We start from the raw sequence: 230686 nt of genomic DNA, 5'->3' as shown, positions 1-230686 counted from the left end.
GTGAAGCAATCACTGGGATTACTTGAAGTTAGTGGTCTGGCATTAGCCATCAGTTGCGCGGATGTCATGGCGAAAGCCGCTTCCATCACGCTGGTGGGACTTGAGAGAACCAACGGTTCTGGCTGGACGGTGATCAAAATCACCGGTGATGTGGCCTCCGTGCAGTCCGCCATCATCACCGGTGCCAGTTTTGCCGATCAACAACAGGGGCTGATCGCCCATAAAGTTATCGCCAGGCCTGGGGAGGGGATTCTTTCCCGCGCGACGGTTATTCCGCCCGCGCCCATGCCAGCCCCGGAACCTGAAACAGAACCTGAATCTGAACCTGACGTCATGGTTGTAGAAGAGTCAGTACCGGAAGCAGAACCCGAAGCCGGAATGGTCAGTTGCAATCTCTGTCTTGACCCTGCCTGTAAACGGCAAAAAGGCGAGCCCCGGTCACTCTGCCTGCATTCAGGTAAGTGAGGTAAAGCGTAATGGATAAACAGCTTCTGGAAACAACCGTCAGCAAAGTGCTGGATGAAATGCGTGAGCGCCCTATTCCTCTGGGTGTTTCCAACCGTCATATCCATCTTAGCGCTGAAGACTATGCCCGGCTTTTCCCTGGTCAGCCAATCAGCGAGAAAAAAGCGCTGCTCCAGCCTGGGCAATATGCGGCCGACCAGACCGTCACGCTTATTGGCCCTAAAGGTCAGTTAAAGAATGTGCGCCTGCTCGGCCCCCTTCGCCGTACCAGCCAGGTTGAGATTTCCCGCACCGATGCCAGAACATTGGGCATCGCTGCGCCGCTGCGCATGTCGGGAGACCTTAAAGGAACGCCAGGCATTCGTCTTGTTAGCCCCTTCGCCGAGCTGGATCTCGCATCCGGCGTGATTGTCGCCCAACGCCACATTCATATGTCACCGCTTGATGCGTTGATATTTCACGTTGCGCATGGCGACAAAGTCTCTGTCGCTATTGAAGGCAATGCGCGCAGGCTAATTTTCGACAACGTCGCGATTCGCGTCTCTGCGGATATGCGTCTTGAAATGCACATCGACACAGATGAAGCCAATGCCGCAGGCGCCGACAGCCCGGACGCGTTTGCCACTCTGGTTACACCGCGATGAACGGCGAGATGTTGCAGCGCATTATTGAGGAGGTCATCTCCCGCTTGCAGCGTCGGGCGGAAAGCACGGCCACGCTCAGTATTTCGCAACTGCGGGAGGCCGATTCCCGCGCGCTGTTTTGTCAGTATGCGGCGCTGCATATTGTGCAGGCAGATCTGCCTTCGCTGACGTATATCGCAGAGCAGGATGTCGACGACCCTGTAGCGAAGAAAATCCATGACGCACTGGCATCAGGTATTCGTCTACAGATATCCCTGCACCATCGCCTGTTGCCGTCGCTGCCGGTGAAAAAGCTGGCGCGTCTGCCTATCAGGCTGGTCGATGAACGAGGGCAAACAATCTGCCTGCATCCGACCACTCTTTTGAGTTACGCCGACATCGCCCTACTCGCGGGGCAATTACTGGTGCTGCGTCGTCGCTGTGTCGTCACCGCTCTGGCCCGTGAAGCCGCCAGCGCGCGGAATATTCAACTAATTAAGCAGGAGTGAACCATGCATCTGGCACGAGTCACAGGCGCGGTGGTATCCACGCAAAAATCGCCCTCTCTGGTTGGGAAAAAACTTTTGCTGGTACGTCGGGTAAGTGCCGATGGAGAGCTTCCCGACCCGCCCATTACCGGAGATGAGGTTGCCGTCGATTCCGTCGGCGCTGGCGTGGGTGAACTGGTTTTACTCAGCAGCGGCTCCAGCGCCAGACATGTTTTTTCCAGCCCGAACGAGGCCATCGATCTGGCCATTGTCGGCATCGTAGACACGCTTTCTCATTAAGGAGCGGATGATGGCGATTTATACCCGAACAGGAGATACCGGCACTACGGCCTTATTTACCGGACAACGGGTCAGTAAAACGCATCCACGCGTCGAAACCTACGGCACGCTGGATGAACTCAATGCAGCGCTAAGTTTATGCGTTTGCGCCACAACCTGCGCGCAACACCGCACGTTGCTCGAATCTATTCAGATGCAGATATTCTGGTTTAGCGCCGAACTCGCCAGCGAAAGCGAGCAGCCGTCGCCGGAGCAGCGCTATATCAGCGCGGAAGATATTGCCGCGCTTGAAGCGGCTATTGATACCGCGATGGGACGCGTTACGCCTTTACACAGTTTTATTTTACCTGGCCGTTGCGAAGCCGCGAGTCGCCTGCACTTTGCCCGCACGCTTGCCCGCCGGGCTGAAAGACGTCTGGTCGAGCTGTCGGCAACCGCCAGCGTCAGGCACGTCCTGATGCGCTACATCAACCGCTTATCTGATTGCCTGTATGCGCTGGCGCGCGCCGAAGATCATGACGCTCATCAGAACAACATCATTCGGGAGGTCACTGAGCGCTACCTGGCCTCAAACCCGGCCTCTGTCGTCAAGGAGTCCTCTATGGCCCTCTCTTTTCATGAGCTTCATCAGTTAACTCGCTCAGCGGTGGCGCGGGCGGAGGCGCTTCAGGTTCCTGTGGTCGTCAGCATTGTGGATGCCAACGGCACCGAAACCGTGACCTGGCGTATGCCGGACGCTCTGCTGGTGAGCAGTGAACTGGCGCCGAAAAAAGCCTGGACCGCCGTCGCCATGAAAACAGCCACCCACGAACTGGCTTGCGCCGTTCAGCCGGGCGCTTCGCTCTACGGTCTGGAAAGCCATATGCAGGGGAAAGTCGTCACTTTTGGCGGCGGATTCGCGTTATGGCGTGATGGTCTGCTCATTGGGGGTCTTGGCATCAGCGGCGGGAGCGTTGAACAGGACATGGATATTGCACAAGCCGCCATTGCGGCAATTAACGTGAGAACACATCAATGAATACTTCTGAACTGGAAACCCTCATCCGTAATATTTTAAGCGAACAGTTGGCGCCTGCGCAGGCCGAAACGCAAGGACACGGTATTTTTCAGTCCGTCGGTGAAGCGATAGACGCGGCGCATCAGGCTTTCTTACGTTATCAGCAGTGTCCGCTCAAAACGCGCAGCGCCATTATCAGCGCCCTGCGCCAGGAGCTTACGCCGCATCTTGCCACGCTGGCGGCGGAGAGCGCAGCGGAAACGGGGATGGGAAACAAAGAAGATAAATTCCTTAAAAACAAAGCCGCGCTGGATAACACGCCAGGCATTGAGGATTTGACAACCACGGCCCTCACCGGCGATGGCGGCATGGTGCTGTTTGAATATTCACCGTTCGGCGTCATTGGTTCCGTCGCGCCCAGCACCAACCCTACCGAAACCATTATTAACAACAGCATCAGTATGCTGGCTGCGGGCAACAGCGTTTATTTCAGCCCGCATCCTGGCGCGAAAAACGTCTCACTCAAATTGATCGGCATGATCGAAGATATCGCTTTCCGCTGCTGCGGCATCCGCAATCTGGTCGTCACTGTCGCAGAACCGACTTTTGAGGCAACCCAGCAAATGATGGCGCATCCCAATATTGCGGTGCTGGCTATTACTGGCGGCCCCGGCATTGTTGCGATGGGAATGAAAAGCGGTAAAAAGGTCATTGGCGCCGGGGCGGGCAATCCGCCCTGCATCGTTGATGAGACCGCCGATATCGTCAAAGCGGCCGAAGATATCATCAACGGCGCAGCGTTCGATTACAACCTGCCCTGTATCGCAGAAAAAAGTCTGATTGTCGTAGAGAGCGTCGCTGAGCTCCTGGTTCAGCAAATGCAGGCTTTCGGCGCATTGCTGTTAAACGCTGCGGATATCGATAAATTACGCGCCGTCTGCCTCCCGGAAGGTCACGCGAATAAAAAACTGGTCGGGAAAAGCCCGACCGCCATGCTGGAAGCCGCCGGTATTGCCGTTCCCGCAAAACCGCCGCGTTTGCTTATCGGTATCGTCAGTGCCGACGATCCGTGGGTAACCAGCGAACAGTTGATGCCAATGCTACCCGTCGTGAAGGTCGATAATTTCGACAGCGCGCTGGCACTGGCGCTAAACGTTGAAGAAGGTCTGCACCATACCGCCATTATGCACTCGCAGAATGTCTCTCGCCTGAATCTGGCGGCGCGCACCTTACAGACCTCTATTTTTGTGAAAAACGGCCCTTCCTATGCCGGTATCGGCGTTGGCGGCGAAGGGTTTACCACCTTTACCATCGCCACCCCGACCGGCGAAGGGACAACCTCAGCACGCACATTTGCCCGTTCCCGTCGCTGCGTACTGACCAACGGCTTTTCAATTCGCTAATGAGGTCGTTATGAATACGTTTTCACTACCAACCCGATTGTACAGTGGCAGAGGAAGTCTGGATGTGCTGACGCGTTTTACAAACCGTCATATCTGGATTATCTGTGATGGATTTCTGGCGCAATCACCGCTGATCAATACGCTGCGCGACGCCCTTCCAACGGATAATCGCATCAGCATATTCAGCGACATCACCCCGGACCCTACCATCGGTACGGTAGTGCAAGGTATTGCGCAGATGCATGCCCTGCGACCGGATGTAGTCATCGGCTTTGGCGGGGGATCGGCGCTCGACGCGGCAAAAGCCATCGTCTGGTTCAGCCGTCAGTTCGGCATCGAAATTGAAACCTGTGTTGCAATTCCCACCACCAGTGGCACCGGTTCCGAAGTCACCAGCGCATGCGTCATTAGCGATCCAGAAAAGGGCATTAAATATCCGTTATTTAATAAAGCGTTGTATCCAGATATGGCTATTCTCGACCCGACGCTGGTTGTCACCGTTCCGGCAAATATTACCGCCAACACGGGGATGGACGTCCTGACGCATGCGCTTGAAGCGTATGTGTCTCCGCATGCCAGCGACTTCACTGACGCGCTGGCGGAAAAAGCCGCGCAAATCGTCTTTCAGTATCTGCCCGTTGCGGTCAGGAAAGGGGATTGTCTGGCTACCCGTGGGAAGATGCACAACGCCTCAACGCTGGCGGGAATGGCGTTTAGCCAAGCTGGACTGGGGCTGAACCATGCTATTGCCCATCAGTTAGGCGGCCAGTTTCATCTGCCGCACGGGCTTGCCAATGCGCTGCTGCTGACATCGGTCATCCGCTTTAACGCCCACGATCCCCGGGCGGCAAAACGATACGCAAGACTCGCTAAAGCCTGTCAACTCTGCCCCGCCAGCGCAAACGAGACGTCATGCCTCAATGCGCTGATTCATCAGATTGAGCAGCTCAAAACGCAGTGTGCAATTCCTTCATTCGCCCAGGCGCTTAAAGAGGGACGACAGGCGTATTCACAACGAATCCCGGTCATGGTTCAGGCGGCGCTGGCTGATGTGACGTTAAGAACCAACCCGCGTACCGCCGATGCCAGCGCGATCCGGGAACTTCTTGAGGCGTTGTCATGAATACCGTCAGCGCCATTGAACAGGATAGCTATGATGCGCAAACCATACGCGATCGAGTACGTGCTGCGGGCGTGGTTGGCGCCGGGGGGGCGGGTTTTCCCGCCCACGTCAAACTACAGGCGCAGGTTGAGATCTTTTTGGTTAATGCTGCTGAATGTGAACCGATGCTCAAGGTTGATCAGCAATTAATGGCGCAGCAGCCCGCGCGCCTGATTCGCGGCGTGCAGTACGCCATGAAGGCAACCGGCGCACGCGAGGGGATTATTGCGTTAAAAGAAAAATACCACGATGCGATTGAGGCATTAACCCCCCTGCTACCTTCCAGTATCAGGCTGCATATTTTACCGGATGTCTACCCGGCCGGGGACGAAGTGCTGACCATCTGGATGGCGACAGGCCGACGCGTTCCGCCTGCGGCGTTACCGGTGAGCGTCGGCGTGGTGGTCAATAATGTTCAGACCGTACTGAATATCGCCCGTGCGGTAGAACAACAGTATCCCGTAACGCGCCGCACTCTTACCGTTAACGGCGCGGTTGCGAGGCCGCTGACCGTCACCGTCCCTGTCGGTATGTCTTTACGCGACGTCTTAGCGCTTGCAGGCGGCGCCACCGTTGATGACCCTGGATTGGTTAACGGCGGCCCCATGATGGGAAGCCTGGTGTCATCGCTGGATTCACCGGTGACAAAGACCACCGGCGGCCTGTTGGTGTTACCGAAAACCCATCCCTTGATTCAGCGGCGAATGCAGGATGAACGCACCGTTTTGTCTGTTGCAAAAACCGTTTGCGAGCAATGCCGGTTATGTACTGATTTATGCCCCAGGCATTTGATCGGCCATGAGTTATCTCCCCATTTACTGGTACGCGCGGTGAACTATCAACAGGCCGCGACACCGCAACTCCTGCTTAGCGCGCTGACGTGTTCAGAATGCAACGTTTGCGAAAGCGTGGCATGCCCGGTGGGGATCTCCCCCATGCGCATTAACCGCATGCTGAAACGTGAGCTACGGGCGCAAAACCTCCGTTACGAAGGCCCGCTGAATCCCGCCGATGAAATGGCGAAATATCGGCTGGTGCCGGTTAAGCGATTGATTACCAAACTAGGGCTCAGCGACTGGTATCACGACGCGCCGTTAACGGACGTCGCCCCTTCAACAGACAAAACGACGCTGCTCTTGCGTCAGCATATTGGCGCCAGCGCCGTTCCCTGCGTGCAAAAAGGTGAACGCGTTGTCCGTGGACAGTGTGTCGCCGATATGCCATCTGACGCGTTAGGCGCTGCCGTTCACGCCAGTATTGACGGCATTGTCAGCGACATTACTGAACACGCCATCACGGTTGTAAGAGGTTAACCATGTCTCAGGCTATAGGTATTTTAGAACTCACCAGCATCGCTAAAGGAATGGAAGCAGGCGATGCCATGCTGAAAAGCGCCAGCGTCAATTTACTGGTCAGTAAAACAATCTGTCCGGGTAAATTTTTACTGATGCTGGGCGGCGATGTCGGTGCGGTACAGCAGGCCATCGAAACGGGCACATCGCTGGCCGCAGACATGCTCGTGGATAGTCTGGTGCTGCCGAATATTCATGCCAGCGTACTGCCTGCGGTCAGCGGATTGAACAGCGTTGATCAACGTCAGGCCGTAGGGATCGTGGAAACCTGGAGCGTAGCAGCCTGTATCAGTGCCGCCGATCGCGCCGTTAAAGCCTCCAACGTGACGCTGGTGCGTGTCCATATGGCGTTCGGTATTGGCGGAAAATGTTACATGGTGGTGGCAGGCGATGTCTCCGATGTCAACAACGCCGTTACGGTAGCCAGTGAAAGCGCAGGCGAAAAAGGACTGCTGGTTTACCGCGCCGTGATCCCCCGTCCGCATGAAGCCATGTGGCGACAGATCGTGGAGGGATGATGGAAAAGCAACCGACAACGGAACGCATGATTCAGGAGTATGTTCCCGGGAAACAGGTGACGCTGGCGCATCTGATTGCTAACCCAGGCAAAGATCTCTTTAAAAAACTGGGTCTGCCGGATGCGGTGTCCGCTATTGGGATCCTGACCATTACGCCCAGCGAAGCCTCGATTATTGCCTGCGATATCGCCACCAAATCCGGCGCGGTCGAGATTGGTTTTCTTGACCGTTTCACCGGGGCCGTCGTGCTGACCGGCGATGTCTCAGCCGTCGAGTATGCGTTAAATCAGGTGACCAGAACATTGGGAGAAATGATGCGTTTTACCGCCTGCCCAATTACCCGGACATAACGCCATGAAACGCATTATGTTAATCGGCCCCAGCCAGTGCGGGAAAACCTCTCTTACACAGAGTCTGAACGGCGAAGCGCTTCATTACCAGAAAACACAGGCTATTGTCTGGTCGCCCGGCACGATCGATACGCCGGGCGAATATCTGGAGAACCGCTGTCTGTATAGCGCGCTGCTGGCAAGCGCCTGTGAAGCCGACATTATCGCGCTGGTTCTTAATGCCGATGCGCCGTGGTCGCCCTTCTCCCCCGGTTTTACCGGCCCAATGAACAGACCCGTTATCGGGATCGTCACCAAATCTGATTTGGCGGATTCGTCACGTATCTCATGCGTGGAGAACTGGCTGATTCAAGCCGGTGCGCAGAAAATTTTTGTCACCAGCGCGCTGATGGAATCCGGGATTGATGAAATGTTTGTTTTTCTGAGTGCTAAGGAACCCTTATGTCTCACAAAATAATGGCGATTAACGCCGGTAGCTCGTCGCTAAAATTCCAGTTGCTGGCAATGCCGCAGGGCGAAATGATCTGCCAGGGATTAATCGAACGTATCGGAATGGCGAACGCCAGAGTCACAATGAAAACATCCGCGCAAAAATGGCAGGAAACGGCCCCCATCGCCGATCACCGCGAAGCCGTTACCCTGCTGCTGGATAAGCTCCTCAGTCATCACATCATTAATACCTTACAGGATATTGACGGCGTGGGTCACCGCGTGGCGCACGGCGGAGAGTTCTTTAAGGATTCGGCGCGCGTGACCGATGAAACGCTCGCTCAAATTGAGCGCCTTGCCGAACTAGCCCCGTTGCATAACCCGGTTAACGCGCTCGGTATTCATATTTTTCGCCAGTTGTTACCCTCAACGCCTTCTGTGGCCGTATTCGATACCGCCTTTCATCAGACGCTGGACGAGTCGGCCTATATTTACCCTCTGCCCTGGCGTTATTACGCCGAGCTGGGTATTCGCCGCTATGGTTTTCACGGTACCAGCCATAAATATGTCAGCACGGCATTAGCTGAAAGACTGGGCATCCCGCTCAGCGCCTTACGCGTTATTTGCTGCCATCTGGGTAATGGCAGCAGCATTTGCGCTATCAAAGGGGGGCAATCCATCAATACATCAATGGGATTTACGCCGCAATCAGGCGTGATGATGGGAACCCGTAGCGGAGACATCGATCCCTCCATTCTGCCCTGGATTGCAGAACGTGAAGGGAAGACGCCCCAGCAGCTTAATTATTTATTAAACAATGAGTCGGGGCTGCTGGGCATTTCCGGCGTTTCGCATGATTACCGCGACGTTGAGCAGGCCGCCGATGGCGGAAATCGCCGGGCGGCGCTTGCGCTTACGCTATTCGCTGAGCGCATTCGCGCGACAATCGGCAGTTATATCATGCAAATGGGCGGTCTGGATGCGCTCATTTTTACCGGTGGAATCGGCGAAAACTCCGCCCGTGCCAGAGCGGCAGTCTGTCATAATCTGCATTTCCTGGGGCTGAGTATTGATGAGGAAAAAAACCTGCGCAACGCTACGTTTATTCAGGCAGAAAACGCAGTGGTGAAAGTGGCGGTCATTAATACCAATGAAGAGCTTATGATCGCGCAAGATGTGATGCGGATTGCGTTAAGTGACAAGGTCACATTTGACGTTTCCGCCTGATTTTGCCCGACTGCAACTTGCGGAAAATCATGGTAATAGCGCAATCGCCGTGACACTATGCGCCGAGGATTGCTGACCAGAAAGGTGAAAACGTGGCTGTTGCGCAATGCCCCGCGTCATGCGGAGAACTTATCCAGGGCTGGATTCTGGGCAGTGAGAAACTGGTCTCCTGCCCTGTCGAATGGTACAGCACAGTGGAAGTAAGCTCGGGCGCTCCCCTTGCGGATGAGCGCCCCCTTTCACGCGCAATGGTCAATCGGCTACTGGAATACTGGCGCTACCCTGCGCAGTGGAGCCAGGAGATTCGGATCACAGTGCATTCCACCATTCCCGTCGCCAAAGGAATGGCCAGCAGTACCGCAGATATCGCGGCAACGGCGGTCGCAACCGCACACCATCTGGGGCATACGCTGGATGAACCCACGCTTGCACATCTGTGTGTTTCGCTTGAACCCACCGACAGCACCATTTTCCGTCAACTGACGCTTTTCGATCACAATGACGCCTCTACGCAAATGGCTTGTGAAACGCAGCCACAGCTTGATCTTTTAGTCCTCGAAAGCCCAATAACGTTGCGCACGGCGGATTATCACCGCATCCCCCGACTGGAACGTCTGCATGCGGGGGCGGCGATGTTGCAGCAGGCATGGGAGAGAGTGCAGGAAGCCTGCATAACGCAAAACCCTCGTCGGATGGGGGAAGCCGCCACGCTCAGCGCTATCGCCAGCCAACAACTGTTACCAAAGCCAGGCTTTGATGCCCTGTTGGCGCTGGTGGAAGCCTGTGATTTATACGGTCTGAATGTGGCGCACAGCGGAAGCGTTGTCGGGCTGATGCTGGACAGGCAGCGCCATGACGTTGACCATATTAAGTGGGAACTCGCACAACGAAAACTGACGGAACACTGGCCCGATCAGCATTTGCTGAAGATGGTCACTGGCGGGGTTGAATTGCAGTGAGGAACTCGCGGTGTTCCCCACTGCCACAGGCTGTTACTCTGCTTTTGCGTCGCCGTTTTTCATTTCGCCCATCGCTTTCAGCTTTTTAGAAATGTCGCGGCGTTCTTTAGAAATTTCTGCGTTTTTGATGATGTAATCATCAACGCGGTCCTCATAGTCGCTCTTCATGCTGGCGATGATGCCCTGGATCGCTTCAACGCTCATACCTGGCTTGATGTAATCGCTCAGGTTGTCCAGCAGCAGAACACGCTTCTGGTTGTCACGGATCTTTTTCTCAACGTCCTGGATTTCACGTTGCAGTTTGTTCTTACGGCGGAACAGACGAACAAATTCCAGTACGTCCTGGAAAGAAGGCTTGTTGGTTTCCATTTTTACACCCCTGATAATGTGAGATTCGGATTCGTTTAAGCAACCGCTATACGTTAGGGTAAACATTACTTTTAGCCGTTGCAGATGACAATGGTTTTATCCTTTTTCAGTATCATACCCTTAATCGGTGCTGAATCGAAGCAGCAGCCGAATCACGAGCGTCATCTGCTTTTTATTTGCGCAATGCCCGGCAGATCAAATGGGAGAGCAGCTCCAGTTGCCGCGCCGTCTCCATACTTAGCCAAACATAGCCATGAATAGGCGTTTCAGCCACGGTATTGCCATGATGCTCGTTTATCAACTGGCGCAGCTCCGCGACAATCTCATTGAGTTTTTCCGTGTTTGCCAGTACCGGTTGTGGGTTGCCTTCGAACAGCGCATGGGCGATGGTGAGCAACGTTTGCTGCGTCATTTGCTGCGTTTCGCGCAGCGTATGCGCATTCAGCATCACAAAATGGCTGGCACGAGATGCCCAGTGCGCATTAATTTGCAGCTCAAGCATACAGACCAGATTGCGGTTCACGGTTTGAATCGCTTCGAATATCGACTTTTGAATGCGGGTTTCTTTGCTGGCTGGCGTAATCAGCCCACGCATTTTGACGACGTCGCTCAGCAGTTTCTGTAAATGCTTCTCCAGCCGGGGACGCTCTAACAAATTTGGCGACAACGCGGCCTGATAGACCCGATTGTACGCCGTCACACAATGCGCCATCTGAATACGCCAGTGTAAAAACGCGCGTTGTGGCCAGATGCCGGTAAACAGCATCGCCAGCAGCGAACCTAAAATAACATCCCCGCCGCGCCACAATGCCGTGTTCATGTCGCCTGCCGGCGCGCCTACCACCACGGCGAGCGTGATGCCGATCAACAGAGCCTGATACGGCTTTTTCCCTAACGCCAGCCAACCGCACAAGAACATTGCCGCAGCGCACCAGATCAACATCAGCGGGAGGGAAAAAAGCTCCAGACGTAACGCTACAAGACCTAATACCGATCCCAGAATCGTGCCGCCGATGCGCTCAAACGCACGGGGAACCACGTTCCCCCAAAAGGAGATCGGCCCCATAATGACGACCAGTGTGATCAGCGGCCAGGTGCCTTCCGGGATGTTGAACAGTCGAACTAGCAGGAAAGTGAGAATAAACGCCAGCGCAATGCGAATGCCGTGTACAACACGATAATGGCGATATAAACGAATTTCAAAGGGACTCAGCGATTTATCAGCCCGCACTCACGCACTCCGTCTGGAAATGACCAAAAAACGAATTGTACCCGCTTTTGCAGCGAAAATATCACTATAGCGGACAGGACTCGCACGTAAACTGCCCCGTCACGACGCCTATCCGCCGGGTACTGCGTACAATTTACACAGGGCTATTTCGACTGTACGGGTACATACATTTCAATGTCCCAGTACCCGTCTTCCGTTCCATTGTTAAGATAGACCTCAAAACACGGTTTAGCCGCTATCTGGTAGTGATTGTCCTGTAACAGGCTATTGAAAAACTGATACCAGGGCGTCGCGAAATCATGATTCTCAACGCGCGCCACCGCTGTCGCATACTGCCCGCCGGCGATCTCCGTCAGGATGACGCCTTCGCTATTTTTCGGAATGGTGAAATTATCCGGGACAGACACCACCGTATCGCAGCGGAGTTTTTCCGCCGGAACCTCATCTGGATTATCGTAGTAAACCGCGATCCATTCGAGCGGAACAACCTGATTCCCGTCAACCCACATCATAAGTTGTTCAAAACCTTGCTTCACCGTTTTTTCCCACGGGCCGACCATGTGAAAACCGGCGATATTACGCTTCTCTGCCTGCCTGATTTCGTAGTCCATACTGCCTCCGATAGTTTCACTGAGACTGATAGCACACCGTCGACCCGATGGCGCTGCGCGTATCAGGTCGACGGTGTTCCATAATGCATTGAAGTCAGCGCCGGATAAGGAAGCGATGTCCCCTCCGGCAAATCTTATACTGTATATAAACACAGCATAAGATTTTGCATATAAAGGTCACAAGGAAATCATGATGAGTATGTGAGCAGACTCGCACTCTTACCAGTCTGCCGTGTCAGAAAAGGGGGTTACGCCTTATGGTGGAAGTAATCGCTCAGTCGGGAAAAAACGCCGCCTTTGCCAACAGACTCCAGCGTCACCAGAGGCCAGTGCGCCACCAGTTTATCCCGATCGTATAGCTCAATTTCACCAACCCGCTGATGTGCGGCAATAGGGGCTTCAAGTTCTTTTTTATCAAGGGCATACCGGGCCTTAATATGCGGAATTTCGGTTTTCGGCAGCGCCATCCAGAAATCCTGCTCGGTGCCCAGAGCAATATTTTCTTTATCGCCGTACCAGATACGTTCCGTGCCAACCTGTTTGCCACTGCGTAAAATTTGTACCGTATCGAAATTTTGCTGTCCCCATTGCAACAACTTACGTGCCTGATCTTCGCGCCCTTTCGCGCTTTCCGCGCCCATCACAACGGCGATAAGACGACGCTGCCCGTCCACGGCGGAGGCAATCAGGTTAAAACCCGCGCCGGAGGTATGGCCGGTTTTCAACCCGTCGATATTCATGGTTTTATCCCACAGCAGTCCGTTACGGTTCTGCTGGGTAATACCGTTCCATGTCAGGCTCTTTTCACTGTACATATGATAAAACTCAGGCTCACCGTGAATAATGGCGCGGGACAATACCGCCAGATCATAGGCTGAGCTGTGCTGGCCTGGCGCATCCAGTCCGTGTACCGTTTCAAAATGGGTATCCTGCAACTTCAGGGTTTCAACGTAGTGATTCATCATGGCGACGAACTGCGGTTGCCCTCCGGCGATGTAATCCGCCAGCGCAACGCAGGCATCGTTTCCAGAGTCAACAATCAGCCCCCGGCTGAGATCCCGAACCGAAACGCGCTCCCCTTGTTTCAGAAACATTAATGAAGATCCCACAAACACCGGGTTGTCTTTGGCCCAGGCATCACGTCCAACGGTTACGATATCGTCCGGGCTAATACGATGGCTGTCGATAGCGCGATCGACAACATAGCCGGTCATCAGCTTGGTCAGGCTGGCCGGGTTACGCCGCTGATGTTCATTACCTGCGGTCAGAATTTGACCCGTGGTGTAATCCATAAGTACCCATGACCCTGCCTGAATGGCCGGAGGCTGGGGAGAAAAATCTGGCACATTGGCAGCCAGAGCGGAAGAAAGATTCATCGCGAGAAGTGAAGCGGCAATAAACAAACGGCGTTTCAACACTATTTCCTCAGGAAAGTCATAATTTGCCGTTCTTTTTACGGAAGTTCTGATAAACAAACAGGGATAAATTGCAAGAAAATGTGACATAACGCACGTTTTTCTATGCAGTGCCGGACAGTGTAACCTTAACGCTCCCAATAACGACTCAGAAGCTGATAACACCGCCAGGATTTGATACCCTGCTGCGCAGAACCGCGCAAACACACAGTAACGGATAGAACTGAACAATGAATGACGGCAAGCAGCACCCTACCTTCCTGTTCCATGACTACGAAACCTTCGGGACTCACCCGGCGCTGGACAGACCCGCACAGTTTGCCGCCATCCGCACGGATAGCGACTTTAATATTATTGGCGAACCTGAAGTCTTTTACTGCAAGCCCGCCGATGATTACCTGCCTCAGCCAGGCGCTGTGCTCATCACCGGGATTACGCCGCAGGAAGCGCGCGACAAAGGAGAGAACGAAGCCGCCTTTGCCAGACGTATTCATTCGCTGTTCACCGTGCCAAAGACCTGTGTCGTCGGCTACAACAATGTCCGTTTTGATGATGAAGTCACGCGTAACATTTTGTATCGCAACTTCTACGATCCCTATGCCTGGAGCTGGCAGCACGACAACTCGCGCTGGGATTTGCTGGATGTGATGCGCGCCTGCTATGCCCTGCGCCCGGAAGGCATAAACTGGCCGGAAAATGACGACGGATTGCCCAGCTTCCGCCTTGAGCACTTGACCAAAACCAACGGGATCGAACATGCCAACGCGCACGATGCAATGGCAGACGTGTACGCCACCATCGCTATGGCGCAACTGGTGAAGTCGCGCCAGCCGCGTCTGTTTGACTACCTTTACACGCATCGCAACAAACATAAACTGGCGGCGTTGATCGATGTGCCGCAAATGAAACCGCTAGTACATATCTCCGGTATGTTTGGCGCCTGGCGCGGCAACACCAGTTGGGTTGCGCCGCTGGCCTGGCATCCAGAAAACCGCAACGCGGTCATTATGGTGGATCTGGCGGGCGATATGTCGCCATTACTGGAGCTGGACAGCGATACCCTGCGCGAGCGGTTATATACCGCTAAAGCCGATCTCGGCGATAATGCCGCGGTTCCGGTAAAACTGGTACACATCAATAAATGCCCGGTACTGGCTCAGGCTAATACGCTCCGCCCGGAGGATGCCGATCGCCTGGGGATTAACCGTCAGCACTGTCTCGATAACCTGAAAGTGCTGCGCGATAATCCGCAGGTACGCGATAAGGTTGTGGCAATCTTCGCTGAGGCCGAGCCGTTTACGCCGTCTGAAAACGTCGATGCGCAGCTATACAATGGCTTTTTCAGCGACGCCGATCGTGCCGCCATGAAAATCGTGCTGGAAACCGAACCGCGCAATTTGCCCGCGCTGGATATTACGTTTGTCGATAAGCGGATTGAAAAACTGCTGTTCAACTATCGCGCCCGTAACTTCCCGGGGACGCTGGATGAAACCGAACAGCAACGCTGGCTGGAGCATCGTCGTCAGGTGTTTACGCCAGAGTTTTTGCAACGGTATGCGGAAGAGTTACAGATGCTGTATCAGCAATATGCTGACGACAAAGAGAAACTGGCATTGCTGAAATCACTCTGGCAGTACGCAGAAGAGATTGTCTGAGGAGCCACGCGTCGCTTTTGCCGGATGGCGGCGTAAGCGCCTTATCCGGCCTACAAACAGTGAGGAGTGTAGGCCTGATAAGCGAAGCGCCATCAGGCGTTGGCGTTGTGCCGGAGGGCGACCGATGACCTTATCCGGCCTACAGATTTTTGCATAAAAAAACCGGAGAACATGTCTCCGGTTTTTTACCTGTGAAAGGTCATTTCATTACTGTGCGATATCTTCGTACTGCGGTACCGGATTGCGGAAGCTTTTGGTCACGCAAGCCAGATACACCAGGCCAATACCCGCCCAGATCAAACCCAGAGTCATTGAGCTTTCTTCCAGGTTGATCCACAGTGCGCCAACAGTCAGCGCGCCGCACACCGGCAGAACCAGATAGTTGAAGTGGTCTTTCAGCGTTTTGTTGCGCTTCTCACGAATCCAGAACTGGGAAATCACGGAGAGGTTCACGAAGGTAAACGCCACCAGCGCACCGAAGTTGATCAGCGCCGTCGCCGTGACCAGATCAAAGTTAATCGCCAGCAGTGCGATCGCGCCAACCAGCAGCACGTTCCACGCCGGAGTACGCCATTTCGGATGAACGTAGCCGAAGAAACGCGTCGGGAATACGCCGTCACGACCCATGACGTACATCAGACGGGAAACGCCCGCGTGTGCCGCCATACCGGATGCCAGTACGGTCACGCTGGAGAAAATCAGCACGCCCCACTGGAAGGTTTTACCCGCAACGTACAGCATGATTTCAGGCTGTGATGCATCCGGGTCCTTAAAGCGCGAAATATCCGGGAAGTACAGTTGCAGGAAATAAGACGCCGCGATAAAGATCAGGCCGCCAATCAGCGCCGTCAGGAAAATCGCGCGCGGAATAACGCGCTCCGCGTCTTTAGTCTCTTCAGACAGAGAAGAGATACCGTCAAAGCCGAGGAACGAGAAGCACAGGATTGTCGCACCGGTAATCATCGGCACAACGTGCGCGCCTTCAGACCAGAATGGACGGGAGCTTACCAGCGTACCCGCACCTTCGCCGTGAGACACGCCGTAGATAATCAGGCCGACGATCACCGCTACAATCCCCATTTGCAGAATAACAATCAGGGTATTGAAGTTAGCGACGGTCTTGATGCTGCGCAGGTTAGAGATGGTCATAAAGGCCACCAGCGCCACCACAAAGATCCACGACGGCACTGTCGGCACCAGCGCTTCAAAATAAATTTTCGCCAGCAGAATGTTGATCATCGGCATGAACAGGTAGTCCAGCAGCGATGACCAGCCCACCATAAAGCCTACGGTCGGGCTGATGGATTTCTGGGCGTAAGTGTACGCGGAGCCAGCGGACGGAAAACGACGCACCAGTTTACCGTAGCTCAACGCAGTAAAAAGAATCGCGATCAGCGCAAAGGCATATGCCGTCGCAACGTGACCGTCAGTGAGGCCTGAGACGATACCAAATGTATCGAACAGCGTCATCGGCTGCATATAGGCAAGACCCATCATTACAACCGGAATCAACGTAAGCGTCTTACGCAATTCCACGCGAGAGGTGTTTGGAGTAACGTTATGCGACATGGTCATTCCCCTTTACGGCGAATGCCGTCGCGTAAGCAAAAAATTGCCCCATTTTCTGGATTCCTCAGCGACAACAACTGTCGGTTTTTAGTAAGTATCTATCCGGTACGAAGCCCGGCCTCTTTTATTGAATGATTGGTTTGATGCAAAAAAATAACCGACGCGTATTAAAACGTCGGTTAATGTCATTTTTTGCAAGCGGCGCATTGTGCACTAAATTAAGGCGAAATGACAAGAGAATGAGAGCCCCGTCAAAAAATATTTTTTATTAACTGTTTGATTTCCCAGCATCCCCCATTGTATAGACGCCAGCAATAGCACTATTTGCTAAAATTTTATCTCGCCACCACGCGCTGGCCAGTCCGGCCGTCTGTTCGTTCCAGCCCATCCACACCGGCTCCGACACGATCTGCGCTGCCACGTTCTTCTCAATAAGCGCACCGCTGTCCAGAAAGCGTTGCGCCAGATAGCGCGGTAAATACCCACATCCCAGGCCGCTGATTTGCAGTTCCAGTTTGGTTTTAAAATCAAAAACCGTTATGGCTTCCTGATCATCAAGCAATTGCGCGCTTGCCGAACATGCCGGATGCGTCTCATCGCCGACCACAATCGCGCGGAACCGTTTTATTGCGCGCCGACTCAACGGCTCTTCTTCCTGCACCAGTGGATGATGCGGGGCAATCGCAAAAACCTGCTCAAGCTCTCCCAGACGCGCAAAACCGAAACCACTGGCGTAGGGCGGATCGTGCATCGCGCCAACGATGATATCCGCCCGCCCCTGCGTCAGCGCCTCCCAGGAACCGCCCAGTACGCCGTTTATGAATTTCAGGCGCGTTACGCTGTGATGTTGGTAGAAGGATTCAATGAGGGGAGTAAGGAGAGAAAAAGGAAACGTATCGTCCACGCCGATGACCAGTTCGTTCTCCCAGCCTTCGTGAAGTTTGATGGCCTGTTTTTCCAGTTCGCGCACGGTATGCAGAACTTCCCGGCCTTTTTCCAGCAGCATCTGACCGGTGCGGGTAAACTTAGCCCGATGCCCGCTGCGATCCAACAGTTGGATATTCAGATCGCTTTCCAGTTTATGAACGGTATAGCTGAGCGCTGACGGCGTCTTAAACAATTTTGCCGACGCCGCCGCAAAGCTCCCCTCTTTCTCTAACGCATCGAGAATCATCAGAACGTCCAGCAGTGGTTTCATACTCGCCCCCTTGCGGTGTCTGGCGGTAGTCTGCTGGCGCGTCACTCCATCGGCATCACCAGCGGGTCGGGATACTGGTATTCAAACCCGAGTTCATTACAAATCCGGCTGCCATCAATAATCTTGCCTTTATCGTTACTCTGGCTTTCCAGAAAATGCGGCGGTTCCATACCCAGCAAACGCGCCATCTGCGGATAAAACACATTACGCGCCGGATGCGAAGGCGCACATATATTATAGATGTGTCCCCCTTTAGGTGCCTGTAACAGCAGAGTAATAGCGGCAATCACATCTTCCAGGTGGACCAGATTCACACCTTGCTGACCGTCAGGCGCGGTTTTACCGGCAAAGAAACGCCCCGGATGCCGTCCTGGCCCTACCAGCCCGGACAGACGCAGAATATCGACGGAGGTGCCGGGCAGATTGTGCAGCCAGTCTTCGAGTTCCTTCAGGATGCGCCCACTCGCCGTGACGGGATTACGCGGCGTAGTCTCTTTCACAATGCCGTGCACATCGCCGTATACTGACGTGGAACTGGTAAAAATGATACGCGGAACGTGATACGCCAGCGCGCTGTCGACCACCTCCTGTATTGCCTGGCGGTAAAAATCTTCCCCCGGCCCGCTACGGCGAGCGGGCAGCGTAATGACCAGAGCATCCACATCCATCAGCGCATCAAGATCGTCCGTTTCGCAAACCAGCTCAGGTTCCAGGCGTAGCGGATAGCTCTCAATGCCGCTCATGCGGGCCGCTTCCACGCCATCCTGCGTGGTTTTCGTGCCAGTAACCTGCCAGCCTCTTGCCGTCAGCGACATCGCCAGCGGCATTCCTAACCATCCTAAACCGACAATTGCGACCTTTTTCATGCGTTCTCTCCTGACTTTAACGCCATCTTATCTAAGGCTACGCCAGCCCGCCGGGACTGACAATTCATACCTTCAATATGAAATGAATTAATGATGAAAAAAAGCCCTTGCTTTCCGGCGCTAAAGTGGTTTAGGTTAAAAGGCATCAAATGAATAAGCATTCATCGAGAATTTTATGACACGCGTTCAATTTAAACACCACCATCATCACCATCATCCTGACTAGTCTTTCAGGCGATGTGTGCTGGAAGACGTTCAGATCTTCCAGTGGTGCATGAACGCATGAGAAAGCCCCCGGAAGATCATTCTTCCGGGGGCTTTTTTTTGTGCGCGATTCAGACCGGTTCAGACAGGATAAAGAGGAAAAAAGAATGTTAGATAACACCCGTTTACGCATAGCTATTCAGAAATCAGGCCGTTTAAGCGATGATTCACGCGAATTACTGGCCCGCTGCGGTATTAAAATCAACCTGCACACCCAGCGTCTGATTGCGATGGCGGAGAATATGCCAATTGATATTCTGCGCGTGCGTGATGACGATATTCCCGGCCTGGTCATGGATGGCGTGGTCGATCTGGGGATCATCGGGGAAAACGTTCTGGAAGAAGAGCTGTTGAGCCGCCGCGCGCAGGGCGAAGACCCGCGCTACTACACCCTGCGCCGTCTCGACTTCGGCGGCTGCCGTCTCTCGCTGGCCACCGCCGTCGATGAAGCCTGGGACGGCCCGGCTTCTCTTGACGGTAAGCGCATCGCTACCTCTTACCCGCACCTGCTTAAGCGTTATCTGGATCAGAAAGGCGTGTCGTTTAAATCCTGTCTGTTAAACGGTTCTGTTGAAGTCGCTCCGCGTGCGGGTCTGGCCGATGCCATCTGCGATCTGGTGTCGACCGGGGCGACGCTGGAAGCCAACGGTCTGCGTGAAGTCGAGGTGATTTACCGCTCTAAAGCCTGCCTGATCCAGCGTGATGGCGAAATGGCCGAAGCCAAACAACAGCTTATCGACAAACTGCTGACCCGTATTCAGGGCGTTATTCAGGCGCGTGAATCCAAATACATCATGATGCATGCGCCAAGCGAGCGTCTGGATGAAGTCATCGCCCTGCTGCCGGGCGCAGAGCGTCCGACCATTCTGCCGCTGGCGGGCGATCAGCAGCGCGTCGCCATGCACATGGTCAGCAGCGAAACCCTGTTCTGGGAAACGATGGAAAAACTGAAAGCGCTCGGTGCCAGCTCTATTCTGGTGCTGCCAATTGAAAAGATGATGGAGTGACGGCCATGAGCTTTAATACAATCATCGACTGGAATAGCTGCAATACTGAACAGCAGCGTGCATTGCTGATGCGTCCGGCTATTTCCGCCTCCGACAGCATTACCCGTACCGTCGCAGAGATCCTGGATAATGTGAAATCACGCGGTGATGACGCCCTGCGCGAATACAGCGCGAAGTTTGATAAAACGAACGTCGCAGCGCTGAAAGTGTCCGCCGAAAAGATTGCCGCGGCCAGCGCGCGTCTGAGCGACGATCTTAAACAGGCGATGGCGGTAGCGGTAAAAAACATCGAAACCTTCCACAATGCGCAAAAACTACCGGCAGTAGATGTTGAAACCCAGCCCGGCGTTCGCTGTCAGCAGGTGACGCGCCCTGTCGCATCTGTCGGCCTGTATATCCCGGGCGGCTCTGCCCCGCTCTTCTCCACCGTATTAATGCTCGCCACGCCCGCGCGTATTGCCGGATGCAAAAAAGTGGTGCTGTGCTCGCCACCGCCTATCGCGGATGAAATCCTTTACGCTGCGCAGTTGTGCGGCGTGCAGGAAATCTTCAACGTCGGCGGTGCCCAGGCCATTGCCGCTCTGGCGTTCGGCAGCGAATCCGTGCCAAAAGTGGACAAAATTTTTGGCCCCGGCAACGCGTTTGTCACCGAGGCGAAACGCCAGGTCAGCCAGCGTCTCGACGGCGCGGCAATTGATATGCCTGCCGGCCCTTCTGAAGTACTGGTGATCGCCGACAGCGGCGCCACGCCGGATTTCGTGGCGTCTGACCTGCTCTCTCAGGCGGAACACGGCCCGGATTCTCAGGTCATCCTGCTGACCCCGGATGCCGGTATTGCACAGAACGTCGCGGAGGCCGTCGAACGCCAGTTAGCGGAGTTACCGCGTGCGGAAACGGCGCGTCAGGCATTAAGCGCCAGCCGTCTGATCGTGACGAAAGATTTAGCCCAGTGCGTCGCCATCTCGAACCAGTATGGGCCGGAACACCTGATCATTCAGACCCGTAAGGCACGCGATCTGGTGGAGGATATTACCAGCGCGGGTTCCGTTTTTCTCGGTGACTGGTCACCGGAATCCGCAGGCGACTACGCTTCCGGCACTAATCATGTGCTGCCGACCTATGGTTATACCGCCACCTGCTCCAGCCTCGGTCTGGCGGATTTCCAGAAACGCATGACCGTTCAGGAATTGTCGCAGGCGGGTTTCTCCGCACTGGCATCCACCATTGAAACGCTGGCTGCGGCAGAACGGCTGACCGCCCACAAAAATGCTGTCACCCTGCGCGTTAACGCCCTTAAGGAGCAAGCATGAGCACTGAAAATACCCGCAGCGTCACCGACTTAGCCCGGGAAAACGTTCGCAACCTGACGCCGTACCAGTCCGCTCGCCGTCTGGGCGGTAATGGCGATGTCTGGCTGAATGCCAATGAGTTCCCGACGGCAGTGGAGTTTCAGCTGACTCAGCAAACGCTCAACCGCTACCCGGAATGCCAGCCAAAAGCGGTTATTGAAAATTATGCGCAGTACGCCGGAGTGAACCCCGGGCAAGTGCTGGTCAGCCGTGGCGCAGACGAAGGTATTGAACTGCTGATTCGCGCATTCTGCGAACCGGGGAAAGATGCGATTCTCTATTGTCCGCCAACGTACGGCATGTACAGCGTCAGCGCGGAAACCATTGGCGTTGAATGCCGGACGGTTCCGACGCTGGAAAACTGGCAGTTGGATCTGCGGGGCATCGCCGATAAACTCGACGGCGTTAAAGTGGTGTTTGTATGCAGCCCCAACAACCCGACCGGGCAGCTTATCAATCCACAGGATTTACGTACTCTGCTGGAAATGACGCGCGGCAACGCCATTGTGGTGGCGGATGAAGCCTATATTGAATTCTGCCCACAGGCGACGCTGGCTGGCTGGCTCTCTGAATACCCGCATCTGGTGGTGTTACGCACGCTCTCCAAAGCCTTTGCGCTCGCCGGTCTGCGCTGCGGATTTACGCTGGCGAATGAAGAGGTCATCAACCTGCTGCTGAAAGTCATCGCCCCCTACCCGCTCTCTACACCGGTCGCCGATATTGCCGCTCAGGCGTTGACGCCGCAAGGCGTCAACGCGATGCGCGAACGGGTGGCGCAGATTCTGCTGGAACGTCAGTATCTGGTTAATGCGCTGAAAGAGATTACCTGCGTAGAACAGGTGTTCGATTCAGAAACCAATTACATTCTGGCACGTTTTACCGCGTCAAGTAGCGTGTTTAAATCTCTGTGGGATCAGGGCATTATCTTACGTGATCAGAATAAACAACCTTCTTTAAGCGGCTGTCTGCGTATCACTGTTGGAACCCGCGAAGAAAGCCAGCGCGTCATTGACGCCTTACGTGCGGAGCAAGTATGAGCCAGAAGTATCTTTTTATTGACCGTGATGGAACCCTGATTGCCGAACCGCCGAGTGATTTTCAGGTGGATCGTTTTGACAAACTCGCCTTTGAACCGGACGTGGTGCCGGTTCTGCTGAAGCTGCAAAAAGCCGGCTTTAAGCTGGTGATGATAACCAACCAGGACGGGCTGGGAACGCAGAGCTTCCCGCAGGCAGACTTCGACGGCCCGCACGACCTGATGATGCAGGTTTTCACCTCCCAGGGCGTACTGTTTGATGAAGTGCTGATCTGCCCGCACCTGCCAGTGGATGAGTGCGACTGCCGTAAGCCGAAGGTAAAGCTGGTTGAACGTTATCTGGCTGAACAGGCGATGGATAGCGCCAACAGCTACGTGATTGGCGATCGCGCTACCGACATCCAGTTGGCCGAAAACATGGGCATTAACGGGTTACGTTATAACCGTGAAACCCTGAACTGGACGATGATTGGCGAACAGCTGACAAAACGCGACCGCTATGCCCACGTTGAGCGCGATACCAAAGAAACGCAGATTGACGTCAAGGTGTGGCTGGATCGCGAAGGCGGCAGCAAGATCAATACCGGCGTGGGCTTCTTTGACCATATGCTCGATCAGATCGCCACGCATGGCGGTTTCCGTATGGAGATCGCGGTCAAGGGCGACCTCTATATTGACGATCACCACACGGTAGAAGATACCGGTCTGGCGCTGGGTGAGGCGCTAAAACTGGCGTTGGGCGATAAGCGCGGCATCAACCGCTTCGGTTTTGTACTGCCGATGGACGAATGCCTGGCGCGTTGTGCACTGGATATCTCCGGGCGCCCGCACCTGGAATATAAAGCCGAGTTTACCTATCAGCGCGTGGGCGATCTGAGCACCGAGATGGTTGAACACTTCTTCCGCTCGCTCTCCTACACCATGGGCGTGACGCTGCACCTGAAGACCAAAGGTAAAAACGATCACCACCGTGTAGAAAGCCTGTTTAAAGCGTTTGGCCGCACGTTGCGCCAGGCCATTCGGGTAGAAGGCGACACGCTGCCTTCTTCTAAAGGAGTGCTGTGATGAACGTCGTCATCCTTGATACCGGCTGCGCCAACCTGAACTCGGTGAAATCCGCCGTGGCGCGCCACGGTTATGATCCGCAGGTCAGCCGCGACCCGGAGGTCGTCTTAAAAGCTGACAAACTCTTCCTGCCCGGCGTGGGAACCGCCCAGGCGGCGATGGATCAGTTGCGCGAGCGTGAGCTTGTCGAATTGATTAAGGCTTGTACCCAGCCCGTTCTGGGAATTTGTTTAGGCATGCAGATCCTCGGGCGCCACAGTGAAGAGACAAACGGCGTCGACCTTCTGGGCATTATTGACCAGGACGTCCCGAAGATGACCGATTTTGGCCTGCCGCTCCCGCATATGGGCTGGAACCGCGTTTACCCGCAGGCGGGTAATCGTCTTTTCCAGGGCATTGAAGATGGCGCCTGGTTCTACTTTGTTCACAGCTACGCTATGCCCGTCAATCCGTGGACCATTGCTCAATGCAACTACGGCGAACCCTTCACTGCGGCAGTGCAAAAAGACAATTTCTTCGGCGTGCAGTTCCACCCGGAACGCTCCGGCACCGCTGGCGCGCAGTTGCTGAAAAACTTCCTGGAGATGTGATGATTATTCCGGCATTAGATTTGATCGATGGCACCGTAGTGCGTCTCCATCAGGGCGACTACGCCCGGCAGCGTGATTACGGTAACGATCCCCTTCCCCGTCTGCGGGATTATGCCGCCCAGGGCGCCGAAGTGCTGCATCTGGTCGATTTGACCGGGGCGAAAGATCCGGCCAGACGGCAGATCCCGCTGATTAAAACGCTGGTCGCGGGTGTGAACGTGCCCGTGCAGGTTGGCGGCGGCGTGCGTACTGAAGACGATGTTGCGGCGCTGTTGGACGCAGGCGTTGCCCGCGTGGTGGTCGGCTCCACGGCGGTCAAATCTCCCGAGGTGGTCAAAGGCTGGTTTGAGCGCTTTGGCGCTGACGCGCTGGTGCTGGCGCTGGATGTGCGTATTGATGATCGGGGCAACAAACAGGTTGCCGTCAGCGGCTGGCAGGAGAACTCCGGCGTTTCGCTGGAAGAGCTGGTCGAGACTTATCTGTCAGTTGGCCTGAAGCATGTACTGTGCACCGATATCTCCCGTGACGGCACGCTGGCGGGTTCCAACGTCTCACTGTATGACGAAGTGTGCGCGAAATATCCACAGGTCGCCTTTCAGTCTTCCGGCGGAATTGGCGGGATTGAAGACGTGGCCGCTCTGCGCGGCACGGGCGTTCGCGGCGTGATTGTCGGCCGCGCCCTACTGGAAGGTAAATTTACCGTTAAGGAGGCCATCCAATGCTGGCAAAACGTATAATCCCTTGCCTGGACGTACGCGATGGTCAGGTGGTAAAAGGCGTACAGTTCCGCAATCATGAAATCATCGGCGATATCGTCCCGCTGGCAAAACGCTATGCCGATGAAGGTGCAGACGAGCTGGTGTTCTATGATATTACCGCCTCCAGTGACGGGCGCGTGGTTGATAAGAGTTGGGTGTCGCGCGTCGCGGAAGTGATCGACATTCCATTCTGTGTCGCGGGTGGCATCAGGTCTATTGATGACGCCGCTAAAATCCTCTCTTTCGGCGCCGATAAAATTTCCATCAACTCCCCTGCGCTGGCCGATCCAACGCTGATCACCCGTCTTGCTGACCGCTTTGGCGTACAGTGCATTGTCGTGGGCATTGATACCTGGTTTGATGCCGAAACCGGCAAGTATCACGTCAACCAGTATACCGGCGATGAAAGCCGTACCCGCGTGACGCAGTGGGAAACTCTCGACTGGGTGCAGGAAGTGCAAAAACGCGGGGCCGGTGAAATCGTGCTTAACATGATGAATCAGGACGGCGTGCGTAACGGTTACGATCTGGAGCAACTGAAAAAAGTCCGTGACATCTGTCATGTACCGCTGATTGCCTCCGGCGGCGCGGGCACGATGGAGCACTTCCTTGAAGCCTTCCGCGATACCGATGTCGACGGGGCGCTTGCTGCCTCCGTCTTCCACAAACAGATTATTAATATTGGTGAATTAAAAGCGTACCTGGAAGCACAGGGCGTGGAGATCAGGATATGTTAACAGAGCAACAGCGCCGCGAACTCGACTGGGAAAAAACCGACGGATTGATGCCGGTTGTCGTGCAACATGCGGTATCCGGTGAAGTGTTGATGCTGGGTTACATGACCCCTGAAGCGCTGGATAAAACAATCGAAAGCGGCAACGTCACTTTCTTCTCACGAACCAAACAGCGTTTGTGGACCAAAGGCGAAACATCCGGCCACTTCCTGAAGGTAGTCCGCATTGCGCCGGATTGTGATAACGACACACTGCTGGTGCTGGCCAATCCAATTGGACCAACCTGCCACAAAGGCACCAGCAGCTGCTTTGGGGATGCCAGCCATCAGTGGTTATTCCTGTATCAGCTTGAGCAACTGTTAGCCGAGCGTAAAACTGCCGACCCGGCAAGCTCTTACACGGCAAAGCTTTACGCCAGCGGCACCAAGCGTATCGCGCAGAAAGTGGGTGAAGAAGGTGTTGAGACCGCGCTGGCCGCAACGGTACATGACCGTTTTGAGCTGACCAATGAAGCCTCCGACCTGATGTACCACCTGCTGGTGCTGCTACAGGACCAGGACCTCGATTTAACGACCGTCATTGAGAATTTACGTAAGCGTCATCAATAGCTTCAGATACGAAAAAACCGGGCAATGCCCGGTTTTTTGTAGGTCGGATAAGCGTAGCGCCATCCAGGATAACAATAAATTACTGCGCTTTCGGCTTATAGTTACGTAACGCATTACGTCCCAGCACCACACCCGCACCAATCATCCCGCCCAGCAATACCGCCAGAACCAGCGTAATTGCCTTTTTCGGACTGTCACGACGAATCGGTAGCGTCGGCTTCATGACGTAACGGTAGGCGTGAATGGATGCGGTTTCGATTTTCAGATTTCCGATATCCAGCAGATTTTGCTTGGTCTGATAGTAGGCCCCAGAGAAAACCAGCGGACGCGTGGCCTCGTGTTCGATCATTGATTTCAGCGCATCACTACCAAGAAGGAACATACTGTCCTGGGTGACATCCTGAGTTTGCTGAATTTGTGGCTTTATAACATTCGCCTGTTCCGCATAACGCAATGCTTCCTGAATTTGCTTGATACGCAAATCTTTTTGCTCCTGCGCGACCACTTCCTGCGTTTTTAACGAGTCCTCAAGCGTAGTTGTCTGCAACTTGATGTTATCTTTCAGATCCGCTTCCAGTTCTTTCGCAACGCTCTCATCTACCTGCTGGATATACTCTGCTAACTGGCGTTGCGCTCCTTCCGCAGACTCTCCGACGTAAGAGACGGCCAGTGGTAACTGCTGCCCTTTTACTGACTGCTCTATTGTCAGTTTTTCCGGTTTTTCCTGATTATCCAGCGTTTCTGCTAATGCCGAAAAGGACGTGCTAAATCGGCCAATAAAATTCGTCTGAACATCAGTTACCTTGGGCGCATTATCACCGTACAGCACATTCAGCGCGTTGTTGTAGGCAGCAATTTGCCCTACATCAGGCTGGGTGATGATGGCGGTAGAGGTCCATTTCTCTTTCGCTACCAGGATGTAACCAACAGCCAATAGAATTGCGACAATGACACACACAAAGATTGTCATTTTTCCGCGCCACAATTGCATCACTAAATCAATCAAATCAATCTGTTCCGGGTCATTACTGCGCCCGGTAGCATTGTTATTGTTCACTGTCATCAGTACCCTAACTAAGAAAATGCTTAAGCTGGAGACAGTGTAGTCATAAACATCGTTAATGCTATAGGATTATTGATAAAATTTACGGATTATTTCAAACACTTTGATAGCCAATCAGGGGCTATTGTAGCCCCAATAACAGAAGGTTAATCACTGCCAAAGAGATCGCGTGTATAAACTTTGTCCTGAACATCCAGCAGTTCAGACGCCATGCGGTTGGAGATAATCACGTCGGACTGCTGTTTAAACGTATTCAAATCACGTTCAAGGCGGGAATTAAAGAACGACGCTTCCTTCATAACCGGTTCGTAAATAATAACTTCCACACCTTTAGCTTTGATTCGCTTCATAATCCCCTGAATTGAAGACGCACGGAAATTATCAGAACCGCTCTTCATAATCAGACGATAGATGCCCACCACTTTGGGTTTTCTGGACAGGATGGCATCTGCAATAAAATCTTTACGCGTCCGGTTCGCATCCACGATCGCGGAGATAATATTGTTTGGCACTGACTGATAATTCGCCAGAAGTTGCTTCGTATCTTTCGGCAGACAATAACCGCCGTAACCGAATGAAGGATTGTTGTAATGATTGCCAATACGAGGATCCAGACACACACCTTCAATAATTTGTCGGGTATTCAGTCCTAAACTTTCCGCATAGCTATCAAGTTCATTAAAGTAAGCAACGCGCATCGCAAGATAAGTATTAGCAAAAAGCTTAATCGCCTCTGCTTCCGTCGAATCAGTAAACAGGGTTGGAATATCCTGTTTTATGGCGCCTTCCTGTAGCAAAGCAGCGAATCGCTCCGCACGCTCAGAGCGTTCACCAATCACAATCCGCGAAGGATGCAAATTATCATAAAGTGCTTTACCTTCGCGCAGGAACTCGGGGGAAAAAATAACGTTATCCACTCCCAGACTCTCTTTAATAGACTGGGTAAAACCTACCGGAATAGTAGATTTGATAATCATCACTGCCTGAGGATTGATTTCAGTCACATCACGGATAACGGCTTCAACACTGGAGGTATTAAAGTAGTTAGTTTTAGGATCATAATCAGTTGGTGTTGCAATGATAACGTAATCGGCATTCTTGTACGCATCATGCTTATCTGTCGTTGCACGAAAGTTGAGATCTTTTGTTTCCAGATACTCTTCAATTTCTTTATCGACAATCGGCGATTGCTTCTTGTTAAGCATATCCACTTTAGCCTGCACAATGTCCAGCGCAACCACTTCATGGTTCTGTGCAATCAGGATACCGTTCGAAAGACCTACATAACCTGTTCCTGAGATAGTTATTTTCATTAGCTCTGACTTCTTCTGGTTAAACGTTTGAGGGGTTACAGCTACCCCCTACAACCTAAACAACTGTTGGGCTTTTTACCCCTGATGTTGATAAGCTGTCAAGGAGTCCCATCGGACAGAAAACCCATATTATATCTTCATTCTCTGAGCGCCTTGTGCTTTATTCCCTGCCACATACCGTTTCACGCAATAAAAAAGCCCGGAGGAACACTCCGGGCCTTATTTTTATCGACTGCTAAATCAGATTAATCCAGCCACTCTGTGTGGAACACGCCTTCTTTATCAGTACGCTTATACGTATGCGCCCCAAAGTAGTCACGCTGCGCCTGGATCAGGTTCGCAGGAAGAACGGCTGCGCGATAGCTGTCGTAGTAGGCAACAGCGGCAGAGAACGTCGGAACCGGGATACCATTCTGCACGGCATACGCAACCACATCACGCAGCGCTTGCTGATAATCGTCCGCGATTTTCTTGAAGTACGGTGCCAGCAGCAGGTTAGCGATACCCGCATTTTCTGCATATGCGTCGGTGATTTTCTGCAAGAACTGTGCACGAATAATGCAGCCGGCACGGAAGATCTTCGCAATTTCGCCGTAGTTCAGATCCCAGTTGTATTCGTCAGAAGCGGCACGCAGCTGGGAGAACCCTTGTGCGTAAGAGACGATCTTGCCGAGGTAGAGCGCGCGACGAACTTTCTCGATAAATTCCGCTTTGTCACCCGCAAGCTGCGCTTTAGGTCCCGACAACACTTTAGACGCTGCGACACGCTGCTCTTTCAGAGAAGAGATATAACGTGCAAAAACGGATTCCGTGATCAGCGACAGCGGCTCGCCCAGATCCAGAGAACTCTGGCTGGTCCATTTACCGGTGCCTTTGTTTGCCGCTTCATCCAGAATCACATCAACCAGATATTTACCCTCTTCATCCTTTTTGGTGAAGATGTCTTTGGTGATGTCGATCAGGTAGCTGTTCAGCTCGCCTTTGTTCCACTCAGTGAAAGTCTCTGCCAGCTCTTCGTTAGACAGATTCAGGCCACCTTTCAGCAAAGAATAGGCTTCTGCGATTAGCTGCATGTCACCGTATTCGATACCGTTGTGAACCATTTTCACATAGTGACCAGCACCATCGGCACCAATATAGGTCACGCAAGGTTCGCCATCTTCTGCAACTGCGGCAATTTTAGTCAAAATCGGCGCAACCAGTTCGTAGGCTTCTTTCTGACCGCCAGGCATGATAGATGGGCCTTTCAGCGCCCCTTCTTCACCACCGGAAACACCGGTACCAATGAAGTTAAAGCCTTCAGCAGAAAGTTCGCGATTACGACGGATAGTGTCCTGGAAGAACGTGTTACCACCATCAATGATGATGTCGCCTTTATCCAGATACGGCTTCAGGGAATCGATAGCAGCATCAGTGCCCGCCCCTGCTTTCACCATTAACAGGATACGACGAGGCGTTTCAAGGGATTCAACAAACTCTTTTACCGTGTAGTAAGGCACCAGTTTTTTGCCTGGGTTCTCGGCAATCACTTCTTCGGTCTTTTCACGGGAGCGGTTGAAAACGGAGACGGTATAACCACGGCTCTCGATGTTGAGCGCCAGGTTGCGCCCCATCACTGCCATACCGACGACGCCGATCTGTTGCTTGGACATTACATACTCCTGTCAGGTGTGGTCACCGCGCGACTTGTGTGCGGTGTGAATGTGACTTAGATGTTAACTCAGGAACGGTAACGGTCAATAGTATTTATTGCGGTATAGCGCTATTCTAGAAGAATATGTTTGACAACTGATTTTTTATAAAACTGCAAGCATACAAGACCGCAAATATTATTTTTTATCAAAATTTTTCACGGTAGCCGTGAAGCGTAAAACCATATCTTCCACATTGAATGTTTTTCGCACCGTTTCGAAAGCATTATCTCTGAGAATCACCTTCTGCTCTACCGGAAGCCCGGCATAGTTATTGATCGCGTGGCAAAAAGATTCAATGTCATTTTCAGCATACCCGAAACCATTGAACCCGTTTCTGAAAGCAGCATACTCAGGCATATGCATCTCTCGTGAATTATGCACAACCGTTGGCAATCCATAATTAAACGCATGGATTAAACTCAAACCTACAGAGCCGGGGTAAACAAAAACATCAGCTTGAAGCATAACGCGTGCGATATCATCCTCACTAAACATTGCGCCATACCATATGATTCTTTGAGCAACACCTTTCGATTGCGCTAAGTGCATCAGCTCTTTTTTAAGCGTGCCATCACCTATGACTGAGAGCGTAACTTTGGGCGCTAAATGCTGCATTGCCTCAATAACGAAAGCAAGATTGGCCTTTTGGGTTATCCGGCCGACAAAAAGCAAGCGAGTATGATCGCTGAAGTGATGAACCATATTGCTGCCTGCGATCGCCTGGCGTATGACGTCTGAATCAAGACCGTTATTCAAAGCATAACAGTTTTCTCTACCCAACTGTTCTCTTTCATATTCGGTATAGACTAAAACAACATTAGCTATACGCATCATCTTAATACGTAATGAGGCGAAAAATCCATACGAGCCAGCAGACCATCCGTGTCCCCACCAGATCGTTTTGATGCCACGAATTTTACACAGCAGCAGCAGAAGCATGTAGTTCAAAATTCGAGGGTTGCCGTTGACAACAACGATATCACCCTTGTTTATCCCTCTAATCAAGGGCAACCTGCGATGCCAGAACAGTTTATTGAAAATTACCGAAAATCCTCTTCCCCATTTGACATTTGCAAAATCATCAACCGATTTCACGCCCAGAAAGTCGACTTTGTTAGAAAAAATTTCAACATCATAAATTTTTTCTAAACGGTGAAAAAACGGAATGCGATATTTAGGAATAGCCGGCTGAACGAAGATAACTTTTTTCATGCTGCGTCCCACTTATTTCTGATATATGCCAGTGGGAATAAAACCTGCAAATCTCTTAGATTTTTTAATTTGTGCGAACTCATATTGAGTTTTTTCATGATGCGATTAACACCACGAGTGGAGTTAAGATACATATTAGCTTCTTGCCAAAAAGAAAGTTCACCAACATCATCAAATAAGTGATTATAACTTACCGAATCTTTAAACAAACAACTCAGATCGGTGGAACGCATGATGACTTTAATATTAGTAAAATCACTTCTTTTATAAGCCAGTAGATCGAGGTTATTTACATAATTACTTTTTAATGGGTTCCACGTCTCTTTAATCTCCAGACCTAAATCTCTAAGTATCTCCTTTTGCCATTTACGATTACGTCTTTCGTCTTCTGGCAAAGAAAGCATTTTGACGGCTATTTCCTTATTCAGGAACGGCGTTACGGTGTTTAATCCAAAAAAACGTGGTAAGGTCATTAAATAACTTATCAAAATTATTTTCATCTGAATACGATTTAAGGCATCAAATGTTAATAACCCTTCGTTTCTGAGCTCAGTAAGATATTGGTTTTCCAGAACAGCGTCATCATCAAACTCTTTCAGTTTCCCGAAAATATCCTGAGACAGATTCAAACCATGTGAATAACCCAATTGCTGAATATCAGCTACTGATTTTATTTCTACCGGGTTATTACCAGCCCAGATGTCCGCAAATATACCGCTTAGCAACATATCATAGGCACTATCACTACATATTTTTCTATAGAAATCAATATGATACATACCATGAGCATGTTCACTTGCGCCATAGAGATCTACCCATTGCCCCATTAATCCATAGAAATTTGTTAAGGGAATCCGCTGCCAAGGCATTGAAAGTCTTTCAGCGACAATGGATGCATTCACTGACTCATAATTTTTACTGTTGCCGCTGTAGGTAAAAGCATACACGTTTTCTTTACTGACAACACCTGCCAGTAATCGTGAGTCCAGACCACCGGAAAGGGGAAGAACAATTTTCTCTCGTTTATCAATTTTGCTATCTAGATAATCTTTTATCTCAGAAATTATTTCATTAGCCGTAGACTTATTTTTGGTAAGACGGGTTATATCATCAGAAAAACGAGGGTTTTTGATTATTTCGAACCGTTCAACCCCAAGCCTGATAGTACTATTGGGTGTCAAAAATTTGATGTTTTCAAATGGCGTGCTGCCTTGAAAGCTGTAGCCGTAGCGGAAATAGGCGTTACACCCCGTTTTATCAAACGAGATTGAATCAATAACCGCATTGTAAAAAGTGGAAACTACTTTTGTTTCTTCATTATAGAACAACGGCAACGATGCCAGCCAGTCATTTTTTACTGTTATCTGATCGGCCTCAAGAGCAATACCAAGCCCGTGATCGTCTACAGAGAAGATATGTGACTCATTTACTTTACCGATAAAAATCTCTTCAGCTTTGGTATCACACTGATATTTATCGTTAACGCAAAGTTGGATAATAAAATTATTATGGCTAAATTCAATGAATTCTACAGGAAAAGCTGATTTTATATTCTCCTTAATTGTCTTTTCCCATAAAGATGATAATTTACTACTGACAGGATATATTGTTATACCTACAACTCCAATCATTTTAATTTATCCTCCAGATACTCCAGTTGCACAAATCGGTGGGTTTCAAATCTCAGGTTATGCAGATGAAAATCAAATTGCCTTTTTGAACGATTCTTAAAAAATGGCAGTCGCACCAACGGCGTTTTATATACCATCGCGCTTATAAATCTTTTATAGTCAATCTTGCAATACTTATTATATTCTTCCTCAGTAACCTTATGATATTTTGCAACTTTGTGGTTCAGTAAATCATCAAGCTCATCAGCCCTATCATAGATATCTAATGTGCTATTATCATATCGCGTATAATACACACTAGCTTCGAACCCTGCCGAGTCAAACTTAAAGGAAACGCACTGGCCTACATTACTATACTCATGACTTCCGCCGCCCTGAAAAACAAAATTCCCAAGACTATAATAGATCACGCCATCCTTATAATATTCGTATCGCTGAGGAACATGGGGATGATGGGCGACAACTGCACAAACACCAAAATCAATGAATTTTCGGTAGATTTCTGACCACGAAAGCAAAGGAGAAAGTTCATTTTCAAGGCCGGCATGCACGATCAGAATGACTTTAAAGCCATTATTTAACGCTTTCGCCAATTGATTGTAGAGCGAAGTATCTAAAACTGAAGTAAACCCGGGTTTATCATTAACGCTCACGCCATATTCTGATTCTGCAACGTTGAATATGGCTACTTTGATAGTTCCATCATCAGAAATGATTTTCTGATAGTCTTTGCCATACTCACCATGGATCACAAAACCATGGTCTTTAAGAATCTCACTGCTATTTTCAGCTGCCCGAATGCCATAATCGTAATAATGGTTGTTAGCGATACAAACATCTGTAATCGACATTCTTTTTAATTTTTCGACAACCGCGAGATCGTGTTTTAAAACTGCCCCAACTTTTTCTCTGGGCTGCTCATTATTATCAACAACAGGAGCCTCGAAGTTAACGATATTTCTGTCAGCGGCTTTTAATAATTTTTCCACTGAGTCAGTTAAAACAATGTCTTGTGATTTAAAATACACATCACCAAAAATATTAACTATCATTATTCTTACACCTTTGATAAACCGAATGCAGTAGAGAAAAACCACAGGTAATAATACTTTTAAGCATTAACAGGGAAATATCCCGCACGCGAGGTATAAATAACGGAATAAGTAAAGTAGTCGAGAATTGACTTATCACAGTCGCAATTGCCGCACCTTTAGTACCCATAAGAGGTATGAGCGCTAGATTCAATAAAGCATTTAGCGCAACCCCAGAAAAGACGAAGAAGGGAATATATCTCTGCAGATTCTCCAAAACCAGTACCTTGGCCCGGCCAATCCCGATAAAGACGGGAATAACCTGGAGCATCAAAATGATAAATAGAGGAATTGATTGTTGATATTCGGCACCAAAGAAATATTTTATAACCAGCGTACCTCCAATGCTTGCTGGTATCAGGACAACCATAGATGCCAAAAATAGGCCATCGAAAAATTTTCGGTAGTTTATTTTATTTTGATTTCTGACCAGCCATGGATACACCGAGTTAGCAATGACGATAGGCAAAAAGTTTGCTGCTTCAGCAAATCTTACAGCCAAGCTATACTGCCCCACAGCACCCTTACCGAGGAAATAGTCGATAAAATAAACATCCATCCTCATATAGATTATTATTGCAAAGGAAGAAAGCATGAATGGGAAGCTAGTGGTGAATAACTCGCGTATTTTCTTAACATCAAAAATAGCTCTTGCTAATGAATATGCCTGTCGTCTGCCGCGATGCATATTTAGATAGCACCACGAGCCATATATAATCGGCTCTAACACGAACACAAAATACACCCAACGGCTATGATCGGAGAAGTAAACAAAAAACAGGAAAATTATCGTTATTGCGTAAGAACAGATCCTTCCCCAGAATATCACTTCACCACGCATATGGGATATTAGGTAATATTCATAGGTATTCAACACATTTAAAATACAAACGATACAAAAAATTATGTAGAATGTTTTATTATTTATTACAAAGTGACCACAAATTAGCAAAAAAATAGCTACTGCCAAGCGTACCGATATACCAGCAAACAACCATTCATACTGTTGCTCGCTTTCAACATTTTCTGTTATTTTCTTAACCAGAGTATGTTCGAAACCGAAAGTACCGACCCCTAAAGCTATCGTAATGGTAGTAGCTAATAACGAAAACTCACCAAAGCCTATGTTTCCTAAAACTTTAGCAGCAATATATGTCATTAAGAAAATATACACAATCCTGAATATTTTATCAGAGAACTGATAAATAAAATTCTTAATTGCCAAAGTTAATCCGCCTAATCAGAGTCGAAACGAAAGAAAGAATAAGAAGCATCATTAAAAAATATACAGCAAGGGGGACGACAGAAAATAATCCGGATCGATACAGGAAACCTAACGGTAAGATAATCGTCGTAGCCAATCCATACTTGATACTGTTACTTGAAGAGAAGCCATCCAAGTTACGCAGCACAATACCAAATATTATTGCAAAGAGAGCGAGCAGAATAATACTCCCCTGCGCATATATGGAAAAGTCCAGTACGACAGTCCACCCCAGACCAACCCCTTTCCAGTACAATTCTGGATTCAGATAAAAACCAAGGTAATTTGCGAGGTTAGCATCATAGGGATTGAAGTCGATGAAGAATGAAGCTAACCGTGATGCCATGGGAATGAAATTTTGAACTAACGCTACACCAGGCCAGTCTGAAATATACGAACCAAACGGCAGAACAATAAATGTTGTCCCCATATCATAGAGAATTTTCGCCAGCATATTATATTGCGAACTTGTCGTTCTCATCATTGCGCTCATATACTGCACGCTCGCCAGTATAATTAAAGCAGCAATCCCCAGCTTAACAATATTGATATTTTTCTTGTACAGCCAGAGCCATAATATTATGTATGTCATCATTGGGCCACGCGCCCCCATGAACAAAAGCGCAAAGCTATAGCAAAATAAGACAATCATCAGGATATTTAAAGGCCTCCGGCAATTCTCTTTAGCAACCAAACCAATCGTAACCAGTAGCAGCGTAATGAAAATGCTGGAAGAATCATTGGCATTTTCTTTCTTTACAATATATAACGCTGCGTATCCGTACTGGCTAACGGTGGCATAAAGGTCTTTCAGAACAAGAAAAATGCCAATAACAGTTATTACGATAATCAAATATGAGAAATAGCTGATAATATCTTTGTTAATTTCAAGTTTGAACAGTGCATTTCCCACTCTAAATGGCGGTATCAAATAGCCTAAAAATACCATATCGAAAAACAGCATATAGACTGAAAGGTACTTAATTACTTCTTCACTACTCAGATTTATGTTATAGAAAAAATCTATTGACTCAATTTTAAGTCCGGGATCGAGATAATGGCCAATAAATCGGCCAAGAATAAATAAACCAAACGGTGCCTGAAAAACCAGTAGTGTAGTGATTTCTTTTTTGTCATAAGAGCTTAGAAAAACAAGAATAATATATGATATCAGGCAGAAAATATAATAACCATCATCCAGCACGACAAAGGACTGAGGAAATAAATAAGCTAATAAATTAACAGAAATCGTGAATAATAAAAAAATAAAATAGAATTTTTTCATAGAACCCATGCTATTTTGATTAGCTTATCATATTTCAATAAAAAGAGAAGGCAGTCATGGCCATCTAATATCGCAAATCACGTCTATCAACAGCGACTACTTAGACGTCTCAATATTACTTATTGTAATATTTACGTACTGCTTCGCCTTCATTTCGCTAGTAGACTCAGCATAACAGCGGAGTTCAGGGGCATTTCCTGATGCTCTTAGATGTAAGATATCATCATTGTTTAATGTCAAGCGTATGCCATCCAACAGATTGATATCCTTAACTGATAAAGAAGCGAAACCACTATCTGATATAAACCCATCGGGATCAGTCTTAATTTTATCAAAAAGCGCCACGTTTTTTTCTGCAGGAAAGTTCTGTATTCTGTCGGACCATGTAAAGCGTGCGGGCAAACTTTTGACAATGTCAGATATTTTTTCTTTTTTAGCTCTAACCAGCAACATCAAAGCAGGTAAAACTGCGTCTCTGGTAGGCAAAGCTCTTAAAACTGAGCTGTTCACATTGATATCAGAAGCCAAAAGGAAACCGCCATTGGCCTCAAAACCGGCAACAGACTGATAATCCTTTAAGTCAGCAAAAGCTGAAATAACATACGGAGATCCAATCCGTGTACGTTCTACTTTCCTGAACTGAGAAGTTAATTCAATAGCCGTATTGCAACTAAGCGGAACAGCTAAAGCCTGAATATTCAGTTGAAGTGAAGCCAAAAGGCCAAGGATATCACCTCTTAGCCATTCACCATTTTCATCGGAGATAAGGGGACGATCACCATCTCCATCAGTAGAAAAAATAGCATCAAGCTGATACTCGTGCACCCATTTTTGCGCCAGCGCCCGATCTTTATCACTGACGGCCTCGGTATCAATAGGCACAAACTCATCGCTACGCCCTAATGAGATAATTTCTGCACCTAATTGCTTGAAAATAAGTGGATAAATATCTCTGCCCGCGCTCGAATGCTCGTAGATACCAATCATCTTGCCCGCCAAAAGACTGCTGTCAAACAGTGAAGTATATCGTTTCACATATAAATCGGCAGCATCTTTCTGCTCAATCAGATTTGGCAACCACTGCGATTCAGGAAAATGGTATACTTCGGATAAAATTGCGGATTCATCGCTTTTGGAAATTTCGCCATCCGGTCTGTAAAACTTGAGACCGTTCCTGTCAAAAGGAATATGACTGCCTGTAACCATTATGCCAGGAATAGCGTTTATTGCAGTATAATAGGCAAGCGCAGGTGTCGGTATTGTTCCCTGGAATTCCACTTCATGTCCCTGTCCGATAATAGCCGCAGCACAAGCTTGGGCAATCAGGTAGCTACTTGGACGATTATCAATGGCTAACGCTACTTTTTTAACATCATATCGCTTAGTTAATATTTGCAAAAAAGCGTGAACAAATGCGGCACACAGATCAGGCGTAAAATCAACTACCAGGCCTCTGGCACCACTTGTACCAAAGGTAACCCCACTGTTTTTGATAACTTCTTGTGTATTGAGCATAAGATTTACTTCTTGATAAACTGCGGAAGTTTCGAAAGATTTTTAAATGCGAGCGCAAGCGGCCATACAATACCGTTACTCTTCATAATCTTTATATCTTCCTTTGATTTACAAAACATAGTACTTAACGAACGGTTGCTTATTCCACCTACGCGCATTTTGACCAGTATTTTTGGCAGATATGAAACAGTAACACGCTTGGTATAGATATAACGTAATAAAGAATCGTAATCAGCAGATATGCGATAACTTAACGAAAAACCTCCATGCTCTTGATAACATGAACGTTTCATATAAAAAGACGGATGTGGCAGCATCCAACCCAGCTTCATTTTGTTACGGCTGAATATTCCACTTTTCCACAGGCGAATTCGCTTGCCGGTGTCTTCCTGACCGACGTATTCAAGATCACCATATACTGCATCACTACCACTCGACTTAAAGGCATTTACGATATTTTCGATTACATTATCATAGGCGAGCATATCATCGGAGTGTAAAAAACCAATAATATCACCCGCTGCGGCATTGATACCCTTATTTAGAGCATCATAGATACCTTTGTCCGACTCGCTGATAATTTTACTTACCCTACTACATTTCTCACGGACAAGATCTAAAGTGTTATCTTTTGAAGCACCATCAACAATAATGTACTCAATATTTTGATATGTCTGATTTTCTAATGAAAATAATGTATCAGCGAGAGTTTTCTCACTATTATAAGTGGCTGTGATAATTGATACTCGCATTAATAACCAACTCCTGAGGAAGATACTCGCACGACATCATCCTCTTCAAGATAAACTCCGGAACGTACTTCAATTATTTCCAATGGAATCTTGCCAGGATTTTCGATTGCATGTGGGGTGCCAACGGGAATGTAAGTGGATTCGTTTTCTGAAACCAAGTATGTTTTTTCTTCGAGATGAACTTTAGCTGTTCCAGATACGACTACCCAATGCTCTGTTCTGTGATAATGAATCTGTTTAGCTGTAATCTGTCCAGGCAATACGATGACATGTTTAACCTGATAACGCTGACCTTCGGCTATAGTATCATGGCTGCCCCAGGGGCGGAAAATTTCCCGATGCTGTAAATATTCTGACCGGTTAGTTTCTTTGAGCCGGGAAACAATTTTTTTGACCTGCTGCACTTTATCTTTATGAGCAACCAGAATCGCATCTTTTGTTTCAACAACAACCATATCCTCAACACCCACCACGCCGATCAGGCGATGTTGAGAATAGAGATAGCTATTAGATGAGTCTTCGACAATGATGTCACCGCGGATTGTGTTTCCGTACTCGTCTTTCTGGCTGATATCCCACAGGGCAGACCAGGAGCCGACGTCGCTCCATTTAGCATCCAGCGGAACAACGATCGCTTCTGACGTTTTTTCCATCACCGCATAGTCTATCGATTCTTCAGGACAGCTTTTAAATGAAGCGTTATCAAGCCGAATAAAATCAAGATCCTGTGTCGCCGAAGCTAAAGACTGTTTACAAGAAGCCAGAATATCCGGGCGAAACTTTTGCAGCTCATTTATAAAGACTGAAGCTTTAAACATGAACATTCCACTATTCCAGAGATATCCTCCGTCAGTGAAGTAGCGGTTAGCCACTTCCGCATTGGGTTTTTCAACAAAGGCAGCAACCTGATACCCTTCGCCTTTTAGTTTATCGCCCGTTTTAATATAGCCATATCCCGTTTCGGCAGAGGTGGGCACAACACCAAATGTCACAAGCTTGCCTTCACTGGCAAATTGCTGTGCGGCCTCAAGACTTCGAATAAAGCTCTCTTCATCACGAATTTCATGATCCGCTGCAAGCACCAGGAGGGTTGGATCTTCATCTTTTGAAAGCGCTTGTAAAGCGGCCAGCGCAACTGCTGGGGCAGTGTTACGACCATCTGGTTCCAGCATGATCCCGCTGTGTGACAACCCCTCTTTGCGTAATTGCTCCGCTACGATGAACCGATGAGATTCATTACAAATGATCAACGCAGGTGTATGTTCAACATTATCAAGACGACGCAACGTCTCTTGTAACATTGTCAGGCAGCCATTTAGTGAGAGGAATTGTTTTGGATAAAGCGTACGTGACAGCGGCCATAGCCGAGTCCCGGAGCCACCGGCCATGATGACTGGAAGTAACATATCTTTTACCTTGGCAGGAAATAATTCTTAGTATACTGATGGACATCGTTACTGGCGAAGAGCTCTTCAGGCTCGAACCATTTAAAAACTCTGTGTTGTGAATCAGGGAATTGATGCTGTTCGTCAACTTCGATATTTAGCTGGTAACCATGAACCACGTAGTGGGTCGAAAAATCAGTTCCCGTGATATTATCATTATAAAAATGCTCAAATACCCCAAGAAATAAACCCTGTTCTAATGAAACATCAAGATTAAGCTCCTCCGCGGTTAACCTAGAAAAAGCGTTCCTGAAAGTCTCATCTTTATATATACGCCCACCGGGAACAAACCAAAAGTCTTTAGCAGGTCGATTCTGGCGCTGGCCCAAAAGCACCTGTCCCTGCTTATTGATAATTACGAGATCGACAGAGATCAGGGGGGTGTTTTCAATAATGGTTTTAAATAACGCCAACTCCAGTTTCATCTTAAACTCACCCCCTAGTCGTATTCAGATTAGACAAATACCAGTTATAAGTAAGCTGCAGACCATCCTGCAGATTATACCGATACTGCCAGCCTAAGTTCCTGAGGCGGTTAACGTCCATTAATTTTCTGGGTGTTCCATCCGGCTTTGATGCGTCAAAAACGATTTTTCCCGTATATCCGACTACGGTCGCCATCGTTTCAGCCATTTCACGGATAGTACAGTCTTCACCAGTGCCGACGTTAATATGCGAAACCATGGATTGAGTATTTTCCTGATAGATTTTCTCATCCAGTTCCATTACGTGAACAGAAGCTTCAGCCATATCATCTACATATAAAAACTCGCGCTTCGGCGTTCCCGTGCCCCAGACAACCACCTCAGACTGATTTTCAACCCTAGCTTCATGGAAGCGCCTCATCAGCGCTGGGATAACATGTGAATTCTCAGGATGAAAATTATCATTAATACCATACAGATTCGTCGGCATCACGCTGCGATAGTCACGTCCATACTGGCGATTATAGGATTCGCATAGCTTGATACCGGCGATTTTGGCGATGGCATACGGCTCATTGGTAGGCTCCAGCGTGCCGGTAAGCAGCGCTGTTTCCTTCATCGGTTGTTCCGCCAGCTTCGGATAGATGCAACTGGATCCGAGGAAAAGAAGCTTTTGGATCCCAGACTCATGAGCAGAATGGATAATATTGCATTCGATCATAAGATTCTGGTAGATAAATTCAGCGGGATAGGTGTTATTGGCATGTATGCCTCCCACCTTAGCAGCCGCCAGATAAACCTGATCGATTTGTTCTGCAGCAAAAAATTTCTTAACCTCTTCCTGAGAGGTTAAATCAAGTTCAGCATGAGCTCTGACGACCAGTTCAACGTCATCTCGCCCTTCCAGAACGCGGCAAATTGCCGATCCCACCATACCGCGATGTCCGGCAACATAAACTCTTTTTTTAGACATTAGGTTAACGCTCCATTGAGACAGAAACATCGTACCCATGCGTTTTGAGCAATGCATGCTGCTTCGCTTTTGATAAATCATTCGCAATCATTTCAGCGCACATCTCTTCGACGGTAATTTCAGGAACCCAACCTAATACTCGTTTCGCCTTCTCCGGTTCTCCGAGCAGCGTTTCAACTTCTGCCGGACGGAAATAGCGCGGATCGACCCGAACGATCACATCGCCGACATTAACTCCGGTCGCACAATCGTTAAGCTTCTTCACGACAGTGCCAATTTCATCCACGCCAGTGCCTGTAAACTCGATTTCGAGCCCGACCTCTTTTGCAGACATCCTCACAAAGTCACGTACTGATATTTGTTTGCCTGTGGCAATGACAAAATCTTCCGGCTTTTCCTGCTGCAGCATCATCCACTGCATGCGGACATAATCTTTAGCGTGTCCCCAATCGCGCAGTGAATCCATATTTCCTAAATATAGACAGTTTTCAATTCCCTGAGAGATGTTTGCAATTGCGCGTGTGATTTTACGCGTGACAAACGTTTCTCCGCGACGGGGAGACTCATGGTTAAACAGGATACCATTACAGGCATACATGCCATAGGATTCACGATAATTTACCGTAATCCAGTACGCATAAAGCTTAGCGACCGCATAAGGAGAACGCGGATAGAAAGGCGTAGACTCGCGCTGAGGAATTTCCTGCACTAAGCCATACAATTCCGAGGTGGAAGCTTGGTAAAATCTGGTTTTTTTATCCAGCCCTGAGATACGAATAGCTTCCAGCAGGCGTAACGTGCCGAGCGCATCAACATCCGCTGTATACTCCGGCGATTCAAATGACACAGCAACGTGAGACTGCGCACCTAAATTATAGACCTCATCAGGTTTGATTTTCTGAATTAAGCGAACCAAGTTTGAGGTATCAGTTAAATCCCCATAATGTAAAATAAATTTAGGGTTTTCTGCGTGCTGATCTTGGTATAGGTGGTCAACTCGCTCAGTGTTGAATGAGGAAGAACGACGTTTAATCCCATGAACTTCGTAACCTTTTTCCAACAAGAACTCAGCCAGATATGAACCATCCTGTCCGGTCACGCCTGTAATCAATGCTGTTTTCATTTATTCCTCGGTAATAATATCTGTTATTCTTTGAATGTAGTTCTCAGGAGAATAAAATGTTCTAGCTAACTTCATGTTGCTTTCAGAAACATCAATGAAGCGCGTTTTATTTTCATGAATAAGGTTAATAGCATCAGACAGAGCTTGTTGGCTCTCTTTTTCCACAATTATTCCATGCTCATTATTTACAAAGTCTTTCAGGTAATTATGGTTGGTAGTGATAATTGCGCAGCCATAATACATCGCTTCGATGATAGAAATGGGCTGAGCTTCAGAGCGGTAAAAAGTGGGTAATACAAAAATATCAGTATTCAAAAGAAGATCGTTTTTTTGCTTCCCTTTTACAACGCCCACATACTTAATGTAATTAACCGTTGAGATCTCTGCATCAATCAGACTGCTTAATTCATTCTCGGAATAATATTCATCAGAACATATCGCTCCGGCAAGAATGAGCTTCACGGGGACACCGGCCTCGTGCGCCTGCTTTACAGCTCTGATCAGATGCAATACACCTTTCGAGTACATTAAGTTTGACAGATAAACGAATTGAATCTCATTTTTCTGAAGAATGTTTTTATTACCGAATTCAGTCAGACCAGAGTAACAATTCGAGACAACCAGCAAGCGCATTTTTTCATATGCTTTATATTGCTCTTTCATTGCCTCTGTCAGCACGATTGAAATATCGATTTTATTATATACAAAGTCAATAATTGACTGAATAAATCGAGGCTGTTTATTTCTGAAATAGAGAAAATCAGAACCATGTAAATGGTTAACTATTTTTGCTCTAAATAACCAACCAACCAAAATAAAAAATGAATCGCGAAAAAATCCTAAATAAGTTCGACTTGTTGTGATATACACAACTTTAACGCTTAGCAGATACATTAAATTCAATGCGACAAACATAAACATAGACAGAAAGTAATGTAAAAAAACCTTGCATTTACTTCCGGAGAAATCAAGATAATCAACGAGGGATTTCTTACCCTTATAATTTTTATAGATGAGATTAAAAGCTACGGATTGACCTGTTATTTTACCTGAAGAAGGCCCAACAAAAAACACAAACATATTTATCTCATAGCATATAAATTGACCAGAATTATTGTAGTGGTGGGCCAAGCTATCGCCCCTTGAAGCGCTTTTACCTCTTAATGAACAGAGATGCCCATATTTTTCAGGCACGCTACCGCCCCTGGCTTTACAGCTACCAGTCCACTACGCGTTTAGCAAAGATATTACGAGCCCATTCTGCTTAAGCAGAATGCTCCCAAATTCAAACGCTAATTGTCTTACCAAACGCAGTGAGAAACAAGGGAAAATGCATCAAAATCATAACTTAAATTTGGTAGTTAACTCATTATTATTTAATAACTTACATAAACAAAAACGACAGCAACATTCTGATTTTCCCTCAGGTTTTCAGAACGTTTACTGCCGTTATGATTAGTCCTCTCACCACCGCAGGCGATGAATTAGTACTGCTCGTTAAGCAACGCCTCAATTCCCTTCCGAAACTTCGCCCCTTCCTTCAGGTTGCGCAGCCCGTACTTAACGAACGCTTGCATATAGCCCATTTTCTTACCGCAGTCGTAGCTGTCGCCTGTCATCAGCATGGCGTCAACAGACTGTTTTTTCGCCAGTTCTGCAATTGCATCCGTCAACTGGATGCGGCCCCAAGCGCCGGGTTCTGTTCTTTCCAGTTCTGCCCAGATATCTGCCGACAACACATAGCGACCTACCGCCATCAGATCTGAGTCCAGTGTCTGCGGTTGATCCGGCTTTTCAATAAACTCAACAATACGGCTGACTTTTCCCTCATTATCCAGAGGTTCTTTGGTCTGGATAACGGAATACTCTGAAAGGTCGCCTTTCATGCGTTTTGCCAGCACCTGGCTGCGTCCCGTTTCGTTGAAACGCGCTACCATTGCCGCAAGATTATAGCGAAGCGGATCGGCCGTCGCGTCATCAATGATGATATCAGGCAGCACCACCACAAACGGGTTGTCGCCAATCACAGGACGTGCGCATAAAATGGAATGCCCCAGACCCAGCGGTTGAGCCTGGCGAACGTTCATAATCGTCACGCCTGGTGGGCAAATGGACTGCACTTCCGCCAGCAACTGACGTTTCACGCGTTGCTCCAGAAGTGACTCTAATTCGTAGGAGGTGTCGAAGTGGTTCTCTACCGCATTTTTGGAAGCGTGAGTAACCAGAACGATTTCTTTGATCCCAGCAGCAACAATTTCGTCAACAATGTACTGTACCATCGGTTTGTCAACAATCGGCAGCATCTCTTTGGGGATTGCCTTGGTGGCAGGCAACATGTGCATACCCAGACCAGCTACCGGAATAACTGCTTTCAAATTAATCATTATTTCATCCACCTATAAAATGGTTGCTGAATTATAGCTCTTTAGCATGTTTTAGCCAGCATGAATTACATTATGGCGTTGGATGTGATGGTACGCCGCTTATCCGCAGATTGCAGTAGCCATAATCTTAAGTATGAGTAACTTTCGCCAGGAATGGTCGCAAAACTACCTCCCCCGCTCCGGCAACCTGAAATTGACCGCTTCCACATTCACCACCTTGTGGTTAATCCTGTCGATATCGACCGAGCTCTGCCCCTTCTCATTGACTGCATGAACGTTCGCCAGCGACAGCAAAGTGTCCTGTTTCGCCATAAACTTGCCGCGTATATCTTTACGCAGATCAAAGTGCATCTTCAGCGCGGGCCCTGTCGCAGACTCCTGCATTACCTTGATATTACGCAGGAAAAGATGCTGCGGCTGGTTGTGTAGTTCAAGCGTAGCGCGCTTCATATCCAGATTGGTGATCGCCACAAAGGAGGTCGCATTCCCTGAAGAGATCTGAATGCCGCGCAGTTTATAGGCCAGGCGAGTGTTATCAAGATGAATATCATTTAATTTGAAGTTTTGCGGAATGGATAAATATTTGCCTTTGACGACGCCATAGCCAATAAGCATCCCCGCACAATTCACCATATCGATATTATCAATCACGAAATTATCACACCCATAAATTGCTACCGTCGCATTATCAATGCCCGCTTTCTTACTGAAATCAGGCGTGATATTCCGCGCTTTTACATTACGAATGATAAAGTGTTTTCCGTTCTCCACATGAACCAGTTGTCGGCAATCCGATCCGGTAATATTGGCCACGACAAAGTTCTTTACGGTTTGTTCTTCCGGGTAGGCATTATCGTAGGTGCTGCCCGCCAGTCCGATGCCAATCCCCCAATTGATTTTCCCGTTGGTGCAATCGATGCGTTCTATAACATGGTCAGAGATCAGAATGTTACGATCGTTAATCGCCACGTTCCATTCGATAGCATCCCCTTGCAGATCGCTGAATCGACTGTTGGTGATGCGCGCACCGTCCACCTGATTGTGGAATCCCTGGCGCAGAATGGCGTAATTTGCATGGCTGACCGTAATATCATCAATGGTGAGATTACGCATCACTCGCGGCTTTTTGCCGCCAATGTAGATCTGGGTAACGGGGCCGAACCCGCTCATGGCAATCCCCCTGATGGTGCAATCTGAACCGCGCACATCCAGGGTGATGTTGTGCAGGCTGCCGCCCTGCTCTCCTGTTACCTGGCAGCCATCCTGCAACACGAACCGACCGCGACCATTGCCGCTTAAGCGCCCGCGCACATGCAGCATTTTTCCTGCCGGAATAAAGATGCCGGTATTGACGTTCTCGCAGACCAGCCCCGCAGGAACAACAACCGTCTGCGCTTCGCTAAACGCCTGTTTAAACGAGGCTATCCAGTCTCGGGGGTTATAATCCTGAATATTGACGGTTTGCCGGGGTTCAAGCGCGCGGGCAAAGGGGGAATGGAGGACAGGAAGCGCGGCAAGCACAGAGCCTGCCGTCAGGAAGGTGCGACGGGAGAGTTTATTCTCTGGCATACAACCTCGGTTTACATCGTTTGCAGCAGGCTGGCTAACTGTTGATTAATCACCTGCTGATTAAAATCAGCCTCAACTTTTTCACGGGCGCGTTGTACCACAGGCCGCAACGACTCGGTGTCGATGCGACTGAATGCCGCCAGTTGCTCCGCCAACGCCTCAGCATCATTTTCAGGCACCAGCCAGCCCGACTTACCGGCATCCACCAGTTCAGGGATTCCGCGGTGAACGGTTGAAACCACCGGCAGCCCGACTGCCATCGCTTCCATCAGCGCCACCGGAATACCTTCCATATCGCCATCCGTACCGGTGATGGAGGGCAGCAGAAACACATCCGCGTCATCCAGCATTTTTTTCACTTCATGGCTGGGCTTAAAGCCGGGCATTTCAATCACATCATCAAGCTGGTACTGCTCAATCAATGTGCGCAGGCGTCTCTCCCACGGCCCCATGCCCAGGATGCGATAACGGAACGCTACCCCCTGCGCTTTGAGCTGTCGGCAGGCCTCAATCGCTACGTGCAGTCCTTTCTTCTCGGTTAATCGCGCCACGGAAATAATCTCCAGCGGCGTACCCGGCGCTTTTACCGGACGGTGAGTAAAGCGCGTCATATCGACGCCCATCCGCGAGACCGCAATTTTCTCGGGCGGGCACCCCATCGTTTTAAGGCGTCCCGCCCATAATTCACTGATAGGCAGCATGAGATCGCCACGCTGGAACAGGCGTTGATATTCAGGCGTGTAGTGATTGAGCACATCGCGGTGCGATACATCAATACCGTGAAAAACGGTGGAGATTTTGCCTTTGATCACGCCAAGTTCCCGCAACTTCGCCGCCGTTACGCCCGCCGGGCCAAAATGGGCGATAAAAACATCCGCCTGGAACATTTTTGGCGTCAGCCCGCAGATTGCGGACAGAATCAGGTTGCGCGCTTCATCACCGTAACGTGAAACATTCAGCGCCTTCCAGGTCGATGCGCGCGTACCGCCACGCAAAGACGCAATGGCGCGATAGCGCAGCTTCGCCAGCTTGCCTTCCGGTTCATCCAGCAGCCAGTGCGTTTTTTCACCCAGGCGGTAGGTGTCATACGCCGCATGCGTGTTCTCAAGGTCGCCTTTATGCAACGCGACAATTTCCACCTAAAACCCCATATCGATAAACGCGGTGATCTGGTTCAGCACGAAGGTCTCTGACGACAGTGGGAACTTCAGTAAAAAGAAGCTGACCTTCATTTCCCCTCCCCGATACGGGTTAACACTGACTGCACCATGCGAAAGCCCTGTTCACGCTCGCGGTTTACGGCGTCCGCCAGTCGCGCGTTGAGCGCGGGCAACTGCCCCAGCGTATCGGCCACCATCGCTTCCAGGCTGCCGTCAAGCAAATGACGAATGTCGATCGCCATTTCAGGCAATCCCAGCTGTTGCATAATTCCGGCAGATTTGTGCTCATAATTAATGGCAATCGCAGGGGGCGCGAAATTCATGGAAATAATGGCGGAATGCAGGCGCGTGCCCACGGTCAGCTCACAGGCGCCGAGGATTTTACCCATTTCAAGATCGTTGAGTTCGTCCATTACCACATGGTAACGATCTGGATCGCTGACGTGCTGGCGCAGGTTTAACGCCACCATGCGATCGTCTTTGTTATAGCTGTCGATACCGGTACAGGTTGACAGCGCAATCACCTGATAGCCTTCCTCAAGGATACGGTTCACCACGCCAGCAAACGCCTTCTCGTAAGCCTGTTGGGTGGTTCCCAGACGCTTATCGAATGGCGCCAGTTCACGCAGCGTAATCGCAACCGTCTTTTGCTTTCCGGCAAGGGCTAACCAGTGCTGAACGGCATAGCCCGGTTCAAAATCGTCATTGTGATGATCAACCAGCCAGGCGGTATCGACCCCCGCTTCAACTTTCGTCGTGGTGATATCGCTACGCTTCATCAGCTCCAGACTGACTGATTCACGCAGAATCAACGCATCACAGTGCCCAAAGACGTAATTCGCCAGCGTGTTGAACTGCTCGTCCTGGAAGGGGCCGACGCTGTGACCAATCATATACAGCGGCTTCTTCGCCATAAAAGTACACAACGCATGTTCAAACTGTGGCACACCGTACAGATCAACGAAAAACGAGCCCCCTACCTGGATAATGGCGTCATAACCGGATAACAGACGAACGAAGTCGGTAAACCCTTGCGCAATGGCAATATTGCGCAGCTTGCCGGTATCGGTGACGCGGGAGAGCAGTACCTGATGCTGATAGCGGCGACGCAGCACTTTTTTCACGCGCCCCATCACGCCCGCCGCGTTATTGTGCTGCTTCATCTGCGAATAGAGCGGATCGCCCATCACCGGGCGATTCAATAACCAGGATGAGCTCACCGGATAGCGACTCATCACATCCACTTCTGCGTCAGGCTCAAGACGGTTAATGGCATCCAGCAGGCCGCGCAAAATTGCGCTGTCGCCACGGTTGCCGCAGGTGTGGTTGCCCAGGATCAGTAATTTCATATTTGCCCCTTAAAATCGTTGCCGGATGGCGGCTGTCGCCTTATCCGGCCTACAGCAAAATCAATTCATAGGCCGGATACGACGCGTAAACGTCGCCATCCGGCAAAAGTTATCCTGCGCGAAGCAGTGTTTTCATTTTTTCGCTACGGCAAAACTGGCGCTTCATCTCCACCACCAGCGGATGGCGCGAAAGCACAATCATCACGGCGAAGGCCAGCGCGCCCGCCACGATTTGCGTTGCCAGCAGTACGCTCAGCGGCAGATGTCCATTCAGCGCAATACCCAACCCATAGCTCACCGCCAGGGTAGGTAAAGAAAGATAAAACGGTAGCCACAGGCTAAGGATGTACTGGCGGTAACTCGACCCCAGCACCGGTTTAATCATGACGAAATAGCTCAGAACGGTATTGATGATCTGCACCAGCAGGAAGCCCAGCGTCACGCCTGTCGCCCCCGCCAGATGGCCGCCAACGATAATTGCCGGAATGAACAGAAAGGTTTTGAACACATTGAATTTGAAGCTGATATCGACGCGCGCTTTCGCCATCAGCAACGAACCAATCGGGTTGCCGACAGAGCGCAACAGCCCCACCACGCACAGCAGTTGCAGCACCGGAATGATGCTGTTCCACTTCTCGCCAAAAACCAGCGGCACAAAATTATTCGATACCACCATCAGACCGAGCAACGCGGGAAAATTAATAATCCCCACGACCGACAGCAGCTTGTAGAAGTTGACGCGCAGCTTCTCCGTATCATCCTGAATTTTGGCGAACGCCGGGAACAATACGCGGGTAATGATCGGGTTAAGCTTCATTGGCGGAACCGCCGCCACGTTATAAGCAAGGTTGTATCCCCCGGCGACACTCGCGCCGATAATACGCGCCAGCACCAGCGTCGACAGGTTAGTATTGACGTAATTGATGATGCTGTCCGCCGTCAGCCATGCGCCAAAGCGCAGGTTCGACGAAACAGACGCCAGCGAAAAATGCAGGCCGGGGCGGTAGATCTTCCGACCCAAATAGCCGAACAGCAGCGTACGGACGGCGCTGTTGACCAGATAGCCGAGGATCGCCGTCATTGCCAGCGGCCAGAAATGGGCGCTGACCACGGTAAAGGTGAACCCCGCCAGCACCGAGCTGGTCTCGATCATGCCTATTTTGTTAAATTCCAGCTCCTTTTGCATCAACGCGCGAAACTGCTGCCCGTGAGGGATCACCACAAACGCCAGCGACAGAGTTTTAATCAGCGGCGCCAGATCGGGGTTATGCAGCACGTTGCCGATCACGTCGCTAAGCAAAAACACCACAACGCACACCGCCAGCCCTAAGCCAACGTTCAGCCAGTACAGGGTGGTGAGTTCGAGGTGGCTTATCGTTTTACGCTGGATAATGGAGTTGGCAATACCGAAGTCCGACAGCGTATCGGCGAGGGCGATAATCACCAGCGACACGGTCAGCAGACCAAACTGGTGATTATCAATAATCCGCGCCAGCACGGTCATCTGAATCAGTCCCAGCCCGATGATGATAACCGTAGCGATCGCCGACCACTTCGCCCCACTGATGGTTTTTTCTCGTAAGCTCATGATCGTTCCTCAGTACGCCGCTTTATTCACAAAGCCTTTGAACACCGTCAGAAAAACAATCTTGATGTCAAACCACACGCTCCACTCACGGATGTACTCCAGATCAAACTCCACGCGCTTTTCCATTTTCTCCAGCGTGTCGGTCTCGCCGCGCCAGCCGTTGATCTGCGCCCATCCCGTAATGCCGGGTTTGACTTTATGGCGCAGCATGTAGCCTTCGATAAGCTGGCGATACTGCTCGTTATGCGCCACCGCGTGCGGGCGCGGCCCGACGATAGACATGCCGCCGGTCAGAACGTTGATAAACTGCGGCAGTTCATCAAGCGAGGTACGGCGCAGAAAATTCCCCACGCGGGTTACACGCGGGTCGTTTTGCGTCGCCTGCGTCACCACTTTGTCGTTTTCCATCACCTTCATGGAGCGGAATTTCCACACTTTGATCGGCTTACCGTCCATGCCATAACGGGTCTGGCGGAAAATGATCGGCCCTGGCGAACTGAATTTGACCGCCAGCGCAATGCAGCACAGCACCGGAGAGATCAGCAGCAGAATCAGCGACGCCAGCACGATATCTTCCGCGCGTTTCAGCAGACGATTGATCCCTGACAGCGGCGTGTCATACAGCGGCACGACCGGCACGCCGCTTACCTCTTCAATGCGCGAGTGCAGAATATTGAAGGTAAAAACATCCGGGATGAGGATGACCGAGCAGGTGGTGTCAGCCAGAGCGCGCACCAGTTTTTTTACCTGCGCCCCGTCACTCATCGACATGGCGATATAGACGTTATGAATGCGTGAGGCTTTGGCATCCTCGACCAGTTGTTGCAGATTTCCGGCCCAGTCAGAAGAGACGCCGCCCGGTTTCGGATCGTAGTAAACGCCGACCACTTCAAAACCCAACCACGGCTCCTTGCGGAAGCTGTCCAGCAGCGACTGACCGGCAGGAAGATCCCCCGCCACCGCCACCCGGCGCGTGTTGTACCCACGGTTACGCAGCCATCCGGCTCCGTAGCGAATGAACGAGCGGCAGACCACCAGACCCACGCTGGAGAGCGCATACCACGCCAGCCAGACGGTAAGACGGTTATCGAAGTCGTTATTGAAGGCAATCAGGCCCGCGCTGAAGACCAGACTCAGCGTCCAGTTTTGCAGCAGCAGCGCCAGTTCCGTCGAAATCTTCACGCCGCGCCAGGAACGGTAAAAATCAGTTATGCCGCCCAGCATCTGAAAAACCACCAGCGTGATCAGCGCCACCAACAGATGCATATACAGGAAAGGCAATCCGCTCAGCTTGCAGACAACCCATAACCCGCCAAACATGATGGTGATATCCGAAAAGCGTTGCACCATAGAGATTAACGATGCATTGGTTTTGGCTCGCTCGCGCTTTTTTAGATTTGTCATCGTTGTTCCTGTTATTAGCCCCTTACCCGTCGCCGGGTAAGGGAAGAACCGACATTACTGATTCAGCAACGTCAGCAGGGTTCGCGTTCGCGCTTCCATCAGCGGAATGTCGCCGCGTGATTCCACGTTCAACCGCACCACCGGTTCGGTATTGGAAGAACGCAGGTTGAAGCGCCAGTCGGCAAACGACATGCTGATGCCGTCAGTTCTGTCCACCGTCAGCGCTTCACGCGCAAAGTGTGCTTCCACCCGGCTGATGGCGGCCGCAGGCTCTGCCAGTTTGCTGTTGATTTCACCGCTGGCCGGGAACGCCGCCATCCGGTCACGCACCAGTTCCCCCAGCGACTGCCCTTTCAGACATACCAGCTCCGCCACCAGCAGCCACGGGATCATCCCGCTGTCGCAGTACGCAAAATCACGGAAGTAGTGATGGGCGCTCATTTCGCCGCCGTAGATAGCATCTTCATGGCGCATACGTTCTTTAATAAAGGCATGGCCGGTTTTCGACATCACCGGCGTGCCGCCCGCCGCCGTCACCACATCAACGGTGTTCCAGGACAGACGCGGGTCGTGGATGATCTTCGCTCCCGGGTGTTTCTCCAGAAATGCCTCCGCCAGCAGGCCGACAATGTAGTAGCCCTCAATGAACTGCCCTTTCTCATCGAACAGGAAGCAGCGGTCGAAATCCCCGTCGAAGGCAATGCCCATATCTGCGCCGTGTTCAATAACGGCGTTGCGGGTGTCATCGCGACACTCCGGCAGCAGCGGATTAGGGATGCCGTTCGGGAAGTTGCCGTCCGGCGTGTTGTGGATTTTGATGAAGTCAACCGGCACGCCCTGCGCCTTAAAGCGGGCTTCAATGGCATCCACCACCGGGCCTGCCGCGCCGTTGCCGGAGTTGATGACCAGTTTCAATGGCGTGAGATTGTTGACGTTGATGTAGCCGAACAGGTGGTCGATGTAGGCGTCACGCAGATTGATCTGCTTATAGCTGCCGCGTCTGGCTTCGTTGACCGGTGGAAAATCATTGGCTTCCGCCAGACGCTGCACGTCGCGCAGACCGGTGTCGCCGCTGATGGGGCGCGCGCCCTCGCGCACCAGTTTCATACCGTTGTAGTCCATCGGGTTATGGCTGGCGGTCACTTCAATACCGCCATCGACGCCCAGATGGAAGGTCGCAAAATAGATCTCTTCCGTGCCGGAAAGGCCGATATCCAGTACGTCAACGCCCGCATCCTGCAACCCTTTCGCCAGCGCCAGTTTCAGCGACTCGCTTGTCAGGCGCACATCGCCGCCCAGCACAATGGTTTTCGGTTGCAGGAACTCGCCGTAAGCGCGGCCAATACGCCACGCGATATCCTCATTCAACTCTTCGCCCAGCCTGCCGCGAATATCGTAGGCTTTAAAACAGGTTAATTTCGTCATGTTTTTACCCTTCTTCAGGCAACAGTTGGCCCTGACTCTCGTAAGAGCCTTTTTCAATTTTTGTTTTATTGCCCGGTGGCGCTGCGCTTACCGGGACTACGGACCTGTAGGCCGGATAAGCAACGCGCCATCCGGCAACTTACCGGGCTTACACCCGCCCGTAGCGATCGGCGAAGCGCACCACGTCGTCCTCTTCAAGGTACGAACCGGAGCGGACTTCAATCAGGTCGAGCGGAATTTTTCCCGGATTCTCCAGGCAGTGGGTCGCCCCCAGAGGTATGTAGACAGACTCGTTTTCACCGAGCAGTTTGATTTCGCCGTTGATGGTGACTTTTGCCGTCCCTGCAACCACCACCCAGTGCTCCGCCCGATGGTGATGCATCTGCACGGAGAGCCCCTCGCCGGGTTTAACGGTAATACGTTTCACCTGATAACGGTCGCCAGCGTCGATGGAGTCGTATTTGCCCCACGGTCGGTAGACTTCACGGTGGATATGGTGCTCATGGCGACCATCAGCTTTAATCTGCTCCACCACTTTTTTCACATCCTGCACCGCATTGCGATCGGCAATCAGCACCGCATCTTTGGTCTGTACAACCACCAGGTCTTTCACCCCGACGGTCGTCACCAGGCCCGACTCCGCATAAACATAGCTGTTTTCCGTTTTATGGCTAATGACGTCGCCGTGATGCACGTTTCCCTCGGCGGTGTGCGCGCTGATTTCCCACAGTGAAGACCAGGAACCCACGTCGCTCCAGCCGGCATCCATCGGCATAACCACTGCATCTGCCGTGCGCTCCATCACCGCGTAGTCCACCGACTCTTCCGGGCAGGCGAGGAACGCCTCTTCATCCACGCGGATAAAGTCGAGGTCGGGGTCAACGATACTCATCGCGTTTTCGCAGGCGTCCAGAATATCGGGACGGTATTTTTTCAGTTCTTCCAGATAACGCCCGGCGCGGAACAGGAACATCCCGCTGTTCCAGTAGTAGTCGCCGCTCGCCACGTAGGCCTGCGCGGTTTCAAGATTGGGTTTTTCGACAAACTGCGCGACGTCAAAAGCAACCGCGTCTTGCTCGCCGGGAGAGACATCGCCGCGACGAATATAGCCGTAGCCGGTTTCCGGCAGATCCGGCACGATACCGAACGTGACCAGCTTGCCCGCTTCGGCATACGGAATGGCGTTACGCACCGCATCGCGAAACGCTCCTTCATCAGCGATGACGTGATCGGCCGCCAGTACCAGCATCAGCGGATCGCCTTCCGGGCTGTGGCGTTTCGCCGCCAGCGCCGCCAGCGCAATCGCTGGCGCGGTATTGCGCCCGGCAGGTTCGAGAATAATGTTCTCCGTCAGTTTGTTTAGCTGGCGCAACTGTTCGGCGACAATAAAGCGGTGCTGCTCATTGCAGATCACCACCGGGCTTTCGCACTCCACGCCGTTCAGACGACAAATGGTCGTTTGCAGCATGGTGAGATCGCCCTTCAGGCAGAGAAACTGTTTTGGATAAAGTACACGAGAAAGCGGCCATAAACGGCTACCCGAGCCACCCGCCATCACGACCGGATAAAGTTTACGTTGACCCATGATTTATCCCCGAATATCTGTAATAAATTGACGTAACACGTTCTCTTTATCGAGCGTGCGTTCGGCATATTCGCATGCCACCGTGTTGTTCTCAGGCATGGCAAGTGCCTGGGTAATCCCCGTCACCAGCGCGTCGACCGACTCCGGTTCCACGCAAACGGCAATGCCGGGATAGTCGCGACAAAGCTGGCCGAGTTCGGTTTCCGGTTCAGCAGTAATCACCGCGTTGCCGCCCACCGCCAGAATATTGGTCAGTTTCGACGGCAAAACAGCATCCGCCGCGCCGCGCTTTTGCACCACCAGATGGCAATCGCCCATCTTCAGCAGCGCAGGTAAGGCTTCATAAGGCTGAAGCGGATAAAATTTGACGTTATCCAGGCCGCGCTCATGGGCCATTTTTTCCAGCCGCGCTTTACCGCCGCCCTGCCCGACAATGACAAACAACCAGGGGCGATCGGTAAGACGCTCAGCGGCGTCGATCACGTTCTCAAGCCCTTGTTTTTCACCAATATTGCCGGAGTACAGAATGATTTTTTTATCATCCGGCAACCCCAACGTCTGGCGTAAGCGGGCCGCATCGCTAGCGGTCACGTCACGAAAACGCGCCACTTCCGACCAGTTAGGGAAGAAAATCACCTTGTCTGCCGCGACCCCTTTCTCCTGCGCTTTATTCATCATTGAACGGGAGATGGTGGAGACGTTATCGACGTTGTGCAGACCGCTGCGCTCGAACGCGGCGGCCAGTCGGGCAACCTTACCGCTCTTGCCTTGCCCGGCCAGCCCCAGACCGAGCATCGCATCCACCTCGTAGTCCTGAATATGCAGCAACGTGCGCGCGCCGGAGAGTTTCGCCAGCAAACGCATACCCGGCGTGCAAAACAGCGTCGGCACCACGCCGATAATCCGATCCGGCTTCCAGCGTCGCTGCGCCATCAGCGGGAAGAAACTGCTCAGGGCGAAACTGCCCAGGTGCAGCAAGCGTTTCAGCGTCGATGGCTGCGTCGGAACATATAACGGGCAGCGCCAGACGGTGGCCGCCCCCTCTTCCCGGCGATAACGCCAGGAGGAATACTGCTCGCCCACTTTCCACTGCGGGTAATAAGGCGGCGCGGTGATCACCCGAACTTCATGCCCTTCACGCGCCATCCACTCCACCATCTCGCCGGTGTATTTACCGATGCCGGTTAGCTCCGGCGAGTAGTTGATGCCGTACACAAGGATTCTCATACGCTTCATCCTTCAACCTGGCTCTGCGTTGGCTGCATCTGCTCACCCCTGCCGCCTTGATTCAGGCTGAATGATTTCGTGTAACATCCAGGCACCCCGGACTGACGATCCGCGAGGAAGTACGCCCGACTGTTGTCGTGAACGCTGGCGCTTGCCAGAAGCCGCTCAGGCGCCTGCCAGCGATAATCTTCATGTTGTTCATCAGGCAGATGCAGATCTGCCTGATTCACCTTCAGGCGAAAACCAAGCACAACGTAATGAGTGGTAAAGTCTTCGCCGGAGAAGTTATCGTCATAGAAGTGCTGCCAGACGCCATAAAACGCGCCTGCGGACAGCGGTAAACGCAGCCCCAGTTCCGCCTGAGTGAGACGCTCAAACGCTTTTTCCAGCGTCTCATCCTTCTGCACGCGCCCGCCCGGTACGAACCAGTAACCCTGCGCAGGGCGATTGGTGCGCTTGCCCAGCAGGAACTCGCCGCGCTCATTCTCCACGATCAAATCAATGGAGATCAGCGGCGTAGAGCGCACGACGGTAGCGAAATCTTCCTGACGTAAAAACATGTTTACCCCCGGAACCGGTGCTGGTTCTCAAGGAACCACTGGTAAGTGCTGGCAAGCCCGGCCTCCAGCGACACCTCGTGATACCAGCCAAGCTGATGCAGGCGCGTTACGTCGAGCAGTTTGCGCGGCGCGCCGTCCGGTTTCGTGGCGTCAAACACCACCCGCCCTTTGTAGCCCACGACCTGAGCGATCGTTTGCGCCAGCTCCCGAATGGTGCAATCCACACCAGTACCGACGTTGATGTGCGAGAGCATCGGCTGCGTGTTCTCCTGCCACACTTCGCGATCCAGCTCCATCACATGGATGCTGGCAGCGGCCATATCATCCACATGCAGGAACTCGCGCATCGGTGTCCCGCTGCCCCATACCACTACATCCGGCGCGTTCTGTTCGGTCGCTTCATGGAAGCGACGCAGCAGCGCGGGAATGACGTGCGAATTACTCGGGTGGAAGTTGTCATGCGGCCCGTACAGGTTGGTCGGCATAACCGAGCGGTAATCGCGGTCAAACTGGCGATTCCAGGACTCGCACAGTTTGATCCCGGCAATTTTTGCGATGGCATACGGCTCGTTGGTTGGTTCAAGCGACCCTTGCAGCAGTTCGCTTTCCGCCATCGGCTGTTTTGCCAGTTTGGGGTAGATACAGGAGGAACCGAGGAACAACAGCTTGTTCACGTTGTGCAGATGCGCGGCGTGAATGATGTTGCTCTCAATCATCATGTTCTCGTAGATGAAATCGGCCGGGTACGTATTGTTGGCGACAATACCGCCCACCTTCGCCGCCGCCAGATAAACCTGGTCAATGCGTTCTTCAGCGAAGAATGCCTGTACCGCCCGGCTGTCCAGCAAATTCAGCTCGTCGCGGGTGCGGAGCACCAGCTCCACATCCTCGCGCTGCGCCAGCTGTCTTACGATGGCGGAACCCACCATCCCGCGATGGCCCGCCACAAAAATACGTTGTTTCATCATCCTCAGGACTCCAGCGCGATGGCAACCTCGTAGCCATGAGATTTCAGCAAGGAATGTTTCTTCGCCGCTTCCAGGTCTTTCGCGACCATTTCAGACACCATCTCCTGGAGTGTGATCTCCGGTTTCCAGCCCAGCTTCTCGTGCGCTTTTGACGGGTCGCCCAGCAGGGTTTCCACTTCCGCAGGACGGAAGTAGCGCGGGTCAACGGCGATAATCACATCACCCGGCTTCACGCCCGGCGCATCATGACCGGTGACAGAAACGACAATCCCTTTCTCTTCCACGCCTTCCCCTTCAAAGCGCAGTTTGATTCCCAGCTGTGCCGCCGCCATTTCGACGAACTGACGCACGGAGTACTGCACGCCGGTCGCGATCACGAAATCTTCCGGCGTCTCTTGTTGCAGCATCATCCACTGCATCTTGACGTAGTCTTTGGCATGGCCCCAGTCACGCAGGGAATCCATGTTGCCGAGGAACAGGCAGGACTCCAGCCCCTGAGCGATATTGGCAATCGCGCGGGTGATTTTGCGGGTCACGAAGGTTTCGCCGCGACGCGGAGATTCATGGTTGAACAGAATGCCGTTACAAGCGTAGATGCCGTAGGATTCGCGGTAGTTAACGGTGATCCAGTAGGCGTACAGTTTGGCGACGGCATACGGAGAGCGCGGATAGAACGGCGTGGTCTCTTTTTGCGGAATTTCCTGCACCAGACCGTACAGCTCAGAGGTGGAGGCCTGATAGAAACGGGTTTTCTTTTCCAGGCCCAGGAAGCGAATCGCCTCCAGCAGACGCAGCGTTCCCAGCGCATCTACGTCGGCGGTGTATTCCGGGGACTCAAACGAAACCGCAACGTGGCTCATTGCCCCCAGGTTGTAGACTTCATCCGGCTGCACTTCCTGCAAAATGCGGGTCAGGTTGGATGAATCGGTCAGATCACCGTAGTGCAGGTGGAATTTCGGGTTGCTGGCATGCGGGTCCTGATAGATATGATCCACGCGTTCGGTATTGAACGAAGACGCGCGACGCTTGATACCATGAACCTCGTAACCTTTCTCCAGCAGAAGTTCCGCCAGGTAAGAACCATCCTGCCCGGTTACGCCAGTAATGAGAGCGACTTTTGACATTTTATTTTCCTCAAATAGTCCCGTTAGGGAGTAACTTTCTCAACGCGCTCGCGCGTTACCACTGCGGGATTGCCACGGCAGATTGTGTTTGCCGGTAGCGATTTAAAAACACTGCTTCGCGCACCAACGACGGTGCCGTCGCCTATCGTTACGCCGGGAGCGACAAAGACATCCGTCGCCAGCCAGCATTTCTCGCCAATCACAATTGGCGTGGCGTTAATATCAAAATTGGCGCTGGCATAATCATGACTGCCGGTACATAAATAGCTTTTCTGCGAAATAACAGAATGTGCGCCAATCGTAATGTTACCCAGCGTATATAAAACGGCGTCATCGCCGACCCAGGCGTAATCACCTAACGTCAATTTCCACGGATACGTAATTTTTACAGAAGGTCGGATGACTGCGTTTTTTCCTATTTTTGCGCCAAACATCCGTAATAAAAATGCGCGCCAGCGATACATCACCTGCGGCGACCAGCTAAATAACGTCGCCTGCACCGCCCACCATAATTGCACTTTTATTGCATTGCCGCCCCGGAACCCTTTCGGCACCGAGAAGCCGCTTAAATCCTGCATCATTTTTCCTTATATTCAGGTTTTGTTATATAAGGCTTTTGCTTTGCCTGTCGTTTTCAGACGTAATAAATAAGATAATTCCGCCCAGAACCCGGGGACACGTAATATTTTACGCTGCACGTTTTTTGCATCCCGGCATAATTCCAGATTGTTTGAGGTTGACACGCCGCCCATAGAAAATTCAGACACCAACCCTTTGATTCGACGGAAAGGATAGCCTGATTTATAAAGACTGGCCGCCAGCGCGTAATCAGATGACACCTTATATTGCAGATCGTATGGATGTTTTTTCAGCCCTGCGGTCGGGAAGAAAATAGCCTGATGGCTGGCGGGTAAGCTGTGGTAGATATACCAGCCATGTTTGGCGCTTCGTCGGGTTTTATTTCCTTCACCAAAATCCAGCAACGCGTCGCCAATGTACATCGCGTCATCATTTTTTCGCCCCAGTTGACGGACAAAATCGGTGACATCTTCATGAAACACATCGCCGGAATTGAGGAAAAGAGTATAGCGCCCTTGCGCCATCGCAATGCCTTTGTTCATCGCGTCGTAAATGCCGCGATCCTTTTCACTTACGAAGCGTAAGTTAAACTCACCGTTGAGTTTTTCCAGAAACTGGGCGGTGCCGTCATCCGAACCGCCGTCCACAACAATCCATTCAAAGGTCAGGCTGGGATCGCGCGCCAGGTTGCGCAGCGAGCGCCAGGTGTTTACCACGCCGTCGTAATTACGAAAGGCGACAGTAACGACGCTAAGTAACATAAAACCACCTCGTCATGAATTCGTAATATTTAGCGCTTTGCGCAAAATAAAAGGACAAACGATTAAAAATGCATATTCCGGGCTAAATATCGAACCGGTAAAAAACAACGATACCGGCGTAAAGAGATAAAGCTGCACCCGAAAATTCTGATTATCGCCAAACGCATTCAGCGTCATTTTTAAGATTTTCCACATGTACCATGCGGTCAATAACACCGCGAACCATGAGAAATAAATAATCAGCAGATACAGGCCATTGTCTATTGTTTTCCCGACATCCGCACCGTTAAAAATTCCGAATGATGCGACATATTCATAAAGTGAGCCAAATCTGACTACGCCATCAATATGGGTTAACGAATAACCGACCATCACTAATGGCCCAACGATACGATAATACGATGATGAGCCTTCCGTTCCTAAATCTCCAAGACGTTCAGCGATATAAGGAAATGCAAAAACCACACCGACTAAAAATACGCCCAACGAAATAATCGCCAGTGGCAATTTTTTCCTTATCGCATCCTTATTCAGATACTGAAATGCCCACTCCAGTAAGTAAAACAGGATAAAGGTCATTACCCCTGAAAATGATCCTGATAATATTATCCCTGCCAGAATCATAGCATCGGTCTTAGGGGTTTTGATACCAAACTGTTTGATGCTGAGCCAAATTGAGATTAACGCCAGAGCAAAAAACGCCGGTTCAAAATAGAGCGCAGTGGTTCGCTTACCGCCAAATTTAATAAAATTCAGCACATAGCTATTACTGTAAATAAGATATTTCGAAATTCCTTCCATTAAGCTGCTGCCGCCGGTGAGAATGATCTGCGCCATCTCAACTGCCGCCAGCGCCACCACAAACGCCACCACCATATAGAAAAAACGTAATATCTTGCGGTAGTTATGCGGGGAAACGGTTTTAAAGCGAATACTCCACACCATGCCGATAATGATGACGATGTAAACAAACAGCATCGTCGAGGTGACATATTTGCTGGCATCCAGCGACTGACCGAACAGGTAGTTAAACGCCGTCAGCCCTGCCCCCACGCCCAGCGCAATCATCAATTTTTTAATGCTGATGCGCTCAATGAACAACAACAGCAAAACGGGTAAAAAGGTGACGATGGTGATGGGGAAGCTTTCGCCCAGTTGGGCAATTTTGACGTTGACCAGCAGGTAGATCAGCGGCAGCAGCAGGTAACTACAGATTCTGATAGAACGAGACATACTCCTCCAGCATCTGTTGTCCGCTGTATGCGGTGCGGCTACGCTTGCAAAAGACCTCCAGCGAGGCGCCAAATACGGCCTGAGCAATGTCGGATTTGCTCATCTGCACCAGGTTAAGCACCTCATCTTCACTGAACGTTCGCCCGCCCGATTTTGCCAGTACCTCCTGCGCCGCGTCGCTGTGCGTGGCGATCACCGGCACGCCGATAGATAACGCTTCACACAATATCAGCGGGTAATTATCGACCCGGGAGCTGAACACCAGCGCATCCATCTGGTTAAGGGCGCTCATCAGCTTGCGTTTATCGGTTTCAAAGCCGTGATTCACCACGTTCTCACCGTCGAAGGGGGAAAACTTACCGAAGGTGTGCAGCTCAATGTTGTTGCCTGCCGCCATCATGTCGCGCACCAGTTGCTGGTTTGTTTTGCCGTCATAGCGCAGATCGTGCGCCACCACGGCAATTTTCGGTTTGCCCTGGCGCTCGCTCACCGGCGACAGTTCGGACAGAATCGCTTCGGTCGCCACATCAATGCCATTATTGATAATGCGACAACGCCCTGCCCCGTACAGGCTGTTAAACGCCTCCGCCACATGCTGGCTGGGCGAGATAAACTGACAGCCCAGCGAGAGCATCTGCTGAAACAGCTGCCGCTTGCCCACCACCAGCTGGTGCGCTCTGTCCACTTTTACCGGCGGATAATTGGTCAGCGTCGGGCATTTCTGACAGCCGCTTTTCCAGCCTTCACAACCGTCGGTAAAGGCACAGCGTCCGGTCACGCTCCAGTGATCGTGCAGCGTCCAGACCAGCCTCACGTCCGGCTTATGGTTTTTCACCTTCTCGCAGAAAGCGACAACCTCCGCCAGATTCAGCCAGTAGCTATGCAGCACATGAAAATGCAGCACCAGCGGGCCGGGTGTCCGGGTCACTTTGCGGTACAGGTTATCGAGATTGCCAAAGAGGTCGCGGTTAAACAGACGAAACAGCGCGATATTGGCGACCGATGTCAGACGCGGCGTCTGTTTAATCACATGCGGATAGTTGCTGTGGCTGACGCTTTTCTTCCCGCCTTTGCCATAGCCATAGACAAAGTGCGAGGTCAGGCCTTTTTGTAGCGCGCGCAGGTGCAGGTCTAATGCCACGCCCGCCGCGCCGCCTTCCGCCAGTCGAACATTAAATTGCAGAATATTCATTTAATTACCTTCACTCGCGCCTTCTCTCCCACTACCAGCGCGTTATCGGGAACCGTGTCGAGCACCACGCTGCCCGCCCCGATAGTCACGTTATTGCCGATGGTGATATCCCCCAGCAAAATGACGTTAGCGCCCAGCTCAACGCCGTTACCAATGACCGGGCACGCCAGGCTGTCGCCGCCCCGGTTGCCGATGGTGACGCCATGACGCACGGTGAAGTCGTCGCCCGCGACGACATGCTTATTGATCACGACAGCATAACCGTGATGGATGGTGAAACGTCGGCCGATGGTTGCGGCGGCCTGAATTTCGTAACCAAACAGGCATTCGGTCATCAGACGGTACAGCACCAGCACCGGCGCGGCCCACAGGTTATTCAGCACATTTTTTTTGCGCCAGACGGAACAAAAATGGGCGACGCGGTAGTCCAGCACCATGCAGCACGGGCGCAGACTCCAGCTGTTTGCGCGTAGATCCTCCAGCATCCTTAACGCCCCCGCAGTCCGTCAGCCAGGCGTTTGCCGTTACGCACAGAAAACAGCGTCAGCAACGTGCGCCAGGTCATTCGCTTATTGCGGATCTGGTACAGCGTAAACAGCTGATACTTTTTGCTGGCGCGGTCGAATTTGTCTTTATGCTTGCGGTAGAAATGAAAGTAGCCGGAGAATTTTTTCGGCGAGGAGGTGATCTGCATTTCACCGTGATTGATGTGCAGAATCTGCGTCGCCTCTTCCACTTTCCACGGTTCGCCGTACTCAACCACCATACGCAGGAAAATATCGTAGTCCTGCGCGGCTTTCAGTTCGGTATCAAACAGGCACTCTTTAAAACGCCAGGCCCAGGTAAAGACCTGATTGCCAATGATATTGCGTTTATAAAAAAGACGGCGTGAGTACGGCGACTTCGGGTACAGCGGCAGACTGGCCGGCTGCGAGTAAACCTCGCCTTCACAGACATAGTCATTGGCATATAAAAACGCGTGCGTTACCAGCTGATGCTTATGTTCAAGGAACACGCTCAGACGGTTCGGCGTCCATTCATCATCATCATCGATCCCGGTGATGTACTGCCCTTTCGCCTGCATAATGGCCTGATTACGCACCGCGCAGGCGCCGGAATTGATCGCATTGTGGGTGTAGCGCACGCGCGGGTCGTTTAACCCTTCAACAAACTGCTGCAACTGCTCATACGATGAGGAGCAGTCATCCACAATGATCATTTCCCAGTGGGTATAGTCCTGGCGCAGCACCGATTTAATCGCGCGAATCGCCAGTTGCTGCCGATTCCAGGTTGGCATGTAGATCGAAATCAGTGGGTTGTCTATTGTCATTCTCATTCCCCGGATAGTGTCGGATGGCGGCGTAAACACCTTATCCGGCCTACAGTTACCAGCAATTTTGTCGGCCCTGTAGGCCTGATAAGCGCAGCGTCATCAGGCGACTTATTATTTTGAATCCGACTTGTATTCGTACTCGTAGTAACCGTAATCCTGATAACCGGTCGCCCGTCGGAAGATGGAGTTGAGGATTACGCCTTTTACCGGAATGCCGTTCTGCTCAAAGCGGCTCAGGCTGGTTTCCACCTCTTTTAATGTGTTAACGGCGTAACGCGCCACCATCAGCGTAGTGCCGACATGCCGTCCAACGATCGCCGCATCGGTCACCGCCAGAATCGGCGGCGTATCGATTAAGACCAGGTCATAGTGCGCGCTGGCCCAGGCAATCAGTTCGCCAAAGCGCTCGCTCATCAGCAGTTCCGACGGGTTAGGCGGCACCTGTCCGCGCGGCACCAGATCGAAATGCGGGATGGAGGTGGGTTTGGCGCAGGAGGCGATATCCCCTTTGCCCACCAGAATGTCGGACAAACCATTCACGTTGTTGGTGCCCAGCAGCTCGTGGGTATAGCCTTTACGCATATCGCAGTCGATCAGCAGCACGCGTTTGTTGGTCTGGCTGATGACCGCCGCCAGGTTGGCGCAGACAAAGGTTTTGCCGATAGACGGGCTGACCCCGGTCAACATCAGCACATTGTTTTGCGCCTGCATCATGGCGAAATGCAGGCTGGTACGCAGGCTACGCACCGCCTCAATCGCCAGATCGGTTGGATTCCCCACCGCCAGCAACTGGCTCTGTTTGTAGCGTTTAACGCCCTTAATCGTTTTGACGTTATCGCGCGCTTTCTGCCACTCCGACAGCGGAATGCTGGCATAGACGCTGATGCCGTGTTCTTCGAGCACCTGCGGACTTTCAATCCCACGGTTAAACAGCGAACGCAGCAACACGCCGACGATAGAGAGCATCAGGCCAAGAATAATGCTGCCAAGAATAATCAGCGCTTTTTTCGGCTTCAGCACGCCCGGCTGGGCAATCGCCGGGTCAACAATACGCACATCCCCGACGGTGCTGGCCTCGGTGATCTTCAGCTCCTGCTGCTTGTTCAGCAGTTGCATATAAACCTGCTGACCGGATTCGACGTCGCGCGTCAGACGCACAATTTCCTGCTGCGTTTTCGGCATTGCCGTCACCCGCCCGTTCAGTTTGGCTTTTTCGTCTTCCAGCGCTTTACGTTTTTCCAGCAGCGTGCGGTAAGCCGGATGCGCTTTAGTAAACAGCTTGGAGATTTCCGCCTCTTTGAAGGTCAGTTCGTTAAGCTGGGCGTCGATATTCACCATCGAGTCCAGCACCGCCTTGGCCTCCAGCGGTAAGTCCACGGAGTCTTTATCCTGACGGAAGGCGTTGAGTTTGTTTTCCGCGACGTCCAGGCGACTGCGCACTTCCGGCAACTGTTTCGCCAGGAACGCCAGGCTTTTCGCCGCTTCCGCAGATTTCCGCTCAACGTTCTGTTCGAGATAGTTGCGGGTGATGCTGTTGAGAATATCGCGGATCTGATCCTTGTCTTCACCGGTGAAGGCCAGGCTCAATACGCCGGTATCTTTGCCGTTTTCCGTCACGGTCAGGTTGTTTTGCAGATTGTTGATCATCCCAAGCGTGGAGAATTTAGTGACGGTAAATTCACTGTCCGGGCGGGCATGGATAGCGCTCACCATCATCGTCACGCCGTCTTTACTCAGCAGTTGCCCGGCCTGACCGCGCGCGCTAAAGCCGCCGTCGCTGGTCAGTTCGTAGGTTTTGTCACTCAGCACGTTAAGCGTGAAAACCTGCTCGCCCATCTCTTTTGGGCGGGTGAACGTTGTCACTTTCACCGTCTCATTCTGCCGCCCCATCAGGCGCTCCCAGCCTGCGCCAAACAGCGGGAAGGTGTTTTTGGTGACGGAGATATCCAGGTCGAGATCGTCAACGGTTTTCCCCAGAACCAGGCGCGACTGAATCAGCTGAATTTCCGCTTCTGATGCCGGCGGTTTATTGGGCAGCGCAGAGCCAATATCCTGCACCAGCGAGTTACCGGTATTTTGCTCGATTTGCACCAGCGCGTCGGCGCTGTAAATCGGCGTGGCGAATAGCGTGTAAATCACCGCGCACAGCGCAAATACCGCCGTAATGCCAAGCACCCACCAGCGCGCTTCAATGACGGTTCCCACCAGGCGACCGATATCGATTTCATCACTGCCCGTTACCGGAGCGGCAAGCTGTTTTACTTTTTCTGTCATTGTTATACCTGCTCTGCGTTCAATGCCTGCGCCCATTGGCGAGCAGACCTTTCAAGTAATGTGTACACCGCTTCAAACGCCTCGCGACTTTTGCGATACGGGTCGGGTATTTCACGCTCGCTGTCCCAGTGGCCGAACAACATCACTTTCCCGCGCATCTCTGGCGCCATCTCGCACAGTCTGGCGATATGGCGTTTTTCCATCGCCAGAATCAGGTCATAATCCCGGCACATACGCCCGGAGATCTGGCGGGCGCAATGACCTTCAAGAGAGAGGTTATGCGCCGCCGCCACGCTGACCGCCGACCGGTCGGCGCCCCTTCCCACCAGCGCGCCCAGCCCGGCGGACTCCACCGTTAACGACGGGTGATAACTTTTCAGCAAGCGCTCTGCCGTCGGGGAACGGCAAATGTTCCCCACGCAAACAACTAAGATTTTGTTAAACATGACGTTTACCAGTTATGAATGTCGCTGGCCGTATCCGTCATATAACGGACACCGCTGATGGTCGGCAGCAACTGATTGATCAGACGGTTCCAGCGCGCAACCGGTGCGGTCGTGACGTACACCACATCGTAAGGTTGCAGTCGGAACTCCGTCGCCATCACCAGAGAGGTGGCATCAGACATATCAAGCTGATAAATATTGGCGATCTTGCCATTGCGTCCGCCCTCGCCTTTCAGCGGTCGAATCACGAAGATGCCGCTGGCATTGGAGGTGGTCAGGTCGATACCTTCCGCTGTACCCAATGCTTCGGTGAGCGTCATACCGCTGAAGTCCATTTTGAGGGTGCTCTGTTTCTTCACTTCACCCATCACGAAGACTTTCAGATCGTCATTACGCGGTACAAACAGGATGTCGCCGGGGTAGAGCAACCGGTTCTGGCTGAGATCGCCGTTTTGCATCAGCGCCTGCAAAGAAATTCGCTGCTCCTGGCCATTGTGCGTCAGCACGACGTTGCGCCAGTCGGCGTTTTCGGTCAGACCACCTGCGGCGTTGATGGCATCAAGAACGGTGAGCGGCACGTTGGTGATCGCCTGCTGGCCGGATTTATTCACCTGCCCGGAGACATACGCCTTCTGCGAGCGGAAAGCGGCGATATTAACGTCCACCTGCGGGTCAGCAATGTACTTCGCTAAGCGCCCGGTAATATCACTGCGAATTTCACCCAGCGTTTTGCCCACCACAGTCACTTTGCCGATGTAGGGATAAAACATGGTGCCATCAGGTTGAACCCAGTTGCCGGTATCACTGGAGCTACGGTACTGCCCGGCGGGCGTGGTCAGTTCCGGGTGATCCCAGACCGTCACATTCAAAACATCGCCTGGGCCGACGCGGTACTGGTAGCTTGAGATCTCCTGGTCCAGTGACATATTGGGCTGCGCCACATTTGGACGTGGTCGTAATTGCTCCACCAGGCGCGGCGTCAACGGATAGACATTCACCATACGGTCGAGATCAAAATCAGCGTCTTGCTGTTTGATCACGTCTTTACCCATCGTAGACATATTGCTGCCCGGAAGTACTGTGCAACCACTTATCAAGGTTACCGACACCAATAATGGCATCAATTTCATTTTGGATTTCATCATTGATTATTTATCACTTTGGCAGAGTAATTATCCCGTGCAATTTAAATAGCGACTTCGCCTGTACACATTTACATTGCAGTTAATTGAAAAGAAATTTAACTGGCATCAGTCCTAAAAAATTTGGATTCATCCGTAGGCTATTGACAGAATAATTCAGACTTGTCACCAGGTTATCAGACACGCTACCGCCCTTGGCTTTTTAGCTACCAATACACTGATTAATTTAGGTTTTTATAATCCTCTTTATTTCCTCTTCTTCGCGACAGAGAAACATCACAGGAAATAAGAAAGTTACTCAGTAATGGCCTGCTTGACGGCGACAGGATATTTTTGTTGCCCACCATTAATGCTGCAAGAATTGTTGCAGTTAACGTAATAGCAGGCAAGGTAACAAGCCTGTACTTCACCCTTTTTAAGATTAATATTAAGCGTGGCGAAATTATAATTTTAGGATTTTATTGATGTTGACAAATTCTATATTTAACGCCCAACCTGCGATATTTCCGAAATATATCCACATTCAAAAAATCGTACCATATGGAAACTTTATGGTTATTTTTCCGCCACGTTTTCAGCATAAAAGCCTGATATAAAAGAAAGAGAAATGACGTTATGTCATTGCATTTTGCGCCAGCTTTATCCATGATCGAATTGTGACAACTGTCATATAACGAAAGGTATTATTCTCACTATGGAATGGATTGCCGATCCATCAATCTGGGCCGGACTCGTCACGCTTATCGTCATCGAGTTAGTCCTCGGCATTGATAACCTGGTCTTTATTGCCATCCTCGCTGAAAAACTGCCGCCTGCGCAGCGCGATCGTGCGCGCATTACCGGGCTGCTGTTAGCGATGATCATGCGCCTGCTGTTGCTGGCGTCTATCTCGTGGCTGGTCACGCTGACGAAGCCTCTCTTCAGCATACGCGACCTGAGCTTCAGCGCCCGGGATCTGATTATGCTGTTTGGCGGTTTCTTCCTGCTCTTTAAAGCCACAATGGAGCTCAACGAGCGGCTGGAGGGGAAAGACAGCGATAACCCCACTCAACGCAAAGGGGCGAAATTCTGGGGCGTGGTGGCGCAAATTGTGGTGCTGGACGCCATCTTCTCCCTCGACTCGGTCATTACCGCCGTGGGGATGGTCGAACACCTTGCGGTGATGATGGCGGCGGTGATTATCGCCATCAGCCTGATGCTGCTGGCCAGTAAATCCCTGACCCGGTTTGTGAACAGCCACCCAACCATCGTGATCCTCTGCCTCAGCTTCCTGCTGATGATCGGCTTCAGCCTGGTGGCGGAAGGGTTTGGCTTCCATATTCCAAAAGGCTATCTGTACGCCGCGATCGGCTTCTCGGTGATGATTGAAGCGCTGAACCAACTGGCGATCTTCAACCGTCGTCGCTTCTTATCCGCCAACCATACGTTGCGCCAGCGCACCACCGAAGCGGTGATGCGTTTGCTTAGCGGGAAAAAGGAGGATGCCGAGCTGGATGCTGACACCTCCGCTATGCTGGCGGATCATGACGACAGCCAGATTTTCAACCCGCAAGAGCGGCAGATGATTGAGCGAGTGCTGAACCTCAACCAGCGCACCGTCAGCAGTATCATGACCTCGCGCCATGATATTGAGCACATCGATCTCGACGCGCCTGAAGAGGAAATTCGCGCCCTGCTGGAAAAAAACCAGCATACGCGTCTGGTAGTGACCGGAGAGGACGAACAGGAAGAGTTGCTTGGCGTGGTGCATGTCATCGACCTGCTACAGCAATCGCTGCGCGGCGATCCGCTCGATCTGCGGGCGTTGATCCGTCAACCGCTGGTGTTTCCTGAAACGCTGCCGCTGCTTCCGGCGCTGGAGCAGTTCCGTAACGCCCGCACGCATTTTGCTTTTGTCGTGGATGAGTTTGGTTCCGTTGAAGGGATCGTAACCCTGAGCGACGTCATGGAAACCATCGCCGGTAATCTGCCGAACGAAGTGGAAGAGATCGACGCCCGTCACGATATTCAGAAAAACCCGGACGGCTCCTGGACCGCCAACGGCCATATGCCGCTGGAAGATCTGGTGCAGTACGTTCCGCTGCCGCTGGATGAGAAACGCGAGTACCACACCATCGCGGGGTTGTTGATGGAATACCTGCAACGCGTGCCGAAAACCGGAGAAGAGGTTCAGGTGGGAGATTACCTGTTGAAAACCTTGCAGGTTGAGAGTCACCGCGTACAGAAAGTGCAGATTATTCCGTTACGTAGCGATGACGAGTTAGATTACGAGGTGTAAGGCAGAACGGCATGCCGGGTGGCGGCTGACGCCTTACCCGGCCTACACATGCTGTCTGTTTTCACAGCCGGCATTCAGATTCGCTTACAGCTTATCCAGCAGCTTCTTCACGTCTTTACCGTTGCGGGTCTCTTTATTACGATCCGCCCAGTCGCTCAGACGACGTTTTGCTTCATCCTGCAAATGCTTACGCAGAATCTGGTCAACCTGGAGATTGTAATTCAGCGCCTGCCACTTACCGTATACGCGCAGCGGAACCGGCGTCTCTTTCAGGAAATCAATCAGCTTGCTTTCACCTGTCCAGCCGCCCAGCACGCGCACGTTAAACTGCGTGTCGCAGGTCTGCTCAACAAGATTCAACGCGCCATTACCGGAAACCGCCAGTATTGCAGACTGCCCTTCCATGCTGCCCAGCGTGAGCTTACCGTTATCCAGCGCCAGGTCGGTGACAAAGCGATCCAGACGGGTCGCGTTATCAAAATTCTGCTGCGATTGCTGCACATCGCCACCGCTACGCGTTACCGCCTGTTGCACCAGTTGCTGGAAGTTCATCCCTTCCATACGCGTGTCGCGCATTTCAACATGCGCCTGCCCTTGCCAGCTGTGACGAAACGCCTGGGCGTCAATATCTGCGCCGGAAAAATCGCCCGCCAGCGACATTTTGCCGGTCAGCGCGATGGGATAGTCAAACGCGTTCAGAATCGTGCCAATTTCCACATCCTCAAGGCGCGGCTGGAACACGGCGCGCGGATTTGCCGCTCTCGCGTCCAGCGTACCGGGCAGAGAAATCTCACCTCCGTCGAGTTTCCCCTGCAACTCGACGATATTCAGCAAACCGGCCTGATTCGTCATTTTCGCCGACACGTCGGTAAACGCCATGCCACGCCACTGCGCGTTATCCGCCCGCAGAGAGAGGGCCGCAGAAAACCCTTTTAGCCCCTGATAAGCGGGTTCATCAACGCGGGACGCGATAACCGGCCGCGGCCGCGTCGACTGCTGCCCCGTTTGCGCCACGTTTTTGGATGTGCTTGCCACGTCATTTCGCGGAAGAAGGTTATCCAGATTCAGCTTGCCAAATTGCAGATCGATCGCCCATTCCGGCTCATCGCTCAGCGTCACCTGAGCCTGTCCGGTCAGGGTGCTGTCGTTGGCGGTTAAACTGAGCTGACTGAAAGAGAGCCTTTTTTGCCCTTCCTGCCACTGCGCCTGTAATTGCCCCTGGCCCTGAATACCCTGTTTCGGTAAATCGGCTCCCTGCAACTGCCAGTTGAGCTGCTCGATACCGGCCGTTAAGTTGTGCGGATAGTCAGACGCATCGACCGTTCCGTTGAAGGAGAGCGAGAGATCGCGCTGATCGCGGTTCACCCGCCCGGAAAAATCAAACGTCCCGCGATGCTGTTCATCCTGCTCCATTTGCAGGCGAATATCGCGAACCGTAATTTGCTCGTCGTCTTCATGCTGGAACACCAGCACACTGTCAGCAACGCGTAAGCTGCTGATATCAAAAGACCAACCACGGTCTTCCGGGACATCCGGCAGCGTATTGTCTTTTGGCGCAACAGGCGCGTCTTCCCGGCGCGCCGCTTCCGTCTGCGGCGTCAACTGGATGACCGCGCCTTTGAGCATCACCTGTTCAACCTTCAACTGATGACTAAGAAGCGGCCACAGCGCAACGTCCAGACGCATATTGTCGGCCCGAACCAGGGGTTCGCTGGCGCCTTCCGCTGTCAACGCCATCCGTCCAGAAAGGATGCTGAGTTGAGGCCATACGTGCCAGCGCAGAGGGCCATCCAGTTGCAGTTGATATCCGCTACGCGCAGCGACCTGCTGCACCATATACGCGCGGAAATCATTCGGATTCACCAACATCACCAACGCCGAGAAGCCGGCCACTAGCACGACCAGGAGAATCATCAGCGTCGTCAGAAATCGTCTCATGCTATCCTCAGTGGAGCAGACTCAGTCTTTGTCAATCCGGCTGGCAACAGCGCCTTGCTGATCGCGGTATTTCGCATCCTGGCGACGGTTATAAGGGCGTGCGGCAGGGCCGGAGAGCGGCTCAAAGCTCAGGGCGCCAATCAGCATTCCCGGGCGCAGGGCCAGCGGTAATTTCCCGGAGTTGTAGAACTCCAGAACGATGCAACCGGACCAGCCGGGATCGATACGGTGCGCGGTAACGTGCACCATCAGCCCAAGACGCGCCAGCGAGGAACGGCCATCCAGCCACCCCACGAGATCCGGCGGCAGCGTGACGGACTCAAAGGTCACGGCCAGCGCCAGCTCGCCCGGATGAAGATAAAACGCGTCGCCTTCATCCAGCACGATTTCATCGCTCATCACGCGATCCAGCGCGGCGCTGACCTCATCCTTCGGGCCGCTTAAATCAATAAACGCAGCCGTGTGGCCACGAAATGTACGAAATTTATTGCCAAGGCGCACATCCACCGTCGCGCCATTAATACGCTCAACAGGAGGACGCGGGTTGATCGACAAGCGGCCTTCATCCAGCCAGGCTTCAATATCTCGGTCACACAAACGCATGGCACTTTCTCCTTTCGTGCATCAGGCCCTTAACGTTCAACGCGTCAAGGGCGAACCAGGTTATCACTGAACGGTACACAATTCGCTGGGCTTATTCAAAGAACTGACTGATTTTCGCTTTCAGAATATCAATCGCGATGCGGTTCTTACCGCCGCGCGGTACGATAATATCGGCGTATTGCTTGGAAGGTTCAATAAATTGCAGGAACATCGGGCGTACGGTTTTCTGGTACTGCGCCATCACCGAATCCATTGAACGCCCACGCTCGTTGACGTCGCGCTTAATACGGCGCATCAGGCAGATGTCCAGCGGGGTATCGACAAAAATGGAGAAGTTCATCTCTTCACGCAAACGCGCGTCCGTCAGCAGCAAAATCCCTTCGAGAATAATGACTTTTTTGGGCTCGACGCGAACGGTTTCCTGCATGCGGGTATGTTCAACATAGCTGTATACGGGCAATTCAATCGCCGAACCGCGCTTGAGCGCTTGCAGATGCTGGAACAGCAAACTGTGATCCATCGCATTAGGATGGTCGTAGTTGGTTTTTACACGCTCTTCCATCGACAGATGGCTTTGATCTTTGTAATAGCTGTCTTCGGGAATAACACCGATATGTTCATCACCCACTTGTTCACGCAATTCGCGATAAAGGGTACTGGCAATAAGACTCTTGCCGGAAGCCGATGCGCCAGCAATACCGATAATGACGCACTGATGAGACTGAACAGTCATAAATTTAGCGACCTGATTAACCTGGATGTTAGGGAGGGCGACGCCGAAGCGTCAAACGCGGCAATTATAGGGATTTCAGCGGCACGATACCAGTCGAGATAACAGAACGCTAAATTGCCGTCCATCTCTCCTTGTCGCAAATTAAAATGCTTATTTTTAAAGCAGCTGCCGGATTTATTCGTTTATGCCGGAATTAATCCCCCGGAGATGTCAAATTATGAGCCGCTGACGTATAAATCGTAAATTGTTTGTACTAGCATGATCCTGAATGAAAACTGACGCGTCCGGGCCCTCCGCGACGGCAAGGGCTATTCGGATAACGTGGTAATGAGTAAACAAACCCAACATGTTTTAGTTACCTTGCCTCACCCTCTACTGCGTCTCGTCAGTTTAGGTCTGCTCACCTTTATCTTTACACTCTTCTCGCTGGAACTGTCGCGTTTCGATACGCCGCTGGCGCCGCTGTGGTTCCCGACGTCAATCATGATGGTCGGTTTTTATCGCCACGCAGGACGGATGTGGCCGGGGATCGCACTGGTCTGTTCCCTCGGCAGCATAAGCGCGTCACTCGTTTTTTCTCCTGCCGGTTCGCTGAATTTTGGCTGGACGGCGATCAATATTATTGAAGCGGTGGTCGGCGCAATCCTGTTACGTAAGCTACTGCCCTGGTATAACCCCTTACAAAATCTGAATGACTGGCTCCGTCTGGCGACGGGCAGCGCGGTGATTCCACCGTTACTGGGAGGCGCGCTGCTCTGGCTGCTGATGCCCGAAGGGACGCCAGTAAAAACATTTTTGATTTGGATTCTGTCCGAGTCTATCGGCGCGCTGGCGCTGGTGCCATTAGGCTTGCTGTTTAAACCGCGCTACCTGCTTCGCCATCGCGATCCCCGCTTACTGCTTGAAACGCTGCTTACGCTGACGATAACGCTGGGGCTAAGCTGGCTCTCTATGCTGTACGTTCCGTGGCCTTTTACCTGCATTATCGTTCTGCTGATGTGGAGCGCGATACGTCTGCCGCGTATGGAAGCGTTTCTGATCTTCCTCGCCACCGTCATGATGACGTCGCTGATGCTGGCATCCGACCCGGCGCTGCTGTCAACGCCCAAAACATACGCCATGATGAACGTTCCCTGGCTGCCGCTTTTAATGATCCTGCTGCCCGTCAACATCATGACAATGGTGATGTACGCGTTTCGGGCGGAACAAAAAAATATCACGGAAAGCGAATTACGCTTTCGTAACGCGATGGAATATTCCGCGATCGGCATGGCGTTAGTGGGCACCGAAGGCCAATGGCTACAGGCCAACAAGGCTTTGTGTCAGTTTCTGGGCTACAGCCAGGATGAACTGCGCGCCCTCACCTTTCAACAGCTTACCTGGCCTGAGGATCTGCATAACGACCTTGAACAGCTGAATATGCTGGTGCGCGGCGATATCAACAGCTATTCCATGGAGAAACGCTATTACACCCGCGACGGCGATGTGGTCTGGGCATTACTGGCCGTTTCACTGGTTCGCCATAGCGACAACACCCCGCTCTATTTCATTGCGCAAATTGAAGATATCAACGACCTGAAACATACCGAACGGGTAAACAAGCGCTTGATGGAGCGGATTACGCTGGCGAACGAAGCGGGCGGTATCGGCATCTGGGAATGGGAACTGCGGCCTGACGTGATCAGTTGGGATAAGCGCATGTTTGAGCTGTATGAGGTTCCGCCGCATATCAAACCCACCTGGCAACTCTGGCACGACTGCCTGTTGCCGGAAGACCGCGCGCCGACGGAAAAGATCATCCGCGAGTCTCTGGCGGCACGTCTCCCCTTTAAGCTCGAATTCAGGATTGGCGTAAAAGATGGCATCCGGCATATCCGCGCCCTGGCGAACCGGGTGCTGGATAAAGACGGCGACGTGGAACGCCTGCTTGGCATCAACATGGACATGACCGAAGTCAAGCAGCTTAACGAGGCGCTGTATCAGGAAAAAGAGCGCCTGCACATTACGCTGGACTCCATCGGGGAAGCGGTTGTCTGTATTGACGTCGACATGAACGTAACCTTTATGAACCCTGTCGCCGAAAAGATGAGCGGCTGGCAGCAGGAGCATGCGATCGGCGTCCCGCTGCTGACGGTATTACGCATCACTTTTGGCGATAACGGCCCGCTGATGGAAAATATCTATAGCGCGGATATGTCGCGTTCCGCCATTGAGCAGGATGTGGTGCTTCACTGTCGCAACGGCGGTCGCTACGACATTCATTACAGCATTACGCCGCTCAGTACACTGGATGGCGGGAATATCGGCTCCGTACTGGTCATTCAGGACGTCACGGAATCGCGGAAAATGCTGCGCCAGCTCAGCTACAGCGCCTCTCATGACGCCCTCACCCACCTGGCTAACCGGGTCAGTTTTGAAGGCCATCTGAAAGAAATCCTGCTTACGGTACGCGATACGCGCCAGCATCATGCGCTGGTCTTTATTGATTTAGACCGCTTTAAAGCCGTTAACGACAGCGCCGGGCATGCCGCAGGCGATGCGCTGCTTCGCGAACTGGCCGCCTTAATGCTCAGTATGCTGCGTTCCAGCGATATGCTGGCCCGCCTGGGCGGGGACGAATTTGGCCTCCTGCTGCCGGATTGCAATATCGACAGCGCGCGCTTTATTTCTACGCGGATCGTCAACGCGATTAATGAATACCGCTTTATGTGGGAAGACCGTGAACACCCCATTGGCGCCAGCGCCGGAATCACGCTAATCAATAACGCCAATCGTCTGGCGGCAGACGTGATGTCCCAGGCGGATATCGCCTGCTATGCCTCTAAAAACAACGGTCGGGGACGTGTCACCGTGTACGAAGCGCAGCAGGAACAGGCGCACAGCGAGCGGGAAGTCACGCCTCAGGATGAACAATGGCGCATAATCAAAGATAACCCTCTATTGATGATCGCCCGCGGGGTTGCGTCGCCGCGCATCCCTGAAACGTGCGGTTTTTGGCTGATCTCGCTGCGGCTGTGGGCCAGCGACGGCGAAATCATGGAGGAGCAGGCATTCCGCGCAGGGCTAACCGATCCCGAACTCAGCCACGCTCTCGATCGTCGCGTGTTTCAGACATTTTTCCAGCACGCGGCATCCACCGTCGCCAGTAAGGGGGTGAGCATCGCCCTGCCGCTTTCCGCCGCCGGACTCAGCCGCGCAACATTCATTGATGAACTGCTCGAACAACTGGAGCGCAGCCCACTTCCGCCGCGCTTATTGCATCTGGTTATCCCGGCACATGTCCTGATGCAAGAGTCCGATAAGGCCATACCCGCGATACAGATACTGCGTCAGGCGGGCTGTCGCATTGTTCTCAGCCAGGTCAACCGTGACCTGGCGCTTTTCGATTGCTTAAGCGCCCACATGGCTGACTACCTGTTGCTTGATAGCGAACTCTGCGCCAGCCTTCACGGCAATTTAATGGATGAAATGCTGGTATCGATTATTCAGAGCCATGCGCAGCGGCTGGGCGTCAGAACCATTGCCGGCCCGGTACAAATGCCGCTGATCATGGATGCGCTTTCCGGTATTGGCATCGATCTGATTTACGGCGACGTCATTGCCGATGCCCAGCCGCTGGATCTGTTACTGAACACCAGTTATTTCGCCATCAACTGACGGCTGCCAGCCATCCGTATACCAGATATGCAGCAACGCGTAGGAGCGCCAGGGTTTCCAGCGCTCCGCATAACGGCGGATTTGCGCGGGCGTCATTCCCGAAAACCGCTGTTTAATCAGATAATCATCCGGCAAAAAGATATCTTTCGCCTGCCAGCCGCGCAGCGCGAAGTAGTTGGCCGTCCAGCGCCCAATCCCAGGAAAGGTTTGCAGGTTTTTCACCCCCAGCGCAATATCCGGCGGTGCGGACGTCTCTAACGTTCCATCCAGCGTCGCACGCGCCAGATGGATCAGCGCTTCCGCGCGTTTCAGCGGCATCCCCAGTGCTTTAAGCGCGAATGGGTCCGCCGCCGCCAGCGTTTGCGGCGTGGGGAAACAGACATACTCCGGCGCGTCGGCAAGCACATCGCCATAACGACGGGCGACTTTCGCCGTCAGCTTTGCCGCCATCGCCACGCTGACCAGTTGCCCGAGTATCGCCCTTACGCCCTGTTCGAAGGCATCCACCGAGCCGGGCAGGCGCAATCCCGGTCGCGCAGCCCCCAGACTGCCGAGCGCGTCGGCAATCTGATCGGGGTTACAGCGCAGATCGAACAGGCGTTCAATTTTTGCCAGACATTCTTCGGCGACGGGCAACAAGCCCGCGCTCAGGGTTACGCGCAGCGTATGCGTCTGGTGCTCCGGTACAACGGCGATCAGTCCCCGATGTTCTCCCGTCGCCAGACTGCGAACGTAACGCGCGGGCTCAACCGTTTCGACGCCGCTCACCGCACGCGCGGCGAGAAAACCCAACATCCAGGACCAGTCATAAGGCGGCTGCCAGCTTAGGATATACATTGCGACTCCTGTTTTTATTCTCCTTCAGCATAAACGCTATTCAAACGCCGCGCCTTGCTTTCATATTCCAGTTGTCGGGATTACAACATTTCGTTAAAGTCACGCCCCTTCTTCACTGGCATGGGGATTATTAAGGTGTTTATTGGTTTTGACTACGGCACGGCAAACTGTTCCGTTGCCGTCATGCGCGACGGGCAACCGCAGCTGCTAAAAATGGAAAATAACAGCACGCTGTTGCCCTCAATGCTTTGCGCCCCGACGCGTGAAGCCGTCAGCGAGTGGCTGTACCGCCATCACGCGGTTCCGGCGACGGATGACGAAACGCAGGCGCTGTTGCGGCGCGCAATGCGCTACAACCGTGAAGAAGATATTGAGGTCGGCGCAGGCAGCGTGCTGTTCGGGCTGGCTTCGCTGAGCCACTACATTGACGACCCGGAAGAGGTTTACTTCGTTAAATCGCCAAAATCCTTCCTCGGCGCCAACGGCCTAAAACCGCAGCAGGTTGCGCTGTTTGAGGATCTGGTCTGCGCGATGATGTTGCACATCCGTCATATGGCGCAAACGCAGTTGCCGGAAAGCATCACGCAGGCGGTGATCGGTCGACCGATTAACTTTCAGGGGCTGGGTGGCGACGAGGCTAACCGCCAGGCGCAAGGCATTCTGGAACGCGCGGCAAAACGCGCCGGTTTTCAGGATGTCGTCTTCCAGTTTGAACCGGTTGCGGCGGGTCTGGATTATGAAGCCACGTTGCAGGAAGAGAAGCGCGTACTGGTGGTGGATATTGGCGGCGGGACGACCGACTGTTCATTGCTGCTGATGGGGCCGCAGTGGCATCAGCGCGCTGACCGCGCCTCCAGCCTGCTTGGGCACAGCGGCTGTCGCGTGGGCGGTAACGACCTGGACATCGCGCTGGCGTTTAAACACCTGATGCCGTTGCTGGGCATGGGCGGCGAAACCGAAAAAGGCATCGCTTTGCCGGTTCTGCCGTGGTGGAACGCTGTCGCGATCAATGATGTTCCCGCACAAAGTGATTTCTACAGCAGCGCCAACGGTCGCCTGCTCAACGAGCTGGTTCGGGACGCCCGCGATGCGGATAAAGTCGCGCTGCTGCTTAAAGTCTGGCGTCAGCGCCTCAGTTATCGTCTGGTACGCAGCGCGGAAGAGAGCAAAATTGCCCTGTCCGGGCAGCCCAATATCCTCACCACGCTGCCGTTTATCAGCGATGAGCTGGCGACGTCTGTCAGTCAGCAGGGGCTGGAAGCAGCGCTGAGCCAGCCGCTGGCGCGTATTCTGGAGCAGGTACAGCTGGCGCTGGACAATGCGCAGGAAAAACCGGATGTCATCTATCTGACCGGCGGCAGCGCGCGCTCACCGCTGATCAAAAACGCGCTGGCGGAGCAGTTGCCGGGCATTCCGATTGCTGGCGGCGATGACTTCGGTTCCGTCACCGCCGGTCTTGCGCGCTGGGCGGACGTCGTATTTCGTTAACCGCCTCGCAAAGGCCGACGTCATTCAGACGAATCCAGACAGTGTTTCATAATTCCTCCATTTTTCTCCCGTTATGGATGACTAAACTAGTATCATTCCGCGAAACGTTTCAGGATGAGAAACTTATAACGATGAAAGGCAGTAAAAAATCCCGCTGGGTGATAGCAATCGTGGTCGTTGTGGCGGCCATTGCCGTGTACGGGTTCTGGCATAGTCGCAGCGAAACCCAGGGGAATGCGCCGGGCGCTAACGAACATGCGCAACGTCAGGCTGGCGCAGGACGTCGCGGCATGCGTTCCGGCCCGCTGGCGCCGGTTCAGGCGGCCACCGCAACGGAACAAGCCGTACCACGCTATCTGACCGGGTTGGGCACGATCGCTGCCGCCAATACCGTCACGGTACGCAGCCGCGTGGATGGTCAACTGATGGCGCTGCACTTCCAGGAAGGACAACAGGTCAAAGCGGGCGATCTGCTGGCGGAAATCGATCCCAGCCAGTTTAAAGTCGCCTTAGCGCAAGCGCAGGGGCAGCTCGCGAAAGACAAAGCCACACTGGCGAATGCCCGTCGCGATTTAGCGCGCTATCAACAGCTGGTGAAAACCAATCTTGTCTCCCGCCAGGAGCTGGACGCGCAACAGGCGCTGGTCAGCGAAACAGAAGGCACCATTAAGGCCGATGAAGCCAGCGTCGCCAGCGCGCAGTTGCAGCTTGACTGGAGCCGCATCACCGCACCGGTAGAGGGTCGCGTGGGGTTAAAACAGGTGGATGTCGGTAATCAAATCTCCAGCGGCGATACCACAGGCATTGTCGTTATCACCCAGACGCACCCAATCGATCTGATTTTTACCTTGCCGGAAAGCGATATCGCCACCGTCGTACAGGCGCAAAAAACGGGCAAAACATTGACCGTTGAAGCCTGGGATCGCACTAACTCACAGAAATTAAGCGACGGCGTACTGCTCAGCCTGGACAACCAAATCGACGCCACGACCGGCACCATCAAAATCAAAGCCCGTTTTAACAACCAGGATGACGCGCTGTTCCCTAACCAGTTTGTTAACGCCCGCATGCTGGTCGATACGCAGCAAAACGCGGTGGTGATACCGACAGCGGCCGTACAAATGGGTAACGAAGGCCACTTTGTCTGGGTGCTAAATGATGAGAACAAAGTCAGCAAGCATCTGGTTAAACCGGGTATTCAGGACAGTCAGAACGTGGTAATCAGCGCCGGGCTGTCGGCAGGCGATCGCGTCGTGACGGACGGGATCGATCGTCTGACGGACGGGGCGAAAGTCGAAGTGGTGGAAGCGCAAGCGCCTGCGGCGAAAGAAGATAAAGCCACGAATCGGGAATACGGTAAGAAAGGAGTACGCTCCTGATGCAGGTGTTACCTCCGAGCAGCACAGGCGGCCCGTCGCGCCTGTTTATTATGCGCCCTGTCGCGACCACGCTGCTGATGGTGGCGATTTTACTCGCCGGGATTATCGGTTACCGCTTCCTGCCCGTCGCCGCATTGCCGGAGGTGGACTACCCCACCATTCAGGTGGTAACGCTCTACCCCGGCGCCAGCCCGGATGTGATGACCTCCGCTGTCACCGCGCCGCTTGAACGCCAGTTCGGGCAAATGTCCGGCCTGAAACAGATGTCGTCGCAAAGTTCCGGCGGCGCATCGGTTGTAACGTTGCAGTTCCAGCTGACTCTGCCGCTGGATGTCGCCGAGCAGGAAGTACAGGCCGCCATTAACGCGGCCACAAACCTGCTGCCTAGCGATCTGCCTAACCCGCCGGTATACAGCAAAGTTAACCCGGCAGATCCACCGATCATGACGCTGGCCGTCACCTCAACCGCCATGCCCATGACGCAGGTGGAAGATATGGTGGAAACCCGGGTGGCGCAGAAAATTTCCCAGGTTTCCGGCGTAGGGCTGGTCACGCTGTCCGGCGGCCAACGCCCGGCCGTGCGTGTGAAGCTGAATGCGCAGGCGATAGCCGCGCTGGGGCTTACCAGCGAAACGGTTCGCGCCGCCATCACCAGCGCCAATGTCAACTCGGCGAAAGGGAGCCTTGATGGCCCAACTCGCGCGGTCACGCTCTCTGCTAACGATCAGATGCAGTCTGTCGATGAGTATCGCCAGTTAATCATCGCCTGGCAGAACGGCGCGCCGGTACGTCTGGGCGATGTGGCAACGGTCGAACAAGGCGCGGAAAACAGCTGGCTCGGCGCGTGGGCCAATAAAGAACAGGCCATTGTGATGAATGTGCAGCGCCAGCCCGGCGCCAACATTATCTCCACGGCGGACAGCATTCGTCAGATGCTGCCGCAGCTTACGGAAAGCCTGCCAAAATCGGTCAATGTCACCGTGCTGTCGGATCGCACCACCAACATTCGCGCTTCCGTTACCGACACCCAGTTCGAACTGATGCTGGCGATTGCGCTGGTGGTGATGATCATCTACCTGTTCCTGCGTAATGTCCCCGCCACAATCATTCCGGGCGTCGCCGTGCCGTTATCGCTGATCGGCACTTTTGCGGTAATGGTCTTTCTCGATTTTTCGATCAATAACCTGACGCTAATGGCGCTGACCATCGCCACCGGCTTCGTCGTGGACGACGCGATTGTGGTGATTGAGAACATTTCGCGTTACATCGAGAAAGGGGAAAAACCGCTGGCGGCGGCGCTCAAAGGCGCTGGCGAAATCGGCTTTACCATTATTTCATTAACCTTCTCGCTGATTGCGGTACTGATCCCGCTGTTATTCATGGGCGATATCGTCGGGCGTTTGTTCCGCGAATTTGCGGTCACGCTGGCGGTAGCGATCCTGATCTCCGCCGTCGTGTCGCTGACCCTGACGCCCATGATGTGCGCCCGGATGCTCAGCCAGGCGTCGCTGCGCAAGCAAAACCGCTTCTCCCGCGCGGCGGAAAAAATGTTTGATCGCGTCATTGAGAAATACGGTCAGTGGCTGGCAAAAGTGCTCAACCATCCGTGGCTGACGCTGAGCGTGGCGCTCGGCACCCTGCTTCTCAGCATCATGCTGTGGGTCTTTATCCCGAAAGGGTTCTTCCCGGTGCAGGATAACGGCATTATTCAGGGCACATTGCAGGCTCCACAATCCAGCTCGTTCGCCAGTATGGCCCAGCGCCAGCGCCAGGTGTCTGATGTGATTTTAAAAGACCCGGCGGTAGAAAGCCTGACCGCCTTTGTCGGCGTTGATGGTACCAACCCGGCGCTGAACAGCGCGCGTCTGCAAATTAACCTTAAGCCGCTGAATGAACGTGACGATCGGGTACAGAAAGTCATCGCCCGCCTGCAACACGCCGTGGCGAAAGTGCCCGGCGTCGATCTCTACCTCCAGCCAACGCAGGATCTCACCATTGATACTCAGGTGAGCCGCACGCAGTACCAGTTTACGCTACAGGCCACCTCACTGGATGCGCTCAGCACCTGGGTGCCGCAGCTGATGGAAAAACTCCAGCAGCTTCCGCAGCTTTCTGACGTCAGCAGCGACTGGCAGGACAAAGGTCTGGTGGCGTATGTGAACGTTGACCGCGACAGCGCCAGCCGTCTTGGCATCAGCATGGCGGATGTCGATAACGCCCTGTATAACGCCTTTGGCCAGCGCCTGATTTCGACCATCTACACCCAGGCGAATCAATATCGCGTCGTGCTGGAACATAACACCGACACCACGCCGGGGCTGGCGGCAATGGACACCATCCGTCTGACCAGCAGCGACGGCGGGATTGTGCCGCTTAGCGCCATCGCCAAAATCGAGCAGCGTTTCGCGCCGCTTTCCATTAATCACCTGGATCAGTTCCCGGTAACGACCTTCTCGTTTAACGTGCCGGATAATTATTCGCTCGGCGATGCGGTACAGGCCATTCTGGACACGGAGAAAACGGTCAACCTGCCAGTCGATATCACCACCCAGTTCCAGGGCAGCACGCTGGCCTTCCAGGCCGCGCTCGGCAGCACCGTCTGGCTGATCGTGGCGGCAGTGGTGGCGATGTATATCGTGCTTGGCGTGCTGTACGAAAGCTTTATCCACCCAATCACGATCCTCTCCACCCTGCCAACGGCGGGCGTCGGGGCGCTGCTGGCGCTCATGATTGCCGGTAGTGAACTGGACGTGATTGCCATCATCGGGATCATTTTGTTGATCGGTATTGTGAAGAAGAACGCCATCATGATGATCGACTTCGCCCTGGCCGCCGAGCGCGAGCAGGGAATGGCGCCGCGTGATGCGATTTTCCAGGCCTGTCTGCTGCGTTTTCGCCCGATTCTGATGACCACGCTGGCGGCACTGTTAGGCGCGCTGCCATTGATGTTAAGTACCGGCACAGGCGCGGAATTACGCCGCCCGTTAGGGATTGGCATGGTAGGCGGCCTGCTGGTCAGCCAGGTCTTAACCCTGTTCACCACGCCCGTCATCTATCTGCTGTTTGACCGCCTGTCGCTGTATGTGAAAAGCCGCTTCCCCCGCCAGGAAGAGGAGGCGTAAATGAAATTTTTCGCTCTTTTCATTTACCGCCCGGTGGCGACCATTTTAATCTCCATCGCCATTACGCTCTGCGGCGTGCTGGGTTTCCGGTTATTGCCGGTCGCCCCGCTGCCGCAGGTGGATTTTCCGGTCATTATGGTGAGCGCATCGCTTCCGGGCGCTTCGCCGGAAACCATGGCGTCGTCGGTCGCCACGCCGCTGGAGCGTTCGCTCGGACGCATCGCGGGGGTCAGTGAGATGACCTCCAGCAGCTCGCTGGGCAGCACACGAATTATCCTTCAGTTTAACTTTGACCGTGATATCAACGGCGCGGCGCGTGACGTGCAGGCAGCAATTAATGCCGCACAGAGTCTGCTGCCCAGCGGGATGCCCAGCCGCCCGACCTACCGTAAAGCCAACCCGTCCGACGCGCCGATTATGATTCTGACGCTCACATCGGACACCTGGTCGCAGGGAGAGCTGTATGACTTCGCCTCAACGCAGCTGGCGCAGACAATCGCGCAAATTGACGGCGTCGGCGATGTGGATGTCGGCGGCAGTTCGCTGCCCGCCGTGCGCGTGGGGCTTAACCCGCAGGCGTTGTTTAATCAGGGCGTATCGCTGGATGACGTGCGCAGCGCCATCAGCAATGCCAACGTGCGTAAGCCGCAGGGCGCGATCGACGACAAGACTCATCGCTGGCAGGTTCAGACAAATGATGAACTGAAAACGGCGACGGAATACCAGCCGTTGATTATCCACTACAACAACGGCGCCGCCGTGCGTCTGGGCGATGTCGCCACGGTAACTGACTCGGTACAGGATGTGCGTAACGCCGGGATGACCAACGCCAAACCGGCGATTTTGCTGATGATTCGCAAGCTGCCGGAAGCCAATATCATCCAGACGGTAGACAGCATTCGCGAGAAGCTCCCGGAATTACAAACGCTGATTCCCGCCTCAATTGACCTGCAAATCGCTCAGGATCGTTCCCCAACGATTCGCGCCTCGCTGGAGGAAGTGGAGCAAACGCTGGTTATTTCCGTCGCGCTGGTCATTCTGGTGGTCTTTTTATTCCTGCGCTCCGGGCGCGCAACGTTGATTCCTGCCGTTGCGGTTCCCGTGTCGCTGATTGGCACCTTCGCCGCAATGTACCTGTGCGGTTTTAGCCTGAACAACCTGTCGCTGATGGCGCTGACTATCGCCACCGGTTTTGTCGTCGATGACGCCATTGTGGTGCTGGAAAATATCTCCCGCCATCTTGAAGCCGGCATGAAGCCCTTGCAGGCGGCGCTTCAGGGAACGCGTGAAGTTGGCTTTACGGTGCTCTCCATGAGCCTCTCCCTGGTGGCGGTATTCCTGCCGCTCTTGCTGATGGGGGGATTGCCCGGAAGATTATTACGCGAGTTTGCCGTCACCCTTTCGGTGGCGATCGGCATCTCGCTGCTCGTCTCGCTCACGCTAACCCCCATGATGTGCGGCTGGATGCTGAAGTCCAGCAAGCCTCGCGAGCAGACGCGAAGCCGCGGCTTTGGCCGTCTGCTGACCGGCCTGCAACAAGGGTACGGCACATCGCTGAAATGGGTGCTAAACCATACGCGGCTGGTGGGCGTCGTCTTGTTGGGCACCATTGCGCTGAATATCTGGCTCTATATTTCCATCCCCAAAACCTTCTTCCCCGAACAGGATACGGGCGTACTGATGGGCGGCATTCAGGCTGACCAGAGTATTTCGTTTCAGGCGATGCGCGGCAAACTTCAGGACTTTATGAAGATCATTCGCGACGATCCGGCGGTCGACAACGTGACCGGATTCACCGGCGGTTCGCGGGTCAACAGCGGGATGATGTTTATTACGCTGAAATCACGCGGCGAGCGCCATGAAACGGCGCAGCAGGTTATCGACCGGCTGCGGGTCGCGCTGGCAAAAGAGCCGGGCGCAAACCTGTTTCTGATGGCGGTGCAGGATATCCGCGTCGGCGGGCGGCAGGCTAACGCCAGCTACCAGTACGCTCTGCTGTCTGATGATTTAAGCGCGCTGCGGGAATGGGAGCCGAAAATCCGTAAAGCGCTGGCGGCGCTCCCCCAACTGGCGGACGTTAACTCCGATCAGCAAGATAACGGCGCGGAGATGAACCTGATTTACGACCGCGAAACCATGTCCCGGCTGGGGATCGACGTGCAGGCCGCCAACAGTCTGCTGAATAATGCCTTCGGTCAACGGCAAATTTCCACCATCTATCAGCCGATGAACCAGTATAAGGTTGTGATGGAGGTTGACTCACGCTATACCCAGGACATCAGCGCGCTGGAGAAGATGTTCGTCATTAACAGCGACGGGAAGGCGATTCCGCTCTCTTATTTTGCAAAATGGCAGCCCGCCAATGCACCGCTGTCAGTGAATCACCAGGGGTTGTCCGCCGCCTCGACTATCGCGTTTAACCTGCCTACGGGCACGTCGCTGTCCGAAGCGACGGAAGCCATCAACCGGGCGATGACACAGCTTGGCGTACCGTCAACGGTGCGCGGCAGTTTCGCCGGAACGGCACAGGTTTTCCAGGAGACGATGAATTCGCAGGTAATTCTGATCCTGGCGGCGATCGCGACGGTCTATATTGTGTTGGGGATATTGTATGAAAGTTATGTTCATCCGCTGACCATCCTCTCTACCCTCCCCTCCGCAGGCGTGGGGGCGCTACTGGCGCTGGAGCTATTCAATGCCCCGTTCAGCCTAATCGCGCTCATCGGGATCATGCTATTAATTGGCATTGTGAAGAAAAACGCCATCATGATGGTCGATTTTGCGCTTGAGGCGCAGAGAAACGGCAACCTGACGCCGGAACAGGCGATTTTCCAGGCCTGCCTGCTGCGTTTTCGCCCAATAATGATGACCACGCTGGCGGCGCTGTTTGGCGCGCTGCCGCTGGTTATCTCCGGGGGCGATGGTTCAGAGTTACGTCAACCATTAGGGATTACGATCGTGGGCGGACTGGTGATGAGCCAGCTGCTGACGCTCTATACCACCCCGGTGGTCTATCTCTTTTTCGACCGTCTGCGGCTGCGTTTTTCACGTAATAATAGCCAACCGGAATCCATAACAGAGCCATGACAGAACTTCCTGACAGCACACGCTGGCAACTCTGGATTGTGGCATTCGGCTTTTTTATGCAATCGCTGGATACCACAATCGTCAACACCGCGCTTCCCTCTATGGCGCTCAGTCTGGGGGAAAGCCCGCTGCATATGCACATGGTCGTGGTTTCCTATGTACTGACCGTGGCGGTAATGCTGCCTGCCAGCGGCTGGCTGGCGGATAAAGTCGGCGTGCGTAATATCTTCTTTACCGCCATTGTGCTGTTTACGTTGGGATCGCTATTTTGCGCCTGGTCCAGCACGCTGAATGAACTGGTGCTGGCGCGCGTTTTACAGGGCGTGGGCGGCGCCATGATGGTGCCGGTCGGCAGACTGACGGTCATGAAGATCGTTCCGCGCGAACAATATATGGCGGCAATGACCTTCGTCACGCTGCCCGGTCAGGTCGGGCCGCTGCTCGGCCCGGCGCTGGGCGGCATTCTGGTCGAGTACGCCTCCTGGCACTGGATTTTCCTGATTAACATTCCGGTCGGCATTGTCGGGGCGATTGCGACGCTCATGCTGATGCCGAACTACACCATGCAAACCCGGCGCTTCGATCTTTCAGGGTTCCTCCTGCTGGCCGTCGGCATGGCGGTACTGACGCTGGCGCTGGACGGCAGCAAAGGCACGGGGCTCTCGCCTCTCTCACTGGGCGCACTGGTGTTGTGCGGCATCCTGGCGATTGTGCTCTACCTGAAACACGCCAAAAACAATCCGCGCGCGCTATTTAGTCTGGCGCTGTTTCGCACCCACACCTTCTCGCTGGGCCTGTCTGGTAGCTTCGCCGGGCGCGTCGGGAGCGGCATGCTGCCCTTCATGACGCCGGTCTTTTTGCAGATTGGTCTGGGGTTTTCGCCGTTTCATGCCGGGTTGATGATGATCCCGATGGTACTCGGCAGCATGGGAATGAAGCGTATCGTCGTACAGGTGGTAAACCGCTTTGGCTATCGTCGCGTACTGGTCGCCACCACCCTCGGTCTGTCGCTGGTCAGCCTGCTGTTTATGAGCGTCGCGATGCTTGGCTGGTATTACGCCCTGCCCTTTGTGCTGTTCCTGCAAGGCATGGTCAACTCCACCCGTTTTTCATCCATGAACACCTTAACGCTCAAAGATCTGCCCGATGAACTCGCCAGCAGCGGCAACAGCTTGCTGTCCATGATCATGCAGTTGTCGATGAGTATTGGCGTGACCATCGCCGGGCTGCTGCTGGGCATGTTTGGTCAACAACATATCGCGGCCGACAGCGGCGCGAGCCACACGGTGTTTATGTATACCTGGCTGTGCATGGCCCTGATTATCGCGCTGCCCGTACTCATCTTCGCCCGGGTGCCGAACGACACGCATAAAAACGCCGTCATTTCACGACGCAAAAGGAGCACGCAATGAAGTTCTGGCGGCCCGGTATTACCGGCAAATTGTTTCTGGCGATTTTCGCCACCTGCATTGTCTTGCTGATCAGCATGCACTGGGCCGTACGCATCAGCTTTGAGCGTGGGTTTATCGACTACATCAAACATGGCAACGAACAGCGGTTGCAGATGCTCGGCGACGCGCTGGGCGAGCAGTACTCGCTGCACGGCAACTGGCGTTTTTTACGCAATAACGATCGCTTCGTTTTCCAGATCCTGCGCTCTTTTGAGCATGACAACGACGATAACAAACCCGGCCCCGGGATGCCGCCGCATGGCTGGCGAACCCAATTTTGGGTCGTCGATCAACACGCCAATGTGCTGGTCGGCCCGCGAGCGCCAGTCCCGCGAGACGGCACCCGCCGGGCTATTCACGTAAACGGTGTGGAGGTTGGCGCGGTGATTGCCTCTCCCGTTGAGCGACTGACGCGCAATACCGATATTAATTTTGATAAGCAACAGCGCCGTACCAGTTGGCTGATCGTGGCGTTGTCGACTCTGCTGGCGGCGCTGGCGACGTTTCCGCTGGCGCGCGGGTTGCTGGCGCCCGTTAAGCGGCTGGTGGAAGGCACGCACAAACTGGCCGCAGGCGACTTCACGACGCGCGTAACGCCGACCAGCGCGGATGAACTGGGTAAACTGGCGCAGGATTTTAACCAGCTCGCCAGCACGCTGGAAAAAAATCAGCAAATGCGCCGCGATTTTATGGCGGATATCTCCCACGAACTGCGCACGCCGCTGGCGGTATTGCGCGGTGAGCTGGAGGCTATCCAGGACGGAGTCCGCCAGTTTACGCCCGAATCGGTGGCCTCGCTCCAGGCTGAAGTCGGCACGCTCACCAAGCTGGTTGACGATCTGCATCAGCTTTCTATGTCCGATGAAGGCGCGCTGGCGTACCAGAAAACATCGGTGGACCTGATTCCCCTGCTGGAGGTGGCGGGCGGCGCGTTTCGCGAGCGCTTCGCCAGCCGTGGGCTGACGTTACACTTTTCCCTTCCTGACAGCGTGATGGTATTCGGCGATCCGGATCGTCTGATGCAGTTATTCAATAATCTGCTGGAAAATAGTCTGCGCTACACCGACAGCGGCGGCAGCCTGCACATTTCCGCCGAGCAGCGCGACAACATGCTGCTGTTAACGTTCGCCGATTCCGCGCCCGGCGTTCGCGATGAGCAGTTACAAAAACTGTTTGAACGTTTCTACCGCACAGAAGGCTCCCGCAACCGCGCCAGCGGCGGGTCCGGTCTGGGACTGGCGATTTGCGACAATATCGTACAAGCGCATAATGGTCGTATCCGGGCGTCCCATTCGCCTTTTGGCGGGCTTAGCATTACAGTAGAGTTACCGCTGGAACGCGATTTACAGAGAGATGTATGACTGAGTTACCCATTGATGAAAACACGCCGCGTATTTTAATCGTGGAAGATGAACCCAAGCTGGGACAACTGCTGATCGACTATCTGCGCGCCGCAAGCTATGCCCCCACGCTAATCAGTCATGGCGATCAGGTATTGCAGTATGTGCATCAAACGCCGCCAGACCTGATCCTGCTGGACTTAATGCTGCCAGGTACGGACGGCCTGACGCTGTGCCGGGAAATTCGCCGTTTTTCTGACGTGCCCATCGTGATGGTCACGGCAAAGATTGAAGAGATCGACCGCCTGCTTGGGCTGGAGATTGGCGCCGATGATTACATCTGCAAACCTTACAGCCCCCGTGAGGTGGTCGCCCGCGTGAAAACGATTTTGCGCCGCTGCAAGCCGCAGCGTGAGCTGCAACAGCTGGACGCGCAAAGCCCGCTGATTGTTGATGAAGGCCGTTTTCAGGCATCCTGGCGCGGCAAGATGCTCGACCTGACCCCCGCAGAGTTTCGCCTGTTGAAAACGCTGTCTCACGAGCCGGGGAAAGTCTTCTCCCGCGAGCAGCTGCTTAATCATCTCTACGATGATTATCGCGTGGTGACGGACCGTACCATTGACAGCCACATCAAAAACCTGCGCCGCAAGCTGGAATCGCTGGACGCCGAACAGTCGTTCATCCGTGCGGTATACGGCGTCGGGTATCGCTGGGAAGCGGATACCTGCCGGATTGCATAAGTCACGCCTGCAATAGCCGGATGACGCTCCGCTGATCCGGCCGACAAATAAGAGCGTTGTCGGCCAGAGAAGGTGCTACGCCGCCATCCGGCGTTTTTCTTTACCTGCCTCCCCCACAGCGCTACAATGCCCGCCCTTAACGTAGGGGCACTCCCCTAACCGCCTCATTCAGTGAAGCGGATCTGACCTGTCATCAGAACGAGAAAATTATGTTTAAACCGGAACTCCTTTCCCCGGCGGGAACGCTGAAAAATATGCGTTACGCTTTCGCTTATGGCGCAGATGCCGTGTATGCGGGCCAGCCGCGTTACTCCCTGCGCGTGCGCAACAACGAATTTAACCACGAGAATTTGCAGCTCGGCATTAACGAAGCCCACGCGCTTGGCAAAAAATTCTATGTGGTCGTGAACATTGCGCCGCATAACGCGAAATTGAAAACCTTTATTCGCGATCTTAAACCGGTTGTGGAAATGGGGCCGGATGCGCTGATCATGTCCGATCCCGGGCTTATCATGCTGGTACGTGAAAACTTCCCGGAGATGCCGATTCACCTTTCGGTGCAGGCCAACGCCGTAAACTGGGCAACGGTGAAGTTCTGGAACCAGATGGGGCTGACCCGCGTTATTCTTTCCCGCGAACTGTCGCTGGAAGAGATTGAAGAGATTCGTCAACAGGTGCCGGAAATGGAGATCGAAATCTTCGTACACGGCGCGCTGTGCATGGCCTACTCCGGTCGTTGCCTGCTCTCTGGCTACATCAACAAACGCGATCCGAACCAGGGAACCTGCACCAACGCCTGCCGTTGGGAATATAACGTGCAGGAAGGGAAAGAAGACGTCGTGGGCAACATCGTCCATAAATACGAACCGATTCCGGTACAGAACGTCGAACCGACGCTGGGTATCGGCGCACCGACCGACAAAGTGTTTATGATCGAGGAAGCTCAGCGTCCGGGCGAATACATGACCGCGTTCGAAGATGAACACGGCACCTACATCATGAACTCGAAAGATCTGCGCGCCATTGCTCACGTTGAACGCCTGACCAAAATGGGCGTGCACTCACTGAAAATCGAAGGCCGTACCAAATCCTTCTACTACTGTGCGCGTACCGCTCAGGTTTATCGCAAAGCGATCGACGATGCCGCTGCGGGCAAGCCGTTTGATCCGCAACTGCTGGAAACGCTGGAAGGCCTGGCGCATCGCGGTTACACCGAAGGCTTTCTGCGTCGCCACACGCATGATGACTACCAGAATTACGAGTACGGTTACTCTGTTTCTGAACGTCAGCAGTTCGTGGGTGAGTTCACCGGCGAGCGTAAAGGCACCCTTGCCGCCGTTGCCGTGAAGAACAAATTCTCCATCGGCGACAGCCTGGAGCTGATGACGCCGCAGGGGAACGTCAACTTCACTCTGGAGCATATGGAAAACGCCAAAGGTGAAACAATGCCGGTGGCGCCTGGCGATGGCTACACCGTCTGGATGCCGGTGCCGCAGGATATGGATCTGAATTATGCGTTGTTAATGCGTAATTTTTCCGGCGAATCCACGCGGAACCCACACGCTAAGTAGTTAATCCACGTTATTTTTTCATTATGGGAAGATTCTTAGAAATCGATCACATACCGCCTCGTTCATTACGGGTATTATCCGAGGCGCTGAAAAACATAACCCATAAATGCTAGCTGTACCAGGAACCACCTCCTTAGCCTGCGTAATCTCCCTTACGCAGGCTTATTTTTTTGTGCTGCACAAACCTTCCATTTTCAGCCTGTTCTGACCTTTCCGCGCCTTTTCTGCTATACACTTTCAACAGGTTAACGACAGAGGCAAATAAAGGATGGCTACGTTTCCCGCCAGCTTACTGATTTTAAATGGCAAAGGCGCTGATAATCAGCCCCTGCGCGACGCGATAGGGCTACTTCGCGATGAGGGCGTGGAGATTCACGTCCGGGTCACCTGGGAAAAAGGCGATGCCCAGCGTTATGTTGATGAAGCCAGACAGCTTGGCGTTGAGACAGTTATTGCGGGCGGCGGCGACGGCACCATCAATGAGGTTTCCGCCGCGCTGATTCAGTGTCAGGGCGGCAACGTTCCCGCGCTTGGCATTTTGCCTCTGGGCACGGCCAATGACTTCGCCACCAGCGCTGGCATCCCGGAAGCGCTGGATAAAGCCTTAAAACTGGCGATTGCCGGTAACGCGGTTGCGATCGATATCGCTCAGGTCAACGATAAAACCTGCTTTATTAATATGGCGACAGGGGGTTTCGGGACGCGCATCACCACCGAAACACCGGAAAAACTCAAGGCCGCGCTGGGCGGCGTCTCTTACTTTATTCATGGGCTGATGCGCATGGACACCCTCAAGCCCGATCGCTGTGAGATTCGCGGCGAGAATTTTCACTGGCAGGGCGATGCGCTGGTGATTGGCATTGGTAATGGTCGTCAGGCCGGTGGCGGACAACAGCTCTGCCCTGGTGCACTCATTAATGACGGGCTGCTGCAACTGCGGATCTTCACCGGGGAGGAGCTGCTTCCGGCGCTGTTTTCCACATTGACGCAGCCGGAAGAGAACCCCAACATTGTCGATGGCGCATCTGCCTGGTTTGATATTCAGGCTCCGCATGAGATCACTTTTAACCTTGATGGCGAGCCGCTCAGTGGTCAGGAATTTCATATTGAAATACTTCCCAACGCGCTGCGTTGCCGTTTGCCGCCAGACTGCCCGTTACTGCGCTAACGAAAAAAGAAAGTAAGCGCAGAGAGGGATAATCAGACCGGCGACATCCCGGAACCTCTGCGCTCACAAACGGGTCATTTACCCTGCGGCCCGAACCAGCGGGGCCAGCGTCTCCAGGAGTTGCGGCATTGACGTGTAGCGCCCGATGGCCTCGCTAAAGCAGGGTTGCTGGCAGCCGTCAGACACCACAATGGTATCAATTCCGGCGGCCTGCGCGGCGCGAAAACCACTCAGGCTGTCTTCAATCACCAGACACTCTGCGGCGGGCAGGTCCAGCTTTTTCAGCGCGGAGAGATACACCGCCGGGTGCGGTTTGCCGTAGCGTTCATCGTCGGCGCTGCAAATGACGTCAAAATGCCCCCGGAGATTAAGTTTAGAGAGAACAGCCTCAATAACCTGATGGGATGATGACGTAGCCAGCGCAATCCGATACCCCCTGTGGCGAAAATGATGCAATACCGCGTAGACGCCGTCCATCGCTTCGCCTTCCGTTGCAATAAGTCCGGTAATGCGTTTGCGAATGGCCGACTCCAGCACCCCAGGGTCTGTCTGCAACGGACAGTATTCGCACCAGACGCGGGCAATCTCATCCAGTCGCTTCCCTTTGGTTAACGTTTCACACTCCTCGTCATTAACCGTCACTCCCCAGCCTGCCAGCGCGTCTTTTTGCGCCTGACGCCACAGCCCTTCGGAGTCAATGATGACGCCATCCATGTCGAAAATTACCGCTTTACTCTTCATCATTTGCCGCCTTAAAAAGGCCCGGCAGCGCAGCCGGGCCCGACATCATTAAGAAATACCGACCGTTTCGCCTTCACATGCCTCCTGACGCGTGAATCCGGGTTGTTCAACACGAATGAACGGACACAGAATAAACGCCACAATATAGAGCAACGTATACGCAATCACGACGCCAATGGTGCTGAAGTGCGGTAACAACACCACGGCGATCGCCGGGGCGAGGAAGTTGGAAAGCCCAGCCGACAGGTTGTAGACCGAAATCGCGGCTCCTTTGTGTTTTGGCTCAAGCGCAGGAAAGACAGCGGCCATCGGCACAAACGCGGCAACGAAGATCCCCAGCGCGATTGCCGGAACCAGCGCCATCACGAAGTTATGGCCAAAGTGCTGCGGAATGTAATAAAACGCGAGGCTGGAGAGCGCCATCCCGATGCAGCCAAACCAACGTACAACCTTCATCCAGCCCATTTTCTCTGCCAGTACGCCCCAAAAGACGTTGGAGAAGATGGTTGTGAAGAAGAACGCCGCCCATACCTGTAGCCATTCAGAGGTGGTGAAGCCCAGTTCATCCACAAACATCATCGGCATGACCACCGCAAAACCGAACAGCGATAACGTATTGATAATACGCACGATGCTGGACAACATAATGCTACGGTTGGTGTAAAGCAGCGTGACCGCACGCCCCAGTTCGCTGAACTTTTCACGGGTGGTGAGGTTTTGCATATGGCGCGGCGTTTCAATTTTACGCAGCGAAACCAGCGCGATAACACCGCCGGTCAGGCAGAACGCCAGCGCCAGCCACAGGGTGCCCATTTCGCCAATATGCGGAATGGTAAAACTCGGGATATAACTGCCGAAAACGCCGATCCCAATAGAGTAGACCGCCCAGAACCAGCCCAGCGCGGCGCTGGTGCTGTCGCTGCGGACGTTATGCACAATGGCGACGATAAACGCATAAAGGAACAGCGGATACGCCAGACCGCGAATACCGTAAAACAGCAGAATTAAGGCGTAGTTGGACTGACCCAGCCCAAAAACGAGGAACAATACGTGGAATACGCACCACAGCACAAAGCCGATCATCATGGTTTTTTGCGGCGTGATGATCTCTGCCACTACACCGGATACCCAGGCCGACAGCGCCGCCGCCAGGCCATATAGCGTAAAGGCGAAGGAGGCTTCCGCCGGGGTAAAGCCCAGCGCTTTGATGTAGTGCGACAAAAATGCCAGCTCGAAACCATCACCAGTCATGAATACGGCGATGGCGATATACCCCCAGACCAGACTTAAGGGTAATCCCAGCCATTGTTTGTTAGTTAACGACATATTGACCTCGTTTTAGGGTGCAGGGAGCCACTCCGGTACATTCACCGGAGGGCTTTTGTTATAGAAATTATTGATTTCGATAGTTCAGGTCGTTTCGGTACAGTGCGTTAAACTGCTGATAACGCTGCATCAGCGCCGTGTGGCGAACCGGATCGCCATACCAGGTTTTGTAGACTTCCGGTTTTTCGCAAACGGACGCCAACGGTTTACCTGCCGCAAGGCACGCCAGTCGCGCCGCGCCCAGCGCGCCGCCGGTTTCTCCGCCTTTGTGCGTCACCACGGGCATATCCAGAATATCTGCCAGCAGTTGCGCCCAGAACGGACTTCGGGCGCCGCCGCCCACCAGCGAACATTGTTCGATATTTGTACCGCTCTCCTGCAAAACACGGAGCCCGTCAGCGATGCCGAAACTGACGCCTTCCAGCACCGCATACCCCATCAGCGCGCGCTGGCTGGAGTGCGTCAGCCCCCAGAACATGCCCCGGGCGTCAGGATCGTTATGCGGCGTACGTTCGCCGGAAAGGTACGGCAGGAACATCGGCGCGCTGGCTTTTTCCGCATCGCTTAACTGCGCGATTTCTTCCAGCAGTTCCGTTTCCGTTGTCCCTACCAGGCGGCAGAACCATTGCAGACAGCTGGCGGCGCTGAGCATTACGCTCATCTGGTGCCACAAATTCGGCAGGACGTGGCAAAAAGCATGTACTGCGGATTGCGGCGCGGGACGGTACGCGTCCGTCACCACAAACAGCACGCCGGACGTCCCCAGTGAAATAAACGCATCGCCGGGCGATACCGCGCCAACGCCAATAGCGCTGACCGCGTTGTCTCCGCCGCCCCCGGCGACCACTACCGAAGGATTTAACCCCCAGCGTTGCGCGACGACGGGATCGAGCGTGGCAGAAATATCACAGCCTTCCACCAGCTCCGGCATATTGGCCCGCGTCAGCCCGCATTTCTCCAGCAGCGCATCCGACCAGTCGCGCTTCTCGACGTCAAGCCACAGCGTCCCTGCCGAATCGGACATGTCGGAGACTTTTTTACCCGTCATTTTGAAACGCAGATAATCCTTCGGCAGCAGCACCGTTTCGATGCGGGCAAAATTCTGCGGTTCATGGCGACGCACCCACAGCAATTTCGGCGCGGTAAACCCCGGCATCGCCAGGTTACCGGCAACCTGATGCAGCTCTGGGGCGATTTCTTCCAGCTCTGCACACTCCTGGGCGCTACGGGTGTCATTCCACAGAATCGCCGGGCGGATCGTATTCCCGGCGGCATCAAGCAGTACCGCGCCATGCATCTGACCGGAAAGACCGATCGCCTTAATCGCCTGCCAGTGATGACCACATTTCTCCCGCAGGGTGGACATCAGATACTCCGTCGCGTCCCACCAGGCTTCCGGTGATTGCTCTGACCAGTGTTGATGGGGCCGCTGAATCGTCAGCGGCGCGCTATGGGTGGCGACAATGTCATTATTTTCATCAATGACCAGCGCCTTCACTTCAGATGTGCCGAGATCGATACCCAGATACATAGCCACCTCTCAGTTAATCAGCGTGTGAACAGCGGCGATTTTCTCGCGCAGCAGCGCGGCGAAATCATCACGTTCCGTCAGGTCGCCAAACAGCGCTTTATCACTGGCATACGCCGCGATCGGATCGGCGGATTCAAACATGGCATGTACCGCTGGCGCATCCAGAATGCCGTCCTGGTACTCATAAGGCAGCGTGCCCTTGTGCCACTGCTCCATGAAGACGTAAAACAGTGCGGGCAGCATAGCGGTAGCGTTCGGCCGTGCACCGCGCTGATAGCACTCGCGCAGCGTCGGCGCAATCATCGCCGGGATTTTCGAGAATCCGTCGGCGGCAACGCGCTGGTTGGTATCCTGAATATGCGGGTTGGTAAAACGCTTAAGCACCACATCACGATAGGTCGGGAGATCGATGCCGTTATCTCCCAGGCAAGGGATCACGTCTTCCGTCACGTAGCGGTCGGCAATCTGGTAGATAAAGTCCGTCAGGGTACTTTCATGAATATACTGCTGGCCGATTAACGTACCCGCCCACGCAATGCAGCTATGTGATGAGTTGAGGATACGGATTTTCGCCTCTTCATACGGGATAACAGACGTCACCAGCTCCACACCGACATTTTCCAGCGCAGGACGCACATCGCGGAAACGATCTTCAACCACCCACTGGATAAAGGTTTCGCCCATTACCGGCGCTTTATCATCAATGCCCGTCTGCGCTTTGATACGCGCCGGAAGATCGGCTGCCGGACGCGGCGTGATGCGGTCCACCATCGTATTCGGGCAGGTCGCATTGGCGCTAAGCCAGTCAATCACCGCCTGTTTGCCGGTCAGTTGTAAAAACTCAACCAGACCATCGTGGAACCGTTCACCGTTGTGACGCACGTTGTCGCAGTTGAGCAGCGTCAGCGGCCCTGCGTTATTGGCCATACGCGCTTCCAGAATGCGGGTAATAACGCCGTAAATCGTTTTACAGCCGCCGTTGAGATCGCTCGCCAGATCGGGGTTATTCACTTCCAGCTTGTGGCTGGTGTTCAGGTAGTAGCCCCCTTCCGTCACGGTAAAGGCAATCACTTTGGTCTGCGCTCTGGCGCCTTCGGCAATCAGCGGCTGCAAATCCGCCTGCCACGGCAGCAGTTTCTGAATCGACGTGATCTCTTCGTACTCACGTTCGCCCTCCGGGCTGACCGTTTCCAGCACATAACGACCGTTTTGCGCCGCCAGCGCCTGCACAACGTGCTCGGCGTCATTGCGAATATTGCCGGCGGCAATGTGCCAGCGCGTATCGCCGGAAGCGATCAGACGATGCAGATACCACGCCTGATGGGCGCGGTGAAAAGAACCTAAGCCAATATGAAGCCATGTGTATTGATCGTTCATTGTTCTGCTCTCCAGTGAGGTTATGCCTGCACTCTAGTCGATCATTTGTATTAAATAAGAGCCGCAGATCACAAAAGAGCAATTGCTCTATAAAATTACAAATGACCACAAAAGAGCAAAGAGCTTGCCTCAATCCTGAGCACCCGCCAGAATGACCTTATCGGTTGAGGGAAATTAACGCCCCCAACGCCACTCTTAAGGTAGGGAAACGTGAGCAAAGAAGATGACATCAGGCTGGATCAGAAAGTCCGGGCCGCATGGATGTACTACATTGCGGGTTTAAACCAAAGTGAGATAGCCAGCCAGCTTGGGACATCAAGGCCGGTGGTACAACGCCTTATCGCTGCGGCGAAGGAGGAAGGCATTGTTTCGATTGGTCTGCACCATCCCGTCGCGAACTGCCTCGATTACGCGCAGCTTTTGCAGGAAAAGTATCAGTTAATTAACTGCAATATTGTTCCCGCCTACAGCAGCGAAAGCACCCTCGACAGCGTAACCTTTGGCTGTTATCAACTGATGGCCCGCTACTTACAGGGCGACAAACCGACGGTAGTCGGCATTGGTTCCGGGTTGACGCTGAAAAAAACCATCAAACGCATTGATTTCGACAGTCGCAATACGCGCTGCGTGGCGTTGATCAGCGCCATGAACGAACACGGACAATGTAACTATTACGACGACGTCCCGCTGTTGCTGGCGCGTAAAATTCAGGGCAAATATTACCAGTGGCCCGCGCCACGCTATGCGCAATCCTGTGATGAATATGAGATGTGGTGCACCAGCCGTCTGTTTCGCAACGTCTCTGCCGTCGCCAAAGCGTCGGAGGTCATTTTTGTCGGCATCGGCGCGCTGGGGAAACAGAGTCCTATCTTCAAAGACGGTTTTATCAATGAGGCGCAACTGGACGAATTGACCGCGCGCGGCGGCGTGGGGGAAATACTTGGCCGCTTTATTGACGCAGACGGCAACGTAGTGGATAGCCTCATCAACCGCTACATCACCAGCTACGATATACGCCAGAGCCAGTGTCCGCGTATTGCGGCGGCCTGCGGTGAAGATAAGCGCCCTGCTATCCTCGCCGCACTGAAAGGCGGCTGGATCAACGGTCTAGTTACCGATGAACATACCGCGCGCTGGTTGCTGACGCGCTAACGCGCCATGTTCTGGCTGGCGATCAATTCCGGCGGGATCTCAATACGACGTATTGTGGTATCGCCGGAATCCACAATCTCAAACACTTTGTCCAGCATGGCTGGCACATCCTGGCGCACCATATCGATATCGTGCCCCAGCAGAGAGACAAACGGGTCCCAGTCAAAACAGCCCATTGGCGGCTGATGGCTTCCCGTCTGCCCGTTCTGCGCCAGCCAGCGCACCACCCCTTCGAGCGAAATTGTCGAATTAACAAACAGCCCCGGCAGTGGAATATCAGGCGACGGGTAGACCGATTTCAGTAGCCCTTCCACCCTTGCGGAAGAATACCCCGTGACCAGTTGCTGCGTTTCCGGCACCGTCAATCCATGCGCTTTATGCGCGTCGAGGAAGCCGCGCAAGCGTTCGGCGGTGTTATTGTCGGTGATTCGCCCCCCCACAAACGTCAGCGGAGCCAAAACGCCATACCGCTTTTGGCTGCTGGCGAGAATGCTTTCCGTCAGCGCTTTAGCCCCCGCATAGTTATCCGAAATAATCGACGGCGCCAGCGTTCCGGGCAGATCGAGGTTCAGCGTGGGTACACCCGCCTGATGACACATCTGCGCGATCTTATCCGGGTGCGTCGCCCCGGTGGCGATAACCCAGTCCACCTGCCAGGAGAGCATCGCCCTCGCCGCTTCAACCTCCAGCTCCGGTTGACGCCGCGTACAGGTAATGATGGGCAGCAGCCCCCTGGCACGCGCCATCTCTTCAAACTTTTCAGCAATGGAGCCAAAGTAGCGGTTGTCGTATTTCGGGACAATCATCCCGATGACATTCGATTTCTTACTGCGAAGCAGGCTGGCCTGTCGGTTCACCGCATATCCCTGCTCTTCAGCAATCCGGGTCACCTTCTCCGCCAGCTTTGCGCTAATGCGTCGCTTCTTCCAGTTGCCATTCAAAATTGCGCTCACCGCGCTGGCGGAAACCCCGGTTAACTCTGCCAGGTCGTAGATGGTTGTTTTCTTCGTTTTCTCAACGCGCGTCACAAAATCGCCTCTTCATTTTGAATGTCTCTTGCTGAGGAAATAAACAAGTGCTAGATCAGCTTCATCGATTGAGCAATATGCTTCACACGCCAGTCAGAACGCCCCCGTTCTTCGCGCAGAAGCAAATACACCTTAAAAATCACCTATGCATAAAGGATTATAAAATGAATCACTCTGTCCCCTCCATGAATACTTCCCTCAACGGCAAGGTTGCAGCCATTACCGGCGCAGCCTCCGGTATCGGCCTTGAATGTGCGAAAACCCTGCTTGCCGCAGGAGCAAAAGTGGTCCTGATCGACCGAGAAGGCGAGAAGCTGAAGAAAATCGTCGCGGAACTGGGCGATAACGCGTTTGCGCTGCAAATCGACTTGTTCAATACCGGGCAGGTCGACAACCTGCTGGCAGGCATTATCGAGCTGGCCGGTGGGCTGGATATTTTCCATGCTAACGCAGGCGCTTACATTGGCGGGCCGGTCGCCGAGGGCGATCCTGACGTCTGGGATCGCGTACTGAACCTCAACATCAATGCCGCATTTCGCTGCGTCCGCGCCGTATTGCCGCATATGATTGCGCAAAAATCCGGCGATATCATTTTCACCAGTTCTATCGCTGGCGTTGTACCGGTCATCTGGGAACCTATTTACACGGCCTCCAAATTTGCCGTTCAGGCCTTTGTCCATACAACCCGCCGTCAGGTGTCCGAACATGGCGTACGCGTCGGAGCCGTGCTGCCGGGGCCGGTAGTGACCGCGCTGCTGGACGACTGGCCGCAGGCGAAAATGGAAGAAGCGCTGGCAAATGGCAGCCTGATGCAGCCGATCGAAGTCGCAGAATCGGTACTGTTTATGGTCACTCGTTCGAAAAACGTCACTGTTCGCGATCTGGTTATCCTCCCCAACAGCGTTGATCTGTGAGGAAAAGCGCCATGAACAGCTTACAGAAAACCGTTATCGGCGTGGATGTTGGTTCAGGCAGCGTCCGCGCAGGTATCTTCGACCTGAGCGGCACGTTGCTCTCTCATGTCACGCAAAAAATCACTACCACTCATCGGAGCGGCAGCCGCGTGGAGCAGTCCAGCCAGGAGATCTGGCAGGCCGTTTGTCACTGCATCCGGGAAGCGCTCAGGCAGTCCGGCGCGGCGCCGGAAAGCGTGGCGGGGATCGGTTTCGACGCCACCTGCTCGCTGGTGGTTCTGGATAAAAACGGCGCGCCGCTCCCCGTGAGCGCCGAAGGCGATGCGGCGCAAAACATCATCGTCTGGATGGACCATCGCGCGACTGAACAGGCTGAACGCATTAACGCCAGCCAACATCCGGTGCTGAACTATGTCGGCGGGAAAATCTCACCGGAAATGGAAACGCCTAAGATTTTATGGCTGAAGGAAAATCGCCGCGAGGTGTACGAAAACGCATGGCAATTTTTCGACCTTGCAGACTTCCTGACCTGGCGCGCCACCGGCGACCTTGCCCGCTCCATCTGTACAGTCACCTGCAAATGGACCTGGCTTGCTCATGAAAACCGCTGGGACCCGGACTATTTCCGCACGATCGGGCTGGCAGAACTGGCTGATGACGAGTTTGCCCGCATCGGACAGCGCATCGTGCCACCGGGTACGCCCTGTGGCGACGGCTTAACCGCACAGGCGGCGCAGGAGATGGGCCTGCCTACGGGCACACCGGTCGCCGTGGGTCTGATTGACGCCCATGCGGGCGGCATCGGGACTGTCGGCGTTGAAGGCGGCGCCCTCAATAATATGGCATATGTGTTTGGCACCTCATCCTGCACCATGACTTCGACGAACGATCCCGTTTTCGTTCCCGGCGTCTGGGGACCGTATTACAGCGCGATGGTGCCAGGGCTCTGGCTTGTTGAGGGAGGGCAAAGCGCCGCGGGCGCGGCTATCGATCAGCTATTGGCGTTTCATCCCGCCGCCGAAGACGCGCGGAAGCTGGCGCAGGAGGCAGGATTACCGCTGCCGGTTTATCTTGCCGATCGGGTGTCAGAAAAAGCGCCGCAGGCGTCGGACGCCGTTACGCTGGTGGCGGGTATTCATGTTGTACCGGAGTTTTTAGGCAACCGCGCGCCGTTTGCCGACCCGCACGCACGCGCCGTTATTTGCGGATTGGGTATGGAACGTGACCTGGACAATTTACTGGCGTTGTATGTGGCGGGACTGTGCGGTATCGGTTACGGTTTACGGCAAATTATTGATGCGCAAACTGCCTGCGGCGTACGGAATAAAAATATCGTGATTAGCGGCGGTGCGGGTCAGCACCCTCTGGTGCGGCAACTATTAGCCGATACCTGCGGACTTCCGGTATTAACCACCCAGTGCAGCGAGCCCGTTCTATTAGGTTCCGCAATCCTTGGCGCCGTCGCCGGAAATATTTCCCCCTCGGTTGCCGAGGCCATGACGCAGTTTACGCATGTGGATACCTGTTATTACCCACAGACAGCGTATCAGCCATTACATCATCGTCGTTACGAGGCCTATAAGCAGTTGCAACACATGGCGAAAATGCTCAGAGAGTGATTTTTGCGCCGTCCTGATAACCAATACCCCTCCCCGAAAACCTGGGGAGGGGTACGTGACATCAGGCAATCGTCACTTTATTGTCCAGGTAGACGTCCTGCACGGCGTTAATCAGTTTCACGCCATCCGCCATTGTTTTCTTGAAGGCTTTACGCCCCAGAATCAGGCCCATGCCGCCCGCGCGTTTGTTGATAACCGCAGTACGCACAGCGTCGCTGAGATCGGTCTCACCGCCCGCCGCGCCGCCGGAGTTAATCAGCCCCGCGCGCCCCATATAGCAGTTGGCTAACTGGTAACGCACCAGATCGATAGGGTTATCGCTGGTCAGCTTGCTGTAAACACGATCGTCGGTGTAGCCGAAATTCACCGCCTTATAGCCACCGTTATTTTCCGCCATTTTTTGTTTGACGATATCTGCGCCAATCGTCGCCGCCAGGTGGTTAGCCTGCCCGGTCAGGTCGGCGGAAACATGGTAATCCACGCCGTCTTTTTTAAATGCAGAGTTACGCAAGTATGCCCACAGGACGGTCACCATCCCCAGCTCATGCGCACGTTCAAAAGCGGCGGAAATCTCTTCAATCTGACGACGCGACTGCTCAGAACCAAAGTAAATGGTCGCGCCAACGGCTACGGCGCCCAGATTGAACGCCTGCTCAACGCTGGCATAGAGCGTTTGATCGTACTCCGTTGGGTAGCTCAACGTCTCGTTGTGATTCAGTTTGACGAGGAACGGAATGCGGTGCGCGTAACGGCGTGAAACCGATGCCAGTACCCCATACGTCGAGGCCACGCAGTTACAGCCTGCTTCAATAGCCAGTTCGACGATATTCTTTGGATCAAAATAAAGCGGGTTTGCGGCAAACGACGCCCCGGCAGAATGTTCAACGCCCTGATCGACGGGCAGAATGGAGAGGTAGCCCGTTCCGGCCAGACGTCCGGTATTATACAGCGTCTGCATGTTACGCAGTACGGCAGGCGGACGGTTGTTATCAACCATCACGCGGTCTACGTAGTCATGTCCGGGTAAATAAAGTTGGTCAGAAGGAATGGTCATACAACGATGCTGTAAAAGGCTGTCGGCGTCTTTGCCAAGCAACTGCGCAATATCAGTCATAGCTATGCTCCCGTAAGTTCCGATTGAGTACCGGAATGTGGATTGTCCTGACCCGCGTTTTGCGGGCAGCAATAAGCCTGGTACTGACCGGCCATTTTTTCCATCTGTAGCGCATTTTTCAGCGCTATCTGCTGGCACGTTTCAGGTACGAAAAAGTGTTACAGCAGTCAAATTTACGCCCCAAAGGTATTTAAAAGGTATTATTAAGTGGTACTGTCATCACGTACCTTACCTGTCATGAAGGATTTAACGATGAAAACTACAGTGAAACTGTCGTTCATGATGTTCGTGGAGTGGTTTATCTGGGGCGCCTGGTTCGTCCCCCTCTGGCTTTGGCTGAACAAAAGCGGTTTTAGCGCCGGAGAAATCGGCTGGTCTTACGCATGTACCGCGATTGCCGCCATTCTCTCGCCGATTCTCGTCGGCTCACTGACTGACCGCTTTTTCTCCGCACAAAAAGTGCTGGCGGTGCTGATGTTCGCAGGCGCAGTCCTGATGTATTTCGCCGCGCAGCAAACGACATTCGCCGGGTTCTTCCCGCTGCTGCTGGCCTACTCCTTAACCTATATGCCCACTATTGCGCTGACGAACAGCATCGCCTTCGCCAACGTACCGGACGTCGAGCGCGATTTCCCACGCATTCGCGTGATGGGCACCATTGGCTGGATCGCATCCGGGCTGGCGTGCGGCTTCTTACCACAAATGCTGGGCTATAACGATATCTCGCCAACCAATATTCCGCTGTTGATCACCGCAGGCAGTTCCGTCCTGCTGGGCGCCTTTGCGTTCTTCCTGCCGGATACGCCGCCAAAAAGCACCGGCAAGCTGGACATTAAAGTTATGCTGGGGCTGGATGCGCTGATCCTGCTGCGCGATAAAAACTTCCTGGTCTTTTTCTTCTGCTCGTTCCTGTTTGCGATGCCGCTGGCGTTCTACTACATCTTCGCGAATGGCTATCTGACGGAAGTCGGCATGAAAAACGCCACCGGCTGGATGACGCTGGGCCAGTTCTCCGAAATCTTCTTTATGCTGGCGTTACCCTTCTTCACGAAGCGCTTTGGCATTAAAAAGGTCTTACTGCTTGGTCTTATCACTGCGGCAATCCGCTACGGCTTTTTTGTTTACGGCGGCGCGGAAGAATATTTCACCTATGCCCTGCTGTTTCTTGGCATTTTGCTGCACGGCGTCAGTTACGACTTCTACTATGTTACGGCCTATATCTATGTCGATAAAAAAGCGCCTGTGCATATGCGTACTGCCGCTCAGGGGTTGATCACCCTCTGCTGTCAGGGGTTTGGCAGCCTGCTGGGCTACCGTCTCGGCGGCGTGATGATGGAAAAAATGTTTGCCTATAAAGAGCCGGTAAACGGCCTCACCTTCAACTGGGCGGGCATGTGGACATTCGGGGCGGTGATGATCGCCGTGATTGCCGTGTTGTTTATGATTTTCTTTCGCGAATCCGACAAAGAGATCACTGCGATTAAAGTGGACGATCGCGATATTGCGCTGACACAAGGGGAAGTTAAATGAAAGCTGAACGTATTCTCGGTGCCCTTTATGGGCAGGCGTTAGGGGATGCGATGGGAATGCCGTCGGAGCTATGGCCCAGAACGCGCGTAAAAGCGCATTTTGGCTGGATTGATCGCTTTCTGCCCGGCCCTGCGGAAAATAACGCGGCCTGCTATTTTAACCGCGCTGAATTTACTGACGATACGTCGATGGCGCTGTGTCTGGCGGATGCGCTGCTGGAGCGCGACGGGCAGATCGACCCGGACCTGATTGGCCGTAACATTCTGGACTGGGCGCTGCGCTTTGACGCCTTTAATAAGAACGTTCTTGGCCCGACGTCGAAAATTGCGCTGAACGCCATTCGTGACGGCAAGCCCGTTGCTGAACTGGAAAACAACGGCGTGACCAACGGGGCGGCCATGCGCGTTTCCCCACTGGGGTGCTTGCTTCCGCCACGCGATCTGGATGCGTTTATTGATGATGTAGCCCTGGCCTCCAGCCCGACGCATAAGTCAGACCTGGCTGTTGCTGGTGCGGTCGTTGTGGCATGGGCTATCTCACGCGCGATTGAAGGTGATTGCTGGTCTGATATTGTCGATTCGCTACCGGCTATCGCCCACTATGCGCAGCAAAAACGCATCACGACCTTTAGCGCCTCGCTCTCGGCTCGCCTGGAGATCGCACTGAAGATCGTCCGTGACGCGAACGGCATTGAATCCGCCAGCGAGCAGCTTTACCAGGTGGTTGGCGCGGGCACCAGCACCATTGAATCGGTGCCCTGCGCCATCGCAATGGTCGAGCTGGCCAACACCGACCCTAACCGCTGCGCCATTCTGTGCGCCAATCTCGGCGGCGACACCGACACCATTGGGGCGATGGCAACGGCGATTTGTGGCGCGCTGCACGGCGTGGAGGCCATCGAGCCTGCGCTGAAAGACGAGCTGGACGCGGTAAACCAACTGGACTTCATGCGCTATGCCACCGCGCTGGCGCGCTATCGCCAGCAGCGGGAGGCGGTATGAACACAACGCGCCTGCGGGCGTTGCTGCCCGATTTAGCCCGCCGCCAGCCGGTGACGGTCGTGGGCGCTGCGGTCATTGATGTGATTGCCGATGCTTACGCGCTGCCCTGGCGTGGCTGCGATATTGAGCTTAAACAGCAAGGCGTCAACGTCGGCAGCTGCGCGCTCAATATCGCCGTCGCCTTAAAGCGTCTGGGGATTGAGGCCAGTAATGCCCTGCCCCTCGGTCAGGGCGTATGGTCAGACATTATTCGTCATCGCATGGCGAAAGAGGGGTTACACAGCCTGATCGACAACGCAGAGGGAGACAACGGCTGGTGTCTGGCGCTGGTAGAACCGGATGGCGAACGCACGTTTATGTCGTTCAGCGGCGTTGAGAACCAATGGAATGCCGACTGGCTGGCGCAGTTGACAATTCCGCCCGACAGTTGGATCTACTTTTCCGGTTATCAACTCGCCTCGCCATGCGGCGAACTGCTGGTGAGCTGGCTGGAAGGGTTAGAGCGCGTGACGCCGTTTATCGACTTCGGGCCGCGAATCGGCGACATTCCCGACCCGTTAATGACGCGGATTATGGCCTGCCATCCGCTGGTATCGCTGAACCGTCAGGAGGCAGATATTGCTGCCGAACGGTTTGGCTTTAGTCATGAACCTAACGCGTTTGGCGCCGCCTAGCTTGCGGCGTTTGCCTCACCGGTTATTGTCCGCCACGATAAAGACGGAGCATGGTATTTCAGCCAGCAATCATCCGGCTGCGTGCCCGCATTTGCCACAACGGTCGTCGATACCATTGGCGCAGGAGACAGCCACGCGGGAGGCATGCTGGCCGGGCTGGCATCCGGCTGGGCGCTTGCAGACGCGGTGCTGCTGGGGAACGCGGTCGCCTCCTGGGTGGTAGGCCATCGCGGCGGCGATTGCGCGCCAACGCGCGAGGCGCTACTCCTCGCACACAAAAACGTATAGATCGCTGCGACAGTAGCTGATGCTGTATTCAATGGGCCGCTGTTGCTGGTCAAGCGCCACCTGCTTGATCACCAGCACCGGCACTTTGCTGTCCATCTGAATATGTGACTGAAATTCCGCATCCGGCATGCGCGCGCTGACGCGAGAACGTGTACGTTGCGGGAAGATATGCTGGCTGCGGAAATAGTCATACAGCGAGATCCCGATGGCGTCCGCATCATGAATCAGGTGCGCAGGCACCCAGGACTCCTCAATGGACACCGCATCCTCATCCACATAACGGATACGTTTGAGCAAGAACACATCGCTGCCTGCGGCGATCGCCAGCTGCTGCGCCACCTCATCCGGGCATTTCACTACCCGCTTGTTGACCCACAGGGTATCCGGCTTTTTACCGCGCAATACCACCTGCTGCGAAAAGCCGCGCGCCTCTTTCAGGGAATATTCGAAGATGTTATTAATCTGCGTTCCGTAGCCACGGGCGCGGGTCACGACGCCTTCTTCTTCCAGCGCCTGCATTGCCTTGCGCACCGTAATACGCGAAACGCCGGTCAACTGGCTGAGATCGCGCTCGCCGGGCAAAATGTTGCCATGCTCAAGAATCCCGCTGCGAACGGCATTTTTGACCGTCTCGGCAAACTTCCTGTACAGCGGCGTGTTATCCACCGCTGCCATTCGTTCATTCAGTTGCGCGATAAGCCGGGTATGCGCTTGTTCCATTTATCTTTTTCCAGGCCGACAAGTCTGGGATCAGTATACTACCATTACCACCACGCGTGGAAATGATGTACCGGGCCAATCCCCTCGCCTACCTCCAGCGTATCCGCCTGGGCTAACGCCGCCGAAAGCCAGGTTTTTGCTTCCTGTACCGTATCGGCCCAATTGTTATGGCGCGGGCGCAGCGCCGCCAACGCCGCCGACAGCGTACACCCGGTGCCGTGGGTATTTTTGGTCATCACCCGTGGGACGGTAAAACGCTGCTCCCCTTCACGGGTAAAGAGCCAGTCCGGGCTTTGCGCATCATCCAGATGACCACCTTTCATCAGCACGGCGCCACAGCCCAGCGCCAGTAGCGCACGCCCTTGTTCCAGCATTTCCTGTTCCGTGCGGGCGTGCGGCGCATTCAGCAATGCCGCGGCCTCCGGCAGATTCGGCGTGATAATCGACACCTGCGGCAATAGCCGGCTGCGCAACGTTTCCACCGCCGACGGAGAAAGCAGCGGATCGCCGCTTTTCGCCAGCATCACCGTATCCAGCACCACGTTTTGCACCTGGTGACGCTGCAAACGCTCTGCAACAGCTTCAACAATATCCGTTTCCGCCAGCATGCCGATTTTGGTGGTGTCGATACGCACATCGCTGAAGACAGAATCCAGCTGCGCTGCGACAAAATCGGGCTCAATGCGGTACACCGACTGCACGCCACGGGTATTTTGCGCCACCAGCGCCGTAATGACGGAGCAACCATACGCGCCCAGCGCCGAAAAGGTCTTCAAATCGGCCTGAATCCCGGCGCCGCCGCTTGGGTCAGTGCCTGCAATGGTTAACGCGTTAATCCGTTTCATACCTGCTCCTCCGCATTAAGGTGATACAGTGCATCAAGAAAAGCCGGAATAAAGCTCCCGGGCCCCTGACTGCGTTCGGCAGCAGACTGCCCGGCCTGTTTCATCCAGCTACAGGCTGACGCCACATTGTCCAGCGTATTTCCCGGCAACGCGCAACTGGCCGCCACAACCGCAGATAAGGCGCATCCCGTCCCGACAACGCGCGTCATCAGCACATCGCCGCCGGTAACGCTGACGGTACGCTGCCCGTCGGTGACATAATCCACCTCTCCCGTTACCGCAACGACGGCCCCCGTCTGACGCGCCAGCGCCTGAGCGGCCGGTAACGCCGATACCGCCGTATCGGTGGTATCCACTCCACGCCCGCCCGCCGCTAATCCAGCCAGGGCGAGGATCTCCGAGGCATTGCCGCGTATTGCCCTGGGATTAAGAGACAGAAGTTCCAGACAGAAACGGCGGCGATAATCGAGCACGCCAACCGCCACGGGATCAAGCGTCCAGGGGGTTTTCGCTATATGGGCCTGCTCTGTCGCAGCGCGCATGGCCTCCGCGCGCGACCGGGTCAGCGTGCCGACGTTAATCAGTAACGCACTGGCGATAGCAGCAAACTGGCGCGCCTCTTCGGGCTCAATCACCATCGCTGGTGAGGCGCCTGATGCCAGTAATGTATTGGCGGTAAAGTTCTGTACGACGTCGTTCGTCATACAGTGGGTCAGCGGAGAAAGGATACGAAATTGTTGTAAGGTATGAGCCGCAAGCGTGCGGCTGTGCAGGTCAGGCTGCATGGTTCAGCTCCTGCCCGCGTGAAGAAGGGACACGAGCAGTGTCAGACTTCCCTACGCTGGCATTATCCAGATCAGGTAATACGGGTATGTCTCAGCCCATCATTGATGGGGCACCCCGAGTCGTTGAAACCGAAGCATTTATTATGCATGTTTCGCCAACAGGATACTGGGTGCGTCAGGGGATGTAAATCAGCGAAATGCCGATATCGCAGGCTCCAGCTCAGGTCAGATAGTTCCCAAAACCGTCATTCGTGATGTGAACTGCCTACGGCATGTGTTGCTTGCGCGCGCTTTCGTTTACACTTTTTACGAAATTATTGGCGTGATAACAAAATAGTTCTTGTCAGACTTGCTGCACAGTGAGAATGATACACGACTGATTTTTATGACCCGAATACGTGGAGAGTTTATGGGTATGAAGAATAAATTTTTAATGGGCGCACTGCTGCTGGCAACCAGCGCAGTCTGGGCCGCACCCGCCGCAACGGGGATTGATCAGTACGAATTGAGCAGCTTTGTTGCCGACTTTACCCATTTCAAACCTGGTGATACCGTTCCTGAGCTGTACCGCACCGACGAGTACAATATTAAGCAATGGAAGCAACGCAATCTGCCAGCGCCCGACGCAGGAACCCACTGGACCTATATGGGCGGCGCTTATGTACTGATTAACGACACCGACGGCAAAATTATCAAAGCCTACGACGGCGAGATTTTTTATCATCGGTAAATGCTTTACTGTAAAAACAACAGACAAAACACGTCCTTTCATTCAGAAAAGGACGCGTTTTCAGAGAAATGACTTAATCATATGAAACAGCAAATATTACTTTGCTTTGCAAATTTCCAGGACGTAATGGTTCGTTGCTGACTCTGACATATTTTGCGGTAATCGGGATAGTATACTTATCCTCAATACTGGTCATTTTTACCATTGTTCTTAATATATCACCCTGCATTAAAGGCGTAGTACCTGAGCCACTGTATATCTGAAACCCCACACCTTTTGCACCCTCCGTCAGCGTATTTTTAAGTATCGTGCCGTTTTCATTCCAGTCACCATGAGAAATGTTGAAACTCACTGGATTAGTCGTAACATTATATACGCTATCACAGTTTAAAATCAGATTCGTGGTTCCTGTTTTCGTATTATTTCCGGCTATTATCTCATTTAATGTTGTTTCTGGCATCGCAATAACATATTGATTCTGTGAAAAATGGCAGGTCGTAGGTTTATGTTTTACTGTAAAAATAATGTTTTGTGAATAAGAAACATTACTGTTTAGCTTTCCCGTTAGCCAACAAAAAATCCATGAGAAAAGATTATTATTACAGGTATTATCAGTAAGAATGCTGATAGCAGGACGGTTTAAGTTAATGTTATTACCTGAAACGGTTAAATCCGCAGTTCCAGACTTTATATAGTTCGCTTCAAGCGTAAACGACTTCGTATTGATCACATTATCTGTTGTAGTCTCCTGGTTACCAATCGTAACGGGAAACCCATTTCCAGTCAGCTTTAATTGCATAAAAATGGATTTCTGCGACCCTGTCCCTTTAAACTCAACGATATAATTTTGTAAAGGCGTCGCATAATACATCTTGTCGCTTGACGCATTACAGGTAAACGTATCATGTAAATTAGTTTTGACAGGAATCACCGCAGCACCTGATGTCATATCTATTTCAATAGATTGTTGTGCGGTTGTGTTATTCCCTAGTGAACATTTAGCCTGTGATAAGACAGGGAATAACAGTAATAATATTAACCAATACTTATTCATAGCAAGTCCTTTTCATCGGCAAATATAGGTCTTATTCTCATCAATTACGCCATCAAAAGTAATAATGCAAAACAATCCTTGCTGTTTGTTTGTCGCGACTTTCAAAGAGGCAGGAACATTATCTGTACGGATAAAGAGGCGACTTCCTTGCCCAACTAAGCCAACATTTTTCCCGGAATGATCTTCTACTTCATAACCGAAGGTTAATGGAGAACCATCTGGACGTCGCGCCAGAAAATACCAGGGCTTGCGCCTGTCGGTTTCAAACTCAGCTAACACAACCGCACCACGATAAGGCACAATCCCCTTACGATTACCGCGTAGTTCGACATCACTGTAGGTATGGGAAAGATCCAACGTTAAAAAGTTTTCACGATATGGCGTCAGACTGTCATATATGGCATACCCATTCTTGTCCGTGGTCAGATAACGGTGACCTTGCACTGCTGCCCCTTCTAACCCAGGCGCTTTAATAATGGCAAGTGTATCTGAGAGGCGGTTGGTTAAATGTATGCCATCAGACCAGGCGACAATTCCCCCCTGGATATTCCCACCAGCCTGCCGGTATTTATTAGACTGGCTATAGCTGGCGCCTACCGTCGCAACCGGCGCTCGCCACGTCAGGTTTCCACCTGCGCTTGTTTCATTATTTTGCCGCTGATGCGCAAGATTCGCGCCATAGCTAAATTGATCTCGACCACCCGCAATGCCGCTTAGGCTGGTATTATTCGACTGATAGCCTTCGTTATCAAACGTCGTTGAGTTTGAAACAAAGATATCGCGTTTCGTTGCCGTGACGCCATCGCCCCAGGAGAATGGGATGGAAATATAAATATTAAGACGCTTATCCTCCCGATTATCCTCATCATAACTCTGACTCGCAGACAAGGTATAACTAATACGCCGCCAGTCATTAGAATAACTCAACTGATAATCCTTTCCGCTGCCATTGCGTCCCCAATAATCACGCCATAATCCGCTCAGTGCCAGGTTCCCCCATCCCTCTGGTAACCCCTGGTTTATATTGACAGAAAAACTATTCTTACGACCAAAATCATTTTGGTAATAATCAGTGATGTCATACACATCATTGTTATCCCGATGATAGCTGTTTTTATTATTCGCCCAGACATGATCATTAAATGAACGGTAATCACGTGAAGAATAACGATAGGCTGCTAACGCGAACTGCGTACCTGTTTGTGAAACATATTTATTCCACGCTATCTGATAACTTTGACCATTAAAAACATCACCATTATCCTGTTTACTATGAGACTGAGTGGCATCCACAGAAACAGCACCAATATGTGTATTCCACCCTGTGCCTAATGTAAAGGCCTGGTAATGGTCAGACAGCATAGTGCCACCATATAATGTCAGTAGATTATTTAATCCATACTGATAATTGGCTTGCAAAAAATCCGTCTGCTTTGTCGCGCCTTCTATATGGCTACGCCCTGCCGCAATATCGTATTTTGATACGCCAGACTGTAGCATATTAGGTACAGATGAATAAGGCACAAGATAATGGGAAACTGAACCATCAGCTTCTTTTACACTGACATCCAAATCGGCACCACCTCCAGCAAGCTGTAGATCGGCAATCGCAAATGGGCCAGGCGGAACCTCTTTTTGATAGACAATAAAGCCATTCTGTTCAATGGTTACTAAAGCATGACTTTGTGCAATACCACGAACAATGGGTGTAAAGTTTTGTTTCGAATTGGGCAGCATTTGCATATCACGCCAGATACGTATCCCGGTGAAACGTACAGAGTCAAACAGATCGGTTCCGGTATACATATCTCCGGCACGTAGCGTTCCTAATATTTCAGGGATGCCACGTTCCATATACAATGTATTATTTTTCCATTCTCCGCTGTCATCATTACTTTTCGTGAAGTTTGCATTCGAATGTAACTGCCAGCCAAACAGATTTAGCCCACTGTTCAGACTTACGTAGCTGCTTTCATCATTACCACCACTTTTATAATTACTGTAATACTGACTGGCATAATAAGACATGTATAGAGCATTAATGCCCCGATCCCAGGTTTCAGGTAACATATAACCCGGCTCGTATTCATTCACGTAGGCATGAGGCACCGTCAAATTTAGAGCAAACTGACTGATATCATAGCTAATATCCCCCCCCTGAACTGCGGCTCGTAGCGATACACAATCAACTTTCTTATCCACTTGAAGACCATCGGACTTAATACCAATCTGATGCAACTGAGCTATAGACAAGCAAGTATCATCAGGATCATCCTGGATATTTAATTCGTAACGGCCACGCCACTGATTGTTAAGATAAACATCCATATCATAAAGACCCGGCATCGGTTTATCTCCGTCGATCTGATAACGGGAAACCTTTTCACCTTTTAATCCGCCAAACATAAAGTGTGTGTCAAATGTTTCGGTTTCTCCCCATACCGGGGATATCACCAGCACAGAAAGGATCGCTAACGTAATGGAGTTTATCTTTAACATAACCAATCCTTGGGCTATCTATCCGTTTTTACTTTCTCACTCAAATAATTACCATGATCATCAATAAGTGTGACAGTATAATGATTAACGCCAACAGAAGTGCTTACTAATTTATCTGACCAGGGTGCAAGCACATAAGTTTCTTTATTAATTTTGGTTTTTCCAACAATTTCAGGGATGGTAATCCAGTTTGCTGAATTATTTTTGATGTTTATGCCGTTGTATGATTTACTAATCCGCAGACGAGAAAAGCTATTTTTATCTACAGAAGAAATTCCTTGTGGACGGTAGATAAACTTCACACGGTTTTGCATCGCAAATTTGATTACATTTTTCCCTTCCGTTTCTGCTGAATTTGGCGGGATATCCAACACATTGAGAAAGAACAGACTTTCACGATCACCCGGCAATCTATTCTCAAGTAATTTAATCTTCAGTTGTTGGCCAGAACCCGCAATCACTCGGGCGACTGGCGGTGACAGAACAAATGGCACCTGAATTTTTTCAGGTGGCAAACTGGTATCGCCGTCATCAATCCATGACTGCACCAACGCGCTACGCGTACCTTCATTCATTAACTGTACAGTAATTTCTTTTTTCTGGGCTGGATAAATAATCCGTGTGCCGTAAATATAAATACCTGCCCACGCAGGCATTACAGCACCAGCCAATAATAATACCATTATCTTTCTCATGGTTAACTCACCTTATTATCAGAGAAATCGGCGGCGACAAAACGCCGCCGACTAAAAGGGTGTGTTAATCAGTTACTACCGTCAGCGTCAAAGAGGAGCTCACCTCACCCGCAGTTACATTATTTTGTCCAGCCAGATTAGCATAACGCGCTGAGAAGCTAAGCTCATATTTCCCATCATCACTTTTATCCAGGGAAATACCATTATCTGCATTAACCTTATTCCCGTCATAATAGACAGAGAAACCAGCGCCATTGTTTGATGCAGTATTCCGTGTAACAGAGGTATGTGAACTATCAAACTGTGAACGGGAGAAGGTAATACGAGGTGCATTATCACCCGTACACTCAACTTTCAACGGCGTGATAGTGGAGTTAGAATATCCATCATAAACGCCGCCAGCATTTAGTATATTTAAACGGTCCACCCCCACCTGGTTCATATCAATCTTTGCAGTTGCATCACCAACAAATTTACATGTTGTGCCAACAACTTTACCCGTAATAATCAGTTCGCCATAATCTGCATCCGCCGCAAAAACCCCGGCACTCATAAAAATAGCAGACAATACGGAGGCAGCAATAATTGAACGTTTCATAGTATCTTCCTTAATAAATGAATTTCTATTTGTTAAGAGGGATTAACTCTTGAAACTAAATTCGCACACACAAAACGTTATCGCAATGTAAACGTGTTGTTTTGTTGATTTAAAACAATTTACAGAATGCAATATAATTACAACAAATAAGTTGTACTAATTATCATTTTTAGAATTTATTAATAATCGTGATTTATCATTAAATACATTCAAAATATAAATATAAAAGCCCACGTCATTCATGTGAATGATGTGGGCTTTCTCGTATTCACGTTATTTTAGTCGTAGCGGTTTAGGACTATCTGGCGAGCAGAGCCTCCAGGCAGGGTGATAACTTCCGTTACAACTCCTCTGACCGGCATTGAGGCCGTTTCTCCTGCGTTTGTCAGATAGGTGTTATTACCGCAACGCTGTTGCAACTGAGTATCCACAACATCAGCGTGACAGGTGGGGGTCGTGACGCTTCCGCTAATCGTGAGCGTCGCGGTATCAGAGGCAAAAACAGGAGAACTCATTCCATAAGCCAGAACTATAATTCCCATCAGCAAAGGATTCTTCATGTTTAGCGTTAATCCTGTCGTAAAAGAGAGCACAGCACAGTTTATCTTCACGGGAAATTATGCTCGCTGGTTCATTGTAAGACCAATCGAGATAATAAATTAATAAGATAGCTATGATCAATTCAAATGATGTATTTGGCGATTTTTTAAGAAAAGCGCCCAAATAATGAAGGGAAAATAAATAATAGTGTGATGATTATTTCATTAATATATTCACCGCATCAATATATTTCTGATGCGGTGAATAGCAGTCATCCTGACGGTTCAGGCGAAATTAAACCGCGCGGAAAGCTATTTCTCCGGGAATAACCTCACCCTGCCAGTACAGTTGCGCCGCAACGCGCCCTGCCAGCTCGCGGTATATCGCGGTAAACTCACTGTCGGGACGGCTGATTACCGTCGGCGTTCCGCGATCGAGATCTTCACGCAGGCTGATATGCAACGGCATCTGCCCCAGCAGTTGCGTACGGTACTGCTCGGCCAGTTTCTGTGCGCCGCCGGTGCCAAAAATTGGCTCATGGTGACCGCAGTTGCTACAGATATGCATACTCATGTTTTCAACAATCCCGAGCACCGGTACTTCGACCTTCTCGAACATCACAATGCCTTTTTTGGCGTCAATAAGCGCGATGTCCTGCGGCGTGGTAACGACAACCGCGCCTGTAACCGGAATGTTCTGCGCCAGCGTCAATTGAATGTCACCGGTTCCCGGCGGCATATCCAGTACCAGGTAATCCAGATCCGGCCACAACGTTTCCTGCAACATCTGCATCAGCGCTTTGCTGGCCATCGGGCCGCGCCATACCATCGCATTGTCATCCGTCACCAGATAGCCGATGGAGTTGGTCGCCAGACCGTGAGACATAATCGGCGCCATATGGGTGCCATCCGGCGAAGTTGGACGCTGATTCTCAGCCCCCAGCATAGTCGGGATAGACGGGCCGTAGATATCGGCATCCAGAATACCGACTTTCGCCCCTTCCGCCGCCAGCGCTAACGCCAGGTTAACAGCGGTAGACGATTTTCCCACGCCGCCTTTACCGGAACTGACGGCGATAATGTTCTTCACGCCGTTAATGCCAGGCTGATTTTTAACGCGCTTCAGCGTCGCGATGTTATGCGACAGCTTCCAGTCAATGGCTTTCGCGCCCGTAATCCGCAGTAAATCGGCGCTGCATTGCTCTTTTAACACCTCAAACGCGCTGTGCCAGACAAACGGCATGACCAGCTCAACGTGCAGCGTGTCATCCAGCCAGGCGACATGGTGCAACGCTTTCAACGTCGTCAGGTTATGCTTCAGGGTTGGGTGCTGAAAATTCGCCAGCGTCCCGGCGACCATCGCGCGCAGGGTCTCTGGTGATTTAGCCTGGGATTGTGCGTTCATCCCGACTCCTTTTTATCGTTATGAAAAGTACAATTGTAACTTTCTAGTTTACTCCTGCGGTAATAATTATTCATTTATGGATTAATGCCCTTATCACTTGGCGTAGTTATTCCCTTTCAGGTAACATCAGAACCCCCTTTTACTAGAGAAGAAGTAATACCTACTATGACTCAAGTCGCGAAGAAAATTCTGGTAACGTGCGCGCTGCCGTACGCCAACGGCTCCATCCACCTCGGCCATATGCTGGAGCACATCCAGGCTGATGTCTGGGTCCGTTACCAGCGAATGCGCGGCCACCAGGTCAACTTCATCTGCGCGGACGACGCACACGGCACCCCTATCATGCTGAAAGCACAGCAGTTGGGTATTACGCCAGAGCAGATGATTGGTGAAATGAGTCAGGAGCATCAGACTGATTTCGCAGGCTTTAACATCAGCTATGACAACTACCACTCAACGCACAGCGAAGAGAACCGCGAGCTGTCCGAGCTGATTTACACCCGCCTGAAAGAGAACGGTTTCATTAAGAACCGCACCATCTCTCAGCTCTACGATCCAGAAAAAGGCATGTTCCTGCCGGATCGTTTTGTAAAAGGCACCTGCCCGAAATGTAAGTCTCCAGACCAGTACGGCGATAACTGCGAAGTGTGCGGCGCGACCTATAGCCCGACCGAGCTTATCGAGCCGAAATCCGTGGTTTCCGGCGCTACGCCGGTGATGCGTGACTCTGAGCACTTCTTCTTTGACCTGCCCTCTTTCAGCGAAATGTTGCAGGCGTGGACCCGCAGCGGCGCGTTGCAGGAGCAGGTGGCGAACAAAATGCAGGAGTGGTTTGAATCCGGCCTGCAACAGTGGGATATCTCCCGTGACGCGCCATACTTCGGTTTTGAAATCCCGAATGCGCCGGGCAAATTTTTCTACGTCTGGCTGGATGCGCCGATCGGCTACATGGGTTCATTCAAGAATCTGTGCAACAAGCGCGGCGATCTGACCAGCTTTGACGACTACTGGAAGAAAGATTCTGACGCCGAGCTGTACCATTTCATCGGTAAGGATATCGTTTACTTCCACAGCCTGTTCTGGCCGGCCATGCTGGAAGGCAGCGGTTTCCGCAAACCGACCAACCTGTTCGTTCACGGCTATGTAACGGTGAACGGCGCGAAGATGTCTAAATCGCGCGGCACCTTTATTAAGGCCAGCACCTGGCTGAACCATTTTGACGCCGACAGCCTGCGCTATTACTACACGGCGAAGCTCTCTTCCCGCATCGATGACATCGACCTGAATCTGGAAGACTTCGTGCAGCGCGTCAACGCGGATATCGTCAACAAGGTCGTCAACCTGGCTTCCCGTAACGCGGGCTTTATCAACAAGCGTTTCGATGGCGTACTGGCTGCTGAACTGGCCGATCCCGCGCTGTACAAAACCTTCACCGACGCAGCAGCGGTCATCGGCGAAGCGTGGGAAAGCCGCGAATTCGGTAAAGCGATCCGTGAAATTATGGCGCTGGCGGACATGGCTAACCGCTATGTTGATGAACAGGCGCCGTGGGTTGTCGCGAAACAGGAAGGCCGCGATGCCGACCTGCAGGCGATCTGCTCGATGGGCATCAACCTGTTCCGCGTGCTGATGACGTACCTGAAGCCGGTTCTGCCAACGCTGAGCGAACGTGTGGAAGCGTTCCTGAACACCGAGCTGAGCTGGGATGCAATCGCGCAACCGCTGCTGGGCCACAAGGTTAACGCCTTCAAAGCGCTGTATAACCGCATCGACATGAAACAGGTCGATGCGCTGGTTGAAGCCTCGAAAGAAGAGGTGAAAGCGGCGGCGGCGCCAGTTACCGGCCCGCTGGCAGACGACCCGATTCAGGAAACCATTACCTTTGACGATTTCGCTAAGGTCGATCTGCGCGTGGCGCTGATTGAAAACGCTGAGTTCGTTGAGGGTTCTGACAAACTGCTGCGTCTGACGCTGGATCTGGGCGGCGAAAAGCGCAACGTCTTCTCCGGCATCCGTTCCGCGTACCCTGACCCGCAGGCGCTGATTGGTCGCCATACGGTGATGGTCGCCAACCTGGCTCCGCGTAAAATGCGCTTCGGCATCTCTGAAGGGATGGTGATGGCCGCCGGTCCTGGCGGAAAAGATATCTTCCTGTTAAGCCCGGATGACGGTGCGAAGCCTGGCCAACAGGTGAAATAAACAAAAAAGCCGGAGACATTCTCCGGCTTTTTTATTCCAGTACGCCAGCGAATCACGCCGTAGGTCTGGTAAGCGAAGCACCATCAGGCGCAAATGCCGGATGACGGTGCAAACACCTTATCCGGCTTACCACTTATCTTATTACGCTTTCTTCTCGTGCTGACGCGCCGCCAGCCCGCGCAGGAAATAGCGCAAGAACTGATCGCCGCACTCACGGAAGTTTTTATGCTCCGGGGCGCGCATCATCGCCGTGATTTCCGGCATCGAGACGCGGAATTTTTGCTCCGTCAGAATCGCAAGGATATCGTCGGTTTTCAGCGAGAACGCGATACGCAGCTTTTTCAGCACAATATTATTGTTAACGCGGCGCTCCGGCTCCAGCGCTGGCGCGGACTCATCTTTACCACGCTTTTCGTAAATCAGCCCATTCAGGAAAGCAGAGAGGATGATATCCGGGCAACGTTGAAAGCCCTCTTCCTCTTCTTTACGCAACCAGACAGTAATCTGTTCCGCAGTGGCTTCGGCATTACCCAGCGCCAGAATGCGCACCAGATCGTTATTGTTTGCTTTCAGGATGTAGCGCACGCTACGCAGAATATCGTTACTCAGCATGGGGCCTTCGGGTGTTAATGAGGCAAAAAATCATTTTAGCAGTCTTTTACAGCCCAATCGCCTCTTTTAAACTTTTCAGGTAGCGACGGCTGACAGGAACCGTTAAACCGTTGCGCAAAATCAGCTCGGCCTGACCATTATCCTCCAGACGAATTTCCTGCAACTGCGCCATATTCACCAGATACTGACGATGGCAGCGCAATAACGGTGTGCGGCTCTCCAGCGTTCGCAGCGTCAATTCGGTAAACCCTTCCTTCCCCTCGCTGCTGGTTACGTACACGCCGCTCATCCGGCTGCTAACAAACGCCACGTCATCCATTTGCAACAGATAAATACGGCTGTGTCCGGTGCAGGGAATGAATTTCAACGCTTGTTGATTTTCCGGCAGCACCGAAACGTCCTGCATGTTTCGTTCCTGTCGCAGACGCGCCAACGTTTTCTCCAGCCGCTTCTCTTCAATGGGCTTAAGCAGATAGTCAAAAGCGTGCTCTTCAAACGCTTTAATGGCGTATTCGTCAAAAGCGGTCAGAAAAACAATGTACGGTCGATGTTCTGGATCGAGCATCCCGACCATTTCCAGCCCGCTGATGCGCGGCATCTGGATGTCGAGAAACAGCACGTCCGGGTGCAGCTTATGCACCGCGCCAATCGCCTCTACCGCATTCGAGCACTCACCCACAATCTCAATATCACTTTGTTCCTGTAACAGAATCCGCAGATTTTCCCGCGCTAACGGCTCATCATCCACAATCAGCACTTTAATCATGCGTTTTCCTCCAGGGGAAGTCGTAAGGTTATCCGGGTAAAGAGATCGGGTTCGCAGGCCACGTTGATGCCGTAATCATCGCCAAAGCGTTCGCGCAGCCGTTTATCCACCAGGTTCATCCCCAGGCCGCTGGCATTGGTCGTGGGCTGGTACAATCCGGCGTTATCCTCAATGTCCAGCATCAGGTGCTGCCCGTCCTGTCTGGCCGTAATGGAGACTTCACCGGTGCCGAGCAGTTGCGACGTGCCGTGCTTAATGGCGTTTTCCACAATCGGTTGCAGAGTGAACGCGGGCAGTTGCTGGTGCGAAAGTTCCTCCGGCACGTTTAAATTCACCTGCAACCGCGCCTGGAAGCGCGCCTTCTCAATTTGCAAATAGGCATTCACATGCTCAATTTCATCGGCAAGGGTCACAATCTCCGAGGGGCGCTTTAAGTTCTTGCGAAAGAAGGTCGAGAGATACTGCACCAGTTGGCTGGCCTGTTCGCTGTCGCGGCGTACCACCGCTTTAATGGTGTTAAGCGCGTTAAACAGAAAATGAGGATTCACCTGCGCATGCAAAAGTTTAATTTCCGACTGTGTGAGCAGCGCTTTCTGGCGTTCATACTGCCCGGCCAGAATCTGCGCCGACAGCAGTTGCGCAATCCCCTCGCCCAGCGTTCTGTTGATGGAGCTAAAGAGCCGGTTTTTGGCTTCATACAGTTTGATGGTGCCCATCACGCGTTGGTTTTCGCCGCGCAGCGGAATCACCAGCGTTGAGCCTAATTTGCACTGCGGATGCAACGAGCAGCGGTAAGGCACTTCGTTACCATCGGCATACACCACTTCGCCGGTCTCAATCGCTTTCAGCGTGTAGCTTGATGAAATAGGTTTCCCCGGCAGGTGGTGATCGTCGCCAATGCCGGTAAACGCCAGCAGTTTATCGCGATCGGTGATCGCCACTGCGCCGATGTCCAGTTCCTGATACAACACCTGGGCCACCTTCATGCTGTTCACTTCGTTAAAGCCCTGACGAAGGATACCCTCCGTGGAGGCCGCCACTTTCAGCGCGGTGGCGGAAAACGCCGAGGTGTATTTTTCAAACATCGCACGTTTGTCGAGCAAAATGCGCATAAACAGCGCCGCCCCGACGGTGTTAGTCACCATCATGGGCGCGGCAATACTGCTTACCAGATGCAACGCATCTTCAAAAGGTCGGGCGATCAACAAAATGATCAGCATTTGCACCAGTTCAGCGACGAAGGTAATCGCCCCGGCCGTTAACGGGCTGAAGACTTTATCGGTGCGCCCGCGACGGATCAGCACGCTATGCACCAGGCCGCCTAACAACCCTTCGACAATGGTGGAGATCATGCAGCTCAGCGCCGTCATCCCGCCCATCGAATAACGGTGTAAACCGCCGGTGAGTCCGACCAGGCCGCCGACCACAGGCCCGCCCAGCAAGCCGCCCATCACGGCGCCAATCGCACGGGTATTGGCAATGGAATCTTCGATGTGCAACCCAAACCAGGTGCCCATAATGCAGAAAATAGAGAAGACGATATAACAGAGAAATTTATGCGGCAGGCGAACGGTAACCTGCATTAACGGGATGAATAAACGTGTTTTACTCATTAACCACGCAATGACCAGAAACACGCACATCTGCTGAAGCAGCAGCAACACCAGATTAAACTCGTACATACCCGCAAACCACACATCTCTTAAAAACGCGTAACATACATTGGCTGCGCTTATCTTTCTTTGAACTGTTGCAAAAAAACATGAATTCGTGAGAACGATCACTCAAAAGCGCACGTCAGGCCACAATCTCACCCGCACACTGATTAAAAAACAGACAAAACTACCTGGTTCGTAAAAGAGCGTCTAAAGTAAAACTGGGACCTCGCGAGCAAGGGTGAAACGATGGCGCTTTACACAATAGGTGAAGTGGCTTTGCTTTGTGATATCAACCCTGTCACGTTACGCGCGTGGCAGAGGCGTTACGGATTATTAAAGCCCCAGCGAACAGACGGGGGGCACCGCCTGTTTAATGACGCCGATATCGACAGGATTCGGGAGATTAAACGCTGGATTGATAACGGCGTGCAGGTCAGTAAGGTCAAGGTGCTGCTCAGCAACGATAACATCGATGTGCAAAACGGCTGGCGCGAACAGCAGGAGACGCTGCTGCACTATTTGCAAAGCAACAATCTGCATAGCCTCAGGCTATGGATTAAAGAACGTGGGCAGGATTACCCCGCCCAGACGCTCACCACGCACCTGTTTACTCCTCTGCGACGACGCTTACAGTGCCAGCAACCCACTCTCCAGGCGTTGCTCGGCATCCTTGACGGCATCTTGATCAATTACATTGCGATTTGTCTTGCCTCCGCGCGCAAAAAACAGGGGAAAGACGCGCTGGTGGTCGGCTGGAATATTCACGATACCACCCGGCTGTGGCTGGAAGGCTGGGTCGCCAGCCAGCAAGGATGGCGCGTCGATGTGCTGGCTCACTCACTGAACCAGCTTCGCCCGGAGCTGTTTGACGGCAGGACGCTGCTTATCTGGTGCGGCGAGACGCAGACGCCCGCGCAGCAGCAGCAACTCAACGCCTGGCGCGCACAGGGGCACGATATTTACCCGCTGGGCCTGTAGCCTTACCGGATGGCAGCACCAATGCGTGATCAGACATTCTGCGCATTTAATGATTCATTAACAAACGTGCTTTACGGTACAATCCTTTTGTTAACATAAGGAGTGCACAATGCGCGCAGCTAAAATCGGTGTGATTACCCTCTTCCTGCTGATGGCTATCGGCGGTATCGGCGGCGTGATGCTCGCTGGCTATACGTTTATTTTACGTGCCGGTTAAGGCGCAGTACCAGACGCTCGAACAGGCGATCGACAATGATCGCCGCCAGCGCGACCAGTAAAGCCCCCTGAATCACATAGGCGGTGTTAAAGCCGCTCAGCCCGATGATAATCGGCGTGCCGAGCGTGCTGGCGCCCACCGTCGAGGCGATCGTCGCAGTCCCAATATTGATGATTACCGAGGTGCGAATCCCCGCCAGAATCACCGGCGCGGCCAGCGGCAGTTCGACTTTCCACAGCTGCTGTCCCCGGCTCATCCCCATCCCGCGCGCCACGCTCATGACGCTGGCGGGAATCGCCCCCAGCCCTGCGAGCGTGGCCTGCAATATTGGCAAAACCCCGTAGAGGATCAGCGCGATAATGGCTGGCTCCTGACCAAACCCCATCACCGGAACGGCTATCGCCAGCACCGCGACCGGCGGAAAGGTCTGCCCGACGGCGGCGATGGTTTCCACCAGCGGGCGAAACTCTGCCCCCCATGAGCGAGTGACCGCAATCCCCGCCCCGACGCCAACCGCCACAGCAATCAGGCTTGATACGCCCACCAGCCAGAAATGGGCCAGCGCCAGCGCCATAAAGCTTTCTTGCTGGTAAACCGGTCGTGGCAGCTGCGGAAACAGCGCGCCAAACACCGCCTGGCTGTACGGCAGCCCCGCAAGCAGCGCCAGAAAAGCGACAATAAGCCAGAGCAGCGGATCAGACAGTCGTTTCACCGGGCAGCGCCTCCGAAAGCAGATCGCGAAAATGGAGCGTCCCGCAGGGAGTGCCCTGCTGATCCACCACCGGCAATACGTCGCACCCTCGCGCCACAAAGACAGACAGCGCATCGCGCAGCGTCATCTCTTCCGCCAGCGCGTCACCGCCCACTTGCTCATGACGACGCACATAATCCCCCACGCTGCGCAGCGACAGCAGCCGCACGCCCAGTTCGCTGCGCCCAAAAAACGCCTGCACAAAATCATTCGCCGGCGCGGTCAGCATTTCCAGCGGCGTGCCCTGCTGTACCACTTCGCCGCCATCCATCAGCACCAGATGCTCCGCCAGACGCAGCGCCTCGTCGATATCGTGCGTCACCAGCACGATGGTGCGACCAAGCAGTCGGTGAATACGGGTCATCTCCTGCTGAAGCGCCCCGCGCGTCACCGGGTCCAGCGCGCCAAACGGCTCATCCATCAGCAATACCTGCGGATCGGCAGCCAGCGCGCGGGCCACCCCAACGCGCTGCTGTTGCCCGCCAGAGAGCTGGTGCGGATAACGGTGACGCAAATTCACGTCCAGCCCCAGCAGCGCCATCAGTTCTTCCGTGCGGTCATCAATACGCGAGCGCGACCACTTTTGCAGTTGCGGTACGGTGGCAATGTTTTGCGCCACCGTCCAGTGCGGGAAAAGGCCGATCGACTGGATGGCGTACCCCATGCGACGACGCAGTTCCAGCACCGGCAAGCTGCGGATCTCTTCCCCGGCAAAACGGATCACCCCGCTGTCATGCTCCACCAGGCGGTTAATCATCTTCAGCGTGGTGGATTTTCCCGACCCCGATGTGCCAATCAGCACCGAAAAGCTGCCTTCGCGAAAATGCAGATTGAGGTCGTTGACGGCCTTCTGCGCACCGAAGGTTTTGCTGACATGGCTAAATTCAATCATCATTCGTTACCTTCAGGAGTGCGATCCATAAATCAAACAGCGCGTCGATCAGCACGGCCAGCGCAATGACCGGGATCACCCCCAGCAGAACCAGATCAACGGCGCTGCTGAGCAGTCCCTGAAAGACCAGGGCGCCAAACCCTCCCGCCCCAATCAGGGCGGCGATGACCGCCATCCCCACCGTTTGCACCATGACCACGCGCAGGCTGCGTAAAAAAACCGGCAACGCCAGCGGCAGTTGTACATGGATAAAGCGTTGAGAAGCGCTCATCCCCATCGCCCGCGCGCTTTCCAGCACGTCTCGCGGCACCTGGTTAAGCCCGGCAACCACGCCGCGCACCAGCGGCAGTAACGCATAGAGCACCAGCGCAATCAGGGCGGGCGTTAACCCGGTTCCCGCCACGCCAAGCGTTCCCAGCCAGGGCCAGGCCTTCACCAGCCCGGCAAGCGGGGCAATCAGCAGGCCAAACAGCGCAACGGAAGGGATGGTCTGGATAACATTCAGAACGGCAAAGACCGGCCCCTGCCGCGCCGTTGCAAACGAGCACCAGATGCCCAGCGGTACGCCAATCAGCAACGCGGGCAACGCGGTTCCCGCCAGCAGCGTCAGGTGCTGAGCCAGCGCATTATCAAAAATATCCTGCCGGTTAGCGTACTCTTTGAGTAAAGAGAGATCGTTGAATGCGCCGGTGAGCAGCAGCGCCAGCGGTAAGAGCGCAATTTGCGCATGCAGAAGCCAGCGCCAGAGCGGTTGGGTGGTAATACGGCGAATGGCATCGCTACAGGCCAGCAGGGTAAGCCCAAGACCCAGCCACAGGCCGCTCCCCAGGCTGGTGCGCGCCAGCGGGCTGCCGGCCTGCGCCAGATGCGTTGCCGCTTTCCCCACGCTCCAGAGCATGGCGATCACCAGCGCCTGCGCCAGCACAAGCGTCAGCACGCTGCCCTTTTTCCCAGGGACAAAACATAACACCAGCAATGCGCACCCGGCGCCCGCCAGCAGAGAAACCGAACCCGGCCAGATATCCCAGATCTGACGCCCCTCCCCTGACACCAGGCGATTGGGGGCGTAATTGACGAAAGGCAGCGCTGCGGCAACCCCCGTCAGGATCGCCAACAGCAGCAACACACGGTTAAGACTGACTTTTGACACCTTACTGACCTGATACAAAATGTGTTACTTCACCCAGCCTTTTTGCTTCAGGTAATCTGCCGCGACTTTTTTCGCATCCAGCCCTTCAACGGCGATACTGGCATTCAACTGTTGCAACGTTTTTTCATCCAGGCTGGCAAAGACCGGCTGCAACCATTCCGCCATCTGCGGATATTCTTTTAGCACCGACTCACGAACCACCGGAGCAGGCGCATAGATAGGCTGGACGCCTTGCGGATCGCTCAGTGTTTGCAGCCCCAGCGCCGCAACCGGGCCGTCGGTACCATAGGCCATTGCCGCATTTACGCCGGACGTTTGCTGGGCGGCCGCTTTAATGGTCACCGCCGTATCGCCGCCAGCCAGCGACAGCAACTGGCTCTGATTCAGTTTAAAATCGTAGGCTTTTTCAAAGGCAGGCAGCGCATCGGCGCGTTCGATAAACTCGGCGGAGGCGGCCAGTTTGAACGTTCCGCCCTCTTTCAGATAGCGTCCGAGATCCGCAAGCGAAACCAGTTTATTCTTTTCCGCAACATCCTGGCGTACCGCAATCGTCCAGGTATTGTTTGCAGGCGCTGGCGTTAACCAGACCAGCTTGTTCTGCTCAGCATCCAGTTTTTTGACTTTTTCAAACCCCGCCTGTGCGTTTTTCCATGCCGGATCGTTTTCGTCTTTAAAGAAGAATGCGCCGTTTCCGGTATATTCCGGGTAAATATCCAGCTCGCCAGAGGTAATCGCGCCACGTACTACCGGGGTTGTACCCAGTTGCACTTTATTCACCGTTTTAACGCCGTGGCTTTCCAGCACCTGTAAAATCAGGTTGCCAAGCAAGGCGCCTTCCGTATCGATTTTTGATCCGACCGTTACGGGTGATGCGGCCTGCAACGGCAGACTGACCGCCGCTAACAGCAGCAGCGCCCCCGCCCCTGTTTTTGAAATTGTCATGCTGCTTTCCTCATTCTTTTACATCCCTTTTCAGAGACTTGAGGAAAAAGCATAGTTGAAAAATAGCAGAGCGACAAAAGGCAGGGGCAATTCGCAGGCCGGATAAGCGCAAGCGCCATCCGGCAATCAGGCGCACCGGTGCCGGATAGCGACGCTAACGCGTCTTATCCGGCCTACGGAGCTGACAGGCATGGCGCGTGGCTACAGCAGTTCAAACTCGCCCTGCTTCACACGGGCGGAATCGACGCCAATAAAGACGTTAAACTTGCCGGGCTCCGCGTCATACTTCATACGCTGGTTCCAGAATTTCAGCGCCTCAATATCAATCGGGAAGCTAACGGTCTGCGTTTCTCCCGGCTTCAGCGTTACCTTCTCAAAGCCTTTCAGCTGTTTTACCGGACGACTCATCGATGCCGTGACATCCTGCAAATACATCTGGATTACCGTCGCCCCCTCGCGCTTGCCGGTATTCGTCACCCGCACGCTGGCCGTTACCGCGCCATCGCGCTTCATGGTGGGCGCAGAGAGCGTCACATCGGAAACGGTAAACGTGGTGTAGCTCAGACCATAACCAAACGGATACAGCGGGCCATTCGCCTCGTCAAAGTAGCGGGAGGTGTACTTGTTCGGCTTGTCGGCGTTATACGGACGACCGGTGTTGAGATGGCTGTAGTAAACCGGGATCTGCCCGACAGAGCGCGGGAAGGACATCGGCAGTTTACCCGACGGGTTATAGTCGCCGAACAGAACGTCAGCAATGGCGTTACCGCCTTCCGTACCGGCAAACCAGGTTTCCAGAATGGCGTCAGCCTGCTGATCTTCTTTCACCAGCGCCAGCGGACGACCGTTCATCAGCACCAGCACCAACGGTTTACCCGTCGCCTTCAACGCCGCGATCAGATCGCGCTGGCTTTGCGGGATCTGAATGTCGGTGCGGCTGGAAGCCTCATGCGCCATACCCTGCGCTTCCCCGACAACGGCCACAACCACATCGGACTGTTTCGCGGCATTAACGGCCTCGTCAATCATCGCTTCTGGCGAACGAGGGTCTACTTTCACCGCCTCCTCATACTGGTTGAGGAAATCAACAATGCCTTTGTCATTAGTGACATTCGCCCCTTTGGCGTATATCACTTTGCCTTTGTCGCCCAGCGCGTTTTTAATCCCCGTCAGCACCGTAACGGATTGGCTGGCGACGCCAGCGGCAGACCAGCTTCCCATCACATCACGCTGACTGTCAGCCAGCGGCCCCACCACCGCAATGGTGCCGGATTTATTCAACGGCAGCGTTTCCAGACGGTTCTTCAGCAGCACCAGACTTTCGCGCGCAACGTCGCGTGCATCTTTACGATGCAGGCGGCTCTCGGCGTTCGTGTCCTGCGGATCGGACTCTTTTGCGCCCAGGTGGCTGTACGGATCGTTAAACAACCCTATGTCATATTTCACGTTCAGCACATGGCGCGCGGCATCGTCCAGCTCCGCCATCGTTACTTTGCCTGATTTGACCAGCCCCGGCAGGTATTTGCTGTAATACTCATCGCTCATACTCATGTTGATGCCGGACTTGAGCGCCACGCGCACCGCGTCTTCCGGGTCGGATGCCGTGCCGTGTTTAATCAGCTCTTTGATCGCGCCGTGATCGGAAACGGTGATGCCTTTAAAGCCCCACTCGTCGCGCAGCACCTCTTTCAACAGCCACGAATCTGACGTCGCAGGCGTGCCGTTCAGTGAGTTGAGCGCCACCATCACCGCGCCGCTGCCCGCGTCCAGCCCGGCTTTATACGGCGGCATATAGTCGTTGAACAGGCGCTGCGGGCTCATATCGACGGTGTTGTATTCCTTCCCGCCCTCAACCGCGCCATAGGCGGCGAAATGTTTCACACTGGTCATCACCGAATAGCGATCCGCCGGGCTTTTGCCCTGCATCGCCTCGACCATCGTTTTGCCCATGATCGCCGTCAGATACGTATCTTCACCAAAGCCTTCCGACGCGCGTCCCCAGCGCGGATCGCGGGACACATCCACCATTGGCGCCCAGGTCATGTTCAGGCCATCGTCAGCCGCTTCATACGCCGAGACGCGACCCACGGTTTTTACCGCCTCCAGATTAAACGAGGAGGCCAGGCCGAGGCTGATAGGGAAAACGGTACGCTGCCCGTGCAGCACGTCATAGGCGAAAAAGAGAGGGATTTTCAGGCGGCTCAGTTCCATCACCTGATCCTGCATTTTTCGGATATCCTGGCGGGTGACGGTGTTAAAAATCGCCCCGACCTGCCCGTTTTTGATCATCTCCCGGATGGCTTCTTTCGGGTTGTCGGGCCCAACGCTTATCAAACGCAGCTGACCGATTTTCTCATCAACGGTCATTTTCGTGAGCAATTCAGTGACAAACGCATCCCGAGCTTCAGGCGTCAGCGGATGGTTGCCAGACAACGCTTTCGCCAGCGCTGGCTGCAACGCAAGGCTTACCGCAACACCTACAGAACATAGCCATTTCATCTTGATTCTCTCTTTTTCTTTAGCCCGACGTGGCAGCAAAAATATAACAAAAACCGCAGTTTGCCATAAGCCTAATCGGGAGAGGAGAAGAAAGCTAAGGTTATTCTCTGATTTTTTTAACGTCCCCTGCGCAGGGAGGAGGATCAGGAATACGCTAAGCCTGCACCGAGACAAGTTGCATGAGAAAGCGTATTGTCATACAAAGCGCTATGCTTAGTTCCGATAGTTTGTCCCACCACAAGGAGTGGAGAATGTCTTCCATTACAACGACAGATAATAAAGCCTTTCTTAACGAGCTCACCCGTCTGGTGGGTCATTCGCACCTGCTCACCGATCCTGCAAAAACCGCCCGCTACCGCAAGGGGTTCCGTTCCGGTCAGGGCGAAGCGCTGGCCGTGGTCTTCCCCGGCTCGCTGCTGGAATTGTGGCGCGTACTGAACGCCTGCGTAAACGCCGATAAAATCATTCTGATGCAGGCCGCCAATACCGGCCTGACTGAAGGTTCCACGCCGAACGGCAATGATTACGATCGCGAAATTGTCATCATCAGCACGCTACGCCTCGACAAGCTGCACGTCCTCAGTAAAGGCGAACAGGTGCTGGCATACCCAGGCACCACGCTGTACTCACTGGAAAAAGCGCTTAAACCTTTTGGTCGCGAACCGCACTCGGTTATTGGTTCCTCCTGTATCGGCGCGTCAGTTATTGGCGGCATCTGCAATAACTCCGGCGGGTCGCTGGTACAACGCGGCCCGGCGTATACCGAAATGTCGCTGTTCGCGCGTATTGATGAACAGGGCAAATTACAGCTGGTGAACCATCTGGGCATCGAACTGGGCCAGACCCCGGAACAGATCCTCAGCACACTCGATGATGAACGCATCAAAGATGAAGATGTGCGCCACGATGGCCGCCACGCCCACGATTACGACTACGTTACTCGCGTCAGGGACATTGAGGCCGATACCCCTGCCCGCTATAACGCTGACCCGGATCGCCTGTTCGAATCCTCCGGCTGCGCGGGTAAGCTGGCGGTGTTCGCCGTGCGGCTGGACACTTTCGAGGCGGAAAAAAACCAGCAGGTCTTTTACATCGGCACCAATCAGCCCGACGTGCTGACCGAGATTCGTCGTCATATCCTGGCGAAGTTCGACAACCTGCCGGTTGCCGGTGAATATATGCACCGCGATATTTACGACATCGCGGAGAAATATGGCAAAGATACGTTCCTGATGATCGACAAGCTCGGCACCGACAAAATGCCGTTCTTCTTTACGCTCAAAGGCCGTACCGACGCGATGCTGGAAAAGGTAAAAATCTTCCGCCCGCATTTCACTGACCGCGCGATGCAGAAGTTCGGCCATTTATTCCCTAACCATCTGCCGCCGCGCATGAAAAGCTGGCGCGACAAATATGAGCATCATCTGCTGTTAAAAATGGCGGGAGACGGGGTGGCGGAAGCGCAAAACTGGCTGACCGAGTTTTTCAAAACCGCCGAGGGCGATTTCTTTGCCTGTACCCCGGAAGAAGGCAGCAAAGCGTTCCTGCACCGTTTTGCCGCAGCAGGCGCGGCGATCCGTTATCAGGCGGTGCATGCCGATGAGGTGGAGGATATTCTCGCACTGGATATCGCCTTACGGCGTAACGACACCGAATGGTATGAGCATCTGCCGCCGGAAATTGACAGCCAGCTGGTGCATAAACTCTATTACGGTCATTTCATGTGCTATGTCTTCCATCAGGATTACATCGTGAAGAAAGGCATCGATGCCCATGCGCTGAAAGAGCAAATGCTGGAACTGCTGCGCCAGCGCGGCGCGCAATATCCGGCAGAGCATAACGTTGGGCATTTGTACAAAGCGCCGGAGACGCTGGCGCGTTTTTATCGTGAAAATGACCCCACCAACAGCATGAATCCGGGTATTGGTAAAACAAGTAAGCTGAAATTCTGGAAAGAAGCGGCGTCCGACGAGACGCATTGATTTCTCGTATTTACAGCTATGGAGCTGTTTTAAATATCGTGCCGGATGGCGGCGCAAGCGCCTTATCCGGCCTACAAACTGTAGGCCGGATTCAGGCATATATCAAAAAACTCAATCGTTTTGCGCGGTCTGCTCGCCTGCTGCGGCCATCTGCGCGGCTTTCTGCTTTTTATAACTCAACGCGGCGGCCGGAACGGGCATCGCTTTGCCGGTTTCAATCCAGGTGCGTAAACGGCTGGCATCGGCAAAATGGGTATATTTGCCAAAGGCATCCATCACCACTAACGCCACCGGTTTGTTGTTGATCATCGTGCGCATCACCAGGCAATGACCCGCAGCGTTGGTAAACCCGGTCTTGGTCAACTGAATATTCCAGTTATCGCGGTACACCAGGTGATTCGTATTGCGAAACGGCAAGGTGTACGCCGGGTTTGCAAAGGTCGCCATATCCTCACGTGTGGTGCTTAACTGACCAATCAGCGGATACTGCTTGCTGGCAATCAGCAGTTTCGTCAGGTCACGGGCGGTCGATACGTTATGAATCGACAGTCCCGTCGGCTCCACAAAACGGGTGTGGGTCATGCCCAACGCTTTGGCTTTAGCATTCATCGCTTTAATAAAAGCGTTATAGCCACCCGGATAATGATGCGCCAGGCTTGCCGCCGCCCGGTTTTCCGAGGACATCAGCGCCAGCAGCAACATATTTTTACGGCTGATTTCACTGTTCAGACGCACGCGTGAGTAAACGCCTTTCATTTCCGGCGTCTGGCTGATATCGACTTTCAGTTTTTCATCCAGCGGCAGTCGCGCATCAAGCACCACCATCGCCGTCATTAATTTGGTGATCGACGCAATCGGACGCACAAGATCCGGGTGGTTCGAATAGATCACTTTGTTGGTGTTCAGATCAACAATCATCGCGCTTCCAGAAGCAATTTCCGGTTGAGACGCTACGGCGGCAGCCGCGGTTTTCGCCACAGCGTGTGGCGCAAAAGGGACAGCCAGCATCAGGGCAAGGCTAAATAATGAAACTCGGAATTTCAGCATGATGAGATTTCTGATAATGATTCACGCACGTAGAACGTACACCGCCTGAGCCAGGATTTTACTCAAGCTAGCTCCGGCATCATAGCGACCCGACAGCGTTGTCGCCATAAGAGAATCGTCACGAAATGCTGCATGCTGGCTTTTACACCCATCTCTTCCCTGTTTCGGGGCGCAGGCGCGCTGCTGTTGTCCATTTATCGCCCTCCTGCGACCCGAATTCTTTTCATATCTCAGAATAACCGGTATCCATATCCCCACAGGATCACCGTCATCGCCAGCAGCACTTCCAGTACCAGCACGCCGATAGCCAGCGTCGAACTGGAAAAGCTCAGACCTTCCTCTTTACTGATGTTCAGGAATGTCGGGATGCCGAGATACAGCAGATAGCCGGTATAAAACAGTGCGACAGTACCGACTAACGCACAGAGCCACACCAGCGGATAAAGCGCCACCAGACCACTTAAAAACAGCGGCGTTGCGACATACCCGGCAAAGACCATACAGTGTCCCAGGGAAGGCCGTTGCGGGTAGTTGCGCGCCATCCACCAGATGACCCGCCCCATCACGGCAACCCCGGCCAGCATCATGCCGTAAAACAAAACAGCGAACGCCAGCCCCGTAAACAGAGACAAGCGCAGCACATTGCCATCACCAAAATTCCAGCCAATTTGCGTGGTGCCGATAAAGGCGCAAATCACCGGGATCGCCGCCATCAGCAGCACATGGTGGGTATAGTGATGCGACACCGTTTCGTTTTCGCTTTTGATCACGCGCATTTCACGATCGGGATGGGAAAATAGCCCCCAGACATGGTTCATACCGCCCCCCTGCTTGTCAGATCTGGATCTCAACACTTCAAGTATAATTCAGCTTTCGATTATTTTATGTACAGCGCATAAAAACCGATGCGCTAACGTCGCGCCTTTTCCGGCCATAAACATTGATAGGGTGTATGCTAAAAGCGGGAGGTCGTTTTCACGTATGGATATCAACAGTCTTATCACGCATTACGGTTACGCCGCGCTGATTATTGGCAGTATGGCGGAAGGCGAGACCATCACCCTGTTAGGCGGCGTGGCAGCCCATCAGGGATTGCTTAAATTCCCTCTGGTGGTGCTCTCTGTCGCACTCGGCGGCATGATTGGCGATCAGGTGCTCTATTTGTTGGGTCGTCGCTATGGCGGCAAAATTTTGCGGCGCTTTTCCCGACATCGCGCCAAAATTCATCTGGCGCAGAAGATGATCCAGCGTCGCCCGTACCTGTTTGTGATCGGTTCCCGATTTATGTACGGCTTTCGCATTATTGGGCCGCTATTGATTGGCGCCAGCCATCTGCCGCCTAAAATCTTTCTGCCGCTGAATATTCTGGGAGCGATGATCTGGGCTTTGCTGTTTACCACCCTGGGCTATATTGGCGGCGAGGTGATCGCGCCGTGGCTGCACAGTTTCGACCAGCATATAAAGCATGTGATTTGGCTGGCGCTGGTGGTTGGGCTGGTTTTTGGCGCTCGCTGGTGGTTAAAACGGCGCAATAAGCCTGATGCGCCGTAGCGCTTCACGCCGGATGGCGGCGTGAACGCCTTATTTGGCCTGTATTAAAGCGCCATCCGGCATGACGCTCAAAGATGATAACCGCCGCCCAGCGCGCTGGTGAGCTGGATGGACGCATCCAGCCATTGCCCTTGCAAAATCAGGCCGTTGCAATGTTCCCGCAGCGCCGGGATCTTCGCCTGGCTGACGCGGGAGCCCGCAATAATTCCGGCATTAAACCGCGCCTGTGCCAGACCAACCACCCGCTGTGCGTCATGCTCAATCTGCCGTTGGTGCTGATTTTTTTCAGCCATCGTTTCAACCTGACTGGCGGCGCGCGCCACATCATTCACCGCATCCACCACCGCTTTGTTGTAATTCGCGACAGAGAGATTACTTTGCGCTTTCGCGATATCAAGACTGGCGTTCAGCCTGCCGCTGTCAAAGATCGGCAGCGTCAGCCCGGCGGTGACGCCCATCTGCTGTGCGGAATGGCGAAACAGATCGCTCAGGTGCAGGGCGTCCTGTTGCAGAAACGCCATCAGGTTGATATCGGGATAAAACGCCGCTTTTGCGGCGTCAACGCTGCCTAAAGAGGACTCAATGTACCAGTGCGCCGCCTGTAAATCGGGTCGGCGAGCCAGAAGTTCATAGCTCAACTGAGCGGGCAACTGGCTTTCAGTCACTGGCAGAGCAACCGTATGCAGGGTCAGCGAGGCCGATTGCGCATTGGTCAGCGCACTCAGACGCGCCTCAATAATCTTCATTTTACCGGCCACATCATTTAACTGCTGCTGCGTTTTACCGGCATCAATATCGGTTTCCACCCCTTCGACCGAGGAGGTAATACCGTTTTGATACAGCTGGCGATCAACCGTAATGACGTTTTGCTGTTCATGTTCGATTTGCGTCAGCACCGCTTTAAGCGCCGCCTGCGTCTGCCATTCCCAGTATAAACGCGCGACACCGCTTGCCAGCAGTTGCCGGGTTTGCGCCTGTTCCGCTTCACGCGCTTTCACTACGCCGATTCTCGCGCTGACTTCAGCCCGGTTCTTGCCCCAGAGATCCAGATCCCAACCGGCGGTTAAGCCGAACGTCCCGTTGGTGTACCACGGCCCAGTGGTTCCCGCCGCCGGATCGGTGATGGCAAACGGCCCCATCAGCCCTTCCGCAGACATTTTCTGGCGCTCAACATCCGCAGAGAAATCCAGCCGGGGGCCATCCTGCGCTTCAACCGCCTTCGCCTGCGCCTCGGCGAGTTGTATACGCTGTTCAGCCACCTGCATATCAGGAGAATGCTGTAATGCGTTGTTAATTAAGGCATCAAGCTGGGGATCGTGGTACGCCTTCCACCACTGGCTGTCCGGCCAACCGTTTTTTATTGCCGTCGGTAATGGTGAATCAACCTGTGCAGCAGGCGTTTGTCGCGTCAGCGACTGGCGGGTATCGTGCATCGGCGCGCAACCCGCCAGCAGCGTAAAAAGAGACAGGCACACCGTTGTGGCCAGGAGAGAATCGCGGTTCATGGAGACGTTCTGGTAAGAAAAGGTGCGCAGAGATTACGTGGTGTTGCGTCCTGTTTTTTAGTTACGCGTGGCAATACATCTTTGGAAAAGGAAAAATATAATTAGAAAATTATAATTGAAACAGATGATTATGGTTAAAGCATTTCATGAAATGATATTTACCCTTTGCGTAATTCCCTGTCGAACCGCTGACCGCTGCCGGATGGCGACGTACCGTCTTATCCGGCCTACACAGTCTGTAGTCTGTAGGCCGGATAAGCGAAACGCCATCAGGCACGCGGCCTGATAAGGCGATTTAAATATCAATGGACTGAATGGCGCGAGCAATATCGGGGGAATTATTAAGCGCACGGATTTCCTGAAATAGCGCGGTGGCTTCCGTATATTCCTTACGCAAATACCCCAGCCACTGCTTAATACGCGCGACATGATACAGCCCGGTATCTCCCTGCTTTTCCAGCCGGGTGTATTTTTGCAGCAGTAAGACCACTTCCGGCCAGGGCATACGCGGTTCGTTATATTTCACCACGCGGCTGAGATTCGGGATATTTAACGCTCCACGTCCCATCATCACCGCGTCGCAGCCGCTGACCGCCATACACTCTTGCGCGCTCTGCCAGTCCCAGATTTCACCATTGGCGATAACCGGAATAGTGAGTCGCTGGCGGATCTCGCCAATCGCCTGCCAGTCAATATGTTCGGCTTTATAACCCTGCTCTTTGGTGCGCCCATGCACGACAAGCTCTGTCGCCCCTGCCTGCTGGACGGCATCGGCAATTTCAAATTTTCTTTCGCCGCTGTCCCAGCCCAGACGCACCTTCACCGTGACCGGTAAATGCGCAGGCACGGCTTCGCGCATCGCTTTTGCCCCCTGATAGATAAGCTCAGGATCTTTGAGCAACGTCGCCCCGCCTCCGCTGCCGTTCACCATTTTAGACGGACAGCCGCAGTTTAAATCCACGCCGTATGAGCCCAGCTCTACCGCGCGGGCGGCGTTTTCCGCCAGCCACTGCGGGTATTGCCCCAGCAGTTGAATACGCACGACTGTGCCGGACGCCGTGCGGCTGGCATTGTGCAGTTCCGGGCAGATGCGATGAAACACTTTTACCGGCAGAAGCTGATCCACCACGCGCAAAAACTCCGTGATGCACAGATCGTAATCATTAACCTCGGTCAGTAGCTCGCGCACCAGAGAGTCGAGCACGCCTTCCATCGGCGCCAGTAAAACACGCATAGCATTTCGTTACCTGCAAAAAAAGAGGCGCTATGGTAGCGCCTCTGTGGTGCGGTTTAAAGTCTCTCAGCGCGGCTCAAGGCAGTTATCTTCCTTCCAGCCATACAGCCACTCAATGCCGCGATAAAACTCCTGCTGGGATTTGCCTTTCCACAGCAGATTACGCACCTGTCGCTCCACGCCTGCGGCATGGTAGACGCGCCCCATCTCGCGGGTTGACCAGACAATTCGCGCCGTGCGGGGAATACGCACCGACTCATACAACGCAAAGGCCTGCTGCGCATCGCCATGACAACGCTCCAGCGCTTTACCCAGCGTAACGGCATCTTCCAGCGCCATGCAGGCGCCCTGCGCCATATATTGCGCAACCGGGTGCGCGGCGTCGCCCACCAGCGTGATGCGGTCGGTTCCCCATTTCTCTACCGGTTCCCGGTCAGCGGTCGCCCAGCGGCGCCAGGAGGTGGGTTTGTCGAGCATTTGACGCGGACGCGGGTGAATCCCGGCAAAATAAGAGAGCACCTCTTCTTTGCTTCCGTCTTTCACGCCCCACTCCTCCTGCTGACGGCTATGGAACGTCACCACCAGATTGTACTGTTTCCCGCCGCGCAACGGATAATGCACCAGATGGCAGTGCGGCCCGGCCCACAGTACCGGCGCGTTGATGCGCAAATCTTCCGGCATGTCGTCGCACTCCACCACGGCCCGGTACACCACATGCCCGGTCACGCGCGGCGTATCACCAAGAAGACTCTGGCGCACGACCGATTTCACGCCATCGCAGCCCAGCAGAATATCTGCCGTCCAGCTATTCCCCTGCTCGTCAAACACCGTTACATCGTCCGGCGTCTGGCGGATATCGACAATATTCGTCGAAGTCCGGTACTCCACGCCCGGATGGGTCAGCGCCGCTTCCCAGACGGTGGCATGAATATCCACCCGGTGAATCACGGCATACGGGCCGCCAAAATGGTCGCGAAAGGCCTGGCCGGTTTCAATGCGCACGACCTCTTCGGCATTCACGGCGTCCATCATCGTAATATGATCGGTAAAGACCGCGCGCTGGCGAGCCACTTCGCCAACGCCGAGGCTGTCCAGCGCGGAAAACGCATTCGGCCCGAGCTGAATCCCCGCCCCAATCTCACCAATTTCATGAGCCTTTTCCAGCAGCATCACTTTAATGCCCTGGCGCGCCAGCGACAGCGCGGTCGCTGCGCCGCCAATACCGCCACCCACGATAATTGCGCTTGTCACTTTAGCCATTGTCGTTCTCCTTATCAGGCTGAAATTTTGTCTTGTTGATTTTCGGGGGCGGCGGCGATAAAGGCCGGAAGCCGGGTACAGGCGTCATAAACCGCCTTGCAGCGCGGATAACCGCTCAGGTCGCATCCCATTCGCAGCGCATTGGCCCATTGTGGAATCAGGCAGCAATCCGCCAGCGTGGGCGCATCCCCCACGCAAAACTGCCCGGACTGCCCCTGGCGCAGCAACTGTTCCACCGCGCTAAGCCCTTGTTGCACCCAGTGGGCGTACCAGCGTTTCTTGTCTTCTTCGCCGATCTTCAGCTCGTCAGTCAGGTAGCGCAGTACGCGCAGGTTGTTCACCGGGTGAATATCACAGGCAATGGCATAGACAATTTCCAGCACCTGGCTGCGCGCCGGATCGACCTGCGGCAGCAACGGCGTCTGCGGGAAGTGGCGATCCAGCCAGTCGATGATTGCCAGCGATTGCCCGAGAGATTCACCGTCATCAGTCACCAGCGTCGGCACCAGCCCGATCGGGTTCATCCGTCGGTAGCTCAGCGCATTCTGCTGGCCGATACGAATGTTGACGCCCACCGTCTCATAATCGATGCCTTTTAATGCCAGCGCGATACGCACGCGATAAGACGCCGAGCTATTAAAAAAACTGTACAGCTTCATCATTCACCTCAGACAATCTTCACGGCGATCGGCGTTAACCCTTCCACATTGCCGGTAATCACATCCCCTTTCACCACTGCCCCGACCCCTTCCGGCGTGCCGGTGAAAATCAGGTCGCCCGGTTGCAGTTCAAAAAAGCCGGACAGGTAGCTGATGGTTTCATTGACGGACCAGATCAGATGGCGAATATCGCTGCGCTGATGATCTTCCCCGTTTACCTGTAACCAAATCGGCGCGTTGTTGACGTCTGCCACATCGGTCGCTTTATGCAGCGGCGCAATCGGCGCGGACGAATCAAACGCTTTGCCGATTTCCCACGGGCGCCCCATCTGGCGCATTTCCATCTGGCGGTCGCGGCGGGTCATATCCAGCCCGGTGGCATAGCCCCAGACATACTCATGCGCCTGCTCAAGCGGAATATCGCTGCCCTGCTTGCCTATCGCCACCACCAGTTCAATTTCATAGTGATAGTTATCGGTCTGCGACGGATAGGCCAGCGCCAGCGTTTCGCCAGCCGCAACCGGTACGACCGCATCGGCCGGTTTGCAGAAGAAGAACGGCGGCTCACGATCGGGATCGAACCCCATCTCACGGGCATGGGCGGCGTAGTTACGGCCAACGCAGTAGACGCGGCGAACCGGGAATTGCTCATCGCTGCCAACAACCGGCACCGCGACTGGCGCCTGAGGTTCGAATACATATTTGCTCATCTTTTCTCTCCCAATTTAATCACGCGCTTCGCGGAACAAGCCGAGGGCTTCCTGAACCGGTTTGTCCGAAAAACTGAATAAAACGGTATCTTCCGTGGTCTGGAACGACACCCCGTGCCATGTCGGCACTACAAAGATATCTTTCGCCGTGAAGTGGAACGTCTCATTGCCAATGGTGACCTGCCCGGAACCTTCCACAACGTGATAAATGGTGCTGTCGGTCGTGCGCGCCACGCGCGACGCAAACCCTTTCGGCAACAGTTGCAAAAACGCGCCCATCGAAGGCATCGGATAGCCCCCGGTGACCGGGTTGACGTAGCGCATCTTGTAGCCATCCCACTCGTCAGGTTCCCCCATCCGGGTCAGGTCATGCAGCGCTTCACGGCTACGGTCGTAGCGGTAGTTGAAAATCGGCGAGGAATTGCCGACCTGGTGGCGTAGCGGCAGCATGTTGGCGGCGTAGCGCGGCAGGTAATCGCCTTCTTTGCGCGTCACCGGCTGCTGTTCTTCCGGGTAATCTTCTGCAAACCCGCAGCCCAGCGTATTCACCAGCGGCAGATCCAGACCGTCCAGCCATACCACCGGCTCGTCGCCAGGGTTGCCGTGATCGTGCCAGCGCCACTGCGGCGTCAGAATAAAGTCGCCCGGGTGCATCTGCGTCCGCTCGCCGTCAACGGCGGTGAACGCGCCTTGCCCTTCCACAATAAAACGCAGCGCTGACTGGTTGTGGCGATGACTCGGCGCCACCTCGCCCGGTAAAATCAATTGCAGCCCTGCGTACAGCGTCGCGGTAATTGACGACTGTCCGCGCAGCGCCGGGTTTTCCAGCACCAGTACCCGGCGGACAGCCTCTTTCGCGCCAATCAGGTTGCCGCTTTCCAGCAACAGCGGGCGGATCTCCTGATAGTTCCAGTACGCAGGCGCACAATTGGCGTTCGGCGTTTGCGGCACCAGGTGGTGCAGCGACTCCCAGAGCGGCGTCAGGTTTTGCCCGGAAATGTGCTGATAAAACTGCTGACGGTTGTGTTTAACATCCTGATTCACTTCAGACATGGAGGTTCTCCTTATTCGTTCACGACGCCTGCCCGGGGCAGCACGTCAGGTTCAGAGGCTGAGTGGCGGACAACCGCCGTCAACATGGCGAGCATCACCGCGCTAATGGCAGCCGGAATCGCGATGACGAAAAACAGCGTATCGAAAGAGAAATTCATCGCCATCATCATGCCGCCGGAGAGCGAACCGACAATGGCGCCGCAGCGCCCGACGGCATTGGACCAGCTCACGCCGGTTGCACGGCTTTGAGTCGGGTACAGCGTCGCAGTTAAGGCATTCAACCCCACCTGCGATCCGCTGATGCCAATGCCCGTACCAAAAATCGCCAGCGCCATCAGCCACAGTCCGTTTTCACTCAGGCCAATCATCACGATGCAGACGGCGCCCAGCGCGTAGCTCACGGCCAGCACCCGGAACGGATTGTGTTTGTCCATCAGTACGCCGAGTAACAGCGCGCCGAGCGTACCGCCGACCTGGAATGCGGCAGTGACCCAGGAGGCATGCTGCAAATCGATTCCCCGGTGATTCAGGAGCGTCGGCATCCAGCTGGAGAGCAGGTAGATAATGAGCAGACTCATGAAGAACACGACCCATAACATCAGGGTAATGGGAAGCTGACGCCCGACAAAAAGCTGGCGGATACTGCCTTTTGAAATGGCGGCGGCTTCATGAAGATAGAAATGCGTATTGTCGTAGCGTTCGCCAGTGATGGCGCCAACCGTTCTGGCAATCGCCGCCTGCGGGCGCTGACGACGCACCTGCCAGCGTGGCGACTCTGGCAGAACAAACAGCAAGGCGAAGAACAGCATTAAGGGCAATACGCCGCCGAGCACCAGAATGCCGTGCCAGCCAATCAGCGGCACCAGTTGCGCGCTGACGATGCCGCCCATCGCCGAACCGAGGGTAAACCCACAGAACATCAGCGTCACCAGCGCCCCGCGGCGGCGGGCGGGAAGATATTCCGACGTCATAGTGATGGTATTCGGCATCGCGCCGCCCAGCCCTAGCCCGGTTAAAAAGCGCAGTACCACCAGCGTTTGCAAATCCGGCGAGAAGGCGGAAAGCAGGCTCAAGGCGCCAAACAGCGCCACGCACAGTTCAATCACCCGTTTACGGCCAAAACGGTCTGACAGCGGGCCGCACAATAGTGCCCCTGCCGTCAGCCCCAGCAGACCCGCGCCGAACAGCGGAGCCAGATCGCTGGCGCTCAATTGCCAGTGCGTACGGATATCCGGCGCAATAAAGCCAATTGCGGCCGTATCAAAACCGTCGAGCATTACCACCAGAAAGCAGCAGATGATAACGCGCCACTGCATTTTGCCGACGGGGGCGGCGTCAATCAGTGCTTGTAGATCACGTCGTTGAGTCATAGTGAATGCCTCGGTGCAGGTAAGGTAGATGTCATTTTTGTTTTTTGTATGTTGCAAGTTTGTAATCATGGCGATGAAATGTACAATGGCATTTCGGGCAGAGGCATAACCTGGGGGTTATATCAAATGGCGAATTGGGCGCAAAAATTGAAGCTGCACCACCTGCAAATGCTGGTCGCGCTGGGGGAACAAGGGAATCTGACCCACGTTGCGCGAATGATGAACATCACCCAGCCCGCGCTGTCGAAGTGGCTGTCACAGCTTGAAGATGAGATCGGAATCACGCTTTTTGAACGCCACAGCAAGGGGTTACGCCCTTCAGAAGGAGGCAAGCTGTTGCTCCAGCATGCGCAGCGGCTCATCAACGATATGGAACGTTCGCAGTATGAGATCGCGCGCTTTAAGCAAGGTGGGCTGGTGGGAAGCCTGAAAATCGGCTGTTCACCGGTCGCGACAGACTGCGTGTCGCAGGCGATCCTCTGCCTGCTCAATGAGATGCCGACGCTGCACCTGAATATTGAAGAGAAAGTCATGACCCCGCTTTTACACGATCTGCTCGCCGGGTCGCTGGACGTGGTGGTAGGCCGCGTAGGCGGTCGGGCGCTCCAGCTGCCGTTAAATTATCAGGTGCTCTACACCGAACCGGTCTGCTTTGTCGCCCGCCCCCATCATCCCCTGGCCTCACACACCACGCTTTCCTGGAACGACCTCGCCCACTGGCGCTGGATTGTCTGGCCGACCGGTACGCCAATTCGCATCAGCATTGATAACGCCCTGGTGGACAACGGCGTGATGCTGCCGGAAAACACCATCGAATCCGCCTCGATGAACGTCAGCACCAATTTGCTGCAAAGCAGCGATATGATCTCTATTCTTTCTCTACGCCTGGCGCAACGCTATGCCAGCCAGGGCCAGTTGGCTATCTTAAACCTGCCGAAAATAGAACAGAAAGGAAGCGTGGGCATGTTCTGGCGCAAGAACGAGACCCCTTCTCTCGCGTTGAGTCGTTTTCTGCATTTTCTGGCGCAGGTTTAGCGCGGGCAACGGGGCGTTGCCCGATGTTCCCGTTGTCTATTTCCACTATGCTCAGAATTCATGATGTGATCGGTAGCACGTTTTAAAGTTTAATTGTATGATGAATCTGTTTCATCAAGGGCTTTTACCATGAGTAAATCACTGAATATCATCTGGCAGTATTTACGCGCATTTGTGCTGATATATGCCTGTTTGTATGCGGGTATTTTCATTGCATCGCTGCTTCCTATCACGATTCCCGGCAGCATCATCGGCATGTTGATTCTGTTTGTTTTACTGGCGCTACAAATTCTGCCAGCGAAGTGGGTAAACCCGGGATGCTATGTCCTGATCCGTTACATGGCGCTGCTGTTTGTGCCGATTGGCGTCGGCGTCATGCAGTACTTCGATTTGCTGCGCGCGCAGTTTGGCCCGGTGGTGGTCTCCTGTGCGATCAGTACGCTGGTTGTTTTCCTGGTCGTGAGCTGGAGTTCGCATATCGTACACGGTGAACGAAAAGTGTTAGGGCAGAAAGGATCGAAAAAATGATGTCGTATATCTGGTGGTCGTTACCCCTGACGCTGGCGGTCTTTTTCGCCGCCCGCAAACTGGCTGCGCGCTTTAAGATGCCGTTGCTTAACCCGTTGCTGGTTGCCATGGTGGTCATCATCCCGTTTCTGATGCTGACCGGCATTCCTTACGATCACTATTTCAAAGGCAGCGAGGTGCTCAACGACCTGCTGCAACCCGCCGTCGTGGCGCTGGCGTACCCTTTATATGAACAACTGCACCAGATCCGCGCCCGCTGGAAATCCATCATCACGATCTGCTTCGTCGGCAGCGTGGTCGCCATGGTGACCGGAACCACTGTCGCCTTACTGATGGGCGCCACGCCGGAAATCGCCGCATCGGTATTACCGAAATCGGTCACAACCCCAATCGCAATGGCGGTGGGCGGCAGCATCGGCGGCATTCCCGCCATTAGCGCCGTCTGCGTTATTTTCGTCGGGATACTGGGCGCCGTATTTGGTCATACCCTGCTCAACCTCATGCGTATCCGTACCAAAGCCGCACGCGGTCTGGCAATGGGAACCGCCTCGCACGCCCTGGGCACTGCACGCTGCGCCGAGCTGGATTACCAGGAAGGGGCGTTCAGTTCGCTGGCGCTGGTGATCTGCGGGATCATCACCTCGCTGCTGGCGCCGTTTCTCTTCCCGATTATTCTGGCGGTAGCGGGTTAAAATTTGCGATGCGTCGCGCATTTTTAATTTAAGTTTCACAAGTTGCAATAACAATGAGATTTGGATCACATATAAAGCCGTAACAGCTCCGTAAACTACGATTCCATTACATTGTTATGAGGCAACGCCATGCATCCACGTTTTCAAACTGCTTTTGGCCAACTTGCGGATAATCTGCAATCAGCGCTGGCGCCGATTCTGGCAGATGAGCATTTTCCCGCCATGCTGACTGCGGAGCAGGTCTCGACGCTTAAGCGTGAATCGGGGCTGGACGAAGACGCGCTGGCTTTCGCGCTCCTGCCGCTGGCTGCCGCCTGCGCACGCACCGACCTTTCCCACTTTAACGTTGGCGCTATCGCGCGCGGCATCAGTGGGGCCTGGTATTTCGGTGGGAATATGGAGTTCCTGGGCGCGACGATGCAGCAAACCGTTCATGCCGAGCAAAGCGCGATCGGCCACGCCTGGCTGCGCGGTGAAAAAGGGCTCGCCGCCATCACGGTTAACTACACCCCTTGCGGTCATTGCCGTCAGTTTATGAACGAACTGAACAGCGGCCTGGATCTGCGTATCCACCTGCCGGGGCGCGTACCGCATACCTTACGCGACTACCTGCCCGACGCTTTCGGCCCGAAAGACCTGGAGATCAAAACGCTGCTGATGGACGAGCAGGATCACGGTTTCGCGCTGGAGGGCGACGCGCTGACTCAGGCAGCGATTGCCGCCGCCAATAAATGTCATATGCCTTACAGCCACTCCCCAAGCGGCGTGGCGCTGGAATGCAAAGACGGGCGTATTTTCACCGGCAGCTATGCCGAGAACGCCGCCTTTAACCCTACGCTGCCGCCTTTGCAGGGCGCACTGAATCTGCTGAACCTGAACGGGTATGACTATCCAGATATTCAGCGCGCAATTCTGGCGGAGAAAGCCGACGCGCCGTTAATCCAGTGGGACGCCACCGCCGCCACGCTGAAAGCGTTAGGCTGCAATAATATCGACCGCGTACTGCTGGGTTAAGCCCTGGAACACGCAATGTGCGTAGGCCCGATAAGCGCAGCGCCATCGGGCAACATGCAAATGGCAAGAATGTCTAAAATCCCCCCAATCAGACTGCTGTTTCTTGCGCTTCGACAGCGGGTACAGTAGCCTGATTGAAATTTCATCCCTTTATCGAGTTCTCTGCATGTTAAAGCGCGTGTTTTACAGCCTGTTAGTCCTGATCGGCTTGCTGCTGTTGACTGTGCTTGGTCTCGACAGATGGATGAGCTGGAAAACCGCGCCCTATATTTACGACGAATTACAGGATCTCCCCTACCGCCAGGTGGGAGTGGTATTAGGCACCGCAAAATACTATCGCACCGGCGTCATTAATCAGTATTACCGCTACCGCATTCAGGGCGCGTTAAACGCCTACAACAGCGGCAAGGTCAATTATCTGCTGCTCAGCGGCGATAACGCGCTGCAAAGCTATAACGAACCGATGACGATGCGTAAGGATCTGATCGCCGGGGGCGTTGATCCTGCCGACATCGTGCTCGATTATGCCGGTTTTCGCACGCTGGACTCCATTGTGCGCACGCGCAAAGTGTTTGATACCAACGACTTCATCATCATTACCCAGCGTTTCCACTGTGAACGCGCGCTGTTTATTGCGCTGCATATGGGGATTCAGGCTCAGTGCTATGCGGTGCCGTCGCCAAAAGATATGTTAACGGTACGCGTACGTGAATTTGGCGCCCGATTTGGCGCGCTGGCGGACCTTTATATTTTCAAACGGGAACCTCGCTTCTTAGGCCCGTTAGTTCCCATTCCAACAATGCATCAGGTGCCGGATGACGCCCAGGGCTACCCGGCAGTAACGCCTGAGCAATTGCTGGAACTGCAAAAGAAACAAGGAAAATAAGCGTGGAAGGGAAAACGATCTTTGTGGTCATCGCCGTCCTGATGGTGATGCTGTTTAGCTTACGGGAAGCCTACAAAGGCTGGCGCTCTGGCGCCGTGGATAAAGTCGTCAGGAACGCCCGCGAACCCGTATACGCCTACCGTGCAGAAACCCCTCTCCTTTACTGGAGCTACATTGGGTTATATCTGTGCATGTCGGTTTGTACGCTCGCCGCAGGCATTTATTTTCTGTTCTTTAGATAACGCGCAGAAACAAAAAAGCCCGAAACAGTTGCCTGCTTCGGGCTTTTTCATGCCGGTAATTACTTCTTACGGGCGTATTTCAGCGAGTCCAGCGCCACCGCGAAGATAATGATGCCGCCTTTAATGATGTACTGCCAGTAAGGGTTCACGCCGATATAGGTCAGGCCGTAGTTGATGACGGTAAAGATAATCACACCGGTCACAACGCCGAATACCGTCCCGACGCCGCCGCTAAACGACACGCCGCCGACCACGCAGGCGGCAATCGCATCCAGCTCATACATAAAGCCGAGGTTGTTGGTCGCAGAACCGATACGCCCCGCTTCCAGCAAACCGCCGAATGCGTAGAACACACCGGACAACGCATAGATCATCAGCAGGTTCAGCCCCACGTTAACGCCGGACACTTTTGCCGCTTCCGGGTTGCCGCCGATAGCGAAAATGTTCTTACCGAAACGGGTTTTATTCCACAGGATCCAGACAAACGCCACCGCAATCAGCGCATAGAAGGTAATGTAGGAGAGCCGGAAACTGCCCAGCGCAATAAAGCCCTGCGCAAACGTCGAGAACCCGCTATCAAACCCCGAAATCGGCGACGCCCCGACGAAGTCGTAATACAGGGAGTTGATGCCATAAACGATAATCATCGTGCCCAGGGTCGTGATGAACGGCGTCACATTAAGGTACGCAATGATAATGCCGTTAAGCAGACCAATGACGGCCCCAATTGCGCAGACAATCAGGATCACCAGCGGAATCGGCATGGTGGCCATTTCCGGGAAGACCTTATTGGCGTTTTCCACGGACTGCAACAGCGTTGCGGCGACCACGGCCGCCAGGCCAACCTGACGCCCCGCAGACAGGTCAGTCCCCTGGGTGACAATCAACCCTGCCACACCCAGCGCGATGATAATACGCACGGAGGACTGCGTCAGAATGTTACTTAAGTTCAGCAGACTTAAAAATGTAGGGTCCTGGAAAATAATAATGGCCAGCAAGACTAAAAGAACAACGTAAATTCCGCCTTCTTTCAGATAAGTAAGAAAACTTTTCTTATTTAACGCACTCATGAGGAGCCCCTGATCTTAAAGGTGCAAAGACGCAAGACGCAGAATTTCGTTTTGCGTTGTTGTTTTTGTGTCAACAATCCCGGCAACAAGGCCATTGCTCATTACCAGAATACGATCTGTAATCCCTAACAATTCCGGCATTTCGGAAGAAATGATAATAATCCCCTTCTCTTTTTTCGCCAGTTCCGCAATCAGTTGATAGATTTCAAATTTTGCGCCGACATCAATACCGCGCGTTGGCTCATCCAGCATTAATATTTCTGGCTGCGTTAACAGCCACCGGCCAATAATGACCTTCTGCTGGTTGCCCCCCGAAAGAGAGCCAATTTGCGTGCGATGACCTGGCGTTTTCACGCGCATTGAGTCAATAACCCACTGGGTATCGCTCTTCATGCGGGAATTATCCAGCAAACCGACTTTATTTCTGTAATTGCGGATGTTGGAAATTAAAGAGTTGAAACCAATATCCAGATACGCGTAGATCCCGGTTGAACGACGTTCTTCCGTTACCAGCGCGAAACCGTGATTAATGGCTTCATTCGCGTTGTGGTTATTAATCTTTTTGCCGTGCAGCGTAATCGTACCCGATGATTTTTCCCGGATACCAAAAAGCGTTTCAACAATATCGGTACGCTTTGCCCCTACCAGACCCGCAATCCCGAGAATTTCCCCTTTATGCAGATCAAAAGAGACGTCGCGGATCGACGGCTGGCGCAGAGACGTCAGGTTACGCACTTCCAGAATGACCTCTCCCGGCTTGTTTTGCTTGTCCGGGAAACGCTGGTTCAGGGAACGACCCACCATCATGGCGATGATCTTGTCCATATCCAGCCCTTCCAGCGGCTGCGTCGCAATCCACTGGCCGTCGCGCAAGACGGTGACCTCATCGCACAGCTGGAAAATCTCTTCCATTTTATGCGAGATATACACAATACCGCAGCCGCGCTCTTTCAGTTTGCGAATAATAGTGAACAGATGGTTAACCTCTTTTTCCGTTAATGAAGAGGTCGGCTCATCCATGATCACAATTTTGGCATTGTAGGAAAACGCCTTCGCAATTTCGATCATCTGCATTTGTGAAACGGATAATGTCCCGACACGCGCACGCGGATCGATATCAATATCCAGTTCATCAAATATCGCTTTGGTATCCCGGTACATTTTATCCTGATCGACAAACATACCTTTGGTTGGGTAACGCCCTAACCACATGTTATCCATGACGGAGCGCTGTAACACCAGGTTTAGCTCCTGGTGAACCATCGAAATACCATTCTCCAGAGCTTCTTTGGCAGAATGAAAATCGATCTCTTTCCCCTGAAATAAAATGCTACCGGAATCTTTTTGATAGATCCCAAAAAGGCATTTTAATAATGTTGATTTTCCTGCGCCATTCTCCCCCATTAAGGCGTGAATCGAGTGCGGGCGGACTTTTAAATTAACATTGTCAAGTGCCTTTACGCCGGGAAAAGACTTGTTGATGCCGCTCATTTCCAACAAGTATTCGCCTGACGACGGAGTAGTAGTGCTGACCATAATTATACCTTGTTGGCCTCGCAGAGTGCGTTAATAAAGGGCGCAATGTTATTGCGCCCAAAGAAAACGATATACGAATTACTTGTTGGTAAACTCAGCCAGATTGTCTTTATCAACACCTACGTACGGAACGCGAACAATTTTGTTCTCGATTTTCCAGTCGGTGCCGTCAGCCGCGCCTTTACCATCGGCCAGGTTTTTCGCCAGATCAAAGGTGGCTTTCGCCTGGTTGTTGGCATCGTTCAGCACGGTACCTGCCAGCGCGCCGGATTTCACCAGCGCCAGCGCTTCAGGTAACGCATCTACGCCGAATACCGGAACGCTGGTTTTATTGTGCGCTTTCAGCGCTTCTACCGCGCCCATCGCCATTGCGTCGTTATTCGCGATAACCACTTCAATTTTGTTGGCGTTCGGGCCGGACAGCCATGCGTCCATTTTGTCTTTCGCCATTGCGGTATCCCACATCGCGGTATCCATTTGCAGCTGCTCAGTTTTGATGCCTTTGTCGTTCAGCTCTTTGATAACATAGGTGGTACGCGCTTCAGCATCCGGGTGGCCCGGCTCGCCTTTCAGCAGTACGAACTGGATTTGGCCATCTTTGTTCAGATCCCAACCCTGATTAGCCTGCCAGTGTTTAGCGATCAGATCGCCCTGGATGATACCGGATTCTTTGGAGTCAGTGCCGACGTAATAGGCTTTGTCATAGCTATCCAGCGCTTTGCGGGAAGGTTCTTTGTTGAAGAACACAATCGGGACATTCTGACCACGCGCTTTCTCAATTACCGTACCTGCCGCAGCCGGGTCAACCAGGTTGATCGCCAGCGCTTTTACCCCTTTTGCCAACAGCACGTCGATCTGGTCGTTTTGCTTGGACTGATCGTTCTGCGAGTCATTCATCAGCAACTGCACATCAGGCGCCGCCTGGGCGTCTCTTTCGATAGCCTTACGCACGACGGACATAAAGTTATCGTCATATTTATAAATCGTCACACCAATGCGAGTATCAGCAGCGTGCGCAGCCGCGCCAAATAACATGCTTGCCATCACAGCAGACAGAGTTAACGCCTTCTTATTCATGGTATCTCCGGTTTTATTATGCAGGGTAGTGCTTGAGAAAAATGCTCGGCAGGGCAGAACGTTAATGAAGTGTTACTGAACGCCGAAGCTCACTGTTAAAAAATCTTTCTTCCGTGCCCGGTAACGCTCCAAAAATATGCTTTAATTGCTGTTTAATGCCCTGACGATGCGTTAAAAGTGATTATTCACCGTTACATAGTATTTACAGTGCTTCAAACGGTGCCATCATAGCTATCGTATTGTTAAGATACTGTGAATTTACTCACATATTGAAAGCGGTTACATCCCCTGACGTTGCTGGTTAGTGATCGGGGCCGCATTCTGTCTTAGCGCAACCGAATGACGACGCACCAGCGTTGGCATAAAACAGTGCGTCGCCGTTGAATCCAGCGTGCCGGCCGCACCCTGCAACGCCAGTTCCGTTGCCATTTTCGCCATAGAAGCAATGGGATAACGCACCGTGGTCAGCTGCGGGTCGGTGTAACGGGCAATAGGAATATCATCAAAACCGATGATGGAAAGATGTAACGGGATGGCAATGCCATTGTCTTTTAACGCCGTGAGCGCGCCAGCGGCCATGCTGTCGTTATAGGCGAATACGGCGGTCAGTTGCAGGTTTCGCCCCAGCAGTTCCACCATCGCCGCTTCACCGCCCTGCATGTCCGGGGAACCCGTGCCAATCCAGCTTTCTGGCGGCGTAATCCCCTGCTCCTGCAACGCGCTCAGCCACCCTTCTTTACGCATTGTGTCATCTTCAATGCGGTGACTGGAAGCCAGATAACCAATCCGTTGATGACCATTATTGAGCAGCATGCGGGTCGCCATTTTTGCGCCGCTGATATTGTCCAGGCACACGCAACGGTGGGCATAACCCGGCACAATACGATTGATCAGCACCATACCTGGGATCTGGTCCATAAACGCTCCCAGCTCCTGGTCACTTAACGCTTTCGAATGAACAATCAATGCGTTACAGCGCTGTCGAATCAGAACCTCGATGGCATGACGCTCTTTTTCAGCCTCATGATAACTGTTGCCGATCAGCACATATTTGTTGTGTTGTTGGGCAACCACATCCACCGCTTTGACCAGTGCGCCAAAAAACGCATCTGACACGTCCATCACCACCACGCCGATGGTGTCGCTTATCTGCGTCGCCAGCGCTTGCGCATTAGCATTAGGGCGGTAACCCAGCAGCGTGACCGCCTTCATTACCGCTTCGCGCGTATCGGGACTGACCAGCGCACTGTTATTCAGCACGCGAGAAACGGTCGCTACGGAAACGCCAGCCTGACGTGCCACATCACGAATGGTTACCATATTCACTACCCTGTTTGAGATTGCCGTTGCTCACAGACACCCTGTGTTTAGCAGGTGGGTATTTTGTCAGCGCTTCGTTCAGGACTACGTGAGTAAGGTCACAGGGCTGGAAACGGTTACATGCGTTTTGTTAATGAATGTGATCCAGATCGTTATCTGGATGTTCCCGATAATGACGTCCCGGAAGCACGGAGGGTTAATTGCCGCCAGAGCCATTCCACCGGCCCTTGCCGATAGAAACGCAGCCAAATCCAGGAGAAAAGCAGGTTCACCAGCCAGACAGGAATGATGAATATCAGCAGCGTCAGTCGGTCGAATTTCATAAATAAACCGAACTGGTAGAACAGCGTGGTGCAGATCAGCGTCTGCAACAGATAGTTGCTCAACGCCATCCGCCCTACGCAGGCAATGGCAATGACCAGTTTAAAACGGCTGAGCTGCGGCCAGAATCCCAGCATCAACGCGGTGTAACCTATAGTCTGAAACGGCGCGCTCAATTCACGCGGCGCCTGTAGCAGAAAAGCGCACCAGCGATACGCCCAGTCCAGCCGCCACTGTACAATAATGGCCGGAAGGTTAATCAGCACGCCGACGACGACAAGCAATACGCCCGTACGCCGGTAGTGTTGCAGGCTGTACTGGCCCTTCAGCCAGCCGCTGCGCATCAGCGCCGCGCCCAGCAGCATCATTCCAGCCAGCTGCCAGCCATACTGCGCCCCCAGCGCCAGCAGACTGTTCGACAGCAGATCGACCCGGTTGCTGACCGCCTCCATGCCGCCGTTAATCTTCCAGTATTTTTCATACAACAAGGCAGAGGCATCCGGCGTCCAGGCGCGGCTGGTTTCACTCGCCGAGATAGACCCTAACAGCAGCAACACGCCGATCCCCGCCAGATAGAGCAAAATACCGGTATTAAATAAACTTTTTACCGACGGCGCGTCGCGTACCAGCCGCCAGCAAATCAGGCCGACAAGGCCATACGCCAGCAGAATGTCGCCATCCCAGAACAGCAAACCGTGGATAAAGCCCAACAGGACGAGCAGCGTCAGACGCGACTGAATCCAGCGTTTGCCGCGCGGCAGCAGCATTTGCAGACCCGCGCCGAATAACAGCGCAAAAAGCGTAAGGAATTTTACCTGCGCGAACAGGTCGAGGATCGCCCACGTCCATGCGTCAGACGCGGTGATCTTGCCATACCAGGCGGGATTAAGGTAAGCCGCCTTTGGCAAGCCAAAGGCGCTGATATTAAGAAGCAGGATACCGAGGATGGCGACGCCACGAATAAAATCCAGCGTGACATTACGCTCCATACTCCCTGCCCTGATCAGTTGTGGTGACGCACGGCGCGCAGGAACTCCTGGCGCGTGTTCTGGCTGGATTTAAACAATCCGCCGAGGGAAGTCGTGGTGGTGGCGCTGGTCGCATCGCGAATGCCGCGCGCTTTCACGCAGTAATGCACAGCGTCGATTGAGACCGCGACGTTATTGGTGCCAAGCAGCGTTTGCAGCGCGGTCAGAATCTGTTGGGTCAGACGCTCCTGAACCTGCGGGCGCTGCGCAAAGAACTGCACAATACGGTTAATCTTCGACAGGCCAATCACCGAATCTTTCGGGATATAGGCCACCGTCGCTTTCCCGTCGATCGTGACGAAATGGTGTTCGCAGGTGCTGGTAAGCGTGATATCGCGCACCGTCACCATTTCATCCACTTTCATCTTGTTTTCAATCACGGTGATCTTCGGGAAATTGGCGTAATCAAGGCCGGAGAAAATCTCATCGACATACATTTTAGCGATGCGATGCGGCGTTTCCATCAGACTGTCATCGCTCAAGTCGAGATTCAGCAACTGCATAATCTCGGTCATATGCCCCGAAATAAGACGTTTGCGCGTTTCGTTATCCATCTCATGCACGGGCGGGCGCAGCGGCGTTTCCAGACCACGCGCAACCAGCGCTTCATGAACCAGGGCCGCTTCTTTACTGAGTGATGACATTTATTCTTCTCCTGCAGGTGTGGCGCCTCTGCCCTGCGTGGGGCAAAGTTTTTAGGCTGTTGGCAGCCCGTTTATTGTGCGTGAGGCGGCGCACATAATCCAGTATTCACAACGATAATTATTGAAATCGCCGCTGCCTTTCATGTCCCGGATTCTCCACGGCGGTTCCGCACGCTAAATCTGACGGGCCATGACGCCAGGTGTTAATGTAAAGTTGTGTAGATGATGAAGCATGTTAGATAAATGCGGAAGTGAAAGTTACTCACAGCGCAATGAATAATCTGTATTATGGGGAAATTGCACGACTCATTCAGGTTCAACACAAAAGGAGCCACGCATGGATATGCTCGAAGAGCACCGTTGTTTTGAAGGCTGGCAGCAACGCTGGCGACACGACTCCACCACGCTGAATTGCGCCATGACATTCAGCATCTTTCTCCCGCCTCCCCGCAGTACAACGCCGCCTCCGGTGCTGTACTGGCTGTCAGGGTTAACCTGTAATGATGAGAACTTCACCACCAAAGCCGGTGCGCAACGCATTGCCGCCGAACTGGGCATTGTGCTGGTGATGCCGGACACCAGTCCGCGCGGCGAACAGGTCGCCGATGACGAAGGTTATGATTTAGGTAAAGGCGCGGGATTCTATCTCAACGCGACGCAGCAGCCCTGGGCCGCGCATTTCCGCATGTACGACTACCTGCGCGATGAACTCCCGGCGCTGATCCAGTCGCAGTTTAACGTGGGTGAACGTTGCGCGATCAGCGGACATTCAATGGGCGGGCACGGCGCATTGATCATGGCGCTGAAGAATCCGGGGAAATACACCAGCGTTTCCGCCTTTGCGCCCATCGTGAATCCGTGCCGCGTACCGTGGGGAGAAAAAGCGTTTACGGCCTATCTGGGGGAAGAGAGATCGGCCTGGGTTGAGTGGGACAGTTGCGCGCTGATGCTCGCCAGCCAGCCGGAACACGCCATTCCAACGCTGATTGATCAAGGCGATAACGATCAGTTCCTCGCCGATCAGCTACAACCGGCGGTACTGGCCGAAGCCGCGCGCCAGAAGGACTGGCCGATGACGTTACGTATTCAACCGGGCTACGACCACAGTTATTACTTTATCGCCTCGTTTATTGAGGATCATCTGCGCTTCCATGCACAGCATCTGCTGAGCTGATCACCAGTAAACGGCTTTTTCCAGCGCCGCAATATCGTTATTGTCATCGGCTTGCGGCGCAGACGATTTCCGGTTTAAATCAGCAACCTGCTGGCGAATCTGAAGACGCCCGGCACTCTCGCTCTCGCTAAAATTGCGCATTTCTGATTCAAACAAAATCGCATCCAGATTGTGCAGTTTATCAAGCGCGCGCAGGAGAGAAATCAGCGTATCGAGGTTCAGGCCAGCGCCTTTCTCAATACGCTTGATCGTCGCGATGCCTACCTGCGCGCGATCGGCAAGCTGCTGTTGCGTCATAGACAGGGAAATCCGCGTTTCCTTGATGCGCGCGCAGAGCGACCAGACGATCTCGTCATTATTCATTGTTTGGTATTTCAATGTACTAGCACCTTTTTCTTGGCTGAATTTTTCCGAGGCATCCGTGATAAGTCTCGCGATATTTTGCGCTCATGTCTTTGCCGGTTTCATACATGGCAGCAATAATTTCATCCAGAGAAATACAGGGCTCGCTGATGCGGCTCATCGCCATCGTCGCCGCATTAATGGCTTTTACGGCAGAGATGGCGTTTCTTTCTATACAGGGAATTTGCACCTGCCCGCCAACCGGATCGCAGGTCAACCCCAGATGGTGCTCCATCGCAATTTCCGCAGCGCTTAATACCTGCCCGACGGATGCGCCCATCAACTCCGCCAGCCCTGCCGCCGCCATCGAACATGCGACGCCGATCTCCCCCTGGCATCCCACTTCCGATCCTAAAATCGACGCATTCTGTTTAAACAACAGCGCGACGGCACCTGCCGTAAGAAAAAAACGGGTGATGGCGCCCGCGTCCAGCGGACAAACAAACTTATCGTACCAGCTCAATACCGCCGGAATAATGCCACTTGCGCCATTCGTCGGCGCCGTGACAATCTGCCCGCCTGCCGCATTCTCTTCACTCACGGCAATAGCAAACACGTTAACCCAGTTCAGGGTCGTCAGAAAATCCGCTGCCAAAGGCTTCATACACAACGATTTATGCAATGCGCAGGCCCGACGCGGGATCTGATAAGGGCCGGGAAGCAGCCCTTCGGTATGCAGGCCACGGTGGACGGCCTGCTTCATAACCTCCCAGACCTGCGTTAAATAGCGCTGTAATGAGGGCTGAGAATGGCTGTTCAGCTCATTTTTCATCATCAGCGCCGCAACGGAAAGCCCGTTGCGTTGGCACAGCGCCTGCAACTGCGCGGCGTTGCGAAAGGCAAAGGGAGAGGCGCGTGTCTGATCTGTCGCCACGGGCGCAGACTCACCGTATTTTCGTACCTGCCCGGCGCCGGTCGAAAACCACGTCTCCTCGTATAACGTAAAGTAATCATCTTTGGCGCGAAAGGTCATCGCATAAGGATGTCCGGGATGCGCATGGTGATTCGCAATAATTTTCACCGCCACTGTCACCGTGCTGTTCGCCGGGGCGGGCACGTCAAGCATACCGTCATTTTCCGCACGCCTGATGGCGGTCAGTTGCATACGTAAATCCACCTTCTCCGGCTGATTTCCCAGCAACCCCAGATAAAGCGCGGCATCAACATTGTGGCATTTACGGCTTAACGATAATGCGCCAAACAATTCAATTTCAATATTCCTGAGTAACGGCAGCGTATCCTGCCGTTTTAGCTGCGAAATGAAATTGCAAGCCGCACGCATTGGCCCCACGGTTCTTGAACTGGATGGACCTATCACAATTTTGAATATATCAACGCAACTTTCCATTTTTATATATGTATTCCTAAAAAAAGCGCAGGGTGGGATGGCGATAATATACCGTAATCAACATATTAAAAATGATACTTTTCATGCTTATTCATTATCAGGTATTAAAAACAATACCATTTTATCTTTTCTTTAACATTCATATCTGTGATAGCACGACGCACAAGAAACAAACGCCGCCCATTATAATAAAGCGCAATGTAAAGGAGCAACATGATGGCAATAACTTACTTCGTCACATCAACAAACACAGAGCAACTTCAGGCGTGGTTATATAATGATTTTCTTCGTTCTCACGCAATGCAATGTCATTATTTATTAGAGCGTCGGCATCTGGCATTAATCAATAAGGATTATTTAAAACTTACGCTACCCGATGAAATGCTGACGCAGGCTATTTATCAGAAATTACGCGCTGCATCACTGCAATTGCAGTTTGATTTTTTTGTCAAACCTCAGAGCATCCCCACAAAGGGACTGATTGCATTTGATATGGACTCAACGTTTATTGAAGAGGAAGGCGTGGATGAAATCGCTCACACGCTTGGCATCTCTGCGCAAATCGCGGAGATGACCCAACAGGCGATGGAAGGGAAAGTAGATTTCGACACCAGTTTTACCCGCCGTATTCGCATGTTAAAAGGCACGCACTGTGATGTCCTCAATGCCGTTTGCGATCGAATGACGATTTCCCCCGGCCTTGCCGCTATGTTGCCGGTACTGAAAAACAAAGGGTTTAAAACGGCCATTATTTCCGGTGGTCTGGATATTTTCACTCAACGGCTGAAAGAAAAGTATCAGCTCGACTACGCCTTTTCCAACACGGTTGAAATAAAAGATAACGTCCTGACGGACAATATTACCTTCCCGATCATGAATGCCAGGAAAAAGCGGCAAACGCTCTCTGCGCTGGCAACACAACTCAACCTCGCTGTACACAACATTATTGCCTGCGGCGACGGCGCAAACGATCTGCCGATGCTAACGTACGCGGGAACCGGTATCGCGTGGCGGGCAAAACCCGTTGTCAGAGAAACAATCCATCACCAGATTAATTTTCATGGATTCGAATCACTTCTGTTCTTTATTGAAGATGAATTATAACCACATTTCCGTCGCCGGAAGGGAAACTCACGATGAACATAAAAGCATTTATTTTCAGTCAGGCCGATCGGCCTGTTGCTAACTCGAAAAAAGAGATTGATCATACTTATAAAAAATTTCGCACAGAGATCATCACCTCGGTATTTATCTCTTATGCCGTATTCTATCTGACCCGTAAAAACTTTTCTGCTGCGATGCCAGCCATGCTGGCGGATACGTCGCTAACCGCAGAAGATTTCGCCATCATGTCCTCCATTTTTTACATTCTTTATGGTTCCATGAAGTTTGTTGGCGGCATGCTGGTTGATAAAATTAACCCTAAAGCCATGACCGGCCCGGTGCTGATTGGCGTCGGCATCGTCAATATTCTCTTTGGCTTTTCCGATAGCGTCGCGGCGTTCTACGTATTGTACAGCCTCAATGCGATTCTCCAGGGCACCAGCTTCCCACCAATGGCGAAAATTATGGCTTCCTGGTTCTCAAAAAACGAACGCGGGCGCTGGTGGGCAATCGTTGAAGCAGCGCATAACATTGGCGGCAGCCTTGCCCCGCTGCTCACCAGCTTCGCCATTGCCTTTAGCGGCAGCTGGAAAATGGGCTTCTATGTCCCTGGGGTCATTTCCCTTCTGATGGGGGTTGTCGCGCTGTTTACGATTCAGGATCGTCCCGGCACCCTCGGGCTACCCAATGTCGGCGAATGGCGTAACGACCCTACCGAGCTTGCACAGGTAAAAGCCAGCCCGGTCAATCTGAGCTTCTGGCAGGTGTTCGTTAAATACATTCTGACCAACCCACTGGTATGGATCATCATCGTGGGCGATATGTCCGTGTATATTGCGCGCACTATTCTCAATGACTGGCCGCAAATCTATTACTCGCAGGTACACGGCTGGAGCCTGATTAAAGCAAACTCCATTATCTCGTGGTTCGAAGCTGGCGGGCTGGCAGGGGGACTGCTGGCCGGATATTTGTCAGACTTTATGTTTAAAAGCAACCGCTGGATGACGGGGTTAATTTTCGCCTTAATGCTCTGCGTATGCATCGTGCTTATTCCACTGGTGCAGGATACCTCTTACACCATCACCGCCGTACTTTTCACCATCATGGGATTTGCACTGTACGGGCCGCATATGCTTTTTGCCGTCGGCTGCCTGGACGTTACTCACAAAGATGCTGCGGGTTCTATTACCGGTTTCCGGGGATTATTCAGTTATGTTGGCGCGGCAATGGCCGGCGTACCGGTCATTCTGGTGAAAAATAGCTGGGAATGGTCTGGCGTCTATATTTACGCCTTCATCGCTATTTTATTAACCACGCTCTCCCTGGCGCTACTTTCTCGTCTCCATCGTCTGTAAAAAACGATAATCTATTGCCATAACGTAACAACGGAGGGTATCTGCCCTCCTTTTCATCCTTCATTTCTCCATTTTTTCTTCAAAATTTCCTCACATTTACGATCCGCCATCTTATTGATTTGAAATCCCTTTCCGTGAAAAACAAATAAACACAAATGATTTCAATTATCATTTGTGTTTACAAATATTCATTCTTTTGTACAATTCGTCCCGCTTATTCACCGCAAAGAGTACTTAAAAGACAAATACATACCGTTGTCATGGCCTTTTTTCATGGCTCGCAGTTTTACTCATTTAATGGAATGACAAAAATGACCATACCTCACGTTAAGGCTATCGCTGCCGCAGTATGCGCAGCGTGTCTCCCATCGCTCGTCTATGCTGCCGATCAGGACACCGTCGTTGTAACCGCCACGGGATTTGAGCAGAAAATCCAGAACGCCCCTGCGTCTATCTCCGTTATCACCAAACAGCAGATCGAAGACAAAGCCTATCGCGATGTCACCGATGCGCTGAAAGATGTGCCCGGAGTCGTTGTTACCGGCGGCGGCAGCAGTAGCGATATCAGCATCCGCGGGATGGCTTCGCAATACACGCTGTTCCTGGTCAACGGTAAGCGCATCAGCACGCGCGGCACGCGTCCGAACAGCGATAACTCCGGGATCGAGCAAGGCTGGCTGCCGCCGCTGGAATCGATCGAGCGTATTGAAGTTATTCGCGGGCCAATGTCATCGCTTTACGGTTCAGATGCGATGGGCGGCGTCATTAACGTGATCACCAAAAAAGTGTCCAACACGAAAGGCTGGACCGGCTCCCTGCATGGCGACGCCACCTTCCAGGAAGACAGGGACTCCGGTGATTTGTACCAGACCAACGCTTATGCGTCCGGCCCGCTGATTGACGGATTGCTGGGGGCGAAAGTGACCGGGCTGCTCTCTCGCCGTGCGGAAGACAAAATCGTCAATGGCTACAACGAGCAGCGCCTGCGCAACGGGGCTTTAACGCTAAACTTTACGCCGGATGATAAAAACGATTTTGACTTCGACATCGCGCGTGAATTGCAGGATCGCGACAGTACGCCAGGCAAGTCAATGGCAGAAGAAAGCTGCCGTAACGGTAGCTGTAAGCCAAACAGCAAAAGCGAAAACCGCTATGAGCACACCACCTATTCCTTAACCCACAGCGGTTATTACGACGACTTCAACACCACCAGCTACATTCAGCAGGAAGAGACCAACAACCCCGGTCGCCAGATGAAGTCTTACAACACCATCTTTAATAACCAGAACCAGATCTTCCTCGGCGCGCATACCCTGACATTAGGTGGGCAGTATCGTTACGAGAAACTGAGCGATAACGGCAACCAGTTAAAAGCCTACGAAGACGTGAACAAGCTGACCCGCTGGAGCTGGGCGCTGTTTGCTGAAGATGAGTGGGCGATGACCGACAGCTTTACGCTGACCGGCGGTATCCGTATGGATAAAGATGAAAACTATGGCGACAACTTGACGCCGCGTGGCTATGGCGTATGGCATCTTACCGATCAGTGGACCTTAAAAGGCGGCGTCTCTGCGGGCTACCGCGCACCGGATCTGCGCCAGTCCTCCCCGACCTGGGGACAGATTACCGGCGGCGGTCGTCTGAACGGTATTATTGTCGGTAACGCAGACCTGAAACCAGAAAAGAGCCTGAGCGAAGAGTTGGGCCTGCTGTGGGATAACGGAGATAACCTTAACGCTGGCGTGACGCTGTTCAATACCGACTTCAAAGATAAGATAACTGAAGTGCGCCGCTGCAACAGCAGTTCAGATCCGGCCTGTACTATTGGTGGTGAGAAATACGACTTTGTCAGCGATCGCGTCAACGTTGATAAAGCCAATATGCGCGGCGTGGAGTCCACCTTTGGCTGGAAGATCACCCGCGATCTCAACTGGACGGCGAACTATACCTATACCGAATCTGAGCAGAAAAGCGGTCAGTTCTCTGGCAAGCCGTTGAATAAAATGCCGAAGCATATGTTCAACACCACGCTGGACTGGCAGGCAACGCAGGATGTTGGCTTCTGGAGCCGTCTGAACTTCCGCGGCAAGACCTCCGAATACCTGAGCCGTACTTCAATGGCCCAGGGAACGCCGTCTTATACGCAGGTTGATGTTGGTGTGCGTTATTACGCGTACAAAAATCTACTGTTAACCGCAGGCGTCTATAACGTTCTGGACAAACAGATCGATTACGAGACTTACGATACCATTCTCGACGGTCGTCGTTACACGGTTGGCCTGACTTATAACTTCTAAGTTCAGTACAACAAAAAGCCCCGGCATGATGAATGCCGGGGCTTTTTTATTTTACCTGCCGGATGTCCGGCCTACAAATGTTGCTCCTGTAGGCCTGATAAGCGCAGCGCCATCAGGCACCAGGTTATTTCTTCACACGCTCCGGGAAGTGCATTTCACTGTAGCGAACAAAGTGTGTTCCCTTTGTCAGCTTGTAGCCGAACCAGATAGCCAGGAACAGCGGAATCCCGATATAGGTTGCCGCTACGCCGCCCCAGTCAATGGTGTCTTTCAGGAAGGCTTCATAGTTCTGACCCAGCGTGATGGTCAGACACAGCACAAACGCAAAGATCGGCCCCAGCGGGAAGAATCCAGAACGGTACGGCAGATCTTTCACATCGTTACCCTGCAACACATAGCCACGGCGGAAACGATAATGGCTGATGGCAATCCCCAGCCAGGCGATAAAGCCCGTCATCCCGGAGGTATTCAGCAGCCACAGGTATACCGTCTGGTTGCCAAACATCGACGTCAGGAAGCAAAGCCCCGCAATTACCGTCGTCGCATACAGCGCGTTACGCGGAACGCCGCCGCGTGACAGCTGCGCGAAAATACGCGGCGCTTTACCGTCACAGGCCAGGGTGTAGAGCATACGGGTAGACGCGTACATCCCGGAGTTACCCGCCGACAGCACCGCCGTCAGGATAACCGCGTTCATTACCGCCGCAGCGGAAAGCAGACCCGCATGCTGGAACACCAGAGTGAACGGGCTGACACTGATGTCTTTCACATCGTTACGCAGCAGGCTCGGGTCGGTATACGGGATAATCAGGCTGATAATCAGGATCGCGAACACATAGAACAGCAGGATACGCCAGAATACCTGACGCACCGCGCGCGGAATGTTTTTCTCTGGATCTTCAGACTCACCCGCCGCGATACCAATCAGTTCCGTCCCCTGGAAGGAGAAGCCGACAATCATCGCCACGCCAATCATCGCCGCAAAACCCCCGGCAAACGGCGCATCGCCGGTCGTCCAGTTGCTCCAGCCCACTGGCTGCGCCCCTTTGAAGATGCCGACGATCATCATGACGCCCACGATGATAAAGATAATGACGGTCGCCACTTTGATCAGCGAGAACCAGTATTCTGCTTCGCCAAAGCCTCTGACCGAGATGTAGTTCAGCAGGAAGATCACGCCGAGGAACAGCGCACTCCAGATCCAACCCGGCGTATCCGGGAACCACCAGTTCATCACCAGCTGTGCGGCCACGAGGTCTACGGCGATGGTCACCGCCCAGTTGTACCAGTAGTTCCAGCCGAGCGCGAAGCCAAAGCCTTCTTCAACATAGTTCTGACCGTAAGTCGCAAATGAACCGGATACCGGCATATACGCCGCCAGTTCGCCGAGACTGGTCATCAGGAAGTAGACCATCAGACCGATCAGGATATAAGAAAACAGCGCGCCGCCTGGACCCGCCGCAGAAATGGTTGCACCAGATGCAACGAAAAGACCCGTACCGATGGAACCGCCAATGGCGATCATTGTCAGGTGACGCGCCTTTAATTCGCGACGTAACGCGGGCGCTTCTGTGGTTTTAGTTTCGGAAACCATGTGAAAATGCTATCCATCCAAAAAATGAGGCGCGATTGTAGCAGACGAAACGCCATCCTTCCGGCACAAATGCGCAGTTATAAGAGACCTTCATGACTGGCCGCGGATTATAAGTAAAGTGTAGATCGGATAGACGTTAAGACATTCGCCTGATGGCGCTACGCTTATCAGGCCTACAGGATCGACATTTGTAGGCCGGATAAAGCGTCGAGTTTGTAGGCCGGATAAGGCGTTTACGCCGCCATCCGGCAAAGGACGCTTATTCGCAGTAGCGCAGAAAACGCTGTAAGGCATTGGAAAGGTGTTTCTGGCGATGGTGGATTCGCCACAGGGTTCGCACCAGGCGCGGCAAAGGCACCGCGATTTCACTCAACGTTCCCGCCTGAAGCTGTTCCTCAATAACCCGCCGCGACAGGCAGCTGATGCCCAGACCATGACGCACGGCGTGTTTGATCGCTTCGGAGTTACCCAACTCCATCGCCATTTCGAATTTTGGCAAGTGCGAAAGCAACAGGTAGTCGACAATCTCACGCGTACCGGAACCGCGCTCGCGCAGTATCCAGGGCGCGGCGGCAAGCTGTTCAAGCGTTACCGGCCCTTGCGCCAACGGCGAGGACGGTGCGGCAAACACCACCAGCTCATCGTCCAGCCACGGCTCAGAAATAATCTCGGTATTGTGGCACGGGCCTTCAATCAGGCCGATATCCACCCGAAAATCGAGCACCGCCGTAATGACATCCTGGCTGTTGCCCACGCTAAGTTCCAGCGGCAGATCGGGAAAGTCTTTCCTGTAACGGGCAATTACCGCAGGCAGGATGTAATTACCGATGGTGCTACTGGCATAAACGCGGATTGCGCCGTTGTCTTCCCGAAACAGTTGCTCAATTTCGACAGCCTGCTCCAGCAGCGCCAGCGCGCGCGGGTACAGCAAGCGCCCGTGTTCATTGACTACCAGCCGTTTCCCGACGCGGTCAAATAGCTGTACGCCAAGCTGACCTTCCAGATCGGTCAATGCCGCGCTTACGGCCGACTGCGACAGCGATAGCATGACAGATGCCTGGGTCGTCGAGCCGCTTTTTAGCACCTCAGTAAAAACTTCTAGTTGTCGTAGCGTGATATGCATTGTTGTTTTCCACTGGCAGGCCGTCGCTTACCACTTATAAAGATTAATTATAAATATATAATCAATTTTATTTTTAAACCAGTTCGCCATAACATTTTACCCATATAGAGGAGAAGGTTATGACAGAACTCACCTTACAGAATCACCATCGTACAGTGTGGCATTTTATACCGGGGCTTGCCCTGAGCGCAGTTATCACAGGGGCCGCCCTGTGGGGTGGATCTATTCCAGCCGTCGCGGGAGCCGGGTTCAGCGCCCTCACCTTAGCCATCTTACTGGGAATGGTCATCGGCAATACGGTGTATCCGCAAATCTGGAAAAGCTGTGACGGCGGCGTGCTGTTCGCTAAACAACATCTATTACGCCTGGGGATCATTCTCTACGGGTTTCGCCTCACCTTCTCACAGATTGCAGACGTGGGCGTCAGCGGGATTGTGATTGATGTACTGACGCTCTCCAGCACTTTTTTACTCGCCTGTTTCCTCGGGCAGAAAGTGTTTGGTCTGGACAAGCACACCAGTTGGCTGATTGGTGCCGGAAGCAGCATTTGCGGAGCGGCAGCAGTGCTGGCAACGGAGCCCGTCGTTAAAGCGGAGGCCAGTAAAGTTACGGTGGCCGTCGCGACTGTGGTGATTTTCGGTACGCTGGCAATCTTCCTCTACCCGGCAATGTATCCGCTGCTGGCGCACTGGTTCAGCCCGGAAACCTACGGCATCTATATTGGTTCGACCATGCATGAAGTAGCCCAGGTCGTTGCCGCCGGGCACGCCATTAACCCGGACGCGGAAAACGCCGCGGTGATTGCCAAAATGCTGCGCGTAATGATGCTGGCGCCGTTTCTGATTCTGCTGGCCGCCCGTGTGAAACAACTTTCTCCGGCGACGGGCGCGGAGAAAAGCAAAATCACCATCCCGTGGTTTGCGGTGCTGTTCATCGTAGTGGCAATCGTTAACTCGTTCCATCTGCTGCCGCAGGCGGTGGTAAACATGTTGATTACGCTGGATACGGTTCTGCTGGCGATGGCAATGGCCGCGCTGGGTCTTACAACGCACGTCAGCGCGCTGAAGAAAGCCGGGGCGAAACCGTTACTGATGGCACTGGTGCTGTTTGTCTGGCTGATTGTTGGCGGCGGCGTGATTAACGTACTGATTCACCATCTTATCGCATAAAGCACTACATTTTGCCCCTGTTAACCCGCTATCATTGGAGAGTATTTTTTTCGAATACACGACATTATTCAAACCTGAAGAATAATGTGTATAGCGGGTTTAACAGGAGTCTTCCATGAAATATATCGGAGCGCATGTCAGCGCCGCTGGCGGGTTAGCCAACGCTGCAATTCGCGCCGCAGAAATTGACGCAACCGCATTTGCGCTGTTCACGAAAAATCAGCGTCAATGGCGCGCCGCGCCGCTCACTGCCCAAATCATTGATGACTTTAAGGCCGCCTGCGAGAAATACCACTATTCGCCTGCGCAGATCCTTCCCCACGACAGCTATCTGATCAACCTCGGGCACCCTGTCAGCGAAGCGCTGGAAAAATCGCGCGATGCGTTTATTGATGAAATGCAGCGTTGTGAGCAACTGGGGCTATCGCTGCTCAATTTCCACCCGGGTAGCCATTTACAGCAAATCCCGGAAGAGGAATGTCTGGCGCGAATTGCGGAGTCGATCAACATTGCCCTTGAGAAAACCCAAGGGGTCACGGCAGTCATTGAAAACACTGCGGGTCAGGGGAGCAATCTGGGATTCAGGTTTGAGCATCTCGCCGCCATCATCGACGGCGTGGACGATAAGTCCCGCGTGGGCGTCTGTATTGATACCTGTCACGCGTTCGCGGCCGGTTACGATCTGCGTACCACCGACGAATGTGAAAAAACATTCGCCGACTTTGAGCGTGTTGTGGGCTTTACATACCTGCGCGGCATGCACCTGAATGACGCAAAAAGCGCCTTTGGCAGCCGCGTTGACCGTCACCACAGTTTGGGCGAAGGCAACATTGGTCATGAGGCATTTCGCTGGATTATGCAGGACGATCGTTTTGACGGTATTCCGCTGATTCTGGAAACCATCAACCCGGATATCTGGGCAGAAGAGATTGCCTGGCTGAAAGCGCAGCAAACGGCAAAGGTGGTTGCGTAATGATGAACGACAGGGAAAAGCAGATCCTCAAGATCCTGCGCCGCAATCCGCTCATTCAGCAAAATGAAATCGCTGATATTTTGCAGATCAGTCGCTCACGCGTGGCGGCCCATATTATGGATCTGATGCGCAAAGGGATGATCAAAGGCAAAGGCTATATCCTCACCGAGCAGGAGTATTGCGTGGTGGTCGGGGCGATCAATATGGATATTCGCGGCGTGGCGGATATCCATTATCCGCAGGCGGCTTCCAACCCTGGCAGCATTCACTGTTCTGCTGGCGGCGTGGGGCGCAATATTGCGCATAATCTGGCGCTGCTGGGTCGCGATGTGCATTTGCTCTCTGCGGTCGGTAGCGATTTTTATGGTGAAACGCTGCTGGAGCAGACTCGTCAGGCTGGTGTGAACATCTCCAGCTGTATCCGTCTGCATGGGCATAACACTTCAACCTATCTGTCCATCGCCAACCAGCAGGAAGAGACGGTGCTGGCGATTAACGACACCCACATTCTGCAACAGCTGACGCCGCAGTTGCTGAATAGCTCGCGGGATCTGATCCGTCACGCTGGCGTGGTGCTGGCGGACTGCAACCTGACGCCAGAAGCCATCGAATGGGTCTTTACCATTGCGGATGAAATCCCGGTCTTTATTGATACCGTTTCAGAGTTCAAAGCGGAAAAAATCAGGACCTGGTATTCACGCATTCATACGTTAAAACCCACGCAAAAAGAGCTGGAGATTCTGTGGGGGAAAGCGGTGCGTTCCGATGCCGACCGTGTACAGGCCGTCAATGACCTGCATCAGCAAGGCGTACAGCGAATCTTCGTTTGCCTGGAAGATGAAGCGGTCTTTTGTAGCGAGAAAAACGGCGAGCAGTTTTTACTCACCCCGCCGTCTCACACCCGCGTGGACAGCTTCGGCGCGGATGATGGCTTCATGGCCGGGTTGCTCTACAGCTTTCTGGAGGGAAGTGATTTTCGCGATAGCGCGAATTTCGCGATGGCCTGCGCGGCGTTATCGCGCGCCAGCATCAGTATTAACAACCCCACCCTCTCCGCCGATAACGCGCTTTATCTGCTGAAAACAACCCTGGCATAATGCCTGATGGCGCTGCGCTTATCAGGCCTACGGAGTGCGCCAATGTGGGTCGAATATGCCTGATGGCGCTTCGCTTATCAGGCCTACGGAGTGCATTACTGTAGGCCGGATAAGGCGAAGCCGCCATCCGGCAAAATCGTCTACTACAACTACGCCAGCCCGATAAAGAACCCCGCGATAGTAGCACTCATCAGGTTAGAGAGCGTTGCCGCCGCCAGCGCCCGTAAACCTAGCTGGGCGATTTCCGGCGCACGCTGCGGCGCAATCGCAGAAAACGCGCCAACCACCACGCCAATCGAACCAAAGTTGGCAAAGCCACACAACGCGAAAGAGATAATCGCTATCGTCTTCACATCCAGCGTACCGGCAGCTTGCAGATACGGTGAGAAGTTGAGGTATGCAACAAACTCGTTAATCGCCAGTTTTTGCCCAATCAGGCTACCGGCAAGCGTCGCATCGCTCCAGTCCACGCCCATAATCCAGGCCAGCGGCGCTAAAACCCAGCCGAAGATCCCTTCTAGCGTGGCGTGACCAAAGCCGAACCAGCCGCCAACGCCGCCGATGATGCCGTTAATCAGCGCGATAATCGCCACAAACGCCATCACCACCGTCGCCACACCGGCGGCGATTTTCAACCCGGTCATCGCGCCGCTGGCCGCCGCTTCGATGATGCTTTTTGGCGGCGTTTCGGTAAATGACAGGTTTTCAAACGTCACTTTAGACTCTTCCGTTGCCGGGCTCAGCATACGGGCAAACAGAATGCCGCCAGGGATCGCCATTAAGGACGCCGCCAGCAGATAATCAATCGGCACCCCCATTCCGGCATAGCCGATCATCATCGAACCGGCGATTGAGGCCATGCCGCTACAAATGGCGGTAAACAGCTCGTTGCGGTTGAGACGGTCGATAAACGGTTTTACGATCGCCGGGATCTCGTTTTGCCCGAGGAAAATGGTAGTGACCGCAACAAACGACTCGATCTTGCTGATGTTCAGCGCTTTCTGGAAAATACCACCGAGAATACGGATCAGCAGTCCCATCACGCCAATGTAGTAAAGCAAGCTGATCAGCGCAGTCACAAAGATGATGGCCGGCAACACGCGAAAGGCAAAGATAAACCCAGCGCCGTCAAACAGTACATCCATTTTTGGCCCTACTAATGAGCCAAAGATAAATGCGCTACCCGCGTCGCTGTAGGACATCACCTTGTGGACACCGAGCGCGGCCTGCTCCACCAGCCATTTCCCCGGCGGGAAATAAAGCATGATCCCACCGATGGCGATTTGCAGCACCAGCGCCGCCCCAACGGTACGCAGGCTGATACGTTTTTTATTCACTGACAGCAGAAATGCGATTGCCAGTAGTACCACCATACCCACAACACTTCTCATTATATCCATAATGATTTTCCCTTCATGCCAGGAAACCCGGCGTGAAAGCCAGGTTTTGATATCGCGGGCGACCGCTCTCTGCCCGTGCGTTTTTATCAGGCGAGGCGTTGATATTCCTTCGCTATTTCACAGGCCAGTACAGCGTTGTTGAACACCAGTTGGATATTGGATTTCAGGCTATCGCCGCCGGTCAGTTCCGCCACGCGCGCCAGCAAGAATGGCGTGCTTTCTTTCCCCACGACGCCCTGCTCTTCCGCTTCTTTCACGGCCTGATCGATCGCCGCGTTGATTTTCTCTTCCGCCATCGCAAACTGTTCCGGGATCGGGTTTGCCACAACCAGACCACCGTTCAGGCCGGTTTGCCATTTCACCGCCATTGCGCGGGCGATGTCTTGCGCGCTGTCCAGGCGAATACTGACGTCAAACGGACTGGTACGGCAGAAAAATGCCGGTAATGCCTGGGTCTGATAGCCAATTAACGGCACGCCAAAAGTCTCTAAATATTCGGTGGTTAATCCCAGGTCGAGAATTGATTTCGCCCCCGCACAAACTACCGTGACATTAGTATGCGCCAGCTCCTGCAAGTCAGCAGAAATATCAAACGTATGTTCTGCGCCACGATGTACGCCACCGATACCGCCGGTTGCAAATACTTTAATTCCGGCCAGTGCGGCAATAATCATGGTGGATGCGACCGTCGTTGCGCCATTTTTTCCAGCGGCAACCACAAACGGTAAGTCACGACGACTGACTTTTGTAACGTTATGTCCTTCACGACCTAATAATTCAATTTCTTCTTTATTCAGGCCCACTTTCATTACACCGCCAATAATGGCAATGGTTGCGGGAACGGCGCCATGTTTACGAATGGTTTCTTCAACTTCAATTGCCGTTTGCGCATTTTGCGGAAAAGGCATACCGTGGGAAATAATGGTTGATTCCAGCGCAACAATGGGTTTCTTACTCTTTAATGCGTCCTGTACTTCTGGCGAAATTTGTAATAATTCAGAGGAAAGAGTTAATTCAGACATTCTGTGTTCTCCACTAACGATGTAACATTCGCGACAGATAAATCAGGGTTATTGGTATATTCACAGGCAAGCGCCATTGATGAACAACCCTGTGCAAATCGAACCGAATCTATAAAGGGTAAGCCGTCCATCCAGCAGGCGGCGAGTCCCGCCATCATGGCGTCGCCAGCGCCGGTCACATTGACGACGTTGGTTTTAATGGGGAGCGACCAGCCGTTTTCGCCGTTGATATCGCTGTAATAAACGCCGTCGCCACCCATACTGAGCACCAGACGGTTCAGGCCATGTTCATGAAACCATGCCGCAACGCTCCCGACATCTTCCCGCCCGGAGAGGGGAATGCCGCTAAGGGTTTCAGCTTCAAGCCGGTTGGGTTTCAGCGTGTGAATTTTGCCAAGTCGCTCGCGAATTTTGACACACTTCCAGGCAGAAACCGGATCAACAAATACCGGCACATCGCCTGCATTTTCCAGCACCCAGTTCAGTGCCTCTTCGCTGATATTACAATCGGCGACAATCACTTTTGCCCCACGAATAAAATCAGCATGCTGTGATAAAAATTCAGCCGAAATAAAGTCGGTAATGCTCATGTCATTTATGGCGACCAGCATTTCTCCGGTATTGTCGAGCAGGGATAAGTAACTTGACGTATTTTCTCCCGGCACAATCAGACATTTATCAACGTGCACACCGGATTGATTCGTTTGCGCCATTAATGACTGCCCATAGAAATCACTCCCGACTGCCGTCAGTAGCCATGAGTTTTTTCCCAGCAGAGCCAGATTATGCGCAATATTGCGCCCCACGCCGCCGGGGGTAAATTTTATTTTTCCCGGATTGGAGTCCGCATAATTTAAAGAAGCATGCGAATACCCGGCAACATCCATATTGGCTGAGCCAATCGTCACTATGTATTCCGTTTCACGCATAGAACGTCCTCTGGCATTAAGCTGCCATAACAATGAGTTCGTTAAGAATAACCACCGCCACAATCGATATTATTAGAGCACATGTTCATATTAAAACATGTGTTCATGATATGCGTGTTTTTGATAAAGTAAATCCATCCGCAAGCCCTAAAGCGAATAGATATGAACAGAGTCACAATTTTTTATAGATACAGTTTGCAAGGGAGGAAAAAGTTGCGAGCCAGGACACAAAATGGGGGGGATAAAAAAGGCAGAAAAATGCCGGATGGCGACGCTAATGCGTTTTATCCGGCCTACAGGATCGGTATCCGTAGGCCGGATAAGGCGCTCACGCCGCCATCCGGCACAAGGTTTTACATTATGCCGCTTTCGCGATAACTTCAGCTTCCGGGCGTTTCAGGAACGCATAGGCCAGACCGGCAACCAGCGTACCCGCAACAATCGCCAGCAGATAGCCCAGCACCGGTGTAATCGCGCCAGGAATCAGCAGCACAAACAGACCGCCGTGCGGCGCCATCAGTTTCGCGCCAACCCACATTGAGATTGCGCCTGTCAGCGCGCCGCCGACGATACAGCATGGCAGGACACGCATTGGGTCGCGCGCCGCAAACGGGATCGCGCCTTCGGTAATGAAGCACAGCCCCAGCACCAGCGCGGCTTTGCCCCCTTCCTGCTGCGCCTTGTCGAACTTACGACGCGCAACCAGAGTTGCCAGCCCAAGAGCCAGCGGAGGAACCATGCCTGCCGCCATAATCGCCGCCATCGGCGCATAAGTCTGGGTACTCAGCAGACCAACACCGAACGCATACGCCGCTTTGTTAACCGGGCCGCCCATATCAGTACACATCATACCGCCGAGGATCGCGCCCAGCAGTACCGCATTCGCCGTCCCCATCGTTTGCAGCCAGTGAGTCAGCCCTTCCAGAATGCCGGCAACCGGTTTACCGATAAGGTAAATCATCGCCAGACCGACAATCAGACTGGAAATCAGTGGAATGATCAGGATCGGTTTCAGCGCTTCCATACTCTGCGGAAGTTTTAGTTTAGTGCTGATAAGTTTCGCGACATAACCGGCCAGGAAGCCCGCGATAATACCGCCGATAAAGCCAGATCCGGTGCTCACCGCCAGCATACCGCCGATAAGACCCGGCGTCAGGCCTGGACGATCCGCGATGGAAAACGCGATATATCCCGCCAGCACTGGCACCATTAGCGCGAAGGCGGAACCGCCGCCGATCTGCATCAGCGCCGCAGCCAGCGTACCTTCTTCTTTAAACGCCTCAATACCAAACGCAAAGGAGAGCGCGATACACAACCCACCTGCAACCACCATTGGCAGCATGTAGGAAACGCCCGTCAGCAGATGGCGATATGCGCCAGCGCTCTCTTTTTTCCCTTCTGTCGCGGCGGCCTGCGCTTTGCCCGTAGGCGCATACGGCGTCGCTTCCGCTACGGCTTTGTCCAGTTCCTGCGCGGTTTTCTTCAGCGCCAGGCCGGTTGATGTACGGTACATCGGTTTTCCGGCAAACTTCGCCAGATCCACTTCGATGTCAGCCGCCACGATCACCAGATCCGCTTCCGCAACCTCTTCCGGCGTGATGGCATTGCCTGCGCCCACGGAGCCGCGGGTTTCGACCTTCACCCACCAGCCACGTTTTTTCGCTTCGGTTTCAATCGCCTCAGCCGCCATAAAGGTATGCGCGACGCCTGTCGGACACGCCGTCACCGCCACGACGCGTTTCGGGCCGCTGGCCGCTGCCGGGGCGGCAACCGCTGTCGGCGCGCTGTATGGCGTCGCGTGTCCTTTCGCTTCATTGAGGAACAGTTCCGGGTGCGCCACGGCACGGGCAATATCGCCCAGCCAGACTTTTTTACCGTTCAGCGCGCTGTCGTTCGGCACAGCGTCAGCCAACACAATGGCCAACTCTGCGTCATTCGGATTGTCGATAATTTCCAGATTTGCTTTATGTGCCGCCGCGCCGAGCAGGGTCTTCGCCATATAAGCGCGAGCCTGGCCGAGATTGGCGTCAATAATCAGCAGCGTTTTCATTATGCCTCTCCTGCTGTCAGTTAAACGGTTTTAAGTCGACGCGCGCCATCATTGCGGCCAACTGAGGACGATCGGTAATGCCCACATTGCTCTGGCTTACCGCAAGCGCGGCAACGGCTGTCGCCAGACGCAACGTATGTTCACTGGATTCACGCATCAGCAGGCCGTAAATCAGACCGCCAACCATAGAATCCCCTGCACCTACGGTACTCACCACATCAACGGACGGTGGCTTCGCAATCCATTCGCCGGATGCGTTCACCCACAGCGCCCCTTCCGCACCGAGAGAGATCACCACATGCGCAATACCTTGCTCACGCAGGGCGTGCGCCGCGTCGATCACATCTTTCATTTCCGGCAGCTTACGGCCTGCCCAGATTTCTAATTCACGACGGTTCGGTTTCACCAGCCACGGCGCCGCTTTCAGACCCGCCACCAACGCTTCACGACTACTATCAAAGATAATGCATGGGCACTGGCTACGCAGACGCGTCATCCAGTCGGTAAACGCTTCCGGGCTGACGCCTGTCGGCAAGCTGCCGCTGACGCAGACCATATCGAACTGACCCAGCCAGCTCAGCGAATCGTTCACAAAACGTTCCCAGTCAGCCGGAGTCACGTCAAAACCGGAGAAGTTAAAGTCGGTCACTTCACCGTCTTTTTCCGTCAGCTTAACGTTGATGCGGGTACGCCCCTGCACCACCTGAAAACGGTTGGCAATGCCCAGCTCGCTGAACAACTGCTGGAAACCGTCCTGGTTGTCTTTACCCAGGAAACCGCCAACCGTGACATCAATACCTAAATCTTTCAGAACCCTGGCAACGTTGATGCCTTTACCCGCCGCATGCAGACCCGTGGTTTTCACCAGGTTCACTTCGCCGCGTTCAATCTCCGGGCAGAAACCGACCAGGTCGTATGCCGGATTAAGGGTGATAGTAGCAACACGTCTGCTCATTACGCGCCCTCCCCAAGACCAGCGGCAATGGCGTCGCCAATCGCTTTCAGCGCCTGTTCAGCATCTTCGCCCTGCGCCGTAAAGCGCAGGCGATGGCCTTTCTTCACGCCTAACGCCACCACTTTCATCAAACTGCGTCCATTTGCCGGTTTTCCGGTTCCATCAAGGTTTGCCACGGTAATTTCGCTATTAAATTGTTTAATGGTATTCACCAGCATGGTGCCCGGACGGGCGTGTAAGCCATGCTCATTGCGCACGACAAATTCAGCGCTCAACACGTCGTCAGTCAATGCTTCATCGCTGGTCAGCAGCGCCAGCACGGTGGCGGCATCCGCTTTCAGCAAACGGTCAGCTTTATTGTTCAGCAGCAGATCGCCAAGGCGCTTCAGCACGGCGACGGGCTGATCGTCATTCATCGCGACGGTCACCAGCAACGCAGCCGCTTCGCCCTCTACGTCAAACGCCGTAGCCGCACGGCTCACAGCGATAGCGCTGCGCAGGTTGCCGTCCGCGCTGTCGTTCAGCCAGATGCCCTGGCCGAGATTCATCGGCTGTTCATTGATGGTTCTGGCGACAAACGCGGCATCCACAGCGCCTGCTTCTTTCAGGCGCGCGGCGTTCAGCGCCTGTAGCGTCACCAGGTCGCTGGCCACCACATCCAGCGTCAGGGTGTCGTTATCCAGCTTCAGCTGTTCGCTCTGTTTTTCACCCATCAGCAACGCGCGCAGTTCTTCTGCCGTCGTGGCGGATTTCAGCTGTTCAGCCACAGCGTCATCGCTTAATACGTGCGTCAGCTGACGCAGCAACCCGAGATGCTCATCGGAGCTGGCGGCAATACCAATCGCCACATAGGCCACTTGCCCTTCGCCCCAGGTTACGCCCTGCGGAAACTGGAACACCTGCACGCCAGTTTTCAGCACCTGATCGCGCGTGTCGGTCGTTCCGTGCGGAATGGCGATACCGTTGCCAAGGAAAGTGGATGTCTGTTGCTCACGCGCCAGCATGCCGTCGACGTAGCCGTCTGCGACGTTGCCCGCCTGCACTAACGCAGCGGCAACCTGACGAATGGCCTCTTCTTTGTTTCCGGCCTGTTCGCCCGGATGAATGTCCTGAACCGATAACTGGAACATAGTTCTCCTCTCCTGCTGAACTTGAAACGATTCAGCTAACATGAGAAAAAAGGCGCTAATCTGACTTGTAATCAAAAACAAAATAGCGCTGAAACGTTTCAAGAAGTCTTGCGCTTTCTGCTTCAGCACGCAAGTAAAGTCGTAAAATTGATGACAGAATTTAGAGATAAAGCACACTTTTCATTCAGGCAGGTAATAAATGCTGAAGTGAATTGCCCGTAAAACGATCTGTTTCAGCACCGTCAGCATCTTCCCTTCATAGACTGAAATGCTATTTTGATTTTTTGTGGCGATTTTGATTTGGGCACCTGTTTATTTCCTGACGAGCGGCGTAAACTCCGCGTCTCTTCACACCACTGATACAGAAACATGCATAACACCCCCGTTGCCGCCACACCAAAAACGTTTGATTTGACGTCTTCGGCATTCCTGCTCGTCGCGTTTCTGACGGGTATCGCCGGTGCGTTACAGACGCCGACGCTCAGTCTTTTTCTGACGGATGAGGTACACGCTCGTCCGGGCATGGTTGGCTTCTTTTTTACTGGCAGCGCCGTTATCGGCATTCTGGTGAGCCAGTTTCTGGCCGGGCGCTCCGACAAAAAAGGCGATCGCAAAAGCCTGATCGTTTTTTGCTGTGTGCTGGGCATGTTGGCCTGCGTGCTGTTTGCCTGGAACCGCAACTATTTTATTTTGCTGTTCGTCGGCGTTTTCCTGAGTAGTTTTGGTTCGACCGCGAACCCGCAAATGTTCGCCCTTGCCCGCGAACATGCCGATCGCACCGGTCGCGAAGCCGTGATGTTCAGCTCGATATTGCGCGCCCAGGTTTCGCTGGCGTGGGTGATCGGGCCGCCGCTGGCCTATGCGCTGGCGATGGGGTTCAGCTTTACCGTGATGTACCTGAGCGCGGCGGCGGCGTTTGTCGTCTGTGGCGTAATGGTCTGGTTGTTTTTACCGTCAATGCGTAAAGATGCGCCGCTTGCTGCCGGAACCCTTGAAGCGCCGCGCCGTAATCGCCGCGATACGCTGCTGCTTTTTGTTATCTGCACATTAATGTGGGGAACCAACAGCCTCTATATCATTAATATGCCGCTGTTTATCATTAACGAACTGCATCTGCCGGAAAAACTTGCCGGCGTCATGATGGGGACTGCCGCCGGGCTGGAAATTCCCACCATGTTGATTGCAGGTTATTTTGCTAAACGGCTGGGAAAACGCCTGCTGATGCGGATCGCCATCGTGGCGGGGTTTTGTTTTTACGCGGGTATGCTGCTGGCGCACTCGCCTGTCGTTCTGCTCGGCTTGCAGTTGCTGAACGCAATTTACATCGGCATTCTCGGCGGCATCGGGATGCTCTATTTTCAGGATCTGATGCCCGGCCAGGCGGGTTCAGCAACCACGCTGTATACCAATACCATCCGCGTAGGCTGGATTATCGCCGGATCGCTGGCGGGGATTGCGGCGGAAATCTGGAATTACCACGCCGTATTCTGGTTTGCGCTGGTGATGGCTCTCGCGACGATGGTTTGTCTGGCACGCATTAAAGACGTTTAAGGCGCTGTGAGCGTTTCCAGTTCAATGAGGTAGATCATTGCCTGCGCCCTTGTCTGACCGCACATATCGGCGCTGGGTTGCAGGCCTGCGCAGACCTTTGGACGCAGCGGCGAACCGAAGATCTTACAGCGTTGATGTTCATCAAGCTGGACGCACGGCGTGTTTGCGGGTTTACCGTCAGGCATACCCGGAATGGGACTGGAGATTGAAGGCGCGGTGCAACATGCTCCGCAATCCGGGCGGCATTCCATACAGTATTCTCTATTCGTAAGCCACCGGACTGGAAGTGGGCGAACAGTATACACAAAATCATCCGGGATATGTGAATTCCACTTGCCTGAATCGCCCGGCGCGAGTAGTTTGACGCGATATTTTAGACATTCTCTACAACAGGATTTTTTCGATGCCAAGAGCGAACGAAATTAAAAAAGGTATGGTACTGAACTACAACGGCAAACTGCTGATTGTAAAAGATATTGATATTCAGTCACCGACCGCCCGCGGTGCCGCGACGCTGTACAAAATGCGTTTTTCCGACGTCCGTACGGGTCTGAAAGTCGAAGAGCGTTTCAAAGGCGACGACATCGTTGATACCGTCACCCTGAGCCGCCGTGGCGTCGATTTCTCTTATATCGACGGCAACGAATATGTGTTCATGGATAAAGAAGACTATACCCCGTATACCTTCACCAAAGATCAGATTGAAGAAGAGCTGCTGTTTATTCCTGAAGGCGGAATGCCGGATATGCAGGTGCTGACCTGGGACGGTCAGTTGCTGGCGCTCGAACTGCCGCAGACGGTTGATCTGGAAATCGTGGAAACCGCACCGGGCATTAAAGGCGCGTCAGCCAGCGCCCGCAACAAACCCGCAACGCTGAGCACCGGTCTGGTGATTCAGGTGCCGGAATACCTGAGCGCCGGTGAAAAAATCCGTATTCACATTGAAGAACGCCGCTACATGGGCCGCGCGGACTAAGCGCCCGTCGCCGACGCACCAACAAAAAAGGACAGCCAGGGCTGTCCTTTTTTATGACCAACAAGTGTTACAGCAAATCGCGGAACTGGGTCTTTTTCAGCGCCAGTTCAACGCCTCGAATTTCCGCCAGCCCTTTCAGACGACCAATAGCGGAGTAGCCGGGGTTGGTTTTCTTATGCAGATCGTCAAGCATCTGATGACCGTGATCCGGGCGCATTGGGATCGGACGCAGATCGCCTGCCAGCTTACGACGCTGTTCTTCCGTAAGAATTGCGGTAATCACCGCGACCATATCGACATCCCCTTGCAAATGCGCGCCTTCGTGGAAGGTTTTCGGGTTATCTTCACGGCAGGTTGAGCGTAAATGGGTAAAGTGAATGCGGTCGCCAAACGTCTCGATCATTTTCACCAGGTCGTTATCCGCGCGTACGCCGTACGAACCGGTACACATGGTGAACCCGTTGTTAATGCTGTCTACGGTTTCTTTCAGCCACTGCATATCTTCAATGGTAGAAACGATGCGCGGCAGGCCGAGGATGGGGCGCGGCGGATCGTCAGGATGCACCGCCAGGCGCACGCCGACTTCTTCTGCCACCGGCACAATCGCACGCAGGAATACCGCCATATTTTCGCGTAAATCCTCTTTGCTGATACCGTTATATTCCGCCAGACGCGCACGGAACTGATCCAGCGTATAACCCTCTTCAGCGCCAGGCAGCCCGGCGATAATATTCCGGGTCAGTTTTTCGATATCCGCAGCGCTCATGGCGTTGAAGTAGTCCAGCGCCTGGCGCTGCTCTTCTTCGCTGTAGTCCGCTTGCGCGCCGTCACGCTTCAGGATGTGCAGTTCGAAAGCCGCAAAGGCAATCTGATCGAAACGCAGCGCTCTGGAACCATCGGGCAACGGATATTCAAGGTCGGTACGCGTCCAGTCGAGAATCGGCATAAAGTTGTAGCACACGGTATCAATACCGCAGGCGGCCAGATTACGGATGCTTTGCTGATAATTTGCAATCCAGGTCTGGTACTGCCCGGAGCGTGTTTTAATCTCTTCATGCACCGGAATACTTTCGACAACAGACCAGGTCAGCCCTTTCTCAGCCAGAATGGCCTGGCGCTTTTTAATCTCTTCAACCGGCCACACATCACCGTTCGGAATGTGGTGCAATGCCGTCACAACCCCCGTTGCGCCAGCCTGACGCACATCATCAAGCGATACCGGATCGTTAGGCCCGTACCAACGCCAGGTTTGTTCCATTGCTTCACCTCACAAGTTGTTATACCAAATTAGTTTACCTGAGTGATGACTACCATACAGGTATCGCGTAAATGGTCAACGCAGGGCGCATGATTGATTGATCCAGCTCACAATCCCCGGATAAATGCGGCATACCAATTCAATTTGGTGTCATATAACTTTACACTACCATTGTTAATTAATGGTTAATCAGGTGTGTTCTTAATGAAGACTATTGCCTCTGCCCCACTCCCGAAAGGCGTACAGACGCCCCGCTACGATCGACAACAACTACAAACCCGGATTGTGCACTTCGGTTTTGGCGCGTTTCACCGCGCCCATCAGGCATTATTGACCGACAGAGTGCTGAATGCGCAAGGCGGAGACTGGGGGATCTGCGAGATCAGCCTGTTCAGCGGCGATCGCCTGATGAGCCAGCTTCGCGAGCAGAATCACTTGTACACCGTGCTGGAAAAAGGCGCGAACGGCAATCAGGCGATTATCGTCGGCGCGGTCAAGGAGTGCCTGAACGCAAAGCTGGATTCGCTTGCCGCTATTATCGAAAAGTTCTGCGAGCCGCAGGTGGCGATAGTGTCACTCACTATCACCGAAAAAGGATATTGCATCGATCCGGCAACCGGTTCGCTCGACGTGTCAAACCCGCGCATTATTCACGATATGCAACACCCCACGGAGCCGCACTCGGCGCCGGGGATTCTTGTGGAGGCTCTGCATCGTCGGCGTGAGCGCGGGTTGTCGCCTTTCACGGTTCTCTCCTGCGATAACATCCCGGATAACGGCCATGTGGTTAAAAACGCCGTTCTGGGCATGGCGGAAAAACGCGCGGCGGAGCTGGCGGCGTGGATTCAGCAGCACGTCAGCTTCCCGGGAACGATGGTAGACAGAATCGTGCCTGCCGCCACAGAGGAGTCGCTGGACGAAATTACCCGCGAGCTGGGCGTCGCCGATCCCTGCGCCATCAGTTGTGAACCGTTTATACAGTGGGTCATTGAAGATAACTTTGTGGCAGGCCGCCCGCAGTGGGAAGTCGCTGGCGTGCAGATGGTTGATGACGTGCTGCCCTGGGAGCAAATGAAACTACGCATGCTCAACGGCAGCCATTCGTTCCTTGCGTATCTCGGCTATCTGGCCGGATTCCAGCACATCAGCGATTGTATGCAGGACAGCGCGTTTCGCGAGGCCGCTTACCGCCTGATGATGAATGAACAGGCGCCGACATTGCGCATCACCAACGTCGATTTATCCCGCTATGCCGCCAGCCTGATTGAACGCTTCGCCAATCCGGCGCTGAAGCACCGGACCTGGCAAATCGCGATGGACGGCAGCCAGAAATTACCGCAGCGGATGCTGGAAGGCATTCGCGAACATCTGGCGCGTGGGAGTGACTGGCCGCTGCTAGCGCTGGGCGTCGCAGGCTGGATGCGCTACGTCAGCGGCGTGGACGACGCTGGTGCAACGATTGATATTCGGGACCCGCTCAGTGAAAAAATTCGCCTGCTTGTTGAAAGCAGCAGTGACGCGGAGCGGGTTAGCGCGCTGCTGTCGTTGCAGGAGGTTTTCGGCACAGATCTCGTGAAAAATCCCCTGTTTGTGCAAACCATTGAGCAAGCCTGGCGGCGCATTGCGCAACATGGCGCGCATCAGGCGGTCATTGATACGTTAAAAAATTAACAATTTCTGTCTTTCCAGCGGACGAAAAAATTCTTCGTCCGCTCTGCCCTTCTCTTTTTCGTTTTTTTTCGCCAGGATTAGCACGAGCCGTTACGGCATATCATTATTCTGGAGCAGACGTGACCAAAACCAACCTCATTACCGGCTTTCTCGGCAGTGGAAAAACAACCTCTATTCTTCATCTGTTAGCCAACAAAGATCCTGCGGAAAAATGGGCCGTGCTGGTCAACGAATTTGGCGAAGTGGGCATTGACGGCGCACTGCTTGCGGACAGCGGCGCATTGCTGAAAGAGATCCCCGGTGGTTGCATGTGTTGCGTGAACGGCTTACCAATGCAGGTGGGGTTAAATACCCTGCTGCGCCAGGGCAAGCCGGATCGCTTGCTGATCGAACCGACAGGACTTGGTCATCCGAAGCAGATCCTCGATTTGTTAACCGCGCCGGTTTACGAGCCGTGGATCGACCTGCGCGCCACGCTGTGCATCCTTGATCCGCGTTTACTGCTGGATGAAAAGAGCGTCGCCAACGAAAACTTCCGCGACCAGCTGGCTGCCGCCGATGTCATCGTCGCGAATAAAACCGATCGCGCTACGCCGGAAAGCGAAAGCGCCCTGCAAACCTGGTGGCAACAGTACGGCGACAATCGTCAACTGGTTCATGCCGACCACGGGCAAATCAACGGACAGCTGCTGGATTTACCGCGCCAGAACCTGGCGGAACTGCCCGCCAGCGCCGCCCACACGCACCAGCATGCCGAAAGAAAAGGGCTCGCCGCGCTTAGCCTGCCGGCGCAACAGCGCTGGCGTCGCAGCCTGAACAGCGGCCAGGGACATCAGGCCTGCGGCTGGATTTTTGATGCAGATACCGTGTTCGACACCATCGGCCTGCTCGAATGGGCGCGCCTCGCGCCGGTTGGACGAGTGAAAGGCGTTATGCGCATTAAGGAGGGTCTGGTGCGTATTAATCGTCAGGGCGACGATCTTCATATTGAGACCCAAAACGTCGCGCCGCCGGACAGCCGCATCGAACTCATCTCAGACCGTGAAACAGACTGGAACACATTACAGACCGCATTGTTGAAGCTTCGTTTAGCCGAGGACGCGTAAGGTTGCCTCCGTTTTACTGAATGGCGAGATGATAATGAAAACCCGGTATCCCCTCATACTGCTGATTAACGCTGCGGGTCTGGCGTTGTTTTTGTCGTGGTATATTCCAGTCAATCACGGATTCTGGTCTCCTCTCGACGCGAACATTTTCCACTTCTTTAACCAGAAGCTGGTTGAAAGCCGCGCATTTCTCTGGCTGGTGGCGATCACCAATAACCGGGCGTTTGATGGTTGCGCGCTGCTGGCGATGGGCTGCCTGATGCTGAGTTTCTGGTTAAAAGAGACCCCGGCGGGCCGTCGGCGTATTATCATCATCGGCCTGGTGATGCTTTTATCTGCGGTTGTGGTGAATCAGTTAGGTCAGGCGTTTATTCCGGTCAAACGCGCCAGCCCTACGCTGACGCTTGAAAATATTCACCGCGTCAGCGATCTCCTGCATATTCCCACCAAGGATGCGTCAAAAGACAGTTTCCCTGGCGATCACGGAATGATGCTGCTTATTTTTTCCGCATTTATGCTGCGTTATTTCGGAAAAGTCGCAGGTTTCATCGCCCTTATTATATTTGTGGTTTTTGCCTTTCCGCGCGTAATGATCGGCGCCCACTGGTTCACGGATATTGCGGTCGGTTCGCTGACAACGGTGCTGATTGGATTGCCCTGGCTGTTAATGACGTCGTTCAGCAATCGCGTGATACGGTTTTTCGATAATTATCTGCCCGGTAAAAACAAACAAAATTTAAACAAATAAATCACATCAATTAACATCGTCATCAGAGAGCGTTCTCACTCCTGATGGCGATCGTCGATTATTTCCCGCCCCGCCGTCATCTTCCTGTCATCTTCTTCCCGTTGAAAATGAACGCATTGCCTGTTATTCGCCTCATTTGCGTTTAATTTAGCCAATGCCACTAATTCACTTTCAGTATCATAATTTCTTATAAAAAATCCCGCCAAACTGCTCGCAATGGCAGCAACGATCGGGTAATCTTAAACTCGTTTTGCCTCGCTGGATAATTATTCTCTTTGCGAATAAATTTGTGCGTTCCGCCACAGATTTGACCTTAAAGAATTGTCTCATTGTGCGCAGGTAATTAGTCTCGTCACGTTTGGCATTTTTATAACGATATTTGTCGTTAAGGACTTCAAGGGAAAACAAACAACATGGTCAGGTCTCAACCGATTTTGAGATATATCCTGCGGGGAATTCCCGCGATTGCAGTGGCGGTTCTGCTTTCTGCATGTAGCACTACAAATACCGCAAAGAACGTGCATTCTGAGACGCATGCTGTGGGCAATGGAGATAACTCTTCACTGCAAGCCTCTCAGGATGAATTTGAAAATATGGTGCGTAACCTCGATGTTAAATCGCGGATTATGGATCAGTATGCTGACTGGAAAGGCGTGCGTTACCGCCTTGGCGGCAGCACCAAAAAAGGTGTCGATTGTTCCAGCTTTGTACAGCGTACATTCCGTGAACAATTTGGTTTAGAACTGCCTCGCTCAACCTATGAGCAGCAGGAAATGGGCAAATCCGTTTCGCGCAATAACCTGCGCACGGGCGATCTGGTTCTGTTCCGCGCCGGTTCGACGGGCCGTCATGTAGGCATCTACATCGGCAACAACCAGTTTGTTCATGCGTCTACCAGTAGCGGCGTTATTATTTCCAGCATGAACGAGCCTTACTGGAAAAAACGTTACAACGAAGGGCGCCGGGTTCTGAGCCGCAGTTAATTTTTCGTCTGACCGCTATCCCTTGGCAATCCTGACGAGACACATAAAAAGCACTGCTTCGGCGGTGCTTTTTTTGCGTTCTATCGCATCCCTGTAGAAAAGTATGACGATGCGGTTTAATCCAGGTTATAGTCTTTTAAATCAAGCATTTTAATCGCATTCGGTTACCTCAGGTAGAACCAGTAACTATGTTCACACGCGCCTCCTCGTCCTCGCGAAAAATCCTGCTCACCTGCATTCTCACAGGGGTCATCGTCGCGTTACTTATCAGTAGCCTGCAATTTTTAATGTCATGGCATAAACGTGAAGTCAAATACGACACGCTGATATCCGACGTACAACATTATCTGGTGAGCTACTTCGCCGACCTTAAAGCCACGACGGATGTGTTACAGCCCCTGACGCTTAATGACTGCCAGCAAGTCTCTTCCGAGCTGACCTCCCGCGCCGCTTTTAGCCTGAATGTGCGCGCCTTTTTGCTCGTCAAAGACAAAATCGCCTTCTGCTCGTCGGCAACCGGATCGATGGACACGCCGCTTACCGACCTGGTATCCAATATCGACATCCGCAAAGAGATTGATATGGCGATACTTCCCGGCACGCCGATGATGCCGGATAAACCAGCGATGGCGATTTGGTATCGCAACCCGTTATTAAAAGAGAGCGGCGTATTTACCTCGCTGAATATCAACCTGACGCCCTACCTTATTTACACCGCCCGACAGGAAGATTTTGATGGCATCGCATTAATTATTGGCGATACCGTGCTCTCGACGTTTTCTTCGCATTTAATGACCGTGGAAGAGCTGTCGGGTACGCCTTCGCGCCAGGCGACAATAAAAGGGCTGCCGCTGAAGATACAGTTATACGCCGACAGCTGGACCTATAACGACGTGGGCTATGCCCTGCTGCTGGGCAGTATGAGCGGTATCATCGCCGCCCTGCTCTGCTACTACATCAGCTCTATCCGCCTGAAGCCGGGGCGAGAGATCCTGGTGGCTATCAAGCGCGAACAATTTTATGTGGTCTATCAACCGGTCGTTGATACCCAAACGCTCAGGGTCACGGGTCTGGAAGTGCTGTTACGCTGGCGTCACCCTACGGCAGGCGAAATCCCGCCTGACGCGTTTATTCATTACGCAGAAGCCCAGCAGCTTATTGTGCCGCTCACCCAGCATCTGTTTAAACTCGTGGCGCGCGACGCCCCCGCGTTGCAGAAGGTACTGCCTGTCGGGGCAAAGTTTGGCATCAATATCGCGCCTGACCACCTGCACAGCAACAGCTTTAAAGAGGACATCCGTCTCCTGGCGGAATCCTTACCGCCGCATCATTTTCAGATCGTACTGGAAATTACCGAACGCGATATGCTCAATCAACATGAAGCGGCTAAATTATTTGAGTGGCTGCACTGTGCTGGATTCGAAATCGCAATTGATGATTTTGGCACCGGCCATAGCGCCCTCATCTATCTGGAACGCTTTACGCTGGACTACCTGAAAATCGACCGGGGCTTTATTAATGCGATTGGTACGGAAACCGTGACCTCTCCAGTTCTGGATGCGGTTTTGATGCTCTCTAAGCGCCTGCATATGCTGACCGTTGCGGAAGGAGTGGAAACCCCGGAGCAGGCCCGATGGCTACGCGATCATGGCGTCAACTTCCTCCAGGGGTACTGGATTAGCCGCCCTTTAGCGCTTGAGGACTTCGTTCACTGGATGAATACCCGGCCCGCGCCGAAATGGTGACGGCACTCTTCTGCCCGAATGGATTCACAACAGAGGCTGCGTCACTTATTATTCAGGATTGACGCTTGCCTGACGGTGGCAGGTGATAAGAAAAGGAAACCATTTTCCGATGATTGCTCGCGTAATGCTTCTGTTTGTCGCCCTGGCCAGCTTTGGCGTACAGGCTCAGGCCATCAAAGAAAGTTACGCCTTTTCCGTGCTTGGCGAACCCAAATACGCCTTCAATTTTAATCATTTCGATTATGTCAATCCGGCGGCGCCAAAAGGGGGGCGGATAACGCTTTCCGCGACCGGGACATTCGATAATTTCAACCGCTATTCCATGCGCGGTAATCCTGGCGCACGTACCGAGCAGCTTTACGACACGCTTTTTACCACCTCTGACGATGAACCCGGCAGCTACTACCCGCTCATTGCCGACAACGCGCGATATGCGGAGGATTACTCCTGGGTGGAAGTGACCATCAACCCACGCGCCCGTTTTCATGATGGTTCGCCCATCACTGCCCGCGACGTCGCCTTCACCTTCCATAAATTTATGACCGAGGGCGTGCCGCAATTTCGTCTGGTGTACAAAGGCACGACCGTCAAAGCCATCGCTCCGCTTACCGTCCGCATTGAATTAGCCAAACCCGGTAAAGAGGATATGCTCAGCCTGTTTTCTTTACCGGTCATGCCGGAAAAATTCTGGAAGGCTCATAAGCTCAGCGACCCGCTCTCTAAGCCTCCTCTTGCCAGCGGCCCGTACCGCATAACCCAGTGGAAAATGGGCCAGTACATTGTCTATTCCCGGGTAAAAAACTATTGGGCTGCTAACCTGCCGGTAAACCGGGGGCGCTGGAACTTTGATACCATCCGCTACGACTACTACCTTGATGACAACGTTGCGTTTGAAGCCTTTAAGGCCGGGGCGTTTGACCTGCGTCTGGAGAATGACGCGAAAAACTGGGCGACGCGCTACACCGGTAAAAACTTCGATAACCATTACATCGTTAAAGACGAACAGAAAAATGAATCCGCACAGGATACGCGCTGGCTGGCCTTTAATATTCAGCGTCCGGTATTTAACGATCGTCGCGTGCGTGAAGCGATAACCCTGGCATTTGATTTCGAATGGATGAACAAGGCATTGTTTTATAATGCCTGGAGCCGGGCAAACAGCTATTTCCAGAATACCGAGTATGCCGCCAGAAACTACCCCAGTGCGGACGAACTGGTCTTACTCGCACCCATGAAAAAGGATCTGCCGCCGGAGGTCTTTACCCGGATTTATCAGCCGCCAGTCTCAAACGGCGATGGCTACGATCGGGAAAACCTGCTGAAGGCCGATAAATTACTCACAGAGGCGGGATGGGTACTGAAAGGCCAGCGACGCGTTAACAGCGCGACCGGCAAAACGCTGAGCTTTGAACTGCTGCTTCCGGCAGGCGGCAACAGCCAGTGGGTTCTCCCCTTCCAGCATAATTTGCAGCGTCTTGGCATCACGATGAACATCCGCCAGGTTGATAACTCGCAAATCACCAACCGTATGCGCAGTCGCGACTACGACATGATGCCGCGACTGTGGCGCGCCATGCCGTGGCCCAGCTCCGATCTACAAATATCCTGGGCGTCTGAATACATTGACTCCAGCTATAACGCGCCAGGCGTGCAAAGCCCGGTCATTGATAAACTGATTGCCCAAATCATTGCCGCCCAGGGCGATAAAACAAAGCTGGTTCCCCTCGGGCGGGCGCTGGATCGGGTATTGACCTGGAATTACTACATGCTGCCAATGTGGTATATGGCGGAAGACAGGCTCGCCTGGTGGGATAAATTTTCCCATCCGGCCATTCGGCCGATCTACACCATTGGACTGGATACCTGGTGGTATGACGTCAACAAAGCGGCAAAACTTCCCGCCGCCAGACGACAGGGAGAATAAATGGGCGCCTACCTGATTCGACGTCTGTTACTGGTGATCCCGACGCTGTGGGCCATCATTACAATCAACTTTTTTATTGTCCAGATCGCACCGGGCGGCCCGGTTGACCAGGCGATCGCGGCCATTGAATTCGGCCAGTCTGGTGCCTTGCCCGGCGCCGGTAGCGAAGGCGTTCGCGCCAGCCACGCCCAGACCGGCGTAGGGAATATTAGCGACAGCCACTATCGCGGCGGACGTGGGTTAGATCCCGAGGTGATCGCGGAGATCACGCATCGCTACGGCTTTGATAAGCCTGTTCATGAGCGCTACTTTAAAATGCTCTGGGACTATGTTCGTTTCGATTTCGGCGACAGCCTGTTTCGCAGCGCATCCGTACTGACGTTAATCAAAGACAGTCTGCCCGTGTCCATTACGCTCGGATTGTGGAGTACGCTCATCATTTATCTGGTGTCGATCCCGTTGGGCATCCGCAAAGCGGTATATAACGGCAGCCGTTTCGACATCTGGAGCAGCGCTTTTATCATCGTTGGCTACGCTATCCCCGCCTTCCTGTTCGCCATCTTATTGATCGTTTTCTTTGCTGGCGGTAGCTATTACGACCTCTTCCCGCTGCGCGGCCTGGTATCCGCCAATTTTGATTCCCTGCCCTGGTATCAGAAAATTACCGACTACCTCTGGCATATCACGTTACCGGTACTGGCGACGGTGATCGGCGGGTTCGCCGCGCTGACCATGTTGACCAAAAACTCTTTTCTGGATGAAGTCCGCAAACAGTACGTTGTCACCGCGCGTGCAAAAGGGGTGAGCGAAAAAAACATTCTGTGGAAGCACGTTTTCCGCAACGCCATGCTGCTGGTAATCGCCGGTTTTCCCGCCACCTTTATCAGCATGTTTTTCACCGGTTCGCTGCTCATTGAAGTGATGTTTTCCTTAAACGGGCTGGGGTTGCTGGGCTACGAAGCGACCGTGTCACGCGACTACCCGGTAATGTTTGGCACGTTATACATTTTCACCCTGATCGGCTTGCTGCTGAATATCCTGAGCGATATCAGCTATACGCTGGTTGATCCACGCATTGATTTTGAGGGACGCTGATGCCGCGATTAAGCCCTGCAAACCAGGCCCGCTGGGCGCGTTTTCGTCATAATCGCCGGGGGTACTGGTCACTGTGGATTTTCCTGGTGCTGTTTGGCCTGAGTTTGTGCGCCGAACTGGTCGCCAACGATAAACCGCTGCTGGTGCGCTATGAGGGAAGCTGGTACTTTCCGCTGGTCAAAAACTACAGCGAAAGCGATTTCGGCGGGCCGTTCGCAACGCAGGCGGATTATCAGGACCCCTGGCTGCAAAAAGCTTGAAAACCACGGATGGGTGCTGTGGGCGCCCGTGCGTTTTGGCGCCACCAGCATCAACTTTGCCACTGATAAACCCTTCCCCTCTCCGCCGTCCACACAAAACTGGCTGGGAACCGACGCGAATGGCGGCGACGTGCTGGCGCGCATCCTCTACGGCACGCGAATCTCTATCCTGTTTGGTTTGATGCTTACCCTCTGCTCCAGCGTAATGGGCGTGCTGGCAGGCGCGTTGCAGGGGTATTACGGCGGAAAAATCGACCTGTGGGGGCAACGGTTCATCGAAGTGTGGTCAGGAATGCCGACGCTGTTTCTGATTATTCTGCTCTCAAGCGTGGTGCAACCCAATTTTTGGTGGCTGCTGGCTATTACCGTCCTGTTTGGCTGGATGAGCCTGGTCGGGGTGGTTCGCGCGGAATTCCTGCGCACGCGCAATTTCGACTACATCCGCGCCGCGCAGGCGCTGGGCGTCAGCGATCGCAGCATTATCCTGCGTCACATGCTGCCCAACGCGATGGTCGCCACGCTGACCTTTTTACCGTTCATTTTGTGCAGCTCGATTACCACATTGACGTCGCTGGATTTTCTCGGATTTGGCCTGCCGCTCGGTTCCCCTTCCCTCGGCGAATTACTCCTGCAAGGTAAAAATAATTTGCAGGCGCCGTGGCTTGGGATCACCGCGTTCCTGTCCGTCGCGGTGTTATTGTCGCTGCTGATTTTTATTGGCGAAGCAGTACGCGACGCGTTTGATCCCAACAAGGCGGTATAAGATGACGCATCCTCTGTTAACTATTGAGAATTTATCGGTAGGTTTTCGCCATCAGGAGAACGTGCGCACGGTTGTTAACGACATCTCTCTACAGGTTGACGCAGGCGAAACGCTGGCGCTGGTGGGCGAATCCGGCTCCGGTAAAAGCGTCACCGCGCTGTCGATTCTGCGGTTGCTGCCCTCTCCGCCTGCGGTGTATCTCGCGGGCGATATCCGTTTTCATGGCGAGTCATTGCTCCACGCCAGCGAGCAGACGCTGCGCGGCGTGCGGGGCAATAAAATCGCCATGATTTTTCAGGAACCGATGGTATCGCTAAACCCGTTGCATACGCTGGAAAAACAGCTCTACGAAGTGCTGTCCCTGCACCGGGGAATGCGCCGTGAGGCCGCCAGGGCCGAAATCCTGAGCTGCCTGGATCGCGTAGGGATTCGTCAGGCCGCGAAACGGCTGAGCGATTATCCCCATCAGCTCTCAGGCGGCGAACGCCAGCGCGTGATGATCGCAATGGCGTTGCTCACGCATCCTGAACTGTTAATCGCCGATGAACCCACGACCGCTCTGGATGTCTCCGTACAGGCGCAAATCCTGCAACTACTGCGTGAACTGCAACGCGAACTGAATATGGGTATGCTGTTTATCACCCATAATCTCAGCATTGTGAAAAAACTGGCGGACGCCGTGGCGGTGATGCAAAACGGACGATGCGTGGAGCAAAACCGTGCGTTGCCGTTGCTTAGCGCGCCTGAGCACCCCTATACGCAAAAGTTGCTGAACAGCGAACCCACCGGCTCCCCGGTTCCATTGCCCGGTGAGTCGTCGCCGCTGCTGGAAGTGAGCCAGCTTCGCGTCGCATTCCCGATTCGAAAAGGGGTTCTGAAACGCGTGGTGGATCATAACGTCGTGGTTAATGAAGTGAGTTTCGCGCTTCGACCCGGTGAAACGCTGGGGCTGGTCGGTGAATCCGGGTCAGGAAAAAGCACCACCGGTCTGGCCTTACTGCGGTTGATTCGTTCGCAGGGCAGCATCACTTTTGACGGCCAGCCGTTGCAAAATTTAACCCGCCGTCAGTTGCTGCCGGTTCGTCACCGTATTCAGGTGGTATTTCAGGACCCGAACTCATCGCTGAACCCCCGCCTCAACGTACTGCAAATTATTGAAGAAGGCTTACGCGTCCATCAACCGGCCCTTTCTGCCGGGCAGCGCGAAGAACAGGTTATCGCCGTCATGAAGGAAGTGGGTCTGGATGCTGAAACGCGCCATCGTTACCCGGCGGAATTTTCCGGCGGCCAGCGCCAGCGTATCGCTATCGCCAGGGCGCTAATACTGAAACCATCGCTGATTGTTCTGGATGAACCGACATCATCGCTGGACAAAACGGTTCAGGCACAAATCCTGGCGCTGTTGAAATCTTTACAACAAAAGCATCGCCTGGCTTACATTTTCATCAGCCACGATCTGCATGTTGTGCGCGCATTATGCCATCAGGTCATTGTACTGCGACAAGGAGAAGTGGTGGAACAGGGGCAATGTGAGCGTGTCTTTACCGCACCACAACAGGAGTATACGCGTCAGTTGCTCGCGCTAAGCTGACGCTCAAAAAGGATTGTTGTTCGAAAAGGGTTCCGCTATCGCTACGCCGAAATTTTTCAGGCGGCAGGTCGCGGCAAATTCGTCCTGACGATTAACAAACAGGCACGGCTCGCCTTCGCACTCCAAAACGGAGCAAGGCACTTCGATGTCGCTAAGCGCCTGGCTAAGTGTATGCATCACCGGCCATGCGCTGTCACCATCGGGGCTCAGGAGTTTGAGCGCCACCAGACTGTTTTCTGTGTTCTGCCCGTTTTGCGGAATCGGTTCAACTTTTGAACCTGCAAAACCCGTTGACCACCGATAGTTCTGCGGTAAACGATGAATGATTGAGAGTTGTAATGTAGTCACTTTCTTTCCCCGGAAGCACATTCACTTCACAATTTATTTACATCCATATTAACACATCATTGACAACCCGTCCTTAAACAGATCGAAAACGCTTACATCCCTGGTCTGAGCGGCCTGTACAGCCCGTTATTAAAATATTTTTTGCCAGTGCCGGACGTATTTGCGGGCTATATGTACCCGTTTCTGCGATCTAACTCAACCTTTTTAACTACAATGATGTGACTTTTTACATAAATTGATTTTACATAAAATAAACATAAATGGAAAAAATGATGGATTTGACGTTGATGTACGTCAACAAAGGAAGCCTTCCGGCTTCCATGTTGTGTATTAGATCACCGTTTTTTCGGGCGGCTGGCGTAGAGATAGAAGAGAATGGAGCAGGTTGCGCAGAAAGCAATCGACCAAATCATCGGCCAGGCGGAGGTAAAAGTTGCCAGCGACAGCAGCGCCCCAACAATCGCGCCAATGCCAAACCGGAACGTACCGGCCAGCGACGAGGCGGTGCCCGCCATATGCGGAAATTCATCCAGAATAACGGCCATCGCGTTTGAAGAGACCATAGAAACGCATCCGACAAACGCCGCGACGCCAACCACCAGCGCCCAAAAGCCCACGCCAAACAGCGCGCTGAATACCATCCAGGCCGCCATCACAAACTGAATCCATAGCCCGGTACGGAACATATTCAACGCCCCAACCCGGCGCACGAAGCGGCTGTTGATAATGGTCATCACAAACAAGAACACAATGTTCAGCGCAAAGTAATAGCCAAAATGCTGCGGCGACACATGGTTAATCTCGATATACACAAACGGGCCGGCGCTGAGGAACGAGAACATTCCCGCAAAGCTAAATCCGCTGGCCAGCATATAGCTTAGTACGCGTTTGTGTCGGAACAGCGAGGCAAAGTTCCCTATCGTGGTACGAATATGGAACGGCTGACGGCGTTCAACGGGAAGCGTCTCGTTAATCAACAAGAAGATCATCACCGATGCCAGAATCGCCGCCACCGCCAGAATCCAGAAGATGTAATGCCAGCTCAACCACACCAGAACCCACCCACCAATAATCGGCGCCATCAGCGGCGCGATTGTCGTCACCAGCATGACGAATGACATCATGCGGGAGAACTCTTCTTTCGGGTAGATATCGCGCATCAGAGCATTGATCACCACGCTCGCCGCAGCGGCGGCAAGACCGTGGAAGAAACGCATGATGATCAACTGGTCGATAGTCTGCGCCAGCGCGCATGCCACCGCCGCCGCCGCAAACACCAGCGTCCCGCCGAGGATAACCGGCTTGCGCCCGAGACTGTCCGCCATCGGGCCGTAAATAAGCTGCCCCACGGCGAACCCCAGAATATAGGTACTGAGGGTCATCTGCGCGCTGCCCGCCGGTACGCCAAACTGGGCAGAAATCACCGGTAGCGCCGGAAGATACATATCAATCGACAGCGGCATCAGCATGGCTAACAGGCCAAGGATAAAAACAATGGCAAAGGATGAGTGCTGCCGGGTGGTCACAAATGAACTCCTGAATTTAGCGGGACGTAAAGCGCCTGGCTCACCGGGTCTATAAACCAACGCTGGCGATTTCTTCTTCGGTCAACGGGCGATACTCGCCAGGTTCGAGGTCGTCATCCAGCACAATTGCGCCGATGCGTTCGCGGTGCAGTTCGACAACATGGTTCCCCACGGCAGCGAACATCCGCTTCACCTGGTGGTAGCGCCCTTCGCTAATGGTCAGACGCATCTGCGTCGGGGTGATCACCTCCAGCACGGCCGGTTTGGTGAGGTCTTTCTCATTATGCAGTTGCACGCCTTTGGCAAACTGTTCGGCGGTATCCGCAGCTACCGGCAATTCCAGCGTGACCAGATAGGTTTTCTCGCAATGATGGCGCGGAGAGGTGATCCGGTGCGACCACTGGCCATCATCCGTCATCAACACCAGCCCCGTGGTGTCGATATCCAGCCGCCCGGCGGCATGCAGCTTGTACGCGACAGGTTCATCAAGGAAATAGAGTACCGTGGGATGATCCGGGTCGTCCGTTGAACAGACATAGCCCTGAGGCTTATTAAGCATAAAGTAGCGCGGACCATTTTGCTGAACCAGCGTGTTGCCATCGTACTCGACATTATGTTCTGGCAGGAGTTTAAACGCCGCGTTTCGGATGATTTCGCCATCGACGATAACACGGTTACTACGAATCTCACGCCCGGCAATAGCACGGCTGACGCCGAGTTGCTGAGCGATAAATTTATCAAGTCGCATGAGTTTGATTTTGCCTGTAATAATACGGAAATCGGGCATAACGCCCGAAAAATGAAGCCGTTGTCCATCCAGTATAACGGGCTCTAACCATCGCTCAAGGGAAATGATTCATGGCATACTATTCCCTGTACCGTTCATCGTAGTGAGACCATGATTTTTACACTTCGTCCTTACCAGCAAGAAGCCGTGGATGCCACGCTCAACCATTTTCGCCGCCACCGCACGCCTGCCGTGATTGTCCTGCCAACCGGCGCAGGCAAAAGTCTGGTGATTGCCGAGCTGGCGCGAGTGGCGCGTGGGCGCGTGCTGGTGCTGGCGCATGTAAAAGAGCTGGTCGCGCAAAACCATGCCAAATATTGCGCGCTGGGGCTGGAGGCCGACATTTTCGCCGCCGGTCTGAAGCGTAAAGAGAGCCACGGCAAGGTGGTGTTTGGCAGCGTGCAGTCGGTCGCCCGTAACCTTGACGCCTTCCAGGGCGAGTTTTCGCTGCTGATTGTCGATGAATGTCACCGCATCGGCGACGATGAAGAGAGTCAGTATCAGCAAATCCTGGCGCACCTGAGTAAAGTGAACCCCCACTTACGTCTGCTCGGCCTGACGGCCACCCCTTTCCGGTTAGGCAAAGGCTGGATTTATCATTTCCATTACCACGGCATGGTGCGCGGCGACGAAAAAGCGCTCTTTCGCGACTGCATTTATGAGTTACCGCTGCGCTACATGATTAAACATGGTTATCTGACGCCGCCGGAGCGTCTGGATATGCCCGTGGTGCAGTATGATTTTAGCCGCCTGCAGGCACAGAGTAACGGCCTGTTCAGCGAAGCTGACCTCAATCGCGAGCTGAAAAAGCAGCAGCGCGTGACCCCGCACATCATCAGCCAGATTGTTGAATTTGCCCAAACCCGCAAAGGGGTGATGATTTTCGCCGCCACCGTCGAACATGCCAAAGAGATCGTGGGTTTGCTGCCCACCGATGATGCGGCGCTGATTACCGGGGACACGCCGGGCGCAGAGCGCGACGTGATGATTAACGATTTCAAAGCCCAGCGCTTTCGCTACCTGGTGAACGTCGCCGTGCTGACGACCGGGTTTGACGCGCCGCATGTCGATCTTATCGCTATCCTGCGCCCGACAGAGTCAGTCAGTCTTTACCAACAAATCGTGGGGCGCGGTCTGCGGCTTGCGCCTGGAAAAACCGACTGTCTGATCCTCGACTATGCCGGAAACCCGCACGATCTGTATGCGCCGGAAGTGGGCACGCCAAAAGGCAAAAGTGACAACGTTCCCGTGCAGGTGTTCTGCCCTGCCTGCGGGTTCGCCAATACCTTCTGGGGGAAAACCACCGCTGACGGCACGCTGATTGAGCATTTCGGTCGCCGCTGCCAGGGCTGGTTTGAAGATGATGACGGGCATCGCGAACAGTGCGATTTTCGCTTCCGCTTTAAAAACTGCCCGCAGTGCAACGCGGAAAACGATATCGCCGCCCGGCGCTGCCGGGAGTGCGACACGATTCTGGTCGACCCGGACGATATGCTGAAAGCGGCGCTAAAACTCAAAGATGCGCTGGTATTGCGCTGTAGTGGGATGGCGTTACAACACGGGCATGATGAGAAAGGCGAATGGCTGAAAATCACCTACTACGATGAGGACGGCGCCGATGTGAGTGAGCGCTTCCGATTGCAGACGCCCGCCCAACGCACCGCCTTTGAACAGTTGTTTATTCGCCCGCATACCCGCACGCCGGGTATTCCGTTACGCTGGATCGCTGCGGCGGATATCCTGGCGCAACAGGCGCTGCTTCGCCACCCTGATTTTGTCGTCGCCCGCATGAAAGGCCAGTACTGGCAGGTGCGCGAAAAAGTCTTCGATTATGAAGGCCGCTTCCGGCGGGCACATGAATTGCGCGGTTAATCGTACTTTTGATTGATGTGATAGCCATTTGAGTATAGAATCTCGCCCGCTTTTGCATACGCAAAGCAGATCACTTACCTGTTGCTGGGTCGCCTGTAACAGGAATTATTTAAGAGAGATTTAAATGTTTACTATCAACGCAGAAGTACGTAAAGAGCAGGGTAAGGGTGCGAGCCGCCGCCTGCGCGCCGCTAACAAGTTCCCGGCAATCATCTACGGTGGCGCTGAAGCCCCGATTGCTATCGAACTGGACCACGACCAGGTTATGAACATGCAAGCTAAAGCTGAGTTCTACAGCGAAGTTCTGACCATCGTTGTTGACGGTAAAGAAGTAAAAGTTAAAGCTCAGGCTGTACAGCGTCACGCGTTCAAGCCGAAGCTGACTCACATCGACTTCGTTCGCGCGTAATCGCCAACAAGTTGAAGAAAAACCCCGCCACGGCGGGGTTTTTTTATAGTGCGCGACAAGGCGATGAACCGTAAGCCGAATAAGGTGCCTGCACCGCTATCCGGCGTTACAACACATAACGTCAAAACCGTTAATTACCGCCGGACGTCCGACGCTGGAGCTGATCGCGCAGGTTTGGCGGCGTTCCCTTGATCGTCAGCGTATCGGTCGCCGGGTCCCAGAAAATCCGCTCGCCTAACAGCATGGCGTCGAAGTTGATGGTTAACCCACCGCCGCTCCCGGCATATTTCGTCAGCTGACGCAGCGTGCTGCGGTCCGCCGGGAAACTCTCTTCCAGCTCATAGCCTTTGTCAGCGGTAAATTCTCTGAAGCTGACTTCACTGACGCCGGATAACTCTTTCGACAGCGATTCAAGTTCAATCTCTTCACCAGACTGCAATTGCTCATTGCAGTAGCTGTACACCTGCTGACGGACATTCTGACGTTCAGCTTTGTCCAGCTGCGCTTCTGCGGTGAAATCGTCCACCGCCTGCAACAGCCCCCGGTTTTGCGCTTTCGCGTTCAGCCCTTCGCTGGCGCCCAGGAAATCCATAAAGAAATCGGCCACTTTGCGCCCTACCCGGCCTTTCAGGAAGGTCAGATAACGGGTGGATTCCGGGTTCGTTTCCCATTCGGTCAAATCGATACGCGCCACAATATCCGCATGGTTAATATCCAGATAGTGCGTCGGGTTGATATCCAGGTTCTCATTCACGCGCATGCTGCTTAAGTTGTTCAGCACCGCCACCAGCAGATACTCCACCGCCAGATAACGGTAATGGCAGAACAGGACAATACCGCCGTCCGCAAACGGGTATTTCGCCAGTTCGTCGCGTAAACGGCCGGTCGCCGCACGGCTAAAGGCAAGAAAATCCTCCTCGCCCTGACGCTGCAACCGCAGCGTTTGCGCCAGTTCACTCTCTTCGCTGAACAGGCCGTACGCTTTGTTCTTGGCGCTATAGACCCGGTGCAGTTCAGCCACCATATCGACAACGGTGGTTGTCGGCTCCAGTAATGAATCGCGCAAGACCAGCTCAAGATTTTGCTCATCACGTTTGATAAGCTGGTGCAGGGCAATCTGGTTGATATCCAGACTCATGATAAACTCTCCTTTATGACCGGGCGGTATTCAATCACCTGACGGGCGGTGACGCAACAGGAGATAAAAAAGCAGAAAAAAAACTGTTGCTACGGTAATATGTTGCCCTTTCATGAACAAACTGATTGCGATTTATGCCACAACACTCCCGCTATAGTGACGAACACGTTGAACAATTACTGAGTGACCTGCTCAACGTACTGGAAAAACATAAGGCACCGACCGACCTTTCCCTGATGGTGCTGGGAAACATGGTCACCAACCTTATCAACACCAGCATCGCACCGGCTCAACGCCAGGCGATTGCGAACTCTTTTGCCCGCGCATTACAGTCTTCAATTAACGACGACAAAGCGCATTAAGGGAAACGAACGGCTATTTATGGTAACTCATCGTCAGCGCTACCGTGAAAAAGTCTCCCAGATGGTTAGCTGGGGGCACTGGTTTGCACTGTTCAACATTCTGCTGGCCATGGTGCTCGGTAGCCGTTACCTGTTTGTCGCAGACTGGCCGACAACGCTTGCAGGGCGTATTTACTCGTACCTGAGCATTGTCGGGCACTTCAGCTTTCTGGTGTTCGCCGCCTACCTGCTGATCCTGTTTCCTCTGACATTTATTGTCATGTCCCAGCGGCTGATGCGTTTTTTGTCAGCCATCCTGGCGACGGCGGGTATGACGCTGTTGCTGATCGACAGCGAAGTTTTTACCCGCTTCCACCTGCACCTGAATCCCATTGTCTGGGAACTGGTCATTAACCCCGACCAGAACGAGATGGCACGCGACTGGCAGCTGATGTTTATTAGCGTGCCGGTCATCCTGTTAATCGAAATGCTGTTTGCGACCTGGAGCTGGCAAAAGCTGCGCAGCCTGACGCGACGCCGCCATTTCGCCAAACCGCTTGCCGCATTCTTTTTCGTCTCATTTATCGCTTCGCATGTGGTGTATATCTGGGCAGACGCCAACTTCTATCGCCCGATCACCATGCAGCGCGCGAATTTACCGCTGTCATACCCGATGACGGCGCGCCGTTTTCTGGAAAAACATGGCCTGCTGGATGCGCAGGAGTATCAGCGCCGTCTGGTGGAACAAGGCAACCCGGAAGCCGTTTCCGTTCAGTATCCGCTGAGCGATTTGCAGTATCGCGACATGGGCACCGGCCAGAACGTACTGTTAATTACGGTCGACGCGCTGAACTACTCCCGCTATGAAAAACAGATGCCCGCGTTGGCCGCATTCGCCGAACAGAATACGTCGTTCACGCGCCACATGAGTTCAGGCAACACGTCTGACAATGGAATATTTGGTCTGTTCTATGGCGTATCGCCCAGCTATATGGACGGTATTCTGTCAACCAGAACGCCTGCCGCGCTGATCTCGGCGCTGAACCAGCAAGGCTATCAGTTAGGGTTATTCTCTTCTGACGGCTTCACCAGCCCGCTCTACCGCCAGGCGCTGCTGTCAGACTTCTCCATGCCAACCGTGCAAACGCAGTCCGACGAGCAGACGGCAAGCCAGTGGATTAACTGGTTAGGACGTTACGCCCAGGAAGATAACCGCTGGTTCTCATGGGTTTCCTTCAACGGCACAAACGTTGACGACAGCAACCAGAAAGACTTTGCGAAACGGTATGCCCGCGCCGCAGAGAACGTGGATGCCCAGATTAACCGGGTGCTCAGCGCACTGCGTGACGCAGGGAAACTCAACAACACCGTGGTGATCATTACGGGCGGTCGCGGCGTACCGTTAGCGCAGGAAGAGAGCCATTTCGCCTGGTCTCGCGGCCATCTGCAAGTGCCGTTGATCATTCACTGGCCGGGCACGCCAGCGCAGCGAATCAACACTCTGACCGACCATACGGATTTGATGACGACGCTGATGCAGCGACTGTTGCACGTCAGTACGCCAGCCAATGAGTACTCGCAGGGACAGGATCTGTTCAACGCCACGCGCCGCCATTACTGGGTGACCGCGGCGGACGGCAGTACGCTGGCGATTACCACGCCGGAAATGACGCTGGTACTGAACAATAACGGCACCTATCAGACGTACGATCTACACGGCGAGAAGATCAAAGACCAGAAGCCGCAGCTGAGCCTGTTGTTGCAGGTACTGACCGACGAGAAACGATTCATTGCTAACTGATTAATTATAAATCAGTTAGCAAGACATCCCCTTGCATTCGTGGTGGAAAGCGGTAGTATTGGCATCCACAAGTCGGCACGTAGCGCAGCCTGGTAGCGCACCGTCATGGGGTGTCGGGGGTCGGAGGTTCAAATCCTCTCGTGCCGACCAAAATCCCTTAGAAAAACCAACCTCTTGCGGTTGGTTTTTTTATGCCTGCCGTTCCCTTCCACTACCGTGCTAACACCGCATAATCAAAAGGTTTTACTACTTACCCATGCCCAAAATAGGGTAAAATTTATTCTCTCATCAACGCGATGAATCTGGACGATTTTCGCGCTAAAAACAATAATGATACGAGTATGTACTCAGGAGAATAGTATGCCTGAAGCAACGCCTTTTCAGGTGCTTATTGTGGACGATCATCCACTTATGCGACGAGGTATTCGTCAATTACTGGAACTGGATACCGCATTTAATGTCGTTGCCGAAGCTGGCGATGGGGCGAGTGCTATCGATCTGGCAAGCCGTCTCGATCTTGATCTGATCCTGCTTGACCTGAATATGAAAGGCCTGAGCGGGCTTGATACGCTGAATGCGCTGCGTCGGGATGGCGTCACCGCACAGATCATTATCCTGACGGTTTCCGACTCTGCCAGTGACGTGTACGCGCTGATTGATGCCGGAGCGGACGGCTATTTACTGAAAGACAGCGACCCGGAAGTGCTGCTGGAAGCGATTCGTGCTGGCGCCAACGGCGGCAAGGTATTCAGCGATCGCGTCAGCGAATACCTGCGCGAACGGGAACTGTTTGGCGCAGAGGAAGATCCCTTTAGCGTGCTCACTGAACGCGAACTGGACGTGCTGCACGAACTGGCTCAGGGACTGTCGAACAAACAGATTGCCTCCGTGCTGAATATTTCTGAGCAGACGGTTAAGGTGCATATTCGTAATTTACTGCGAAAGCTGAACGTGCGCTCGCGCGTCGCGGCGACCATTCTCTTTTTACAAACACGCGGAATGCAGTAACAAGATATGCCCGATGGCGCTACGCTTATCGGGCCTACAAGCCGCGTGGCAAGTACCGTCCGGCCTTGCCACACTCATTTATTCCGCCTGCGGCGAAAGCTGCGCTAATGCCTGCTTAATACTGCGTTCAATCACTGCCCGGCGGGAATCATTGGCGGGCAGCAATTTCAGCATCATCTCCCAGGCTGCGACCGCCTCGCCGAAACGCTGCTGCTCGAAGGCATTAAACGCATACATACTCAACGTCCGAATATTGGCATGATCGCTTCTCACCAGCTGGCGCAACAGCTCCCCTCCCCGACGATTATCATCAGGATCGGAAGAACGGGTCAGCGCTTCCGCATACCCTAATGCGGCATCGCTATTTTTGGGGTCCAGTCTGTACGCATTGGCATACGCTTCCGTCGCCGTGCTGGCATTCCCCAGCACCATGCCGATACGCCCAAGCATAATCCAGCCTTCCACATTGCCAGCATCGCTTTGCAGTCGGGTACGCAAACCAAGCGCCAGGCGTGTCATCTCTTCTTCATTCAGCGGCTGCGCATCAGGGTCCAGCGCGCGCTCCAGCAGCGCTGGCGTCTGCGCCGTAGCCTGTTGCCAGATTTTTACCTGCTGATAGTTACCGGTCTGGTAGTAACTTACCGCCCCGACAATCAGCGCGATCACAACCCCGGGAGCAAACAGCCATAATCCTGCCTGGCGTCCCTTCGGCGTCACCTCATCAGAAAAGGTTTCCTGTTTTACACGTACGCGCCGCCGCGAACGGGCGAAGATAATCCAGCCGCCAGCACCAATAGCGGCAATCGGCAAGATCCACAACAGCACGGTAAGCGGCGTCAGCGGCGGATCGTAGGTGACGAAGTTACCGTAGCGCGCCACCATGTAATCAACGATCTCCTGCTTGCTTTTACCTTCCTGCATCAGTTCATAAACCTTCTGACGCAGGTCGGTGGCAATCATCGAGTTAGAGTCCGCGATGCTGTTGTTCTGGCATTTCGGGCAGCGCAGCTGCTCGGTGAGCTGGCGGAACTGCTGCTCCTGCGCTTCATCTTTGAACTGCATAACATCAATGGCAGCCAGCGACGAGCCGGAGATCACCAGCATCAGCACGCCCAGTAAGAATCTCATTGCGCGGCCTCCTTGCTGTACTGCTCCCAGAGCGGTTTTATTTCACTTTCCCATACCCTGGCGTTCAGATCGCCTGCATGGCGATAACGAATGATCCCTTTGCCGTCGATCAGAAAGGTTTCCGGCGCGCCGTAAACGCCCAGGTCCAGCCCAAGCATACCGTCGCCATCAAACAGGCTTAACGCATAAGGATTCCCTAACTCTTTCAGCCAGGTAATCGCTTTCTGGCGATCGTCTTTGTAATTCAGACCAACCACGCGAATTCCCTGCGCAGACAGCTGATTCAGATACTGATGTTCAGCGCGGCAGGTCGGGCACCAGGTCGCCCACACGTTGAGCAGCACCGGTTTCCCCTGCGTTAGCACGTCTGCCTGATAATGCTGACCAGGATTTTCCAGCGATTCGAGACGGAAGGTCGGCACCGGTTTGCCAATCAGCGCCGATTCCAGATTCGTCGGATCGTCCCCTTCCGCATTACGCGCCAGCTGCCACAGCAACGCCGCCGCAATAACCAGAAAAATGACGAAAGGTATTAACAGTACGTTGCGCTTCATACAGCCTCCGGCGCGGTTTTTTGCGGGCATGAACGCTGGCGATAGCGCGGATCAAACAGGCAGAACAACCCGCCAAGCGCCATCAACAGCCCTCCCGCCCAGATCCAGCGGATAAACGGTTTGTAATACAGGCGCACCGCCCATGCGCCATTGTCCAGCTCTTCGCCGAGAGCGGCATACAGATCGCGGGTGATCCCGCCATCGATCGCCGCTTCCGTCATCATTGAGCTGGTGCTGTTATAAAAACGTTTTTCCGCATGCAACGTCGCTTCTGCTTTACCTTCCCGCGTCACGCCGATAATCGCCACCCCGCCGCGATAATTCGGGCCGGTAATCTCCTTCACTTCACGGAAGGTGAATTGATAGTCGTGGATGCTGACGCTGTCGCCCGCTTTCATGCGGACATCACGTTCCACGCTATAGTTTTGGCTAAACGCAATGCCGACAATCGTCACCGCCAGCCCAACGTGCCCGGCGACCATTCCCCAGTAGCTGAGCGTCATTTTCGTACCGCGCGAAACACGCTGCGCGACTTCCGCTACCGCCAGCACAAATACCCAGCACGCCATCGCCAGCCCGACCACCGTCATGGCGGCAATCTTGTCTTCAAACAGCCACGGCAGCAGCATCGACAACACTAACGTGCTCACCAGCGCGATAACCAACAACCGCTGCAACTTGCGCGGTCTGTCACGTCCCCAGCGAACCAGCGGCCCGATGCCCAGCAGCAGCGCGAACGGCGCCATCAGCCAGGTGAACATGGTATTAAAAAACGGTTCGCCGATTGAAATACTGCCCAGACCGAGCTGTTTATGCACCAGCGGCAGCAATGTTCCCAGCAACACCACCAGCATGGCGGCGATAAGCAGGACGTTATTGGCTAACAGCAGTGACTCACGTGACCAGAGCGCGTTATTCACCCGCGAGCGAACCTTGTGTCCGCGCGTCGCGAACAGCAGCAGCGAACCGCCGATCACCAGTACCATAAAGGCGAGAATAAACATCCCGCGCGATGGATCGGAGGCAAAAGCATGCACCGACACCAGTACGCCAGAACGCACCAGGAAAGTACCGAGCAGGCAGAGTGAGAAGGCGCATATTGAAAGCAGAAGCGTCCAGGCTTTGAAGCTAGCGCGCTGTTCAGTCACCGCCAGGGAGTGCATCAACGCGGTGCCCACCAGCCACGGCATAAATGAGGCGTTTTCCACCGGGTCCCAGAACCACCAGCCGCCCCAGCCCAGCTCGTAATAGGCCCAGGCAGAGCCAAGCACGATACCCAGCGTTAAGAATACCCATGCGGCCAGCGTCCAGGGGCGGGAAAAGCGGGCAAAGGTGCTGTCCAGACGCCCACTCATCAGCGCGGCGATCGCGAACGCGAACGCCACCGAGAAACCGACATAGCCCATATAGAGCAGCGGCGGGTGGAAGATCAGCCCCGGGTCCTGCAACAGCGGATTCAGGTCGCGCCCTTCAATCGGAAAGTTGGGCAACGTACGGGAAAACGGGTTGGAGGTGAACAGAATAAACAGCAGAAAACCGACGCTGACCATTCCCATCACCGCCAGTACGCGGGCGACGATATCCAGCGGCATCCGCTGACTGAACACGGCCACGGCAAACGTCCAGCCGCTCATCAGCAATACCCATAGCAGAAGCGACCCTTCGTGCGCTCCCCAGGTCGCGGCGACGCGATACCAGACCGGCAGTTGCGTGTTGGAGTTGCTGGCGACATAGGTAACGGTAAAATCATTCACCACGAAGGCATTGATCAGCACCAGAAACGCGCCCATCACCAGGATAAACAGCAGCCAGGAGAATGGCCTCGCCGAGGCCATCATGCGCACATCGCCGCGCCCCACGCCCCACAGCGGATAAACGGACAGCAACAGCGCCACGCCGAGTGCGAGACACAGCAGCGCGTTGCCAATTTCAGGCATCATGATGCTTTATCCTTATAAACGCTTTCCGGGCGACGATGGTTTTCCTGCATCGCTTTTTCAACTTCCGGCGGGGTATAGTTTTCATCATGTTTGGCGAGCACCTCTTTCGCCTGCACATGGTTTTTCTCGCCCAGTTCCCCCTGCACCACCACGCCCTGCCCTTCGCGGAACAGATCCGGCAGAATTCCTTCGTACGTCACATCCACCACGCCTTCGGCGTCGTAGATGCTGAAATTCACTTTCAGCGAATCCGGGTCGCGCTTCACGCTTCCGGGCATGACCATGCCGCCGACGCGCAGGCGTTGCCCCACTTCAGGCAGTTGGTGCGTTTCGCGTTTACCGTAGAGAATTTCGCCTGGCGTATAGAACAGGTCGATATTGGAACGCAGCGCATAAAGTACCAGCGTGATAGTCAGAGCCAAACCGGCCAGCACCGCGCAGGCTATCCACAAACGATTTTTACGACGGAGATTCATGCGGCCTCCCGCTGCGCCTGCGCCGCACGCATCCGCGCTTCACGCGCTCGCTGCTGCGCCACACCGCGCAAAATCACGCGGTGCTGCATGGCGGTATGCACCACCAGCGCCGCCAGTGGGATCACGGTCATCACAACCGCCAGCCAGACATAAAAGGCGTAACCGCCCATAGCAAAGAAATCACTCCAGGATGCAAATGCGCTGGTCATTGGCGGCCTCTTTTTAAAATCAGTTCACTCACCCACGGGCGACGTTTTTCCATTAACAAAATCAGGTTACGCATCCGCATCAGCGCCAGCGTGATAAACAGCAGCAGATAACCGATAATCGCCAGGCGCAGCGGCGCGCGCATCGCCGGGTCAATGCTCTGCTGCATACGAGTTGATCCCTGATGTAGCGTATTCCACCACTCCACCGAGTAGTGGATGATCGGCAAATTAACGACGCCAATCAGCACCAGAATGCCCGCCGCGCGCCCCGCCAGGCGGCGATCGTCAAAGGCGTGCCACAACGCTATCGCCCCGACGTACAGGAACAGCAGTACCAGTTCAGAGGTCAATCGCGCGTCCCATACCCACCAGGTTCCCCACATCGGTTTGCCCCAGGCGGAACCGGTAACCAGTGCGATAAAGGTAAACACCGCGCCAACAGGCGCCATCGCCGCCACCGCCAGGTTAGCCATTTTCATTTGCCAGACCAGACCGATGAATGCGGCGACCGCCATCGAGGCGTAAATCCCCATCGACCAGATCGCCGCCGGGACATGCAGGTAGATGATGCGGTAGCTTTGCCCCTGCTGATAATCCGCAGGCGCGAAGCCAAACCCCCAGACCCAGCCCACCGCCAGCACCACCACGCTGGCTATCGCCAGCCACGGGATGAACCAGCCACAGATCTGATAAAGCCGTGGGGGAATCGCCAGTTGATGAAGTGTTTTCCACATAGTTCAGTCACCAGATTCAATCAAAACGAATGAAACTTCAGTTATGCCGGATGATGGCAAAGACGCCTTATCAGACCTACAGACTTTCCTGATAAGCGTAACGTCATCCGGCATCCTACAGTTTGTCGCCAGTCAAAGACCGCGCTACTGCATGCTGATACGTAACGCTGCCGCCGTAGCAAAAGGGCTTAACGTTGCGCTGCCCGCCAGCAACGCGCCCAAAATCGCCATGTATCCCTCAACGGGCAAATGCATGGAGGCCGCATCCATCGCCGCAGTGGCGAAAATCAGTAACGGAATGGTCAGCGGCAGCACCAGCACGCTCAGCAATACGCCGCCGCGTTTCAGGCCCACCGTTAACCCCACGCCCGGCGCGCCAAGAAAACTCAGGGTCGGCGTGCCAAGCAGCAGAGTCAGCGCCATGATTTGCCAGCCGTACATATCCATTCCCAGCAATAACGCCACCAGCGGAGAGAGGATCAGCAGCGGCAGACCGGTCACCACCCAGTGCGCCATCACTTTCGCCAGCACCACCGCCGGTAACGGCAGCGGCAGGAGCATCAGTTGCTCCAGGCTGCCGTCCTGTAAGTCATCGCGAAACAGACGCTCCAGCGCCAGCAGCGAGGAGAGCAACGCCGCCACCCAGATAATGCCGGGAACAATACGCGCCAGCAGCTGCGGCTCCGGGCCAATGCTCAGCGGGAAAAGCGTGATAACAATCAGAAAGAACCACAGCGGGTTAGCGATTTCCGCGCTATGGCGAAACGCCACGCGCAGCTCAAGACGAAAGATTTGCCACATCATTGCGCTGCCCTCTCGCCGGTCAGCGCGATGCGCCGTATTTTGTCAGTCGCGACATTCAGCGGCTGGTGCGTGGTGAGGATGACGATCCCGCCCTGCTGTGTATGTTCAGCCATGCGCTGCGTCAGACGTTCAACGCCATTGACATCAATGGCGGTAAACGGCTCGTCGAGGATCCAGAGCGTCGCGCGGGTTAGCCACAGACGCGCCAGCGCCACGCGCCGTTGCTGTCCAGCGGAAAGCTGGTTGACGGGGATGTCTTCGTATCCGGCCAGCCCCGCCTGCGCCAGCGCGGCCAGACACTGCGCCGTATCGCCGTCATGGTGGAAAAAGCGCAGGTTCTCCAACGCCGAAAGCCGGGTTTTAATCCCCGGCTGATGTCCAATCCACAACAGATTTTGATGGTAGCTGTCGCGCACGCGGTGCAACGCCTGCTCTTGCCAGCACACTTCCCCTGCGTCGGGGCGCGCCAGCCCGGTGAGCAACCGCAAAAGGGTGGTTTTCCCCGCGCCGTTGCCCCCGGTAATTTGTACCCATTCCCCTGCGTTCACGCGAAACGACAGCCCACTGAACAGTATTCTGTCATCCCGCTCGCAGAGCAGTTCTCTGGCTTCAAGCATACCCACTCATTATTAAAAGCCCGGTTTCACTTCGCGCATATCCGGGAGTTTATGCGCAATCCCTTTGTGGCAGTCGATACAGGTTTGCCCCTCTTTCACTGCCTGGTCGTGCATTTTGGCGGCAACGCCTTTCTGAGCGGTGAGATCCATAAATTCGAAGTTGTGGCAGTTACGGCACTCCCGCGAATTGGTGTCTTTCATCCGTCGCCACTCGCTCTGCGCCATTGTCAGGCGGTGATCTTCAAACTTCTGCGGAGTATCGATAATGCCGAACACCTTCCCGTACAGCTCTTTACTGGCCTTGATCTTACGGATCATTTTCGGGCCCCACTCGTGCGGAACGTGACAGTCAGGACAGGTGGCGCGAACGCCGCTGCGGTTGTTGTAGTGCACGGTTTCCATGTATTCCTGATAGACGGTGTTGCGCATTTCGTGGCAGCTGATACAGAACTCTTCGGTGTTGGCCTTTTCCATCCCGGTGTTGAAACCGCCCCAGAAAATAATGCCGCCAACAAAACCGATTAACAGCAACGTGCCGATCGCCAGGCGGCTGGGGCGACGCCACCATTGCCAGACCCGCTTAATCACGCCAGGTTTACGGTTAGAATTTTCCATAGTGACCTCTTATTTCCCGTAACCTTTCGACGGGGTAAAGGTATTACCCACGATCGGCGCGGCATCCGCCTGCGGCACATGGCACTGCAAACAGAAGTAACGACGCGGCGCGACTTCGCCTAAAACTTTGCCGTCGCTGTCCATAAAGTGCGTTGGGCTAATACGCGGCGCGCCGGTCGTACGGTAGCTTTCCACACCATGACATTGCAGGCAGCGGTTGGTATTGGTCGTTACCTGATAACCTTCAACGCTATGCGGGATCATCGGCGGCTGATTAACATAGTTCAGCGGCATACGTTCCTGCTCTTTCGGCATGCGAATCGCCCCTTCCTGCGTCCCCGAAACTTCCGGCGACTGGCTCAGATCCACTCCGTTTGCTGCCCAAACCGCACCACTCACCACCAGGGCAAGCAGGGCCGTCCATTGACACAGCGCTTTCTTCAGGTCATGGCTTTTCATGATTTCGCTCCCGAACTCCATCGTGTTGTTATTGTAAATACGTCCTCAGAACAGACATCCACGCAGCGACCGCACGTCATGCAATCGCGGCTGGTGACCTGCACCGGGCTTTGCTCATCCAGCACCGGCGCACGCAGGACGTGCGGTTCCGGGCAAACATGAAAACAATCCATACAGCGGTTACATTTCTCGCGATCTTTCGCCGCCACCGTTAGCGCGCCTTTACTTCCCAGCACGCCATACAACGCGCCCAAAGGGCAGATATGTCCGCACCAGCCGTGTTCAACGACCAGTAAATCAAATAAAAACAGAGCGATAATCAGCAGTGCACCGCTACCGAATCCCATCACCAGGCTACGCCCCAGCAGGGAAACCGGGTTTATCCATTCCCACAGTAGCGTTCCGGTTAGCGCCGATCCCACCAGCACGACAACCAGAAGGACGTACCGTATATGACGCGGAATCGTTGCGGACTGATTCAGGTCAAACCTTCTGCGTAGCCAGTTCGCAAAATCGGTAATTGGGTTCAGCGGACAGACCCAACTGCAAAATAATCGCTTTCCTGCCAGGGCATACAGCACCGTAATAATGGCGGCGCCAGTCAGCGCAACGGCGGCAGGTAAATGCCCGCTGGCAAGGCTTTGCAACGTTATCAGCGGGTCGGTTAAAGGAATGGTATCCAGCAACAAGCTACTGCTGTAGTTACCGTGCAGAATCCAGACGCCCGCCCACGGGCCACTGAGAAACATTCCCAGCACCAGAAACTGACTTATCCGCCGCAAAATCAGCCAGCGATGGCTGCGCCACCAGCCTTTTTTCGCTCGCGCTTCGCGCCCGGCATCGCGTTTACGATTTGCCATCTTTCCCCTCCAGCCAGCCGAAGCGGTAGTGGTGCCCCAACTCCCCTTTCGCCAGCGACAGCGGCAACACTTTTATCGCCGGTTGTTCCAGCACACAGACTTTTTCGCACTTACCGCAGCCGGTGCAGGCGTCGCTGTGAACGGTGGGAAGAAAGCGCGCATGTTTGCCGGTACGCATATTGCGATCCAGCTCCAGCGTGATCGCCTCATCGATTTTTGGGCACTCGCGATAACAAACGTCGCAGCGCAGTCCCTGGAAGTTAAGGCAGTTCTCCTGGTCCAGCAGTACCGCCAGCCCCATGCGCGCATCGTCAATGGATTCGATCTCTCGATCCAACGCCCCACTGGGGCAAACTTTGGCGCATGGAATGTCTTCACACATTTCGCAGGGAATATCGCGGGCGACAAAGTAAGGCGTACCGGCAGACAAACCCGAAGCCAGCGTCGCCAGCTTCAGGGTGTCATACGGACATGCCTGAACGCACTGCCCGCAGCGCACGCAGGCGCTGGCGAACGCGTCTTCACCCAATGCCCCCGGCGGGCGCAACCGCACGCCCGTTGCGCGAGCGGTTTGCTGCTGTAACCCCAGCGCCACGCCAACGGCAGCCAGCCCGCCTGCCGTGCGAACCATATCGCGCAAAAAGCGGCGGCGGCCATTTTGGGGTTTCGCTGACCGGGACATGGTGTGTTACACCTTCGCCAGTTTGACGGCGCACTTCTTGAAATCCGTCTCTTTAGAGAGCGGGTCCGTCGCATCCAGCGTCAGGTTGTTCACCAGCTGTGCGGCGTCGAAGAACGGCATGTACACCAGTCCCTGCGGCGGACGGTTACGCCCGCGCGTTTCAACAACCGAAATCACTTCCCCACGGCGGGAGATGACTTTGACCTTATCGCCACGGCGCAGGTCGCGCGTTTTCGCGTCCAGCGGATGAATAAAGAGCACCGCTTCCGGGAAGGCGCGATGCAGCTCAGGCACGCGGCGCGTCATGCTGCCGGTGTGCCAGTGCTCCAGTACGCGACCGGTAGAGAGCCACAGGTCATACTCTTTATCCGGCGCTTCCGCGGCGGGTTCAAACGGCAGGGCGAAAATCACCGCTTTGCCGTCCGGCTTACCGTAAAACTTGTAGCCTTCTCCCGCTTTGACATACGGGTCATGGCCTTCGCTGTAACGCCACTGGGTCTCTTTACCATCAACCACCGGCCAGCGCAAACCGCGCGCTTTGTGATAATCATCGAACGGCGCGAGATCGTGGCCGTGTCCGCGACCAAACCAGGCGTACTCTTCAAACAGCCCTTTTTGCAGGTAGAAACCCAGCTCACGGGATTCATCGTTCAGCTGGTCTTCCGCCAGATCGGTCAGCGGGAATTTGCTGACCGCAGGCGTGGCAAACAGAACGTCGTAGAGGGTTTTGCCGCGCAGTTCTGGTTTTTGCGCCAGCAGATCTTCCGGCCAGACCTCTTCCGTTTTGAAACGACGAGCGAATTGCACCAGCTGCCACAGGTCTGATTTCGCTTCACCCGGCGCTTTAATTTGTTGACGCCAGAACTGGGTACGACGCTCAGCGTTACCGTAGGCTCCTTCTTTCTCCACCCACATCGCCGTTGGCAGAATCAGGTCAGCGGCCAGCGCGCTGACGGTCGGGTACGGATCGGAGACGATGACGAAGTTACGCGGATCGCGCCAGCCCGGCATACGCTCTTCATTGATGTTCGGCCCGGCCTGCATGTTGTTGTTGCACATCACCCAGTAGACGTTCAGCTTGCCGTCTTTCAGCGCACGATCCTGCGCTACGGCGTGCAGACCGATTTTCGCCGGGATGGTGCCCGTTGGGATCTGCCAGTGTTTTTCGCAGATATCACGGTGTTTTTCATTAGTGACCACCATGTCCGCAGGCAGGCGGTGGGAGAATGTCCCAACTTCACGCGCCGTACCACAGGCGGAAGGTTGACCGGTCAGGGAGAACGGACCACAGCCTGGCTGGGAGATCTTGCCGGTCAACAGGTGCAGGTTATACACCAGGTTGTTGGCCCATACGCCACGCGTATGCTGGTTAAAGCCCATCGTCCAGTAGGAGATCACTTTTTTCTTCGGATCGGCATACAGCTGCGCCAGCTGCTCCAGCTGATCTTTCGGCACGCCGGTCATTTCTGCGGTTTTCTCCAGCGTGTACTCCGCGACAAACGCTTTGTACTCGTCGAAGCTCATCGGCTCAGAGGCGTCGGAGCCCGGATTCTTCGCCGCTTTTTCCAGCGGATGCGTTGGACGCAGGCCATAACCGATGTCGGTCGTCCCTTTACGCAGGTTGACGTATTTGTTGAAGAAATCCTGATTTATCGCATTATTTTGAATGATGTAATTGGCGATATAGTTGAGGATCACCAGATCGCTTTGCGGCGTAAAGACGATGCCGTTATCCGCCAGCTCAAAGCTACGATGCTGGAAGGTTGAGAGAACCGCGACATTAACGTTCGGATCGGACAGACGGCGGTTGGTGATGCGCGACCACAGGATCGGGTGCATCTCCGCCATGTTAGAGCCCCATAGCACAAAGGCGTCGGCTTGTTCGATATCGTCGTAGCACCCCATCGGCTCATCCATACCAAAAGTACGCATGAAGCCCACCACCGCCGACGCCATGCAGTGGCGCGCGTTCGGGTCGATATTGTTGGAACGGAAACCGGCTTTGAACAGCTTCGCGGCGGCATAACCTTCCCAGACCGTCCACTGCCCGGAACCAAACATACCAATCGCTTCCGGCCCTTTTTCTTTCAGGGAGGCCTTAAATTTCTCTTCCATCACATCGAAGGCCTGATCCCAACTGATTGGGGTAAATTCGCCTTCTTTGTTGTACTGGCCGTCTTTCATGCGCAGCATCGGCTGCGTTAAACGATCTTTGCCATACATGATCTTGGGCAGGAAGTAGCCCTTAATGCAGTTAAGGCCACGGTTGACCGGCGCATCAGGATCGCCCTGACAGGCCACAATACGGCCCTGCTGAGTACCGACCAGCACGCCGCAACCCGTTCCGCAAAAACGGCACGGGGCTTTGTCCCATTTGATGGCTTCCTGCTGACCAACCACTGCGCGGGCGACGCCCGGCACGCTTAGCCCGGCAGCCGCCGCAGCGGCCGCAACGGCGTTAGCTTTCATAAAGCTACGACGACTGAGTTTCATGGTGTTTCCTCACCTTGCTCATCCTGCTGGTGATAAACCAGCGACACCGCCAGCACGCCCGCAACGTTGCGTACCGACTCAATTGTTTGCATCAGCGTTCCGCTGTGTTCTGCTTCCACCACCACGATCAACTGACCGCTGTCGACATCGCTCAGCGCGACTTCACAGCCCGGAAACTGGTGCAATTGCGTGCTGATGTCGGTGATGTGCTGACTTTTGGCCTGGACGACCAGGCTACAGACCTGCCAGTTACTGTGCTGCATGGTTGTACTCCGCATTGATCGCTGATGTCGGGCAAATGGCGACACACGCCCCGCATCCGCTGCATGCCTGATTGTCGAGTTGCGGCTGATAAATGCCTGACAGCGTGGGGCGAAACGTTATCGCCAGTGGTTCGCAGCTATCCTGGCAGCGATGACACTCAACGGACTGATACGCCAGACAATTCTGCCCAATCGTAAAGTTCAGATCCCAGGCCCTGGTGTGGCGCGGAAGGAAGAGTGATTCAGGACAGGCTTGCGCGCAGGCATAACAAAAGCTGCATTCACCCTGCTTAAAATTAACGCCCGGATAGCCGCCCTGCCCCCGCTGTAAAATGTCGGTTTCACATGCCTGAATGCAGGCGTCGCAACGGATGCAGTGCGTCAGGAAGTGTGATTCGTCCCCAGACCAGGGCGGACGGAGCCCACTGTTGGCTTTGCGCCAACTGCCTGTCAGTATTCCTCGACGGGATAGATCAACCATGACATCGCCCTTCCATCACGACGCTCACACCGGAAGGTGAACGACTAAATAAACCGCACTACCACTAAGTCATTATTATGATCGGTAAGATATTTCAGGATGTGTTAGAGGTGCATACCCCGATTGGGGTAAATGCTGTCGCCGGATCAAAAGAGTGTGGGGTTAGCGTATCTGAATGTGCTTTTGTTCACATTTCAAAGGGTTATATCAATAAGTATATAACGAAAGGCTTAATTGGAGAATAATCCTATTTAACGTGTAAGAAATGGAATATATCGCTATCAAACAAGTAAACACTCAATTAACCATCTTAAAATATAAGTAAATTTAGATTAATAGCCAATATGAATGTGTTAACCTGCCGGGAATCGTTCAGAAGACAGAAGAAAGGAAACGCTGTGAACTCGAAAATGAAGACAATTGTACCTGCCGTACTGTTAGCGGCTTTCGCCAGTACCTCCGCATGGGCGGCGACCAGCGATGCCAATACGCAACCTCTGGAAAAAATCGCGCCGTATCCGAAAGCGGAAAAAGGGATGAAGCGCCAGGTTATCCAGCTTACTCCCCAGGAAGATGAGTCTACCCTGAAAGTGGAACTGCTGATCGGCCAGACGCTGGAAGTGGATTGCAACCATCACCGTCTTGGCGGCGAACTGGCGAGCAAAACGCTGGAAGGCTGGGGTTACGACTACTACGTTTTTGATAAAGTGACTTCCCCGGTTTCTACCATGATGGCCTGCCCGGATGGCAAGAAAGAGCAGAAGTTTGTGACGGCCTATCTGGGCGATGCCGGAATGGTGCGTTATAACAGCAAGCTGCCGATCGTGGTGTACACCCCGACTAACGTAGAGGTGAAATACCGTATCTGGAAAGCGGAAGATAAAGTACAAGACGCAGTGGCGCGTTAAGGAACGTTTTGCCGGATGGCGGCGTACCGCCTATCTGGCCTACATAATGCTCGTTGTAGGCCGGATAAGTGCAGCGCCATCCGGCATGCCGCAATACGTTTTTACAGCGCGATATCCGCGACAGCTTTATGCGCTGGCTGCGCTTGAGCCTGCGGCTTAAGCTGCGGTTTTGGCGCTTCATCCACCACCTGCGGCTTGTCATATTTCAGCCCCAGAACGTCGCTGGTGTATTGCAGCTCTTGTTCCGTGGCCTCAATATTGCCATTCAGCTTAGTCCCGTAAGACGGAACAATCGTTTTCAGCTTCGCCTGCCATTCCGGGCTGGCCACTTTCTCTTTAAACACTTTTTCCATCAGATGCAGCATGATCGGCGCAGCAGTGGATGCCCCCGGAGACGCGCCCAGCAGCGCGGCAATCGTACCGTCTTTGTCGCTGACCACTTCAGTGCCCAGACGCAGTACGCCGCCCTTGTCTTCATCACGCTTGATGATCTGCACGCGCTGGCCCGCCTGCCACAAACGCCAGTCTTCTTTCTTCGCCTGCGGATAGTACTCTTTCAGCGCTTCAAAGCGTTCATCATCGCTCAGCATCACCTGGCTAATCAGGTATTTCACCAGATCGAAGTTATCCATCCCTACGTTGACCATCGGCATAAAGTTAGAGGTCGTGGTCGAACTCAGCAGATCCCACAGCGAACCGTTTTTCAGGAACTTCGTGGAGAACGTGGCGAACGGCCCAAACAGCACGACGCGTTTACCATCCAGGATACGGGTATCGATGTGCGGTACGGACATCGGCGGCGCGCCGACCGACGCCTGGCCGTATACCTTCGCCAGGTGGTTGTTAACCACGTCCGGGTTCTCTGAAACCAGGAACTGGCCGCCAACCGGGAATCCCGCGTAATCTTTTGCTTCAGGAATGCCCGTCTCCTGCAACAGCTTCAGCGCCGCGCCGCCCGCACCGATAAAGACAAATTTCGCCTTAATCGCATGTTCTGCTTCACCGTTTTTCAGATCGGCGACGATCACGGTCCAGGAGTTATCCGCGTTACGTTTAAATCCACGGACTTCGGTATTCAGTTGCAGCGCAAAGTTCGGTTTTTTCTGCAACGATGCCACCAGCTGACGCGTGATTTCCCCGTAGTTCACGTCAGTACCAATTTCAGTGCGGGTCGCGGCAACCTTCTGTTTCGGGTCGCGACCTTCCATGACCAGCGGCGCCCACTCTTTAATTTGCGCATGATCTTCGGAGTAACGCATACCGCGGAACAGCGTGCTCTGCTGCAACGCGGTATAGCGGGCGCGCAGGAAATTGACGTTATCATCGCCCCAGACAAAGCTCATGTGCGGAACGGTATTGATAAACGAGTGTGGTTCGTGCAGAACGCCGCTCTGTACCTGATGCGCCCAGAACTGGCGGGAAACCTGGAAGGCTTCGTTAATGTCGACTGCCTTTTCGATGCTGACGGAACCATCGGCTTTTTTCGGCGTGTAGTTCAGTTCCATCAGCGCGGAGTGGCCTGTTCCGGCGTTGTTCCAGCCGTTAGAACTCTCCTGTGCAACCCCATCCAGTCGCTCAACCATGGTCATTGACCACTCCGGTTCCAGCTCCTGCAAATAGGTTCCCAACGTGGCGCTCATGATGCCGCCGCCAATCAACAGTACATCCGTTTCCTGCTCTTCGGTCGCTTTCGCTTTTGCCGCCATCGAGACAGCATTCAGCCCCACAGCCATGGTGAAGAGCATGGCAGTCACTTTTTTCATAATGTTAATGCCTTACTTTTAGTATCGTTTTTTTTGCTTTTTGCAGGTGAAAATCGAGCGGCATCAACGTTAACACTTCAGGTAAAAGATTTAAATATTGTTTATAAATTATATTAAGATTTTAAAAACGTTAGTAATACGTTGAATATTTATAAGGTTATTGACAATTAACGAGACAACAGCATTCCCGCATCGCTAATCGCCATGCTTTTGCTGCTACGGATGATCAGGCGTAATCAGGCGGTTAAAGCAGAAATACCGTCGCCAGCCCCAGAAAAATAAAGAAACCGCCGGTATCGGTAATGGCGGTAATCATCACGCTTGAGCCGACCGCCGGGTCGCGCCCGAGCTTTACCATCGTCATCGGGATGATCACGCCCATCAGCGCCGCCACCAGTAAATTCAGCACCATCGCCAGCGTCATAACGCCGCCAAGGGCGATATCGTCGTAGAGCCACCAGGTCACGCCGCCCATGATGCCGCCCCAGACAAGGCCGTTGACCAGCGCCACCCCCATTTCACGCAAAATGAGAAAGGTCAGGTTGCCGGGCTGAATATTTTGCAGCGCCAGCGCGCGAACAATCATAGTAATGGTTTGATTCCCGGTATTGCCGCCAATCCCGGCGACAATCGGCATGAGAGAAGCCAGCGCCACCAGTTGCGAGATCGTGTGTTCAAAGCCGTCGATCACCCGGGAGGCGATAAACGCCGTACACAGGTTTATCGCCAGCCATGCCCAACGGGTTTTTACCGCTTTGGCGACGGGCGCAAAGACATCTTCTTCGGCGCTCAGGCCCCCCATGCGACGCAGATCGGTGTCGGTTTCTTCGTAGACCACATCAACGATCTCATCAATGGTCAGGCGTCCCATCAGTTTGCCGGAAGGATCGATCACGGCGGCGCTGACCAGGTTGTCACGTTCAAAGGTGCGCGCCGCATTCTCAGAGATATCTTCCGGGGCAAAGGTCAGCGGATCGTCATCCATCACGTCGCTGACTTTACGCTGCACGTCACTGAGCAGAATACGCGTCAGAGACAGCTCGCCGACCAGTATTTTATTCCGGTTCGTTACAAAGAGTTTGTCGGTGTTTTCCGGCATTTTTCCCAGACGGCGTAAATAGCGCTGCACCACCTCCAGCGTCACGTCCGGGCGCACGGTGATGACCTCGAACTCCATGATCGCCCCGACGCGATTCTTCTCGTAGTGCATAACCTGACGGACGCGGGCGCGCTCCTCCGGCGGCAGCGTCGCCAGCAGTCGCCCGGTGAGGTTACGCGGCAGGTGCTGAACGAGATAAATCTGTTCGTCAATGTCGAGGTATTGCAGCGCGTCCAACAGCGCGCGGTCGGTCATTTCATCAATCAGGTCATCCCAGACGTTTTCGGACGCTTCCAGCAGCACTTTGCCGCGTTTTTCATTCTCGACCAGCCGCCATAAGGCATGACGTTCTTCGGAAGGCAGCGCTTCAAGGGTATCCGCCAGGTCCGGCGGCGGCAGGTGAGCCACCAGCGCCCCTACCTCAGCAATATCGTCGGCCAGCGTACCGACATCATATTGCTCAGCCAGGGTGAGCTTGCCTGACAGGGCGGAAATAATCGCTTTATCGGTGGTGAGCAGCCAGATAAGACGCGCACGCTCTTCATCGCGCAGTCTGGCGCTGTTTTTGGTCATTGCGGACATTAATCATAAATCCATGAAATGAGATGCCATTAAGCATGGCGCGAGGTTATGTAAATAACAATAAACGGCGCCGCGAGTGGATAAAAAATCAGCATCATGCAGGGAATGGCAGGCCCGATAAGCGTCGCGCCATCGGGCAATTAAGCCGGATGCGGCTACGCCTTATCCGGCCTACAGGATCAGGCGGTACGCGCAACCGCATCGCGGGAGGCGGCGTCGCGTTCATCGCCGACCAGTTCACTCAACTGCCCGTTACGCATTTCCAGCAGGCGATCGGCGTGAATAAAGTAATGATCGTCATGACTGATCGCAAAGATGGTTTTGCCCATCTCCTGCATCAGCGGCAGCAGCACCTGATAAAATTCACGGCGGAAATGCGGGTCCTGATCGGCGGCCCATTCATCCAGCAGAATGATGTCACGCTCCTCCGCCAGCGCCAGCAGCAACGCCACGCGCTTTTTCTGCCCTTTCGACAGCTTCAGGTTCAGAATCCGGCCATCGCGTAGCTCCAGCTTGTGCGCCATTTTCAGTTGCTCAAGCCACTTTTCCACCAGTTCCGCTTTGGCCGGTTTGCCTTCCGGCCCCAGCAGTTGATCAAACAGCCAGACATCGGTAAACACAGCGGAAAAGAGTTTCCGGTAGTCCTCAGAACGCTCTGCGGAAAGCGTTTTGCCATCCAGTAAAATTTCGCCTGACTGAGGCTGGTACAGCCCCGTCAGCAGCATCGCCAGCGTCGATTTCCCGCTACCATTGCCGCCAATCAGAAACAGCAGTTCCCCGCGCTGGATGGTCAGGTTGATCGGCCCGACTGAAAACGCATTATCCTGATAATGGAAAACGACATTGCGTAACTCCAGCGTTTTCCAGTCAGGAAAGGCGTCAGGACGAGGAAATTCCGCTTTAAACGGCGCCAGCGAAAATTTATTCAGCTTGTTGAAAGCCACCTGCGCGGTGAGCAGCGTCGGCAACGCGCCAACCGCAGAGAGCAGCGGCGTGCGCAGGAACAGCAGCGTCAGCGAATAGGTCGCCGCCACGTTGGTATCCGCCCAGCCCAGGCTGTTCGCCATCCAGAACACCAGACCAATCGCGCCCAGCATCATAATGTTTGACCAGTTAACGGCGCTCAGGTGGAACGTATCGGCGCGAATAATATGGTGGCGATACTCTTTCGCATCCGGGATATACGAATGGTTAAAGATATGTTCCGCGCGCTCACGGTTCAGGGTCAGCTCTTTGCGCCCTTCCAGCACCGTCTGAAAATCCTGATACAGCTTATCTTCCGTTTCGCGCAGCGTCGCCATGTGCTTATACACGCGCGCCACCAGCACAAACCCGCCCCAGATGGTGATTGCCATCCAGATTGCCGTCACCAGCAGCATTTTGGTGGATAACATCGCCAGATACGCGGCGGAACCCACCGTCAGGATGATCCCCTGAACCAGCTCCGGCAGGCGCACGAACGCGATCGTGATGTTGCGGATATCACTGGTTAACCCTGCCAGCAGCGAGGCGCTGCCCAGTTGTTCGATGCGCTCAACCTGCGTGTCCAGAATACGTTTGATAAATTCGCTGCGCAGGCGATAGACAAAATGGTGCCCTAACGCGGTTAAGGCCAGTTGGGAGCCCAGCGTCACCGCCATCAGTAAAAGCAGCAGCGCGAGAAATTCCGGCAGCACCATCAGCGTGGTATCCACCGTTTCGATGAGGCGCTGATTGATAAAGGCAATCAGACCAATCCCCAGCGCAGCGCTGGCGAGGCTGAGCGCCATCACGCTGATAAATGGCCAGCGATACTGCCGCCAGACAAGAAGAAGTAGTTCCATTCATACAACCCGGGCAAGGAATAACAGCCCGCAGTTTAAACATCTCAACGCCGACAGCAATAATAATTCTTATTTTTATTCTTTTTTACCCGCCTGGCGAAACGTCAGGTTGTAACGACAGTCCGCCGTCAGCGGATGAAAGCCCGCTTTAAGCGGTTGTATGCCGTGGTAAAACAGTCGCGATTCACCGCCCCAGACCACCACATCGCCGTGCTCCAGCAAAAGGCGTTTTAACGGATCGTTACGACGCAGGCCGCCAAACTGAAAAATGGCCGGAAGGCCCAAAGAAACCGACACAATCGGCGCGCGCAGATCCGGTTCGTCTTTATCCTGATGCAACGACAACTTTGAGCCGGGCGTATAGCGATTGATAAGACAGGCATCCGGCTGAAAATCAGCATAGCCCGCCGCGATCGCCGCGCGATGGCACAGGCTGGTAAAGACCTCAGGCAGCGGCGGCCAACGCCGCCCGGTTAACGGATCGACGGGAGAATAGAGATATCCGTGCTGATCCGTCGTCCAGCCGAGCTGACCGCAATTTGTCATCGCCACCGACATGGTATAGCCGCCGGGCGTCACCATCTGGCGAAATGGCGACTGCGCGGCGACCGCCGCGATGGCCTCAATCAGCGATGGCGCCTCGCGAAAGGCGAAACGGCGCAAGATAACCGCGCCGGACGCCAGCGGCTCTTGCCAGGGTTCAGCATCCGCAAATAAGTCCAGCATCATTTATCCTCATGTCGCGCCTCTCGTTGCAGAAGCTGCGCCTTGCGCGCCACGCCCCAACGATAACCCGATAGCGCGCCGTCGCCGCGCACCACCCGATGGCACGGGATCACAATCGCCAGTTTATTTGCCCCGCAGGCGCTGGCAACGGCACGAACCGCCTTCGGCTTGCCGATTGCGCTGGCGATCTGCTGATAGCTGACGGTTTCCCCACAGGGAATCGTGCGCAGCGCCTGCCAGACCTGCTGCTGGAACGCGGTGCCCTGAATATCTAACGGCAGTGACAGCGGCATATCGCGTGCATTAATACTGGCGATAACCTGGCGCACGCGCTGCTGGAAAGGGCGATCAGCGGGTTCATCCTGCGCGGCGGGAAACAGTTCATGCAGGCTGGCAATAAGCCCGGCATCATCATCGCCCAGCAAAATCGCGCAGATTCCCCGCTCGCTCTCCGCAACCAGGCAGCGTCCCAGCGCACAATCCGCGAGGGCATAGCGAACGGGGAGATTATCGCCGCCCTTACGAAACTGCTTCGCCGTCATGCCGAGCGTCTCATCCGCTTTGCGATAGTAACTGCCGCTGTCGGGAAAACCGGCGTTCAGGATCGCCTGCGTTACCGTCTCTCCTTTCGCCAGCGCATCGCGCAGACGGCGGGCGCGCCAGGATTGCTGCCAGGCTTTTGGCGTCATTCCCGTCGTGGCTTTGAACAACCGGTGCAGATGAAATGGGCTCATTGCCACCTGCTGCGCCAGGGCGTCCAGCGTGATGGGGGCATCCTGTTCCAGTAAACGACAGGCGTGCGTGATTTTATCCAGCTGATGCTGTCGGGCGTTGTCTTTGTCTGGCTGGCAGCGTTTGCAGGGGCGGAATCCTGCGGCCAGCGCCTGCTCCGCACTGGCAAAGAAACGAACGTTTTGCCGCAACGCGTGTTTTGCCCGACAGGACGGTCGGCAAAAGATGCCGGTGGTCTGTACCGCAAAAACAAACTGACCATCGGCGTCAGGATCGCGATCCAGCACCGACTGCCAGCGCGCATCGTCATTTATGCGTGAGAGATTTTTCATCATGGACTCCTTCATTAAGCATAGTGCTTAGTCTCAGTGTGTCCGTAAGTCAGCGCACGAAAACCCGAAATCTTGCTTTTTAATTTTTATCACTCACGAGGAAGCTTTTGAACTGCGGCGACATCCAGGTTTTAAAACCCTCGCCCTCTTTCATGATCATGTACACCGCCAGCCCTTCCCGGCGCACCACCTCTTTGGCCTTTTCCGTGCCGAGCACCATCAACCCGGTATCCCAGCCGTCCGCTTCCAGCGCCGTCGGGGCGATAACCGTCACAGAGACCAGATTGTGTTCTATGGGACGCCCGGTCTGCGGATCAATGACGTGAGACAGGCGCTTCCCGTCCAGTTCGTAATAGTTACGGTAGCTGCCGGAGGTGCTGATGCCATGCCCGTTAATATCGACAATCGCCTGTACCGCGTTTTCTTGATCGGTCGGTTTTTGGATCGCCACACGCCAGGGTTGCCCCTGCGCATTCATGCCGCGACTGTTCAGGGCGCCGCCGACGGAGACCAGATAGCGGGCAATGCCTTCCTGTTCCATCAAGCGCGCCAGATGATCGGCCGCATACCCTTCCCCCACTGTTGAGAGATCGACGAACAGATCCGGCAGATCTTTTTGCAGATATTGCTGTCGCGCCTGATTGATAACCCGCAGATGTTGCAGCCCGGTCTTTGCTTTTGCGCTGTCAATCTGCGGCTGTGTGGGCACATTAACCGGCTGTTGCTCCGGGCCGAATCCCCACAGATTCACCAGCGGCCCCACGGTGATATCCATCGCGCCGTCGGTTTTCGCGCCAATGCGCAGCGCCGAGGTAATGATATCGGCCATTGCTTCGCTAACCGGCCAGGGAGAAAGACTTTGCGAATGGTTGAAGCGCATCAGCGCCGAGTCATTTTTGTACGTGGACAACAGCTGATCGTCGGCATCAAGCTGCGTCTGAATTCTGTTACGTAATTCCTCAGCACGGCTGGCGTCCACATCCACCACGCTGACCCGCCAGAAGGTGCCCATCGTTTTCCCTTCCAGTACGGTTGCAGCAGGTGACGCTGTATCAGCCGGTTTTGGGGCATCATCGCACCCCACAAAAAAGATCGTCGTGGCCAGCAGCGCTGCCCGACAAAAGGTCATTTCCATACGTGATTATCCTCATGCGAACGCGCGCAAGAGTACACCAAAAATCGCTATTTGTACGCCGTAAAAAACGCATTAAAAAAGGGCCCGCAGGCCCTTTAGTTGACATTGTCCGCAATCAGAACTGGTAAACCAGGCCCAGAGCAACGATGTCATCAGTGCTGATACCCGCGTTACGGGTAAAGGTGTTGTCATCCAGCAGGTTGATTTTGTAATCAACGTAGGTAGACATGTTTTTGTTGAAGTAGTAGGTCGCGCCAACATCAACGTATTTCAGGATATCCTGATCGCCGTAGTTGGTGGTGCCGTTGGAGATGTCCTTACCTTTAGATTGCAGGTAAGCCACGGACGGACGCAGACCGAAGTCGAACTGGTACTGTGCAACCACTTCGAAGTTTTGCGCTTTATCAGCGAAGCCATAAGAGTCGCTACGGCTGTTCTGGGAAGAACCAAAGCGGGTTGCGTTGTAAGTCTGAGAGTACTGCGCTGCCAGGTAAACGTTGTTAGCGTCGTATTTCAGACCACCGGTATAAACGGTCGCACGATCGCCGCTGCCGTATACGCCAGCCGAATTCTGGTCAGCAGTACGTTTGGAAGAGGTGATTGCACCACCAACGCTGAAGCCTTCGCCGATATCATAGGTCAGAGATCCGCCGAAGCCGTCGCCGTTCTGTTTCAGCAGGCTACGACCATCCGCAACGTCGTTTTCACCGCTGGCGCTGCCGTTTTTACCCTGATACTGCAACGCAAAATTCAGACCTTCAACCAGACCGAAGAAGTCAGTATTACGGTAGGTTGCCAGGCCGTTAGCACGCTGCTGCATGAAGTTATCCGCGCCGTAGGTGTCGCCGCCGAATTCCGGCAGAACGTCGGTCCAGGCCGTTACATCGTAGATTACGCCGTAGTTACGACCGTAGTCGAAGGAACCTGCATCGCCAAATTTCACACCAGCAAACGCCACACGGGTCCAGGAGTTGTTAGTGGTTTCAGCGTCGTTACCCTGAATCTGATATTCCCACTGACCGTAGCCGGTGATCTGATCGTTAACCTGGGTTTCGCCTTTGAAGCCGAGACGCATATAGGTCTGATCGCCGTCGTTGCCATCGTCATCAGAGAAATAGTGCAGACCGTCGACTTTACCGAACAGATCCAATTTGTTGCCGTCTTTGTTATAAACTTCAGCCGCATTTGCTGCGCCTGCTACCAGCAGAGCCGGTACCAGGAGGGACAGTACTTTAACTTTCATGTTATTAACCCTCTGTTATATGCCTTTATTTGCTTTTTTATTGCCACTGCATACTGATTAACCCTCTTAACCAGTCGGCAATTTCATTCTCCGCAAAAATGCAGAATAATCCAACACGGATATGATACTAAAATCTTTAAAATGTTTCATTTATCGCCATAGGTGTTTCAAATTATTAATGGCATGGAACTTTTTTAAAAGCAAAAAATGGGACAAATAAGCACGAATCATCAAAACATATTTATTTTTCATTATAATTCAATGCATTACATTCATGAAAATCATAGCACTGAATGATAAAACAAAATCTTCACTCGCAACTAAAATAGTCAGCGCTATCATCATTAACTTTATTTATTACCGTCATTCATTTCTGAATGTCTGTTTACCCCTATTTCAACCGGATGCCTCGCATTCGGTTTTTTTTACCCTTCTTTACACAACTTTTATCTTCTTGTGCTACCGAATTTAAATAATCACAACGGTTTACTACCCCCCTCGTGATAATCACCAGTCATGCCAACAAATAATTTCTTGTTATTTAGTGCTAAATTTTATTTCATTGTGTTTATATTTATACATCTGCGCCAACGCTGTACACGTTTTGCTTAGGGAAACGCCCTCGCGGCGCGGGCAGAAAAATGCAGCATGTCTGATGAGCGAGAGTATGGAAATTCACACAGTACCCTTTATACTGCCCTTTCCTCTTTAGCGTTGTTTTAACAGGTCATAAACACGAATGAGTCAGTCTGATACAACGGTTTCTACCCGATTCTCCCTTCTGCCGGGAAGCATTACCCGTTTCTTCTTATTACTGATCATTGTGTTACTTGTAACGATGGGCGTGATGGTGCAAAGCGCGGTCAACGCCTGGCTGAAAGACAAGAGCTATCAGATTGTCGATATCACCCATGCTATTCATAAGCGCGTAGACACCTGGCGCTACGTGACCTGGCAAATCTATGACAACATTGCCGCAACGGCTAGCCCATCCACGAGCGAGGGTTTGCAGGAAACGCGTCTGAAACAAGACGTCTACTACCTTGAAAAACCGCGCCGTAAGACCGAAGCGCTTATTTTTGGCTCGCATGACAGCTCAACGCTGGAAATGACCCAGCGGATTTCCACCTATCTTGATACGCTGTGGGGCGCGGAGAACGTGCCCTGGTCGATGTATTATCTGAACGGGCAGGACAACAGCCTGATTCTCATCTCCACCCTGCCGCTCAAGGATCTCTCCTCCGGCTTTAAAGAGTCTGCGATTGGCAATATTGTCGATTCCCGTCGGGCGGAGATGCTGCAACAGGCGAATGCGCTGGATGAACGCGAAAGCTTCTCTTCGTTACGTCGTCTGGCGTGGCAAAACGGCCATTACTTTACGCTGCGCACCACTTTTAATCAGCCGGGGCATCTGGCAACGGTTGTGGCGTTCGATTTGCCGATCAACGACCTGATCCCGCCGGGAATGCCGCTGGACAGCTTCCGCCTGGAACCCGACTCCTCAACCACGACGGTACGTAATACGGAGAAAGAGTCTCCAGACAGCGTCAGCATCAGCTTCAACAGCGCCAAAATTGAGATTTCTTCCGCACTGAACTCAACCGATATGCGGCTGGTCTGGCAGGTTCCTTTCGGCACGCTATTGCTTGATACGCTGCAAAATATCCTGCTGCCGTTACTGTTGAATATCGGCTTGCTTGCGCTGGCGCTGTTTGGCTACACCACCTTCCGCCACCAGCCTGGCCGTTCAACGGAAGTGGCGACAAGCAATACCGCAAATAATGAACTGCGTATTCTGCGCGCGATTAATGAAGAGATCGTCTCCCTGCTGCCGCTGGGGCTGCTGGTGCATGACCAGGAGGCCAATCGCACCGTCATCAGCAATAAAATCGCCGACCATTTGCTGCCGCATTTAAATCTGCAAAACATCACCAGCATGGCGGAGCAGCATCAGGGCATCATTCAGGCGACGATCAATAACGAGTTGTATGAAATTCGCCTGTTCCGCAGCCAGGTCGCCCCTCGCACGCAGATCTTTATTATTCGCGATCAGGACCGGGAAGTGCTGGTGAACAAGAAGCTCAGGCAGGCGCAGCGTCTGTATGAGAAAAACCAGCAGGGCCGCGCCGCGTTTATGCAAAATATTGGCAATGCCCTGAAAGAACCCGTGCGGATACTGGCGATCAACGCCGCTGCCGCAGACACGCCGGAAAGCCAGAAGCTGGCGAACCAGGCGGATGTTCTGGTGCGTATGATAGATGAAATTCAGCTGGCGAATATTCTGGAGAATGATACCTGGAAAAGCGAGCCGACGCTGTTCTCCATTCAGGATCTGATTGACGAAGTGGTACCGGACGTTCTGCCTGCGATTAAGCGCAAGGGTCTGCAACTGCTGATCAAAAACCACCTTAGCGCCAACGATGAACGCCGTGGAGACCGTGACGCCCTGCGCCGCATTCTGCTGTTGCTGATCCAGTACGCGGTCACGACCACGCAGATTGGGAAAATCACGCTGGAAGTCGATCAGGATGAGTCGGCTGAAGAACGCCTGACCTTCCGCATTCTGGATACCGGTGAAGGCGTGACGCTCAATGAGATCGACAATCTCCATTTCCCGTATATCAATGAAACGCAAAGCGACCGCTACGGGAAAGCGAATCCGTTAACCTTCTGGTTGTGCGATCAGCTGGCGCGTAAGCTCGGCGGGCATCTGAATATTAAAGCACGCGATGCGCTGGGGACGCGCTATACCGTACATGTTAAAATGACCCCGCATGACCAGCATGTAAATGATGAAGAGCGCTTGCTGGATGACGTTTGCGTAATGGTTGACGTCACCTCTAATGACGTGCGCAATATTGTGTTGCGTCAGTTGGAAAACTGGGGAGCCACCTGCATCACGCCGGATGATCGGCAAATAAGTCAAGAATATGATCTCTTTTTAACTGATAATCCGTCTAATCTTACTGCCTCCGGCTTGCTTTTAAGCGATGATGAGTCAGGCGTGCGGAAAATGGGTCCTGGCCAACTGCGCGTCAACTTTAATATGAGCAACGCTATGCAGGAAGCTGTACTACAACTGATAGAAGAGCAACTGGCGCAGGAAGAGATTCCAGAGTCGCCCCTCGGCGGAGATGAAAACGCCGAACTTCATGCCAGCGGTTATTACGCGCTCTTTGTAGACACAGTACCGGATGATGTTAAGAGGTTGTATACTGAGGCAGCGACCAGTGATTTCGCTGCGCTGGCGCAGACAGCCCACCGCCTGAAAGGCGTGTTTGCTATGCTTAATCTGGTACCCGGCAAGCAGTTATGTGAAACGCTGGAACATCTTATTCGTGAGAAAGATGCTCCAGGTATAGAAAAATACATCAGCGACATTGACAGCTACGTCAAGAGCTTGCTGTAGCAAGGTAGCCCAATACATGAACAATATGAACGTAATTATTGCCGATGACCATCCGATTGTACTGTTCGGTATTCGCAAATCACTTGAACAAATCGAGTGGGTGAATGTTGTCGGCGAGTTTGAAGATTCCACAGCACTGATCAACAACCTGCCTAAATTAGATGCGCATGTGTTGATTACCGACCTCTCCATGCCGGGAGATAAATACGGTGACGGGATTACCCTCATCAAATACATTAAACGTCATTTCCCGAGCCTGTCGATCATCGTTCTGACGATGAACAACAACCCGGCAATTCTGAGCGCGGTGCTGGATCTCGACATTGAGGGGATTGTGCTGAAACAAGGCGCGCCGACTGACTTGCCTAAAGCGCTGGCCGCGCTGCAAAAGGGCAAGAAGTTTACCCCGGAAAGCGTCTCCCGCCTGCTGGAGAAAATCAGCGCGGGCGGTTATGGCGACAAACGTCTGTCCCCGAAAGAGAGTGAAGTCCTGCGTCTGTTCGCAGAAGGTTTCCTGGTGACGGAAATCGCCAAGAAACTGAACCGCAGCATTAAGACCATCAGTAGCCAGAAAAAATCGGCGATGATGAAGCTGGGCGTCGAAAACGATATCGCGCTGCTGAATTACCTCTCTTCCGTCACGCTGAGCCCGGCGGACAAAGACTGATCAAACGTCAGGTGCCTGATGGCGTTGCGCTTATCAGGCCGACGTTGATGACCGCAGTAGGCCGGAGAAGGCGAAACCGCCATCCGGCCTTTTTTATGCCCGCGTCTTTCTCACCCGCTCCGCATACACCGCCAGCGTCTGCTTAAGCACATCTAACGTCACCGGCTTGGACAGGCAGCTATCCATACCGGACTCCAGACAACGCTGTTTCTCTTCCGCTAGCGCGTTAGCCGTGACGCCAACCACCGGCAACGTCAACCCTAGCTGGCGAATGCGCTGCGTCAGACGGTAGCCGTCCATATTCGGCATGTTGACGTCGCTCAGCACGATATCAATATGGTTTTTACTCAGCACGTTCAACGCATCGACGCCGTCATTCGCGGTCTTGCATTGATACCCCAGCGATCCCAACTGATCGGCCAGCAAACGACGGTTGATCGGATGATCGTCCACCACGAGGATCATCATGTCGTCATTCGTCGCGTCGGTTTTATCCGGCGCAGGCAGCGCCGTTGCAAGCGCGTCGTTATCAAGCTCAATACTGTAAATCCGCGCCAGCAGCGCAGGCAATTCATGCGGCGACGCCACGCTGTGTACCCACTCGCCCGGCGCTCTTTCCTGCGGAATACCAATATGGCGGCGGCTGAAAACAACCGCCGCACGCCCCTGCCATGCCAGCTCCAGCACATCGTCCGTAATCAGAATATCTTCCGGCGCCGGTTTTTGCCCTTCGTAACGAAGCACATCGACACCGCTTCGCGCCAGGCTGGACTCAATAAAATGACACAGCGACGCGTTGCGTACCGCCAGCCAGCAACGCGTTTGAGCCAGCCCTTCGACGCCTTTTTTCTGCGGGTACTGCGCGCCATAAAGTGGAATGCGTAACGTAAACTGGCTGCCCATCCCGGGCTCTGAATCGACGGAGATATCCCCATCCATCATGCTGATCAGTTTTTCACAAATCGCCAACCCCAGGCCGGTTCCTTGGAAATTACGCTGCACGCCGGTTCCCACCTGGAAGAAAGGATCGAACAAACGCACAACCTCTTTCGCCGGAATCCCCACGCCGGTATCGCGTACCTGAATACTGAGATAATCGCCATCACACTGCACATGCAGCACAATACAACCGGTATCGGTAAATTTGATGGCGTTACTCAGCAGGTTAGAAATCACCTGTTGCAGACGCATCGGGTCGCCGTTCAGCGCAACCGGTACATCCGGTTCAATAAAGCAGTACAGGCCAAGCTGTTTTCTCACCACCAGCGGTAAATAGTTGGCCGTAATGTGGTTCATCACCTCACGCGGCGAGAACTCACGCGGTTCAATCTTCAACTGCTCGGATTCGATTTTTGAGAAGTCGAGAATATCGCTGATGATTTTCAGCAGCAGGCTGGAGGAGTTGTTCATCGCCGTAACCAGCCTGTCGACCCCTTTCGGCAGCGCTTTGGTTTGCAGCAGATCGAGGTTACCGATAATCCCGTACAGCGGCGTGCGCAGCTCGTGGCTCACGGTCGCAAGGAACATTGATTTGGACTGGCTCGCCTGCTCCGCCGCCTGCGCCATCTCCTGCAACGACTCTTCCATTTTGACGCGCGCGCTCACATCCACCAGCACGCAAATCGCCACGTTTTCATTGCGATAGCGCGAATGGACAAAGCTGATTTGCAGATTGGTATTGTTGCTGGTCAACACATCGACGAAGTTAACCTGCTGACCACAGATAATTTGCGTCAGCCTTTGCCGGTCCTCATGGGTGAGCATATTGAGGTAGGTATGCGCCAGTTCATTACTGAGAATATTGACCCCGTCAATGGTGCGCAGGATGCAGATCCCCACCGGCGCGGAAGCGACGATTTTCCGGTTAAACTGCTCATGCTCTTCCAGCCGCTGAGCATCGCTTTCCGCCGGAATAAAGATACGCCGTTCATACATGCGCGCCAGCGTGAACAAGGCGGCGCCCACCAGCACATTCAGCAGAATAGCATTCAGAATCAGCATTCGAATATGCTCCAGCACCAGATCGACCGGTACGGAGTAGACAATGCTGAGCGACGATGGCGGCAGGCTTTTCTTCAGAACCAGCTCACGGAACCCTGGCGTATAGCCAAACCAGGAGCGCTCCTGCATCCAGCGAGGTTCCGGCCTGATATTGCTTTCCGGCCCGGTTAGCGAAATCAGCGGATGACCATTTTCATCGAGGATCGTCACCCCCATAGGCAAACTTCCCGGCGTGAAAAAGTTCTCCATCCGAATGGACTGCTCGACGCCCAGCAGCGCCTGCAAGCGGTTGGCCAGATAAACCGGCGTCAGGGCATAAAAATAGCCGATGCCGGGGCGCGGCCCCTGGCTAATCCAGAAAAGGTTATTCCCGCTCTCTTCCTGCGGGGCATTGCGGTACTTAACAATGCGCTCATGCAGCGTTTTCAGCGCATTATCACGTTCGACCGGCATATCGCGCAGGCCGAAATTCGCCATACAGAGATTGTCGCTGCCAATCAGGAAAACACGATTCAGATCGTAGGCCGCAGAAAAATTGTCGCGCCAGTAGCGCATAAACCAGGCCAGCGACTCCAGCGACCCGCGCCAGGCATTCCCCATCGCCGCACAGTCGGAGTCGGCAAACAGCGGCTCAAAATTGGGCACCACGGTTTTATCGTCGCGCGCCCGGCTGGACATCACGCCGTTTTCCGCCGTTAAGCGATTCTCGGCAATGTATTTAAGTTCTTTCATTACGTCAGACGTGCGCTGAATATAGCGCTGCGCCTGGTCGGAACTGAGATTGAATTCCTGACGGATTTCAGACTCTCTCTGATGCAGCGCATTGACGATGTAAAACACCGAAGCAAAAGCGATCAGCAGCCAGATCAGTAACGCCAACGCTCTGAACAGGTAGCGCGAAACTTTCAGGGTTGTACGAAAGGAAGCAAGGTATTTCAAAGGGGCGAAGCTCCGCCTCAGGCGATAAATAGAGTGTGGTTAAGGTAGCGGTAAATGCCCGGCGTCGCAATGCCCTCTCTTTGCGGGAATATGATATACCGCTGAGAAACCTGCGCCTCAACCCCCGATAATTGGCGTTTGCCTGATAAAGACCACACGGATGTCAGCATGCGCTACCTGAGACGGCTTTACCCGCGACGCTTACGCAATCAAATGATACTGATGGCTATCCTGATGGTCATCGTGCCGACGCTCTCTATTGGTTATATCGTAGAAACCGAAGGCCGATCAGCGGTCTTATCTGAAAAAGAGAAAAA

200 protein-coding genes, 1 tRNA gene, 5 pseudogenes, 1 riboswitch and 1 other annotated feature (1 of these 208 only partly in view) are annotated in these 230686 nt (G+C 53.5%); of the genes and pseudogenes, 81 read left to right on the top strand and 125 right to left on the bottom strand.

Annotation, left to right across the window (positions count from 1 at the left end; genetic code table 11):
* The 13 genes from OGV67_RS07165 (at position 1) to OGV67_RS07105 (ending at position 10273) form a co-directional block, all read left to right on the top strand.
* Positions 1 to 465, top strand: coding sequence for a BMC domain-containing protein (locus OGV67_RS07165; RefSeq protein WP_049009193.1), 465 nt, complete (start codon positions 1 to 3; stop codon positions 463 to 465).
* A gap of 11 nt (positions 466 to 476) precedes the next feature.
* On the top strand, positions 477 to 1109 hold the full coding sequence (locus OGV67_RS07160; RefSeq protein ID WP_115614734.1) for a phosphate propanoyltransferase: 633 nt from the start codon (positions 477 to 479) through the stop codon (positions 1107 to 1109).
* Positions 1106 to 1597: a microcompartment protein PduM gene (pduM, locus tag OGV67_RS07155; RefSeq protein WP_115614733.1), complete on the top strand. Its 492-nt coding sequence runs from the start codon at positions 1106 to 1108 to the stop codon at positions 1595 to 1597. Before OGV67_RS07160 ends, pduM begins: the two co-directional genes overlap by 4 nt.
* A gap of 3 nt (positions 1598 to 1600) precedes the next feature.
* The gene (locus OGV67_RS07150) at positions 1601 to 1876 is read left to right on the top strand and encodes a EutN/CcmL family microcompartment protein (protein WP_047462697.1); all 276 of its coding nucleotides are present in this window, start codon (positions 1601 to 1603) and stop codon (positions 1874 to 1876) included.
* A 10-nt stretch (positions 1877 to 1886) separates the two neighbouring features.
* Positions 1887 to 2894, top strand: a complete 1008-nt coding sequence (gene pduO, locus OGV67_RS07145; protein WP_115614732.1) for a two-domain cob(I)yrinic acid a,c-diamide adenosyltransferase PduO — start codon at positions 1887 to 1889, stop codon at positions 2892 to 2894.
* Positions 2891 to 4276 carry a CoA-acylating propionaldehyde dehydrogenase PduP gene (gene pduP, locus OGV67_RS07140; protein ID WP_049009199.1) on the top strand — a complete coding sequence of 462 codons (1386 nt, stop codon included), beginning with the start codon at positions 2891 to 2893 and terminating at the stop codon, positions 4274 to 4276. The genes pduO and pduP overlap by 4 nt, the downstream gene beginning before the upstream one ends.
* 10 nt (positions 4277 to 4286) lie before the next feature.
* Positions 4287 to 5399 carry a 1-propanol dehydrogenase PduQ gene (locus tag OGV67_RS07135; protein ID WP_012131759.1) on the top strand — a complete coding sequence of 371 codons (1113 nt, stop codon included), beginning with the start codon at positions 4287 to 4289 and terminating at the stop codon, positions 5397 to 5399.
* Complete coding sequence (locus OGV67_RS07130) at positions 5396 to 6751, top strand: 4Fe-4S dicluster domain-containing protein (protein ID WP_115614731.1); 1356 nt, start codon at positions 5396 to 5398, stop codon at positions 6749 to 6751. Before OGV67_RS07135 ends, OGV67_RS07130 begins: the two co-directional genes overlap by 4 nt.
* A gap of 2 nt (positions 6752 to 6753) precedes the next feature.
* The gene (gene pduT / locus OGV67_RS07125; RefSeq protein WP_012131757.1) at positions 6754 to 7308 is read left to right on the top strand and encodes a propanediol utilization microcompartment protein PduT; all 555 of its coding nucleotides are present in this window, start codon (positions 6754 to 6756) and stop codon (positions 7306 to 7308) included.
* Complete coding sequence (gene pduU, locus OGV67_RS07120; protein WP_047462685.1) at positions 7308 to 7658, top strand: propanediol utilization microcompartment protein PduU; 351 nt, start codon at positions 7308 to 7310, stop codon at positions 7656 to 7658. The genes pduT and pduU overlap by 1 nt, the downstream gene beginning before the upstream one ends.
* Positions 7659 to 7662: 4 nt before the next feature.
* On the top strand, positions 7663 to 8115 hold the full coding sequence (gene pduV / locus OGV67_RS07115) for a EutP/PduV family microcompartment system protein (RefSeq protein ID WP_058669360.1): 453 nt from the start codon (positions 7663 to 7665) through the stop codon (positions 8113 to 8115).
* Positions 8100 to 9314, top strand: a complete 1215-nt coding sequence (locus tag OGV67_RS07110; RefSeq protein WP_115181441.1) for an acetate/propionate family kinase — start codon at positions 8100 to 8102, stop codon at positions 9312 to 9314. Before pduV ends, OGV67_RS07110 begins: the two co-directional genes overlap by 16 nt.
* A 92-nt stretch (positions 9315 to 9406) precedes the next feature.
* Positions 9407 to 10273 carry a GHMP family kinase ATP-binding protein gene (locus tag OGV67_RS07105; protein ID WP_115614730.1) on the top strand — a complete coding sequence of 289 codons (867 nt, stop codon included), beginning with the start codon at positions 9407 to 9409 and terminating at the stop codon, positions 10271 to 10273.
* A gap of 33 nt (positions 10274 to 10306) precedes the next feature.
* Here the strand turns inward: OGV67_RS07105 and OGV67_RS07100 are convergent, their stop codons facing one another.
* The 4 genes from OGV67_RS07100 to dacD all read right to left on the bottom strand — a co-directional run bounded on the left by OGV67_RS07100 (position 10307) and on the right by dacD (position 13905).
* Positions 10307 to 10642: a DUF496 family protein gene (locus OGV67_RS07100; RefSeq protein WP_024130204.1), complete on the bottom strand. Its 336-nt coding sequence runs from the start codon at positions 10640 to 10642 to the stop codon at positions 10307 to 10309.
* A 172-nt stretch (positions 10643 to 10814) separates the two neighbouring features.
* Positions 10815 to 11873, bottom strand: coding sequence for an FUSC family protein (locus tag OGV67_RS07095; protein ID WP_012131751.1), 1059 nt, complete (start codon positions 11871 to 11873; stop codon positions 10815 to 10817).
* Between the two features lie 143 nt (positions 11874 to 12016).
* Entirely contained in the window at positions 12017 to 12484 is a 468-nt protein-coding gene (gene sbmC / locus OGV67_RS07090) for a DNA gyrase inhibitor SbmC (RefSeq protein ID WP_012131750.1), read from the bottom strand.
* A gap of 248 nt (positions 12485 to 12732) precedes the next feature.
* Entirely contained in the window at positions 12733 to 13905 is a 1173-nt protein-coding gene (gene dacD / locus OGV67_RS07085; RefSeq protein WP_110494900.1) for a serine-type D-Ala-D-Ala carboxypeptidase DacD, read from the bottom strand.
* A gap of 224 nt (positions 13906 to 14129) precedes the next feature.
* Between dacD and sbcB the strand changes: the two genes are divergently transcribed.
* Positions 14130 to 15554 carry an exodeoxyribonuclease I gene (sbcB, locus tag OGV67_RS07080; protein ID WP_115614729.1) on the top strand — a complete coding sequence of 475 codons (1425 nt, stop codon included), beginning with the start codon at positions 14130 to 14132 and terminating at the stop codon, positions 15552 to 15554.
* A gap of 207 nt (positions 15555 to 15761) precedes the next feature.
* Here sbcB and OGV67_RS07075 read toward each other — a convergent pair whose 3' ends face one another.
* The 4 genes and pseudogenes from OGV67_RS07075 to OGV67_RS07060 all read right to left on the bottom strand — a co-directional run bounded on the left by OGV67_RS07075 (position 15762) and on the right by OGV67_RS07060 (position 19187).
* On the bottom strand, positions 15762 to 17123 hold the full coding sequence (locus OGV67_RS07075) for an APC family permease (RefSeq protein ID WP_024130202.1): 1362 nt from the start codon (positions 17121 to 17123) through the stop codon (positions 15762 to 15764).
* Positions 17113 to 17175 carry a membrane protein YoeI gene (gene yoeI / locus OGV67_RS07070; protein ID WP_099433339.1) on the bottom strand — a complete coding sequence of 21 codons (63 nt, stop codon included), beginning with the start codon at positions 17173 to 17175 and terminating at the stop codon, positions 17113 to 17115. Before yoeI ends, OGV67_RS07075 begins: the two co-directional genes overlap by 11 nt.
* A 161-nt stretch (positions 17176 to 17336) precedes the next feature.
* Positions 17337 to 18321 (bottom strand): annotated as a pseudogene (locus OGV67_RS07065) (LysR family transcriptional regulator).
* A 41-nt stretch (positions 18322 to 18362) separates the two neighbouring features.
* Entirely contained in the window at positions 18363 to 19187 is an 825-nt protein-coding gene (locus tag OGV67_RS07060) for an SDR family oxidoreductase (RefSeq protein ID WP_049009132.1), read from the bottom strand.
* A gap of 175 nt (positions 19188 to 19362) precedes the next feature.
* Between OGV67_RS07060 and hisL the strand changes: the two genes are divergently transcribed.
* The 9 genes from hisL to hisIE all read left to right on the top strand — a co-directional run bounded on the left by hisL (position 19363) and on the right by hisIE (position 26598).
* The gene (gene hisL, locus OGV67_RS07055; RefSeq protein ID WP_001364200.1) at positions 19363 to 19413 is read left to right on the top strand and encodes a his operon leader peptide; all 51 of its coding nucleotides are present in this window, start codon (positions 19363 to 19365) and stop codon (positions 19411 to 19413) included.
* Positions 19389 to 19513, top strand: a sequence feature (His leader region). (Overlaps the previous gene by 25 nt.)
* Positions 19514 to 19558: 45 nt before the next feature.
* Positions 19559 to 20458 (top strand): ATP phosphoribosyltransferase, encoded by a 900-nt coding sequence (gene hisG / locus OGV67_RS07050; RefSeq protein WP_058669367.1) that lies wholly within the window; start codon positions 19559 to 19561, stop codon positions 20456 to 20458.
* A 5-nt stretch (positions 20459 to 20463) separates the two neighbouring features.
* Complete coding sequence (gene hisD, locus OGV67_RS07045) at positions 20464 to 21768, top strand: histidinol dehydrogenase (RefSeq protein WP_115614727.1); 1305 nt, start codon at positions 20464 to 20466, stop codon at positions 21766 to 21768.
* Entirely contained in the window at positions 21765 to 22844 is a 1080-nt protein-coding gene (gene hisC / locus OGV67_RS07040; protein WP_200003430.1) for a histidinol-phosphate transaminase, read from the top strand. The genes hisD and hisC overlap by 4 nt, the downstream gene beginning before the upstream one ends.
* Positions 22841 to 23908 carry a bifunctional histidinol-phosphatase/imidazoleglycerol-phosphate dehydratase HisB gene (gene hisB, locus OGV67_RS07035; RefSeq protein ID WP_115614725.1) on the top strand — a complete coding sequence of 356 codons (1068 nt, stop codon included), beginning with the start codon at positions 22841 to 22843 and terminating at the stop codon, positions 23906 to 23908. The genes hisC and hisB overlap by 4 nt, the downstream gene beginning before the upstream one ends.
* The gene (gene hisH, locus OGV67_RS07030; RefSeq protein ID WP_115614724.1) at positions 23908 to 24498 is read left to right on the top strand and encodes an imidazole glycerol phosphate synthase subunit HisH; all 591 of its coding nucleotides are present in this window, start codon (positions 23908 to 23910) and stop codon (positions 24496 to 24498) included. Before hisB ends, hisH begins: the two co-directional genes overlap by 1 nt.
* A complete protein-coding gene (hisA, locus tag OGV67_RS07025; RefSeq protein ID WP_115614723.1) occupies positions 24498 to 25235 on the top strand; it encodes a 1-(5-phosphoribosyl)-5-[(5-phosphoribosylamino)methylideneamino]imidazole-4-carboxamide isomerase in 738 nt (245 codons plus the stop codon). The genes hisH and hisA overlap by 1 nt, the downstream gene beginning before the upstream one ends.
* On the top strand, positions 25217 to 25993 hold the full coding sequence (gene hisF, locus OGV67_RS07020; protein WP_058669371.1) for an imidazole glycerol phosphate synthase subunit HisF: 777 nt from the start codon (positions 25217 to 25219) through the stop codon (positions 25991 to 25993). Before hisA ends, hisF begins: the two co-directional genes overlap by 19 nt.
* Entirely contained in the window at positions 25987 to 26598 is a 612-nt protein-coding gene (gene hisIE / locus OGV67_RS07015) for a bifunctional phosphoribosyl-AMP cyclohydrolase/phosphoribosyl-ATP diphosphatase HisIE (RefSeq protein ID WP_047462646.1), read from the top strand. The genes hisF and hisIE overlap by 7 nt, the downstream gene beginning before the upstream one ends.
* A gap of 79 nt (positions 26599 to 26677) precedes the next feature.
* Here the strand turns inward: hisIE and wzzB are convergent, their stop codons facing one another.
* From wzzB to OGV67_RS06835, 36 genes and pseudogenes are all read right to left on the bottom strand, one after another.
* On the bottom strand, positions 26678 to 27661 hold the full coding sequence (gene wzzB, locus OGV67_RS07010) for an LPS O-antigen chain length determinant protein WzzB (RefSeq protein ID WP_115614722.1): 984 nt from the start codon (positions 27659 to 27661) through the stop codon (positions 26678 to 26680).
* A 146-nt stretch (positions 27662 to 27807) separates the two neighbouring features.
* Complete coding sequence (gene ugd / locus OGV67_RS07005; protein ID WP_115614721.1) at positions 27808 to 28974, bottom strand: UDP-glucose 6-dehydrogenase; 1167 nt, start codon at positions 28972 to 28974, stop codon at positions 27808 to 27810.
* 245 nt (positions 28975 to 29219) lie between these two features.
* Positions 29220 to 30626, bottom strand: a complete 1407-nt coding sequence (gene gnd / locus OGV67_RS07000; protein ID WP_115614720.1) for an NADP-dependent phosphogluconate dehydrogenase — start codon at positions 30624 to 30626, stop codon at positions 29220 to 29222.
* 177 nt (positions 30627 to 30803) lie between these two features.
* Entirely contained in the window at positions 30804 to 31880 is a 1077-nt protein-coding gene (locus OGV67_RS06995) for a glycosyltransferase family 4 protein (protein ID WP_115614719.1), read from the bottom strand.
* Positions 31877 to 33511: an asparagine synthase-related protein gene (locus OGV67_RS06990; RefSeq protein ID WP_115614718.1), complete on the bottom strand. Its 1635-nt coding sequence runs from the start codon at positions 33509 to 33511 to the stop codon at positions 31877 to 31879. Before OGV67_RS06990 ends, OGV67_RS06995 begins: the two co-directional genes overlap by 4 nt.
* Positions 33508 to 34563, bottom strand: a complete 1056-nt coding sequence (locus OGV67_RS06985; RefSeq protein WP_115614717.1) for a CapA family protein — start codon at positions 34561 to 34563, stop codon at positions 33508 to 33510. Before OGV67_RS06985 ends, OGV67_RS06990 begins: the two co-directional genes overlap by 4 nt.
* Positions 34553 to 35827, bottom strand: a complete 1275-nt coding sequence (locus OGV67_RS06980) for an oligosaccharide flippase family protein (protein ID WP_115614716.1) — start codon at positions 35825 to 35827, stop codon at positions 34553 to 34555. Before OGV67_RS06980 ends, OGV67_RS06985 begins: the two co-directional genes overlap by 11 nt.
* Entirely contained in the window at positions 35817 to 37151 is a 1335-nt protein-coding gene (gene wzy, locus OGV67_RS06975) for an O-antigen polysaccharide polymerase Wzy (protein ID WP_181899690.1), read from the bottom strand. The genes OGV67_RS06980 and wzy overlap by 11 nt, the downstream gene beginning before the upstream one ends.
* A 96-nt stretch (positions 37152 to 37247) precedes the next feature.
* Positions 37248 to 38666: a phosphomannomutase gene (locus OGV67_RS06970; protein WP_115614714.1), complete on the bottom strand. Its 1419-nt coding sequence runs from the start codon at positions 38664 to 38666 to the stop codon at positions 37248 to 37250.
* Between the two features lie 5 nt (positions 38667 to 38671).
* Positions 38672 to 39418, bottom strand: a complete 747-nt coding sequence (locus OGV67_RS06965) for a glycosyltransferase family 2 protein (protein WP_286465168.1) — start codon at positions 39416 to 39418, stop codon at positions 38672 to 38674.
* Complete coding sequence (locus OGV67_RS06960) at positions 39418 to 40824, bottom strand: mannose-1-phosphate guanylyltransferase/mannose-6-phosphate isomerase (RefSeq protein ID WP_115614712.1); 1407 nt, start codon at positions 40822 to 40824, stop codon at positions 39418 to 39420. The genes OGV67_RS06965 and OGV67_RS06960 overlap by 1 nt, the downstream gene beginning before the upstream one ends.
* A gap of 5 nt (positions 40825 to 40829) precedes the next feature.
* Positions 40830 to 41288 (bottom strand): GDP-mannose mannosyl hydrolase, encoded by a 459-nt coding sequence (locus OGV67_RS06955; protein ID WP_115614711.1) that lies wholly within the window; start codon positions 41286 to 41288, stop codon positions 40830 to 40832.
* Positions 41289 to 41295: 7 nt separating this feature from the next.
* Complete coding sequence (fcl, locus tag OGV67_RS06950; protein ID WP_200003431.1) at positions 41296 to 42261, bottom strand: GDP-L-fucose synthase; 966 nt, start codon at positions 42259 to 42261, stop codon at positions 41296 to 41298.
* A 4-nt stretch (positions 42262 to 42265) separates the two neighbouring features.
* A complete protein-coding gene (gmd, locus tag OGV67_RS06945; RefSeq protein WP_115614709.1) occupies positions 42266 to 43384 on the bottom strand; it encodes a GDP-mannose 4,6-dehydratase in 1119 nt (372 codons plus the stop codon).
* Positions 43385 to 44578: a glycosyltransferase family 4 protein gene (locus OGV67_RS06940; protein ID WP_147294127.1), complete on the bottom strand. Its 1194-nt coding sequence runs from the start codon at positions 44576 to 44578 to the stop codon at positions 43385 to 43387. It lies immediately after the preceding gene.
* Between the two features lie 290 nt (positions 44579 to 44868).
* Positions 44869 to 45768, bottom strand: a complete 900-nt coding sequence (gene galF / locus OGV67_RS06935) for a UTP--glucose-1-phosphate uridylyltransferase GalF (RefSeq protein ID WP_115614707.1) — start codon at positions 45766 to 45768, stop codon at positions 44869 to 44871.
* A gap of 165 nt (positions 45769 to 45933) precedes the next feature.
* Entirely contained in the window at positions 45934 to 47337 is a 1404-nt protein-coding gene (gene wcaM / locus OGV67_RS06930) for a colanic acid biosynthesis protein WcaM (RefSeq protein WP_115614706.1), read from the bottom strand.
* A gap of 11 nt (positions 47338 to 47348) precedes the next feature.
* Positions 47349 to 48569: pseudogene (wcaL, locus tag OGV67_RS06925) on the bottom strand (colanic acid biosynthesis glycosyltransferase WcaL).
* Positions 48566 to 49846: a colanic acid biosynthesis pyruvyl transferase WcaK gene (gene wcaK, locus OGV67_RS06920; RefSeq protein ID WP_286465152.1), complete on the bottom strand. Its 1281-nt coding sequence runs from the start codon at positions 49844 to 49846 to the stop codon at positions 48566 to 48568. Before wcaK ends, wcaL begins: the two are co-directional and overlap by 4 nt.
* Before the next feature lie 109 nt (positions 49847 to 49955).
* Complete coding sequence (gene wzxC / locus OGV67_RS06915; protein ID WP_286465149.1) at positions 49956 to 51434, bottom strand: colanic acid undecaprenyl disphosphate flippase WzxC; 1479 nt, start codon at positions 51432 to 51434, stop codon at positions 49956 to 49958.
* Positions 51435 to 51443: 9 nt separating this feature from the next.
* Positions 51444 to 52838, bottom strand: coding sequence for an undecaprenyl-phosphate glucose phosphotransferase (gene wcaJ / locus OGV67_RS06910; protein WP_047462612.1), 1395 nt, complete (start codon positions 52836 to 52838; stop codon positions 51444 to 51446).
* A gap of 54 nt (positions 52839 to 52892) precedes the next feature.
* Complete coding sequence (gene cpsG, locus OGV67_RS06905) at positions 52893 to 54263, bottom strand: colanic acid biosynthesis phosphomannomutase CpsG (RefSeq protein WP_012131713.1); 1371 nt, start codon at positions 54261 to 54263, stop codon at positions 52893 to 52895.
* Between the two features lie 148 nt (positions 54264 to 54411).
* Positions 54412 to 55848 carry a mannose-1-phosphate guanyltransferase gene (gene cpsB / locus OGV67_RS06900; protein WP_012131712.1) on the bottom strand — a complete coding sequence of 479 codons (1437 nt, stop codon included), beginning with the start codon at positions 55846 to 55848 and terminating at the stop codon, positions 54412 to 54414.
* A gap of 3 nt (positions 55849 to 55851) precedes the next feature.
* Entirely contained in the window at positions 55852 to 57075 is a 1224-nt protein-coding gene (wcaI, locus tag OGV67_RS06895; RefSeq protein ID WP_115615334.1) for a colanic acid biosynthesis fucosyltransferase WcaI, read from the bottom strand.
* Between the two features lie 86 nt (positions 57076 to 57161).
* A pseudogene (locus OGV67_RS06890) lies at positions 57162 to 57635 on the bottom strand (GDP-mannose mannosyl hydrolase); the annotation flags it as partial.
* 2 nt (positions 57636 to 57637) lie between these two features.
* Positions 57638 to 58603, bottom strand: a complete 966-nt coding sequence (gene fcl, locus OGV67_RS06885) for a GDP-L-fucose synthase (protein ID WP_047462602.1) — start codon at positions 58601 to 58603, stop codon at positions 57638 to 57640.
* A 2-nt stretch (positions 58604 to 58605) separates the two neighbouring features.
* Positions 58606 to 59727 (bottom strand): GDP-mannose 4,6-dehydratase, encoded by a 1122-nt coding sequence (gene gmd / locus OGV67_RS06880; protein WP_012131708.1) that lies wholly within the window; start codon positions 59725 to 59727, stop codon positions 58606 to 58608.
* Positions 59728 to 59750: 23 nt separating this feature from the next.
* A complete protein-coding gene (wcaF, locus tag OGV67_RS06875) occupies positions 59751 to 60305 on the bottom strand; it encodes a colanic acid biosynthesis acetyltransferase WcaF (RefSeq protein WP_286465144.1) in 555 nt (184 codons plus the stop codon).
* Between the two features lie 15 nt (positions 60306 to 60320).
* The gene (gene wcaE / locus OGV67_RS06870; protein WP_115614703.1) at positions 60321 to 61067 is read right to left on the bottom strand and encodes a colanic acid biosynthesis glycosyltransferase WcaE; all 747 of its coding nucleotides are present in this window, start codon (positions 61065 to 61067) and stop codon (positions 60321 to 60323) included.
* Between the two features lie 12 nt (positions 61068 to 61079).
* The gene (wcaD, locus tag OGV67_RS06865) at positions 61080 to 62300 is read right to left on the bottom strand and encodes a colanic acid polymerase WcaD (protein WP_012131705.1); all 1221 of its coding nucleotides are present in this window, start codon (positions 62298 to 62300) and stop codon (positions 61080 to 61082) included.
* Positions 62275 to 63492, bottom strand: a complete 1218-nt coding sequence (gene wcaC / locus OGV67_RS06860; protein WP_115614702.1) for a colanic acid biosynthesis glycosyltransferase WcaC — start codon at positions 63490 to 63492, stop codon at positions 62275 to 62277. Before wcaC ends, wcaD begins: the two co-directional genes overlap by 26 nt.
* Positions 63489 to 63977, bottom strand: a complete 489-nt coding sequence (gene wcaB / locus OGV67_RS06855) for a colanic acid biosynthesis acetyltransferase WcaB (protein WP_286465139.1) — start codon at positions 63975 to 63977, stop codon at positions 63489 to 63491. The genes wcaC and wcaB overlap by 4 nt, the downstream gene beginning before the upstream one ends.
* Before the next feature lie 2 nt (positions 63978 to 63979).
* A complete protein-coding gene (wcaA, locus tag OGV67_RS06850; protein WP_024130193.1) occupies positions 63980 to 64822 on the bottom strand; it encodes a colanic acid biosynthesis glycosyltransferase WcaA in 843 nt (280 codons plus the stop codon).
* Positions 64823 to 64936: 114 nt separating this feature from the next.
* Complete coding sequence (gene wzc / locus OGV67_RS06845; protein ID WP_286465137.1) at positions 64937 to 67099, bottom strand: tyrosine-protein kinase Wzc; 2163 nt, start codon at positions 67097 to 67099, stop codon at positions 64937 to 64939.
* 2 nt (positions 67100 to 67101) lie between these two features.
* Positions 67102 to 67545 (bottom strand): low molecular weight protein-tyrosine-phosphatase Wzb, encoded by a 444-nt coding sequence (gene wzb / locus OGV67_RS06840; protein WP_012131700.1) that lies wholly within the window; start codon positions 67543 to 67545, stop codon positions 67102 to 67104.
* Between the two features lie 5 nt (positions 67546 to 67550).
* Entirely contained in the window at positions 67551 to 68690 is a 1140-nt protein-coding gene (locus tag OGV67_RS06835) for a polysaccharide export protein (RefSeq protein WP_012131699.1), read from the bottom strand.
* Between the two features lie 691 nt (positions 68691 to 69381).
* Between OGV67_RS06835 and OGV67_RS06830 the strand changes: the two genes are divergently transcribed.
* The gene (locus tag OGV67_RS06830) at positions 69382 to 70965 is read left to right on the top strand and encodes a TerC family protein (RefSeq protein ID WP_058669389.1); all 1584 of its coding nucleotides are present in this window, start codon (positions 69382 to 69384) and stop codon (positions 70963 to 70965) included.
* 84 nt (positions 70966 to 71049) lie between these two features.
* On the opposite strand, the gene asmA is transcribed toward OGV67_RS06830, so the two are convergent.
* From asmA to udk, 3 genes are all read right to left on the bottom strand, one after another.
* On the bottom strand, positions 71050 to 72903 hold the full coding sequence (gene asmA, locus OGV67_RS06825; RefSeq protein ID WP_114647336.1) for an outer membrane assembly protein AsmA: 1854 nt from the start codon (positions 72901 to 72903) through the stop codon (positions 71050 to 71052).
* A 21-nt stretch (positions 72904 to 72924) separates the two neighbouring features.
* Positions 72925 to 73506, bottom strand: coding sequence for a dCTP deaminase (dcd, locus tag OGV67_RS06820; protein ID WP_012131692.1), 582 nt, complete (start codon positions 73504 to 73506; stop codon positions 72925 to 72927).
* Between the two features lie 91 nt (positions 73507 to 73597).
* A complete protein-coding gene (udk, locus tag OGV67_RS06815) occupies positions 73598 to 74239 on the bottom strand; it encodes a uridine kinase (protein ID WP_024130192.1) in 642 nt (213 codons plus the stop codon).
* 327 nt (positions 74240 to 74566) lie between these two features.
* On the opposite strand from udk, the gene OGV67_RS06810 reads away from it, so the two are divergent.
* Entirely contained in the window at positions 74567 to 77896 is a 3330-nt protein-coding gene (locus tag OGV67_RS06810; protein ID WP_115614701.1) for a diguanylate cyclase, read from the top strand.
* Here the strand turns inward: OGV67_RS06810 and alkA are convergent.
* Entirely contained in the window at positions 77864 to 78733 is an 870-nt protein-coding gene (gene alkA, locus OGV67_RS06805; protein ID WP_104868465.1) for a DNA-3-methyladenine glycosylase 2, read from the bottom strand. The genes OGV67_RS06810 and alkA overlap by 33 nt on opposite strands.
* A 135-nt stretch (positions 78734 to 78868) precedes the next feature.
* Between alkA and yegD the strand changes: the two genes are divergently transcribed.
* From yegD to yegS, 9 genes are all read left to right on the top strand, one after another.
* Positions 78869 to 80221 (top strand): molecular chaperone, encoded by a 1353-nt coding sequence (gene yegD / locus OGV67_RS06800; protein WP_200003434.1) that lies wholly within the window; start codon positions 78869 to 78871, stop codon positions 80219 to 80221.
* A 131-nt stretch (positions 80222 to 80352) separates the two neighbouring features.
* Entirely contained in the window at positions 80353 to 81600 is a 1248-nt protein-coding gene (locus OGV67_RS06795; protein WP_071258926.1) for an MdtA/MuxA family multidrug efflux RND transporter periplasmic adaptor subunit, read from the top strand.
* Positions 81600 to 84722 (top strand): multidrug efflux RND transporter permease subunit MdtB, encoded by a 3123-nt coding sequence (mdtB, locus tag OGV67_RS06790; protein ID WP_012131683.1) that lies wholly within the window; start codon positions 81600 to 81602, stop codon positions 84720 to 84722. The genes OGV67_RS06795 and mdtB overlap by 1 nt, the downstream gene beginning before the upstream one ends.
* The gene (gene mdtC, locus OGV67_RS06785) at positions 84723 to 87809 is read left to right on the top strand and encodes a multidrug efflux RND transporter permease subunit MdtC (protein WP_012131682.1); all 3087 of its coding nucleotides are present in this window, start codon (positions 84723 to 84725) and stop codon (positions 87807 to 87809) included.
* Positions 87806 to 89221 (top strand): MFS transporter, encoded by a 1416-nt coding sequence (locus OGV67_RS06780; protein WP_115614700.1) that lies wholly within the window; start codon positions 87806 to 87808, stop codon positions 89219 to 89221. Before mdtC ends, OGV67_RS06780 begins: the two co-directional genes overlap by 4 nt.
* Positions 89218 to 90621: an envelope stress sensor histidine kinase BaeS gene (gene baeS / locus OGV67_RS06775; RefSeq protein ID WP_047462573.1), complete on the top strand. Its 1404-nt coding sequence runs from the start codon at positions 89218 to 89220 to the stop codon at positions 90619 to 90621. The genes OGV67_RS06780 and baeS overlap by 4 nt, the downstream gene beginning before the upstream one ends.
* Positions 90618 to 91340 (top strand): envelope stress response regulator BaeR, encoded by a 723-nt coding sequence (baeR, locus tag OGV67_RS06770; protein ID WP_012131679.1) that lies wholly within the window; start codon positions 90618 to 90620, stop codon positions 91338 to 91340. Before baeS ends, baeR begins: the two co-directional genes overlap by 4 nt.
* Before the next feature lie 209 nt (positions 91341 to 91549).
* Entirely contained in the window at positions 91550 to 92911 is a 1362-nt protein-coding gene (gene trhP, locus OGV67_RS06765) for a prephenate-dependent tRNA uridine(34) hydroxylase TrhP (RefSeq protein ID WP_104868464.1), read from the top strand.
* 268 nt (positions 92912 to 93179) lie between these two features.
* Positions 93180 to 94079, top strand: a complete 900-nt coding sequence (gene yegS / locus OGV67_RS06760; RefSeq protein ID WP_012131675.1) for a lipid kinase YegS — start codon at positions 93180 to 93182, stop codon at positions 94077 to 94079.
* A 78-nt stretch (positions 94080 to 94157) separates the two neighbouring features.
* On the opposite strand, the gene OGV67_RS06755 is transcribed toward yegS, so the two are convergent.
* The 4 genes from OGV67_RS06755 to dalD form a co-directional block, all read right to left on the bottom strand.
* The gene (locus OGV67_RS06755; RefSeq protein ID WP_115614699.1) at positions 94158 to 94823 is read right to left on the bottom strand and encodes an HAD family hydrolase; all 666 of its coding nucleotides are present in this window, start codon (positions 94821 to 94823) and stop codon (positions 94158 to 94160) included.
* A gap of 45 nt (positions 94824 to 94868) precedes the next feature.
* The gene (locus OGV67_RS06750) at positions 94869 to 96146 is read right to left on the bottom strand and encodes an RbtT/DalT/CsbX family MFS transporter (RefSeq protein WP_115614698.1); all 1278 of its coding nucleotides are present in this window, start codon (positions 96144 to 96146) and stop codon (positions 94869 to 94871) included.
* A gap of 67 nt (positions 96147 to 96213) precedes the next feature.
* Positions 96214 to 97677, bottom strand: a complete 1464-nt coding sequence (xylB, locus tag OGV67_RS06745; RefSeq protein WP_101744014.1) for a xylulokinase — start codon at positions 97675 to 97677, stop codon at positions 96214 to 96216.
* Positions 97678 to 97686: 9 nt separating this feature from the next.
* Positions 97687 to 99054, bottom strand: a complete 1368-nt coding sequence (dalD, locus tag OGV67_RS06740) for a D-arabinitol 4-dehydrogenase (RefSeq protein ID WP_047462567.1) — start codon at positions 99052 to 99054, stop codon at positions 97687 to 97689.
* 210 nt (positions 99055 to 99264) lie between these two features.
* Here dalD and OGV67_RS06735 point away from each other — a divergent pair, with 210 nt between their 5' ends.
* Positions 99265 to 100206 carry a sugar-binding transcriptional regulator gene (locus OGV67_RS06735; RefSeq protein ID WP_115614697.1) on the top strand — a complete coding sequence of 314 codons (942 nt, stop codon included), beginning with the start codon at positions 99265 to 99267 and terminating at the stop codon, positions 100204 to 100206.
* Here OGV67_RS06735 and OGV67_RS06730 read toward each other — a convergent pair.
* Complete coding sequence (locus OGV67_RS06730; RefSeq protein ID WP_058669402.1) at positions 100203 to 101234, bottom strand: LacI family DNA-binding transcriptional regulator; 1032 nt, start codon at positions 101232 to 101234, stop codon at positions 100203 to 100205. The two genes, OGV67_RS06735 and OGV67_RS06730, sit on opposite strands and share 4 nt — an antisense overlap.
* 164 nt (positions 101235 to 101398) lie before the next feature.
* Between OGV67_RS06730 and OGV67_RS06725 the strand changes: the two genes are divergently transcribed.
* Positions 101399 to 102148 carry an SDR family oxidoreductase gene (locus OGV67_RS06725; protein WP_024130189.1) on the top strand — a complete coding sequence of 250 codons (750 nt, stop codon included), beginning with the start codon at positions 101399 to 101401 and terminating at the stop codon, positions 102146 to 102148.
* 11 nt (positions 102149 to 102159) lie between these two features.
* Positions 102160 to 103767: an FGGY family pentulose kinase gene (locus OGV67_RS06720; RefSeq protein ID WP_115614696.1), complete on the top strand. Its 1608-nt coding sequence runs from the start codon at positions 102160 to 102162 to the stop codon at positions 103765 to 103767.
* Between the two features lie 61 nt (positions 103768 to 103828).
* On the opposite strand, the gene fbaB is transcribed toward OGV67_RS06720, so the two are convergent.
* The gene (gene fbaB, locus OGV67_RS06715; protein WP_012131665.1) at positions 103829 to 104881 is read right to left on the bottom strand and encodes a class I fructose-bisphosphate aldolase; all 1053 of its coding nucleotides are present in this window, start codon (positions 104879 to 104881) and stop codon (positions 103829 to 103831) included.
* A 252-nt stretch (positions 104882 to 105133) separates the two neighbouring features.
* On the opposite strand from fbaB, the gene OGV67_RS06710 reads away from it, so the two are divergent.
* From OGV67_RS06710 to OGV67_RS06700, 3 genes and pseudogenes are all read left to right on the top strand, one after another.
* Positions 105134 to 106411 (top strand): nucleoside permease, encoded by a 1278-nt coding sequence (locus tag OGV67_RS06710; RefSeq protein ID WP_047462559.1) that lies wholly within the window; start codon positions 105134 to 105136, stop codon positions 106409 to 106411.
* The gene (locus OGV67_RS06705) at positions 106408 to 107412 is read left to right on the top strand and encodes an ADP-ribosylglycohydrolase family protein (RefSeq protein ID WP_047462557.1); all 1005 of its coding nucleotides are present in this window, start codon (positions 106408 to 106410) and stop codon (positions 107410 to 107412) included. The genes OGV67_RS06710 and OGV67_RS06705 overlap by 4 nt, the downstream gene beginning before the upstream one ends.
* Positions 107409 to 108374: pseudogene (locus OGV67_RS06700) on the top strand (PfkB family carbohydrate kinase). Before OGV67_RS06705 ends, OGV67_RS06700 begins: the two are co-directional and overlap by 4 nt.
* On the opposite strand, the gene OGV67_RS06695 reads toward OGV67_RS06700, so the two are convergent.
* From OGV67_RS06695 to thiM, 3 genes are read right to left on the bottom strand one after another with little or no spacing between them, the layout of a single operon-like run.
* Entirely contained in the window at positions 108348 to 109094 is a 747-nt protein-coding gene (locus OGV67_RS06695) for a GntR family transcriptional regulator (protein ID WP_058669406.1), read from the bottom strand. The pseudogene OGV67_RS06700 and the gene OGV67_RS06695 sit on opposite strands and share 27 nt — an antisense overlap.
* A 44-nt stretch (positions 109095 to 109138) precedes the next feature.
* Entirely contained in the window at positions 109139 to 109939 is an 801-nt protein-coding gene (thiD, locus tag OGV67_RS06690; protein ID WP_115614694.1) for a bifunctional hydroxymethylpyrimidine kinase/phosphomethylpyrimidine kinase, read from the bottom strand.
* Positions 109936 to 110724: a hydroxyethylthiazole kinase gene (thiM, locus tag OGV67_RS06685; protein ID WP_115614693.1), complete on the bottom strand. Its 789-nt coding sequence runs from the start codon at positions 110722 to 110724 to the stop codon at positions 109936 to 109938. Before thiM ends, thiD begins: the two co-directional genes overlap by 4 nt.
* A 31-nt stretch (positions 110725 to 110755) precedes the next feature.
* Positions 110756 to 110852: riboswitch (TPP riboswitch) on the bottom strand.
* Between the two features lie 281 nt (positions 110853 to 111133).
* On the opposite strand from thiM, the gene rcnB reads away from it, so the two are divergent.
* Positions 111134 to 111454: a Ni(II)/Co(II) efflux transporter accessory subunit RcnB gene (gene rcnB / locus OGV67_RS06680; RefSeq protein ID WP_024130186.1), complete on the top strand. Its 321-nt coding sequence runs from the start codon at positions 111134 to 111136 to the stop codon at positions 111452 to 111454.
* Positions 111455 to 111527: 73 nt separating this feature from the next.
* On the opposite strand, the gene OGV67_RS06675 is transcribed toward rcnB, so the two are convergent.
* The 6 genes from OGV67_RS06675 to apbC all read right to left on the bottom strand — a co-directional run bounded on the left by OGV67_RS06675 (position 111528) and on the right by apbC (position 118244).
* The gene (locus OGV67_RS06675) at positions 111528 to 112508 is read right to left on the bottom strand and encodes a fimbrial protein (RefSeq protein WP_200003437.1); all 981 of its coding nucleotides are present in this window, start codon (positions 112506 to 112508) and stop codon (positions 111528 to 111530) included.
* 12 nt (positions 112509 to 112520) lie between these two features.
* Positions 112521 to 115007, bottom strand: coding sequence for a fimbrial biogenesis outer membrane usher protein (locus OGV67_RS06670; protein WP_112001921.1), 2487 nt, complete (start codon positions 115005 to 115007; stop codon positions 112521 to 112523).
* Between the two features lie 14 nt (positions 115008 to 115021).
* Positions 115022 to 115702 (bottom strand): fimbrial assembly chaperone, encoded by a 681-nt coding sequence (locus OGV67_RS06665; RefSeq protein WP_110494039.1) that lies wholly within the window; start codon positions 115700 to 115702, stop codon positions 115022 to 115024.
* A 64-nt stretch (positions 115703 to 115766) separates the two neighbouring features.
* The gene (yehD, locus tag OGV67_RS06660; protein WP_112001920.1) at positions 115767 to 116300 is read right to left on the bottom strand and encodes a fimbrial protein YehD; all 534 of its coding nucleotides are present in this window, start codon (positions 116298 to 116300) and stop codon (positions 115767 to 115769) included.
* 278 nt (positions 116301 to 116578) lie between these two features.
* Complete coding sequence (locus OGV67_RS06655; RefSeq protein WP_112001919.1) at positions 116579 to 116860, bottom strand: YehE family protein; 282 nt, start codon at positions 116858 to 116860, stop codon at positions 116579 to 116581.
* 274 nt (positions 116861 to 117134) lie between these two features.
* The gene (gene apbC / locus OGV67_RS06650) at positions 117135 to 118244 is read right to left on the bottom strand and encodes an iron-sulfur cluster carrier protein ApbC (RefSeq protein WP_012131650.1); all 1110 of its coding nucleotides are present in this window, start codon (positions 118242 to 118244) and stop codon (positions 117135 to 117137) included.
* A gap of 165 nt (positions 118245 to 118409) precedes the next feature.
* Here apbC and metG point away from each other — a divergent pair, with 165 nt between their 5' ends.
* On the top strand, positions 118410 to 120443 hold the full coding sequence (gene metG, locus OGV67_RS06645; RefSeq protein WP_012131649.1) for a methionine--tRNA ligase: 2034 nt from the start codon (positions 118410 to 118412) through the stop codon (positions 120441 to 120443).
* Positions 120444 to 120584: 141 nt separating this feature from the next.
* On the opposite strand, the gene OGV67_RS06640 is transcribed toward metG, so the two are convergent.
* Genes OGV67_RS06640 through OGV67_RS06630 form a run of 3 tightly spaced genes read right to left on the bottom strand, consistent with a single transcriptional unit; the run spans position 120585 to position 123503 of the window.
* On the bottom strand, positions 120585 to 121055 hold the full coding sequence (locus tag OGV67_RS06640) for a YehS family protein (RefSeq protein ID WP_049011721.1): 471 nt from the start codon (positions 121053 to 121055) through the stop codon (positions 120585 to 120587).
* 46 nt (positions 121056 to 121101) lie between these two features.
* Complete coding sequence (gene btsR / locus OGV67_RS06635; protein WP_012131647.1) at positions 121102 to 121821, bottom strand: two-component system response regulator BtsR; 720 nt, start codon at positions 121819 to 121821, stop codon at positions 121102 to 121104.
* Positions 121818 to 123503: a sensor histidine kinase gene (locus tag OGV67_RS06630; protein WP_012131646.1), complete on the bottom strand. Its 1686-nt coding sequence runs from the start codon at positions 123501 to 123503 to the stop codon at positions 121818 to 121820. The genes btsR and OGV67_RS06630 overlap by 4 nt, the downstream gene beginning before the upstream one ends.
* Positions 123504 to 123725: 222 nt before the next feature.
* On the opposite strand from OGV67_RS06630, the gene mlrA reads away from it, so the two are divergent.
* Both mlrA and OGV67_RS06620 read left to right on the top strand, forming a co-directional pair.
* Positions 123726 to 124457 (top strand): HTH-type transcriptional regulator MlrA, encoded by a 732-nt coding sequence (gene mlrA, locus OGV67_RS06625; protein ID WP_012131645.1) that lies wholly within the window; start codon positions 123726 to 123728, stop codon positions 124455 to 124457.
* 109 nt (positions 124458 to 124566) lie between these two features.
* Positions 124567 to 124674, top strand: coding sequence for a protein YohO (locus OGV67_RS06620; RefSeq protein ID WP_047462533.1), 108 nt, complete (start codon positions 124567 to 124569; stop codon positions 124672 to 124674).
* Here the strand turns inward: OGV67_RS06620 and OGV67_RS06615 are convergent.
* The 5 genes from OGV67_RS06615 to bglX form a co-directional block, all read right to left on the bottom strand.
* A complete protein-coding gene (locus OGV67_RS06615; RefSeq protein ID WP_049011719.1) occupies positions 124655 to 125386 on the bottom strand; it encodes an ABC transporter permease in 732 nt (243 codons plus the stop codon). The genes OGV67_RS06620 and OGV67_RS06615 overlap by 20 nt on opposite strands.
* Positions 125370 to 126317: an ABC transporter ATP-binding protein gene (locus tag OGV67_RS06610; RefSeq protein ID WP_024130184.1), complete on the bottom strand. Its 948-nt coding sequence runs from the start codon at positions 126315 to 126317 to the stop codon at positions 125370 to 125372. Before OGV67_RS06610 ends, OGV67_RS06615 begins: the two co-directional genes overlap by 17 nt.
* Positions 126310 to 127467, bottom strand: a complete 1158-nt coding sequence (locus tag OGV67_RS06605; protein ID WP_115614691.1) for an ABC transporter permease — start codon at positions 127465 to 127467, stop codon at positions 126310 to 126312. Before OGV67_RS06605 ends, OGV67_RS06610 begins: the two co-directional genes overlap by 8 nt.
* Positions 127468 to 127491: 24 nt before the next feature.
* Positions 127492 to 128409: a glycine betaine ABC transporter substrate-binding protein OsmF gene (osmF, locus tag OGV67_RS06600; protein ID WP_115614690.1), complete on the bottom strand. Its 918-nt coding sequence runs from the start codon at positions 128407 to 128409 to the stop codon at positions 127492 to 127494.
* Positions 128410 to 128610: 201 nt separating this feature from the next.
* Positions 128611 to 130908, bottom strand: coding sequence for a beta-glucosidase BglX (bglX, locus tag OGV67_RS06595; RefSeq protein ID WP_286465120.1), 2298 nt, complete (start codon positions 130906 to 130908; stop codon positions 128611 to 128613).
* 251 nt (positions 130909 to 131159) lie between these two features.
* On the opposite strand from bglX, the gene dld reads away from it, so the two are divergent.
* On the top strand, positions 131160 to 132890 hold the full coding sequence (gene dld, locus OGV67_RS06590; protein WP_115614688.1) for a D-lactate dehydrogenase: 1731 nt from the start codon (positions 131160 to 131162) through the stop codon (positions 132888 to 132890).
* 111 nt (positions 132891 to 133001) lie between these two features.
* Here the strand turns inward: dld and pbpG are convergent, their stop codons facing one another.
* Together pbpG and OGV67_RS06580 are read right to left on the bottom strand one after the other, a co-directional pair.
* Positions 133002 to 133937: a D-alanyl-D-alanine endopeptidase gene (gene pbpG, locus OGV67_RS06585; protein WP_012131638.1), complete on the bottom strand. Its 936-nt coding sequence runs from the start codon at positions 133935 to 133937 to the stop codon at positions 133002 to 133004.
* A 230-nt stretch (positions 133938 to 134167) separates the two neighbouring features.
* The gene (locus tag OGV67_RS06580) at positions 134168 to 134755 is read right to left on the bottom strand and encodes a Yip1 family protein (RefSeq protein ID WP_012131637.1); all 588 of its coding nucleotides are present in this window, start codon (positions 134753 to 134755) and stop codon (positions 134168 to 134170) included.
* A gap of 163 nt (positions 134756 to 134918) precedes the next feature.
* Between OGV67_RS06580 and OGV67_RS06575 the strand changes: the two genes are divergently transcribed.
* Positions 134919 to 135488 carry a DedA family protein gene (locus OGV67_RS06575; RefSeq protein ID WP_049011492.1) on the top strand — a complete coding sequence of 190 codons (570 nt, stop codon included), beginning with the start codon at positions 134919 to 134921 and terminating at the stop codon, positions 135486 to 135488.
* 68 nt (positions 135489 to 135556) lie between these two features.
* Here OGV67_RS06575 and mdtQ read toward each other — a convergent pair whose 3' ends face one another.
* From mdtQ to mhbT, 7 genes are all read right to left on the bottom strand, one after another.
* Entirely contained in the window at positions 135557 to 136993 is a 1437-nt protein-coding gene (gene mdtQ, locus OGV67_RS06570) for a multidrug resistance outer membrane protein MdtQ (RefSeq protein ID WP_115609105.1), read from the bottom strand.
* A gap of 295 nt (positions 136994 to 137288) precedes the next feature.
* The gene (gene dusC / locus OGV67_RS06565) at positions 137289 to 138227 is read right to left on the bottom strand and encodes a tRNA dihydrouridine(16) synthase DusC (protein ID WP_012131633.1); all 939 of its coding nucleotides are present in this window, start codon (positions 138225 to 138227) and stop codon (positions 137289 to 137291) included.
* A 66-nt stretch (positions 138228 to 138293) separates the two neighbouring features.
* A complete protein-coding gene (locus tag OGV67_RS06560) occupies positions 138294 to 139487 on the bottom strand; it encodes a 3-hydroxybenzoate 6-monooxygenase (protein ID WP_012131632.1) in 1194 nt (397 codons plus the stop codon).
* Between the two features lie 14 nt (positions 139488 to 139501).
* Entirely contained in the window at positions 139502 to 140146 is a 645-nt protein-coding gene (maiA, locus tag OGV67_RS06555) for a maleylacetoacetate isomerase (RefSeq protein ID WP_112001914.1), read from the bottom strand.
* An 8-nt stretch (positions 140147 to 140154) separates the two neighbouring features.
* Complete coding sequence (locus OGV67_RS06550) at positions 140155 to 140856, bottom strand: fumarylacetoacetate hydrolase family protein (RefSeq protein ID WP_071258975.1); 702 nt, start codon at positions 140854 to 140856, stop codon at positions 140155 to 140157.
* A gap of 15 nt (positions 140857 to 140871) precedes the next feature.
* The gene (gene gtdA / locus OGV67_RS06545; protein WP_071258977.1) at positions 140872 to 141909 is read right to left on the bottom strand and encodes a gentisate 1,2-dioxygenase; all 1038 of its coding nucleotides are present in this window, start codon (positions 141907 to 141909) and stop codon (positions 140872 to 140874) included.
* An 11-nt stretch (positions 141910 to 141920) separates the two neighbouring features.
* A complete protein-coding gene (gene mhbT / locus OGV67_RS06540; protein WP_115614687.1) occupies positions 141921 to 143279 on the bottom strand; it encodes a 3-hydroxybenzoate transporter MhbT in 1359 nt (452 codons plus the stop codon).
* A 126-nt stretch (positions 143280 to 143405) separates the two neighbouring features.
* Between mhbT and OGV67_RS06535 the strand changes: the two genes are divergently transcribed.
* From OGV67_RS06535 to OGV67_RS06510, 6 genes are all read left to right on the top strand, one after another.
* Positions 143406 to 144314 (top strand): LysR substrate-binding domain-containing protein, encoded by a 909-nt coding sequence (locus tag OGV67_RS06535; RefSeq protein ID WP_115614686.1) that lies wholly within the window; start codon positions 143406 to 143408, stop codon positions 144312 to 144314.
* Positions 144315 to 144443: 129 nt separating this feature from the next.
* Positions 144444 to 144842, top strand: a complete 399-nt coding sequence (locus tag OGV67_RS06530; protein WP_012131626.1) for a CidA/LrgA family protein — start codon at positions 144444 to 144446, stop codon at positions 144840 to 144842.
* Positions 144839 to 145534, top strand: a complete 696-nt coding sequence (locus OGV67_RS06525; RefSeq protein ID WP_012131625.1) for a CidB/LrgB family autolysis modulator — start codon at positions 144839 to 144841, stop codon at positions 145532 to 145534. The genes OGV67_RS06530 and OGV67_RS06525 overlap by 4 nt, the downstream gene beginning before the upstream one ends.
* 129 nt (positions 145535 to 145663) lie before the next feature.
* Complete coding sequence (gene cdd / locus OGV67_RS06520) at positions 145664 to 146548, top strand: cytidine deaminase (protein ID WP_104868449.1); 885 nt, start codon at positions 145664 to 145666, stop codon at positions 146546 to 146548.
* Positions 146549 to 146714: 166 nt separating this feature from the next.
* The gene (gene sanA / locus OGV67_RS06515) at positions 146715 to 147434 is read left to right on the top strand and encodes an outer membrane permeability protein SanA (protein ID WP_012131623.1); all 720 of its coding nucleotides are present in this window, start codon (positions 146715 to 146717) and stop codon (positions 147432 to 147434) included.
* 2 nt (positions 147435 to 147436) lie between these two features.
* A complete protein-coding gene (locus tag OGV67_RS06510) occupies positions 147437 to 147676 on the top strand; it encodes a DUF2542 family protein (protein WP_115614684.1) in 240 nt (79 codons plus the stop codon).
* A gap of 59 nt (positions 147677 to 147735) precedes the next feature.
* Here the strand turns inward: OGV67_RS06510 and mglC are convergent, their stop codons facing one another.
* The 6 genes from mglC to folE form a co-directional block, all read right to left on the bottom strand.
* Positions 147736 to 148746: a galactose/methyl galactoside ABC transporter permease MglC gene (gene mglC, locus OGV67_RS06505; protein WP_012131621.1), complete on the bottom strand. Its 1011-nt coding sequence runs from the start codon at positions 148744 to 148746 to the stop codon at positions 147736 to 147738.
* Between the two features lie 15 nt (positions 148747 to 148761).
* Positions 148762 to 150282, bottom strand: coding sequence for a galactose/methyl galactoside ABC transporter ATP-binding protein MglA (gene mglA / locus OGV67_RS06500; RefSeq protein ID WP_047462502.1), 1521 nt, complete (start codon positions 150280 to 150282; stop codon positions 148762 to 148764).
* A gap of 78 nt (positions 150283 to 150360) precedes the next feature.
* Positions 150361 to 151359: a galactose/glucose ABC transporter substrate-binding protein MglB gene (mglB, locus tag OGV67_RS06495; protein WP_012131619.1), complete on the bottom strand. Its 999-nt coding sequence runs from the start codon at positions 151357 to 151359 to the stop codon at positions 150361 to 150363.
* Positions 151360 to 151638: 279 nt separating this feature from the next.
* On the bottom strand, positions 151639 to 152679 hold the full coding sequence (gene galS / locus OGV67_RS06490; protein WP_012131618.1) for an HTH-type transcriptional regulator GalS: 1041 nt from the start codon (positions 152677 to 152679) through the stop codon (positions 151639 to 151641).
* A 152-nt stretch (positions 152680 to 152831) separates the two neighbouring features.
* Complete coding sequence (gene yeiB / locus OGV67_RS06485; RefSeq protein WP_115614683.1) at positions 152832 to 153989, bottom strand: DUF418 domain-containing protein YeiB; 1158 nt, start codon at positions 153987 to 153989, stop codon at positions 152832 to 152834.
* Between the two features lie 14 nt (positions 153990 to 154003).
* Entirely contained in the window at positions 154004 to 154672 is a 669-nt protein-coding gene (folE, locus tag OGV67_RS06480; RefSeq protein ID WP_012131616.1) for a GTP cyclohydrolase I FolE, read from the bottom strand.
* A gap of 337 nt (positions 154673 to 155009) precedes the next feature.
* Between folE and fghA the strand changes: the two genes are divergently transcribed.
* Positions 155010 to 155846, top strand: coding sequence for an S-formylglutathione hydrolase (gene fghA, locus OGV67_RS06475; RefSeq protein WP_047462493.1), 837 nt, complete (start codon positions 155010 to 155012; stop codon positions 155844 to 155846).
* On the opposite strand, the gene OGV67_RS06470 is transcribed toward fghA, so the two are convergent.
* Complete coding sequence (locus OGV67_RS06470) at positions 155847 to 156224, bottom strand: helix-turn-helix transcriptional regulator (RefSeq protein ID WP_024130176.1); 378 nt, start codon at positions 156222 to 156224, stop codon at positions 155847 to 155849. It lies immediately after the preceding gene.
* Positions 156225 to 156228: 4 nt separating this feature from the next.
* Positions 156229 to 157596: an L-serine ammonia-lyase gene (locus tag OGV67_RS06465; protein WP_115614682.1), complete on the bottom strand. Its 1368-nt coding sequence runs from the start codon at positions 157594 to 157596 to the stop codon at positions 156229 to 156231.
* 216 nt (positions 157597 to 157812) lie between these two features.
* Between OGV67_RS06465 and serB the strand changes: the two genes are divergently transcribed.
* The 3 genes from serB to OGV67_RS06450 all read left to right on the top strand — a co-directional run bounded on the left by serB (position 157813) and on the right by OGV67_RS06450 (position 162352).
* Entirely contained in the window at positions 157813 to 158700 is an 888-nt protein-coding gene (serB, locus tag OGV67_RS06460) for a phosphoserine phosphatase SerB (RefSeq protein WP_115609097.1), read from the top strand.
* A 32-nt stretch (positions 158701 to 158732) separates the two neighbouring features.
* Positions 158733 to 160055, top strand: a complete 1323-nt coding sequence (locus OGV67_RS06455) for an MFS transporter (protein WP_115614681.1) — start codon at positions 158733 to 158735, stop codon at positions 160053 to 160055.
* 311 nt (positions 160056 to 160366) lie between these two features.
* Positions 160367 to 162352: a ligand-gated channel protein gene (locus tag OGV67_RS06450; RefSeq protein WP_286465113.1), complete on the top strand. Its 1986-nt coding sequence runs from the start codon at positions 160367 to 160369 to the stop codon at positions 162350 to 162352.
* A gap of 124 nt (positions 162353 to 162476) precedes the next feature.
* On the opposite strand, the gene lysP is transcribed toward OGV67_RS06450, so the two are convergent.
* Together lysP and yieE are read right to left on the bottom strand one after the other, a co-directional pair.
* Positions 162477 to 163946: a lysine-specific permease gene (lysP, locus tag OGV67_RS06445; protein WP_012131607.1), complete on the bottom strand. Its 1470-nt coding sequence runs from the start codon at positions 163944 to 163946 to the stop codon at positions 162477 to 162479.
* A gap of 259 nt (positions 163947 to 164205) precedes the next feature.
* Positions 164206 to 165069: a DNA-binding transcriptional regulator YeiE gene (gene yieE / locus OGV67_RS06440; RefSeq protein WP_012131605.1), complete on the bottom strand. Its 864-nt coding sequence runs from the start codon at positions 165067 to 165069 to the stop codon at positions 164206 to 164208.
* A 119-nt stretch (positions 165070 to 165188) separates the two neighbouring features.
* Here yieE and OGV67_RS06435 point away from each other — a divergent pair, with 119 nt between their 5' ends.
* From OGV67_RS06435 to OGV67_RS06425, 3 genes are all read left to right on the top strand, one after another.
* Complete coding sequence (locus OGV67_RS06435) at positions 165189 to 166238, top strand: YeiH family protein (protein WP_012131604.1); 1050 nt, start codon at positions 165189 to 165191, stop codon at positions 166236 to 166238.
* 115 nt (positions 166239 to 166353) lie between these two features.
* Positions 166354 to 167211, top strand: a complete 858-nt coding sequence (nfo, locus tag OGV67_RS06430) for a deoxyribonuclease IV (protein ID WP_115614680.1) — start codon at positions 166354 to 166356, stop codon at positions 167209 to 167211.
* Between the two features lie 2 nt (positions 167212 to 167213).
* A complete protein-coding gene (locus tag OGV67_RS06425) occupies positions 167214 to 168308 on the top strand; it encodes a sugar kinase (RefSeq protein ID WP_024130172.1) in 1095 nt (364 codons plus the stop codon).
* Between the two features lie 149 nt (positions 168309 to 168457).
* On the opposite strand, the gene OGV67_RS06420 is transcribed toward OGV67_RS06425, so the two are convergent.
* The 6 genes from OGV67_RS06420 to fruB all read right to left on the bottom strand — a co-directional run bounded on the left by OGV67_RS06420 (position 168458) and on the right by fruB (position 175794).
* On the bottom strand, positions 168458 to 169708 hold the full coding sequence (locus OGV67_RS06420; protein WP_047462480.1) for a NupC/NupG family nucleoside CNT transporter: 1251 nt from the start codon (positions 169706 to 169708) through the stop codon (positions 168458 to 168460).
* An 86-nt stretch (positions 169709 to 169794) separates the two neighbouring features.
* Complete coding sequence (locus OGV67_RS06415) at positions 169795 to 170730, bottom strand: pseudouridine-5'-phosphate glycosidase (protein ID WP_012131595.1); 936 nt, start codon at positions 170728 to 170730, stop codon at positions 169795 to 169797.
* The gene (locus OGV67_RS06410) at positions 170718 to 171659 is read right to left on the bottom strand and encodes a pseudouridine kinase (protein WP_012131594.1); all 942 of its coding nucleotides are present in this window, start codon (positions 171657 to 171659) and stop codon (positions 170718 to 170720) included. The genes OGV67_RS06415 and OGV67_RS06410 overlap by 13 nt, the downstream gene beginning before the upstream one ends.
* A 358-nt stretch (positions 171660 to 172017) precedes the next feature.
* Positions 172018 to 173709: a PTS fructose transporter subunit IIBC gene (gene fruA, locus OGV67_RS06405; protein WP_012131593.1), complete on the bottom strand. Its 1692-nt coding sequence runs from the start codon at positions 173707 to 173709 to the stop codon at positions 172018 to 172020.
* Positions 173710 to 173725: 16 nt separating this feature from the next.
* Entirely contained in the window at positions 173726 to 174664 is a 939-nt protein-coding gene (fruK, locus tag OGV67_RS06400; RefSeq protein ID WP_012131592.1) for a 1-phosphofructokinase, read from the bottom strand.
* Positions 174664 to 175794: a fused PTS fructose transporter subunit IIA/HPr protein gene (gene fruB, locus OGV67_RS06395; protein WP_058669427.1), complete on the bottom strand. Its 1131-nt coding sequence runs from the start codon at positions 175792 to 175794 to the stop codon at positions 174664 to 174666. Before fruB ends, fruK begins: the two co-directional genes overlap by 1 nt.
* Positions 175795 to 176163: 369 nt before the next feature.
* Between fruB and setB the strand changes: the two genes are divergently transcribed.
* On the top strand, positions 176164 to 177345 hold the full coding sequence (gene setB, locus OGV67_RS06390) for a sugar efflux transporter SetB (RefSeq protein WP_047462472.1): 1182 nt from the start codon (positions 176164 to 176166) through the stop codon (positions 177343 to 177345).
* On the opposite strand, the gene OGV67_RS06385 is transcribed toward setB, so the two are convergent.
* Positions 177342 to 177596 carry a YkgJ family cysteine cluster protein gene (locus OGV67_RS06385; protein WP_024130170.1) on the bottom strand — a complete coding sequence of 85 codons (255 nt, stop codon included), beginning with the start codon at positions 177594 to 177596 and terminating at the stop codon, positions 177342 to 177344. The genes setB and OGV67_RS06385 overlap by 4 nt on opposite strands.
* Positions 177597 to 177748: 152 nt before the next feature.
* On the opposite strand from OGV67_RS06385, the gene yeiP reads away from it, so the two are divergent.
* The gene (gene yeiP / locus OGV67_RS06380) at positions 177749 to 178321 is read left to right on the top strand and encodes an elongation factor P-like protein YeiP (protein ID WP_012131588.1); all 573 of its coding nucleotides are present in this window, start codon (positions 177749 to 177751) and stop codon (positions 178319 to 178321) included.
* A gap of 67 nt (positions 178322 to 178388) precedes the next feature.
* Here the strand turns inward: yeiP and uxuA are convergent, their stop codons facing one another.
* Entirely contained in the window at positions 178389 to 179579 is a 1191-nt protein-coding gene (uxuA, locus tag OGV67_RS06375; protein WP_012131587.1) for a mannonate dehydratase, read from the bottom strand.
* Between the two features lie 204 nt (positions 179580 to 179783).
* Between uxuA and OGV67_RS06370 the strand changes: the two genes are divergently transcribed.
* The 9 genes and pseudogenes from OGV67_RS06370 to yejF all read left to right on the top strand — a co-directional run bounded on the left by OGV67_RS06370 (position 179784) and on the right by yejF (position 191465).
* Complete coding sequence (locus tag OGV67_RS06370; protein ID WP_115614679.1) at positions 179784 to 181250, top strand: mannitol dehydrogenase family protein; 1467 nt, start codon at positions 179784 to 179786, stop codon at positions 181248 to 181250.
* Between the two features lie 119 nt (positions 181251 to 181369).
* Complete coding sequence (locus tag OGV67_RS06365) at positions 181370 to 182356, top strand: CobW family GTP-binding protein (RefSeq protein ID WP_012131585.1); 987 nt, start codon at positions 181370 to 181372, stop codon at positions 182354 to 182356.
* Positions 182357 to 182384: 28 nt separating this feature from the next.
* Positions 182385 to 183104, top strand: a complete 720-nt coding sequence (locus tag OGV67_RS06360) for a phosphatase PAP2 family protein (protein ID WP_115614678.1) — start codon at positions 182385 to 182387, stop codon at positions 183102 to 183104.
* Positions 183105 to 183517: 413 nt separating this feature from the next.
* On the top strand, positions 183518 to 184087 hold the full coding sequence (gene mepS, locus OGV67_RS06355) for a bifunctional murein DD-endopeptidase/murein LD-carboxypeptidase (RefSeq protein ID WP_012131581.1): 570 nt from the start codon (positions 183518 to 183520) through the stop codon (positions 184085 to 184087).
* Positions 184088 to 184275: 188 nt separating this feature from the next.
* On the top strand, positions 184276 to 185832 hold the full coding sequence (locus OGV67_RS06350) for a cyclic di-GMP phosphodiesterase (protein ID WP_104868436.1): 1557 nt from the start codon (positions 184276 to 184278) through the stop codon (positions 185830 to 185832).
* A gap of 109 nt (positions 185833 to 185941) precedes the next feature.
* The gene (locus tag OGV67_RS06345; protein ID WP_115614677.1) at positions 185942 to 187756 is read left to right on the top strand and encodes an extracellular solute-binding protein; all 1815 of its coding nucleotides are present in this window, start codon (positions 185942 to 185944) and stop codon (positions 187754 to 187756) included.
* Positions 187757 to 188851: a microcin C ABC transporter permease YejB gene (locus OGV67_RS06340; protein ID WP_012131578.1), complete on the top strand. Its 1095-nt coding sequence runs from the start codon at positions 187757 to 187759 to the stop codon at positions 188849 to 188851.
* Positions 188851 to 189874: pseudogene (locus tag OGV67_RS06335) on the top strand (ABC transporter permease). The gene OGV67_RS06340 and the pseudogene OGV67_RS06335 overlap by 1 nt, the downstream one beginning before the upstream one ends.
* Before the next feature lies 1 nt (position 189875).
* The gene (gene yejF / locus OGV67_RS06330; RefSeq protein WP_115614676.1) at positions 189876 to 191465 is read left to right on the top strand and encodes a microcin C ABC transporter ATP-binding protein YejF; all 1590 of its coding nucleotides are present in this window, start codon (positions 189876 to 189878) and stop codon (positions 191463 to 191465) included.
* Between the two features lie 3 nt (positions 191466 to 191468).
* Here yejF and OGV67_RS06325 read toward each other — a convergent pair whose 3' ends face one another.
* The 3 genes from OGV67_RS06325 to rsuA all read right to left on the bottom strand — a co-directional run bounded on the left by OGV67_RS06325 (position 191469) and on the right by rsuA (position 194087).
* Complete coding sequence (locus OGV67_RS06325) at positions 191469 to 191813, bottom strand: YejG family protein (protein WP_024130169.1); 345 nt, start codon at positions 191811 to 191813, stop codon at positions 191469 to 191471.
* A 335-nt stretch (positions 191814 to 192148) separates the two neighbouring features.
* Positions 192149 to 193339, bottom strand: a complete 1191-nt coding sequence (locus OGV67_RS06320; RefSeq protein WP_024130168.1) for a Bcr/CflA family multidrug efflux MFS transporter — start codon at positions 193337 to 193339, stop codon at positions 192149 to 192151.
* Between the two features lie 49 nt (positions 193340 to 193388).
* Positions 193389 to 194087: a 16S rRNA pseudouridine(516) synthase RsuA gene (rsuA, locus tag OGV67_RS06315; RefSeq protein WP_115615333.1), complete on the bottom strand. Its 699-nt coding sequence runs from the start codon at positions 194085 to 194087 to the stop codon at positions 193389 to 193391.
* A gap of 150 nt (positions 194088 to 194237) precedes the next feature.
* Between rsuA and radD the strand changes: the two genes are divergently transcribed.
* Positions 194238 to 195998, top strand: coding sequence for a DNA repair helicase RadD (gene radD / locus OGV67_RS06310; RefSeq protein WP_115614675.1), 1761 nt, complete (start codon positions 194238 to 194240; stop codon positions 195996 to 195998).
* 124 nt (positions 195999 to 196122) lie between these two features.
* A complete protein-coding gene (gene rplY / locus OGV67_RS06305; RefSeq protein ID WP_012131568.1) occupies positions 196123 to 196407 on the top strand; it encodes a 50S ribosomal protein L25 in 285 nt (94 codons plus the stop codon).
* Between the two features lie 130 nt (positions 196408 to 196537).
* Here the strand turns inward: rplY and yejK are convergent, their stop codons facing one another.
* On the bottom strand, positions 196538 to 197545 hold the full coding sequence (yejK, locus tag OGV67_RS06300; protein ID WP_012131566.1) for a nucleoid-associated protein YejK: 1008 nt from the start codon (positions 197543 to 197545) through the stop codon (positions 196538 to 196540).
* A 134-nt stretch (positions 197546 to 197679) separates the two neighbouring features.
* On the opposite strand from yejK, the gene OGV67_RS06295 reads away from it, so the two are divergent.
* The 4 genes from OGV67_RS06295 (at position 197680) to narP (ending at position 200695) form a co-directional block, all read left to right on the top strand.
* Complete coding sequence (locus tag OGV67_RS06295; RefSeq protein ID WP_012131565.1) at positions 197680 to 197907, top strand: YejL family protein; 228 nt, start codon at positions 197680 to 197682, stop codon at positions 197905 to 197907.
* A gap of 19 nt (positions 197908 to 197926) precedes the next feature.
* Positions 197927 to 199687: an LPS biosynthesis-modulating metalloenzyme YejM gene (gene yejM / locus OGV67_RS06290; protein ID WP_012131564.1), complete on the top strand. Its 1761-nt coding sequence runs from the start codon at positions 197927 to 197929 to the stop codon at positions 199685 to 199687.
* Positions 199688 to 199760: 73 nt separating this feature from the next.
* Positions 199761 to 199837: transfer RNA gene (locus tag OGV67_RS06285), tRNA-Pro, on the top strand.
* Between the two features lie 210 nt (positions 199838 to 200047).
* Positions 200048 to 200695 (top strand): nitrate/nitrite response regulator protein NarP, encoded by a 648-nt coding sequence (gene narP / locus OGV67_RS06280; protein WP_012131563.1) that lies wholly within the window; start codon positions 200048 to 200050, stop codon positions 200693 to 200695.
* Between the two features lie 78 nt (positions 200696 to 200773).
* Here narP and OGV67_RS06275 read toward each other — a convergent pair whose 3' ends face one another.
* From OGV67_RS06275 to napF, 15 genes are all read right to left on the bottom strand, one after another.
* Positions 200774 to 201823, bottom strand: coding sequence for a cytochrome c-type biogenesis protein CcmH (locus OGV67_RS06275; protein ID WP_047462441.1), 1050 nt, complete (start codon positions 201821 to 201823; stop codon positions 200774 to 200776).
* Complete coding sequence (dsbE, locus tag OGV67_RS06270; protein ID WP_012131561.1) at positions 201820 to 202377, bottom strand: thiol:disulfide interchange protein DsbE; 558 nt, start codon at positions 202375 to 202377, stop codon at positions 201820 to 201822. Before dsbE ends, OGV67_RS06275 begins: the two co-directional genes overlap by 4 nt.
* Positions 202374 to 204317, bottom strand: coding sequence for a heme lyase CcmF/NrfE family subunit (locus tag OGV67_RS06265; protein WP_115614674.1), 1944 nt, complete (start codon positions 204315 to 204317; stop codon positions 202374 to 202376). Before OGV67_RS06265 ends, dsbE begins: the two co-directional genes overlap by 4 nt.
* Entirely contained in the window at positions 204314 to 204793 is a 480-nt protein-coding gene (gene ccmE / locus OGV67_RS06260; RefSeq protein WP_047462435.1) for a cytochrome c maturation protein CcmE, read from the bottom strand. The genes OGV67_RS06265 and ccmE overlap by 4 nt, the downstream gene beginning before the upstream one ends.
* A complete protein-coding gene (ccmD, locus tag OGV67_RS06255) occupies positions 204790 to 205002 on the bottom strand; it encodes a heme exporter protein CcmD (RefSeq protein ID WP_012131557.1) in 213 nt (70 codons plus the stop codon). Before ccmD ends, ccmE begins: the two co-directional genes overlap by 4 nt.
* A complete protein-coding gene (gene ccmC, locus OGV67_RS06250; protein WP_104868428.1) occupies positions 204999 to 205736 on the bottom strand; it encodes a heme exporter protein CcmC in 738 nt (245 codons plus the stop codon). The genes ccmD and ccmC overlap by 4 nt, the downstream gene beginning before the upstream one ends.
* A gap of 144 nt (positions 205737 to 205880) precedes the next feature.
* A complete protein-coding gene (gene ccmB, locus OGV67_RS06245; RefSeq protein ID WP_012131555.1) occupies positions 205881 to 206540 on the bottom strand; it encodes a heme exporter protein CcmB in 660 nt (219 codons plus the stop codon).
* Positions 206537 to 207163: a cytochrome c biogenesis heme-transporting ATPase CcmA gene (ccmA, locus tag OGV67_RS06240; protein ID WP_102949630.1), complete on the bottom strand. Its 627-nt coding sequence runs from the start codon at positions 207161 to 207163 to the stop codon at positions 206537 to 206539. Before ccmA ends, ccmB begins: the two co-directional genes overlap by 4 nt.
* A 6-nt stretch (positions 207164 to 207169) precedes the next feature.
* On the bottom strand, positions 207170 to 207772 hold the full coding sequence (napC, locus tag OGV67_RS06235; protein ID WP_012131552.1) for a cytochrome c-type protein NapC: 603 nt from the start codon (positions 207770 to 207772) through the stop codon (positions 207170 to 207172).
* Between the two features lie 9 nt (positions 207773 to 207781).
* Positions 207782 to 208231, bottom strand: coding sequence for a nitrate reductase cytochrome c-type subunit (gene napB, locus OGV67_RS06230; RefSeq protein ID WP_024130166.1), 450 nt, complete (start codon positions 208229 to 208231; stop codon positions 207782 to 207784).
* Entirely contained in the window at positions 208228 to 209091 is an 864-nt protein-coding gene (gene napH, locus OGV67_RS06225) for a quinol dehydrogenase ferredoxin subunit NapH (RefSeq protein WP_012131550.1), read from the bottom strand. The genes napB and napH overlap by 4 nt, the downstream gene beginning before the upstream one ends.
* Positions 209078 to 209773, bottom strand: coding sequence for a ferredoxin-type protein NapG (gene napG / locus OGV67_RS06220; protein ID WP_058667724.1), 696 nt, complete (start codon positions 209771 to 209773; stop codon positions 209078 to 209080). The genes napH and napG overlap by 14 nt, the downstream gene beginning before the upstream one ends.
* A 6-nt stretch (positions 209774 to 209779) precedes the next feature.
* Positions 209780 to 212266, bottom strand: a complete 2487-nt coding sequence (gene napA / locus OGV67_RS06215; RefSeq protein ID WP_115614673.1) for a nitrate reductase catalytic subunit NapA — start codon at positions 212264 to 212266, stop codon at positions 209780 to 209782.
* Positions 212263 to 212529, bottom strand: coding sequence for a chaperone NapD (napD, locus tag OGV67_RS06210; protein WP_012131547.1), 267 nt, complete (start codon positions 212527 to 212529; stop codon positions 212263 to 212265). Before napD ends, napA begins: the two co-directional genes overlap by 4 nt.
* Positions 212516 to 213010: a ferredoxin-type protein NapF gene (gene napF / locus OGV67_RS06205; RefSeq protein ID WP_024130164.1), complete on the bottom strand. Its 495-nt coding sequence runs from the start codon at positions 213008 to 213010 to the stop codon at positions 212516 to 212518. The genes napD and napF overlap by 14 nt, the downstream gene beginning before the upstream one ends.
* Positions 213011 to 213087: 77 nt before the next feature.
* Here napF and yojO point away from each other — a divergent pair, with 77 nt between their 5' ends.
* Entirely contained in the window at positions 213088 to 213255 is a 168-nt protein-coding gene (gene yojO / locus OGV67_RS22145; protein WP_487490358.1) for a protein YojO, read from the top strand.
* Positions 213256 to 213420: 165 nt separating this feature from the next.
* Positions 213421 to 213918 carry a serine protease inhibitor ecotin gene (gene eco, locus OGV67_RS06200; protein ID WP_115615332.1) on the top strand — a complete coding sequence of 166 codons (498 nt, stop codon included), beginning with the start codon at positions 213421 to 213423 and terminating at the stop codon, positions 213916 to 213918.
* Between the two features lie 101 nt (positions 213919 to 214019).
* Here the strand turns inward: eco and mqo are convergent, their stop codons facing one another.
* The 7 genes from mqo to OGV67_RS06165 form a co-directional block, all read right to left on the bottom strand.
* On the bottom strand, positions 214020 to 215681 hold the full coding sequence (mqo, locus tag OGV67_RS06195; protein ID WP_115614672.1) for a malate dehydrogenase (quinone): 1662 nt from the start codon (positions 215679 to 215681) through the stop codon (positions 214020 to 214022).
* A 244-nt stretch (positions 215682 to 215925) separates the two neighbouring features.
* Complete coding sequence (gene mgtE / locus OGV67_RS06190; RefSeq protein WP_047462415.1) at positions 215926 to 217362, bottom strand: magnesium transporter; 1437 nt, start codon at positions 217360 to 217362, stop codon at positions 215926 to 215928.
* A 179-nt stretch (positions 217363 to 217541) separates the two neighbouring features.
* A complete protein-coding gene (locus OGV67_RS06185; RefSeq protein WP_115614671.1) occupies positions 217542 to 219185 on the bottom strand; it encodes a multidrug ABC transporter permease/ATP-binding protein in 1644 nt (547 codons plus the stop codon).
* A 75-nt stretch (positions 219186 to 219260) separates the two neighbouring features.
* Positions 219261 to 219911 carry a DNA oxidative demethylase AlkB gene (alkB, locus tag OGV67_RS06180; protein ID WP_115614670.1) on the bottom strand — a complete coding sequence of 217 codons (651 nt, stop codon included), beginning with the start codon at positions 219909 to 219911 and terminating at the stop codon, positions 219261 to 219263.
* Entirely contained in the window at positions 219911 to 220975 is a 1065-nt protein-coding gene (gene ada, locus OGV67_RS06175) for a bifunctional DNA-binding transcriptional regulator/O6-methylguanine-DNA methyltransferase Ada (RefSeq protein WP_101744033.1), read from the bottom strand. The genes alkB and ada overlap by 1 nt, the downstream gene beginning before the upstream one ends.
* A 79-nt stretch (positions 220976 to 221054) precedes the next feature.
* On the bottom strand, positions 221055 to 222110 hold the full coding sequence (gene apbE, locus OGV67_RS06170; protein ID WP_283312944.1) for an FAD:protein FMN transferase ApbE: 1056 nt from the start codon (positions 222108 to 222110) through the stop codon (positions 221055 to 221057).
* A 115-nt stretch (positions 222111 to 222225) separates the two neighbouring features.
* Complete coding sequence (locus OGV67_RS06165; protein ID WP_012131537.1) at positions 222226 to 223353, bottom strand: porin OmpC; 1128 nt, start codon at positions 223351 to 223353, stop codon at positions 222226 to 222228.
* A 739-nt stretch (positions 223354 to 224092) separates the two neighbouring features.
* On the opposite strand from OGV67_RS06165, the gene rcsD reads away from it, so the two are divergent.
* Both rcsD and rcsB read left to right on the top strand, forming a co-directional pair.
* On the top strand, positions 224093 to 226762 hold the full coding sequence (rcsD, locus tag OGV67_RS06160) for a phosphotransferase RcsD (protein ID WP_071260253.1): 2670 nt from the start codon (positions 224093 to 224095) through the stop codon (positions 226760 to 226762).
* A gap of 16 nt (positions 226763 to 226778) precedes the next feature.
* On the top strand, positions 226779 to 227429 hold the full coding sequence (gene rcsB, locus OGV67_RS06155; RefSeq protein ID WP_001061917.1) for a response regulator transcription factor RcsB: 651 nt from the start codon (positions 226779 to 226781) through the stop codon (positions 227427 to 227429).
* 93 nt (positions 227430 to 227522) lie between these two features.
* Here the strand turns inward: rcsB and rcsC are convergent, their stop codons facing one another.
* Positions 227523 to 230369, bottom strand: coding sequence for a two-component system sensor histidine kinase RcsC (rcsC, locus tag OGV67_RS06150; protein WP_047462396.1), 2847 nt, complete (start codon positions 230367 to 230369; stop codon positions 227523 to 227525).
* Between the two features lie 168 nt (positions 230370 to 230537).
* Here rcsC and atoS point away from each other — a divergent pair, with 168 nt between their 5' ends.
* Positions 230538 to 230686, top strand: partial view of a two-component system sensor histidine kinase AtoS gene (atoS, locus tag OGV67_RS06145; protein WP_049011320.1) — the beginning only. The gene runs 1678 nt beyond the window's last position; 149 of the gene's 1827 nt are visible here — the first part of the coding sequence; the start codon lies at positions 230538 to 230540; the stop codon falls past the right edge of the window.

The sequence above is a fragment of the Citrobacter sp. CK188 genome, from assembly GCF_030333525.1.
Lineage (GTDB): Bacteria > Pseudomonadota > Gammaproteobacteria > Enterobacterales > Enterobacteriaceae > Citrobacter_B > Citrobacter_B koseri.
Note: the sequence above shows the minus strand (reverse complement) of the source record. Positions and strands in the feature narration are given on the sequence as shown.

Excerpts from the sequence above, each read along its gene's own strand:
- rcsB (WP_001061917.1), top strand. The coding sequence starts at position 226,779 with ATGAACAATATGAACGTAATTATTGCCGATGACCATCCGATTGTACTG.
- pduO (WP_115614732.1), top strand. The coding sequence starts at position 1,887 with ATGGCGATTTATACCCGAACAGGAGATACCGGCACTACGGCCTTATTT.
- OGV67_RS07150 (WP_047462697.1), top strand. The coding sequence starts at position 1,601 with ATGCATCTGGCACGAGTCACAGGCGCGGTGGTATCCACGCAAAAATCG.
- wcaD (WP_012131705.1), bottom strand. The coding sequence starts at position 62,300 with ATGTCTCGTTCTATCAGAATCTGTAGTTACCTGCTGCTGCCGCTGATC.
- yejM (WP_012131564.1), top strand. The coding sequence starts at position 197,927 with ATGGTAACTCATCGTCAGCGCTACCGTGAAAAAGTCTCCCAGATGGTT.
- radD (WP_115614675.1), top strand. The coding sequence starts at position 194,238 with ATGATTTTTACACTTCGTCCTTACCAGCAAGAAGCCGTGGATGCCACG.
- yegS (WP_012131675.1), top strand. The coding sequence starts at position 93,180 with ATGGCTACGTTTCCCGCCAGCTTACTGATTTTAAATGGCAAAGGCGCT.
- OGV67_RS06810 (WP_115614701.1), top strand. The coding sequence starts at position 74,567 with ATGAGTAAACAAACCCAACATGTTTTAGTTACCTTGCCTCACCCTCTA.
- OGV67_RS06830 (WP_058669389.1), top strand. The coding sequence starts at position 69,382 with ATGGAATGGATTGCCGATCCATCAATCTGGGCCGGACTCGTCACGCTT.
- mglB (WP_012131619.1), bottom strand. The coding sequence starts at position 151,359 with ATGAATAAGAAGGCGTTAACTCTGTCTGCTGTGATGGCAAGCATGTTA.
- yojO (WP_487490358.1), top strand. The coding sequence starts at position 213,088 with ATGATCGGTAAGATATTTCAGGATGTGTTAGAGGTGCATACCCCGATT.
- yejF (WP_115614676.1), top strand. The coding sequence starts at position 189,876 with ATGACGCATCCTCTGTTAACTATTGAGAATTTATCGGTAGGTTTTCGC.
- rplY (WP_012131568.1), top strand. The coding sequence starts at position 196,123 with ATGTTTACTATCAACGCAGAAGTACGTAAAGAGCAGGGTAAGGGTGCG.
- xylB (WP_101744014.1), bottom strand. The coding sequence starts at position 97,677 with ATGTATCTGGGTATCGATCTCGGCACATCTGAAGTGAAGGCGCTGGTC.
- dalD (WP_047462567.1), bottom strand. The coding sequence starts at position 99,054 with ATGAACGATCAATACACATGGCTTCATATTGGCTTAGGTTCTTTTCAC.
- wcaA (WP_024130193.1), bottom strand. The coding sequence starts at position 64,822 with ATGACAATAGACAACCCACTGATTTCGATCTACATGCCAACCTGGAAT.
- asmA (WP_114647336.1), bottom strand. The coding sequence starts at position 72,903 with ATGAGACGATTTCTGACGACGCTGATGATTCTCCTGGTCGTGCTAGTG.
- cpsG (WP_012131713.1), bottom strand. The coding sequence starts at position 54,263 with ATGACGAAATTAACCTGTTTTAAAGCCTACGATATTCGCGGCAGGCTG.
- fbaB (WP_012131665.1), bottom strand. The coding sequence starts at position 104,881 with ATGACTGATATTGCGCAGTTGCTTGGCAAAGACGCCGACAGCCTTTTA.
- sbcB (WP_115614729.1), top strand. The coding sequence starts at position 14,130 with ATGAATGACGGCAAGCAGCACCCTACCTTCCTGTTCCATGACTACGAA.
- rcnB (WP_024130186.1), top strand. The coding sequence starts at position 111,134 with ATGGGTATGAAGAATAAATTTTTAATGGGCGCACTGCTGCTGGCAACC.
- fcl (WP_200003431.1), bottom strand. The coding sequence starts at position 42,261 with ATGTCTAAAAAAAGAGTTTATGTTGCCGGACATCGCGGTATGGTGGGA.
- uxuA (WP_012131587.1), bottom strand. The coding sequence starts at position 179,579 with ATGGAACAAACCTGGCGTTGGTACGGGCCTAACGATCCGGTATCGCTT.
- OGV67_RS06465 (WP_115614682.1), bottom strand. The coding sequence starts at position 157,596 with ATGGAAAGTTGCGTTGATATATTCAAAATTGTGATAGGTCCATCCAGT.
- osmF (WP_115614690.1), bottom strand. The coding sequence starts at position 128,409 with ATGACAATTTCAAAAACAGGGGCGGGGGCGCTGCTGCTGTTAGCGGCG.
- cpsB (WP_012131712.1), bottom strand. The coding sequence starts at position 55,848 with ATGGGTCAACGTAAACTTTATCCGGTCGTGATGGCGGGTGGCTCGGGT.
- OGV67_RS06720 (WP_115614696.1), top strand. The coding sequence starts at position 102,160 with ATGAACAGCTTACAGAAAACCGTTATCGGCGTGGATGTTGGTTCAGGC.
- napG (WP_058667724.1), bottom strand. The coding sequence starts at position 209,773 with ATGTCCCGGTCAGCGAAACCCCAAAATGGCCGCCGCCGCTTTTTGCGC.
- OGV67_RS07160 (WP_115614734.1), top strand. The coding sequence starts at position 477 with ATGGATAAACAGCTTCTGGAAACAACCGTCAGCAAAGTGCTGGATGAA.
- dsbE (WP_012131561.1), bottom strand. The coding sequence starts at position 202,377 with ATGAAGCGCAACGTACTGTTAATACCTTTCGTCATTTTTCTGGTTATT.
- gtdA (WP_071258977.1), bottom strand. The coding sequence starts at position 141,909 with ATGTCTGAAGTGAATCAGGATGTTAAACACAACCGTCAGCAGTTTTAT.
- OGV67_RS06420 (WP_047462480.1), bottom strand. The coding sequence starts at position 169,708 with ATGGATATAATGAGAAGTGTTGTGGGTATGGTGGTACTACTGGCAATC.
- apbE (WP_283312944.1), bottom strand. The coding sequence starts at position 222,110 with ATGGAAATGACCTTTTGTCGGGCAGCGCTGCTGGCCACGACGATCTTT.
- OGV67_RS06295 (WP_012131565.1), top strand. The coding sequence starts at position 197,680 with ATGCCACAACACTCCCGCTATAGTGACGAACACGTTGAACAATTACTG.
- OGV67_RS06525 (WP_012131625.1), top strand. The coding sequence starts at position 144,839 with ATGATGTCGTATATCTGGTGGTCGTTACCCCTGACGCTGGCGGTCTTT.
- mqo (WP_115614672.1), bottom strand. The coding sequence starts at position 215,681 with ATGAAAAAAGTGACTGCCATGCTCTTCACCATGGCTGTGGGGCTGAAT.
- OGV67_RS06640 (WP_049011721.1), bottom strand. The coding sequence starts at position 121,055 with ATGCTGAGTAACGATATTCTGCGTAGCGTGCGCTACATCCTGAAAGCA.
- OGV67_RS06450 (WP_286465113.1), top strand. The coding sequence starts at position 160,367 with ATGACCATACCTCACGTTAAGGCTATCGCTGCCGCAGTATGCGCAGCG.
- napA (WP_115614673.1), bottom strand. The coding sequence starts at position 212,266 with ATGAAACTCAGTCGTCGTAGCTTTATGAAAGCTAACGCCGTTGCGGCC.
- wcaC (WP_115614702.1), bottom strand. The coding sequence starts at position 63,492 with ATGAATATTCTGCAATTTAATGTTCGACTGGCGGAAGGCGGCGCGGCG.
- sanA (WP_012131623.1), top strand. The coding sequence starts at position 146,715 with ATGTTAAAGCGCGTGTTTTACAGCCTGTTAGTCCTGATCGGCTTGCTG.
- pduM (WP_115614733.1), top strand. The coding sequence starts at position 1,106 with ATGAACGGCGAGATGTTGCAGCGCATTATTGAGGAGGTCATCTCCCGC.
- btsR (WP_012131647.1), bottom strand. The coding sequence starts at position 121,821 with ATGATTAAAGTGCTGATTGTGGATGATGAGCCGTTAGCGCGGGAAAAT.
- OGV67_RS06725 (WP_024130189.1), top strand. The coding sequence starts at position 101,399 with ATGAATCACTCTGTCCCCTCCATGAATACTTCCCTCAACGGCAAGGTT.
- OGV67_RS06985 (WP_115614717.1), bottom strand. The coding sequence starts at position 34,563 with ATGATAGTTAATATTTTTGGTGATGTGTATTTTAAATCACAAGACATT.
- OGV67_RS06340 (WP_012131578.1), top strand. The coding sequence starts at position 187,757 with ATGGGCGCCTACCTGATTCGACGTCTGTTACTGGTGATCCCGACGCTG.
- galS (WP_012131618.1), bottom strand. The coding sequence starts at position 152,679 with ATGGTAACCATTCGTGATGTGGCACGTCAGGCTGGCGTTTCCGTAGCG.
- galF (WP_115614707.1), bottom strand. The coding sequence starts at position 45,768 with ATGATTAATTTGAAAGCAGTTATTCCGGTAGCTGGTCTGGGTATGCAC.
- OGV67_RS07135 (WP_012131759.1), top strand. The coding sequence starts at position 4,287 with ATGAATACGTTTTCACTACCAACCCGATTGTACAGTGGCAGAGGAAGT.
- OGV67_RS06670 (WP_112001921.1), bottom strand. The coding sequence starts at position 115,007 with ATGTTAAAGATAAACTCCATTACGTTAGCGATCCTTTCTGTGCTGGTG.
- OGV67_RS06795 (WP_071258926.1), top strand. The coding sequence starts at position 80,353 with ATGAAAGGCAGTAAAAAATCCCGCTGGGTGATAGCAATCGTGGTCGTT.
- OGV67_RS06550 (WP_071258975.1), bottom strand. The coding sequence starts at position 140,856 with ATGAGCAAATATGTATTCGAACCTCAGGCGCCAGTCGCGGTGCCGGTT.
- OGV67_RS07100 (WP_024130204.1), bottom strand. The coding sequence starts at position 10,642 with ATGGAAACCAACAAGCCTTCTTTCCAGGACGTACTGGAATTTGTTCGT.
- pbpG (WP_012131638.1), bottom strand. The coding sequence starts at position 133,937 with ATGCTGAAATTCCGAGTTTCATTATTTAGCCTTGCCCTGATGCTGGCT.
- mdtB (WP_012131683.1), top strand. The coding sequence starts at position 81,600 with ATGCAGGTGTTACCTCCGAGCAGCACAGGCGGCCCGTCGCGCCTGTTT.
- folE (WP_012131616.1), bottom strand. The coding sequence starts at position 154,672 with ATGTCATCACTCAGTAAAGAAGCGGCCCTGGTTCATGAAGCGCTGGTT.
- ccmD (WP_012131557.1), bottom strand. The coding sequence starts at position 205,002 with ATGACCAGCGCATTTGCATCCTGGAGTGATTTCTTTGCTATGGGCGGT.
- OGV67_RS06955 (WP_115614711.1), bottom strand. The coding sequence starts at position 41,288 with ATGAAACTGGAGTTGGCGTTATTTAAAACCATTATTGAAAACACCCCC.
- ccmE (WP_047462435.1), bottom strand. The coding sequence starts at position 204,793 with ATGAATCTCCGTCGTAAAAATCGTTTGTGGATAGCCTGCGCGGTGCTG.
- OGV67_RS06630 (WP_012131646.1), bottom strand. The coding sequence starts at position 123,503 with ATGTACGAGTTTAATCTGGTGTTGCTGCTGCTTCAGCAGATGTGCGTG.
- fruK (WP_012131592.1), bottom strand. The coding sequence starts at position 174,664 with ATGAGCAGACGTGTTGCTACTATCACCCTTAATCCGGCATACGACCTG.
- OGV67_RS06275 (WP_047462441.1), bottom strand. The coding sequence starts at position 201,823 with ATGAGATTCTTACTGGGCGTGCTGATGCTGGTGATCTCCGGCTCGTCG.
- OGV67_RS06695 (WP_058669406.1), bottom strand. The coding sequence starts at position 109,094 with ATGGAACAAGCGCATACCCGGCTTATCGCGCAACTGAATGAACGAATG.
- OGV67_RS06530 (WP_012131626.1), top strand. The coding sequence starts at position 144,444 with ATGAGTAAATCACTGAATATCATCTGGCAGTATTTACGCGCATTTGTG.
- yejK (WP_012131566.1), bottom strand. The coding sequence starts at position 197,545 with ATGAGTCTGGATATCAACCAGATTGCCCTGCACCAGCTTATCAAACGT.
- hisIE (WP_047462646.1), top strand. The coding sequence starts at position 25,987 with ATGTTAACAGAGCAACAGCGCCGCGAACTCGACTGGGAAAAAACCGAC.
- baeR (WP_012131679.1), top strand. The coding sequence starts at position 90,618 with ATGACTGAGTTACCCATTGATGAAAACACGCCGCGTATTTTAATCGTG.
- hisB (WP_115614725.1), top strand. The coding sequence starts at position 22,841 with ATGAGCCAGAAGTATCTTTTTATTGACCGTGATGGAACCCTGATTGCC.
- fruA (WP_012131593.1), bottom strand. The coding sequence starts at position 173,709 with ATGAAAACGCTGCTGATTATTGACGCCAATCTCGGCCAGGCTCGCGCT.
- wzzB (WP_115614722.1), bottom strand. The coding sequence starts at position 27,661 with ATGACAGTGAACAATAACAATGCTACCGGGCGCAGTAATGACCCGGAA.
- gmd (WP_012131708.1), bottom strand. The coding sequence starts at position 59,727 with ATGTCAAAAGTCGCTCTCATTACTGGCGTAACCGGGCAGGATGGTTCT.
- OGV67_RS06535 (WP_115614686.1), top strand. The coding sequence starts at position 143,406 with ATGGCGAATTGGGCGCAAAAATTGAAGCTGCACCACCTGCAAATGCTG.
- dcd (WP_012131692.1), bottom strand. The coding sequence starts at position 73,506 with ATGCGTTTGTGTGACCGAGATATTGAAGCCTGGCTGGATGAAGGCCGC.
- napD (WP_012131547.1), bottom strand. The coding sequence starts at position 212,529 with ATGCAGCACAGTAACTGGCAGGTCTGTAGCCTGGTCGTCCAGGCCAAA.
- OGV67_RS06360 (WP_115614678.1), top strand. The coding sequence starts at position 182,385 with ATGATAATGAAAACCCGGTATCCCCTCATACTGCTGATTAACGCTGCG.
- wzb (WP_012131700.1), bottom strand. The coding sequence starts at position 67,545 with ATGTTTAACAAAATCTTAGTTGTTTGCGTGGGGAACATTTGCCGTTCC.
- napF (WP_024130164.1), bottom strand. The coding sequence starts at position 213,010 with ATGGTTGATCTATCCCGTCGAGGAATACTGACAGGCAGTTGGCGCAAA.
- mhbT (WP_115614687.1), bottom strand. The coding sequence starts at position 143,279 with ATGACTCAACGACGTGATCTACAAGCACTGATTGACGCCGCCCCCGTC.
- lysP (WP_012131607.1), bottom strand. The coding sequence starts at position 163,946 with ATGGTTTCCGAAACTAAAACCACAGAAGCGCCCGCGTTACGTCGCGAA.
- OGV67_RS06960 (WP_115614712.1), bottom strand. The coding sequence starts at position 40,824 with ATGTTACTTCCAGTCATCATGGCCGGTGGCTCCGGGACTCGGCTATGG.
- OGV67_RS06705 (WP_047462557.1), top strand. The coding sequence starts at position 106,408 with ATGAAAGCTGAACGTATTCTCGGTGCCCTTTATGGGCAGGCGTTAGGG.
- OGV67_RS07130 (WP_115614731.1), top strand. The coding sequence starts at position 5,396 with ATGAATACCGTCAGCGCCATTGAACAGGATAGCTATGATGCGCAAACC.
- dusC (WP_012131633.1), bottom strand. The coding sequence starts at position 138,227 with ATGCGTGTTTTACTGGCGCCGATGGAAGGCGTGCTCGACTCTCTGGTG.
- hisG (WP_058669367.1), top strand. The coding sequence starts at position 19,559 with ATGTTAGATAACACCCGTTTACGCATAGCTATTCAGAAATCAGGCCGT.
- mdtC (WP_012131682.1), top strand. The coding sequence starts at position 84,723 with ATGAAATTTTTCGCTCTTTTCATTTACCGCCCGGTGGCGACCATTTTA.
- OGV67_RS07110 (WP_115181441.1), top strand. The coding sequence starts at position 8,100 with ATGTCTCACAAAATAATGGCGATTAACGCCGGTAGCTCGTCGCTAAAA.
- napC (WP_012131552.1), bottom strand. The coding sequence starts at position 207,772 with ATGGAAAATTCTAACCGTAAACCTGGCGTGATTAAGCGGGTCTGGCAA.
- alkB (WP_115614670.1), bottom strand. The coding sequence starts at position 219,911 with ATGCTGGACTTATTTGCGGATGCTGAACCCTGGCAAGAGCCGCTGGCG.
- dld (WP_115614688.1), top strand. The coding sequence starts at position 131,160 with ATGTCTTCCATTACAACGACAGATAATAAAGCCTTTCTTAACGAGCTC.
- fcl (WP_047462602.1), bottom strand. The coding sequence starts at position 58,603 with ATGATGAAACAACGTATTTTTGTGGCGGGCCATCGCGGGATGGTGGGT.
- yehD (WP_112001920.1), bottom strand. The coding sequence starts at position 116,300 with ATGAAACGTTCAATTATTGCTGCCTCCGTATTGTCTGCTATTTTTATG.
- OGV67_RS06425 (WP_024130172.1), top strand. The coding sequence starts at position 167,214 with ATGAACGACAGGGAAAAGCAGATCCTCAAGATCCTGCGCCGCAATCCG.
- wcaK (WP_286465152.1), bottom strand. The coding sequence starts at position 49,846 with ATGAAATTACTGATCCTGGGCAACCACACCTGCGGCAACCGTGGCGAC.
- OGV67_RS06755 (WP_115614699.1), bottom strand. The coding sequence starts at position 94,823 with ATGATGAAGAGTAAAGCGGTAATTTTCGACATGGATGGCGTCATCATT.
- gnd (WP_115614720.1), bottom strand. The coding sequence starts at position 30,626 with ATGTCCAAGCAACAGATCGGCGTCGTCGGTATGGCAGTGATGGGGCGC.
- OGV67_RS06780 (WP_115614700.1), top strand. The coding sequence starts at position 87,806 with ATGACAGAACTTCCTGACAGCACACGCTGGCAACTCTGGATTGTGGCA.
- OGV67_RS07060 (WP_049009132.1), bottom strand. The coding sequence starts at position 19,187 with ATGAAAAAGGTCGCAATTGTCGGTTTAGGATGGTTAGGAATGCCGCTG.
- wcaB (WP_286465139.1), bottom strand. The coding sequence starts at position 63,977 with ATGCTGGAGGATCTACGCGCAAACAGCTGGAGTCTGCGCCCGTGCTGC.
- napB (WP_024130166.1), bottom strand. The coding sequence starts at position 208,231 with ATGAAAAGCCATGACCTGAAGAAAGCGCTGTGTCAATGGACGGCCCTG.
- apbC (WP_012131650.1), bottom strand. The coding sequence starts at position 118,244 with ATGAACGCACAATCCCAGGCTAAATCACCAGAGACCCTGCGCGCGATG.
- thiD (WP_115614694.1), bottom strand. The coding sequence starts at position 109,939 with ATGAAACGGATTAACGCGTTAACCATTGCAGGCACTGACCCAAGCGGC.
- wcaE (WP_115614703.1), bottom strand. The coding sequence starts at position 61,067 with ATGTTACTTAGCGTCGTTACTGTCGCCTTTCGTAATTACGACGGCGTG.
- metG (WP_012131649.1), top strand. The coding sequence starts at position 118,410 with ATGACTCAAGTCGCGAAGAAAATTCTGGTAACGTGCGCGCTGCCGTAC.
- OGV67_RS06580 (WP_012131637.1), bottom strand. The coding sequence starts at position 134,755 with ATGAACCATGTCTGGGGGCTATTTTCCCATCCCGATCGTGAAATGCGC.
- wzxC (WP_286465149.1), bottom strand. The coding sequence starts at position 51,434 with ATGAGCTTACGAGAAAAAACCATCAGTGGGGCGAAGTGGTCGGCGATC.
- fghA (WP_047462493.1), top strand. The coding sequence starts at position 155,010 with ATGGATATGCTCGAAGAGCACCGTTGTTTTGAAGGCTGGCAGCAACGC.
- hisD (WP_115614727.1), top strand. The coding sequence starts at position 20,464 with ATGAGCTTTAATACAATCATCGACTGGAATAGCTGCAATACTGAACAG.
- OGV67_RS06165 (WP_012131537.1), bottom strand. The coding sequence starts at position 223,353 with ATGAAAGTTAAAGTACTGTCCCTCCTGGTACCGGCTCTGCTGGTAGCA.
- pduP (WP_049009199.1), top strand. The coding sequence starts at position 2,891 with ATGAATACTTCTGAACTGGAAACCCTCATCCGTAATATTTTAAGCGAA.
- ccmB (WP_012131555.1), bottom strand. The coding sequence starts at position 206,540 with ATGATGTGGCAAATCTTTCGTCTTGAGCTGCGCGTGGCGTTTCGCCAT.
- OGV67_RS06675 (WP_200003437.1), bottom strand. The coding sequence starts at position 112,508 with ATGAATAAGTATTGGTTAATATTATTACTGTTATTCCCTGTCTTATCA.
- udk (WP_024130192.1), bottom strand. The coding sequence starts at position 74,239 with ATGACTGTTCAGTCTCATCAGTGCGTCATTATCGGTATTGCTGGCGCA.
- OGV67_RS06710 (WP_047462559.1), top strand. The coding sequence starts at position 105,134 with ATGAAAACTACAGTGAAACTGTCGTTCATGATGTTCGTGGAGTGGTTT.
- OGV67_RS06370 (WP_115614679.1), top strand. The coding sequence starts at position 179,784 with ATGAAGACTATTGCCTCTGCCCCACTCCCGAAAGGCGTACAGACGCCC.
- yieE (WP_012131605.1), bottom strand. The coding sequence starts at position 165,069 with ATGCATATCACGCTACGACAACTAGAAGTTTTTACTGAGGTGCTAAAA.
- eco (WP_115615332.1), top strand. The coding sequence starts at position 213,421 with ATGAAGACAATTGTACCTGCCGTACTGTTAGCGGCTTTCGCCAGTACC.
- alkA (WP_104868465.1), bottom strand. The coding sequence starts at position 78,733 with ATGTATATCCTAAGCTGGCAGCCGCCTTATGACTGGTCCTGGATGTTG.
- mglC (WP_012131621.1), bottom strand. The coding sequence starts at position 148,746 with ATGAGTGCGTTAAATAAGAAAAGTTTTCTTACTTATCTGAAAGAAGGC.
- rsuA (WP_115615333.1), bottom strand. The coding sequence starts at position 194,087 with ATGCGACTTGATAAATTTATCGCTCAGCAACTCGGCGTCAGCCGTGCT.
- yeiB (WP_115614683.1), bottom strand. The coding sequence starts at position 153,989 with ATGGAGCGTAATGTCACGCTGGATTTTATTCGTGGCGTCGCCATCCTC.
- trhP (WP_104868464.1), top strand. The coding sequence starts at position 91,550 with ATGTTTAAACCGGAACTCCTTTCCCCGGCGGGAACGCTGAAAAATATG.
- sbmC (WP_012131750.1), bottom strand. The coding sequence starts at position 12,484 with ATGGACTACGAAATCAGGCAGGCAGAGAAGCGTAATATCGCCGGTTTT.
- OGV67_RS06350 (WP_104868436.1), top strand. The coding sequence starts at position 184,276 with ATGTTCACACGCGCCTCCTCGTCCTCGCGAAAAATCCTGCTCACCTGC.
- wcaM (WP_115614706.1), bottom strand. The coding sequence starts at position 47,337 with ATGCCAGAGAATAAACTCTCCCGTCGCACCTTCCTGACGGCAGGCTCT.
- hisA (WP_115614723.1), top strand. The coding sequence starts at position 24,498 with ATGATTATTCCGGCATTAGATTTGATCGATGGCACCGTAGTGCGTCTC.
- wzc (WP_286465137.1), bottom strand. The coding sequence starts at position 67,099 with ATGACAGAAAAAGTAAAACAGCTTGCCGCTCCGGTAACGGGCAGTGAT.
- OGV67_RS06990 (WP_115614718.1), bottom strand. The coding sequence starts at position 33,511 with ATGATTGGAGTTGTAGGTATAACAATATATCCTGTCAGTAGTAAATTA.
- mdtQ (WP_115609105.1), bottom strand. The coding sequence starts at position 136,993 with ATGAACCGCGATTCTCTCCTGGCCACAACGGTGTGCCTGTCTCTTTTT.
- setB (WP_047462472.1), top strand. The coding sequence starts at position 176,164 with ATGCATAACACCCCCGTTGCCGCCACACCAAAAACGTTTGATTTGACG.
- serB (WP_115609097.1), top strand. The coding sequence starts at position 157,813 with ATGGCAATAACTTACTTCGTCACATCAACAAACACAGAGCAACTTCAG.
- pduU (WP_047462685.1), top strand. The coding sequence starts at position 7,308 with ATGGAAAAGCAACCGACAACGGAACGCATGATTCAGGAGTATGTTCCC.
- rcsD (WP_071260253.1), top strand. The coding sequence starts at position 224,093 with ATGAGTCAGTCTGATACAACGGTTTCTACCCGATTCTCCCTTCTGCCG.
- OGV67_RS06410 (WP_012131594.1), bottom strand. The coding sequence starts at position 171,659 with ATGCGTGAAACGGAATACATAGTGACGATTGGCTCAGCCAATATGGAT.
- hisC (WP_200003430.1), top strand. The coding sequence starts at position 21,765 with ATGAGCACTGAAAATACCCGCAGCGTCACCGACTTAGCCCGGGAAAAC.
- OGV67_RS06575 (WP_049011492.1), top strand. The coding sequence starts at position 134,919 with ATGGATATCAACAGTCTTATCACGCATTACGGTTACGCCGCGCTGATT.
- ugd (WP_115614721.1), bottom strand. The coding sequence starts at position 28,974 with ATGAAAATAACTATCTCAGGAACAGGTTATGTAGGTCTTTCGAACGGT.
- OGV67_RS06345 (WP_115614677.1), top strand. The coding sequence starts at position 185,942 with ATGATTGCTCGCGTAATGCTTCTGTTTGTCGCCCTGGCCAGCTTTGGC.
- mlrA (WP_012131645.1), top strand. The coding sequence starts at position 123,726 with ATGGCGCTTTACACAATAGGTGAAGTGGCTTTGCTTTGTGATATCAAC.
- OGV67_RS06560 (WP_012131632.1), bottom strand. The coding sequence starts at position 139,487 with ATGGCTAAAGTGACAAGCGCAATTATCGTGGGTGGCGGTATTGGCGGC.
- wzy (WP_181899690.1), bottom strand. The coding sequence starts at position 37,151 with ATGAAAAAATTCTATTTTATTTTTTTATTATTCACGATTTCTGTTAAT.
- OGV67_RS07075 (WP_024130202.1), bottom strand. The coding sequence starts at position 17,123 with ATGTCGCATAACGTTACTCCAAACACCTCTCGCGTGGAATTGCGTAAG.
- OGV67_RS06750 (WP_115614698.1), bottom strand. The coding sequence starts at position 96,146 with ATGTCGTTAACTAACAAACAATGGCTGGGATTACCCTTAAGTCTGGTC.
- OGV67_RS06455 (WP_115614681.1), top strand. The coding sequence starts at position 158,733 with ATGAACATAAAAGCATTTATTTTCAGTCAGGCCGATCGGCCTGTTGCT.
- wcaF (WP_286465144.1), bottom strand. The coding sequence starts at position 60,305 with ATGCAGGATTTAAGCGGCTTCTCGGTGCCGAAAGGGTTCCGGGGCGGC.
- cdd (WP_104868449.1), top strand. The coding sequence starts at position 145,664 with ATGCATCCACGTTTTCAAACTGCTTTTGGCCAACTTGCGGATAATCTG.
- hisF (WP_058669371.1), top strand. The coding sequence starts at position 25,217 with ATGCTGGCAAAACGTATAATCCCTTGCCTGGACGTACGCGATGGTCAG.
- OGV67_RS06965 (WP_286465168.1), bottom strand. The coding sequence starts at position 39,418 with ATGCGAGTATCAATTATCACAGCCACTTATAATAGTGAGAAAACTCTC.
- OGV67_RS06665 (WP_110494039.1), bottom strand. The coding sequence starts at position 115,702 with ATGAGAAAGATAATGGTATTATTATTGGCTGGTGCTGTAATGCCTGCG.
- OGV67_RS06185 (WP_115614671.1), bottom strand. The coding sequence starts at position 219,185 with ATGGAACTACTTCTTCTTGTCTGGCGGCAGTATCGCTGGCCATTTATC.
- OGV67_RS06385 (WP_024130170.1), bottom strand. The coding sequence starts at position 177,596 with ATGGAATGCCGCCCGGATTGCGGAGCATGTTGCACCGCGCCTTCAATC.
- OGV67_RS06970 (WP_115614714.1), bottom strand. The coding sequence starts at position 38,666 with ATGCTCAATACACAAGAAGTTATCAAAAACAGTGGGGTTACCTTTGGT.
- bglX (WP_286465120.1), bottom strand. The coding sequence starts at position 130,908 with ATGAAATGGCTATGTTCTGTAGGTGTTGCGGTAAGCCTTGCGTTGCAG.
- OGV67_RS06415 (WP_012131595.1), bottom strand. The coding sequence starts at position 170,730 with ATGTCTGAATTAACTCTTTCCTCTGAATTATTACAAATTTCGCCAGAA.
- OGV67_RS06610 (WP_024130184.1), bottom strand. The coding sequence starts at position 126,317 with ATGATTGAATTTAGCCATGTCAGCAAAACCTTCGGTGCGCAGAAGGCC.
- OGV67_RS06995 (WP_115614719.1), bottom strand. The coding sequence starts at position 31,880 with ATGAAAAAAGTTATCTTCGTTCAGCCGGCTATTCCTAAATATCGCATT.
- wcaI (WP_115615334.1), bottom strand. The coding sequence starts at position 57,075 with ATGAGAATCCTTGTGTACGGCATCAACTACTCGCCGGAGCTAACCGGC.
- ada (WP_101744033.1), bottom strand. The coding sequence starts at position 220,975 with ATGAAAAATCTCTCACGCATAAATGACGATGCGCGCTGGCAGTCGGTG.
- OGV67_RS06655 (WP_112001919.1), bottom strand. The coding sequence starts at position 116,860 with ATGAAGAATCCTTTGCTGATGGGAATTATAGTTCTGGCTTATGGAATG.
- napH (WP_012131550.1), bottom strand. The coding sequence starts at position 209,091 with ATGGCAAATCGTAAACGCGATGCCGGGCGCGAAGCGCGAGCGAAAAAA.
- yeiP (WP_012131588.1), top strand. The coding sequence starts at position 177,749 with ATGCCAAGAGCGAACGAAATTAAAAAAGGTATGGTACTGAACTACAAC.
- mepS (WP_012131581.1), top strand. The coding sequence starts at position 183,518 with ATGGTCAGGTCTCAACCGATTTTGAGATATATCCTGCGGGGAATTCCC.
- fruB (WP_058669427.1), bottom strand. The coding sequence starts at position 175,794 with ATGTTCCAGTTATCGGTTCAGGACATTCATCCGGGCGAACAGGCCGGA.
- pduV (WP_058669360.1), top strand. The coding sequence starts at position 7,663 with ATGAAACGCATTATGTTAATCGGCCCCAGCCAGTGCGGGAAAACCTCT.
- nfo (WP_115614680.1), top strand. The coding sequence starts at position 166,354 with ATGAAATATATCGGAGCGCATGTCAGCGCCGCTGGCGGGTTAGCCAAC.
- baeS (WP_047462573.1), top strand. The coding sequence starts at position 89,218 with ATGAAGTTCTGGCGGCCCGGTATTACCGGCAAATTGTTTCTGGCGATT.
- OGV67_RS06435 (WP_012131604.1), top strand. The coding sequence starts at position 165,189 with ATGACAGAACTCACCTTACAGAATCACCATCGTACAGTGTGGCATTTT.
- wcaJ (WP_047462612.1), bottom strand. The coding sequence starts at position 52,838 with ATGACAAATCTAAAAAAGCGCGAGCGAGCCAAAACCAATGCATCGTTA.
- maiA (WP_112001914.1), bottom strand. The coding sequence starts at position 140,146 with ATGAAGCTGTACAGTTTTTTTAATAGCTCGGCGTCTTATCGCGTGCGT.
- mgtE (WP_047462415.1), bottom strand. The coding sequence starts at position 217,362 with ATGTCCGCAATGACCAAAAACAGCGCCAGACTGCGCGATGAAGAGCGT.
- OGV67_RS06265 (WP_115614674.1), bottom strand. The coding sequence starts at position 204,317 with ATGATGCCTGAAATTGGCAACGCGCTGCTGTGTCTCGCACTCGGCGTG.
- OGV67_RS06620 (WP_047462533.1), top strand. The coding sequence starts at position 124,567 with ATGCGCGCAGCTAAAATCGGTGTGATTACCCTCTTCCTGCTGATGGCT.
- thiM (WP_115614693.1), bottom strand. The coding sequence starts at position 110,724 with ATGCAGCCTGACCTGCACAGCCGCACGCTTGCGGCTCATACCTTACAA.
- OGV67_RS06835 (WP_012131699.1), bottom strand. The coding sequence starts at position 68,690 with ATGATGAAATCCAAAATGAAATTGATGCCATTATTGGTGTCGGTAACC.
- hisH (WP_115614724.1), top strand. The coding sequence starts at position 23,908 with ATGAACGTCGTCATCCTTGATACCGGCTGCGCCAACCTGAACTCGGTG.
- gmd (WP_115614709.1), bottom strand. The coding sequence starts at position 43,384 with ATGAAAACAGCATTGATTACAGGCGTGACCGGACAGGATGGTTCATAT.
- ccmC (WP_104868428.1), bottom strand. The coding sequence starts at position 205,736 with ATGTGGAAAACACTTCATCAACTGGCGATTCCCCCACGGCTTTATCAG.
- mglA (WP_047462502.1), bottom strand. The coding sequence starts at position 150,282 with ATGGTCAGCACTACTACTCCGTCGTCAGGCGAATACTTGTTGGAAATG.
- pduT (WP_012131757.1), top strand. The coding sequence starts at position 6,754 with ATGTCTCAGGCTATAGGTATTTTAGAACTCACCAGCATCGCTAAAGGA.
- narP (WP_012131563.1), top strand. The coding sequence starts at position 200,048 with ATGCCTGAAGCAACGCCTTTTCAGGTGCTTATTGTGGACGATCATCCA.